At 61.8% G+C, this 225,001-nt stretch carries 219 protein-coding genes, 9 tRNA genes, 2 pseudogenes and 3 riboswitches (2 of these 233 cut by a window edge); of the genes and pseudogenes, 167 read left to right on the top strand and 63 right to left on the bottom strand.

The window, feature by feature from the left end; genetic code table 11:
- The 4 genes from AC8GDA_RS04030 to AC8GDA_RS04045 form a co-directional block, all read right to left on the bottom strand.
- Positions 1-51, bottom strand: partial view of a BrnA antitoxin family protein gene (locus AC8GDA_RS04030; RefSeq protein ID WP_506557022.1) — the 5' portion only. Its footprint begins 249 nt before the window's first position; the window shows 51 of its 300 coding nt (coding positions 1-51); its start codon is at positions 49-51; the stop codon falls past the left edge of the window.
- The gene (locus AC8GDA_RS04035; RefSeq protein WP_506557023.1) at positions 8-283 is read right to left on the bottom strand and encodes a BrnT family toxin; all 276 of its coding nucleotides are present in this window, start codon (positions 281-283) and stop codon (positions 8-10) included. The genes AC8GDA_RS04030 and AC8GDA_RS04035 overlap by 44 nt, the downstream gene beginning before the upstream one ends.
- A gap of 192 nt (positions 284-475) precedes the next feature.
- A complete protein-coding gene (locus AC8GDA_RS04040) occupies positions 476-886 on the bottom strand; it encodes a type II toxin-antitoxin system VapC family toxin (protein ID WP_506557024.1) in 411 nt (136 codons plus the stop codon).
- Positions 883-1,119, bottom strand: a complete 237-nt coding sequence (locus tag AC8GDA_RS04045) for an antitoxin (protein WP_506557025.1) — start codon at positions 1,117-1,119, stop codon at positions 883-885. The genes AC8GDA_RS04040 and AC8GDA_RS04045 overlap by 4 nt, the downstream gene beginning before the upstream one ends.
- Positions 1,120-1,344: 225 nt before the next feature.
- On the opposite strand from AC8GDA_RS04045, the gene AC8GDA_RS04050 reads away from it, so the two are divergent.
- The 7 genes from AC8GDA_RS04050 (at position 1,345) to AC8GDA_RS04080 (ending at position 6,584) form a co-directional block, all read left to right on the top strand.
- Positions 1,345-1,599 (top strand): type II toxin-antitoxin system CcdA family antitoxin, encoded by a 255-nt coding sequence (locus AC8GDA_RS04050; protein WP_506557026.1) that lies wholly within the window; start codon positions 1,345-1,347, stop codon positions 1,597-1,599.
- Positions 1,600-1,634: 35 nt separating this feature from the next.
- Positions 1,635-1,877 carry a CcdB family protein gene (locus AC8GDA_RS04055; protein WP_506557027.1) on the top strand — a complete coding sequence of 81 codons (243 nt, stop codon included), beginning with the start codon at positions 1,635-1,637 and terminating at the stop codon, positions 1,875-1,877.
- A gap of 128 nt (positions 1,878-2,005) precedes the next feature.
- Entirely contained in the window at positions 2,006-2,710 is a 705-nt protein-coding gene (locus tag AC8GDA_RS04060) for a pirin family protein (protein WP_506557028.1), read from the top strand.
- A 117-nt stretch (positions 2,711-2,827) separates the two neighbouring features.
- Entirely contained in the window at positions 2,828-3,295 is a 468-nt protein-coding gene (locus tag AC8GDA_RS04065) for a CopD family protein (RefSeq protein ID WP_506557029.1), read from the top strand.
- A 150-nt stretch (positions 3,296-3,445) separates the two neighbouring features.
- Positions 3,446-4,030, top strand: coding sequence for an MOSC domain-containing protein (locus AC8GDA_RS04070; RefSeq protein ID WP_506557030.1), 585 nt, complete (start codon positions 3,446-3,448; stop codon positions 4,028-4,030).
- On the top strand, positions 4,027-4,935 hold the full coding sequence (locus AC8GDA_RS04075; protein ID WP_506557031.1) for a cation diffusion facilitator family transporter: 909 nt from the start codon (positions 4,027-4,029) through the stop codon (positions 4,933-4,935). The genes AC8GDA_RS04070 and AC8GDA_RS04075 overlap by 4 nt, the downstream gene beginning before the upstream one ends.
- 143 nt (positions 4,936-5,078) lie before the next feature.
- A riboswitch (glycine riboswitch) is annotated at positions 5,079-5,169 on the top strand.
- A riboswitch (glycine riboswitch) is annotated at positions 5,170-5,264 on the top strand. It begins immediately after the preceding riboswitch.
- 57 nt (positions 5,265-5,321) lie between these two features.
- Entirely contained in the window at positions 5,322-6,584 is a 1,263-nt protein-coding gene (locus tag AC8GDA_RS04080) for a D-amino acid dehydrogenase (RefSeq protein ID WP_506557032.1), read from the top strand.
- Between the two features lie 4 nt (positions 6,585-6,588).
- On the opposite strand, the gene katG is transcribed toward AC8GDA_RS04080, so the two are convergent.
- On the bottom strand, positions 6,589-8,757 hold the full coding sequence (katG, locus tag AC8GDA_RS04085) for a catalase/peroxidase HPI (protein ID WP_506557033.1): 2,169 nt from the start codon (positions 8,755-8,757) through the stop codon (positions 6,589-6,591).
- A gap of 138 nt (positions 8,758-8,895) precedes the next feature.
- Here katG and AC8GDA_RS04090 point away from each other — a divergent pair, with 138 nt between their 5' ends.
- The 6 genes from AC8GDA_RS04090 (at position 8,896) to AC8GDA_RS04115 (ending at position 12,044) form a co-directional block, all read left to right on the top strand.
- Positions 8,896-9,486 (top strand): DUF2238 domain-containing protein, encoded by a 591-nt coding sequence (locus AC8GDA_RS04090; RefSeq protein WP_506557034.1) that lies wholly within the window; start codon positions 8,896-8,898, stop codon positions 9,484-9,486.
- 77 nt (positions 9,487-9,563) lie between these two features.
- Positions 9,564-10,064, top strand: a complete 501-nt coding sequence (locus tag AC8GDA_RS04095) for an arsenate reductase ArsC (RefSeq protein ID WP_506557035.1) — start codon at positions 9,564-9,566, stop codon at positions 10,062-10,064.
- 1 nt (position 10,065) lies between these two features.
- On the top strand, positions 10,066-10,398 hold the full coding sequence (locus tag AC8GDA_RS04100) for an ArsR/SmtB family transcription factor (RefSeq protein ID WP_506557036.1): 333 nt from the start codon (positions 10,066-10,068) through the stop codon (positions 10,396-10,398).
- A gap of 3 nt (positions 10,399-10,401) precedes the next feature.
- Entirely contained in the window at positions 10,402-11,406 is a 1,005-nt protein-coding gene (gene arsB / locus AC8GDA_RS04105) for an ACR3 family arsenite efflux transporter (RefSeq protein WP_506557037.1), read from the top strand.
- A gap of 13 nt (positions 11,407-11,419) precedes the next feature.
- Entirely contained in the window at positions 11,420-11,617 is a 198-nt protein-coding gene (locus tag AC8GDA_RS04110; RefSeq protein ID WP_506557038.1) for a DUF1289 domain-containing protein, read from the top strand.
- Positions 11,610-12,044, top strand: a complete 435-nt coding sequence (locus tag AC8GDA_RS04115; RefSeq protein WP_506557190.1) for a YqaA family protein — start codon at positions 11,610-11,612, stop codon at positions 12,042-12,044. The genes AC8GDA_RS04110 and AC8GDA_RS04115 overlap by 8 nt, the downstream gene beginning before the upstream one ends.
- On the opposite strand, the gene AC8GDA_RS04120 is transcribed toward AC8GDA_RS04115, so the two are convergent.
- Complete coding sequence (locus tag AC8GDA_RS04120; protein ID WP_506557039.1) at positions 12,041-12,544, bottom strand: copper chaperone PCu(A)C; 504 nt, start codon at positions 12,542-12,544, stop codon at positions 12,041-12,043. The genes AC8GDA_RS04115 and AC8GDA_RS04120 overlap by 4 nt on opposite strands.
- A gap of 88 nt (positions 12,545-12,632) precedes the next feature.
- Here AC8GDA_RS04120 and AC8GDA_RS04125 point away from each other — a divergent pair, with 88 nt between their 5' ends.
- Positions 12,633-12,845, top strand: coding sequence for a hypothetical protein (locus tag AC8GDA_RS04125; RefSeq protein WP_506557040.1), 213 nt, complete (start codon positions 12,633-12,635; stop codon positions 12,843-12,845).
- Positions 12,835-13,518, top strand: coding sequence for a cytochrome b/b6 domain-containing protein (locus AC8GDA_RS04130; RefSeq protein ID WP_506557041.1), 684 nt, complete (start codon positions 12,835-12,837; stop codon positions 13,516-13,518). The genes AC8GDA_RS04125 and AC8GDA_RS04130 overlap by 11 nt, the downstream gene beginning before the upstream one ends.
- Here the strand turns inward: AC8GDA_RS04130 and AC8GDA_RS04135 are convergent.
- Complete coding sequence (locus tag AC8GDA_RS04135) at positions 13,503-13,952, bottom strand: c-type cytochrome (protein ID WP_506557042.1); 450 nt, start codon at positions 13,950-13,952, stop codon at positions 13,503-13,505. The genes AC8GDA_RS04130 and AC8GDA_RS04135 overlap by 16 nt on opposite strands.
- A 76-nt stretch (positions 13,953-14,028) precedes the next feature.
- Between AC8GDA_RS04135 and modA the strand changes: the two genes are divergently transcribed.
- The 9 genes from modA to AC8GDA_RS04180 all read left to right on the top strand — a co-directional run bounded on the left by modA (position 14,029) and on the right by AC8GDA_RS04180 (position 24,481).
- Positions 14,029-14,844 (top strand): molybdate ABC transporter substrate-binding protein, encoded by an 816-nt coding sequence (modA, locus tag AC8GDA_RS04140; protein WP_506557043.1) that lies wholly within the window; start codon positions 14,029-14,031, stop codon positions 14,842-14,844.
- Positions 14,844-15,533, top strand: a complete 690-nt coding sequence (gene modB, locus AC8GDA_RS04145) for a molybdate ABC transporter permease subunit (protein ID WP_506557044.1) — start codon at positions 14,844-14,846, stop codon at positions 15,531-15,533. Before modA ends, modB begins: the two co-directional genes overlap by 1 nt.
- On the top strand, positions 15,526-16,617 hold the full coding sequence (locus tag AC8GDA_RS04150) for an ABC transporter ATP-binding protein (protein ID WP_506557045.1): 1,092 nt from the start codon (positions 15,526-15,528) through the stop codon (positions 16,615-16,617). Before modB ends, AC8GDA_RS04150 begins: the two co-directional genes overlap by 8 nt.
- Positions 16,614-17,141, top strand: coding sequence for a ribonuclease E activity regulator RraA (rraA, locus tag AC8GDA_RS04155; protein WP_506557046.1), 528 nt, complete (start codon positions 16,614-16,616; stop codon positions 17,139-17,141). The genes AC8GDA_RS04150 and rraA overlap by 4 nt, the downstream gene beginning before the upstream one ends.
- 132 nt (positions 17,142-17,273) lie before the next feature.
- Positions 17,274-19,238, top strand: coding sequence for a DNA topoisomerase IV subunit B (locus tag AC8GDA_RS04160; RefSeq protein ID WP_506557047.1), 1,965 nt, complete (start codon positions 17,274-17,276; stop codon positions 19,236-19,238).
- Between the two features lie 77 nt (positions 19,239-19,315).
- Positions 19,316-21,622, top strand: coding sequence for a DNA topoisomerase IV subunit A (gene parC / locus AC8GDA_RS04165; RefSeq protein WP_506557191.1), 2,307 nt, complete (start codon positions 19,316-19,318; stop codon positions 21,620-21,622).
- A gap of 96 nt (positions 21,623-21,718) precedes the next feature.
- Positions 21,719-23,710: a molecular chaperone HtpG gene (gene htpG, locus AC8GDA_RS04170; RefSeq protein ID WP_506557048.1), complete on the top strand. Its 1,992-nt coding sequence runs from the start codon at positions 21,719-21,721 to the stop codon at positions 23,708-23,710.
- Positions 23,711-23,752: 42 nt separating this feature from the next.
- A complete protein-coding gene (locus AC8GDA_RS04175) occupies positions 23,753-24,124 on the top strand; it encodes a c-type cytochrome (protein WP_506557049.1) in 372 nt (123 codons plus the stop codon).
- Between the two features lie 18 nt (positions 24,125-24,142).
- Positions 24,143-24,481 (top strand): c-type cytochrome, encoded by a 339-nt coding sequence (locus tag AC8GDA_RS04180; protein WP_506557050.1) that lies wholly within the window; start codon positions 24,143-24,145, stop codon positions 24,479-24,481.
- On the opposite strand, the gene moaA is transcribed toward AC8GDA_RS04180, so the two are convergent.
- Positions 24,478-25,596 (bottom strand): GTP 3',8-cyclase MoaA, encoded by a 1,119-nt coding sequence (gene moaA / locus AC8GDA_RS04185; RefSeq protein ID WP_506557051.1) that lies wholly within the window; start codon positions 25,594-25,596, stop codon positions 24,478-24,480. The genes AC8GDA_RS04180 and moaA overlap by 4 nt on opposite strands.
- Positions 25,597-25,605: 9 nt before the next feature.
- Complete coding sequence (locus tag AC8GDA_RS04190) at positions 25,606-28,269, bottom strand: Rne/Rng family ribonuclease (protein ID WP_506557052.1); 2,664 nt, start codon at positions 28,267-28,269, stop codon at positions 25,606-25,608.
- A gap of 313 nt (positions 28,270-28,582) precedes the next feature.
- Here AC8GDA_RS04190 and AC8GDA_RS04195 point away from each other — a divergent pair, with 313 nt between their 5' ends.
- Both AC8GDA_RS04195 and AC8GDA_RS04200 read left to right on the top strand, forming a co-directional pair.
- Entirely contained in the window at positions 28,583-29,617 is a 1,035-nt protein-coding gene (locus tag AC8GDA_RS04195; protein WP_506557053.1) for an RluA family pseudouridine synthase, read from the top strand.
- Positions 29,614-30,594: a S49 family peptidase gene (locus tag AC8GDA_RS04200; protein WP_506557054.1), complete on the top strand. Its 981-nt coding sequence runs from the start codon at positions 29,614-29,616 to the stop codon at positions 30,592-30,594. The genes AC8GDA_RS04195 and AC8GDA_RS04200 overlap by 4 nt, the downstream gene beginning before the upstream one ends.
- Here the strand turns inward: AC8GDA_RS04200 and AC8GDA_RS04205 are convergent.
- A complete protein-coding gene (locus AC8GDA_RS04205) occupies positions 30,554-31,147 on the bottom strand; it encodes a Maf family protein (protein ID WP_506557055.1) in 594 nt (197 codons plus the stop codon). The two genes, AC8GDA_RS04200 and AC8GDA_RS04205, sit on opposite strands and share 41 nt — an antisense overlap.
- Before the next feature lie 21 nt (positions 31,148-31,168).
- Between AC8GDA_RS04205 and AC8GDA_RS04210 the strand changes: the two genes are divergently transcribed.
- The 24 genes and pseudogenes from AC8GDA_RS04210 to AC8GDA_RS04325 all read left to right on the top strand — a co-directional run bounded on the left by AC8GDA_RS04210 (position 31,169) and on the right by AC8GDA_RS04325 (position 51,948).
- Positions 31,169-31,684, top strand: coding sequence for a YceD family protein (locus AC8GDA_RS04210; RefSeq protein WP_506557056.1), 516 nt, complete (start codon positions 31,169-31,171; stop codon positions 31,682-31,684).
- 50 nt (positions 31,685-31,734) lie between these two features.
- Positions 31,735-31,920, top strand: a complete 186-nt coding sequence (rpmF, locus tag AC8GDA_RS04215) for a 50S ribosomal protein L32 (RefSeq protein WP_506557057.1) — start codon at positions 31,735-31,737, stop codon at positions 31,918-31,920.
- 77 nt (positions 31,921-31,997) lie between these two features.
- Positions 31,998-32,981 (top strand): phosphate acyltransferase PlsX, encoded by a 984-nt coding sequence (plsX, locus tag AC8GDA_RS04220; protein ID WP_506557192.1) that lies wholly within the window; start codon positions 31,998-32,000, stop codon positions 32,979-32,981.
- A 7-nt stretch (positions 32,982-32,988) separates the two neighbouring features.
- A complete protein-coding gene (locus tag AC8GDA_RS04225; RefSeq protein WP_506557058.1) occupies positions 32,989-33,999 on the top strand; it encodes a beta-ketoacyl-ACP synthase III in 1,011 nt (336 codons plus the stop codon).
- Between the two features lie 11 nt (positions 34,000-34,010).
- A complete protein-coding gene (gene fabD / locus AC8GDA_RS04230) occupies positions 34,011-34,949 on the top strand; it encodes an ACP S-malonyltransferase (protein WP_506557059.1) in 939 nt (312 codons plus the stop codon).
- Entirely contained in the window at positions 34,946-35,680 is a 735-nt protein-coding gene (fabG, locus tag AC8GDA_RS04235) for a 3-oxoacyl-ACP reductase FabG (protein WP_506557060.1), read from the top strand. The genes fabD and fabG overlap by 4 nt, the downstream gene beginning before the upstream one ends.
- Positions 35,681-35,729: 49 nt before the next feature.
- Entirely contained in the window at positions 35,730-35,969 is a 240-nt protein-coding gene (gene acpP, locus AC8GDA_RS04240) for an acyl carrier protein (protein ID WP_506557061.1), read from the top strand.
- A 15-nt stretch (positions 35,970-35,984) separates the two neighbouring features.
- Positions 35,985-37,232, top strand: coding sequence for a beta-ketoacyl-ACP synthase II (gene fabF, locus AC8GDA_RS04245; RefSeq protein ID WP_506557062.1), 1,248 nt, complete (start codon positions 35,985-35,987; stop codon positions 37,230-37,232).
- A 2-nt stretch (positions 37,233-37,234) separates the two neighbouring features.
- Entirely contained in the window at positions 37,235-37,843 is a 609-nt protein-coding gene (gene rpoE, locus AC8GDA_RS04250) for an RNA polymerase sigma factor RpoE (RefSeq protein WP_506557063.1), read from the top strand.
- Positions 37,844-37,851: 8 nt separating this feature from the next.
- Positions 37,852-38,412, top strand: a complete 561-nt coding sequence (locus tag AC8GDA_RS04255) for a sigma-E factor negative regulatory protein (RefSeq protein WP_506557064.1) — start codon at positions 37,852-37,854, stop codon at positions 38,410-38,412.
- A complete protein-coding gene (locus AC8GDA_RS04260) occupies positions 38,409-39,368 on the top strand; it encodes a MucB/RseB C-terminal domain-containing protein (RefSeq protein WP_506557065.1) in 960 nt (319 codons plus the stop codon). The genes AC8GDA_RS04255 and AC8GDA_RS04260 overlap by 4 nt, the downstream gene beginning before the upstream one ends.
- 30 nt (positions 39,369-39,398) lie before the next feature.
- On the top strand, positions 39,399-40,826 hold the full coding sequence (locus tag AC8GDA_RS04265) for a DegQ family serine endoprotease (protein ID WP_506557066.1): 1,428 nt from the start codon (positions 39,399-39,401) through the stop codon (positions 40,824-40,826).
- Position 40,827: 1 nt separating this feature from the next.
- On the top strand, positions 40,828-42,618 hold the full coding sequence (gene lepA / locus AC8GDA_RS04270; protein ID WP_506557067.1) for a translation elongation factor 4: 1,791 nt from the start codon (positions 40,828-40,830) through the stop codon (positions 42,616-42,618).
- Positions 42,615-43,415: a signal peptidase I gene (gene lepB, locus AC8GDA_RS04275; protein WP_506557068.1), complete on the top strand. Its 801-nt coding sequence runs from the start codon at positions 42,615-42,617 to the stop codon at positions 43,413-43,415. Before lepA ends, lepB begins: the two co-directional genes overlap by 4 nt.
- Positions 43,412-44,134: pseudogene (gene rnc, locus AC8GDA_RS04280) on the top strand (ribonuclease III); the annotation flags it as partial. The gene lepB and the pseudogene rnc, both read left to right, overlap by 4 nt.
- A gap of 68 nt (positions 44,135-44,202) precedes the next feature.
- Positions 44,203-45,084, top strand: coding sequence for a GTPase Era (era, locus tag AC8GDA_RS04285; RefSeq protein ID WP_506557069.1), 882 nt, complete (start codon positions 44,203-44,205; stop codon positions 45,082-45,084).
- On the top strand, positions 45,077-45,772 hold the full coding sequence (recO, locus tag AC8GDA_RS04290; RefSeq protein ID WP_506557070.1) for a DNA repair protein RecO: 696 nt from the start codon (positions 45,077-45,079) through the stop codon (positions 45,770-45,772). The genes era and recO overlap by 8 nt, the downstream gene beginning before the upstream one ends.
- Positions 45,769-46,515, top strand: coding sequence for a pyridoxine 5'-phosphate synthase (locus tag AC8GDA_RS04295; RefSeq protein WP_506557071.1), 747 nt, complete (start codon positions 45,769-45,771; stop codon positions 46,513-46,515). Before recO ends, AC8GDA_RS04295 begins: the two co-directional genes overlap by 4 nt.
- Entirely contained in the window at positions 46,512-46,913 is a 402-nt protein-coding gene (gene acpS, locus AC8GDA_RS04300) for a holo-ACP synthase (RefSeq protein ID WP_506557072.1), read from the top strand. Before AC8GDA_RS04295 ends, acpS begins: the two co-directional genes overlap by 4 nt.
- Entirely contained in the window at positions 46,910-47,884 is a 975-nt protein-coding gene (nagZ, locus tag AC8GDA_RS04305) for a beta-N-acetylhexosaminidase (protein WP_506557073.1), read from the top strand. Before acpS ends, nagZ begins: the two co-directional genes overlap by 4 nt.
- Before the next feature lie 2 nt (positions 47,885-47,886).
- A complete protein-coding gene (locus AC8GDA_RS04310; protein ID WP_506557074.1) occupies positions 47,887-48,510 on the top strand; it encodes a uracil-DNA glycosylase in 624 nt (207 codons plus the stop codon).
- Positions 48,507-50,336, top strand: a complete 1,830-nt coding sequence (gene uvrC / locus AC8GDA_RS04315; protein ID WP_506557075.1) for an excinuclease ABC subunit UvrC — start codon at positions 48,507-48,509, stop codon at positions 50,334-50,336. Before AC8GDA_RS04310 ends, uvrC begins: the two co-directional genes overlap by 4 nt.
- Positions 50,336-51,034: a monofunctional biosynthetic peptidoglycan transglycosylase gene (gene mtgA / locus AC8GDA_RS04320; protein WP_506557076.1), complete on the top strand. Its 699-nt coding sequence runs from the start codon at positions 50,336-50,338 to the stop codon at positions 51,032-51,034. The genes uvrC and mtgA overlap by 1 nt, the downstream gene beginning before the upstream one ends.
- Positions 51,031-51,948 carry a DMT family transporter gene (locus AC8GDA_RS04325; protein ID WP_506557077.1) on the top strand — a complete coding sequence of 306 codons (918 nt, stop codon included), beginning with the start codon at positions 51,031-51,033 and terminating at the stop codon, positions 51,946-51,948. The genes mtgA and AC8GDA_RS04325 overlap by 4 nt, the downstream gene beginning before the upstream one ends.
- 7 nt (positions 51,949-51,955) lie before the next feature.
- Here the strand turns inward: AC8GDA_RS04325 and AC8GDA_RS04330 are convergent, their stop codons facing one another.
- Positions 51,956-52,750 (bottom strand): SDR family NAD(P)-dependent oxidoreductase, encoded by a 795-nt coding sequence (locus tag AC8GDA_RS04330; protein ID WP_506557078.1) that lies wholly within the window; start codon positions 52,748-52,750, stop codon positions 51,956-51,958.
- 87 nt (positions 52,751-52,837) lie between these two features.
- On the opposite strand from AC8GDA_RS04330, the gene AC8GDA_RS04335 reads away from it, so the two are divergent.
- Entirely contained in the window at positions 52,838-53,431 is a 594-nt protein-coding gene (locus AC8GDA_RS04335; protein ID WP_506557079.1) for a formyltransferase family protein, read from the top strand.
- Between the two features lie 105 nt (positions 53,432-53,536).
- Positions 53,537-53,992 carry a hypothetical protein gene (locus tag AC8GDA_RS04340; protein WP_506557080.1) on the top strand — a complete coding sequence of 152 codons (456 nt, stop codon included), beginning with the start codon at positions 53,537-53,539 and terminating at the stop codon, positions 53,990-53,992.
- Between the two features lie 6 nt (positions 53,993-53,998).
- On the opposite strand, the gene AC8GDA_RS04345 is transcribed toward AC8GDA_RS04340, so the two are convergent.
- A complete protein-coding gene (locus AC8GDA_RS04345) occupies positions 53,999-56,077 on the bottom strand; it encodes a spermidine synthase (RefSeq protein WP_506557081.1) in 2,079 nt (692 codons plus the stop codon).
- A 213-nt stretch (positions 56,078-56,290) separates the two neighbouring features.
- Between AC8GDA_RS04345 and AC8GDA_RS04350 the strand changes: the two genes are divergently transcribed.
- The 3 genes from AC8GDA_RS04350 (at position 56,291) to AC8GDA_RS04360 (ending at position 59,097) form a co-directional block, all read left to right on the top strand.
- Positions 56,291-56,689: an HIT family protein gene (locus AC8GDA_RS04350; protein ID WP_506557082.1), complete on the top strand. Its 399-nt coding sequence runs from the start codon at positions 56,291-56,293 to the stop codon at positions 56,687-56,689.
- A gap of 107 nt (positions 56,690-56,796) precedes the next feature.
- Entirely contained in the window at positions 56,797-57,693 is an 897-nt protein-coding gene (locus AC8GDA_RS04355) for a transporter (RefSeq protein WP_506557083.1), read from the top strand.
- A 3-nt stretch (positions 57,694-57,696) separates the two neighbouring features.
- The gene (locus AC8GDA_RS04360) at positions 57,697-59,097 is read left to right on the top strand and encodes an exonuclease domain-containing protein (RefSeq protein WP_506557084.1); all 1,401 of its coding nucleotides are present in this window, start codon (positions 57,697-57,699) and stop codon (positions 59,095-59,097) included.
- Here AC8GDA_RS04360 and AC8GDA_RS04365 read toward each other — a convergent pair.
- From AC8GDA_RS04365 to queE, 10 genes are all read right to left on the bottom strand, one after another.
- Positions 59,067-60,305 (bottom strand): CaiB/BaiF CoA transferase family protein, encoded by a 1,239-nt coding sequence (locus AC8GDA_RS04365; protein WP_506557085.1) that lies wholly within the window; start codon positions 60,303-60,305, stop codon positions 59,067-59,069. The two genes, AC8GDA_RS04360 and AC8GDA_RS04365, sit on opposite strands and share 31 nt — an antisense overlap.
- Positions 60,302-61,081 carry an enoyl-CoA hydratase/isomerase family protein gene (locus AC8GDA_RS04370; RefSeq protein ID WP_506557086.1) on the bottom strand — a complete coding sequence of 260 codons (780 nt, stop codon included), beginning with the start codon at positions 61,079-61,081 and terminating at the stop codon, positions 60,302-60,304. The genes AC8GDA_RS04365 and AC8GDA_RS04370 overlap by 4 nt, the downstream gene beginning before the upstream one ends.
- Positions 61,082-61,096: 15 nt before the next feature.
- Positions 61,097-62,383 (bottom strand): TRAP transporter large permease, encoded by a 1,287-nt coding sequence (locus AC8GDA_RS04375; protein WP_506557087.1) that lies wholly within the window; start codon positions 62,381-62,383, stop codon positions 61,097-61,099.
- Between the two features lie 9 nt (positions 62,384-62,392).
- Positions 62,393-62,896, bottom strand: coding sequence for a TRAP transporter small permease (locus AC8GDA_RS04380; protein WP_506557088.1), 504 nt, complete (start codon positions 62,894-62,896; stop codon positions 62,393-62,395).
- Positions 62,897-62,920: 24 nt separating this feature from the next.
- Complete coding sequence (locus AC8GDA_RS04385; protein WP_506557089.1) at positions 62,921-63,925, bottom strand: TRAP transporter substrate-binding protein; 1,005 nt, start codon at positions 63,923-63,925, stop codon at positions 62,921-62,923.
- A 41-nt stretch (positions 63,926-63,966) separates the two neighbouring features.
- A complete protein-coding gene (locus AC8GDA_RS04390) occupies positions 63,967-65,205 on the bottom strand; it encodes a pyridoxal-phosphate-dependent aminotransferase family protein (RefSeq protein ID WP_506557090.1) in 1,239 nt (412 codons plus the stop codon).
- Between the two features lie 69 nt (positions 65,206-65,274).
- A complete protein-coding gene (locus AC8GDA_RS04395; protein ID WP_506557091.1) occupies positions 65,275-66,762 on the bottom strand; it encodes a CYTH and CHAD domain-containing protein in 1,488 nt (495 codons plus the stop codon).
- A gap of 6 nt (positions 66,763-66,768) precedes the next feature.
- Positions 66,769-66,844: transfer RNA gene (locus AC8GDA_RS04400), tRNA-Asn, on the bottom strand.
- A gap of 12 nt (positions 66,845-66,856) precedes the next feature.
- Positions 66,857-67,195 carry a 6-carboxytetrahydropterin synthase gene (locus tag AC8GDA_RS04405; RefSeq protein ID WP_506557092.1) on the bottom strand — a complete coding sequence of 113 codons (339 nt, stop codon included), beginning with the start codon at positions 67,193-67,195 and terminating at the stop codon, positions 66,857-66,859.
- Positions 67,192-67,857 (bottom strand): 7-carboxy-7-deazaguanine synthase, encoded by a 666-nt coding sequence (gene queE / locus AC8GDA_RS04410; RefSeq protein ID WP_506557093.1) that lies wholly within the window; start codon positions 67,855-67,857, stop codon positions 67,192-67,194. Before queE ends, AC8GDA_RS04405 begins: the two co-directional genes overlap by 4 nt.
- A gap of 16 nt (positions 67,858-67,873) precedes the next feature.
- Here queE and AC8GDA_RS04415 point away from each other — a divergent pair, with 16 nt between their 5' ends.
- The gene (locus AC8GDA_RS04415) at positions 67,874-68,425 is read left to right on the top strand and encodes a carboxymuconolactone decarboxylase family protein (RefSeq protein ID WP_506557094.1); all 552 of its coding nucleotides are present in this window, start codon (positions 67,874-67,876) and stop codon (positions 68,423-68,425) included.
- 25 nt (positions 68,426-68,450) lie between these two features.
- Here the strand turns inward: AC8GDA_RS04415 and AC8GDA_RS04420 are convergent, their stop codons facing one another.
- The gene (locus AC8GDA_RS04420; protein WP_506557095.1) at positions 68,451-69,443 is read right to left on the bottom strand and encodes a Bug family tripartite tricarboxylate transporter substrate binding protein; all 993 of its coding nucleotides are present in this window, start codon (positions 69,441-69,443) and stop codon (positions 68,451-68,453) included.
- Between the two features lie 96 nt (positions 69,444-69,539).
- A complete protein-coding gene (locus AC8GDA_RS04425; RefSeq protein ID WP_506557096.1) occupies positions 69,540-70,760 on the bottom strand; it encodes an amino acid aminotransferase in 1,221 nt (406 codons plus the stop codon).
- 89 nt (positions 70,761-70,849) lie between these two features.
- On the opposite strand from AC8GDA_RS04425, the gene uvrB reads away from it, so the two are divergent.
- The 9 genes from uvrB (at position 70,850) to fdx (ending at position 78,892) form a co-directional block, all read left to right on the top strand.
- On the top strand, positions 70,850-72,949 hold the full coding sequence (uvrB, locus tag AC8GDA_RS04430; RefSeq protein WP_506557097.1) for an excinuclease ABC subunit UvrB: 2,100 nt from the start codon (positions 70,850-70,852) through the stop codon (positions 72,947-72,949).
- 96 nt (positions 72,950-73,045) lie between these two features.
- Positions 73,046-73,537: a low molecular weight protein-tyrosine-phosphatase gene (locus AC8GDA_RS04435; protein WP_506557193.1), complete on the top strand. Its 492-nt coding sequence runs from the start codon at positions 73,046-73,048 to the stop codon at positions 73,535-73,537.
- A 163-nt stretch (positions 73,538-73,700) separates the two neighbouring features.
- Positions 73,701-74,180, top strand: a complete 480-nt coding sequence (gene iscR, locus AC8GDA_RS04440) for a Fe-S cluster assembly transcriptional regulator IscR (RefSeq protein WP_506557098.1) — start codon at positions 73,701-73,703, stop codon at positions 74,178-74,180.
- A gap of 6 nt (positions 74,181-74,186) precedes the next feature.
- On the top strand, positions 74,187-75,404 hold the full coding sequence (locus tag AC8GDA_RS04445) for an IscS subfamily cysteine desulfurase (RefSeq protein WP_506557099.1): 1,218 nt from the start codon (positions 74,187-74,189) through the stop codon (positions 75,402-75,404).
- 27 nt (positions 75,405-75,431) lie between these two features.
- On the top strand, positions 75,432-75,824 hold the full coding sequence (iscU, locus tag AC8GDA_RS04450; RefSeq protein ID WP_506557100.1) for a Fe-S cluster assembly scaffold IscU: 393 nt from the start codon (positions 75,432-75,434) through the stop codon (positions 75,822-75,824).
- The gene (gene iscA, locus AC8GDA_RS04455) at positions 75,805-76,128 is read left to right on the top strand and encodes an iron-sulfur cluster assembly protein IscA (protein WP_506557101.1); all 324 of its coding nucleotides are present in this window, start codon (positions 75,805-75,807) and stop codon (positions 76,126-76,128) included. The genes iscU and iscA overlap by 20 nt, the downstream gene beginning before the upstream one ends.
- The gene (gene hscB, locus AC8GDA_RS04460; RefSeq protein ID WP_506557102.1) at positions 76,094-76,663 is read left to right on the top strand and encodes a Fe-S protein assembly co-chaperone HscB; all 570 of its coding nucleotides are present in this window, start codon (positions 76,094-76,096) and stop codon (positions 76,661-76,663) included. Before iscA ends, hscB begins: the two co-directional genes overlap by 35 nt.
- A 3-nt stretch (positions 76,664-76,666) precedes the next feature.
- The gene (hscA, locus tag AC8GDA_RS04465) at positions 76,667-78,547 is read left to right on the top strand and encodes a Fe-S protein assembly chaperone HscA (protein WP_506557103.1); all 1,881 of its coding nucleotides are present in this window, start codon (positions 76,667-76,669) and stop codon (positions 78,545-78,547) included.
- Between the two features lie 12 nt (positions 78,548-78,559).
- Positions 78,560-78,892, top strand: a complete 333-nt coding sequence (gene fdx / locus AC8GDA_RS04470) for an ISC system 2Fe-2S type ferredoxin (RefSeq protein ID WP_506557104.1) — start codon at positions 78,560-78,562, stop codon at positions 78,890-78,892.
- A gap of 30 nt (positions 78,893-78,922) precedes the next feature.
- On the opposite strand, the gene AC8GDA_RS04475 is transcribed toward fdx, so the two are convergent.
- From AC8GDA_RS04475 to AC8GDA_RS04495, 5 genes are all read right to left on the bottom strand, one after another.
- A complete protein-coding gene (locus tag AC8GDA_RS04475) occupies positions 78,923-80,038 on the bottom strand; it encodes a PQQ-dependent sugar dehydrogenase (RefSeq protein ID WP_506557105.1) in 1,116 nt (371 codons plus the stop codon).
- Positions 80,039-80,101: 63 nt separating this feature from the next.
- The gene (lysS, locus tag AC8GDA_RS04480; RefSeq protein ID WP_506557106.1) at positions 80,102-81,643 is read right to left on the bottom strand and encodes a lysine--tRNA ligase; all 1,542 of its coding nucleotides are present in this window, start codon (positions 81,641-81,643) and stop codon (positions 80,102-80,104) included.
- A gap of 2 nt (positions 81,644-81,645) precedes the next feature.
- Positions 81,646-82,750 (bottom strand): peptide chain release factor 2 gene (prfB, locus tag AC8GDA_RS04485; protein WP_506557107.1). Its coding sequence is split into 2 segments (ribosomal slippage): positions 81,646-82,668 and positions 82,670-82,750, totalling 1,104 coding nucleotides; the frame shifts between segments, so codons are not numbered across the junction.
- Between the two features lie 11 nt (positions 82,751-82,761).
- The gene (recJ, locus tag AC8GDA_RS04490; RefSeq protein ID WP_506557194.1) at positions 82,762-84,465 is read right to left on the bottom strand and encodes a single-stranded-DNA-specific exonuclease RecJ; all 1,704 of its coding nucleotides are present in this window, start codon (positions 84,463-84,465) and stop codon (positions 82,762-82,764) included.
- Positions 84,466-84,476: 11 nt separating this feature from the next.
- Positions 84,477-85,487: a hypothetical protein gene (locus AC8GDA_RS04495; RefSeq protein ID WP_506557108.1), complete on the bottom strand. Its 1,011-nt coding sequence runs from the start codon at positions 85,485-85,487 to the stop codon at positions 84,477-84,479.
- 25 nt (positions 85,488-85,512) lie between these two features.
- Between AC8GDA_RS04495 and AC8GDA_RS04500 the strand changes: the two genes are divergently transcribed.
- From AC8GDA_RS04500 to AC8GDA_RS04515, 4 genes are read left to right on the top strand one after another with little or no spacing between them, the layout of a single operon-like run.
- Positions 85,513-86,751 carry a lipoprotein-releasing ABC transporter permease subunit gene (locus tag AC8GDA_RS04500; RefSeq protein WP_506557109.1) on the top strand — a complete coding sequence of 413 codons (1,239 nt, stop codon included), beginning with the start codon at positions 85,513-85,515 and terminating at the stop codon, positions 86,749-86,751.
- Complete coding sequence (locus AC8GDA_RS04505; RefSeq protein ID WP_506557110.1) at positions 86,744-87,415, top strand: ABC transporter ATP-binding protein; 672 nt, start codon at positions 86,744-86,746, stop codon at positions 87,413-87,415. The genes AC8GDA_RS04500 and AC8GDA_RS04505 overlap by 8 nt, the downstream gene beginning before the upstream one ends.
- Positions 87,408-88,196, top strand: coding sequence for a TatD family hydrolase (locus AC8GDA_RS04510; protein WP_506557111.1), 789 nt, complete (start codon positions 87,408-87,410; stop codon positions 88,194-88,196). Before AC8GDA_RS04505 ends, AC8GDA_RS04510 begins: the two co-directional genes overlap by 8 nt.
- On the top strand, positions 88,193-90,691 hold the full coding sequence (locus AC8GDA_RS04515) for a DNA internalization-related competence protein ComEC/Rec2 (protein ID WP_506557112.1): 2,499 nt from the start codon (positions 88,193-88,195) through the stop codon (positions 90,689-90,691). The genes AC8GDA_RS04510 and AC8GDA_RS04515 overlap by 4 nt, the downstream gene beginning before the upstream one ends.
- On the opposite strand, the gene AC8GDA_RS04520 is transcribed toward AC8GDA_RS04515, so the two are convergent.
- Complete coding sequence (locus tag AC8GDA_RS04520; RefSeq protein WP_506557113.1) at positions 90,614-91,435, bottom strand: 3-hydroxybutyrate dehydrogenase; 822 nt, start codon at positions 91,433-91,435, stop codon at positions 90,614-90,616. The genes AC8GDA_RS04515 and AC8GDA_RS04520 overlap by 78 nt on opposite strands.
- A 25-nt stretch (positions 91,436-91,460) precedes the next feature.
- Between AC8GDA_RS04520 and AC8GDA_RS04525 the strand changes: the two genes are divergently transcribed.
- Both AC8GDA_RS04525 and AC8GDA_RS04530 read left to right on the top strand, forming a co-directional pair.
- A complete protein-coding gene (locus AC8GDA_RS04525; RefSeq protein ID WP_506557114.1) occupies positions 91,461-92,378 on the top strand; it encodes an alpha/beta fold hydrolase in 918 nt (305 codons plus the stop codon).
- A complete protein-coding gene (locus tag AC8GDA_RS04530) occupies positions 92,371-92,730 on the top strand; it encodes a RidA family protein (RefSeq protein ID WP_506557115.1) in 360 nt (119 codons plus the stop codon). The genes AC8GDA_RS04525 and AC8GDA_RS04530 overlap by 8 nt, the downstream gene beginning before the upstream one ends.
- Before the next feature lie 23 nt (positions 92,731-92,753).
- On the opposite strand, the gene AC8GDA_RS04535 is transcribed toward AC8GDA_RS04530, so the two are convergent.
- Positions 92,754-93,806 carry an extracellular solute-binding protein gene (locus AC8GDA_RS04535; protein ID WP_506557116.1) on the bottom strand — a complete coding sequence of 351 codons (1,053 nt, stop codon included), beginning with the start codon at positions 93,804-93,806 and terminating at the stop codon, positions 92,754-92,756.
- Between the two features lie 104 nt (positions 93,807-93,910).
- Here AC8GDA_RS04535 and AC8GDA_RS04540 point away from each other — a divergent pair, with 104 nt between their 5' ends.
- A complete protein-coding gene (locus AC8GDA_RS04540) occupies positions 93,911-94,318 on the top strand; it encodes a GlcG/HbpS family heme-binding protein (RefSeq protein WP_506557117.1) in 408 nt (135 codons plus the stop codon).
- 3 nt (positions 94,319-94,321) lie between these two features.
- On the opposite strand, the gene AC8GDA_RS04545 is transcribed toward AC8GDA_RS04540, so the two are convergent.
- Positions 94,322-95,842, bottom strand: coding sequence for a fumarate hydratase (locus AC8GDA_RS04545; protein WP_506557118.1), 1,521 nt, complete (start codon positions 95,840-95,842; stop codon positions 94,322-94,324).
- A 60-nt stretch (positions 95,843-95,902) separates the two neighbouring features.
- Here AC8GDA_RS04545 and acs point away from each other — a divergent pair, with 60 nt between their 5' ends.
- The 12 genes and pseudogenes from acs (at position 95,903) to AC8GDA_RS04605 (ending at position 109,839) form a co-directional block, all read left to right on the top strand.
- Positions 95,903-97,891, top strand: coding sequence for an acetate--CoA ligase (gene acs / locus AC8GDA_RS04550; protein ID WP_506557119.1), 1,989 nt, complete (start codon positions 95,903-95,905; stop codon positions 97,889-97,891).
- Positions 97,892-97,961: 70 nt separating this feature from the next.
- Positions 97,962-98,052: transfer RNA gene (locus AC8GDA_RS04555), tRNA-Ser, on the top strand.
- Between the two features lie 13 nt (positions 98,053-98,065).
- Positions 98,066-98,602 (top strand): annotated as a pseudogene (scpB, locus tag AC8GDA_RS04560) (SMC-Scp complex subunit ScpB); the annotation flags it as partial.
- Between the two features lie 28 nt (positions 98,603-98,630).
- Positions 98,631-100,043 (top strand): 23S rRNA pseudouridine(2605) synthase RluB, encoded by a 1,413-nt coding sequence (rluB, locus tag AC8GDA_RS04565; protein WP_506557120.1) that lies wholly within the window; start codon positions 98,631-98,633, stop codon positions 100,041-100,043.
- 127 nt (positions 100,044-100,170) lie between these two features.
- Positions 100,171-100,662, top strand: coding sequence for a ribosome maturation factor RimP (gene rimP, locus AC8GDA_RS04570; protein ID WP_506557121.1), 492 nt, complete (start codon positions 100,171-100,173; stop codon positions 100,660-100,662).
- Positions 100,659-102,179: a transcription termination factor NusA gene (gene nusA, locus AC8GDA_RS04575; protein ID WP_506557122.1), complete on the top strand. Its 1,521-nt coding sequence runs from the start codon at positions 100,659-100,661 to the stop codon at positions 102,177-102,179. Before rimP ends, nusA begins: the two co-directional genes overlap by 4 nt.
- Positions 102,169-104,922 carry a translation initiation factor IF-2 gene (infB, locus tag AC8GDA_RS04580; RefSeq protein ID WP_506557123.1) on the top strand — a complete coding sequence of 918 codons (2,754 nt, stop codon included), beginning with the start codon at positions 102,169-102,171 and terminating at the stop codon, positions 104,920-104,922. Before nusA ends, infB begins: the two co-directional genes overlap by 11 nt.
- Entirely contained in the window at positions 104,882-105,274 is a 393-nt protein-coding gene (gene rbfA, locus AC8GDA_RS04585; protein ID WP_506557124.1) for a 30S ribosome-binding factor RbfA, read from the top strand. Before infB ends, rbfA begins: the two co-directional genes overlap by 41 nt.
- Positions 105,271-106,197 carry a tRNA pseudouridine(55) synthase TruB gene (gene truB, locus AC8GDA_RS04590; RefSeq protein WP_506557125.1) on the top strand — a complete coding sequence of 309 codons (927 nt, stop codon included), beginning with the start codon at positions 105,271-105,273 and terminating at the stop codon, positions 106,195-106,197. The genes rbfA and truB overlap by 4 nt, the downstream gene beginning before the upstream one ends.
- Positions 106,198-106,206: 9 nt before the next feature.
- Positions 106,207-108,027, top strand: a complete 1,821-nt coding sequence (gene typA, locus AC8GDA_RS04595; RefSeq protein WP_506557126.1) for a translational GTPase TypA — start codon at positions 106,207-106,209, stop codon at positions 108,025-108,027.
- Between the two features lie 42 nt (positions 108,028-108,069).
- Positions 108,070-108,645 carry a D-sedoheptulose-7-phosphate isomerase gene (locus AC8GDA_RS04600; RefSeq protein ID WP_506557127.1) on the top strand — a complete coding sequence of 192 codons (576 nt, stop codon included), beginning with the start codon at positions 108,070-108,072 and terminating at the stop codon, positions 108,643-108,645.
- 3 nt (positions 108,646-108,648) lie between these two features.
- Complete coding sequence (locus tag AC8GDA_RS04605; RefSeq protein ID WP_506557128.1) at positions 108,649-109,839, top strand: aminotransferase class I/II-fold pyridoxal phosphate-dependent enzyme; 1,191 nt, start codon at positions 108,649-108,651, stop codon at positions 109,837-109,839.
- On the opposite strand, the gene mog is transcribed toward AC8GDA_RS04605, so the two are convergent.
- A complete protein-coding gene (mog, locus tag AC8GDA_RS04610; protein ID WP_506557129.1) occupies positions 109,794-110,375 on the bottom strand; it encodes a molybdopterin adenylyltransferase in 582 nt (193 codons plus the stop codon). The genes AC8GDA_RS04605 and mog overlap by 46 nt on opposite strands.
- A 16-nt stretch (positions 110,376-110,391) precedes the next feature.
- On the opposite strand from mog, the gene pmbA reads away from it, so the two are divergent.
- On the top strand, positions 110,392-111,753 hold the full coding sequence (gene pmbA / locus AC8GDA_RS04615) for a metalloprotease PmbA (RefSeq protein WP_506557130.1): 1,362 nt from the start codon (positions 110,392-110,394) through the stop codon (positions 111,751-111,753).
- Here pmbA and AC8GDA_RS04620 read toward each other — a convergent pair whose 3' ends face one another.
- From AC8GDA_RS04620 to AC8GDA_RS04635, 4 genes are read right to left on the bottom strand one after another with little or no spacing between them, the layout of a single operon-like run.
- Positions 111,754-113,937 (bottom strand): RelA/SpoT family protein, encoded by a 2,184-nt coding sequence (locus tag AC8GDA_RS04620; RefSeq protein WP_506557131.1) that lies wholly within the window; start codon positions 113,935-113,937, stop codon positions 111,754-111,756.
- A gap of 14 nt (positions 113,938-113,951) precedes the next feature.
- A complete protein-coding gene (rpoZ, locus tag AC8GDA_RS04625; protein WP_506557132.1) occupies positions 113,952-114,155 on the bottom strand; it encodes a DNA-directed RNA polymerase subunit omega in 204 nt (67 codons plus the stop codon).
- A gap of 26 nt (positions 114,156-114,181) precedes the next feature.
- The gene (gmk, locus tag AC8GDA_RS04630; RefSeq protein ID WP_506557133.1) at positions 114,182-114,772 is read right to left on the bottom strand and encodes a guanylate kinase; all 591 of its coding nucleotides are present in this window, start codon (positions 114,770-114,772) and stop codon (positions 114,182-114,184) included.
- Positions 114,769-115,671, bottom strand: coding sequence for a YicC/YloC family endoribonuclease (locus tag AC8GDA_RS04635; protein WP_506557134.1), 903 nt, complete (start codon positions 115,669-115,671; stop codon positions 114,769-114,771). The genes gmk and AC8GDA_RS04635 overlap by 4 nt, the downstream gene beginning before the upstream one ends.
- 42 nt (positions 115,672-115,713) lie before the next feature.
- Between AC8GDA_RS04635 and rph the strand changes: the two genes are divergently transcribed.
- The 6 genes from rph to ntrC all read left to right on the top strand — a co-directional run bounded on the left by rph (position 115,714) and on the right by ntrC (position 122,555).
- Positions 115,714-116,478, top strand: coding sequence for a ribonuclease PH (gene rph / locus AC8GDA_RS04640; protein ID WP_506557135.1), 765 nt, complete (start codon positions 115,714-115,716; stop codon positions 116,476-116,478).
- The gene (rdgB, locus tag AC8GDA_RS04645) at positions 116,475-117,140 is read left to right on the top strand and encodes an RdgB/HAM1 family non-canonical purine NTP pyrophosphatase (RefSeq protein WP_506557136.1); all 666 of its coding nucleotides are present in this window, start codon (positions 116,475-116,477) and stop codon (positions 117,138-117,140) included. Before rph ends, rdgB begins: the two co-directional genes overlap by 4 nt.
- Complete coding sequence (hemW, locus tag AC8GDA_RS04650; protein ID WP_506557137.1) at positions 117,137-118,291, top strand: radical SAM family heme chaperone HemW; 1,155 nt, start codon at positions 117,137-117,139, stop codon at positions 118,289-118,291. The genes rdgB and hemW overlap by 4 nt, the downstream gene beginning before the upstream one ends.
- A gap of 192 nt (positions 118,292-118,483) precedes the next feature.
- Positions 118,484-119,896 carry a type I glutamate--ammonia ligase gene (gene glnA, locus AC8GDA_RS04655; protein WP_506557138.1) on the top strand — a complete coding sequence of 471 codons (1,413 nt, stop codon included), beginning with the start codon at positions 118,484-118,486 and terminating at the stop codon, positions 119,894-119,896.
- A gap of 35 nt (positions 119,897-119,931) precedes the next feature.
- Positions 119,932-120,987 (top strand): nitrogen regulation protein NR(II), encoded by a 1,056-nt coding sequence (glnL, locus tag AC8GDA_RS04660; RefSeq protein WP_506557139.1) that lies wholly within the window; start codon positions 119,932-119,934, stop codon positions 120,985-120,987.
- Complete coding sequence (gene ntrC, locus AC8GDA_RS04665; protein ID WP_506557140.1) at positions 120,984-122,555, top strand: nitrogen regulation protein NR(I); 1,572 nt, start codon at positions 120,984-120,986, stop codon at positions 122,553-122,555. Before glnL ends, ntrC begins: the two co-directional genes overlap by 4 nt.
- 36 nt (positions 122,556-122,591) lie before the next feature.
- Here the strand turns inward: ntrC and xth are convergent, their stop codons facing one another.
- From xth to folD, 4 genes are read right to left on the bottom strand one after another with little or no spacing between them, the layout of a single operon-like run.
- Positions 122,592-123,425 carry an exodeoxyribonuclease III gene (gene xth / locus AC8GDA_RS04670; RefSeq protein WP_506557141.1) on the bottom strand — a complete coding sequence of 278 codons (834 nt, stop codon included), beginning with the start codon at positions 123,423-123,425 and terminating at the stop codon, positions 122,592-122,594.
- Entirely contained in the window at positions 123,422-124,102 is a 681-nt protein-coding gene (gene queC / locus AC8GDA_RS04675) for a 7-cyano-7-deazaguanine synthase QueC (RefSeq protein ID WP_506557142.1), read from the bottom strand. Before queC ends, xth begins: the two co-directional genes overlap by 4 nt.
- Positions 124,099-126,168 (bottom strand): M3 family metallopeptidase, encoded by a 2,070-nt coding sequence (locus tag AC8GDA_RS04680; protein ID WP_506557143.1) that lies wholly within the window; start codon positions 126,166-126,168, stop codon positions 124,099-124,101. The genes queC and AC8GDA_RS04680 overlap by 4 nt, the downstream gene beginning before the upstream one ends.
- Complete coding sequence (gene folD / locus AC8GDA_RS04685) at positions 126,165-127,019, bottom strand: bifunctional methylenetetrahydrofolate dehydrogenase/methenyltetrahydrofolate cyclohydrolase FolD (protein WP_506557144.1); 855 nt, start codon at positions 127,017-127,019, stop codon at positions 126,165-126,167. The genes AC8GDA_RS04680 and folD overlap by 4 nt, the downstream gene beginning before the upstream one ends.
- A gap of 90 nt (positions 127,020-127,109) precedes the next feature.
- Between folD and AC8GDA_RS04690 the strand changes: the two genes are divergently transcribed.
- From AC8GDA_RS04690 to AC8GDA_RS04700, 3 genes are all read left to right on the top strand, one after another.
- A tRNA-Ala gene (locus AC8GDA_RS04690) sits at positions 127,110-127,185 on the top strand.
- A gap of 32 nt (positions 127,186-127,217) precedes the next feature.
- Positions 127,218-127,293: transfer RNA gene (locus AC8GDA_RS04695), tRNA-Glu, on the top strand.
- A 51-nt stretch (positions 127,294-127,344) separates the two neighbouring features.
- Entirely contained in the window at positions 127,345-127,941 is a 597-nt protein-coding gene (locus AC8GDA_RS04700) for a hypothetical protein (RefSeq protein ID WP_506557145.1), read from the top strand.
- A gap of 33 nt (positions 127,942-127,974) precedes the next feature.
- On the opposite strand, the gene AC8GDA_RS04705 is transcribed toward AC8GDA_RS04700, so the two are convergent.
- From AC8GDA_RS04705 to AC8GDA_RS04715, 3 genes are read right to left on the bottom strand one after another with little or no spacing between them, the layout of a single operon-like run.
- The gene (locus tag AC8GDA_RS04705; RefSeq protein WP_506557146.1) at positions 127,975-129,618 is read right to left on the bottom strand and encodes a PhoH family protein; all 1,644 of its coding nucleotides are present in this window, start codon (positions 129,616-129,618) and stop codon (positions 127,975-127,977) included.
- Positions 129,619-129,633: 15 nt separating this feature from the next.
- Positions 129,634-130,113, bottom strand: a complete 480-nt coding sequence (locus AC8GDA_RS04710) for a peroxiredoxin (RefSeq protein ID WP_506557147.1) — start codon at positions 130,111-130,113, stop codon at positions 129,634-129,636.
- A 10-nt stretch (positions 130,114-130,123) separates the two neighbouring features.
- Positions 130,124-130,540, bottom strand: a complete 417-nt coding sequence (locus AC8GDA_RS04715; RefSeq protein WP_506557148.1) for an Mth938-like domain-containing protein — start codon at positions 130,538-130,540, stop codon at positions 130,124-130,126.
- A gap of 89 nt (positions 130,541-130,629) precedes the next feature.
- Here AC8GDA_RS04715 and alaC point away from each other — a divergent pair, with 89 nt between their 5' ends.
- From alaC to AC8GDA_RS04920, 41 genes are all read left to right on the top strand, one after another.
- A complete protein-coding gene (gene alaC / locus AC8GDA_RS04720) occupies positions 130,630-131,871 on the top strand; it encodes an alanine transaminase (protein WP_506557149.1) in 1,242 nt (413 codons plus the stop codon).
- Positions 131,868-133,187 carry a homoserine dehydrogenase gene (locus tag AC8GDA_RS04725; RefSeq protein WP_506557150.1) on the top strand — a complete coding sequence of 440 codons (1,320 nt, stop codon included), beginning with the start codon at positions 131,868-131,870 and terminating at the stop codon, positions 133,185-133,187. The genes alaC and AC8GDA_RS04725 overlap by 4 nt, the downstream gene beginning before the upstream one ends.
- A 2-nt stretch (positions 133,188-133,189) precedes the next feature.
- The gene (gene thrC / locus AC8GDA_RS04730; protein WP_506557195.1) at positions 133,190-134,626 is read left to right on the top strand and encodes a threonine synthase; all 1,437 of its coding nucleotides are present in this window, start codon (positions 133,190-133,192) and stop codon (positions 134,624-134,626) included.
- A gap of 1 nt (position 134,627) precedes the next feature.
- Positions 134,628-135,821: a molybdopterin molybdotransferase MoeA gene (locus AC8GDA_RS04735; RefSeq protein WP_506557151.1), complete on the top strand. Its 1,194-nt coding sequence runs from the start codon at positions 134,628-134,630 to the stop codon at positions 135,819-135,821.
- A gap of 9 nt (positions 135,822-135,830) precedes the next feature.
- On the top strand, positions 135,831-136,097 hold the full coding sequence (moaD, locus tag AC8GDA_RS04740) for a molybdopterin converting factor subunit 1 (RefSeq protein ID WP_506557152.1): 267 nt from the start codon (positions 135,831-135,833) through the stop codon (positions 136,095-136,097).
- Positions 136,098-136,101: 4 nt separating this feature from the next.
- Positions 136,102-136,599: a molybdopterin synthase catalytic subunit MoaE gene (moaE, locus tag AC8GDA_RS04745; RefSeq protein WP_506557153.1), complete on the top strand. Its 498-nt coding sequence runs from the start codon at positions 136,102-136,104 to the stop codon at positions 136,597-136,599.
- 84 nt (positions 136,600-136,683) lie between these two features.
- The gene (gene clpB / locus AC8GDA_RS04750) at positions 136,684-139,287 is read left to right on the top strand and encodes an ATP-dependent chaperone ClpB (RefSeq protein ID WP_506557154.1); all 2,604 of its coding nucleotides are present in this window, start codon (positions 136,684-136,686) and stop codon (positions 139,285-139,287) included.
- An 8-nt stretch (positions 139,288-139,295) separates the two neighbouring features.
- Entirely contained in the window at positions 139,296-139,727 is a 432-nt protein-coding gene (locus tag AC8GDA_RS04755) for an RDD family protein (protein WP_506557155.1), read from the top strand.
- A 179-nt stretch (positions 139,728-139,906) separates the two neighbouring features.
- Positions 139,907-141,625: an acetolactate synthase 3 catalytic subunit gene (locus tag AC8GDA_RS04760; RefSeq protein ID WP_506557156.1), complete on the top strand. Its 1,719-nt coding sequence runs from the start codon at positions 139,907-139,909 to the stop codon at positions 141,623-141,625.
- A gap of 11 nt (positions 141,626-141,636) precedes the next feature.
- Positions 141,637-142,128 (top strand): acetolactate synthase small subunit, encoded by a 492-nt coding sequence (ilvN, locus tag AC8GDA_RS04765; RefSeq protein WP_506557157.1) that lies wholly within the window; start codon positions 141,637-141,639, stop codon positions 142,126-142,128.
- An 11-nt stretch (positions 142,129-142,139) separates the two neighbouring features.
- A complete protein-coding gene (gene ilvC, locus AC8GDA_RS04770; protein WP_506557158.1) occupies positions 142,140-143,156 on the top strand; it encodes a ketol-acid reductoisomerase in 1,017 nt (338 codons plus the stop codon).
- Positions 143,156-143,815 carry a phosphatidylserine decarboxylase gene (locus AC8GDA_RS04775; protein ID WP_506555407.1) on the top strand — a complete coding sequence of 220 codons (660 nt, stop codon included), beginning with the start codon at positions 143,156-143,158 and terminating at the stop codon, positions 143,813-143,815. Before ilvC ends, AC8GDA_RS04775 begins: the two co-directional genes overlap by 1 nt.
- Entirely contained in the window at positions 143,812-144,594 is a 783-nt protein-coding gene (pssA, locus tag AC8GDA_RS04780; protein ID WP_506555408.1) for a CDP-diacylglycerol--serine O-phosphatidyltransferase, read from the top strand. The genes AC8GDA_RS04775 and pssA overlap by 4 nt, the downstream gene beginning before the upstream one ends.
- A 169-nt stretch (positions 144,595-144,763) precedes the next feature.
- Positions 144,764-146,296, top strand: coding sequence for a 2-isopropylmalate synthase (locus AC8GDA_RS04785; RefSeq protein ID WP_506557196.1), 1,533 nt, complete (start codon positions 144,764-144,766; stop codon positions 146,294-146,296).
- 111 nt (positions 146,297-146,407) lie between these two features.
- A complete protein-coding gene (gene rpsO / locus AC8GDA_RS04790) occupies positions 146,408-146,677 on the top strand; it encodes a 30S ribosomal protein S15 (RefSeq protein WP_506555409.1) in 270 nt (89 codons plus the stop codon).
- A gap of 116 nt (positions 146,678-146,793) precedes the next feature.
- Complete coding sequence (pnp, locus tag AC8GDA_RS04795) at positions 146,794-148,926, top strand: polyribonucleotide nucleotidyltransferase (RefSeq protein ID WP_506555410.1); 2,133 nt, start codon at positions 146,794-146,796, stop codon at positions 148,924-148,926.
- Positions 148,927-148,947: 21 nt separating this feature from the next.
- A complete protein-coding gene (gene tpiA / locus AC8GDA_RS04800; RefSeq protein WP_506555411.1) occupies positions 148,948-149,754 on the top strand; it encodes a triose-phosphate isomerase in 807 nt (268 codons plus the stop codon).
- A 9-nt stretch (positions 149,755-149,763) separates the two neighbouring features.
- Positions 149,764-150,147: a preprotein translocase subunit SecG gene (gene secG / locus AC8GDA_RS04805; RefSeq protein ID WP_506555412.1), complete on the top strand. Its 384-nt coding sequence runs from the start codon at positions 149,764-149,766 to the stop codon at positions 150,145-150,147.
- 45 nt (positions 150,148-150,192) lie between these two features.
- A tRNA-Leu gene (locus AC8GDA_RS04810) sits at positions 150,193-150,277 on the top strand.
- A 28-nt stretch (positions 150,278-150,305) separates the two neighbouring features.
- Positions 150,306-150,665: an NADH-quinone oxidoreductase subunit A gene (locus AC8GDA_RS04815; RefSeq protein WP_506555413.1), complete on the top strand. Its 360-nt coding sequence runs from the start codon at positions 150,306-150,308 to the stop codon at positions 150,663-150,665.
- Between the two features lie 2 nt (positions 150,666-150,667).
- The gene (locus AC8GDA_RS04820; protein ID WP_506555414.1) at positions 150,668-151,147 is read left to right on the top strand and encodes a NuoB/complex I 20 kDa subunit family protein; all 480 of its coding nucleotides are present in this window, start codon (positions 150,668-150,670) and stop codon (positions 151,145-151,147) included.
- Positions 151,148-151,163: 16 nt separating this feature from the next.
- Entirely contained in the window at positions 151,164-151,796 is a 633-nt protein-coding gene (locus tag AC8GDA_RS04825) for an NADH-quinone oxidoreductase subunit C (RefSeq protein WP_506555415.1), read from the top strand.
- Entirely contained in the window at positions 151,783-153,036 is a 1,254-nt protein-coding gene (locus AC8GDA_RS04830) for an NADH-quinone oxidoreductase subunit D (protein WP_506555416.1), read from the top strand. The genes AC8GDA_RS04825 and AC8GDA_RS04830 overlap by 14 nt, the downstream gene beginning before the upstream one ends.
- Positions 153,033-153,572: an NADH-quinone oxidoreductase subunit NuoE gene (nuoE, locus tag AC8GDA_RS04835; protein ID WP_506555417.1), complete on the top strand. Its 540-nt coding sequence runs from the start codon at positions 153,033-153,035 to the stop codon at positions 153,570-153,572. Before AC8GDA_RS04830 ends, nuoE begins: the two co-directional genes overlap by 4 nt.
- On the top strand, positions 153,572-154,906 hold the full coding sequence (nuoF, locus tag AC8GDA_RS04840; protein ID WP_506555418.1) for an NADH-quinone oxidoreductase subunit NuoF: 1,335 nt from the start codon (positions 153,572-153,574) through the stop codon (positions 154,904-154,906). Before nuoE ends, nuoF begins: the two co-directional genes overlap by 1 nt.
- Before the next feature lie 18 nt (positions 154,907-154,924).
- Positions 154,925-157,288 (top strand): NADH-quinone oxidoreductase subunit NuoG, encoded by a 2,364-nt coding sequence (nuoG, locus tag AC8GDA_RS04845; protein ID WP_506555419.1) that lies wholly within the window; start codon positions 154,925-154,927, stop codon positions 157,286-157,288.
- Positions 157,288-158,361: an NADH-quinone oxidoreductase subunit NuoH gene (nuoH, locus tag AC8GDA_RS04850; RefSeq protein ID WP_506555420.1), complete on the top strand. Its 1,074-nt coding sequence runs from the start codon at positions 157,288-157,290 to the stop codon at positions 158,359-158,361. Before nuoG ends, nuoH begins: the two co-directional genes overlap by 1 nt.
- Before the next feature lie 15 nt (positions 158,362-158,376).
- Entirely contained in the window at positions 158,377-158,865 is a 489-nt protein-coding gene (gene nuoI, locus AC8GDA_RS04855; protein ID WP_506555421.1) for an NADH-quinone oxidoreductase subunit NuoI, read from the top strand.
- A gap of 11 nt (positions 158,866-158,876) precedes the next feature.
- Positions 158,877-159,476 (top strand): NADH-quinone oxidoreductase subunit J, encoded by a 600-nt coding sequence (locus AC8GDA_RS04860; RefSeq protein WP_506555422.1) that lies wholly within the window; start codon positions 158,877-158,879, stop codon positions 159,474-159,476.
- Positions 159,473-159,778 (top strand): NADH-quinone oxidoreductase subunit NuoK, encoded by a 306-nt coding sequence (gene nuoK, locus AC8GDA_RS04865; protein ID WP_506555423.1) that lies wholly within the window; start codon positions 159,473-159,475, stop codon positions 159,776-159,778. The genes AC8GDA_RS04860 and nuoK overlap by 4 nt, the downstream gene beginning before the upstream one ends.
- Positions 159,779-159,781: 3 nt before the next feature.
- Complete coding sequence (gene nuoL / locus AC8GDA_RS04870) at positions 159,782-161,779, top strand: NADH-quinone oxidoreductase subunit L (protein WP_506555424.1); 1,998 nt, start codon at positions 159,782-159,784, stop codon at positions 161,777-161,779.
- The gene (locus AC8GDA_RS04875; protein ID WP_506555425.1) at positions 161,776-163,308 is read left to right on the top strand and encodes an NADH-quinone oxidoreductase subunit M; all 1,533 of its coding nucleotides are present in this window, start codon (positions 161,776-161,778) and stop codon (positions 163,306-163,308) included. The genes nuoL and AC8GDA_RS04875 overlap by 4 nt, the downstream gene beginning before the upstream one ends.
- Positions 163,305-164,783, top strand: a complete 1,479-nt coding sequence (gene nuoN / locus AC8GDA_RS04880; RefSeq protein ID WP_506555426.1) for an NADH-quinone oxidoreductase subunit NuoN — start codon at positions 163,305-163,307, stop codon at positions 164,781-164,783. The genes AC8GDA_RS04875 and nuoN overlap by 4 nt, the downstream gene beginning before the upstream one ends.
- Positions 164,780-165,085, top strand: a complete 306-nt coding sequence (locus AC8GDA_RS04885) for a DUF2818 family protein (protein ID WP_506555427.1) — start codon at positions 164,780-164,782, stop codon at positions 165,083-165,085. Before nuoN ends, AC8GDA_RS04885 begins: the two co-directional genes overlap by 4 nt.
- Positions 165,082-165,696 (top strand): NUDIX domain-containing protein, encoded by a 615-nt coding sequence (locus AC8GDA_RS04890; RefSeq protein ID WP_506555428.1) that lies wholly within the window; start codon positions 165,082-165,084, stop codon positions 165,694-165,696. Before AC8GDA_RS04885 ends, AC8GDA_RS04890 begins: the two co-directional genes overlap by 4 nt.
- Positions 165,697-165,698: 2 nt before the next feature.
- Entirely contained in the window at positions 165,699-166,226 is a 528-nt protein-coding gene (locus AC8GDA_RS04895) for a phage holin family protein (protein WP_506555429.1), read from the top strand.
- Complete coding sequence (locus AC8GDA_RS04900; RefSeq protein ID WP_506555430.1) at positions 166,223-167,344, top strand: DSD1 family PLP-dependent enzyme; 1,122 nt, start codon at positions 166,223-166,225, stop codon at positions 167,342-167,344. Before AC8GDA_RS04895 ends, AC8GDA_RS04900 begins: the two co-directional genes overlap by 4 nt.
- Before the next feature lie 23 nt (positions 167,345-167,367).
- Positions 167,368-167,457: transfer RNA gene (locus tag AC8GDA_RS04905), tRNA-Ser, on the top strand.
- Positions 167,458-167,549: 92 nt separating this feature from the next.
- Positions 167,550-168,824 carry a PQQ-dependent sugar dehydrogenase gene (locus tag AC8GDA_RS04910; protein ID WP_506555431.1) on the top strand — a complete coding sequence of 425 codons (1,275 nt, stop codon included), beginning with the start codon at positions 167,550-167,552 and terminating at the stop codon, positions 168,822-168,824.
- Positions 168,825-168,882: 58 nt separating this feature from the next.
- The gene (locus AC8GDA_RS04915; protein ID WP_506555432.1) at positions 168,883-169,209 is read left to right on the top strand and encodes a c-type cytochrome; all 327 of its coding nucleotides are present in this window, start codon (positions 168,883-168,885) and stop codon (positions 169,207-169,209) included.
- Between the two features lie 178 nt (positions 169,210-169,387).
- A complete protein-coding gene (locus tag AC8GDA_RS04920; protein ID WP_506555433.1) occupies positions 169,388-171,391 on the top strand; it encodes a TonB-dependent receptor family protein in 2,004 nt (667 codons plus the stop codon).
- Between the two features lie 87 nt (positions 171,392-171,478).
- On the opposite strand, the gene AC8GDA_RS04925 is transcribed toward AC8GDA_RS04920, so the two are convergent.
- A complete protein-coding gene (locus tag AC8GDA_RS04925) occupies positions 171,479-172,474 on the bottom strand; it encodes a sodium:calcium antiporter (RefSeq protein WP_506555434.1) in 996 nt (331 codons plus the stop codon).
- 63 nt (positions 172,475-172,537) lie between these two features.
- Positions 172,538-174,169, bottom strand: a complete 1,632-nt coding sequence (locus AC8GDA_RS04930) for an AMP-binding protein (protein WP_506555435.1) — start codon at positions 174,167-174,169, stop codon at positions 172,538-172,540.
- A 40-nt stretch (positions 174,170-174,209) separates the two neighbouring features.
- On the opposite strand from AC8GDA_RS04930, the gene AC8GDA_RS04935 reads away from it, so the two are divergent.
- The 3 genes from AC8GDA_RS04935 to AC8GDA_RS04945 are packed head-to-tail and all read left to right on the top strand — an operon-like array spanning position 174,210 to position 178,480.
- Complete coding sequence (locus tag AC8GDA_RS04935) at positions 174,210-175,625, top strand: MATE family efflux transporter (protein ID WP_506555436.1); 1,416 nt, start codon at positions 174,210-174,212, stop codon at positions 175,623-175,625.
- Positions 175,625-176,569 (top strand): YheT family hydrolase, encoded by a 945-nt coding sequence (locus tag AC8GDA_RS04940; protein WP_506555437.1) that lies wholly within the window; start codon positions 175,625-175,627, stop codon positions 176,567-176,569. The genes AC8GDA_RS04935 and AC8GDA_RS04940 overlap by 1 nt, the downstream gene beginning before the upstream one ends.
- Positions 176,570-176,575: 6 nt before the next feature.
- On the top strand, positions 176,576-178,480 hold the full coding sequence (locus tag AC8GDA_RS04945; RefSeq protein ID WP_506555438.1) for an ATP-binding cassette domain-containing protein: 1,905 nt from the start codon (positions 176,576-176,578) through the stop codon (positions 178,478-178,480).
- Here AC8GDA_RS04945 and AC8GDA_RS04950 read toward each other — a convergent pair.
- The 5 genes from AC8GDA_RS04950 to AC8GDA_RS04970 all read right to left on the bottom strand — a co-directional run bounded on the left by AC8GDA_RS04950 (position 178,469) and on the right by AC8GDA_RS04970 (position 182,436).
- Positions 178,469-179,803: an NAD(P)H-dependent oxidoreductase gene (locus AC8GDA_RS04950; protein WP_506555439.1), complete on the bottom strand. Its 1,335-nt coding sequence runs from the start codon at positions 179,801-179,803 to the stop codon at positions 178,469-178,471. The two genes, AC8GDA_RS04945 and AC8GDA_RS04950, sit on opposite strands and share 12 nt — an antisense overlap.
- A gap of 10 nt (positions 179,804-179,813) precedes the next feature.
- On the bottom strand, positions 179,814-180,458 hold the full coding sequence (locus AC8GDA_RS04955) for an LON peptidase substrate-binding domain-containing protein (RefSeq protein WP_506555440.1): 645 nt from the start codon (positions 180,456-180,458) through the stop codon (positions 179,814-179,816).
- Positions 180,427-181,707 (bottom strand): DEAD/DEAH box helicase, encoded by a 1,281-nt coding sequence (locus AC8GDA_RS04960; RefSeq protein WP_506555441.1) that lies wholly within the window; start codon positions 181,705-181,707, stop codon positions 180,427-180,429. Before AC8GDA_RS04960 ends, AC8GDA_RS04955 begins: the two co-directional genes overlap by 32 nt.
- A gap of 130 nt (positions 181,708-181,837) precedes the next feature.
- Positions 181,838-181,911: transfer RNA gene (locus AC8GDA_RS04965), tRNA-Gly, on the bottom strand.
- Between the two features lie 9 nt (positions 181,912-181,920).
- Entirely contained in the window at positions 181,921-182,436 is a 516-nt protein-coding gene (locus AC8GDA_RS04970) for a hypothetical protein (protein ID WP_506555442.1), read from the bottom strand.
- 30 nt (positions 182,437-182,466) lie between these two features.
- On the opposite strand from AC8GDA_RS04970, the gene AC8GDA_RS04975 reads away from it, so the two are divergent.
- Positions 182,467-182,652, top strand: coding sequence for a hypothetical protein (locus AC8GDA_RS04975; RefSeq protein WP_506555443.1), 186 nt, complete (start codon positions 182,467-182,469; stop codon positions 182,650-182,652).
- Here AC8GDA_RS04975 and AC8GDA_RS04980 read toward each other — a convergent pair.
- From AC8GDA_RS04980 to AC8GDA_RS04995, 4 genes are all read right to left on the bottom strand, one after another.
- The gene (locus AC8GDA_RS04980) at positions 182,642-183,424 is read right to left on the bottom strand and encodes a hypothetical protein (protein ID WP_506555444.1); all 783 of its coding nucleotides are present in this window, start codon (positions 183,422-183,424) and stop codon (positions 182,642-182,644) included. The two genes, AC8GDA_RS04975 and AC8GDA_RS04980, sit on opposite strands and share 11 nt — an antisense overlap.
- An 85-nt stretch (positions 183,425-183,509) precedes the next feature.
- Positions 183,510-184,025, bottom strand: a complete 516-nt coding sequence (locus AC8GDA_RS04985; RefSeq protein ID WP_506555445.1) for a surface-adhesin E family protein — start codon at positions 184,023-184,025, stop codon at positions 183,510-183,512.
- A gap of 19 nt (positions 184,026-184,044) precedes the next feature.
- Complete coding sequence (locus AC8GDA_RS04990; protein WP_506555446.1) at positions 184,045-184,839, bottom strand: ABC transporter permease; 795 nt, start codon at positions 184,837-184,839, stop codon at positions 184,045-184,047.
- Positions 184,836-185,792, bottom strand: coding sequence for an ATP-binding cassette domain-containing protein (locus tag AC8GDA_RS04995; protein WP_506555447.1), 957 nt, complete (start codon positions 185,790-185,792; stop codon positions 184,836-184,838). Before AC8GDA_RS04995 ends, AC8GDA_RS04990 begins: the two co-directional genes overlap by 4 nt.
- A gap of 21 nt (positions 185,793-185,813) precedes the next feature.
- Between AC8GDA_RS04995 and AC8GDA_RS05000 the strand changes: the two genes are divergently transcribed.
- On the top strand, positions 185,814-186,446 hold the full coding sequence (locus AC8GDA_RS05000) for a hypothetical protein (RefSeq protein WP_506555448.1): 633 nt from the start codon (positions 185,814-185,816) through the stop codon (positions 186,444-186,446).
- A 16-nt stretch (positions 186,447-186,462) separates the two neighbouring features.
- Here AC8GDA_RS05000 and AC8GDA_RS05005 read toward each other — a convergent pair whose 3' ends face one another.
- Together AC8GDA_RS05005 and AC8GDA_RS05010 are read right to left on the bottom strand one after the other, a co-directional pair.
- Complete coding sequence (locus AC8GDA_RS05005) at positions 186,463-187,320, bottom strand: alpha/beta fold hydrolase (protein ID WP_506555449.1); 858 nt, start codon at positions 187,318-187,320, stop codon at positions 186,463-186,465.
- Positions 187,307-188,419, bottom strand: coding sequence for an ABC transporter ATP-binding protein (locus tag AC8GDA_RS05010; RefSeq protein ID WP_506555450.1), 1,113 nt, complete (start codon positions 188,417-188,419; stop codon positions 187,307-187,309). The genes AC8GDA_RS05005 and AC8GDA_RS05010 overlap by 14 nt, the downstream gene beginning before the upstream one ends.
- 23 nt (positions 188,420-188,442) lie before the next feature.
- On the opposite strand from AC8GDA_RS05010, the gene AC8GDA_RS05015 reads away from it, so the two are divergent.
- Positions 188,443-190,056 carry an ABC transporter permease gene (locus tag AC8GDA_RS05015; protein WP_506555451.1) on the top strand — a complete coding sequence of 538 codons (1,614 nt, stop codon included), beginning with the start codon at positions 188,443-188,445 and terminating at the stop codon, positions 190,054-190,056.
- On the opposite strand, the gene ppk1 is transcribed toward AC8GDA_RS05015, so the two are convergent.
- Positions 190,053-192,152, bottom strand: coding sequence for a polyphosphate kinase 1 (gene ppk1, locus AC8GDA_RS05020; RefSeq protein WP_506555452.1), 2,100 nt, complete (start codon positions 192,150-192,152; stop codon positions 190,053-190,055). The genes AC8GDA_RS05015 and ppk1 overlap by 4 nt on opposite strands.
- Positions 192,153-192,206: 54 nt before the next feature.
- Between ppk1 and AC8GDA_RS05025 the strand changes: the two genes are divergently transcribed.
- From AC8GDA_RS05025 to AC8GDA_RS05080, 12 genes are all read left to right on the top strand, one after another.
- Positions 192,207-193,706 (top strand): Ppx/GppA phosphatase family protein, encoded by a 1,500-nt coding sequence (locus AC8GDA_RS05025; RefSeq protein WP_506557197.1) that lies wholly within the window; start codon positions 192,207-192,209, stop codon positions 193,704-193,706.
- A 30-nt stretch (positions 193,707-193,736) separates the two neighbouring features.
- A tRNA-Val gene (locus tag AC8GDA_RS05030) sits at positions 193,737-193,813 on the top strand.
- An 11-nt stretch (positions 193,814-193,824) separates the two neighbouring features.
- Positions 193,825-195,732: a threonine--tRNA ligase gene (thrS, locus tag AC8GDA_RS05035; RefSeq protein WP_506555453.1), complete on the top strand. Its 1,908-nt coding sequence runs from the start codon at positions 193,825-193,827 to the stop codon at positions 195,730-195,732.
- A gap of 29 nt (positions 195,733-195,761) precedes the next feature.
- On the top strand, positions 195,762-196,283 hold the full coding sequence (gene infC / locus AC8GDA_RS05040; RefSeq protein WP_506557198.1) for a translation initiation factor IF-3: 522 nt from the start codon (positions 195,762-195,764) through the stop codon (positions 196,281-196,283).
- Positions 196,284-196,394: 111 nt separating this feature from the next.
- On the top strand, positions 196,395-196,592 hold the full coding sequence (gene rpmI, locus AC8GDA_RS05045) for a 50S ribosomal protein L35 (RefSeq protein ID WP_506555454.1): 198 nt from the start codon (positions 196,395-196,397) through the stop codon (positions 196,590-196,592).
- A 12-nt stretch (positions 196,593-196,604) separates the two neighbouring features.
- Positions 196,605-196,964, top strand: coding sequence for a 50S ribosomal protein L20 (gene rplT, locus AC8GDA_RS05050; RefSeq protein ID WP_506555455.1), 360 nt, complete (start codon positions 196,605-196,607; stop codon positions 196,962-196,964).
- 9 nt (positions 196,965-196,973) lie between these two features.
- Positions 196,974-197,990, top strand: coding sequence for a phenylalanine--tRNA ligase subunit alpha (gene pheS / locus AC8GDA_RS05055; RefSeq protein WP_506555456.1), 1,017 nt, complete (start codon positions 196,974-196,976; stop codon positions 197,988-197,990).
- A gap of 6 nt (positions 197,991-197,996) precedes the next feature.
- On the top strand, positions 197,997-200,444 hold the full coding sequence (gene pheT, locus AC8GDA_RS05060) for a phenylalanine--tRNA ligase subunit beta (RefSeq protein ID WP_506555457.1): 2,448 nt from the start codon (positions 197,997-197,999) through the stop codon (positions 200,442-200,444).
- Positions 200,445-200,543: 99 nt separating this feature from the next.
- Positions 200,544-200,831, top strand: coding sequence for an integration host factor subunit alpha (locus tag AC8GDA_RS05065; RefSeq protein ID WP_506557199.1), 288 nt, complete (start codon positions 200,544-200,546; stop codon positions 200,829-200,831).
- On the top strand, positions 200,818-201,309 hold the full coding sequence (locus AC8GDA_RS05070) for a MerR family transcriptional regulator (protein WP_506555458.1): 492 nt from the start codon (positions 200,818-200,820) through the stop codon (positions 201,307-201,309). The genes AC8GDA_RS05065 and AC8GDA_RS05070 overlap by 14 nt, the downstream gene beginning before the upstream one ends.
- A 24-nt stretch (positions 201,310-201,333) precedes the next feature.
- Positions 201,334-201,410, top strand: a tRNA-Pro gene (locus tag AC8GDA_RS05075).
- A gap of 59 nt (positions 201,411-201,469) precedes the next feature.
- A riboswitch (cobalamin riboswitch) is annotated at positions 201,470-201,695 on the top strand.
- 39 nt (positions 201,696-201,734) lie between these two features.
- Positions 201,735-203,654: a TonB-dependent receptor plug domain-containing protein gene (locus tag AC8GDA_RS05080; RefSeq protein ID WP_506555459.1), complete on the top strand. Its 1,920-nt coding sequence runs from the start codon at positions 201,735-201,737 to the stop codon at positions 203,652-203,654.
- A 50-nt stretch (positions 203,655-203,704) separates the two neighbouring features.
- On the opposite strand, the gene AC8GDA_RS05085 is transcribed toward AC8GDA_RS05080, so the two are convergent.
- The 4 genes from AC8GDA_RS05085 to AC8GDA_RS05100 are packed head-to-tail and all read right to left on the bottom strand — an operon-like array spanning position 203,705 to position 209,604.
- Positions 203,705-204,874: a DUF2863 family protein gene (locus tag AC8GDA_RS05085; protein WP_506555460.1), complete on the bottom strand. Its 1,170-nt coding sequence runs from the start codon at positions 204,872-204,874 to the stop codon at positions 203,705-203,707.
- Positions 204,874-207,567, bottom strand: coding sequence for an aconitate hydratase AcnA (acnA, locus tag AC8GDA_RS05090; RefSeq protein ID WP_506555461.1), 2,694 nt, complete (start codon positions 207,565-207,567; stop codon positions 204,874-204,876). Before acnA ends, AC8GDA_RS05085 begins: the two co-directional genes overlap by 1 nt.
- 32 nt (positions 207,568-207,599) lie before the next feature.
- Positions 207,600-208,604: an HpcH/HpaI aldolase/citrate lyase family protein gene (locus AC8GDA_RS05095; RefSeq protein ID WP_506555462.1), complete on the bottom strand. Its 1,005-nt coding sequence runs from the start codon at positions 208,602-208,604 to the stop codon at positions 207,600-207,602.
- 7 nt (positions 208,605-208,611) lie between these two features.
- Positions 208,612-209,604 carry a malate dehydrogenase gene (locus tag AC8GDA_RS05100; RefSeq protein WP_506555463.1) on the bottom strand — a complete coding sequence of 331 codons (993 nt, stop codon included), beginning with the start codon at positions 209,602-209,604 and terminating at the stop codon, positions 208,612-208,614.
- A 144-nt stretch (positions 209,605-209,748) separates the two neighbouring features.
- Between AC8GDA_RS05100 and sdhC the strand changes: the two genes are divergently transcribed.
- From sdhC to yoaA, 13 genes are all read left to right on the top strand, one after another.
- Entirely contained in the window at positions 209,749-210,162 is a 414-nt protein-coding gene (sdhC, locus tag AC8GDA_RS05105) for a succinate dehydrogenase, cytochrome b556 subunit (protein WP_506555464.1), read from the top strand.
- An 8-nt stretch (positions 210,163-210,170) separates the two neighbouring features.
- Positions 210,171-210,536, top strand: a complete 366-nt coding sequence (gene sdhD, locus AC8GDA_RS05110) for a succinate dehydrogenase, hydrophobic membrane anchor protein (protein WP_506555465.1) — start codon at positions 210,171-210,173, stop codon at positions 210,534-210,536.
- Positions 210,536-212,326: a succinate dehydrogenase flavoprotein subunit gene (gene sdhA, locus AC8GDA_RS05115; RefSeq protein ID WP_506555466.1), complete on the top strand. Its 1,791-nt coding sequence runs from the start codon at positions 210,536-210,538 to the stop codon at positions 212,324-212,326. Before sdhD ends, sdhA begins: the two co-directional genes overlap by 1 nt.
- 20 nt (positions 212,327-212,346) lie before the next feature.
- Complete coding sequence (locus AC8GDA_RS05120) at positions 212,347-213,060, top strand: succinate dehydrogenase iron-sulfur subunit (RefSeq protein WP_506555467.1); 714 nt, start codon at positions 212,347-212,349, stop codon at positions 213,058-213,060.
- Between the two features lie 7 nt (positions 213,061-213,067).
- A complete protein-coding gene (locus AC8GDA_RS05125; RefSeq protein ID WP_506555468.1) occupies positions 213,068-213,361 on the top strand; it encodes a succinate dehydrogenase assembly factor 2 in 294 nt (97 codons plus the stop codon).
- A gap of 37 nt (positions 213,362-213,398) precedes the next feature.
- Entirely contained in the window at positions 213,399-214,709 is a 1,311-nt protein-coding gene (gene gltA, locus AC8GDA_RS05130; protein ID WP_506555469.1) for a citrate synthase, read from the top strand.
- Positions 214,710-214,796: 87 nt separating this feature from the next.
- Positions 214,797-217,652, top strand: a complete 2,856-nt coding sequence (locus AC8GDA_RS05135) for a 2-oxoglutarate dehydrogenase E1 component (protein WP_506555470.1) — start codon at positions 214,797-214,799, stop codon at positions 217,650-217,652.
- Positions 217,653-217,685: 33 nt separating this feature from the next.
- Positions 217,686-218,954, top strand: coding sequence for a 2-oxoglutarate dehydrogenase complex dihydrolipoyllysine-residue succinyltransferase (gene odhB / locus AC8GDA_RS05140; protein ID WP_506555471.1), 1,269 nt, complete (start codon positions 217,686-217,688; stop codon positions 218,952-218,954).
- 9 nt (positions 218,955-218,963) lie between these two features.
- A complete protein-coding gene (gene lpdA / locus AC8GDA_RS05145; RefSeq protein WP_506555472.1) occupies positions 218,964-220,379 on the top strand; it encodes a dihydrolipoyl dehydrogenase in 1,416 nt (471 codons plus the stop codon).
- Positions 220,380-220,399: 20 nt separating this feature from the next.
- Positions 220,400-221,512 carry a cell division protein ZapE gene (gene zapE / locus AC8GDA_RS05150; RefSeq protein WP_506555473.1) on the top strand — a complete coding sequence of 371 codons (1,113 nt, stop codon included), beginning with the start codon at positions 220,400-220,402 and terminating at the stop codon, positions 221,510-221,512.
- A 16-nt stretch (positions 221,513-221,528) separates the two neighbouring features.
- Positions 221,529-221,882: a hypothetical protein gene (locus tag AC8GDA_RS05155; protein ID WP_506555474.1), complete on the top strand. Its 354-nt coding sequence runs from the start codon at positions 221,529-221,531 to the stop codon at positions 221,880-221,882.
- A gap of 9 nt (positions 221,883-221,891) precedes the next feature.
- On the top strand, positions 221,892-222,092 hold the full coding sequence (locus AC8GDA_RS05160; protein WP_506555475.1) for a YdcH family protein: 201 nt from the start codon (positions 221,892-221,894) through the stop codon (positions 222,090-222,092).
- Between the two features lie 7 nt (positions 222,093-222,099).
- Positions 222,100-224,076: a DNA repair helicase YoaA gene (gene yoaA, locus AC8GDA_RS05165; protein ID WP_506555476.1), complete on the top strand. Its 1,977-nt coding sequence runs from the start codon at positions 222,100-222,102 to the stop codon at positions 224,074-224,076.
- Here the strand turns inward: yoaA and AC8GDA_RS05170 are convergent.
- On the bottom strand, positions 224,020-224,889 hold the full coding sequence (locus AC8GDA_RS05170) for an outer membrane protein assembly factor BamD (protein ID WP_506555477.1): 870 nt from the start codon (positions 224,887-224,889) through the stop codon (positions 224,020-224,022). The two genes, yoaA and AC8GDA_RS05170, sit on opposite strands and share 57 nt — an antisense overlap.
- A 15-nt stretch (positions 224,890-224,904) precedes the next feature.
- Between AC8GDA_RS05170 and AC8GDA_RS05175 the strand changes: the two genes are divergently transcribed.
- Positions 224,905-225,001 carry the start of an RluA family pseudouridine synthase gene (locus tag AC8GDA_RS05175; protein ID WP_506555478.1) on the top strand. The gene runs 881 nt beyond the window's last position, so only the first 97 of its 978 coding nucleotides appear in the window; its start codon is at positions 224,905-224,907; the stop codon falls past the right edge of the window.

Genomic DNA, 225,001 nt, shown 5'->3' on the forward strand with positions numbered 1-225,001 from the left:
CTTGAGATCAGAGCCCAAGGTACGGCGCAAGGCGAGTTTGCTCACGATCATTTGCCTTTCTCATGCTGAAGATGTGGCGATCCGCGCCACGCGGGGTATATCCAATGACTACAATGCGACCCTTAAGAAGTCCGAAGCAGATGATTCGCACCTCACCGTATTCTTTACGATCGTCCGGGATCTCAACGGTGACGCCTTGGAAAACTATTGCTGCATCTTCAAAGTCCAGTCCACGTTCGGCGAGGGTCTTCTCACGTTTTTCTGGGTCGTAAAGAATTCGCATAGGTTATTGTATATACAAAAACAAGCGTCTGTAAAGAAGCGGAAATCCCAAGTTCGAATCCCCGACCCCACCAGAACTTGATTTATTTTGACCCCAGCAAGTGAGCGAAGCGACCCCTGCTGGGCCGCCAGAATTACAAGCACTCAGTAGCTCGTGGCCAAAATTAGCATGCGCGGAGCCCCGCACGGCTTGTCAGTGGTTGTTGACCCAGTTTTCGACGGCCAGACCACTAAATGGAAGAAAGTCGGCTTCGTTGTTGGTGACCAGTGTTACGCCCAGTGCCATGGCATGCGCGGCGATGAGCTTATCTAACGCGTCTTTGTTGCGCTCACGATTTGCTGCACGCAGTGGCCCATAGGCGCGCGCTGCTCGGGCTTCGAACGGTGCAACAACGATGTCCTCTAGCAGACTGTCCAGGAGGACCTGATTGCGTGCCTGGGACTTACCCGAGCAGACGACGCCGAATTCCAGCTCTGCGAGGGTGACGGCTGAAAGCACCACATCGCCCACAAAGCACTCGGTAAATCGCGAGCGCACCTGGGGTGGCTGATGCTTCATGAGATAGATGCAGATGTTGGTGTCCAGCATGTACTTAGGTTTCATAGGGCCTCGCGCTCGCCTTCGACGTTGAGACCCCGACCTTCGCTCATGAAGTCTGGGGAGAACTGGGCCAGCTTGCCCAGCACATCGCCCATGCGTCGAGGTGCGGGACGGATGCGCAGTTCATCGCCCTGACGCTCGATGATCAGTTCGATGTCCCAGCTGCTGTAGGCCAACTCGGCCGGAATGCGCACGGCCTGGGAATTGCCGTTTTTGAACAGTTTGGTGTTGGTCATGGCCTACCTCACGGAATGAAATGAATGTACATGTACATCTTAGTCGATAATGCGGGTATTGTACATACATGAATGTACGTCATGCATCGTATGCCGCAATGGGCAAGCAGTGCGCCAAGCAGGTGGTGGCTGGAGAAATGCTTGTTATGACGCTGGCCGGACGCCATACATGAAAGTAAGATAAAATTACGGTATATTTTTGCGGTATTTACTGGAGACCGTCAGATGGTCGCAACGACAAAACGTAAAACCTCGCTAACACTCGATGCAGAGACGCTCGACTCTGCAAAGGCCCTCGATCTGAACGTCTCGTCCATCGCCGAGACAGCGCTCAAGGTGGCCGTGTCAAATGCCCGCAGGCTTCAATGGCTGAAAGATAATGAAGCAGCATTCGCTGCCCAATCGGCTTGGCATGAGCGACATGGTCACCCCTTGGCCGACATCATTAGCGCTCCTGGAGGGGCCTCTTGGCGCACCTAACTCGCTTTGATGTAGCCGACTACAACGGAGTGAGGATGGTCGTTGTTGAGAGTGATCTCTTGCCGCCCGATTCCTCGGTGGTTGTCATTCCGCTTCTGGCGAATTATCCGATCGTGAAGGACCTCAATCCGGAGATCCTCCACGAGGGTCAGCGCCTTGTCCTTGCAACCCGACTTATTGCGGCGGTTCGGCGAACTCAGGTGCGTCGCCTGGGTAGTGTTGCAGACCAAGGCGACCGCATCATCCGTGCTGTTGACATCCTCATGGCAGGCGTCTGAGTATTCCAATGTTTCAGCCATCCGAGTTTGCCTGCCAGGACCCGTTAAGGAGTTGGGATCGCAAACTCGATGTCTTCTTCCATCGAGAGGCTGTTAGCATCATGTCGTCTTGATCTCGGAGGGGGAAGATGCATCAGCTTCGAAAGTCGAGTGATCGAGGCCATGCGGACCATGGCTGGCTCAAGAGCTTCCATTCATTCTCGTTTGCGGATTACTACGATCCTGAATTCATGGGCTGGGGGAATCTGAGGGTCATCAACGAGGACCGAGTGGCGCCAGGCATGGGCTTCGGAACCCATAGCCATCGCGACATGGAGATCATCAGTTACGTCCTGTCTGGCGAACTTGCACACAGAGACAGTCTTGGAAATGTTGAGACCATTCCTCCTGGAGACATTCAGCGCATGTCGGCTGGCACCGGCGTCACACACAGTGAGTTCAACCATGCCAAGGAGAAGCAGACTCACTTTCTTCAGATTTGGATTCGCCCCAGCAAGATGGGCGTTCCGCCGGGTTACGAGCAGCGCTCCATCCATGAGCAAGACAAGCGTGGAAGATTCCTAAAGGTTGCCTCGTCGCCTGGAGCGGGAGGACTGGTGAGTATGAATGCTGACGCAACGATCTATGCGGGCCTGTTTGATTCTGGTGAACAGTCTGAAATCCAACTCTCCCCAGGGCGTAAGGCTTACGCCCATCTCGTTCGGGGTGAACTGACCATCAACGGCCACGCCATGTCGGCAGGCGACGCCTTGATGCTTTCGGACGAACCAAGACTCCAGGTTTCACATGGTCGGGATGCGGAGGTCTTGGTGTTTGATCTGGCACCGACGTAATCGCCCCTGGGCGATTTGACGAGCTCCCCCTTTGAGGTTCATGGAACCTATTGGTATACGCTATATCCAAAAGAAGTTCATTCCTCGGAGGTATGCCCATGCAGTGTCCCGTCTGTCATGCTTTATAACGCCCTTCAAACCCTTCACCTTCTGGCCATCGTGGTCTGGGTCGGTGGCATGTTTTTCTCTCATTTCTTTCTAAGGCCAGCTGTGGCCGGACTTGAGCCGCCAATCCGTTTAACCCTCATGCGAGACGTTTTGAGTCGGTTTTTTCGGGTGGTCTTGGTTGCGTCTCTGCTCACGCTCGCCAGTGGCGTATGGATGTTGGGTCGGGTGGCCAAGAGCGCAGTTCAGTCGGGTGCGGGTTTTCAGATGCCCCTGGACTGGACCATCATGACAGCGCTTGGCGTGGCCATGGTCGCAATTTTTATGCACATTCGGTTCGCGCTCTACAAACGCCTAGACCGTTCCGTCACCGCCTCTGATTGGGCAGCGGCCGCAATGGCTTTAGACCAAGTTCGCAAGTGGGTTTTTGTCAACCTCTCGGTGGGCGTGATCATCCTGGTCGTTGTGCTGCTCACGTAAGGGGCCCTCGCATCACATTAGCTCACCCTCGCATGTAGGCTGTACCGCCCAATAAATCCTGCTGTGCTGTAATGGCGGGATCATGAAGCGTTTTCCAGTTAGCTCCCGCTGCGCGTGACGGGCCATCCTCCGACACTCCGTCCGCGGCTCTTGGCGGTTTGCATTGGCCAGGTCGTGCCACTCTTTGTGCGCTCAAGTGAGCAGGCAGCCCCCAAAAGAGTGCTCTCTGGCATTCGGAAGGCAGTTGTTTCGGACTCCGCCAACCCCTCTTTGCATTTCGTAGGCCCCCTGGGTCTTGAGGGGGATGAGCAGTGCGATCTCACCGTCCACGGCGGCATCTCGAAGGCGGTGTACGCCTATCCACATAATCATTACGCGTTCTGGACACAGGCCCTTGAACAGCATGGTGGCCGAGTAGATCGATTCTCAGCGCCAGGTGCGGTGGGGGAGAATCTCTCTGTCGAGGGGCTCTCTGAGGACACCGTTTATTTGGGCGACGAGTGGACAATCGGAGAGGTGGTTCTCCGCGTGACCGAGCCGAGAGAGCCCTGCTTCAAGTTCAACGCAGCGGTTGGTTGGTCTGGTGCAGCAAAGGCCATGGTGCAGCGGGGTTGTTGCGGCTGGTATTTGTCTGTTGTCACCCCAGGGGTTCTGGCTGCAGATTCTCAGATCGACGTGCGGCCAGGGCCTCGGAGACTGTCCGTTCAGCAGGCGTTTCTCAAGAAGAGCGCGTGAGCGGGCCGCACCATCACAGTGCCTATGACGGCACCTTTGGCCATCAGCGTCTTCGGCCCGTCGGCGTCCGCACGTTGGGCATTGCCATATTGTTGACGGGCGGTTATGCAGTTGTGGAGTTGATTGGCGGCATCCTCTCCGGCTCGCTCGCCCTGGTCTCTGACGCGGGGCATATGGCCACGGACGCAACAGCATTGATGATTGCGCTGGTTGCTCAGGTGGTGGCAAGGCGTCCAGCCACGGCAACACACACCTATGGCTATGGGCGTATTGAGGCGTTGGCAGCGTTCGTAAATGGCCTGGTGCTCTTGGGTCTTACTGGGTGGATTGTCCTTGAGGCATTTGCAAGGCTGCGCTCGCCAACCAGCATCGACAGCACCACCTTGTTGGTTGTCGCAGGTATTGGGCTTCTTGTGAACCTATCGGTGGCCTGGGTGCTGTCTCGGGACCGGCACGACTTAAACACACGTGCTGCGCTCTCACATGTCTGGGGCGACCTTCTCGGCTCTCTGGCCGCGCTCATTGCTGGTGTCGCAATCTTGTTTGGGGCGCCCTACTGGGTGGATTCTTTACTTTCTCTGCTCATCTGTATTCTGATTGTCCGCTCGGCCTTGGCGGTCTGTCGAGCCGCACTGGGTGTGCTCATGGAGCGCGTTCCAGAGCACCTAGACCTCATGAAAATCTTTTCTGCAATGGCTGCTGTCAGTGGTGTGCGGGGTGTACACAATCTTCACGTCTGGGAGTTGGCGCCTGGTCAGGTTGCGCTGTCTGCCCATCTTGATTTATCGGACCTTCACCAATGGCCAAGTGTCTTGGAACAGACCGTTGCCGTGCTCACGGACATGGGCGTAGACCACATCACGCTTCAGCCCGAGGTGATCGAGAGCCAAGATGTCTCTGTGTGACACAGCATTGAACGTACAACGTAGATGATGAAGGTACTCAAGGCCAACATGAACCGGGTGTTTGTCGATTTTGAGGCGAACCCCTAACTGGCTCAGTGGAAGCTTCCGGGAGTTGACCACAGTCGAGTAACTCCCTACACTTTGTGCAGGTATCGGGAGAGATCACCGCAACCCCGTGACGCCGAAGGAGCAACCGCCCCGGAAACTCTCAGGCAAAAGGACCGGTACCCACCATCACTCTGAAGAGCCTTTGGCGCGCGTCCGCCAGAGCACCGCAGGAGCAAGCGGGCCAACAGCCCGTGAATCTCTCAGGTCCAAAACAGAGGGGGCGTTCGAATCGCATGTTGCGAATCGACCACGACCCTCGACGTTTTGGAGACCTTCAAATGAGAAAGTCATTTGTCGTTGTTGGCGGTGGCATCACGGGTGTCACCACGGCCTATGCATTGGCCAGGCATGGGCACCATGTCACATTGCTTGAGCGCAATCGCTACGCGGCCATGGAAACGTCCTTTGCAAATGGTGGTCAATTGTCCGCCTCGAATGCCGAGGTCTGGAACAGCTGGGCCACCGTCTGGAAGGGCATGAAGTGGCTCTTCAAGAGAGATGCACCGCTGCTGGTGAATCCCGTACCCAGTTGGCACAAGTTCTCTTGGTTTGCCGAGTTCATGGCCGCCATCCCGAGCTACGAGCGCAACACCATTGCCACAGCCAAGATGGCCATCGCCGCACGTGAGCACTTGTTTGGCTGGGCGCGGGACGAGGCCATTGACTTCGACCTCAAGACAGAGGGCATTCTTCACATTTACCGAGACAAGGCGGGCTTTGAGCATGCGGGACGGGTGTCGGCCCTGCTTGCGAAGGGCGGCCTGCCCCGTCGGGCGGTGACGCCATCGGAGATGAAGGCCATCGAGCCCACCCTCAATGGCAGCTACTACGGCGGCCACTTCACTGAGAGTGACGCCACGGGAGACATTCACAAGTTCACGCACGGCCTGGCTTTGGCAGCGGCGCGGCGCGGTGTCACCGTCTTGTACGACCGAGAAGTTCTGCAGGTTGCATCAGACGGTCAGCGTGCAGTGGTGACCATGCGCCACGGTGAGCAAACTGAAACACAGTCCTTTGACAACATCGTGGTCTGTGCGGGCGTGGGGAGCCGAAGTCTTGCCGCGCAGCTTGGGGACCGCCTCAATGTGTATCCGGTCAAGGGCTACTCGATCACCGTCAACCTAGACGACCCCGCCAGTCAGCAGGCCGCACCCAGCGTGAGCTTGCTGGATGATGAGACCAAGCTTGTCACAAGCCGACTCGGCCTGAGCCGGTTCCGGGTGGCAGGCACTGCGGAGTTCAATGGGCTGAACAAGGATATCCGTGCCGATCGCATCCGTCCCCTGATCGACTGGGTTCATGACTGCTTCCCGGGGGTTAACACCCGGTCGGTGGTGCCATGGGCGGGGTTGCGCCCCATGCTGCCCAACATGATGCCCCGGGTTGGGCCGGGCACGAAGCCCAATGTGTTTTACAACACGGGCCATGGCCATCTGGGATGGACGCTCTCCGCGGGAACCGCCGAGATGCTCGCGGGCGTGATTGAAAAAAAATCGCCCCGAGCAAGCCCGGGGCGATTGTCTTTTACAGCAGATGCTTGATAGATCAGCCGTTCAGGTCGTACCGATCTGCATTCATCACCTTGACCCAGGCTGCAACAAAGTCTTGCACAAATTTTTCTTTGTTGTCGTCCTGGGCATAGAGCTCAGCGTATGAGCGCAGGATGGAGTTCGATCCGAACACCAGGTCTGCGCGCGTGGCCGTGAACTTGGCCTGACCGCTCTTGCGCTCCACGATCTCGTAGCTGTTCTTGCCCGTGGGCTTCCAGCTGTAAGACATGTCGGTGAGCGTGACGAAGAAGTCATTGCTCAACACGCCCACACGGCTCGTGAACACGCCATGCTTGGTGCCGCCGTGGTTGGTGCCCAGCACGCGCATGCCACCGATCAGCACAGTCATCTCGTGGGCGGAGAGGCCCATGAGCTGTGCACGGTCGAGCAGCATTTCCTCGGGCTTGACCACATAGCTCTTCTTTTGCCAGTTGCGGAAGCCGTCGGCCAGGGGCTCGAGCACCGCAAACGACTCGACATCCGTGTGCGCTTGGCTGGCGTCACCACGACCCGGTGCGAAGGGAACGGTGATGTTGAAACCACCAGCCTTTGCGGCCTGCTCAATGCCCACGTTGCCGGCCAGAACAATTACATCGGCCACGCTGGCGCCGGTCTCTCTGGCAATGACTTCAAGCTTGGCCAGTACCTTGGACAGACGGGCGGGCTCGTTGCCTTCCCAGTCCTTCTGGGGGGCCAGGCGAATGCGGGCACCGTTGGCGCCGCCACGGAAGTCGGAGCCACGGAAGGTGCGGGCGCTATCCCAGGCGGTGGCAACCATGTCAGCAATTGACAGGCCGCTGGCGGCAATCTTGGCCTTCACAGCATTGACGTCGTACTTCGTGCTGCCGGCAGGGATTGGGTCTTGCCAGACGAGGTCTTCTTTCGGAACTTCAGGCCCGATGTAACGGGTCTTCGGTCCCATGTCGCGGTGGGTCAGCTTGAACCAGGCGCGCGCAAAGACATCTGAGAAGTAGGCAGGATCTTTGTAGAACTTCTCAGAGATCTTGCGGTACTCAGGGTCGACCTTCATGGCCATGTCGGCGTCGGTCATCATGGGCTTGACCTTGATGGAGGGATCCTCCACATCCACCGGCATGTCTTCCGGCTTAATGTTGATGGGCTCCCACTGGTTGGCGCCGGCCGGGCTCTTGGTGAGCTGCCACTCGTAGTTCAGCAACAGGTGGAAGTAGCCGTTGTCCCACTTGGTGGGGTGGGTCGTCCATGCACCTTCGATGCCGCTGGTCACAGTATTTCGGCCAACGCCACGGCCCTTCTTGTTCAGCCAGCCAAAGCCCTGGGCCTCCAGGTCCTCGCCTTCGGGGTTGGGGCCCAGGTTGGCTGCACTGCCATTGCCGTGGGCTTTTCCAATGGTGTGGCCACCGGCCGTCAGTGCAACAGTCTCTTCGTCGTTCATGGCCATGCGGGCAAAGGTCAGGCGCACGTCGTGTGCAGTGCGCTGTGGGTCGGGCTTGCCCATCACGCCCTCAGGGTTCACGTAGATCAGACCCATTTGAACGGCTGCAAGCGGGTTGTCCAACGACTCACGGACTTCACCAGCACCGTCGTAGCGCTCGGAGGCGAGCCACTCCTTTTCGGAACCCCAGTAGATGTCCTTCTCGGGGTGCCAAATGTCCTCGCGGCCAAAGCTAAAGCCGTAGGTCTTCAGGCCGGTGGACTCGTAGGCCACATTTCCAGCGAGGATGAAGAGGTCGGCCCAGGAGAGCTTGTTGCCGTATTTCTTCTTGATGGGCCACAGCAGACGACGGCCTTTGTCCAGGTTGCCGTTGTCGGGCCAGGAGTTCAGGGGGGCGAAGCGTTGGGCACCAGTGCCTGCGCCGCCACGGCCGTCAGCGATCCGGTAGGTGCCGGCTGCGTGCCAGGCCAGGCGAACCATGAGGCCGCCGTAATGACCCCAGTCGGCAGGCCACCACTCTTGGCTGTCGGTCATGAGTGCGGTGAGGTCTTTCTTCACTGCCGCCACGTCCAGTTTCTTCACTTCCTGGCGGTAGTTGAAGCCCTTGAGCGGGTTGGTCTTGGTGTCTTGCTGGTGCAGGATGTCCAGGTTGAGGGTGGTGGGCCACCACTCCATGTTCGTGACCGTGCCGGAGGTGTTTCCACCGTGCATGACAGGGCACTGGCCCAGATTCGGGTCGCGTGTGTTCATGGTGTTCTCCTATGGGGGTTGTGACTCTATAGAGTATGACTATAAAAAAAGCAAAATCTAATACTAAAAATCAATGGCGCTCATTGAAGAGACCTTAATCCAATCATGGCGTGCAGTTAGACGGGTATGGTGAGTGTCATGTGGCATTTTCGTCTTCTCACGATCGTTTGGGCTGTCGCTGTGGGGCTCTCTGCGGTGCACCCATACAACTGGCAGATCTGGGCCATGGAGCTTGCGCCGGTCTTTCTGGCTTGGCCCTTGCTCTGGGCCACGGCCAAACGGTTTCCGCTCACGCCGATGCTCTACGGGCTCATCCTCGTGCACGGCCTCATCCTCATTGTGGGTGGTCATTACACCTATGCACGGGTGCCCATCGGGTGGGAGTTTTCCGAGTGGATGGGCTGGTCCCGCAATCCATACGACAAGCTGGGGCATTTTTTCCAGGGGCTGGTGCCAGCCTTGCTGGCCCGGGAGGTGCTGCTGCGTCGCCGCGATATCGCACGCGGGGGCATGCTGTCTTTCCTTTGTGTCTGCGTGGCCCTAGGGGTGAGTGCCGTCTATGAGTTGCTCGAATGGTGGGTCGCAGTGGGCTGGGGCGATGGTGCGATTGATTTCCTCGGGGTGCAGGGCGATGTCTGGGATGCGCAGTCCGACATGCTCATGGCCTGGGTGGGCGCAATCATCGGGCTCTTGGTCTTCTCAAGGCTGCAGGACCGTCAGCTTCGTTGACCTCACAGGCCCGTAATAATTCCATAATATTCGAATCATAGAATAAAACCTCCTCAAAAAAACGACGGGAGAGCCTCATGAGCGACCAGCGCATCTTTAATGTGCTGTTTGTTTGCACCAGCAATTCATCGCGTTCCATTCTTGCGGAGGCCATTCTCAATGGCATGCGCAACCATCAGTTCAGGGCTTATTCCGCGGGCAGTCATCCCAAGGGAGAGGTCAGCCCCAACGCCATCAAGATTCTTCGAGAAAATGGCCATCCCACCGAGGGCCTTCGCAGCAAAGACTGGAGCGAGTTTGCTGGCCCCAACGCCCCCTCGCTCGACTTCGTGTTCACCGTGTGCGACAAAGCCGCAGGAGAGGTCTGCCCCGTCTGGCCGGGTCAGCCACTCACGGCCCATTGGGGTGTGGAAGAGCCCACTGTGAAGCTGGGCGAGAACAAGACGGTTGAGCAGAAATACCTCGAGGCTGCGACCGTTCTGCGCCGGCGCATTGAACTGCTGCTGTCGCTGCCCATCGACAAGCTCGATCGCCTGGCCCTGCAAAAGTCACTGGCCGAAATCGGGCAAACTCGCTGAGATGCAAAATCAAGACGCCACCGCAGCCTTCAATGCGCTCGGCCATGAGCTTCGGCTCAATGTGTTTCGGCTGATTGTTCAGCGGGCCGGCCAGGGCGTGACGCCCTCTGAACTGGTGGAGCTCCTTGGCATTCCCGCGGCCACGCTGTCCTTCCATCTCAAGGAACTGAGTCATGCGGGCCTCATCCATGCGAAGCGAGATGGCCGGCACCTCATCTACTCGCCTGCCTTCGAGTTCATGAATGCCCTTATTGGGTTCTTGTCTGAAAATTGTTGCGATGGCTCGCCTTGTGTGCTCTCGACGCCTGTGACTGTCTGCCGCAAGGAGCCCTGAGGCTTGGGCCTCTTTGAGCGATGGCTGAGTGTGTGGGTGGGCCTTGGCATGCTGCTGGGCATGCTGCTGGGCCTTTGGCTGCCCGGCGCTTTTGAATGGGTGGCTGATCAAACCATTGCCCAGGTGAACCTGGTCGTGGCCGTGCTGATCTGGGCCATGATCTACCCCATGATGGTGCAGGTCGACTGGGCGTCTATTCAGGATGCTGGCCGACAGCCGCGCGGCCTGGCCCTCACCCTGGTGGTCAATTGGCTCATCAAGCCTGCGAGCATGGCGGCCATTGGCGTCCTCTTTTTTCAGTACGTCTGGGCCGACCTGGTCGACCCTCAAACAGCAGAGGAAGTCATTGCTGGAATGATTCTGCTGGGCGTGGCGCCCTGCACCGCCATGGTTTTTGTCTGGAGCCAGTTGGTGCGTGGCCATGCGGCCTACACCGTCATCCAGGTCTCCATCAACGATGTCATTCTGATCTTTGCCTTTGCGCCTCTGGCGGCATTCCTGCTGGGTGTGACCGACATCGAGGTGCCTTGGGAGACGCTGGTGTTGGCAACCCTGCTGTATGTGGCCGCGCCACTTCTGGCCGGGGTGCTGACGCGCAGGGCTTTGCGCAAACAGAGTGGCATTGCGGTGGAACTCTTTCTCGCGAAGGTCAAGCCGTTCTCGATCATTGGCCTGATCGCCACCGTGGTCATTCTCTTTGGACTGCAGGCGGGCACCATCGTGGAGCAGCCCATGCTGATGCTGCTCATTGCCATTCCGCTCATCCTGCAGACCTACGGCATCTTCTTTTTGTCATGGGGACTGGCCCGGGCCATGAAGCTTTCTCACTCAATTGCTGGGCCGGCCTGCCTGATCGGCACCTCTAACTTCTTTGAGCTGGCCGTGGCCGTGGCCATCTCGCTCTTTGGCATGCAGTCTGCGGCCGCCCTGGCCACAGTGGTGGGGGTGCTGGTCGAGGTTCCCGTCATGCTCTCGCTGGTTTATCTGGTCAATCGATGGCGCACCTGAAATAATCGGGGCCATGCGTCCCGATTCCCCTTGCATTGCAATTTGTTCCACCGCCCAAGGCGACGACCTCTGCCGAGGCTGTGGCCGCACCTTTGAGGAGGTGAGCAACTGGGTTTTCATGAACCAGGACCAGAAGGACGAGGTCTGGCGTCGCATCGAGGCCGAGGGCACGGCCCTTCGTTTCACCACATACAAAGAGCGCGCTGGCTGATTTGATCGCCTACAGCGGTCTGTTTCTGTCTGCGCTCGTGGCGGCCACCGTGCTGCCCGCTCAGTCTGAGGCGGTTCTGGCTGCGCTGGTGCTGGCCGGTGAGCAGCCCATCTGGGCACTGGTGCTCGTGGCCTCCGTGGGCAATGTCTTGGGGTCTGTCGTCAACTGGCTGCTGGGCCGCGGGCTTGTCACCTTTCGCGACAAACCATGGTTTCCGGCCTCGCCAGCAGCATTGGCACGCGCCGAAGGACACTACAAACGACACGGCCGTTGGTCGCTGCTGCTCAGTTGGGTCCCCATCATTGGGGACCCCATCACGGTTGTGGCTGGTGTGCTCCGGGAGTCGATCTGGGTCTTTCTTGCCCTGGTGACGGTCGCCAAAGTGGGCCGATATCTCGTGCTGGTGGCCCTGATACAGGCGGCTTAATGCCCTGAGTGCTTCTTGCCATGTCCATGGCCGTGATGCTGGTCATGGTCTTTGGCATTCTTGGCGGCGTGAACCTCCACCTTGATGGCCACCTCACCGGCCTGCTTGAAGCGCAAGACCACATCAAAGGTCTCGCCGGTGGACAGGGGCCTATCAAGTCCCATGAGCATCAGGTGATACCCCTTTGGGTTGCCGCGCATGAGGGGCACCTCTGTCTTGGCTGGCAGCGGGATGCCGGGAATCTCGCGCATCGTCATCATGTTGTTGCTCATCGACATCTCGTGAACTTCCATGCGCTTGGCCCGTTTGGTGGTGGCCGAGACCAGCATGTCGTCCTGGCTGCCCTTGTTCTCGATGGCGTGAAAATAAATCGACCCATTGGGCTGTCCGTCTCGGGTGGGGGTTGCATGGGGGTGCTCGATCTCGATACTCCCCACCTTGAATTCATGGGCCAAGGCAGGCTGGCCCATGGCCAGCAGGGGTGAGAAAAACAAAGCCATCAGGGCTGTCAGGGCCGTTCTCTTCTTTACGAAAACCATTTGAAATTTCCTTTGTCTCAGAAGCCGTGGAGATTGTAGACTCAAGCGCATGAAGGAATGGCTACTCATCGTCTGGTTTGGCACCACCACCAACCTCCAGGTGCTCGACCGCTACCCAACGGAGCGCTCCTGCAAGGAGGCCATGGTCGCAGCCCGCGAGAACATCGACTCGAAGTTCAACCTCGAATGTACCTCCGACCTACGCGAGGGCCGCTCAGCGTTGCCGCCGCGTAATATCGGGGGAGGAGGTATTGCCAAATAGCGTGCACGACTCGGGCATGTCTGTTCGCGTCTGGGATCTCCCGCTTCGTGTATTCCATTGGCTGTTGGCATCATCGGTCTTGGGCAGCGTGCTGAGCGTGAAGCTCGGTGAGATGGAGATCCATGGTTGGCTTGGGCTTTTTGCGCTCTCGCTGCTGCTCTTCCGACTTTTCTGGGGGTTCTGGGGCTCTGAGCCCGCGCGGTTTCGCTCCTTCTTGGTGTCGCCCCTCACCACCCTGCGCTACCTGCGCTCGCCATGGCCTTCCCTGGGCCACAACCCCCTGGGGGCTTGGTCGGTGCTGGCCTTGCTGGGGCTTTTCTCACTGCAGGCCTTGACCGGCCTGGGCACCTCCGACGACATCTTCTTCGATGGGCCATTGGTGGCCCATTTGTCAGGCGAGTGGGTGGGTCGCCTGGGTTGGGTCCACACCGCGACCGAGCCGCTCCTCTATGGCCTTGTGGCCCTGCATGTGCTGGCCATTGTTGCGTATCGCGCGCTAAAAAAGGAGTCGCTGTTGCCGCCGATGATCCATGGCGACAAGGAACTGACGGCTGGCGAGTTCTCGCCTGTCAGTGCTGCTCGAGATGATGCAGCCTTTCGCTGGCGAGGGCTCCTCACCTATCTGGTGGCCCTCGCTCTGGTGCTGATCGCGAACGCCTATTTGTCTTTGTAGGCGTCGTGACAGGCCTTGCAGGTCTTTTGAGTTGCAGCAAAAGCCCTCTTCACGTTCTCGAGCTGGCCAGAGGCTGTGGCGGTTTTCAGGTCGGCCGCGGCCTTTTGGAGGTCTTGGGCGCCGGCATTTACCTTCTCCATTTCCTTCCAAATGACTGGCTTGGCCTTCCCGCCCTCGGTGCCCGGGCCAAGGCCTGCCCACGGCAGTGCAGACAGCATCAGCACGACATCCGCATTGGCCTGGGCTGCCTTGGCGTCGAAGGCCTTGTCGCCTTTGACCATGGCGCCAATGTCTGAGAAATGAGCAGCCATGACCGAGAAGGTGCTCTGGCGGTACTTGATGGCGTCCTCAGCCTTTTTGAAGGTCACGGCCTGTGACGCGAGCGGTGCCGCCAGGAGTCCGGCCATGGCGAGCGCAAGGGAGATGTTTTTCATGGCTTGTCCTTTTTGAGGTGGTAAAAACTTGAGTGTAGCGAGTGCGCATGACAGAACTTGTCTATAGTTTGAGGCCATGTCTGCTTACGCATTGGACGGGCGCCGTCGGGTCCTCAAAGCTGGTTGGTCGGCCGGGCTGCTCATGGCGGCGCCTGCGGCCTTGGCCCAGTCCTCAGGAGAGGAAGCGCCGATCATTGCAGCCGCCTCCGACCTCAAGTTTGTTCTCGAGACCCTGGCCGATTCCTTCACCCAACAAACGGGTCAGCCACTGCGCCTCGTCTTTGGCGCATCTGGATTGCTCACCACCCAGCTTCGGCAGGGCGCGCCCTTTGAGCTCTTTATGTCGGCCGACGAGGCTTACATTCGCGGCCTTGCCGCCCAGGCCTTGGTGCGCGATGTTGGCGTGGTCTACGCCGTTGGGCACCTGGCGCTCGCGGTTCCGCGGTCCTCGCGCATTCAACTCGATTCGAATTTAAATGGCCTTCGTGCCGCTGTCTCGGCGGGTCTGATTCGGCGCTTTGCCATCGCCAACCCCGAGCATGCGCCCTATGGCCGTCGTGCGCGCGAGGTGCTGGAGCATCTGCGCCTGTGGGCGCCGCTCAAGGGGCGGCTGGTCTTGGGTGAGAACGTCGCGCAGGCTGCGCAGTTTGCGTTGTCAGGATCGACTGATGGTGGGCTCATTTCAGAGTCGCATGCCCGGGTGCCGGGTTTTGCAGCCCGTGGTCGGGCTGTGGCGGTGTCTGGGGCCTTCCACTCGCCATTGATCCAGCGCATGGCGCTCACACCGCGTGCGAGCCCAGCAGCTGAGCGCTTCTTCCAGTATCTGCAAACTGTGCAGGCGCGAGAGGTTTTCTCGCGTTTTGGATTCGGCTCGCCCGAGGGGCTGGGCTGATGGACATGCAGGCGCTCTGGTTGTCGCTCGAGCTGGCCGCAGCCACGGTCCTGGTGCTCATTCCGCTGGCCATCGGCCTGGGGAGGGTCTTGGCCTATCGAGATTTTGCAGGCAAGGTCTGGCTCGAGGCTGCACTGAACCTTCCATTGGTCCTGCCGCCCACGGTCATTGGTTATTACCTGTTGGTGGGGCTCAGTGGCCAGTCACCGCTGGGCGCCTGGTATGAGAGAACCTTTGAATCCGGGCTGGTGTTTCACTTCAGTGGGCTGCTCATTGCCTCGGTGCTGGTGAACATTCCATTTGCGGTCCAGCCGATCCAACGGGCCTTCGAGGCCATCGATCCAGAGTGTCGAGACGCAGCCGATTGCTGCGGCCTGGGGTTCTTTCAGAAGCTCTGGCTTGTCGAGTTGCCGCTGGCCTGGCCGGGCATGCTCATGGCGGTGGTGCTGGTCTTTGCGCACACGCTCGGGGAGTTCGGGGTCATTCTCATGGTGGGCGGCAGCATCCCTGGAGAAACCAAGACCCTCTCCATCGCCATCTACGATCAGGTTCAGGCATTCGAGTTTGAGGCGGCAGGCCATATGGCCCTGATGCTCTTGCTTGTCTCGTTGGCCGCCCTGGGGCTTTTGGGTCAGTTGGGCCGTTGGAGCCGACTGGGCAGGCTGCTTCCCGGTGGCAACCGTGGCTGACCTCACGCTCGACATTCAGTCCGCCCGACCGGTTCCCATTCGCGCCGCGTTCTCCTGTGTGGCAGGAGGCATCCATGCAGTGGTGGGGCCCTCGGGCTGTGGGAAGTCCACCCTGCTGAGGCTGCTGGCCGGTCTTCTGCGGCCGCAGGCCGGCCAGATGTCTCTGGGTGATCGTGTCTGGTTCGACGCCAGCCGGTCCATTCACCTGCCACCGCAGGTTCGACGCATTGGTTATGTGTCGCAGTTCCACGGCCTCTTTCCGCACCTCACGGCCTTGGGCAACGTCATGGCGGGACTCATGGATGTGCCGGCCGAGCGTCGGGCCCATCAGGCGCTGCAGTGGCTCGAGCGCGTGGGCCTCTCCGGGTTGGATGCCCGGCGGCCGTCAGCGCTCTCTGGGGGCCAGCGACAGCGGGTCGCCCTGGCCCGCGCGCTGGCCCGATCCCCAGGCGCCTTGCTGCTCGATGAGCCCTTTGCATCGGTGGATCGTGTAACTCGCGAATCTCTCTATGCAGAGCTTGTCGAGCTTCGCGAGCGGCTGCAGATTCCAATTGTGCTGGTCACCCACGATCTGCAGGAGGCCACCATGTTGTCCCAGCAGATGAGCCTCATGGCCGACGGTGAGATCCTGCAGACAGGCGAGCCCCAGGCACTCCTGGCGAGGCCATCCGATGAGCGGGCTGCAGCCATGCTGGGCCAGCAGAATATCTTTGATGGGGTCTGGCGAGCGGGCCGACTCTATGTGGGGAGCCATGCCCTGGAGGTCGGCCGGCCGCCATCCCACGGACAGCCTGCAGACGGCCCCGTGCGTTGGATGATTCCGTCCAACGGCGTGCGCCTGCGCGCGATGTTCAAGCAGGCCCTGCCCGATGCGCCAAACCGCATCGGGCTGCGGGTGGTGAGCATGGTCCCGCTGGGCCAAGAGGTGCTACTCACAGGCCTGGTGGAGGGCCTCTCCGCACCCCTACGGTTGAGGCTCACAGCCCGGCTCTGCGAAGAGCTGCGCCTGGAACCCGGGCGTCAAACCGAGGTGCTGCTTCGTTCTGAGGACATCCACATCTTTGAGGGCATACTAAATAAATGAATCGTCCAAACGACCGCCGCCCCAAACCGGCTGCCCAGAAAACCAGCACCGACCTCTGCGACGCCCATGAGGGCCTTCTCGACTCAGGCGCCCTGCGCGTCCTGCCACCTGTCTTTCAAAACTACGGTGGCGCCGAGCAGATGGCCGGCCGCGTGGTCACCCTCAAGTGCTTTGAAGACAACGGCCTGGTTCGGGCCGCCCTGGAAACACCGGGTGAGGGCCGCGTGCTCATGATCGACGGTGGGGGAAGCGACCGCTGCGCCCTCGTGGGGGGCAACCTGGCGCTCACGGCCGAGCGGAATCGTTGGGCGGGCATCGTCGTGAATGGCTGTGTCCGAGACGTTGGCGAACTCATCGACGCGGGTGTTGGGGTTTGGGCGATTGCCACACACCCCCGCAAGAGTCACAAGCAGGACCAGGGGCTGCGAGATGTCGTCATCGACATGGCCGGCGTGCTGGTGCGGCCTGGGGAGTGGTGTTTTGCAGATCCAGATGGCATTTTGATCTGCGACAAACCACTCTGAATTGGCTTGTCAAGTCGCGGGAAGCCGCATGGTCAGTTTTTGATCACACCAGCGCAAGCCCAATGAATTGCAACGAAAGTGTCATTGCACTGACCCTTGTCCACACCCCCTGGGGATAACTTTTTTTTAAACATGGCAACAGGCAAACAGCAGTACGACGAATCATCCATACGGGTTCTCAAAGGGCTCGAGCCCGTGCGGCAGCGGCCCGGCATGTACACCCGAACCGAGAACCCATTGCACATCGTGCAAGAGGTCATCGACAACGCTGCAGATGAGGCCTTGGCCGGACATGCGCGCACCATTTTGGTGACCCAACACCTCGACAGCAGCATCAGCGTGGCCGACGACGGCCGCGGCATCCCGGTGGGGCCCCACCCGGAGGAGAAAATTCCGGTTGTAGAGATTGTCTACACCCGTCTGCATGCGGGCGGAAAGTTCGACAAGGGGGCGGGCGGCGCCTACGCCTTCTCCGGCGGACTGCACGGTGTGGGCGTCTCTGTGACCAATGCGCTCTCCACCCGGCTTCAGGTCTCGGTCTGGCGCGATGATGCCCAGTGGGAGATCGAGTTTCAGGGCGGTGAGCGGGTCTCTCCGCTTCGCAAGGTGGGGCCGGCCAAGGGGGCCACTGGCACGCGCGTTCAGGTCTGGCCCGACCCCAAGTATTTCGACGATCGCAACATTCCGCTCGCAGAACTCGCTCGAAGCCTCAAGGCCCGGGCTGTTCTTCTGCCAGGGGTCACCACGGTGCTGGTTCAAGAGAAGTCTGGACAACGCCAAGAGTGGCGCTACGACGGTGGGCTGGGTGCTTACCTCATGGAGTCACTGGAGGCCCAGGATCTCGTGGTGCCCTTGTGGGCCCAGGAGGGCCATGTGGGCCCGGGCGACGACACCTTCGCCGAGGGTGAGGGTGGCCAGTGGGTCTTGGCCTACACGGCCGAGGGCCCGGTGGTTCGGGAGTCGTTTGTGAACCTGATTCCCACATCGGCGGGCGGCACCCACGAGGCTGGGCTACGAGAGGGCTTGTTTCAGGCGGTCAAGGGCTTTGTCGAGCAGCACGGTCTGCTGCCCAAGGGCGTGAAGTTGCTCCCGGAAGATGTCTTTTCTCGGGCCAGCTTTGTGCTGTCTGCCAAGGTGTTAGACCCCCAGTTTCAGGGCCAGACGAAGGAGAAGCTCACCAGTCGGGACGCACTGCGGCTCATGGCCTCACAGGTGCGCGGCCCCTTGGAGATTTGGCTTCACCGGGATGTGGAGTCGGGCAAGAAGATTGCAGACCTGGCCATCCGAGCGGCCCAATCGCGGCAGCGCTCGGCCCAAAAGGTTGAGAAGCGAAAGAGCTCTGGTGTGGCGGTATTGCCGGGCAAGCTCACCGACTGCGAGTCCACCGATCTGGCCCGCAACGAGATCTTCCTGGTCGAAGGTGATTCGGCGGGCGGCTCGGCCAAAATGGGCCGAGACAAAGAATCGCAGGCCATTTTGCCCCTGCGGGGTAAGGTGCTCAACACATGGGAGGCGGAGCGTGACCGGCTCTTTGCAAATGCCGAGGTGCATGACATTGCGGTGGCGCTGGGCGTGGACCCACACGGGCCCCACGACACCGTCGACTTCACCGGCCTGCGGTACGGCAAGGTCTGCATCCTGTCTGATGCCGATGTCGATGGCTCACACATTCAGGTGCTGCTGCTCACACTCTTCTTCCGGCACTTTCCGCAGCTCATCGACCGGGGACATGTCTTCGTGGCCCGCCCACCGCTTTTTCGTGTGGATGTCGAGGCGCGTGCGAAGAAACCCGCCCGAAAAATTTACGCCCTGGATGAGGGTGAGCTCACCCATGTGCTCGACAAGCTTCGTCAGGAGGGACTCAAAGAAACAGCCTGGGGAATTTCTCGCTTCAAGGGTCTGGGCGAGATGAGTGCAGAGCAACTCTGGGAAACGACGCTGAATCCAGACACGCGTCGCCTCATGCCCGTGGCCCTCGGGCTCCATGGGGTAGACGACACCATGGCCAGGTTCAATCTCTTGATGGGCCGGGGTGAGGCATCTGCGCGCCGGGCTTGGCTTGAAGAAAAGGGGCATGAAGTGGAGGTGGACATCTGATGGGCTCGCGTGAAACAGGAGACCTCTTCGAGGATCTACCCGCCGATGACGGCTCGAACCTTCCACCGCCTGTCGGCATGAGTGCCGCCCTCGGCGGTGACGACGGAGACCTGTCGTTGGCCGACTTCGCAGAGCGGGCCTACCTGGATTACGCCGTCTCGGTGGTCAAGGGCCGCGCATTGCCCGACCTTTGTGATGGCATGAAGCCGGTCCAGCGTCGAATCCTCTTCGCCATGGACCGCATGTCGCTCTCCTCTGCGGCCAAGCCGGTGAAGTCTGCCCGGGTGGTGGGCGATGTGCTGGGCAAGTTTCACCCGCACGGAGACCAGTCTGCCTATGATGCGCTGGTTCGCCTCGCGCAGGGCTTTACGGTGCGATATCCCTTGATCGACGGCCAGGGAAACTTCGGCTCACGCGATGGCGATGGTGCTGCAGCCATGCGCTACACCGAGGCTCGGCTCACCAAGTTCTCCGAGCTCCTGCTCTCCGAGATCGACGAGGGCACCGTGGACTTTGGGCCAAACTACGACGGCGCCTTTCAGGAGCCGCTTCGACTGCCTGCTCGGCTGCCGGTCTGTCTGCTCAATGGTGCCTCGGGCATTGCTGTAGGCATGGCCACCGAGATTCCGTCCCACAACCTGCGTGAGGTGGCGGCGGCCGTTCTCGCGCTCATCGACACTCCGAAGCTCTCGCAGGAGGCGCTCATGGCCAGCCTGCCGGGTCCTGACTTCCCTGGCGGCGGGCAGGTGATCTCCAGCCCTGAGGAGCTCGCGGCCATTTATGCAGCCGGACGTGGCTCCATTCGAATGCGGGCACGCTGGTCTTTTGAAGACCTCGCCCGCGGCCAGTGGCAACTGGTGGTCGAGGAGCTGCCACATGGTGTGTCCTCCCAGCGGGTGCTCGAGGAGATCGAGGAGCTCACCAATCCCAAGGTCAAGGCCGGCAAGAAGTCGCTCTCGCCTGAGCAGCAGCAGACCAAGCAGTTGTTGCTCAGCCAGCTCGAGTCGGTTCGAGATGAGTCTGGCAAGGACGCGGATGTTCGGCTGGTCTTTGAGCCCCGCACCGCCAAGATCGATCGAGACGAGTTTGTCAGGCTGTTGCTTGCGAACACATCGTTGCAGAGTTCTGTCTCGATGAACCTGGTGGCGGTGGATCTCTACGGCCGACCACGGTCCTTGTCTGTCCTCGAGGTGCTCTCGCAATGGGTGGAGTTCCGAACGGAAACCGTTCGCCGCCGAAGCGCGCACCGGCTGCAACAGGCTGAGCACCGCATCCATATTCTTGAGGGCCGCTCGATTGCCCTGCTTAGGATCGATGAGGTTATTGCAGTGATTCGTGAGAGCGATGAGCCCAAGCCCGCCCTCGTCGATCGGTTCGGGCTCACCGAGGTTCAGGCCGAGGACATCCTCGAGATTCGGCTCCGGCAGCTGGCCCGGCTTGAGGCCATCAAGATCGAGCGTGAGCTCTCTGAACTCCGTGAGCAGGCCGGAAAGCTACGAACACTGCTGGAGAATGAGAAGGCGCTTCGAAAGGCGGTGGCCAAGGAGGTGCAGGACGACGCCAAGGCCTTTGGAGACGACCGCAGAACCCTGATCAAGGCAGAGGCCAAGGCCACGGTCGAGACGCCGGTGCTCGATGAGCCCGTGACAGTGGTGGTCTCGGTCAATGGCTGGGTGCGCTCCCGGCAGGGCCATGGGCACGACCCCTCCCTCTTCCAGTTCAAGACGGGCGACGCCCTGTATGCGACGTTTGAGTGTCGAACGGTCGATGCCCTGGTGGCCTTGTCGAACTCAGGCCGCAGCTTCAGTGTGCCGGTGCTCAGCCTGCCGGGTGCCCGAGGCGACGGCGCACCCCTGACCTCGCTCATCGACATGGAGGCCGGTGGCCAATTGGTTCATTTCCTGGCCGCTGCCGCGGGCACCACGGTCCTGGTGGCTACCGTGCAAGGCCAAGGGTTCCTCACCAAGGTCGATGGCCTCATCGGCCGTAACCGCAGTGGCAAGCAGTTCATGACACTGGATGCGGGCGACGCACCTTGTGTGCTGCGTGCACTTCCCTCAGACCAAGGCGCGGTGGCCTGCCTTTCGGCCTCGGGCCGGCTGTTGGTCTTCGGACTCGATGAGATCAAGGTGCTCGCCACCGGCGGCCGAGGAGTGGCGCTCATGGAACTGGAGCCCAAAGGCGACAGGCTGCTGGATGTGGCTGCGGTGGGGGCCACCGGTCTGGTCATCCACGGCGAGGGACGCGCGGGCAAGCCCGGCCAGGAACCCCTTGGGCTCTCGAGCCTCAAGGCGTTCATTGGCAAGCGTGCCCGCAAGGGCAAGGCCCTGGAGCTCAAGTTCAAGCCCCGCCGGCTGCAGACACCCGCCCCGATGGGGTCCTAGACAGCCCCGGTCTGAAGGGGGTTGAAAAGGTGGGGTGGCGTCCCCACCTCTCCCTGAACATAGGCCCAACCCTCTTCTTCACGGAGACCACGATTCATGTCCAAAGAGACGCTCTCATTCCAGACCGAGGTCAAGCAACTGCTGCACCTCATGATTCACTCGCTCTACAGCAACCGCGACATCTTCCTGCGCGAACTGGTCTCGAATGCCTCGGATGCCTGCGACAAGCTACGACTGGAGGCCCTGGCCGACGACAAGCTCTTTGAGGGTGATCCGGACCTTCGCATCCGTGTGGGCTTTGATGCCAAGGCCCGAACCATCACGATCTCAGACAATGGGGTGGGCATGAGCCGAGAGGAGGTGATCGCCAACCTGGGCACCATCGCCCGCTCTGGCACCAAGGAGTTCTTTGGCCGGCTGTCTGGGGACTCCGCCCGTGATTCCGCACTCATTGGTCAATTCGGCGTCGGCTTCTACTCGGCCTTCATCGTGGCAGACCATGTCACGGTCATCAGCCGCCGGGCGGGACTGCCCGCCAGCGATGCGGTTCGTTGGGAGTCTGAGGGCACTGGCGACTTCAGCATCGAGCCCGTTGAACGGGCCGAGCGGGGCACCGAGATCATCCTTCACCTTCGAGAGGCTGAAGGGGAGGGCGAAGACAAGAAAAGCCACGACGACCTACTCTCCCACTGGTCTATCAAGGAGATTCTCAAGCGCTACTCCGATCACATTGGCATCCCAATTCAGATGAAGAAGCGCGAGTGGGATGAAAAGAAGTCTGAGTATGTCGAGCATGAGGACTGGGAGACGGTGAACCAGGCCTCCGCCCTCTGGACCAGGTCCAAGGCTGAGATCACCGATGAACAGTACAAGGAGTTCTACAAGGGCATTGCCCACGGCATGGACGACCCCCTGGCCTATACCCACAATCGTGTGGAAGGCCGAACCGAGTACACACAGCTGCTCTTCATTCCCGGCAAGGCACCCTTCGACCTCTACGACCGTCAGCAGCGGCATGGGCTCAAGCTCTACATCAAGCGGGTCTTCATCATGGAAGACGCCGAGCAGCTCCTGCCAAATTATTTGCGCTTTGTGCGCGGTGTGGTGGACTCCGCCGACCTGCCACTCAATGTCTCGCGAGAGATTCTCCAAGAGAGCCGCGACATCAAGGCCATTCGTGAGGGCTGCGCCAAACGAATTCTTGGCCTGCTGGAGGACATGGCCGAGAACAAGCCCGAGGACTACAAGACCTTCTGGACCGAGTTTGGCCAGTGCCTGAAGGAGGGCTTTGGCGAAGACTTCTCAAACAAGGATCGCCTTGCTGGGCTCATGCGCTTCGTGAGCACAGCCAGTGAGGCCGACGAGCCCGATGTGTCCTTGAAGGACTACATTGGCCGCATGAAAGAGGGGCAGGAGAAGATCTACGTGATCACGGCCGACAACCTCTCGGCTGCACGTTCCAGCCCACACATCGAGATTTTTAAGAAGAAGGGCATCGAGGTCTTGCTGCTGACCGACCGGATCGACGAATGGGTCTTGAACTTTCTCAATGAGTTCGACGGAAAGCACCTGCAGTCTGTGGCCAAGGGTGAACTCGACCTCGGCAAGCTCAAGGACAAGACCGACGACACGCCAAAGGACGAAGAGAAGAAGGCCAAGCCAGTCATCGAAAAGGCCCAAAAGATTCTTGGCGAGAAGGTCAAGGAGGTTCGACTCACGCAACGCCTCACCGACTCCGCCTGCTGCCTGGTCTCGGATGCGCAGGACGTCAGCGGCCACCTTGAACGCATCCTGAAGGCCACGGGCCAGAAGGCTCCAGAGCGCAAGCCCATACTGGAACTCAATCCCAATCACCCATTGGTCCAGGCGCTGGTGGCCGAGTCCGATCAGTCCGGTGGGCAAATCCTGGGGGCCGACGGCAGCCAGGTCTCAGAGGGCATTTCGGACACCCTTCGAGATCTTGTGTGGCTGTTGTTTGACCAGGCATTGCTCGCCGAGGGGGGCCAGCCGGAAGACCCCGCAGGCTTTGTGCGCCGGCTCAATGGCTTTCTCCTCAAAGGGCTTGGACACCCGCCGACAGCCTCCTAACGATGCTAAACTTCAGCGGTTTGTGATTTGGGGGAAATAACAATGTTTCAAGCGTCGTTTGGTCGGTTGTGTGCGGGTGCATCACTCGCAGTGGGGATGGTCGGCCTGCTCATGGCCGCCCAGCCCGTCATGGCGCAGGCGCCAGCAGGAGGCCTCAAGGGCGATCCTGCAACTGGCGCGCGGAAGAATTCCATGTGCATCGGCTGCCATAGCATTCCAGAGTACAAAACGGCCTTCCCAGTCCTGTATCGAGTTCCCAAGATTGCAGGCCAGAATGAGGCCTACCTGGTGTCATCTCTTCAGGCCTACAAGAGTGGCGATCGCAGCCATCCCAGCATGAAGGCCATCAGCGCGTCGTTAACCGATCAAGATATGGCAGACCTGGCGGCCTTTTATGCCCGCCTGTCTCGTTAAGCAAGGCAAGGACACCACATGAAGACATCTGTTTTTTTGAAATCAGCGGCGGCCTTGCTGGCTGCTGGCTGGGTCTCGGCCCAGGCGGGCAACATCGCGCTTGGCAAGGTGAAGGCTGACCAGGCCTGTGCGGCCTGCCATGGCGCCGATGGCGTGAAGTCCATCGATGGAAGCTATCCCATACTCGCAGGCCAGTACGAAGATTTCCTGGCCAAGGCGCTTACCGACTACAAGACCGGCAGTCGCAAGAATGCAATCATGTCGGGCATGGCCGCAGCACTCACCAAAGAAGAAATCGCAGATTTGGCTGCCTATTACAGTTCACTTCCCGGCCCCCTGACCTTCATCAAGCGCTAGCCGCCGATGTAACTCATCTCCACCTTGGGGCCCTCTGGGCCCTTTTTCATTTGTGCGCGCAATTCGGAATAACGGTCTGCGCGACGGGCCCAGATCTGGGCAATCGCCCTGAGCAGGCGTTGGTCGTCTGATTCCTGTCTCACAAGGCCACGGAGATCGGACCCTTGCGAGGCAAAGAGGCAGGTGTAGAGGCCGCCCTCCGCCGAGATGCGTGCCCGAGAGCAGGCCCCGCAGAATGGCTCGGTCACCGAGGAGATCAGGCCGATTTCACCCTTGCCGTCGAGGTAACGCCAGCGGTCCGACACCTCGCTGGGGGTGCCACGGCCAACCCTCTCCAAGGGGAACTGGGCGTGAATGCACGAGATGATGTCTTGCGATGACACGACCTGGTCGAGTTTCCAGCCATTGGAGCTTCCGACATCCATGAATTCGATGAATCGGAGGGTGGCGCCCATGTCGCGGAACTGCTCGGCCATGGGGAGGACCTGCGACTCGTTCACACCCCGCTGCACGACCATGTTGGCCTTGACCCGCAGCCCTGCCTCCTGTGCCCGACGCATGCCCGAGATCACATCCTGGGGACCTGCCTCTGAGATGTCTGCCATCTGTTGGAAGATGTCTGGGTCGAGCGCGTCCAGGCTCACAGTGACCCGATGCAGCCCCGCATCGGCCAAGGCCTTGGCTTTTTGGCCCAGCAGCAGGCCATTGGTGGTGAGCGCGAGTTCCACCGGCTGGCCTTCGAGCGTTCGGAGCTTGGCGAGCATGGCCACCAGGCGCTCGAGGTCTTTTCGGAGCAGCGGCTCCCCACCGGTGATGCGGATCTTTTGGACGCCCAGGGCCACGAACGCCCTGGCCAGGCGCTCAATCTCCTCGAATCCGAGCAGTTCCTGCCGCGAGAGATAGACGTAGTCTTTGTTGAAAATCTCCCGAGGCATGCAGTATCCGCATCGCATGTTGCATTGGTCAATGACCGAGATGCGCAGGTCTTGCAGGCCCCTGCCCCTGGTGTCGAGCATGCGCCCATCGGGCTTAGACCAGCCTTCGTCCAGCAGAACGGGCCGAAGCCTGTGAAGGGCCTCGTCCGCGATCGGGATATAACGCTGGCTCTCTGACATCCTCGAAGATTAGCCTGCTGGCGGCTGCTCCGGTGAGCGGGTTTCCACCATGGTGAGTGGCTCCGCCTCGGATGCCACCACCGCCTTGCGGGGCTTTCGGCCCACCTGTGGGGGCGGCTCTGCGGCTAATTGCGTGGCTGCTGAGGGGTCTGCCACCGTCTGAACCCACTCGAGGCCTGCCTGGTTGAGTTCTGCCCTGAGCTGCTCCGGGTCTGGCAGCTTCACCACAGGCGTGGCGGGAGCAGGCGCAGGTGCGACGGGTGTCGCTGCAATGGTCGCTGCTGGTGCAGCAGGTGCTGGCATCGAGAAGACGGGTGCTGCCTCGGCTGGCCCGAGTGCGGCAGCCTGCCTTGGGAGATCAGGCTCGGCTGTGGGCGCCGGGACGCTGGTCTCGTCTGAGACGGGCGTTGCAGCGAACGCAGCACGCACAGGCGCTGGCGACGCATCGCCTGACGAGGATTCCTCGGCGTCTGCCGTGGTCAGGACCTGGCCGTTCTGGCCCTCGTCGCCCGATGTGCCATCCTCGCGTCGGCCGCTGCGCCGACGTCTGCGACGCGGGCGACCATCCTCCCTCAGGTCTGAGTCTGGACTGCCGGAGCCATCTGGTGCGCCCGACATCTCTGGAAGCGACTGCTGGTCTGAGCCCTCTGGCCGGGGCTCCCGGGGCTTACGACCCTCGCGGTTCCGCGGCTCCCTGGGCTCACGAGGCTCTTTGGCTTCCCGCGGTTCTTTGGGCTCGCGGGCTTCCTTGGCCTCGCGAGGCTCTCGGCCTTCGCGATCTGGCCTGTTGTCGCGGCCGCGGGCGGGGCGGTCGGGCCGCTCACCTTTGGCATCACCGCGCTCTGCATTGCGGTCGCCGTTGCGGCCTTGGCCGCGGCGTCCGTTGCCACGACCGGCATCTTGACCACGGCCTCGAGCATCGCGACCTGATCGGCCCTCGGGCTTGCGTCGGTCTGCGGAGGTGGGGCGGTCATTGTCGGCCGGCCCTGTAAAGAAGGACATGAGCCGACTCCAGATCGATGGGCTCTCTGCCACTGCGGATGCACGAACCGAGACGGGTGCCGGCGAACTGGGTGTGATGCCCTTGACCACGGCCTCCTGCCGAGGCTTGCCTGCAGCCTCTTCCTTGGCGAGTTGGTAGGGGGAGTCGGTGGAGGGCTGATCGGCCATGGCATAGCTGGCCTTGACGTCCTCTAGACGAGGATCGTCATGCCGCAGTCGCTCGATGGAATAGTTCGGCGTCTCCAAGAACTTGTTGGGAATCAGAACAATCGTGACCTTCAGCCGCGCCTCGAGCTTGGCGATGTCTGTACGTTTCTCATTAAGAAGGAAGCTCGCCACCTCCACAGGCACCTGGACATGAACAGAGGCGGTGTTGTCCTTCATGGCCTCCTCCTGAAGGATGCGCAGGATGTGGAGTGCACTGGAGTCGATGTCGCGGATGACGCCTGTGCCGTTGCACCGGGGGCAGGTGATGTGCGAGCCCTCGTTGAGGGCCGGCCGCAGGCGCTGCCGGGAGAGTTCCATCAGGCCGAATCGGGAGATCTTGCCCATCTGCACTCGGGCCCGGTCGTGGTGAAGCGCATCCCGCAGGCGCTGCTCGACATCGCGCTGGGCCCTGCTGGATTCCATGTCGATGAAGTCGATGACGATCAGGCCGCCAAGGTCTCGCAGACGCAGTTGCCGTCCGACCTCGTCGGCAGCCTCCAGGTTGGTGCGAAGGGCTGTCTCCTCGATGTCGGACCCGCGGGTGGACTTGGCGGAGTTGACGTCCACGGCCACCAATGCCTCTGTGTGGTCGATGACCAGTGCGCCGCCGGAGGGGAGTTGCACCGTGCGCGAGTAGGCCGTTTCAATCTGGTGTTCGATCTGAAAGCGCGAGAAGAGGGGCACGTCGTCCCGATAGCGCTTGACCCGCCCGGCCATATCCGGCATGACGTGCAGCATGAACTGGCGTGCCTGCTCGTAAATGTCGTCGGTGTCGATGAGGATCTCACCGATGTCCGGGTGGAAGTAGTCTCGAATGGCTCGAATGACGAGGCTGGATTCTTGGTAGATCAGGTAGGCGCCAGCCTGTAGGCTGCGGGCGTCGTCGACGGCCTTCCAGAGTTGCAGCAGGTAGTTCAAGTCCCACTGCAGTTCATCCACATTGCGGCCAATGCCTGCGGTGCGGGCAATCATGCTCATGCCGTTGGGCAGTTCGAGCTGATCCATGGCCTCTTTGAGTTCTTGGCGATCCTCACCCTCGATGCGGCGTGACACACCACCACCACGAGGGTTGTTGGGCATGAGCACGAGGTAGCGGCCAGCCAGGGACACGAAGGTCGTCAGGGCTGCGCCTTTGTTGCCGCGTTCTTCCTTCTCCACCTGAACCAGGAGTTCTGTGCCATCGGCAATGGCGTCTTGGATTCTGGCCTTCCCGGCATCGACCCCCGGCTTGAAGTACTCCCGGGCGATTTCCTTAAACGGTAGAAAGCCATGGCGGTCTTCGCCGTAGCTCACAAAGCAGGCCTCAAGGCTGGGCTCCACACGGGTCACGACACCCTTGTAGATGTTGCTCTTGCGTTGCTCGCGGCCCGCCACTTCGATGTCGAGGTCGACAAGCCGTTGGCCATCGACGATCGCCACGCGCAGTTCCTCTGCGTGCGTGGCGTTAAACAGCATGCGTTTCATTCAAACTTCTCCTTCGCGCACTAGGCGCAGCTGGAGCGTGTCTGACGATGTGGTGGCTCCGGACGAGCAGGGTCAGGCCCAGCGAATGGGCTGTGGATCAAGAAAGAGGGAAGGGTGAGCGTTTTCGAACGAGACTGGGCAGTGGGCCGGGCCTCGGAGGGATTCGTCACGGGAACATCCACGCGATTCATTGATTCTGCTGTGTTGTCTTTCGGGCCATGTCACACCCCCAGGGCGCTCCGTGGTCACTTACAATCTGGCACTTAGACACGTCGGATTCCGGAAATCTAAGGCTCAGGCTCAATACGAACCCATGGAGTATACCCCTTCTGGGCAGGTGCAACACCTGCCCATCGAGCCCGGCCAGGACGGTCAGAGAATCGATAACTTCTTGATTGGCCATCTGAAAGGTGTTCCAAAGACCCGCATCTATCGGATGCTGCGCGCCGGAGAGGTGCGGATGGATGGTCGTCGGGTCAAGGCCGACACCCGGTTGGTGGCAGGGCAGATGCTTCGCTTGCCACCGGTCCGGATGGCCTCGTTGGCAGCGCCGGATGCGGAGGCGACTTGGCAGTTGTCGGCCAAGGCACAGCGCGCCGTGTCACAAATTCAGGTGTTGTTGGAAACGCCAAGCCTGCTGGCGATCGACAAGCCCGCCGGGCTGGCCGTGCACGGTGGCAGCGGCGTCTCTTTGGGGGTGATCGAGGCGCTTCGAGAGGTACGACCAGCCGAGTCGCTTGAACTCGTTCATCGGCTCGACCGTGACACCTCTGGCCTTCTGCTGCTGGCCAAGTCTCGCCCCGCGCTGCTTGACCTCCATCGGCAGTTACGAGATGGTCATATGCGCAAGCGCTACCTTGCGGTCGTGGCGGGCACCTGGCCGCAAGGCAAGGATGGGCCCACCAGCCTGATCAAGGCCCCGCTGCGCAAGCGTGTCGGTGGCAATGGTGAGCGCATGGTGTCTGTCTCTGCCGATGGGCAGGCGTCCATGACGCGGGTCCGCCGCCTGCTAGACGGCGACCTCCCTGGCTTTGGCCCCGTCACCCTGGTTCAGGCGGAGCCCCTGACCGGAAGAACCCATCAGATTCGTGTCCATCTTCAGCATGCGGGTTTCCCCATCGTGGGCGACCCAAAATATGGCTTGGCCACCGCCAACGCGGCCGCAGCGAAGGCCGGACTCAAGCGGCTCTTTTTGCACGCCTGGCGCCTTGCCTTTCACAGCCCAGGCCTCGGCGCAGAATCGAACCGTCAGGAGATCGTGGCGGAGCCCAACCGCACCCTGGTGTCGCAGCTTCGACAAATGGGCCTCGTGGTGCAACCAACGCAGACAAAGGATTCAGAGACATGAACGATCAAGACCAGGGCCGACAAGACGGTGCGCAGACAGACCGAACGGCCCAGACCGTGATGGAGCGTCTGCTTTTCGAGACCCTGCGCGAGCAGCGGGCGGCTCGCCGCTGGGCCATGGCCCGCCGCGCCACCACCCTGGTGCTCATCCTTGTATTGGCGAGTTTCATCGGGAGTCGCTGGGATGACGGCCCGGGCCCGATCGGACGCCATACGGCCCTGGTCTCGCTCTCTGGAGTGATTGAGGCCGATGGTGAGGTCGATGCGCTCTTGGTCAACGATGCACTTCGGGCGGCCTTTGAGTCACCGGATGCCGCGGGCGTGCTACTGCGCATGAATTCTCCAGGCGGCAGCCCTGTCCAGTCCGGGATCATCTACGACGAGATCCGTCGGCTCAAGGCGCTCTACCCCGACAAGCAGGTGGTGGCGGTGGTCGAGGATGTCTGCGCGTCCGGCGGCTATTACGTTGCGGCAGCGGCCGACTCCATTTATGTCAACCAGGCCAGCCTTGTGGGCTCGATTGGTGTTCGGCTCGATGGCTTTGGGCTGACCGAGGCCATTAGAAAAATGGGCATTGAGCGTCGGCTCTACACGGCGGGCTCCAACAAGGCCATGCTCGACCCATTCCTTCCCCAGGACCCGAAGCACCAGCGGGCCACCCAGCAGATGCTCGATGACGTTCACCAGCAGTTCATTTCCGCTGTGCAGGCCGGCCGAAAAGATCGGCTCAAGGCCGATCCGGACATCTTTAGTGGCATGGTCTACACGGGCACCCGAAGCATTGAACTGGGCCTGGCCGATGGCATTGGATCCGTGGCCTCGGTTGCCCGAGACATCTTTAAGGCCGAAGAGATCGTGGACTACAGTTTTGAGCCCTCCGTGGCCGAGCGGGTGGCCAAGCGATTCGGTGCCGCAGCCGGTGAGACCGTGATGCGCGCTATGCGCGCGGGTGGAGGGGGCTCAAGCCCAATCTGGTGAGGGCGGTTTGGCAGCTAATGAGTGGCAGCCCAATGAGGGCTGTGGGGTCAGCGCTGTCGATTCGTGCGACGAGCGCCAGGCCCAACCCCTCTGACTTCGCGGCGCCAGCGCAGTCGAGCGGCTGTTCGATCTCCACATAGCGGGCCAGCACCGCATCGGTGAGCACCGATGCCTCGCGCCAGCGCACCTGCGTGGTCACGGTGTCCTCCCACAAGACCGCTGGGCCGCGAGCAAAGCAGACCGCAGTAAAAAAGTCGGTGAGCTGGCCACGTTGATGCTGAAGCTGTGCCAGGGCGGCCTCGGCCGTGCCTGGCTTGCCGAGCCGCCGTGTTGCGCAAATGGCCACCTGGTCCGAGCCAATCACCACCGCATCGGGGAATCGCGCTGACACGGCCAGGGCCTTCTCCCGGGCCAGGCGCTTGGCCATGGCGTCCCCGGGCTCGCCGTCGTGCGCGACCTCTTCAACGCCTGGTGCAGCAACCTCGAACTGGACGCCCAAGCGGGCGAGCAGCGCTGCGCGGTATCGACTCGTGGAGGCGAGGATGATGGTCATGGCGGCATTATGATGGCCTTCATGCGACCCACGGCCACCCTCGACCCCAACGAACCGTTTCAACTCCATCTGTTTCGCGCACGCTTTCCTGGGGGGGCTGCCTTTGAGGGATGCTTCGGCGAGGCCGATTTGCCCCGGCTAAATGCGTCTGGCCTGCGGCTGGATGGCGAGATGCGCTGGTCGGTTCGCTTCTCTGATGACACCCTGGTGCTGTCCGTGTCGGCCACGGCCTTGGCCCCCTGTGGCCGTTGCCTTCAGCCGGTTCGTTTCCCGCTTCAGGCCGACAGGCGTTTCCTTTGTTTTGAGACCTCAGCCGAGGCCGATGAGGCGCTTGATGTGGAGGAGGACGCCCTCGAGACCCTCTCCAGCCAGGACGGCGCGAGCCTCGTCTCACTCTGCGAAGACGAGGTGCTCCTGGCCGTGGGCGAGACCCCCTTGCATCCGGACTGCTCCATGCTGCCCACGGGGCAAGATCCTGGCGACAGCGAGCGGCTTCGACCATTCGCCGGCCTTGAAAAACTCCTGCAAAGGAAGTAGGCCATTCGGGTATACTTGAGGGTTTTGAAGGCTCCCCCGGAGAGAGAACCATGGCCGTTCAACAGAATAAGAAGTCGCCCTCGAAGCGGGGTATGCATCGCGCGCACGACTTCCTGACCAACCCACCCGTGGCGGTTGAACCCACCACGGGCGAAGTGCATCGCCGGCATCACATCAGCCCATCGGGCTATTACCGAGGCAAGAAGGTCGTCAAGACATCGGTTGCTGAGGTTTAAACCCAAGGCGTCGGCTTAGGCCCCGTTTAGGCTTGTCCGTTCAGTCTCCCCCGGCCATTCGCGTGGCCATCGATGCCATGGGAGGGGACCATGGCCTGGTGGTCACCATCCCCGCTGCGGTCGAGTTCCTCGAACGCAACCCCGGCGCCAGCGTGCTGCTGGTCGGCCAGGCGCCTCGCATCGAGGCAGCCTTGGGCCAGCAGTCCGCCTTCCCCCGGCTTCAATCTCGTATTCAGATTCGCCACACCGATGAGGTGGTGGCCATGGATGATCCCCCCGCCGTGGCGCTCAAGGGTAAGCGTCGTTCATCGATGCGCCTCGCCCTCGAGGCGGTCTCCGACGGCGAGGCGCAGGCCGCCGTGAGCGCGGGCAACACGGGAGCGCTCATGGCCATCTCGCGCTACGTGCTCAAGACCCTCGAAGGCATCGATCGTCCGGCCATTGCCACCTCCCTGCCCAACCGAACGGGCGGCGCCACCCTCATGCTCGACCTCGGCGCCAATGTCGATTGTTCCCCCGAGCACCTGGTTCAGTTCGCCATGATGGGTGCGGCCCTCGTCACATCCCTGGGCGGCGAGTCACGCCCCTCGATTGGCCTGCTCAATGTGGGCGAGGAAATCATCAAGGGGAACGAGACGGTCAAGCAGGCGGGCGAGTTGCTTCGCGCCACGAGCCTGAATTTCGTGGGCAACGTGGAAGGCAACGATATTTTTAAAGGCACAGTGGATGTCATCGTCTGCGATGGCTTTGTGGGCAACGTGGCCCTCAAGACCTCCGAGGGCCTGGCCCAGATGATGGGAGGATTTCTCAAGAAGGAGTTCACCCAGAGCTGGTTCACGAGGCTGCTGGCGCTGGCCGCACGCCCCGTCCTCAAGCGCTTTGCAAGGCGGGTCGACCACCGACGCTACAACGGAGCGGCCCTCCTGGGCCTGCGAGGCATCGTCTTCAAGAGCCATGGTTCAGCCGACGCCTATGCCTTTCGGCACGCACTCGATCGGGCTGCAGAGGCGGCCAGCCACGGCCTGAATCAGCGCATTGCCCAGGCACTTCTCGCCGGCTGATCACCCAATGACAACCCCCATGCCTTATTCGCAGATCATCGGCTCAGGACAGGCCCTGCCGGGTGAGCCGGTCTCGAATGCTCAACTCGCCGACAGGCTCGCGGCTCGCGGCATTGAGACATCCGACCAGTGGATTCAAGAGCGCACGGGCATTGCCCAGCGTTACATCGCGCCAGATGGCGTTTTCTCGAGCGACCTTGCAGCCCAGGCGGCGCGCCAGGCCATGGTCGACGCAGGTGTTGCGCCCTCCGAGATCGACCTGCTCATCGTGGCAACCTCCACGCCCGACATGATCTTTCCGTCCACCGCCTGCCTGGTTCAGCAAAAGCTCGGCATCTCGCAGGGGATGGCGTTTGATGTGCAGGCGGTCTGCAGTGGGTTTGTCTACGCCCTGGCCACCGCCGACCTCTATATCCGGATGGGCAAGGCCAAGACGGCCTTGGTCATCGGCGCAGAGGTCTTTTCAAGAATTCTCGACTGGAACGACCGAGGCACCTGTGTGCTCTTTGGCGATGGTGCAGGGGCCATGCTTCTACGTGCTGGCGATACACCGGGGATCCTGGCCCACCGCCTACACGCCAAGGGGCAGCATGCCGACATTCTCCAAACGGCCGGCTCCATTCAGCACGGTGCGGCCATGGGCCACCCCTTCCTCACCATGGATGGCCAGGCAGTCTTCAAGCTGGCCGTCGAGGTCCTGGAGTCCTCGGCTCGAGAGGTCTTGGCCGATGCCAACATGACCGCGGATCAGGTCGATTGGCTCATTCCCCATCAGGCCAACATTCGAATTCTTCAGTTCACTGCGCGCCGAATGGGGCTTCCCTTCGAGCGGGTGATTGCCACCGTGGGCCGACACGCCAACACGTCGGCCGCATCTGTGCCCCTGGCCTTCGACACCGCGCGGCGAGATGGCCGCCTTCGCAAGGGCCAGACGGTGCTCATGCAGGGTGTGGGTGGCGGCTTTACGTGGGGGGCTGTGCTCGCCCGACTCACGCACGATTCAATGTCATCAGCGTAAGGAATTTTTGGATGTCCGCCTCAATCGCTTTTCTATTTCCAGGCCAAGGCTCCCAGACCGTGGGCATGCTCGGGGGCTTCTCTGATAATCGCACCGTTGCCTCGGTGATCGATACGGCCTCAGCCGCCCTGGGCGAGGACCTCGCTGCCATGGTGGCCAATGGCCCCGCAGAGTCACTCGGCCTGACCGTGAACACCCAGCCCGTGATGCTGGCCTGCAGCGTGGCCTTTTTTGAGGCCTATCGTGCGGCCGGGGGGCGGATGCCCACGCACGCGGCCGGCCACAGCCTTGGCGAGTACGCTGCGCTCACGGCTGCGGGCGTGTTCTCCTTGGCCGATGCGGTGCGAACGGTTCGATTTCGTGCCGAGCAGATGCAGGCGGCAGTGCCGGTGGGCACTGGCGGCATGGCCGCCATTCTCGGGCTGTCTGCATCCGAGGTCGATCAGCATTGCAGGGCACACAGCCGTGACGGTGCCATCGTGGAGGCGGTGAACTTCAACGCGCCCGATCAGACCGTTATCGCAGGCCACCTGCCTGCGGTCCAGGCCGCCTGCGATGCCTTGAAGGCGGCGGGGGCCAAGCGGGCCATCTTGCTTCCGGTGTCCGCACCCTTTCACGCCAGCCTTCTCGCGCCTGCGGCCCAGGCCCTGGAGCAGCGGCTCGCGGTGCTCTCGCTTGGCAGCCCTGTATTCACGGTGCTCCACAACGTCGATGTCCAGCCTCATGCAGCCGCCCAAGACATTCGGCAGGCCCTTGCGCTACAGGCCATGCGACCGGTTCGTTGGGTGGAGACCATCGAGGCCATGGTGGCCCAGGGTGTCCAGACCATGGTCGAGTGCGGCCCAGGCAAGGTGCTGTCGGGCCTGGTCAAGCGCATCGCCCCAGAGGTGCGCATGCTCAACATCCTGGATCAGGCCAGCCTTGAACAGACTCTGGAGGCCACAGCATGACGCGAGTTGCATTGGTGACCGGCGCGAGCCGGGGAATTGGTCAGGCCATTGCAGAGGGCCTGGCCCAGTCGGGCCACATTGTGGTGGGGACTGCCACCACCGATGATGGTGCGAAGGCCATCTCGGCGCAGGCGCTGGCCAAAGGGCTCACCATCCATGGTGAGCGGCTGCAGGTCAACGAGCCTGGTGCGATTGAGGCCATCGTGGCCAAGGTGTCGGCCGACCATGGCAGCCTCGACATCCTTGTGAACAATGCCGGCATCACGCGCGACAACCTCGCCATGCGCATGAAGGATGAGGAGTGGGACGCGGTCATCGAGACCAACCTCAGCAGTGTCTTTAAGCTTTGCCGAGCGGTGCTTCGGCCCATGATGAAGGCGCGTTGGGGCCGCATCATCAACATCACCTCGGTCGTGGGTGAGATCGGGAACGCTGGTCAGGCCAATTACGCTGCGGCCAAGGCTGGGGTGGCTGGGATGACGAGGGCCTTGGCCCGAGAGGTGGGCAGTCGAGGCATCACCGTCAATGCGGTGGCGCCGGGGTTCATCGACACGGACATGACCCGAGGGTTGTCCCCAGAGCAGGTGGCCGCGCTCACCGCCCAGATCCCGCTCCAACGTCTCGGAAATGTCATCGATATTTCGTCTTCTGTCGTCTTTTTGGCTTCAGAGGGCGCTGGCTACATTACCGGCGAGACACTCAGCGTCAACGGTGGCATGGCCATGTCCTGATACAATCTCGACGCTGTACACCCCTTGGTTCACCACAGGAAAGAAGATCATGGAAGACATCGAGAAGCGCGTCAAAGCAATCGTCTCGGAGCAGTTGGGCGTCAAGCTTGAAGACATCAAGACCGAGTCCAAATTCGTCGACGACCTTGGGGCCGATTCCCTCGACACCGTTGAGCTGGTGATGGCGCTGGAAGATGCGTTCGAGTGTGAGATTCCCGACGAAGAGGCCGAGAAGATCACCACCGTTCAGCAGGCCATCGACTACATCAACAACAACCTCAAGAAGTAGGTTCGTCCCCCCGCCGTGTCGTCTCCTCATTCGCAACGGCGCCGGGTGGTGGTTACCGGCCTCGGTTGCGTCTCTCCTGTTGGCAATTCCGTCGCCGAGGCCTGGCAGTCACTCATGTCGGGGCGGACTGGCATTGCCAACATCACGCGCTTCGATGCCTCGGGCCTCTCGGTCCACTTCGCGGGGGAAGTCAAGGGCTTCAACATCGAGAACTATGTGGCAGCCAAAGAGGCTCGTCACATGGATGTCTTCATCCATTACGGCATTGCGGCGGGCCTTCAGGCCCTCGATGACTCCGGCCTAGAGGTCACAGAGGCAAACGCAGAGCGCCTTGGCGTGATGGTGGGTTCGGGAATCGGTGGCCTTCCGATGATCGAAGACACTCACACGGAATACACCAACCGCGGGGCCCGGCGCATCTCGCCATTTTTTGTGCCCGGCTCGATCATCAACATGATCTCGGGCCACATCAGCATTCTTCGGGGGCTCAAGGGCCCCAATTTGGCGGCCGTGACGGCCTGCACCACGGGGTTGCACAGCCTTGGGCTGGCCGCTCGCCTGATTCAATATGGTGATGCCGATGTCATGGTGGCGGGTGGGGCTGAGTCCACCATCTCGCCGCTGGGTGTCGGCGGGTTTGCTGCGGCCAGGGCACTCTCAACCCGCAATGACGACCCCGCCACGGCGTCTCGCCCTTGGGACAAGGGCCGAGATGGCTTTGTGCTCGGGGAGGGTGCCGGGGTCATGGTGCTTGAGGAATACGAGCATGCCAAGGCTCGAGGTGCCAAGATCTACGCAGAGCTCTCTGGTGTTGGCTTCTCGGGCGATGCCTTTCATATGACTGCACCCAACATGGACGGCCCCCGACGCTGCATGCTGGCGGCCCTTCGAGATGCCGGTGTGAACCCCGATGCCGTGGAATACATCAACGCGCACGGGACCTCGACGCCGCTGGGAGACAAGAACGAGACAGATGCCATCAAGGCCGCCTTTGGCGCCCACGCGGGCCGGCTGGTGGTCAACTCCACCAAATCCATGACGGGCCACCTGTTGGGCGGGGCGGGTGGTGTGGAGGCCGTCTTCACCGTCTTGGCCATTCACCATCAGGCCAGCCCCCCCACCATTAACATTTTTGAACAGGACCCAGAGTGCGATCTCGACTACTGCGCAAACCATGGCCGTGACATGGCCATTGGCGTGGCGGTGAAGAATAATTTTGGGTTTGGCGGCACCAACGGCACACTGGTCTTTGCGCGGGTCTGATCGTGTCTGAGCGCGACACCGACCAGCTGCTGGTCGAGCGGGTTCAGGCCGGTGACAAAAAAGCCTTCGACTTACTCGTATCCAAGTACCATCGGAAGGTCATCCGCCTGATCTCCCGTCTGGTGAGAGACCCCGCAGAGGTTGAGGACATTGCCCAAGAGGCCTTCATCAAGGCCTACCGCTCCATGTCTCAGTTCCGAGGCGACAGCGCCTTCTACACCTGGCTGTATCGGATTGCGGTGAACACGGCAAAAAATGCGCTGGTCGCATCGAACCGGCGCCCAGTTCCGTTGTCTGACCTCACTAGATCTGACGACAACGGTGATGCAGAGCCCTGGATTCCTGAGGCCGGCATCGACAGTCAGACGCCAGAAGCCATGTTGTCCTCCCGGCAAGTTGCACAAACGGTAGACAAGGCGATGCAGGCCTTGGCACCGGACCTCCGGACGGCCATCATGCTTCGTGAAATTGAAGGGCTGAGTTATGAGGAAATCGCAGAGGCCATGAACTGTCCAATCGGTACCGTTCGATCCCGCATTTTTCGTGCGCGGGAGGCCATTGCCCTGGAGCTTCGGCCACTGCTCGACACGCCTGACGACAAACGCTGGTAGGAGAACCCATGCTGCCCATCGACCCCGCCGACCGCGCCAATATCTCTGCCCTCCTGGACGGTGAACTCACCCCACAGGAGGCCAGGCAGGTCATGGCGGCCATCGCCTCCGACCACGGCCGCCAGGCCGACTTCCACGCCTACAGCCTGATTGGAGACGCACTGCGTGGCCAGTTGGCTGGCGCCGCATCGTCCTCATTCGTTTCCCAGGTATCGGCCCATCTCGCAGACGAACCGACCGTTCTGGCGCCCCGCGTCCGCCGCAGCAAGGTGTCTGTTGGCTGGCGAGGCGCGATCGCCGCCTCGGTTGCCGCCGTGGGGTTCGTATCGGCTGTGGTGCTGGTCGGGATAGAGCCTCTCGGCCCCGCCGGCACCGCCTCGTCCACCCAAGCACAAGCGCCCACTCGGGTTCAGTTCTCGGGCCAGGGCATCGGTGCCTTGCCTCTGGTGACGCCGCCCAATGTGGCCGTTCTGAGGGCGTCGCTCGAGGATCCCCACACCCAGTCTCTCCTCGAGTCTCACGGCTCGATGATCACACGGCTGCGGATGACGCAGGAGGCCCGTCCTTGAAGACCCGGCCTTTGGGGGTGGCGCTGCCTTTGGCGGCGCTGGCCCTGGCCTCCCTGGGAAGCCCCCTGGCCGCCAGCCCCGGCGGCCACCCCACCGAGCAGCTCAGCCGTGTGCATCAGGCGGCCTCCTCCTTGAGCTTTGCTGGCACTTATGTTCACAGCCACGGTGAGGGGCTCTTTACGGCGAAGATCTATCAGCAGGTCGATCGTGCGCGTCCCACTGTGAGAATTGTTTCTGTGGATGGAGAGCCTCGTGAGGTCATCCGCTCCTCAGACGCCATCAAGACATTCATTCCAGAGCAGAAGACGGTGCGCGTCTCGCCCATGGTGCCAAGACTGGCCGATTTCCCTGCCTTGCTTCACGGGGCGCCGGAGGATGTTCTGGTCCACTATCGCCTGAAGGTGTCGCCGGGCAAACGTGTGGCCGGGCTGCCGACCGACAAGATCGAACTCGAACCCGTCGACGCTCACCGATATGCCTGGCGCTACTGGGTCGACCGCAAGACAGGCCTGCTGCTGAAGTCCCAGCAGATGCACCCCGATGGCCGCGTGCTCGCCGAGCTCGCCTTCACGGAGCTCAAGGTCGGGAAAAAGGTTGCGGTTCGCTCGCGTTACGAGGGTCAGCCCGGCTGGACGCAGAAGCTGGAGGACCGAGCTCCGATGGCTGAACAGGAGTTGCGGGGTCTGCCCACTTATGGCGGATTCAAACCCGTGTCGGGCCTTCGCTCTCCCGATGGCCAGCGCCGCCAGATCTTCTTCTCGGACGGCCTGGCCCGCATCTCGGTCTTCATGGAGTCCGATGTCTCACAGGCACCCCATGTGCCAGCGGAGTCGCCGGGCGGCACCAGCATCGCCGCGGTGCGTCACAACAACTGGCTCATCACTGCAATTGGGGAGGTTCCCCTGCCCACCGCGGTGGCGTTGGCCCAAAAGGTCTCTCCAGATCCCTTACCCTAAGCGGTATCCCACACCGAAAGAGGATTGACCATGCATCCCTCCATGCTGTTGAGCCGATCCACTGGCTGGGCGTTGTCCATTGCCATGGCCCTCTGTCTGGCTGCGCTGTCACCAGCGCAGGCCCGACTCCCGGATTTCACCGAACTGGTTGAGAAGGCTGGTCCGGCCGTGGTGAACATTCGAACGGTTGAGAAGGCCAAGCCCGCCATGCGCGGGCCCACGCCCCAGCTCGATGAGAGCGATCCCTTCTACGAATTCTTTCGCCGATTCGCGCCCCCGGGCCACCCTGGCTTTGGTGGTCCACCCCCAGAGGATGGCGAGCAGCAGCGTCCTCGCGGGGTGGGGTCGGGCTTCATCGTCTCGACCGATGGCTACCTTCTCTCGAACCACCATGTGGTTGAGGGGGCCGACGAGATCATCGTGACCCTGACAGACAAGCGGGAGTTCAAGGCTAAGCTCATCGGCTCCGACCGCAGAACCGACATTGCGCTGCTGAAAATTGATGCCTCCGGCCTGCCCACGTTGAAGTTCGGCCAGCCCGACAAGCTCAAGGTCGGCGAGTGGGTCCTGGCGATCGGGTCTCCCTTTGGCCTGGAGAACACCGTCACGGCGGGCATTGTGAGCGCCAAGGGCCGGGATACTGGTGACTACCTGCCGTTCATCCAGACCGATGTGGCGGTGAACCCTGGCAATTCAGGGGGGCCACTGCTGAACATGAACGGCGAGGTCATTGGCATCAATTCCCAGATCTACAGCCGCACGGGTGGCTTCATGGGCATTTCCTTTGCCATTCCAATCGATGAGGCCCAGCGGGTGGCCGATCAACTCAGGGCCGGCGGCCGGGTGGTCCGGGGCCGCATCGGCGTGGCCATCGACGAGGTCTCTCGAGATGTGGCCGAGGCCCTGGGCCTGAAGGCTGCCGCGGGCGCCTTGGTCCGGAGCGTGGAAGAGGGCGGACCAGCCGCCAAGGCTGGCGTTGAGCCTGGCGACATCATCACGCGGTTTGGTGGAAAAAAGGTCGAAAAGTTCTCCGACCTTCCCCGACTGGTGGGCAACACCAAGCCCGGTACGCAGTCGAGCCTAGAGGTCTGGCGCCGAGGCCAGGCCACGACGCTGAGCGTCAACGTGGCCGAGTTGGAGCCTGAGCGGACGGTCAGAGGGCCGTCCGCGCCAGAGAAGCCGCCAGTGGAAAAGGCGGTGAATTGGCTCGGGCTTTCCGTGACGGCGGCGGAGAAGGCGGCCGGCAAGAAGGGCGAAGGGGTTTTGGTGTCTGGGGTCAAGGGTCCTGCCGAACGGGCTGGGTTGCGCCAGGGTGACATAATCTTGTCGGTGAACAACACCCAAATTGCTTCGGTGCAACAATTTGCACAGTTGGTAGAGCGCCTCGACCGTAAAAAGGTGGTGGCGTTCTTGGTCCGACGCGGCGAGGGTGTCTTATTCGTCCCCGTCCGGCCCTAGCGTGCAGAAGATCCGAAACTTTTCCATCATCGCCCACATCGACCACGGCAAGAGCACACTGGCAGATCGAATTATCCAGCTCTGCGGTGGGCTGTCCGACCGTGAGATGGAGGCGCAGGTCCTCGACTCCATGGACCTCGAGCGAGAACGCGGCATCACCATCAAGGCCCAGACGGCGGCACTTCAATACACAGCGCTCGATGGTGAGCGCTATTTTTTTAACCTCATCGATACGCCAGGCCATGTCGACTTCTCCTATGAAGTAAGCCGGTCCCTCTCGGCCTGCGAGGGTGCATTGTTGGTGGTGGACGCCTCCCAGGGGGTCGAGGCCCAGACCGTTGCCAACTGCTACACCGCGCTCGACCTCGGGGTTGAGGTGGTGCCAGTGCTCAACAAGATCGACCTTCCCGCGGCCAACCCAGAGCAGGCCATTGAGGAGATTGAAGATGTCATTGGACTGCCGGCCCAGGACGCCATCCGCTGCAGTGCAAAGACGGGCGAGGGGGTTCGTGACATTCTCGAGATGATCGTGGCGAAGATCTCGCCGCCCAAGGGCGACCCAGAGGCACCCTTGCAGGCCCTCATCATCGACTCCTGGTTCGACAACTATGTTGGCGTGGTCATGCTGGTCAGGGTGATCAACGGTCGGCTCTTGGCCCGCGAGAAGATTCTGCTCATGGCCACGGGTTCAACCCATGTGGTCGAGCAGCTTGGGGTTTTTACGCCCAAGTCTGTTCAGCGCGATGCGCTCTCGGCCGGCGAGGTGGGCTTCATCATTACTGGCATCAAGGAGCTCAAGGCGGCGAAGGTTGGCGACACCGTCACCCTTGCACAAAAGCCGGCTCCAGCAGCCCTGCCCGGATTCAAAGAGGTCAAGCCGCAGGTCTTTGCTGGCCTGTATCCGGTGGAGTCGAGCGAGTACGACATCATGCGAGACGCCCTGGAGAAGCTGCAACTCAATGACGCGGCCTTGCAGTTTGAGCCAGAGGTCTCCCAGGCGCTGGGCTTTGGGTTTCGGTGCGGTTTTCTTGGGTTGTTGCACATGGACATCGTCCAGGAGCGGCTCGAGCGCGAGTACAACATCGATCTCATCACCACGGCGCCCACGGTGGTCTATCAGGTGCTCATGAAGGATGGCAGCGTGATCGATGTCGACAATCCTTCGAAGATGCCCGATGCATCCAAGATTGAAGAGATCCGTGAGCCCATTGTGGATGTCATGCTCTTCATGCCCCAAGACTACGTCGGGGTGGTCATGTCGCTCTGCACGTCCAAGCGCGGCATGCAGACCAACATGACCTACCACGGCCGGCAGGTGCACCTGACCTACGAGATTCCAATGAACGAGATCGTGCTCGACTTCTTCGACAAGCTGAAGTCGATCTCGCGCGGCTATGCCTCCATGGACTACGAGTTCAAGGAATACCGAGCCTCCGATGTTGTGAAGATGGATATTCTCATCAATGGCGACAGGGTCGACACCCTCTCGGTCATTGTGCACCGGGCCAATGCCCAGGGCCGTGGCCGCGAGCTCGCTGCCAAGCTGCGAGAGCTCATTCCCAGACAGATGTTCGATGTGGCCGTACAGGCGGCCATTGGCGTGAACATCCTGGCCCGCGAGAACATCAAGGCCTTGCGAAAGAATGTTTTGGCCAAGTGCTACGGGGGAGACATCAGCCGCAAGCGCAAACTCCTTGAGAAGCAGAAGGCGGGCAAGAAGCGCATGAAGCAGGTCGGCACGGTGGAGATCCCACAGGAGGCCTTCTTGGCCATTTTGAAGGTGGATTCATGAATTTCGCACTCATCCTGTTGCTCCTGTGCCTGGCCACCGGTGCCCTCTGGTTTGCAGACCGATTCGTCTGGCGAAAGGGCCGACCAGCAGGCTCGAATCGGCCGGCCTGGCTGGAGTACACGGCCGGCTTCTTTCCGGTGCTCTTCTTGGTCTTTTTCGTTCGCTCGTTTCTTTTTGAGCCCTTCAACATTCCATCGGGCTCCATGATCCCTACCCTCCGGATTGGCGATCTCATCCTGGTTCAGAAGTACAGCTATGGCATTCGCCTGCCGGTGGCCCACACCCTGGTCATACCCACCGGGCAGCCCGCCCGCGGGGATGTGGCTGTCTTCCGATATCCCAAGGATGAATCTGTCGATTACATCAAGCGAATTGTGGGTCTGCCGGGCGATGAGATCGTCTTCGAGGGCAAGCAGTTGGTGCTCAATGGCCAGCCCATTCCGCGCGTGGACAAAGGTGTCTTTGTAGACCCGGGTTCAGTCCGAGCCTCTCGCCGCTACACCGAACAGATCGGAACGCGTCAGTACGACACCCTCAATGACCTGGGGGCACCCGAGTTTTTCTTCTTGGAGTCTTTTCCGAACCGAGAGGCCTGCGAGCGCACGCCGGGTGGCATGCGCTGCAAGGTTCCTGAAGGCCATTACTTCGCCATGGGTGACAACCGAGACAATTCGGCCGACAGTCGCATCTGGGGATTTGTTCCAGCGCGCAATCTGGTGGGCAAGGCCGTGGTCATCTGGTTCAATGCCTCCGAGGTGTTCTCGGGCGACTTCTCCAGATTGGGCGGCATCGAATGACCGAGCCAACTGATCTCGAGACCCGGTTGGGTTACCGGTTTCAGGATCAGGGCCTCTTGCGTCTGGCCTTCACACACCGAAGCCATGGCATTCCGCACAACGAGCGGCTGGAGTTCTTGGGCGACAGCGTTCTAAACCTGGCGGTGTCTGGGCTTCTCTACAAAGAACTTGAGAGCTTTGCCGAGGGGGATCTCAGCCGAGTCCGATCGAGCCTCGTGCGACAGGGGGCCTTGCACGACATTGCCCAGTCCCTCTCACTGCACCAGAATCTTCTCTTGGGCGAGGGGGAACTCAAAAGCGGTGGGCTTCGTCGCCCCTCCATCCTGGCCGATGCCCTGGAGGCACTCATTGGTGCCATCTACCTTGATGGTGGCTACGAGCAGGCCCAACGGGTTGTCGAGTCGCTCTACCTGCCCATTCTTCGGCAGGTCGATGCCACCACCCTGGGCAAGGACGCCAAGACTCTCCTTCAGGAATTCCTTCAGGGCCACGGCCTCCCGCTGCCGGCCTATCAGGTGGTGGCCACACTTGGCGCTGCCCATAACCAGGTCTTCGAGGTGGAATGTGCCGTGGCCAAGCTCTCCATTGCGGCCCTGGGCAGTGGTGCGAGCCGCCGGGCAGCTGAGCAGGCTGCTGCCACAGAGGCCCTCCAGGCCGCCCAGGCAGCCATGGCGGCTGTGCCGACCAAGCGCCGTCGTGCCAAGAAGCCAGCCCCCGAGGCGCCCCAAGCCCGGCTCGAATTCAGCGCCACGCAAAAGAAAGCCTGATCGCCATGCACCGCGCGGGGATGGTTGCCATCGTGGGTCGTCCCAATGTTGGCAAGTCCAGCCTGCTCAATGAGCTAGTGGGCATGCCCCTGAGCATCACCTCTCGAAAGGCGCAGACCACGCGTCATCGAATTCTTGGTGTGCGCACGACACCCGAACATCAAATTCTCTTTGTGGACACGCCGGGGATTCAGCATCTCCATCAGGCAGCCCTCAATCGCCACCTGAACAAGGCGGCGGTCTCATCCATGGCCGATGTCGATGCGGTCTTGTGGGTCATTGAGGCCCGTCGTCTGTTGCCAGAGGATGAGCGCGTGCTGACGATGCTGCCCAAAGACCTGCCAGTCCTGGTGGCCCTGAACAAGTCAGACCTGCTCAAGACCGAGCGCGACAAGGCCCAGGCCTTTGCCATTGCCCAGGCCCTGTCGGAGTCGCGCAGCTTTGCCGCACTGGTGCCGGTGTCTGCTGAGAAAGGCTTTCAACTCGATGTGCTCGCCAAGGCGCTTGCCGAATGCCTGCCCGAGCAGCCACCGCTGGTGGAAGCCGATACGGTCACGGATCGGAGCATTCGATTCATGTGTGCCGAGCTCATTCGGGAGAAACTCTTTCGGCTCATGGGAGATGAACTGCCCTATGAGGCCACTGTGGTCATTGAGCGATTTGCAGAGGCCACGCCAGAGACCTCGCGGGTCGAGATCGACGCCACGATCGTGGTGGCCAGGGCCTCTCAGAAGCCCATGGTCATCGGTGAGGGTGGCGACCGAATTCGCAGAATCGGCACAGAGGCGCGCCGAGACATCATCAAACTGATCGAGCAGCCCGTGCATCTGCAGCTCTGGGTCAAGGTTAAAGAGAACTGGGCCGACGACGACAAGGCGGTGCGTAGCTTCGGATATGAATGAGGCCTATGTCCTGCATAGCCTGGCCTGGCGGGAGACCAGCCTCATCGTTGAGGTGCTCACCCGGGCCGAGGGCCGACTTGGCCTGGTCGCGCGGGGCGCACGGCGGCCTAGATCGGCCTTGCGTGGCCTGCTGCAGCCGTTCCAGCCGATCATGGTTCGATATGCAAGCAAAGGAGACCTGCGAACACTGATGGCCGCAGAGTGGCAGGGCGGCATGCCCGTGCTCTCTGGAGAGGCTCTGCTGGCAGGCTTCTACCTCAATGAACTGATCATGCGCCTACTGCCCCGACAAGACGCCCATCCCGTTTTGTTCGATGCCTACCGGTCGGCACTCTTCGGGCTGGCCTCGTTGTCACGGGGCGAGTTCAGTCTCATCGAACCCATTCTTCGCCAGTTTGAGTGCCGACTGCTTCGAGAGATGGGGGTGCTGCCGAGCTTCGATGCCGTAAGCGACCAGGGGCCAGAGAGTGGCTTGGATGGCCAGCCCATATCAGAGCCCTTGGTGCGGGCCCTGGCCCAGTTCGATGATCCGCTCGATGTTTTCGCCCCGTCCTTGGCCGACCCCGGCGTGGCCTCGCAGGCCAAACGCCTGCTCCGGTCTCTCCTGCGGCATCATTTGGGTGGAGCAGAACTGATGTCCCGGGAAACCATTCGTGATCTTCACCGTTTGAGAGAGGCTGTTCGATGATTGAGTTGGGTGTGAACATTGATCATGTCGCCACGCTTCGGCAGGCGCGGCGCACCTACGACCCAGATCCAATCTGGGCGGCTGTCGAGGCCCACCTGGGCGGTGCCGATGGCATCACTGTTCACCTGCGTGAGGATCGGCGGCACATTCAAGACGCCGATGTCGACCGCCTGCGCACCCACACCCAGATCAAGCTCAATCTGGAGATGGCGGCCACAGCCGAGATGGTGGCCATTGCCGTGGCAGTCTCACCCGAGATGGCCATGCTGGTGCCAGAGGGCCGGCAAGAGATCACCACCGAGGGTGGTCTGGATGTGGCCGGCCAGGCCTCTGCCTTGCGCCCTATGGTGAAGACCCTCCGAGACGCGGGCATCACCGTGAGCGCTTTTGTCGATGCCGAACCTCGGCAGATTCAGGCGGCCCACGACCTTGGGGTGGAGGTTTGCGAGGTACACACCGGCCCCTATGCAGAGATCTTTCATGCCCAGGGCCGTGACCCAGATCGGCCGCCGGTACAGCAAGAGCTTGCTCGACTCGCGCGCGCGGGGGAGGCCATTGTGTCGTTGGGCATGCGTTTTAACGCTGGCCATGCGCTCAACTACTTCAATGTGCAGCCGGTGGCGGCGCTGCCAGGCGTGCGTGAGCTCCACATTGGGCACGCCATCGTGTCACGCGCGGTCTTCGTGGGCATGCGCGAGGCTGTCCGAGAAATGAAACGTCTGATGCGGGAGGCTGCGACATGATTGTGGGCGTGGGAACGGATGTGGTGCTGACCGATCGGATGCGAACCCTTCTGTGCCGTTGGGGTGGACGGCTGTCTGATCGGATTCTCGGCCCGACGGAACGCGAGCGCTTCGCTGCGCAGCAGGGCTCGGGTGCTCAGCCAGCGGAGCGCGCGGTGTCTTATCTGGCCAAGCGTTTTGCTGGCAAGGAGGCTGTTGGAAAGGCGCTTGGCTTTGGCCTCTCAAGGCCGATGGGTCTGCAGCGGCTCGAACTGCTCAACGATGCGCGCGGGGCCCCCATGGTGGTGGCCCACGGTGAGTTGGCTGAACATTTGGAGCGGGAGGGGCTTGTCGTCCATGTGTCCCTGTCAGATGAGCAGAGCATGGCCCAGGCCTTTGCCGTGGTGGAGAAGCGATGAGCCTTGGTCCCCTGATCATCGATGTGGAGGGCTTGGCGCTCACCGCAGAGGAGTGTGAGCGACTGATGCACCCTTGGGTGGGTGGTGTCATTTTGTTTAGCCGCAACTTTGAGTCGGTGGAGCAGCTCAAGGCGCTGACTGCATCCATTCACCGCCTTCGCCCCTTGCTCATTTCTGTCGACCATGAGGGTGGTCGCATACAGCGGTTTCGAGAGGGTTTTACCGCATTGCCTTCTTTTCGCAGCCTGGGCGAGGGCCTCTCTGGCCAGCCCAGTGCAGCGGCCATGGCCCAGGCCATGCAAGGCGCCACGCAGGCCGGCGTGACCCTGGCCCGAGAGTTGCGGGCCGTGGGGGTCGACTACAGCTACACGCCTGTGCTCGACCTCAATCATGGCCAGAGCGCGGTGATCGGCGACCGATCCCTTCACCGAGACCCGGCATTGGTGGCCATGCTGGCCTCAGCCGTGATGCATGGTCTTCGAATGGCCGGCTTTCACAATTGTGGAAAACATTTCCCGGGGCATGGCTGGGCGCAGGCCGACTCCCACCTGGCGCTGCCGGTCGATGACCGCCCCTTGGAGACCATCCTCTCCGATGATGCGAGCCCTTATGCCTGGCTGGGGAGGGGAGATGCACCCCTGTCGGCCGTGATGCCGGCACACATTCGTTACACGGCCGTCGACGAGCAGCCCGCGGGATTCTCAAAGATCTGGCTCACAGACATCCTAAGGGGGCGTCTGGGCTTTGAAGGCGTGGTGATCAGCGATGACCTGGCCATGGCGGGTGCCGCCATCTACGAGGATGTGGCCGATCGTGCACAGGCGGCCTTTGAGGCCGGCTGCGATGCCACCCTGATTTGCAATCGGCCCGACCTCAGCATTCGGGCGCTGGATGAACTGCCACGCCGAATGCCTGCCTTTCTGGCTGCGCCCGCGCGGCGAAGCCTGGCTCGGCTCCTGCCGGATGCGTGAGCATGGAGGCACTCGCGGGCTGTCGTCGTTGTGAGCGGCTTGCGGGCTTTCTAGACGCCATTCGGGCAGACCACCCGAGTTATTTCTGTGCCCCGGTGCCCCCTTTTGGTGACGCCGCAGGGCAGCTGCTGGTGGTGGGCCTGGCCCCAGGCTTGCATGGCGCCAACGCCACTGGCCGGCCCTTCACGGGCGACGCCTGCAGCGACCTTCTCTATGGCAGTCTGCATGCGCACGGCTTCTCAAGTGCGCCGCGTTCCTTGCACCGTGATGATGGGCTCACGCTCCACAACTGTCGGATCACCAACGCGGTGAAGTGTCTTCCACCGGCCAATAAGCCCACCGGTGAAGAGGTTCGCACCTGTGGCAGTTATCTTCAGGCAGAGCTCTTGTCTCAGCGGCCACGTGTGGTGCTTGCCCTTGGAGCGGTTTCTCACCAGGCGGTGATCAAGGCCTTGGGCCTGCGCGCTTCAGCCCATTCCTTTGCCCACGGTGCAGAGCACGATCTCGGCCAGTTGTGTCTCATCGACAGTTATCACCCGAGCCGCTACAACGTGAACACTGGCCGGCTCACCGAGGCCATGTTTCTTGCTGTGGTGGGGCAGGCCAGACAAGCCTTGAGCAGATGACCCCTGAAGAGATCGCCGCCTTCCTGAAGGGCTTGCCGGCTGCGCCTGGGGTCTATCGATTCTGGAGCGCGGCCGATGAGCTGCTCTATGTGGGCAAGGCCCGTCATCTAAAGAAGCGTGTGTCGTCTTACTTTCAGAAGCATGGCCACAGCCCGCGAATTGCCAAGATGGTCTCGCAGATTCATCGGGCTGAGATCACCGTGGTTCGGTCTGAGGCAGAGGCCCTGCTGCTCGAGAGCAACCTGATCAAAACGCAGTCGCCGAGATACAACATTCTCTTCCGAGACGATAAGTCGTATCCGTACCTGCGAATGAGTCGGCATGCCTTTCCCAGAATCAGCTTCTACAGGGGGGCAGTGGATCGACAGGCGGATTACTTTGGCCCTTTTCCCAACGGCTGGGCCGTGAAAGAGAGCATCCAGATTCTGCAGAAGGTCTTCCAGCTCCGCAGCTGTGCAGACTCCGTGTTCTCCAATCGGTCGCGGGCCTGTCTGCTCCACCAGATTCATCGGTGCAGCGCACCTTGCGTCGGTGTCATCTCCTCGGAGGATTACGCCAGAGACACCCAGCGCGCGCTGGCCTTTCTCAAGGGCGGTCATGAGGAGGTCTTGCAGGGCCTAGAGGCAGACATGGTCGAGGCCTCTGAGCGGCTCGCCTTTGAAGAGGCGGCAGTCTTTCGAGATCAAATCTCTGCCCTCTCTCGCGTGCTGCAGCAGCACTCCATGGAGGCCGAGGACGGCCAGGACTGCGACATCCTCGCGGTGGCCACCGACGGCCATCGACTGGTGGTCAATTTGGCCATGGTGCGGGGTGGCCGTCATTTGGGAGACCGTGCCCACTTCTCGATGAATGCATCTGCCCTCGATCAGGACCAGGAGTCCGTGCTCGATGAGGCCCTGGTGGCCTTTGTGGGGCAGCACTACGGCAACACGACCAGCATTCCCACCCTGGTCTTGAATCGGGAGGGTGTGGTGGAGGCGCTTCTCGAGTGGTGGTCGAGCACAGAGCGCGCGCCCAAGCTGCTGCATTCGCCGCAGGGCAAGCGACGGGATTGGCTGCGCATGGCCGAGGACAACGCACGCCTTGCTCTGGCCCGGCGTGCCCAGGAGCAGGGTGGTGCGGAGGCCAAGACGAGGCTGCTGGCCGACACGCTGGGGCTTGCTGCGCAGGACGACCTTGCCCTGTTGCGCATCGAGTGTTTCGACATCAGTCACACCGCCGGCGAGGCCACCCAGGCCTCGTGCGTCGTCTACCACCACCATGCCATGCAGCCGAGCGAGTACCGTCGATTCAACATCGAGGGCATCACACCGGGAGACGACTATGCCGCCATGCGACAGGCGCTGCTGCGCCGCTATGGTGAAGCCGAGAGCCTTCCCGACCTCGTGCTCATCGATGGCGGCAAGGGGCAGCTCAGCATGGCTGCCCAGGTCTTTGAGGAATGCGGTCACGACACGAGTGTCTTGATCGGTGTGGTCAAGGGCGAGGGTCGCAAGGTGGGACTTGAGCGTCTGCTCTATGTGGATGGCCGAGAGCTGGCCTTGGGCCGCGACCATGCGGCCTTGCTGCTCGTGGCACAGATTCGAGATGAGGCCCATCGGTTTGCCATCACGGGCATGCGGGCCAAGCGGGCCAAGGCTCGGCAAGGCTCTGTGTTAGACGACATCGAGGGCATTGGGCCGAAGCGGCGTCAGCGGCTGCTGGCCAGATTCGGCGGTCTGCAGGGGCTGCGGGCGGCCTCTGTGGATGACTTGAAGACGGTGGACGGCATCTCAGAGACACTGGCCCAGCAGATCGTTCGACATCTTCGGGGAGAGTCAGACTGATGCGGCGCATCTGGCGATGGCTGCGCTGGCCGGTTGGCCTGCTCCTGGGCCTTGTGCTGGTGGTGCAGCTCTTCTTCTTTTCGCAGGTGGTCTGGCTTCGATTCGTGGACCCGACCACGACATCCTTCATGCGCGCAGAGCAGGCACGTCTCTCCATGGTTCAGTCTCGACCGGTGGTTCTGCGGCACCGCTGGGTGGATTACAGCCGCATCTCGTCGCAGGTGAAGCGTGCCGTGGTGGCCGCAGAAGACTCCGGCTTCACCCAGCACGATGGCATCGACTGGGAGGCCATTGAGAAGGCGGCCAGAGACAACCTTCGCAAAGGAAAGATCAAGCGGGGTGGTTCGACGATCACCATGCAATTGGCCAAGAATCTGTTTCTTTCCTCCGAGCGCAGCTTTGTTCGCAAGGGTCAGGAGGTGGTGCTCACGGGCATGCTCGAGCTGGTGCATGACAAGCGCCGCATTCTTGAGTTGTACCTCAATGTGGCCGAGTGGGGTGTGGGCGTCTTTGGCATCGAGGCAGCCGCGCAGCACTACTTCGGCATTCCAGCCGCAGCGCTCACGGCCGAGCAGTCGGCCTGGCTTGCTGCCATACTCCCGGCACCCCGGCGGTACGATCGGAATCGTCAGTCCGAGTGGATACAGGAGAAGTCCATCATCATTCTGGAACGCATGCCCAAGGTGGCCATTCCATGACTTGGCAGGTTCGTTTGTCACTCGCACTGTTGTTTGTGACACCGGCCTTTTGGACGGTGAACTACCTCATCGCACGGCTCTATGTGGGTGAGATTGAACCCCATGCCCTGGCCTTGCTTCGCTGGTCCGTGGCCCTCTGCATACTGCTGCCATTTTGCGTGGGTGAGATCCGCCATGCATGGCCACTGACGCCTCAGGAGCGACGGGAGTTTCTGCTCATGGGGGCGTTTGGAATGTGGATCTGTGGTGCCTTTGTCTATATCGCTGGGCAGACCACCTCGTCGGTAAACATTGGCCTGCTCTACGCCTTTTCTCCCGTACTCATCAGCTACGCCTCGGCCAAGCTTCTCAAGGAACCCTTCGGCTGGGTGCAGTCTGTGGGTGTTGGCCTGGCCCTGCTGGGCATGGTCTGGGTGGTGATCAAGGGCGATCTCTCTCAGTTGGCTGCCCTTCAATTCACGCCGGGCGACATTTGGATCCTGGTCTGCGTGGTGTCATGGACTCTCTATTCCCTGAGGCTCAAGGGCGTGCCCACGCGCTTTTCGGCAGTGGCCAGGCTCAGCCTCATCACGGCCGGTGGGATTGTGGTGCTCATCCCCTTCACGATCATCGAAGCAGCGCTCACACCAAATTGGACGATCACGCCGCTTGGCTTCTGGTATGTGCTGCTGGTGGGTGTCTTTCCGGGGGTGGGTGCGTATGTCTGCTACTCCTACATGCAGCAGCACTTGGGGGCTGCACGCACATCGGTGGTGCTCTACTTCGGGCCGATCTATGCCGCCCTGGCGGGCTGGGCGCTCTTGGGTGAGGCGCCCGAAATCTTTCACCTCGTGGGGGGCGTCGCCATTCTGTGCGGGGTCTACCTGGTGAATCGCCCGAGCCCGGGGCCGCAAGGGCAGCCTCGGGCGTCGTAGGAGGGGCTTATTTGGCGATTGCGCCGGCGTAGCAGAGCCCACCTGTGATCTCGAGGGTGGTTGCATTGATGGCCTCGTTCACCGCGCAATGCTCAATGAGTGAGGCAATCTCCTCAGGCTCGATCAGTCGGCCCAGGTGCACATCCTTCAATATGGCGGCCAGGGCATCCTGGTTCATGCCAGTCAGCATGGGGGTGGCCGTGTAGCCCGGGGCAATGCCGACGGCGCGGATGTTACGAATGCCACGCATGTGGAACTCGCCGATCATGATCTTCGGCATGAGGGCGCAGGCGACCTTGCTGGACGAGTAGTTGAGCTGGCCGACCTGTCCCACCTTGTTGACCGAGGAGATGGTGACCAGCAGGCCTGGCCAGCCACCGTTGGCCATGGCTTCGGCAGCGTCTCGCAGGGTCAGGAAGGTTCCGGTGAGGTTCACGTCGATGACCTGCTGCCACTTGTCGAGGCCAAGCTTCTTACCGATCTTGCCGGTGGCCTTGTCGGGGCTGAGCATCAGGCCGTCGCGGATCACGCCCGCACACGCCACGGCCATGTTGAGCTTGCCGAACTTTGTCAGCCCTGCCTCGATGAATCGGGCGGTGTCTGCCTCGGAGGTGACATCCGCACCGATGGCAATGGCCTCGGTGCCCATGGCCGCGACCGCATCGGCAGTTTTCTGGGCGTCGGCCTCGACCCGGTCGACCAGAATGAGTTTTGCGCCCTTGCTGGCCAGGTGTTTGGCCACGGCCTGACCGATACCATTGCCCGCGCCTGTGATGAGGGCCACGCTGCCTTTGACTTCCATGGGATTCCCTTCTTTTGATTGATAAACTTGCACCATTCTAGTGGGATTTATGATGCGCCGCAACATAACGCAAGGGAAGGTCAACGCATGAACGTCGTGCTCGTGGGATCAAAACATTTCGGCTCGGAAGTGCTCTCCAGGCTCATGGGAGCCTCTGGCGTGACCATCACCTGCGTGATCTGCACCGATCCCGAGGACCGTCTGGCGGGTTTGGCCCAGCAGCATGGACTTCCCGTTCGTATTCAGGAGAATCCTCGATCTGTCGGCGGCCACGAGATTCCGGACGGCACCGACCTGATTGTCACGGCCTACAGCCACGCGCTCATCACCAATGAGGCACTCGCCAAGGCCCGTCTCGGCGGCGTGGGCTATCACCCCAGCCTGTTGCCGCGGCATCGCGGGCGGGCCGCGGTGGAGTGGACGGTGAAGTGCGGCGATGCCATTGCAGGCGGCACCATTTATCAGCTCAATGACAAGTGGGATGCGGGCGGCATCGTGGCCCAAGACTGGTGCTTTGTGCTGCCCGGGGAGGACGCGGGCAGCCTCTGGCGCAGGGCGTTGAGCCCCCTGGGCATCGAATTGCTCTCCCAGACGGTGGTCGACATTGCCGCAAAGGGCGAGGTGGCCATCAAGCCCCAGCAAGAAGAGTTCGCCACGAAAGCACCAGCCATCCCGGCTTAACCCCTGTTTCCAGGCTGCGCCTGCGCCCGCCGGGGGGTGCTTCGGTCTCAGTGGGGCTGGTTTGGTTCTTGCTTACTCCTGGGTAACCACCCAAGGAGCGCGCCTGTGGGCCCTTCACCTGTCGATTTCCAGTCATCAGACCGACTGGCGTACATCCCGAGCACCGGACGAGGTGACGATCGGGGCGTTCACCATCGCCTGCCCGATGGCACAGCGGTGACCTATGCAGACATCCGTCGGGCTGTGGAGGAAGGGCGCGGGGATGAAGACGTGTCTCCCTATTTTTCAGGGCAGACCAATGCCCAGGCCCTGGGCACCCATCAGATTGTCAAACTCATTGAAGACCCACCGCCCGTGGTGGGCGCGATCTTTGCGTTGGCCCAGCGGTCCTGGTTCTCCCTGGCCACAGCCGTGGCCTCTGCCTTGGGAGCCACAGACGCGGTGAAGACCGCACTGACTGATGCGCCGACCGATGCGCCGACCGATGCGCTGCAACAGCCTGCTTCACCAGTGGTCATGGCGGCCGAGGCGCTTCGCATTCGCCAAGACATCGAGCGATAGCGGGCTTTACTTCAGAACTTGCAACAGGTTGTTGAAGTCGTCTGTCCAGAGCCGAAGGCCGGTGATGGGCTCGATGATGTACTCCGCATCCTGAATGTCGGGGTCTGCCATGAGTGCCTTGTTTCGCGTCACCAGCACATAGTCGGTTGAGGCCAGCAGACGCCCAGAGGTGTCGTCCGGCTGGTGGGAGAGGAGCATCGCCATGAGCCCTGCGTCGTGGGCGAGTTGCTGCACCACCGGCGGCAGTCGCAGGTAACGGTTGGTCACATGAAAGACGATGGCGCCGTCTGGCTTGAGGTGGCGCAGGTAGACCGCCATGGCCTCTTGTGTGATCAGATGCACGGGAATGGCATCGCTTGAGAAGGCATCAATCACCAGCACATCAAAGGCCTGTGGCGGCTCTCGCTCCAGCTGAAGCCGAGCGTCTCCCAGAGAGAAGCTTTTCTCGGCGGGGCTGTCTGATAAGTACGTAAATTGGTCTTGTGCAAGATCGATCACTGCGTCATTGATCTCATAGAAGCGGTAGTGGTCCTGGGCCCGTCCGTATACGGCCAACGTTCCCACGCCGAGGCCCACCACACCGACCCTGCTGCCATTCGGGCGGTTCTGCGCATACCAGTTGATGGCCAGGCCCGCCCCGGACTCCGGCCCGTAGTAGGTGGTGGCCATTCGCCGCAGGGCAGGGTCTGCACTCTGTAGACCATGAAGAATCACGCCGTGCACCAGTCGTCGAGTGGCATGGTCCTGTCCTTCATATCGGGCCTCGTTCACGCGCAGCGTGCCGTAGAAATTTCTGCTGGCCACCTCATTGTTATGAAAGAGGCTGTCGATGTGATCGTGTGCGTAATACACCGTGGCGGTCATGCTGGCCACCGCGCCAAGGACAAAGAGCACTCGGGTGGGCAACAAGGTTTCGGCCTGCCGCAACACCACCCACAGGGCCATGAGCGCCACTGCAAGAAGGCCGGCCGGAAGTTCCCAATAGAACGGGGCAAGGTGAGGGGCAAGCAACGAGACAGTGAGGCCACCGCAGGCCCCCCCGAGGGCCACCATGAAGTAGAACCGGGTGAGTTTGCGTGCAGGCGGCTTGGACTGGGCCAGTTCACCATGGCAAAAGAAGCAGACCAGAAAGAGGCCACCCAGGTACAAGGGAATCGCTTCCTGGATGCGCATGATTCCATCGTCAGCCACCAGGCCCCAGGCCATGATGGCCGATACGGCCAGCGCTGGAAGCATGAATGTCTCGCGGCGATACCAGCCACGGCCGCCGCGCCCCTCAAAGGCCAGTACAAAGGTCAGCAGGTAAAGAGACAGTGGAAGGATCCAGAGAAACGGGATGGAGGCCACGTTCTGCGTAATGTGGCTCGAAATGGCGAGCAGCAGCAGTGTTGCCAGCCCGGCCATGCAGAACCAAAAAAAGTGGTCTTGAAGACTGATGCGATGCGCAGATTCCTCTGTGCCTGTCCGCGCATCCTCTGAAGGCGCCGATGCCATCGGCCTTTTCATGGCCCTCAGGCCGACCAGAATCACCAACACCGTGAATACCGCGTAGGCGGTGCTCCAGACCCAGGCCTGATGCTGCGTGGACACATAGGGCTCGATGATGAAGGGGTAAGACACCAGGCCCAGAAGGGACCCGGCGTTGGACAGGGCAAAGAGTCGGTAGGCGCGCTGGGCCATTTGCGGGTCTTGCTGCTCGCGAGCCCACCAGGATTGAATGAGCGGTCCGGTGGTCGACAGCATGAAGTAGGGCAGGCCAATGGTGACGGCCAGCAGGCCGAGGATTCGCAGCAGTGGTGCTTCGTCGCCCATGGGCTTCCAACCGTCGGCCGCCAGAATGGGCAGGCTGATGAGGCTCACGACCAAAAGCGCTGCGTGCAGGCTCGTCTGCGCCTTCGGCTGAAGACGCTGAACCAGGTCTGAGTAAGCGTAGCCGGCCAGCAGGACCAGCTGGAAAAAGGTCAGGCAGGCCGACCAGACCGAGGCAGACCCGCCAAACCACGGAACAATCTGTTTGGCGATGATGGGCTGAACCAGAAAGAGAAGGAAGCTTGAGAGCAGAACCGCCAGCGCATAGAGCAGCAAGATGATCTCGGATCGTGAGGTGGAAGGGGATGTTCGAGCCTGCGTATTCTAAGGGGAGTCTGGCTCGCCCCGGTTTGCTCTGGGTTGGTGCATGCGATGCACCAGAATGCCCCATTTCGCCGAGTCACTGCCCCATAAGAATGCGGCAGGGCACGCGGGAGGGGCGTTCCATGCATACACATGGTTGGCACTGCGCTTGCATGGGCAGCAGGCATGAACCTCAGCACCCTCAAATGTCCATTCTGCGAGATCGAAGAAGGCCAGATCATCGCCCAAAACACCCACGCCATTGCCATTCGTGATGCCTACCCCGTCACGCCGCTGCACACCCTGATTCTGCCCAGGCGCCACGTGCACGACGTCTTCGGCATGGGGCAGCTGGAGGTGATGGCCTGTATGCGCCTGCTCGACGACGTTCGTCGGGGTCTGCTGCTCGAAGACCCCCGCATTGCCGGCTTCAATGTGGGAACCAATGCGGGTGAGGTCGCAGGCCAGAGTGTCTTCCATTGCCACTGGCACCTGATTCCCCGGCGCCGAGGGGATGTTGCCGTGCCAAAGGGCGGTATTCGCAACCTCATTCGTGGAGGCGCGAGCCCCAACACCCTGGTTTAGTCGGCTCTCCTGGGTGCCGCTTCAGGCTTGGGAGCGGTCCTCGTCAAGAGGCCTTTCTTCACGCCCGGCAGTCGGCAGGTTTGGTCCGGCTCTGAGACAATCCGGCCATGTTCAAAACGTGCGCGATCGGGCTGTTGATGTTCTTGGCCGCGGGGTCGCTCTGGGCCATTGACCTGGGGCCGGACGATCTGATCGTCCCCAAGCCGGGTATGCGCTACGTGCAGATGGGCTTGACGCACGCCGTGCGCGAAGACTTCAAAGTCAAAGGAGCGGTCACTCGGCCCGGGATTGGCATGCGCAGTGCTGTTGGCCACCTCCGGTACGGACAAACATTTGAGTGGGCCGGCCAGCCAGCCGTCGGCTATGCCCAGGTGGCCCATGGTGAGATTCGGCCCACTGGATGGCCAGCCTCGGTCACGCCTGAGCGATCCACGGGCGATCTCTCCCTGTTTCTCGGGCGTTGGCTTCTCGCCGATCGACTCGCAGGCCGCTATGCAGCGGTGGGGGGCTACCTCGTGCTGCCCACGGGCTCGTATGAGCTTGAGAAGACCATCGGCTTTAACCGAAACCTCGGCGAGAACCGCGTGCGGGCGGCCTTGCAGGTGGGCTACCACCAGCCCCTCTCATCCACCTGGGGCTGGATGACGGCCGCCGATGTGTTGTGGTCTGCTCGAAATGATTCCATCTACAACGCCTTGGGCGTAAGGGGTACCCTGGACCAAGCGCCCATCTACTCCCTCCAGACGGCCTTCGGACGGCCGATCACCGAGCATCTGCGGCTGGGGCTTTCCTACTTCTACACCCAGGGCGGTGAGACGCGATTCAATGGCGCAGGCCAGGGCAACGCGCTGCGGGTGCATCGCGGCATGCTGACCCTCACCACACACGGCCTGAGTGGCCGTTGGATGCTGCATGTGGGCCGAGACATTAGGACCGATACGGGTTTTATCGAAAAGGAACGCATCATCCTGCGCTACACCACGCGGCTTCCAGACGCGCCCTGACCGATGGCAGCCCAAGCCCTGGCCTTTGTGGACATCGAGACGTCGGGGTCCACTCCCAATCGAGATGGCATCACAGAGATCGCTGTCATTCGATTGGAGGAGGGGCGGGTTCGGCGTTGGGAGCGGCTGATCAACCCAGAGACCGTCATCCCGAGCTTCATTGAGTCACTCACGGGCATTCGCAACGAGATGGTTGCAGATGCCCCAACCTTCCGAGAGGTGGCTGCCGAGCTGCATGATGAGTTGGCCGGGTGCATTTTTGTAGCCCACAACGCCCGCTTCGACTACAGTTTCATCAAACAAGGCTTTGCCAGCATCGGCCTGGCGTTTCGAGCGCCCACGCTCTGCACGGTAAAACTGTCTCGGAGGCTTTTTCCGCTGGAGAGCCGGCACAATCTCGACACCCTCATTGAACGGCATGGGCTTGTTCCGATGGGGCGGCACCGGGCCATGGCCGATGCCGATCTGCTCTTGCAGTTCTGGCATGTGCTCGAGGCGTCCATCGGCCCGTCGGCCCTCTGGGATGCGGTGGGCACGCTCACGGCGCGCCCTAGCCTGCCCTCTCACATCGACCCCTCCGTCATAGACGCATTGCCCAATTCACCCGGGGTTTACCTGTTCTACGGTGATAACGAGCTTCCGCTCTACATTGGGAAGTCCAAGGACATTCGCGCTCGGGTGATGTCTCACTTTTCAGGCGACACTCGGTCGTCGCGGGAACTCCAGATGTCCCAGCAGGTTCGACGCATTGAGCATCGAGAAACGGGCGGCGAGGTTGGCGCGCTCCTGCTCGAGGCCGCACTGGTGAAGTCCATGAAGCCCATCTTCAACCGACAGCTTCGCCTCACCCGGTCGGTCAGTACCTTGGTGCTGGGTGAGCCGGGGGATCTTCCGCAGGTTCAACCGATGGCGGTGGCCGAGGCCATTCGAAATCACCCAGGTCGTTGTCATGGCCTCTATGAGACCGTCACAGAGGCCCAGCGCGCATTGCGCGCGATGGCCGAGGCCAACACTCTGTGCAAGGCTTTCCTGGGACTGGAGAAGCGCGCTCTAGGCCGTTCTTGTTTTGGCTTACAACTTGGTCGCTGCAAGGGTGTCTGCGATGGCCGTGAAGACCCGCGAGAGCACCATTTAAGGCTTTCACTGGTGCTGACATCGGTTCGTGTGAAGGACTGGCCCTTCGAGGGCGCGGCCTACCTTCGAGAGGGAGATCGCGTGCTCGTCTTTCGTGACTGGGCATTCCTTGGGGAGGCCCGGGACGAGGATGGACTGCAGGCCTGCTTGTCGGGCGGGCAGTTGGTGCAGTTCGATCGAGACACCTACCGCATCCTGAGCCGGGTGGCGGGCCGGATGCTGCCCATTGCGGCGGAACTTCAGGCTTTTTCGTCGCCTGGTGGTGCCTGATGCACCACCCCTTGATCGATGAGTGAATCGATCTCTTGACGGGTAAATCCAAAGGACTCAAGCACCCCAACGGTGTGCTCACCCAGTTCCGGCGCAGGCGTGGGGATTGGCCTTGAGGATGCGCCAAACTTGATGGGATGGCCAATGCCTTTCACGCGGCCGGCCTTGGGATGAAGGGTCTCCACCACCATCTCGCGCGCAAGCGCTTGGGGGTGGGTCAGGGCCTCTTCAATCGAATGTACTGGCCCCACCGGCACACCGGCGGAATCAAAGGCATCGATCCACTCCGCGGTTCCCTTGAATGCGAGCACAGCCTCAATCAGCTGGGTCAGTTCCTGCTGGTGCTGCATACGATCGGAGTTGCTTGCAAAGCGTGGATCGGTTTTCCATTCGGGATGCCCAAGGGTGTCGGCAATGCGTTCCCAGTTGGCCTGATTGGCGCCCCCGATATTGAGATGGCCGTCGGCCGTCTTGAATGCCTGATAGGGCGCCGTGAGGGGATGAGCTGATCCAAGTGGCTTGGCCGAGCGCCCGTTAGCGAAAAACATCGCCGCCTGCCAGTAGGTCTGCTGCAGACCGGCCTCCATGAGGGAGGTCTCGACGAACTGACCCTTTCCGGTCACGCTCCGCTCCACCAAGGCGGCGAGAATTCCAACGCAGGCCAGTATTCCAGCATTGATGTCTGCAACCGAGTTTCCAGTCTTGGCAGGTGGTTGCCCCTCAAAGCCGGTGATGCTCATGAGGCCGGAGAAGCCCTGGGCAATGAGATCGAAGCCGGGCTTATCCGACATCGGGCCGGTTCGTCCGTAGCCTGACACAGCAGCGTAGATGAGTCGGGGATTGACCGCGTTTAGGGCCTCGTAACCGACGCCAAGTTTCTCCATGGTGCCGGCTCGGTAATTCTCAGTGAGGACGTCAGCCTTCTCAACCATGCGCTTGAGCACCGCCACACCAGCGGGTTTCTTCAGGTCGATGGCCAGACCCTGCTTGTTTCGATTGAGGATCAGGAATGGAGCGGAGACCCCATTGATCCTTGGCTCGCGATACCCCCTTGAGTCGTCACCCGCGGGGAGTTTCTCCACCTTGATGACATTAGCGCCCATGTCGGCAAGCATCATGCCGCAGGTGGGGCCCGCCATGATCTGAGCAAGCTCCAAGACCTTGATGCCCTGAAGTGGCCCGTTGCGGTCAGAGGCCTTCAATGTCATCGACCAACAAACTCTGGGGGCAACTTTGCAAGAAAGGCCTTGTAACCAATTCGAAAGTCCTCTGTGTCGAAACAGTCAAAGCACTCGTCACGCTCGGATGATGAAATTGGGGAAGCATCGGCCAGGCGCCTTGCGAACTTCTTGTGCCAACGCGCCACCAATGGCGCACCGGCAGCCACCCGTTGTGCTGTCTCTTGCGCCTCCCGCTCGACCTCACTGTCTTTAACAACCCTTGAGACAAGTCCAATTCGAAGCGCCTCGTCGGCATCAAAAATTCGGCCCTCCAATAGAATCTCCAGGGCTTTGGATGGGCCAAGGAGTTTGGTGAGTGGCCCCATTTCACTGTAGGCCATCACAAGCCCCAGGCGATTGATCGGTGCCCCAAAACGACTCGACTCCCCGCAGATTCGAATGTCGGCCAAGGACGCGATCTCCATGCCACCGCCGACACAAATTCCATGCACCTGGGCAACAATCGGATGCGGGCAATTGGAGATGGCCGCAATTGTTCGGTGCATGACTTCACCATAGGCAATGGCCTGACGCTTGTTTGACCGCTCGGTCTCGAACTCGCTGATGTCGTTGCCAGGTGAGAAAGACTTTTCGCCAGCGCCACGGATGAGGATGCAGCGAACACTGTCATCTGCAGAGAGCCGCTCAAAGGCTGAGCCAAGTGCCTGCCAGAGCGGCTTGGTCATGGCATTGAGCTTCTCGGGGCGGTTGATGGTGAGTGATGCAATGTGTCCTTGCCTCGACTCGAGCAGAATGTTGGTCATCGTGGCAGGCCTCAACTAACGATAGAAGTACTCAACGAGCCCCATGCCGGTGACTGGTACATAGGTGACGAGCATGAGCACGGCAAACAAGACGCCAATGAAGTAGACATTGACTCGAGTGGTCTCCCAGACGCTGCACTTCGCGATGGCGCTAGAGACCATCAAGACACTGGCCACCGGCGGGGTCTGCTGTCCGATACCAAGGTTGATGGTCACGATGAGGCCAAAGTGAACGGGGTCGATGCCAACGGCCAGCACCAGCGGCATCACGACGGGCACCACCAGAATGATGGCTGCTGCAGAGTGTAGAAAGACGCCCAAAAATAGGAACACAATGTTCAGGAGGGCAAGGACCGCGTATTTGTCCGATGTAAATGCAGAAACCTCGGCTGCCAGTTGTTGCGGGGCGGAGATCTCGGTGAGGTAATTGCCCAGCAGTCCACTGGTGGCCACGAGCAGCATGACCACCGCGGTCTGCGTGCCCCCTTCCATGATGGCGGAGCGAAGATGCGCCCAGTCGAGATCTCGGTAGATGACAAGGCCGATAAAGAGTGACGCCAAGACCGCCAGGGCAGCCCCCTCGGTCGCCGTGACGACACCGCCGAAAATGCCCCCGAGAATAATGACAGGCAGTAGCAATGCCCAGCTCGCTTCTTTGGTGGCGATCCAAAGTTTGCGGCCCGAGAATCGCTCCTCGACCGGCAGGTTGTAGCGACGCGCAAAGTAGTAGGCCATCCCCATCAGACCAAAACCACCAATCAGTCCGGGAACAATCCCCGCCACAAAGAGCTGCACCACCGAGGTCTCGGCCATGACTGCATAGAGGATCATGGGAATCGACGGCGGAATGATGATGGCGAGCGTTGCAGACGAAGAGGTGACTGCAGCCGCAAACGGCGCCGAGTAACCCTTCTTCTTCATCTCGGGAATCAATACGGATCCCAGTGCCGCGACATCTGCAACGGCTGATCCCGAGATCTCGGCAAAGAACAGAGACACGCCAATGTTGACATGCGCCAAACCTCCGCGGATCCAACCGAAGAGTGCGGTGGCCAATCCGACCAGGCGCCTCGAGATGCCCGATGAATTCATGATGGCGCCCGCCAGAATGAACAAGGGGATGGCAAGCAGTGGGAAGTTGGTGGCGCTTTGGTAGAGCACGATGGGCAGGTTCGGCAGAACGTCGAGTCCTTGGGTGAGCACCATGGCGGCCGTGGCGACCACTCCGAGGGCCACAGCGATGGGCACGTTTAGCAACACCAGGACAAGAACAGTCCCGAACAGAATGACCATGGTCTGCATGGGTTGTCCTTAAGCCTGTGGCCGCTGCCGCAGCAGGTCGAATAGTGTCAGGAACTCTGAGATCAGAATCAGGACGGCCGAGATCGGAATGACCGATTGAAGGATGTCCATGGTGACCGTTGGGAGGCTGCTCATGGAGTCGGTCGCGAGAATGGGCATGATCTTCAAGCCCATCCAGCCCACGAGCGCGAAGAAGCCAATGACTACAAGCTGCCCCAGCACCGAGAACCAGCGTCGAGGACCGGGCGGAAGGAGGTCAACAATCTCGGGGCAGCCGATGTGCGCGCGTTTGAAGGACGCCAGGGCAGAACCGTAAAAGGTCAGCCATGCGAGCAGCATGGATGCCACCTCGTCGTACCAGACCAAGGGATTCCCAAGCGTTCGAAAGATCACGCCAGCGGTGACCTCAAGAAAGAGCACCACCATGAGGAGCCCCACAAGCCACTCTAAGCATCGACCATAGAGCGCGCGAAGGCCCACCGCTGCCGTCTCGGGAACACCGACATGTGACATCGCAGGGGCCTTCGTTTGCTGCAGTTATCGCAGGCTGTTGGCTTTGTCGATCAGAGCCTGCGCACCTTTCACCTCGGTGCCGAAGTCCTTGTAGATGTCTTTGCTTGCAGCCACGAAAGCCTTCTTGTCGACCTCATTGGACTTGGTGCCTGCTGCAGTGATCTTGTCAAGCAGCTCCCGGTCTTCCTTGGCCGCTAACTCGTAGACGTAGGCCTGTGTCTCTTTGGCGGTGTCCTCGAGAACCTTGCGGACATCGGCTGGCAGAGAAGCCCACTTCTTTGAGCCGGCGGTAAGGTAGGCCGGTGTGTAGACGTGTCCAGTCAGGCTGATGAACTTTTGCACCTCCTGGAACTTTGCTGAATAGATCTGCGTAAAAGGGTTCTCTTGGCCGTCCATCACACCAGTCTGCAGGGCCGTGAAGACCTCCTTGAAACTCATGGGTGATGGGTTGGCGCCATACTCTTGGAACATGCGAACACGCCACTTGCCCTCGGGCACCCGAAGCTTGATGCCCTTGAGATCGGCCGGCACCACGATCGGGCGCTTGTTGTTGGTGATGTGTCGGTAGCCGTTCTCCCAGACGCCGAGAATCTTGAGCCCTTTCTTTTCGGCCTCAGGCGCGAGCACGGGCCAGACAATGTCTTTCTCAATGCGCTGCATGTGCTTCCGATCCTGGACCAGATACGGCAGTTCGAAGATACCGAAGAGGTCAGACTCCGATGTCATGACCGAGGAGGGAAGGGCGAGGTCGATGGTGCCCAGCTTTAGCTTCTGCACCATTTCCTTGTCACCACCCAACTGGCTTGATCCGAATACGGTCACTTTAGCCTTGCCGGCGAGTTTTGCATTGGCCCGCTTTGCGAACTCTTCCGAAGAGAGTGCGAAGAGGGACCCGGGAGATCCAACATGGCCGAGCTTGATTTCAAGTTCTTGGGCCATGAGAGATGACTGAGCACCGAGTCCCAGACCAACCATGACGGCCATGGACACCAGTGAGCGACGCGTATTTTGAAAACGGGTTGTTGCCATTGTGGTTCTCCTTATTTTTGTTGGATGCATAACGACTTGGGTTAGGACTGGCTTAAAAAATCGATGGCAGCCTGCATGCCGCCTTTTCGATGGGGCACAGCGCAGTGGGCCAAGCCCATCTCGACCCCGCCGAGAGTGCCCAGCAGCGTGAGGTCGTTAAAGTCGCCCAGGTGCCCGATTCGAAAGACCCAGCCTTGTAGCTTTGCCAGGCCGGTGCCCAGTGACATGTTGAAATGCTCCAGCACGGCTCTTCGGAAGGCATCTGCGTCGTGGTAGGTGCCATCGGACTTCCTGGGCATCACCACAGCAGTCAGCACGGGGCTGTATTCCTCTGGGTTCTCGCAGAGGATCTCGAGGCCCCAGGCCTTCACAGCCCGCCGGGTTGCTTCGGCGTGCCGCTTGTGTCTTGCGAAAACATTCTCGAGACCCTCTTCGTAGAGCATGTCGAGGGCCTCTGCCAGACCGTACAGCAGATTTGTCGCAGGCGTGGAGGGCCAGAAGCCGTTTCGGTTGGCTGCGATGATCTCTTCCCAGCCCCAGTAGGCTTTGGGCAGTGTTGAGGTACGGCTTGCTTCGAGTGCCTTCGGGCTTACGGCATTAAAAGAGAGGCCCGGTGGAAGCATGAGCCCTTTCTGAGAGCCCGCAATGGTGACGTCAACACCCCACGCATCGTGCTCAAAGGCGACGCTGGCCATTGACGAGATCGTGTCGACCATGAGCAATGCTGGGTGACGCGCTGCATCCACGGCCCGTCGCACATCGGCAATGTTGGATGTGACCCCAGTGGAGGTTTCGTTGTGAACGACGCAAACGGCCTTGATCTGATGGGTGCTGTCGTCCCGCAGTCGTTTCTCAAGCAGGTTGGCATCGACCCCTCTTCTCCAAGAGCCCGGGATGAAGTCGGGGCGAAGCCCCAGTTTGTCTGCTAGCTTTTTCCAGAGGGTCGCGAAGTGTCCAGTCTCGACCATCAGGATTTGATCTCCTGGGGACAAGGTATTGACCAGGGCGGCTTCCCAGGCCCCTGTTCCAGACCCGGGGTAAATGACCACAGGCTGCTGTGTGCCGAACACGGGTTTGATCTGTTCCAGGATTTGCAGCCCGAGCCTTTGAAATTCCGGTCCTCGGTGGTCGATGGTCGGGAAGTCGATGGCCCTGAGAACTCGGTCTGGGACGTTTGAGGGACCAGGGATCTGCAGAAAGTGCTTGCCCTGACCAATGCGGTTCAGAGAGGAGCGTGGGTTGATGGGGGAGAATCCGGGAGCGGGGTGATCGCGTTGCATCGGGATCATTGTCAACGGGCAACACATGCCGTCAAGAGCATAAAAACCCTAACCTGCCATGGCGCGAATCTAACCGCGACCAATGAGAAAGCCCTTGGCCAGGGTAAGAAATCGCTCATGCTGGCAGTTCTCCTCCGTTACGGTGAGATGGCGCATGAGGGTGTGCAGCATGACAGCACGGTCTTGGTCATCGCCAAGCTTGTCCTGGGCACGGGCAGCCTTCTTTGCCTCAAGAGCCAGAGATGGGTCGGCGCCAAGTTGGAGCAGAACGGGGGCGGCATAGCGCAGTGCCTTGTAGGCGAGCCGAAGTCTGTGACGGCCTTCGACATGCGTGGCCTGACGTTTGCGACGCGATACGCGCCGGAGGAGTTGTTGGGCCTGCGCCTTGGCAAAGACGGCCGCGGTGGGCAGGCCGTGTTGGGTTGCCAAGGCATCTGATCGGGCGATGAGCGACACCAACAGGCTTCGAACGTGCTGCTGGCGAAGCGCCTCTCTGATGGCGTCTCGGATCTGTCTCCTGGCCAGGTTGGCCAGGTGCAGTGCCTCGGACACCTCGCGGTCTGTCTCCAGCGCTGCGTGCAGTGGCTCGACGACCTTCTCCAAGGCCACGTCCAGGTCGCGAAGCTCCCCAAGTGAGTCGGCCAGGGCCGAGCAGGCTGTTAGCAATGGGTCTTCAATGACCTCTGGCGCCGCTGATTGCATGAGTTTTAGGATGGTTCGAATCTGCCGCAACGCCACACGTGCCTGATGTGGCCCCTCCGGATCGGTGGTGTCCAGAATGCGCCAGACCTCGGTGGCCAGCGCCTGGGTGGCACGCAACAGGTGTGCCGAGAGCACCACACCGGTCTCGCCTGTGGCCCTTGCCTTGGGCAGGTCAGAGAAACTCGATTCCGGGTAGACGAGCATGAGGCCTCGTTGCGCCTTCGAGCGTGGCTCAAGGCAGGCCGGCAGCCCGATGCCATCGAGAAAGACCGACAGAGATTGGCAGGCGGCAAAAAGATCCGCTCGCTGTCCGGAGAGCAGTTCGATCTCGATCTCCACAACCGGCCGCTGGTCGGACTCGGTTTCGATGCTTCCGAGATCGTAGGCCACCTCCAGCAGGCTCGAGCCCAGGGCCACTTGCCAGACGGTGCGACGAACGCGAACAGTGAACAAGGGGCCCAGTGCAGCCGGATTGCTGAGCTGGGAAGCCTCTGACTTCTTGAATCCAAGGCTGGCAAGCTGTGCCCGATTTGGCAGGCCAAGGGGGTCGATGGCTGGAAAGGGTTGGGCAGTCTTTTGGGTGAGTGTGTGGTGAATCTCAAGCCGCTCGAGTCCATCACCCTCGGCCTTAAAGGTCTGTTGCCACTTGCCAGATTCACGCCGAATGCGCAGGCCCACTCGATGGCAGGCCAAAAGGGCGTTGGGTGTGTCGAAGTAGGTTGCGGTGAGCGTTTGAAGGTGCTGCCTGGCACCTCCAAGCAAGGGCCAGCGCCCAAGGTCGCGCGCTGTTGGTGCCTTGGTTCCGAGCAGCGCGAAGCAGACTTCAATCTCAGACGCCATGTGGGTGTCAGACACGGGCAGTGGCTCCCCGACCTGGGCTCGAACCAGGGACCTACGGATTAACAGTCCGGCGCTCTACCGACTGAGCTATCGGGGAAGGAAGCCGAAATTATATATCAGGCCGCCATTCGGCTCCGCAGCCAAGGCTCTCCCGCCAGACCCGCACTCGGGCCAGCGGGGGTCCATCCCACTGTGCCCGAATGAATTCAATGATTCTCTCCATGGTCGGCTCGTGCTCAATGACGTCGTTCAGGTGGCGATGGTCGAGCGAGGCCTTGATCCGAAGGGCCGCCTCCTCCAGTCCCGGCAGAGGGGTGACTCCCTCTGGCGGCGAGGCGACCCAAACCCGCGCCCAGTAAGAGTGACCGTGAATCTGTGGCAGGCCGATGGCTGGGGTCAGGCTGTGGGAGGCCTCAAAGGAGAAGGTGGTGTAGAGCAGGGTGGTCATCGGATGCCAAGGCGCTTGTGGTTCTGGAGTGACAAACGCCAGCGAGGATAACGCTTCACCCAGGCCAAGCAAAACGCCAGGCTGGCCTCTGCGCCCGGTCCATCGAGTGGCTGGACAAAGAAGTGCTCGAAGTCCATGGCCTCGAGCGCCAGTCGGTCAAAGCCGTCCTGTGGCTGCACCAGTTTCAGCTCTTGGCCCAGGGTCACGAGCAGGGGCTGAGGCTGTCCACCGAGCAGCCGCTTGGGGCTCACACAGACCCAGTCGATCCCCTCCGGAATCGCCAGACTGCCGTTGGTCTCAATGGCCACCGCCGCGCCGATGCCATGAAGTGCGTCGACGAGGGGTTGGTCCACCTGCAGCGCAGGCTCCCCACCCGTCAGCACCACATGGGGCGCTTCCGACCGTGGCCCACCCTCTGAGGCCCAGAGTTGCTTCACGCGGCCGATGAGTTCGTCGAGTTCAAATCGGCCGCCGCCATCGCCGTCGGTTCCCAAAAAGTCTGTGTCGCACCATAGGGCACAGTCGGCTGGTCCACTGGCGCGGTCTTCTGCGCGGCCACTCCAGTTATTGCATCCCGTGAACCGCAGAAACACCGATAGACGGCCTGCCTGGCCTCCTTCACCCTGTAAGGTGAGAAAGCTTTCTTTGAGCTTGTAAGTCATTGTGAGGAGTGTACGCATGAACGAGCCGCGCCCGATCCCGCTGCTGCCGCCAGACATTGAGCAGCCCACCGACCTCGTGGCGGCCATTCGGGCCAGGCGGGGTGGCGAGCTTCTCAAGCTCGATCGAATGCTCCTACACAGCCCGGCCTTGGCGCATGGATGGAATGTTTACCTTGGAAAGGTGCGCGGGGAGTTGAGCGTGCCTGCAAGGCTCAAGGAGTTGGCGATGTGCGCGGTGGCCGTTCTCAACGGCGCGCATTACGAGTACGAGCATCATGCCCCGCTCTATATTCAGGAAGGGGCCACCGCCGAACAGGCTCAGGCCATCTTAGAGATGGAACAGGCTAACTTTCCCTTGGGGCTTTTCCCCGAGGAGGATCAAGATGCGTTGGCCTTGGCCCGCGCCATGACCCGAGACATTCTTGTGCCGGGCTCCTTAAAGCGCAGGATGGTGAAGCGGCATGGGCCGCAGCAGGTGGTGGAATTGGTGGCGGTGATCGCCACCTACAACATGGTCTCGCGCTTCCTCGTCGCACTCGACATTCACACCGAGTACGACGAGGAGTAAGCGCTAAGCGGCTCAGGGCCGAGGACTAACTGCCGGCCTTGATGCCGTTGTCGCGAACGACCTTGCCCCAGCGCTCAATCTGCGCCCGGTTGAACTTGTCGAGTTCGGCCGGACCGCCACCAAGCACCTCCATGCCCTGCGCTGCCAGGTTCTTGGCCACTTCTGGGTTCTTCAGCACCTTGGCAATTTCGGCGTGGATCTTGTCGATCGTGGCCTTGGGCACGCCAGCAGGCGCGAACACCCCCCACCAACTGTAGGCCTCAAACTTGGGCACGCCTTGCTCTGCGACGGTCTTTACACCGGGCATTTGGGGGTCCTGCTTGATGGACGTCACCGCAAGGGCTCGCAACTGGCCGGCCTGAACGTTGGGGTTGAGCAGAAAGACCGATCCAATGGCCACGGGCACGTGGCCCGCCAGCGCATCCGCCTTCAGCGGACCGCCGCCCTTGTAAGGTATGTGGGTCCATTTCACGCCGGCATCGTTGGCCACTTGGACCATGGCCAGATGGCCCAGGGAGCCCGTGCCGATCGAACCGTAACTGATGCTGTCGGGCTTGGCCTTGGCGGCTGCCAAGAGTTCTTTGAAGTCTTTGAAAGGGGTGCTCGGGTGAACGGCAATCGCCATGCCGCCGGTGCCCACCAAGGTCACGGGTGCCAGGTCCTTCAGGGTGTCGAATGACAGGTTGGGGATCAGGGAGGGGTTGACCGCATGGGTGTCAAAGACCACGGCGATGGTGTTGCCGTCTGGGGCTGCCTTGGCCAGTGCCGCAGTTCCGATCGAGCCGGAGGCGCCACCCTTGTTTTCTACAATGAATTGTCCGCCCGTGGTTTTCGCGAGTTCTGCGGCAAACAGCCGGGACACCTGGTCGACGGAGCCCCCTGGCGGGAAGACCGAGATGATGGTCACGGGCTTGCTTTTGTCCGGCCAGGCATGGGCGGAGAGGGGTGCGATGGACGCAGCCAGTGCGACTGCGGTGGCCAGCGCCACGAAGGGCCGGCGGGTCAGGCTTGAACGCATGGGGGAACCTCCTGTTGAAAGAGCACTTATCTAACCCCAGTTTTCAGTCCTTTGGGATTAGGGCAAGCCTTAATCCCTTATCCGAGCTCAGCTCCCTTATCCGAGCTCAGCTGGGCTGGTCACCGCGGCGATCGCATCGCAGACCCGCTCCAGGTTGTTGCTGTTGAGCGCTGCAATGCAGATGCGGCCGGTGCCGATGGCGTAGACCCCGAACTCCTCCTGCAGCCGGTCGACCTGCTCACTGCTGAGCCCGGTGTAACTGAACATGCCGCGTTGGCTGGTGATAAAGCCCACGTCGCCCTTGAATCCTCTGGTCTTCAGGCCATCGGCCAATCCCTTGCGCATGGCCTTGATGCGGTCTCGCATCCCGGCGAGTTCTGCCTCCCAGGTGGCCCGCAGGGCAGGGGTGGACAGCACCATGGCCACCACGGCGCCGCCATGGGTGGGCGGGTTGGAGTAGTTCGTGCGGATGGTTCTTTTGACCTGGCTCAGGACTCGGCTGGCTTCGTCGGCCGACTGGGTCACGATGGACAGTGCGCCCACCCGCTCGCCGTAGAGGGAAAAAGACTTCGAGAACGAGCTCGACACCAGAAAGGAGAGGCCGGAGGCCAGGAAGGCATTCAGAACGGCGGCATCCTGGGCAATCCCCTCGCCAAAGCCCTGGTAGGCCATGTCGAGAAAAGGAATGTGGCCCGCGGACTGGATGACAGCGATCACCGACGACCACTGCTCCGCAGAGAGGTCGACCCCCGTGGGGTTGTGGCAGCAGGCATGCAGCACCAAGATGGTGCCTTTTGGGAGCGATTGAAGGCTCTCCAGCATGCCTTTGGCATCCACGCCTCGGGTTTTGGGGTCGTAATAGCGGTAGGTGAGCACCTCGAAGCCGGCCATCTCAAATAGGGCCCGGTGGTTCTCCCAGCTGGGGTCGCTGATGGCCACCTTGGCCTGTGGCAGCAGGCGGCGAAGGTAATCGGCCCCCACTTTCAGCGCGCCGGTGCCCCCGAGGGCCTCGATGGTGACCACCCGTTGGGCTTTGAGCACTGGGCTGTCTGCCCCAAAAAGCAGGCTTTGGACGGCCTGGTTGTAGGCCACCGCCCCCTCAATGGGCTGGTAGCCCCTGGCCGGCGCAGCCGACACCCTCTGCCCTTCTGCTTCCTTTATGCATTTAAGTAACGGTAACTTGCCCTGATCGTCGTAATAAACGCCCACCCCAAGGTTGACCTTGTTCGGGCGGTTGTCAGCCTGAAAGGCCTCGGTCAGACCGAGGATGGGGTCGCGCGGCGCGCGCTCAACGTTGGCGAAGAGGGAGGCGGTCATGGGGGGTTTGTCAAGAGGGATGCTGCAAAAAAAGGATTGGAAATTTGGCGGGCACGCGAGGAAAATAGCCGATTGTTCGAAAGATTACCATGGCATTACAAGCCGTTACCTACCCAGACAGCCCCTTTGAATTGGTGGCCCCCTTCTCCCCAGCCGGCGATCAGCCAGAGGCCATCGCGCGCCTGTGCGATGGGCTGGGTGAGGGCCTGGCCTACCAAACGCTGCTGGGGGTCACGGGGTCTGGCAAGACCTTTAGCATGGCCCATGTCATCGCCAAAACGGGCCGTCCGGCCCTGGTGTTGGCCCCCAATAAGACCCTTGCAGCCCAGCTTTACGCGGAAATGCGGGAGTTTTTCCCCCGCAATGCGGTGGAGTACTTCGTGTCTTATTACGACTACTACCAGCCAGAGGCCTATGTGCCCCAGCGGGATCTTTTCATTGAGAAAGACTCGGCCATCAATGAGCACATTGAGCAAATGCGTCTTTCAGCCACGAAATCGCTGCTGGAGCGCCGTGACACCATCATCGTGGCCACGGTCTCTTGCATCTATGGCATTGGCAACCCAGCGGACTACCACGCCATGGTCTTGTCGATGCGCGTCGGGGACAAGCTCTCTCAGCGAGACCTCATCGCCCAATTGGTTCGCATGCAATACCAGCGCAACGATGCCGAGTTTGTGCGAGGTCATTTTCGGGTGCGCGGCGACACCATCGACATCTTCCCGGCCGAGCATTTTGAGAGTGGTCTTCGGGTGGAACTCTTCGATGATGAGGTGGAGTCGCTCCAGCTCTTCGACCCCCTCACGGGCCGCCTTCAGCAGCGGCTCAATCGGTTCGTGGTCTACCCATCCTCCCACTATGTCACGCCCCGTGAAGTGGTCTTGCGGGCGGTGGAGACCATCAAGACCGAATTGGTGGAGCGATCGAAATGGTTCGTGTCGCAGGGCAAGCTCGTCGAGGCCCAGCGCATTGAGCAGCGCACGCGCTTCGACCTCGAAATGCTCGGGGAGCTTGGCTTTTGCAAGGGCATCGAGAACTACAGCAGGCACCTGTCTGGTGCGGAACCGGGCGCGCCGCCCCCCACCCTGATCGACTACCTGCCTGCCGATGCCCTCATTTTCATGGATGAATCCCATGTCATGGTGGGCCAACTGGGCGGCATGTACCGTGGAGACCGCTCTCGCAAGGAGACGCTGGTCGACTTCGGCTTCCGGCTGCCATCGGCCCTCGACAACCGGCCCCTGCGGTTCGATGAACTCGAGCCCAAGCTGCGGCAGGTGGTCTTCGTGTCGGCCACGCCGGGCCACTACGAGCTCGATCGCTCCGGCGGTGACGTCGTCGAGCAGGTCGTCCGGCCCACCGGGCTCGTAGATCCGGCGATTGAGGTCCGTCCTGCCAAGACCCAGGTCGATGATCTTCTCTCAGAGATCCAGATTCGGGCGGCCAAGAACGAGCGGGTTCTCGTCACAACGCTCACCAAGCGCATGTCCGAAGACCTCACCGACTACCTCTCCGACAACGGCATTCGGGTTCGCTACCTGCACTCAGACATCGACACCGTCGAGCGGGTCGAGATTCTCCGAGACTTGCGCCTGGGCAGTTTCGATGTGCTGGTGGGCATCAATCTGCTGCGTGAAGGCCTGGACATCCCAGAGGTCTCCCTGGTGGCCATTCTCGATGCCGACAAAGAAGGCTTCCTGAGAAGCGACCGAAGCCTGATCCAGACCATCGGCCGTGCGGCCCGGAACATCGAAGGGCGTGCCATTCTGTATGCCGATCGCGTTACCGCCTCCATGCAGAGGGCCATGGGCGAGACGGAGCGGCGCCGCAACAAGCAGTTGGCCTTCAATGCGGAGCACGGCATCACGCCCACGGGCGTGGTCAAGGAAATTCGGGACCTCATCGACGGTGTCATGTCGAACAAGTCAAAGCAGCGCGAGGCCGACGCCATGGCCAGCCGCGCCACAGACCTTGTCGACCTCTCCGAGAAGGAGCTCTCGCGCGAAATTGCGCGGCTCGAGAAGCAGATGCTCGAGCACGCAAGAAACCTCGAGTTCGAGAAGGCCGCGCAGGCCCGAGATCAGCTCGCACGCCTCAAGGCGCGCGTGTTTGGTGCCGGCCGCCTGCACGACCAGGTCGAGCCAGAGCCCTCCCAAACCAGTGCTGCCCGGGCAAGCCGCGCTGCCTAACCCATGCCCACCACCCACTCTATAAAAAAAGGAAGCCAAAACATGAGCCGTCCTGCACCCAAGAAGCCTGAATCGTCTGCGCCCAAGGTTGTTGGCATGCCGACAAGGGTTCTATTTGTCTGCATGGGCAACATTTGTCGCTCACCCACGGCCAAGGCCGTCTTCGACCACATGGTTCGGACGGCAGGCCTGAGCGAACTGGTTCAAGCGGATTCAGCCGGCACCCACGCCTTTCATGCGGGTGAGCCTGCAGACCCCCGTGCCACCGCCACGGCCCAGAAGCGTGGTTACGACCTCAGTGGCCACCTGGCCCGCAAGGTCGAAATGAAAGACTTCAGCGAGTACGACTACATCCTGGCCATGGATTGGGACAACCTCGCATTGCTTCAGCGAACCGCCCCACGCGGTCTGCAGCACAAACTGCAACTGCTCATGCGTTTTGCCACAGAGTACGAGGCTGCGATTGTGAGCGACCCGTATCACGGCGGCAGCCAAGGCTTTGAGCAGGCCCTCGACCACATCGAGGACGCCTGCAACGGCCTGATGGAGGTGGTTCGCCGTCGGGCGAGCATGGTGGCGGCTGCCTAGACAGCCTGGAGGGTGTCCTGCCTCGGGGGGTTACCCCGAGACGGCAGGTCGCCCTTGGTGCGAGAAAGGGCCGCTCATGCGGCCCTTCTCGTTAAAGGTTGAGTAATTCACTCGGATACTCTAAACTCTTGAGTAAATCGCTCAGGAAATAGGAGGTTTTTGAATGCGCCTCACCACCAAAGGACGTTTTGCTGTGACCGCCATGATTGACCTTGGCCTGCGTCAAGACAAAGGGCCGGTCACCTTGTCTGCCATCAGCCAGCGCCAGCGCATTTCGCTGTCTTACCTTGAACAGCTCTTTGGCCGCCTTCGGCGCCATGAGTTGGTGGAGTCGATGCGCGGGCCCGGGGGAGGGTACCGCCTGGCCCGCTCCGCCAAAGAACTGACGGTGGCCGACATCATCTACGCGGTCGACGAGCCACTCGACGCCACGCAATGCGGTGGCAAGCAGAACTGTCAAGACGACCAGGTCTGCATGACCCACGAACTCTGGGCCAGCCTCAACCGGCACATGGTTGATTTCCTCGACTCCATCACGCTGCAAGACCTCGTCGATGAGCAGCGAGAGAAACAGTCCATGTCCCACCAGCCCGTGACTCGAAATGTCGTCTTTCACGATGACCGTGAATCTGCTGCCCACTGAGCCCACATGAACGCACCCATCTCGCCCATCTACCTCGATTACTCCGCCACCACACCGGTCGACCCCCGGGTGGTCGACGCCTTGTTGCCCTTCCTTCGCGAAGATTTTGGCAACCCTGCATCCCGGAGCCATGCCTATGGCTGGAAGGCGGAAGAAGCCGTGGAGACCGCCAGGCAACAGGTTGCAGACCTGGTGGGCTGTGACCCAAAGGAGCTGGTCTGGACATCCGGCGCCACCGAATCGATCAATCTGGCCATCAAGGGCGCCGCGCACTTCTACAAGGACAAAGGCCGCCATGTCATCACGGTGAAAACCGAGCACAAGGCCACCCTCGACACCTGCCGTGAGCTGGAGCGAGAGGGCTTTGAGGTGACTTACCTCGACGTCCAGGCCGACGGCCTGATTGATTTTGCTGCCTTCGAGGCTGCAGTTCGGCCAGACACCATCCTGGTCTCGGTCATGTTCGTGAACAACGAGATTGGTGTCATTCAAGACATCCCCAAAATCGGCGAATTCTGCCGGGCCCGCGGAATCATCCTGCATGTGGACAGCGCCCAGGCCACTGGCAAGGTACAGATCGATCTCCAGAGCCTGAAGGTCGATCTCATGAGCTTCTCGGCCCACAAGACTTACGGTCCGAAGGGCATCGGTGCGCTATTTGTTCGCAGAAAGCCGCGCATTCGTCTTGAACCGCTCATTCATGGCGGAGGCCACGAGCGCGGCATGCGCTCGGGCACGCTCCCAACCCACCAGATTGTCGGCATGGGCGCTGCATTCGCGCTGGCCAAGGCGGAGATGGCCACCGAAAACGAGCGGATTCGCATGCTCCGAGACCGTCTTTGGAAGGGCCTCTCAGAGATCGAGGCCGTCTATCTCAATGGCGACCTCGAGGCTCGGGTGCCCCACAACCTCAATGTCAGCTTCAACTATGTCGAGGGCGAGTCGCTCCTCATGGCCATCAAAGACATTGCCGTCTCTTCGGGCTCGGCCTGCACGAGTGCGAGCCTTGAGCCGTCCTATGTGCTTCGTGCACTGGGCCGTAGCGACGAGCTGGCCCACTCCTCCATTCGCTTCTCGATTGGCCGCTACACCACCGAAGCCGATGTCGACTTCACCATCTCCTTGCTCAAGGACAAGGTGGCCAAATTGCGCGAGATGTCCCCCCTCTGGGAGCTGGTCAAAGAGGGCGTCGATCTCAGCACCATTCAGTGGGCAGCCCACTAACTTCATCATCCATTCAGGAGAACCGTCATGGCATACAGCGAGAAAGTCATCGATCATTACGAGAATCCCAGGAACGTGGGCTCCCTCGACAAGGACGATCCCAGTGTCGGCACTGGCATGGTGGGTGCCCCCGCCTGCGGCGACGTCATGAAGCTGCAGATCAAGGTGAGCGAGTCGGGTGTGATTGAAGACGCGCGGTTCAAGACCTACGGCTGTGGTTCCGCGATTGCGTCTTCGTCGCTGGTCACGGAGTGGGTCAAGGGCAAGACCCTCGACGAGGCCATGGCCCTCAAGAACACAGAAATTGCTAATGAGCTCGCGCTTCCGCCGGTGAAGATCCACTGTTCGATCCTTGCAGAAGATGCCATCAAGGCCGCGATCGAAGATTACAAGAAAAAGCATGGCCATCACGCTGACTGAACGCGCTGCCCAGCACGTGTCTCGTTACATCGAGAAGCGTGGAAAGGGCGTGGGCATTCGCCTGGGTGTTCGCACCACGGGCTGCTCCGGCCTGGCCTACAAGCTTGAGTTCGTCGATGATGCGGCCACCGAGGACATGTCCTTCGAGAGCCATGGCGTCACGGTGTTTGTAGACCCCAAGAGCCTGCCTTACATCGATGGCACGCAGCTCGACTTTGCGCGTGAAGGCCTCAACGAAGGCTTCAGGTTCGAAAACCCCAATGTGAAGAGTGAGTGCGGCTGCGGTGAATCTTTCCAGGTCTGAGGCTGCGCCCGCTTCCGGCCTTCTGGCACAAGATTATTTCAGCCTCTTGGGTCTGCAGGAGGTCTTTGGAATAGACCAGCAGCAATTGGACTCGGCCTGGAGGCGGCTGCAGGCGGTGGTGCATCCAGATCGCTTTTCTGCTGGCACAGACGCGCAGCGTCGGCTGGCCCTGCAGTGGTCTACACACCTCAACGAGGCCTACAAGACACTCAAATCTCCAATCGCGCGTGCAACCTACCTGCTCGAGCGAAAAGGCCATGCGGTGGAGGCAGAGCGCAACACCGCGATGCCGGTGGCTTTTTTAGAGGCACAGATGACGCTTCGGGAATCGCTTGAGGATGCCAAGGCGGCGCCCTCGAATGAAGCTCGAGCGCAGGCCTGCATGAAGATCAGAGACGAGGCGCTGGCCGAGAGAGACGCCAGCATCGCCCGACTGGCATCGCTGATTGATGTTCAAGCCGATCACGCCGAGGCCGTGCTGCAGGTTCGTGCACTGCATTTCCTCGAGAAGTTTCTTCAAGACCTGGATCGTTAGCCGATGGCCCTGTTGCAGATTGCCGAGCCTGACCAATCCACTGTTCCTCATCAGCGAAGGCTGGCGGTGGGCATCGACCTCGGCACCACACATTCACTGGTGGCAGCAGTTCGTTCTGGCTCTGCTGAGATTCTGCCCAATCTGCAGGGTGAGCGGCTTATTCCATCGGCGGTTCGATATGGCAATGAGGGTGTGGTGTCGGTCGGAACCAACGCACTCTCGGCCGTGGCCGATGACCCGCTCAATACACTCGTCTCGCTCAAGCGCCTGATGGGCCGGGGCGAGGCCGATGCAAAGGCGCTCGAACTGCCCTACGACTTCTCGCCCGACTCCGGCGGCGTGCTCAAGGTCCAGACAGCATATGGCCCGGTCTCGCCGGTGGCCTTTTCAGCCGACATTCTGAAGGTGCTCAAGGCCCAGGCGGAACAGACCCTCGGAGATGAACTGGTCGGGGCGGTGATCACGGTGCCGGCCTATTTCGATGACGCACAGCGTCAGGCCACGAAGGATGCGGCAAGCCTTGCAGGCTTGAATGTCTTGCGCCTGCTCAATGAACCCACCGCGGCGGCCTTGGCCTATGGCCTAGAGTCCGGTGCGGAGGGCCTCTACGCCGTGTACGACCTGGGTGGCGGCACCTTCGACATTTCCATTTTGCGCCTCACCAAGGGCGTGTTCGAGGTGGTGGCCACTGGTGGTGACCCCGCACTGGGCGGTGATGATTTCGATGCGCTGCTTGCGCATCACTGGCTCGAGGGCTGGGGCCAGCGGTCGAGCGATCTCAATGCCTCGGAATGGCGCAGCCTGCTTCGCATGGCCAGACGGCTCAAGGAGTTGCTCTCGGGTGCCTCCTCACCCTCGGAGCGGGTCTCGTCGGAGTGGAACCGTGGCGACGGCACAAGGCCGCTGGCGATCATCACCCAGGCCGAGTTTCAGGTCCTGACCAAGCCGCTGGTCGACCGCAGCATCGATGCCTGCGCTCGGGCCATGTCAGATGCCGGCCTATCCCCCGCCCAGATTCAAGGCGTGGTGCTCGTCGGTGGGTCGACCCGGCTGGTCAACGTTCGGGCGGCTGCTGAAGCCTTCTTCCAACAGCGCCCCAAGGCAGACATTCATCCCGATGAGGTCGTGGCCATTGGGGCCGCCCTTCAGGCCAATTTGCTGGCTGGGAACCGCCCAGATGGCGATGACTGGCTGTTGCTGGATGTCCTTCCGCTCAGTCTTGGCCTCGAGACCATGGGCGATCTCGTGGAGAAGGTCATTCCGCGGAACACACCCATCCCCGTGGCCCGTGCGCAGGAGTTCACGACCTACAAGGATGGCCAGACGGCCATGGCCCTGCATGTGGTCCAGGGTGAGCGCGAGCTGGTCTCGGACTGCCGCTCACTTGCCCGATTTGAGCTGCGTGGATTCCCGCCGATGGCGGCTGGTGCAGCGCGCATCCGGGTCCATTTCCAGGTCGATGCCGATGGTCTGCTGTCCGTGTCTGCCCAAGAGCTTGGCTCTGGGGTTCAGGCCAGCATTGAAGTTCGCCCCTCCTACGGGCTCACCGATGCCGAAATCGCGAACATGCTCGAACAGAGTTTCACGCATGCCAAGGTGGACATGCAGGCCCGTGCGCTGCGTGAGCAGCAGGTCGAGAGCCAGCAGCTCCTCGAGGTGCTCTCGGCTGCACTGGAGGCCGATGGCGACCTTCTCAGTCCGGCAGAGCGCTCCGAGATCGATGCGGCAATGACCGACTGTCGTTCTGTGTGCGGGGGCCAGGATGTCGAACGTCTTCGGTCCGCCACCGAGCGGCTGTCTGCACTGACCGATCCCTTCGCTGCCCGGCGGATGGACCGCGCCGTATCACAGGCACTGTCTGGGCAGTCGATTCACAATTTATAAGCGAGTGGTGTGATGCCTCAAATTCGTGTGCTTCCGCATGTGGAAATCTGCCCTGAGGGGGCTGTGTTTGATGTGGCCGAGGGTGAGAACCTGTGCCGCAGCCTATTGGCCCATGGCATCGACATCGAACATGCCTGTGAGATGAGCAAGGCCTGTACGACATGCCATGTCATTGTTCGCAAGGGCTTTGACAGTCTCACACCCTCGGAGGAAGACGAGGATGATCTTCTCGATCGAGCCTGGGGTCTGAGCGCGCAGTCGAGGCTGTCTTGCCAGGTCGCCGTGGCTGACGAGGCCCTCGAGGTGGAAATTCCCCGCTACACCATCAACCACGCGCGCGAGTAAACGACGCGAGTAGACGGACTTGTTCGGGCGTTAGCGCGGCTCCAGCCGAATGAGCTGGCCGTCGGATTCATCTGTGAGGAGGTAGACGAGGCCATCCGGCCCTACTCGGACATCGCGAATCCGTCCGACCTCTCCGACCAAGAGCCGTTCCTCCGAAACCACCCGGTCTCCATTGAGGCCAAGGCGCACCAGGCTCTGTCCTCGAAGGGCGCCCACGAGGATGCTGTTCTGCCATGCCGGGAACGGTGTGCCCACATAGAAGGCCATACCCGACGGTGCGATGGATGGGACCCATACATGAACGGGCTGCTCGAGGCCTGGCTTTTGCGGACCCTCCCCAATCTTCGTTCCCGTGACGTAATTCACGCCGTAGGTGATGGTGGGCCAACCGTAGTTTCGGCCAGCACGAACAATGTTGACCTCGTCGCCACCCTGAGGGCCATGCTCGTGGGCCCAGAGTTCGCCAGTGGCTGGATGCATGGCAAAGCCCTGGATATTGCGATGTCCTCGGCTGAAGACCTCTGGCGCACCGGTGCCGCTGTTGGGCACACGAATGACGCTGCCCGCATGGTCGCCTGCCTTCTGGGCGCGGTCTTCTTCCCCTCGGTCGCCAAGTCCCAGGTAGAGATGTCCCTGCCGGTCGATCACCAGCCGGCCGCCGAAGTGTCGGCCACCTCGGGACTTCGGCTGCATTCGAAACAGAACCTCCACGTCCTTGAGGGTGTGTCCATCGAGACGGGCCCGGGCCACGGCGGTGCCGGAGGAGGCCATTCGGCCAGGCAGGTCGCCCTCCGCATAAGAGAGGAACAGAATGCGATTCTGTCGATGGTTGGGGTGGGGAAGGACATCAAAGAGCCCACCCTGGCCGCTGGCCACGATGTTCGTGGGGAGTCCCTCAATGGGCTTGGGATCGAGCCGGAAGTCTTTCGAGATCCGCCGAAGCCGACCGCTGCGCTCGGTGACCAGCAGGTCGCCATCTGGCAGCCATGCCAACGACCAAGGGTTCTCCAGCCCGCTGACCAACACGCGGGTCTTGAATGCCTGGCTGCTCGCAGCGGGCCGCGTGATGTCCTTGGAGAAGCTGGGTGCGGCTGCGGCGGCTGGAAGTCCAGCGGATCCTCCAAAGGCCACCAGGGCGCAGGCCATGAAAGATGTGAGGGCTCGAGGTGTCATCCGGTGTTGGCAAGGCCGCATGAATTCAAACCCAGATTATTCCTCCCGGCGCAGCGCGGGGAAGAGAATGACATCACGAATGCTGGGGCTGTCGGTGAGCAGCATCACGAGCCGATCGATACCGATGCCGCAGCCGCCCGCGGGGGGCATGCCGACCTCGAGTGCACGAATGTAATCGGCATCGAAGAACATCGCCTCCTCATCCCCAGCCTCCTTGGCCTCCACCTGAGCACTGAACCGAGCCGCCTGATCCTCCGGGTCGTTGAGTTCTGAGAAGCCATTGGCAATCTCTCGGCCCGTGATGAAAAGCTCAAAGCGCTCTGTCACGCCGGGTCGAGCATCCGAGGCGCGGGCCAGTGGGGAGACCTCGACGGGATAGTCGATGATGAAGGTTGGATTCCAGAGCTTCGCCTCTGCAACTTCCTCGAAGAGCGCCAGTTGCAGCGCGCCCAGGCCTGCATTGAGCAATGGTGGCTTGGAGAGGTCGGCTCCCTTCTTGCGCAATAGGGCCGACAGCGCACCGATGTCCTCGAGCGAGTCAGCAGGGATGTCGGGCGCATGACGCAGGATGGCTTGAACAATGGTGAGTCGCTCGAAAGGCTGGCTGAGATCGACCGTCTGGCCAGCGTAGCTCAGCATGGCGCTTCCCGTGGTCACCTCGGCGAGATGACGCAAGACCGATTCGGTGAAGTCCATGACCCAACGGTAGTCCGTGTAGGCCGCATAGAACTCCATCATGGTGAATTCAGGGTTGTGCCGTGGGCTGAGCCCCTCGTTACGAAAGTTCCGATTCACCTCATAGACCCGCTCAAAGCCGCCCACCAGCAGGCGCTTGAGGTAGAGCTCGGGTGCGATCCGAAGGAACATCTCCTGGGCAAGCGCATTGTGGTGCGTGACGAATGGCTTGGCAGCAGCCCCTCCGGGGATGGGGTGCAGCATGGGCGTCTCGACCTCCAGAAAACTGTGGTCGGTCATGAAGCTGCGCAGGGCGGACAAGGCCTTGGAGCGCGTAACAAAGACATGCCGGGCGCCTGGGTTCACGATCAGGTCGACATAGCGCTGGCGATAGCGGGTCTCGGTGTCATGCAGACCGTGAAACTTGTCGGGCAGTGGCCTGAGGCCTTTGGCCACCATGCGCAGGCGATGGCACCGAACCGAGAGCTCGCCCTTCATGGTCTTGAAGAGCACACCTTCGCACGCAATCTGGTCTCCGAGGTCCCAGTGCTTGATCTCGTCGTGGGCCTCCGCGCCAACCCCTTCGTCATTGAGGTAGAGCTGGATGCGGCCAGTGGCGTCCTGCAGCGTGAGAAAGCTCGCCTTGCCTTGTACCCGCTTGAGCATGATTCGGCCGGCCAGCGCCACGGCCACATGCTCAGACTCCAGCGTCTCCCTGGAATGACTGGCGTAACGCTCGTGAAGGGGCTCGGCCCGATGGCTGGGCCGAACGTCGTTGGGGTAGGCAGGCTGACCCGATGCACGCAAGGCGCGCAACTTCTGGCGCCGCTCCGACAGGATCTGGCTCTCGTCGGTGGCTGGAGGGATGTCGTTCGGTGTGGCCGATGGGTCTTGGTTGGGCATGGTTAGACGGCTGCCTTCAGGCTGGCCTCAATGAAAGGGTCGAGGTCACCATCGAGCACCTTTTGGGTGTTGGATATTTCGACGTTGGTTCGGAGGTCTTTGATGCGTGACTGATCCAGCACATAGCTTCGAATCTGATGGCCCCAGCCAACATCGGTCTTGCTGTCCTCGAGCTTCTGCTGCTCGGCCATGCGCTTGCGCATCTCGTGTTCAAAGAGACGTGACTTCAGCATCTGCCATGCCTCATCTCGGTTGCGGTGCTGGGAACGATCGTTCTGACACTGCACCACGATGCCTGTGGGCAGGTGGGTGAGTCGAACAGCGGAGTCGGTCTTGTTGATGTGCTGGCCGCCGGCACCAGAGGCCCGGTAGGTATCGGTTCGAACATCGGCCGGGTTGATGTCGATCTCAATCGAATCATCGACCTCGGGATAGACGAAGACCGATGCAAATGAGGTGTGGCGACCACCGCTGGAGTCGAACGGCGACTTGCGCACCAGTCGGTGCACCCCGGTCTCGGTTCGCAGAAATCCAAAGGCGTAGTCGCCTGAGACCTTGATGGAGGCGGACTTGATACCAGCCACATCACCATCGGAGGCTTCGAGCACATCCACCTTGAAGCCCTTGCGTTCGCAATAGCGAAGGTACTGCCGCAGCAGCATGGAGGCCCAGTCGCAGGCTTCGGTGCCGCCGGCGCCGGCCTGAATATCGAGAAAACAATTGGAGGGGTCGGAGGGGTTGGAGAACATGCGCCGAAACTCTAGGCCTGCAACCTGTTCGCCAATTTTTGCAGTGTCGGTCTCCACGGCGAGCAGGGTGTCCTCATCGCTCTCCTCTCGGGCCATGGCGTAGAGGTCGAGGCCATCGGCAATGGCCTGGTCGATGTCGCGAAGGCTGAGCACCACCGATTCAAGCGCCTTGCGCTCTCGGCCGACATCCTGGGCTTTTTTGGGGTCGTCCCAGAGGGTTGGGTCCTCGGAGAGACGCTCGACTTCTGCTAGGCGTCTGGCCTTCGCATCGAAGTCAAAGATACCTCCGAAGGTCGATGGTCCGGGCTTTGAGGTCCTCGAGCGAGTCCCCAATCTGATTCAGGCGTTCTGGTTCCATAGACCCTTAGTTTACTGCGTTGGGCCCATGCCCGAGACCAGGAGCTGAACCGATCTGCTGCCCTGCCAGTCATTGACAGAGAGTGCATAGGCCAGGCTGGCCTCGGCGGGCAGGCTTGATGGCCCATTGAACCAGATGGCCTCGAATCGATGGGCCGGCGAGGCCACAGGCGAGAGGGTCATTTTTAGATGAGCATCCTTCAGGACTCGCTGCTGTCGGAGGATGAAACGACCACGAAAGAGCGGCGGTGGGAAGCCTTGCCCCCAGATCACCTCGGAGAGGGAATCCGCCAGTGCCACCGTGTGCGCCTCCACGGGCAATTCCCCGTCGGTCAGTAGGCTGCGGGAAAAGAGCTCTGGGCTCGAGAAGTCGCCCACCGCAGCCTCGAATGCAGCCTCGAAGGCTGGCAGGGCGGTTCGCTCAATGGAGAGGCCCGCGGCCATGGCATGCCCGCCAAATGCCTTGATCAGGCCGGGCTGCTGGCTGTCCACCCGCTCCAGCACATCGCGCAGGTGAACCCCGGGGATGGAACGGCCGGAGCCTTTGAGGCCTTGTCCGTCCTGGTCGGGCGCAAACACAATGGTGGGCCGGTGGGCCTTGTCCTTGAGTCGGCTTGCGATCAGTCCCACCACACCCTGGTGCCAGCCTGCATCGAAGAGCACCAGCCCTTTGCGATGCTCGACCTCGGGCATGGCCGCCAGCTGGGCCAGGGCCTGGTCCCGATTGTCTGCCTCGAGTGACCGCCGATCTCGATTCAAGGCATCCAGGGATTGGGCGAGCTCGAAGGCCTCCTGCGCGTTGTCCGTGACGAGGCATCGGATGCCAATCGACATGTCAGCGAGCCGGCCAGCTGCGTTGAGCCGCGGGCCGATCGAAAAGCCGAGGTCTGCTGCGCTGGCATGGCCCTCAGGACGCCCAGCGGTCTGGAAAAGGGCGGCAAGCCCTGGCGGCAACACCCCTTTGCGAATGCGCTGAAGGCCTTGGGCGACCAGCCGACGGTTGTTTGCATCGAGGCTGACCAGGTCTGCCACAGTGCCCAGCGCCACCAACGGCAAGAGGTCATCGATGCGCGGAGCATCCCCGCGGAAGTGATCTTGTTTGGTGAGCCAGGCCCGCACGGCCATGATGAGGTAGAAGGCCACGCCCACGCCGGCCAGGTGTTTGCTAGGAAATTGGCAGCCCGGCAGCTGTGGATTGAGGATGCGGGTGGCGGGCAGGCTGGGGCCGGGCAGGTGATGGTCCGTGACCAGCACTTCGAGGCCAAGGGCCTGGGCTGCGGCAACCCCCGCATGGCTCGAGACCCCGTTGTCCACCGTGATGAGCCAGTCCGGCAGTGGAGAGAAGCGCTGCCGGGCGTGTTCCACCAGGGCTGGCGTGAGCCCGTAGCCAAAGGCAAATCGGTCCGGCACGAGAAAGTCCACCTGTGCTCCGAACTTTCGCAGCCCCCGGACCATCACGGTGGTGGCTGTGGCGCCGTCGGCATCGTAGTCACCCACGATGAGAATGGAGGCGCCTCGTTGGATGGCCTCTCCGAGGCTGGCCGCCGCCTCTGGCGCGCCGGTCAGGGCGTGTGGCGGGTGCAGGTGAATGAGTGCGGTGTCGAGTTCATCAGTGTTCTCGATACCTCGGCGGGCCAAGAGGTCTGCAAGGATGGGCGACACGCCCTGCGCCTCCAGTTTGGCCTTGAGATCCGGCCGCTCCGCCCGGTCCTCCATTGGAATGGATGTCATGCGACGGCCGCTCCCCCGCGGCCGGTCGCGTCGGGAATGGCCAGGTGGTGGGGAAGATCCGACAGGCTTGGCCGGCCTTGGGAAAGCCTGTGCCAGGCCTGCCGATGCCAAGGGATTGGTTCGAACGTAAATGCCGACCATTGATGCACGGCCACCAAGGAAGCCTCGGGTCTGTTGCCAAGCGCGGCCAGCCACGTGCGCCAGGTCTCGAACCAGTCCCGGGCCGGCTCGGCGCTGTTGGAGAGGTCCATGCACTCGGGAGACGGCGGAAGGCGAGGCCGATTCGGGTCGTCTGCCGACCTTGCAGTGCCCGCGCCCCAGGCCCACAAGGTGTCTACGGTCAGAGGACCATCCAACTGCTCAGACAGCGCATGCCATGCCATTTGAACCCGGTGGGTCGCGTGGCGCCAGGCTCGAGCGCCGCGGCCCCGTGGCTCGAAGTCTGGCAGGTGCTGGCCGGCCAAGACACTGGGATGGGCTGTGATCAACTCAAAGTCGCCTGCATCCGTGTCCGGGGCCATGCGCAGGTAGAGCTGGCCGCCTGCACCGGAGATCACCTGGCCGAGGTGCGCGAGCTCGGTGGTGAGTGCATCCACGGCAGGCGGCGGGAGCATCAATGGCCGAAGGGGGAATCGCAGGCCGACCTGCTGTGGGGTCATGGCCAGTGCTCCCGGCGTCAACACAAGCCAGACCTCATCGGGGGTTGGGCAAAGGCCATCCTGCTCGGCCAGCAATGCGGCCCAGGGAAAGGCCGTCGCCTTGGCCCCAAACTGGCTGGCCCATCGGTTTGCCCACCAGGCCATGTGGCCGGGCAGCGGCAGGGCGGGCAGGGTGTGCGGGTCTTGGTAGACCACTGCCCGGCGGGACATGAGCAGAGAGAGTCCACGAGACACGGGGTCGTCCACCCTCAGTGCGACAGCGTCTGCATGGTCTTGGGCCCAACGCTGCAGGCTTGTCGCCTCGGCCTGGGTCACGAGGCCGGCATCAACCATCAGTGGATTGTTCATGGGGGGAGTATGGCAAACTCGTTTCATGCGCTTTGAACTGCACGTCGGGCTTCGCTACACCCGCGCCGGCCGCTCGACACGGTTCGTCAATTTTATTTCCTTCATGGCCACCGCTGGCATTGGCCTCGGTGTGGCCGCGCTCATCATCGTGCTCTCGGTCATGAATGGCTTCCAGAAGGAGGTCCGCGACCGCATGCTCGGCGTGCTCTCGCACGTCGAAGTGCTCGCCCTGGCAGCCGATGCCGATGAACTCGATGCAGCCAAGTTGCTTCTGGCAGGCCAGCCAGGTGTTCTCGCCACAGCCCCCTTCGTGGTCGGGCAGGCCATGACGGTGAGGGGTGATCAGATGAAAGGCCTGATGATCCGCGGGATCGACCCCTCACAAGAGGTTGGTGTCACTCCGGCCCTTCAGTCCCTCGATGCCGGCTCATTGACGGCCTTGTCCGAGCGGCGGTTTGGTGTGGTGATTGGCCGTGAGCTCGCCATCACCATGAGCCTCTCCGTGGGAGATGGTCTGAGCCTTGTCACGGCAGATACGGCAGCCGGGCCCGCTGGGATTCTCCCCCGCATGAAAACCTTCGAGGTCGTTGGCATCTTTGCATCCGGTCACCACGACTACGACAGCGCGCTGGTGTTCATCCACCAACAGGATGCCTTGGCCTTCTTCCGGGGCCAGGCCCTGGTGGGGCTTCGTGCGCGATTGGCGGACATGCAGTCTGCGCCAGCTGTGAGCAGTGCGGTGGGCGTTCAACTGCCCTCGGGCCTGGTGGCCAGAGACTGGACCCAAGAGAACCGAAACTGGTTTGCAGCCGTGCAGCTCGAGAAGCGAATGATGTTCATCATCCTGACGCTGATCATCGCAGTGGCGGCCTTCAACCTGGTCTCCATGCTGGTCATGACTGTGATGGACAAGCGCGGTGACATTGCCATCCTGCGCACGCTGGGGGCGCAGCGCGCCTCGATTCTGCTGATATTCATGGTGCAGGGTGCGAGCCTCGGCGTGCTCGGTGTCCTGCTCGGTCTGGCCATGGGCGTGACGGGCGCCTTGAACATTGGCGCCTGGGTTGCATCGCTGGAGACGTGGTTCGGGTTTCAGGTGCTTCCCAAGGGCATCTACCTGATCAATCAGTTGCCCAGTGACCTGCGCCTGCAGGATGTTGTCCAGGTTGGGCTTGTGTCTTTGATTCTGTCGCTGTTGGCCACGGTCTACCCGAGCTGGCGAGCGGCCAACACCGATCCGGCCGAGGCGCTCCGACATGATTGACTCGCCCGTGCTGGAAGCCATTGGGCTCACCAAGCAGTTCTCCGATGGGCCCCGGGCCGTCTGCCCCTTTCGGAATCTGAACCTGTCTGTGTTCACTGGAGAGACACTGGCCATCGTCGGGCCCTCTGGCGTTGGCAAGAGCACGCTCCTTCAGTTGCTCGGGGGGCTTGATCGGCCCAGCGCCGGTGAGGTGCGCTTCCGGGGCGCAGCCTTCTCGAGCATGGCCGATGCCGAGCGCACCAAGATACGCAACGAGGCCATCGGATTTGTGTACCAGTTTCATCACCTGCTGGGCGAGTTCTCGGCACTCGACAATGTGGCCATGCCCCTGTGGATTCGTCGGATGCCGCGTGAGGCCGCGCAAGGAGCAGCCCGGGTTTTGCTCGAGCGTGTCGGCCTGGCGGATCGGCTCGACCATCGCCCTGCACAGCTCTCTGGCGGCGAACGCCAGCGGGTCGCGATTGCACGGGCCTTGGTCACGGCGCCGGCGGTGGTGCTTGCCGATGAGCCCACCGGCAACCTGGACCGACAGGCGTCCGGTCGCGTCTTCGACCTTCTGGTCGAAGGGGTGCGCAGTCAATCCTCGGCCCTCATTGTCGTGACCCACGACCCAGCGCTGGCGGCTCGTTGCGATCGCCGATTTGAGATGGCGCGACTTGATTGACACGCATTGCCACCTTGATTTTCTAGACGACCCAAAGGCTGCTGTGTTGGCAGCCGAGGCCAAGGGCGTGCTGGCCGTGGTCTGTCCGGCCGTCTCTGCAGAGAACCTTCCAGTGGTGCGCAACCTGGCCGCCCAGATGCCAGGGGTCTATTACTGCCTGGGCCTGCATCCTTGCTCCACCAATCAGACGACAGATGCAGACCTGGCCGCCCTTGAGAATGCGCTGATGGAGGCCCGAGACGATCCCAAGCTTTTGGGCGTTGGGGAGATCGGCCTTGATCACTTTGTGCCTTCTCTGGATCGGACCCGTATGGAATTCCTCTTTCACGCTCAGCTCCGGCTGGCCCGAGACCACGACCTGCCGGTGGTCCTGCATGTGCGGCGCGCCCAAGACCTGGTGCTCAAGGGCCTGCGGCGTTTTGGCATTCGGCACGGCATTGCCCATGCCTTCAACGGCAGCCTGGTTCAAGCGCAGGCCTATCTGAATCAGGGCATGAAGCTTGGCTTTGGTGGCACGCTCACGTACTCGCGTTCAACCCGCATTCGAGCCCTGGCCGAGGCACTGCCGTTGTCGGGCATGGTGCTTGAGACCGACAGCCCCGACATTGCACCGTCTTGGCTGCCCAAGGGCCAGGCCAATGCGCCAGAGCACACGGCGGGTGTGGCCAATACCTTGGCCGAATTGCGCAAGACCACCCTGGAGGTCATCGACAACGCAACCACAGCGGCCGCTGTGGAGGCGCTGCCCCGACTTCTCCCGCTCGCCCACCCCCGGGCATGAACATTCCGCTCCTCTATAGGCTGGCATTGGCCAGCCTGTTGGGTCTGGCCGTCCTGCTGCGCCAGCCCGATCTTCCAGACTGGCGCGACTTGGCAGCCTTGGGTGCAATGCTCGCGGTGGCGGGCGGGTGGCTGTCCCGAAGATCGCCATCAGCCATCGGCCATCGTTTGAAAGGTGGGCTGGCAACGCTCATCACGGTGCTTGCCATCGCTTGTCTGTCCGCCAGTTGGGGGGCCTGGCGCTCCGATCAGATCCTGCAATTGGCGTTGGGTCCGCAGGAGGAGGAAACAGTGGTGGCCCTGCACCTGGAGATTGAGGACCTCCCCCAGCGCCACGACGGCGAGCGGCCTGCCTGGCGCTTCCAGGCCCGAGACCTTGTGCATGGCCGCAGCCTCATGGTGAACTGGCCTGTCTCAGTCGAGGCTCCGGAGCGACGGCTTGCCCCCGGTCAGCAGTGGAGGCTGTATGCGAAGGTGCGCCATCCGGCAGGCACGCGAAACTTTTATGGCTTCGATCTGGAGACGTGGCTTTTTCAGAAGCGGGTTCAGGTGACAGCCCAGGTGCGCGAGACGACCAGTCTTCCCGCAGTGCTCTCCGGAGAATCCCGCAGCCTCTCAGCCCAGATCGATCGCGCCCGAGATGCCATTCGGCAGGCCATTGCTGCCGCGGTCCCAGATGCGCGCCATGCGGGTGTGCTCTCGGGTCTGGTGGTGGGAGAGCAGCAGGCCATTTCGGCATCGGACTGGGCCATTTTTGCCACCACCGGCGTATCCCACCTCATGAGCATCTCCGGCATGCACGTCACCATGTTCGCCGTGCTGGCGCGTGGCCTGGTGGGGCTCCTCTGGGGCTGGCTCAGTCGACCCCCGCTCAAGCTAGCCCTCCATGTACCCACACCCGTGGCTGCTGCGGTCGCCGCCAGCCTGGCCGCCTTCGCTTACGCACTGTTGGCTGGCTTTAACCTCCCCGCACAACGAACGGCGTGGATGGTCACCGTTGCGGCGCTGGCCACGGTCAGTGGGCTTCAGGCGCAGCCCTGGGCAATCCTGAGCCTCACCCTGCTGGCCATTCTCGTGCTCGATCCCCTGGCCTTGCTTGCACCTGGATTCTGGCTCTCCTTTTTTGCGGTGTCGGTGCTCTTCGGCATGCCCAGTGCCCAGCAGGGATGGAGGGGCAGCGCCGCTGCAGCGGTGCGCGCCCAACTGGCGATCACGGTGGGCATCGCCCCGCTGACCATCGTCTTCTTTCAACAACTCTCCGTGGTCGGTCCTTTGGCCAATGCCTTGGCCATTCCCATCGTGACCTTTGTCGTGACGCCTCTGGCCATGCTGGGGGCGGTGTTGGCCTTCTACGGGGTCTCCATGCCGCTGGCACTCGGCGAACTCGTCTTTGGCTGGCTTTTTGATCAGCTCGTCTGGATGTCGGCCTGGGAAGGGGCAAGCCTGCGTTGGCATGCGCCTGCTGTCTGGGCCTCGGTGGTCGCCGTCCTCGGCGCTGGTATCGCCTTGCAGTCGGGCCTGCCGCGATGGCGGCATGTCGGCTGGCTTGGTGTGCTCGCCTTGCTGTGGCCGACGGCGCCAACGCTGTCAGAAGGCAGCATGCGAGCGCATTTCTTCGATGTGGGGCAGGGCAGCGCAGTGCTGGTGCAGACCCAGCACCATGCGCTGTTGGTGGACACCGGCCCGCCCATGGGTGCCTCGACGGCGGCCGAGCGCGTGGTGGTTCCGCAGCTCGCAGCCCTGGGTGTGCGCGGGCTCGATGGCCTGGTGATCACCCATGCAGACATCGATCACAGCTCGGGCCTGGAGACGGTCTGGTCCACGATGCGGCCAGGCTTTCTCCTGACGACCATGACGGGCCGCACCGAGCAGCCTCAGGCCCGATGCGAGGCGGGTCAGTCCTGGGTCTGGGACGGGGTTTGGTTCCGGGTTGTTTTTCCGTTTGCTGACGATCCGCCATCACCGCAGCAGCGCGGACGAAATGAGGATTCCTGCGTAATAGAGGTGATTGATGTGCAAGGCAATCGACTGCTGCTGACGGGGGACATCCCGGCCGAGCAAGAGCGCGCCATGCTGGAGCGGGTGCCCTGGGTCGGTCAGGGGCCGACGGTCTTGCTCATGCCGCACCATGGCAGCAAGACCTCCTCATCGGATGCCTTGCTTGGCCGCTTAAGACCGGTGCTGTCGATTGCCCAGTCGGCCTACAAGGGGCGTTTCGCCCACCCCGCCCCCGAGGTGATCGAGCGGCATGCACGGCATGGCATTGCTGTGGCGCGAACCGATCTCATGGGTGGCCTTCAGGTCGACTGGCCGACGCAGGCCGGCGCGGGCACGTTCAGGCTGCGACAAGCGGCCTCGGAAACACGCCGTTTTTGGCACCGTTCACGAGGGGCCGAGCCTGGCCTCAGGCCGAGACCCTTACTGGGCCAGCCAGCCCCCGTCGACATTCCAGGCCACACCGCGAACCTGGTTGGCCGCGGGGCTGCACAGAAATAACGCCAAGCCAGCAAGCTGCTCGGGGGTGACGAATTCCCCGGAAGGCTGCTTCTCCAGCAAGAGCCTCGACTTGGCCACTTCAACAGACACCTGCTCCTGTGCGGCCCGTGCCTCGACCTGTTTCTGAACCAGTGGGGTCAGGACCCAGCCGGGGCAGATTGCATTGCAGGTGATGTCGGTCTGTGCGGTTTCCAGCGCCACCACCTTGGTCAGGCCGACAAGGCCGTGTTTGGCTGCGACATAGGCCGATTTGTTCGCAGAGGCGACCAGCCCATGGGCTGAGGCCAGGTTGATGATTCGGCCATGGCCTCGGGTTCGCATGCCTGGCAGGGCTGCCCGAATCGTGTGAAAGGCCGCCGTGAGGTTGATCGCAATGACGGCATCCCACCGCTCGGTGGGAAACTCCTCGACTGGGGCCACATGCTGAATGCCGGCATTGTTAATGAGGATGTCCAGCCGTCCCAAGGTGTGTTCCGCGTGGCCGACCAACTCCGCAAGCTCTGCAGGGCGAGACATGTCCGCCCCGTGGTAGTGCACAGGGGCCTGGCTGATGGATGAGAGCCTCGAGACGGTGGCCTCGACCTCTGCTGGGCTGGCAAATCCGTTGATCACCAGAGAGGCGCCCTCGGCTGCAAAGGCCTCGGCCAGGCCAAGCCCGATGCCACTGGTGGAGCCTGTGATGAGAGCCACCCTGCCGCGCAGTTGGCCGTGGGTTGCAATGCCGCGGGTTGTCGTCTTGGTCATGCAGGGATGATAGTCTCGCAGCGCAATGAATCTCAAACCAAGCCCCGTGCGTCGCCATACGATCGAGTGCAGCAGCCCGAGTGGGCCGCACCGCATGGTGGTGCACGAGTGGGGCAGCTCAGAAAATGCCCAGGTGGTGGTCTGCGTGCACGGCCTCACGCGGGTCGGGCACGACTTTCAACGACTCGCAGAGCGGCTCTCAGAGACCCACCGGGTGCTGGCCCCCGATGTGGTGGGCCGAGGCGCGTCCGACTGGCTCTCCGATCCACAGCACTACCTCGTGACGCAGTACGCAGATGACATGCAGTCCATGGCCGAGCAGTTGGCCTTGCCACCCATGCATTGGGTGGGCACCTCCATGGGCGGACTGATCGCCATGATTCTGGCGGGTGCGCCAGATCGGGCCGATCGATATCCGGCCGTTCGGCTGCGCTCGCTGGTCCTCAACGATGTGGGTGCCGTGGTCAGTGGGGAGGCACTCGGGCGGATCGGCCGATACCTGGGGGCCGACCCCTATTTCGAGACCTTTGAGGAGGCTGAGGCGCTGGTTCGAAAGATCTTTGCCGGCTTTGGTCCTCACACGGATGCAGAGTGGCAGCACTTGGCCGAGACCGTGCTGCACCCAGATGGTGATGGGTATCGGTTCCACTACGACCCATCATTGTCCGAACCGTTTCGTCAGGCCTTTGCGATGGCAGAGGGCGATCCGCCCCCAGACATGGATGTCTGGCCGCTCTACGATGCCATCGAGGTGCCCACACTGCTGGTGCGTGGCGGGGATAGTGATCTGCTCACGCCCGAGGTGGCGCAGGCCATGACGCATCGCGGCCCCAAGGCGCGTCTCCTCACCCTGCAAGGGGTTGGCCATGCCCCATCGCTCATTCGAGCCGAGGAGGTTGAGGCAATTGTTCAATGGATTTTTGAAAGGAGCAGTGATGTCTGAAATCAAGCGCATGCATGTGGGTGCACGAATGTCCGAAGTGGCTGTTCATCAGGGCACGGTCTATTTGGCGGGCCAGGTTGCGGCAGACCCAAGCGCCGATGTGGTCGGCCAGACCAAGCAGGTGCTCGATGCGATCGACCGGCTGCTGGCCGAGGCGGGGTCAGACAAATCAAGACTGCTCTCGGTCCAGATCTTTTTGGCCGACATGGCAGATTTCAAGTCGATGAACAGCGTCTGGGATGCCTGGGTTGTGCCGGGTCATACCCCGCCCAGGGCCACCGTGGAGGCCAAAATGGCCACCCCGGCCTATCGTGTGGAGATCAAGGTGATCGCAGCGGTGGGCCCAGCCTAGAGACCGGGCCCAGTAGAGCGGCGTTATCGCCAGCCGGTCTTGTCCACCAACTGCTGAGCCAGTCGGCTCTGAGTGGCGAATTTCTCCACCGGCATGGGGTCTGCCTTGAAGGTTCCCAGCGTTTTCAGGGCGGGGTTGTCGTAAGGCACCTTGGCCAGAACAGGCCGCTCGTTGTTGGCCATGGCGAACTGCCCTTGAATCTCCGGGCTGGCGAGGAACTCGAGGAATGTACGTGCGTTGGCGGCATTCTGTGCGTGCTTGGCAATGCCCCCGCCGGAGATGTTCAGGTGGGTGCCATCGCCTTTCTGGTCGGGCCAAACCAGTCTGGTTTTGGCCACAGCCGCCTTGTCCTCCGCCTTGTCGCTGCGCATGAGCCGGGCGTAGTAGTAGCTGTTCGAGATGGCCACCCCGCACTCGCCCGATGCCACGGCACGGATCTGGTCCGTATCGCCGCCTTTGGATGGTCGCGCCAGGTTTGCAATCACGCCACGCATCCAGGCCTCCGTCTTTTCCGGCCCGTGCTTGGCCAACTGCGAACCGATGAGCGAGAGCATGTAGGGGTGGGATGCAGTTCTGGAGCAGACAAGACCCTTGAGGGAGGGGTCCGCAAGGCTCGCATAGGTCGAGACCTGCTCGGGCTTCACCTTGGTGGGGTCGACGATCAGGACACGTTCGCGGGTGGTGAGGCCCACCCATGCATCACCGCCACGGCGGTCTGCTGGAATGGCCTTGTCGAGGACGGCCGATTTGAGCGGCTGAAAGAGACCTTCTTGCTGCGCCCGCCACAGGCGGGTGGCATCGACCAGGAGGATCACATCGGCAGGACTGGCCGCTCCTTCGCTGCGGATGCGCTCCAGCAGGGGTTCGTCGGCAGCACTCACGACATTGACCTTGATGCCGGTCTTTGCGGTGAACTGGGCATACAGGGCATCATCGCTGCTGTAATGCCGCGCGGTGTAGAGGTTGAGACTGTTGGATTGGGCCATGGCGGGTGTGCGCATGCCCGCGATCAGCGTGGGCAGTGTGGCCGCAGCCACCACCACGAGGGTGCTGTAAAGAAAGAGACGTTTCGTCATGGTTGTACGCTTCATAAATTGGTTGATCAAACATTGGATTGAAGTGTGCACGCCGTAAGCTTAATGAGAACTATTTTTAATTGCAACCCCTGTCAGGAGTCGACATGATTCAAAAGCCAGCATTGACCCAGTCAGACATTGAAAAAATTGGTGCCGCGGCAGAGGCCGAGGCCCAAAAAAACGGATTCAAGGTGAGCATCGCCATCTGCGATGAGGGCGGGCACCTGCTGTGGTTCAAGCGGCTCGACGGCGCCCCTCCCATTTCGGCCCACATTGCCCCCCAGAAGGCCCGCACAGCAGCCCTCGGGCGCCGCGAGTCCAAGCTCTACGAGGACATCATCAACGGGGGGCGGACCTCCTTTCTGTCTGCGCCGCAACTAGAGGCCATGCTTGAGGGGGGCGTGCCCATCATGGCCGAAGGCCATTGCATCGGTGCCGTGGGTGTCTCGAATGTGAAGTCCCACGAGGATGCCCAGGTGGCCAAGGCCGGCATCGCGGCCCTGGGACTTTGATCGTCAGGCCGACTTTTTCAGGCCCTCGATTCGTACCTTCCATTCCCGAGGACCGGTCTCGTGGACCGAGGTGCCATTGGCATCGACGGCCACGGTGACCGGCATGTCGGCCACCTCGAACTCGTAGATGGCCTCCATTCCGAGGTCCTCGAAGCCAACGACCTTGGCCGAGCGAATGGCCTTGCTCACCAGATAGGCTGCCCCACCCACGGCCATAAGGTAGGCCGAGCGATGGGCCTTGATGGCTGCGATGGCCTCAGGTCCGCGTTCGGCCTTTCCGATCATGGCGATGAGGCCTGTCTTCTCCAGCATCATGTCGGTGAATTTGTCCATGCGGGTGGCCGTGGTGGGACCTGCGGGGCCGACAGCCTCCTCTCGAACCGGATCGACGGGACCCACGTAATAGATCACGCGATTCGTGAAGTCGACAGGCAGTGGCTCTCCTCGGGCCAGCATGTCGGCGATGCGTTTGTGTGCGGCGTCTCGGCCAGTCAGGAGTCGTCCTGACAACAGAAGGGTCTGGCCAGGCGTCCAGGCAGCCACCTGATCGGGCGTCAGGCTGTTGAGGTCCACCCGTTGAGAGGTCTTGGTGTCCGGGGCCCAGCTGACCTTGGGCCAGTCTGAGAGGCTCGGTGGCACGAGGGCCACGGGGCCACTGCCATCGAGATGGAAGTGCACATGCCGAGTCGCTGCGCAGTTTGGAATGAGGGCCACGGGCAGATTGGCCGCATGGGTGGGGTAGTCCATGACCTTGACATCCACCACCGTCGTGAGGCCGCCCAGCCCCTGGGCACCAATGCCAAGGGCATTGACCTTCTCATAGAGCTCTGCACGAAGCTTTTCAATGGGAGTTTCCGGGCCTCGGGCCAGCAATTCGGCCATGTCCACCGGGGCCATGAGCGACTCCTTGGCCAGCAGCATGGCCTTCTCCGGCGTGCCGCCGATGCCGATCCCTAAAATGCCCGGTGGGCACCAGCCCGCACCCATGGTGGGCACGGTCTTGAGCACCCAGTCGACGATGGAGTCGCTCGGATTGAGCATGCCGAGCTTGGCCTTGGCCTCGCTGCCGCCGCCCTTCGCCGCGCAGATGACCTCAACGCCTGCGCCACCAACGACTTCTGTGTGGATCACGGCCGGGGTGTTGTCTTTGGTATTGCGCCGGGCGCCTGCGGGCTCGGCGAGCACCGAGGCCCGAAGCGGGTTGTCGGGGTCCCCGTAGGCGCGACGAACGCCTTCGTTGACCATGTCTGAGACGGTCATGGTGGCGTCATCCCACCGCGCATGCATGCCAATTTTCAAAAAGACCGTTGCAATGCCAGTGTCTTGGCAGATGGGCCGATGGCCCTCCGCGCTCATTCGACTGTTCGTGAGGATCTGAGCAATCGCGTCCTTCGCGGCGGGGCTCTGCTCTCGATCATGGGCAGCCCCGAGCGCCCGAACGTAGTCAAGTGGGTGGTAGTAACTGATGAACTGGAATGCATCGGCGATGCTCTGAATGAAATCTTCTTGACGAATTGGGCGCATGACGTCTCTTTTTGGCGTAAATTTATTTGAAAAGAATTATCACACCTAAGAGGAGGCAACATGTCGTCAGGGAAGATCGAATCGGTCATGCAGGAGAATCGGGTCTTCGACCCGCCGGCGGAGTTCGCAAAGAAGGCGCGGATCGGCAGCATGGCGGCCTACAACGCACTCTGCCAGGCGGCCGAGCGTGATGATGCAGGCTATTGGGCCAGGCTGGCCCGCGAGGAAGTGGTTTGGAAGAAGCCCTTCACTCGGGCCCTGGATGAGTCCAACGCACCCTTCTACAAGTGGTTCGACGACGGCCTGCTGAATGCGTCCTACAACTGCCTCGACAAGAACATCGAGGCAGGCCACGGCGACAAGGTCGCCATCATTTTTGAATCCGATGCCGGCGATGTCACCCGCGTGACATACAAAGACCTTCATGCGAAGGTCTGCGCGCTGGCCAACGGCCTGAAGTCGCTGGGCTACAAGAAGGGCGATCGAGCACTCATTTACATGCCCATGTCGGTCGAGGGTGTGGCGGCCATGCAGGCCTGTGCGCGCCTGGGTGTCATTCACTCGGTGGTCTTTGGAGGCTTCTCTGCAAAGAGCCTGCAAGAGCGTGTGGTCGATGCAGGGGCCAGCCTGATCATCGCGGCCGACGAACAGTGCCGCGGCGGCAAGAACATCCCTCTCAAGCCAGCGGTCGATGAGGCCTTCGGCATGGGTGGCTGTGAGGCAGTGCGCCATGTGGTGGTCTATCGCAGAACCGGTGGTCCTGTGGCCATGACGGCTGGCCGTGACATCTACATGGACGACCTCGTCAAAGGCCAGGCCAGCAGCTGCGAGCCCGAGTGGGTCGAGGCTGAGCATCCGCTGTTCATCCTTTACACCTCTGGCTCCACTGGAAAGCCCAAGGGCGTTCAGCACGCCACGGGGGGCTACCTGCTGCACGCCATCCTGACCATGAAGTACACCTTCGACCTCCGCGATGAAGACACCTTCTGGTGCACCGCCGACATTGGCTGGGTCACAGGCCACACCTACATTGCCTACGGTCCACTGGCCTGCGGGGGCACTCAGATTGTCTTCGAGGGGGTTCCCACTTATCCGAATGCAGGCCGTTTCTGGCAGATGATCCAAGACCACAAGGTCAGCATTTTCTACACGGCGCCCACGGCGATTCGCTCGCTCATCAAGGCAGGGGAGACGACCCCCGACTGCCATCCCGAGCGCTACGACCTGGGGTCGCTCCGCCTCCTGGGTTCGGTGGGTGAGCCCATCAATCCGGAGGCTTGGATGTGGTACCACACCCATGTGGGCGGTGGCCGCTGCCCCATCGTGGACACCTTCTGGCAGACCGAGACCGGCGGCCACATGATCACCCCCATGCCGGGGGCCACGCCGCTGGTGCCGGGCTCCTGCACGCTGCCGTTTCCCGGCGTTCACGCGGCCATTGTGGATGAGTCGGGTGGTGACGTTCCCAATGGGCAGGGCGGCATTCTGGTCGTCAAGCGGCCCTGGCCTTCCATGATCCGAACCATCTGGGGTGATCCCGACCGTTTCAAGAAGGCCTATTACCCCGAGGAGCTCGGCGGCCGGCTCTACCTTGCGGGAGATGGGGCCATCCGCGACAAGGACACGGGCTACTTCACCATCATGGGCCGCATCGACGACGTGCTCAATGTCTCGGGTCATCGCATGGGCACCATGGAGATTGAGTCTGCCCTGGTGGCCAACGGCCTGGTGGCAGAGGCCGCGGTGGTGGGCCGTCCGGATGACCTCACCGGTGAGGCCATTGTGGCCTTCGTGGTGCTCAAGCAGGCCCGGCCAACGGGTGATGAGGCCAAGAAGATTGCAACCGACCTGCGCAACTGGGTCGGCAAAGAGATCGGCCCAATCGCCAAGCCCAAGGAGATTCGCTTCGGCGACAACCTGCCCAAGACCCGGTCCGGGAAAATCATGCGACGGCTGCTTCGCACCCTGGCCAAGGGCGAGGAGATCACCCAGGACACCTCCACCCTTGAGAACCCGGCCATTCTGGAGCAGCTCAAGCAGGCCACTTAAACTGCTACACTGGCGCGCTTGAACCGGCGAGTTTCGCAGCGATGCGAGGCTCGCCTTGCATCCCCTCTGCGGAGAGATGGATGAGTGGTTTAAGTCGCACGCCTGGAAAGCGTGTATAGGTTCATAGCCTATCGGGGGTTCGAATCCCCCTCTCTCCGCCACCCTAAAGATCGAATGAATACGGCTGAAGCAAAGAAGGTGCTCGAAGCCGCCCTGCTGACCAGTTCGGAGCCTTTGGCGCTCCCGGTCCTTCGGCGGCTTTTCAATGATGAACTCGATGAAGAAACCGTGCGGCTGCTGCTGGACGATCTTCGTCGGGATTGGTCTGACCGCGGTGTCGAGCTCGCGCCGCTCGCCTCTGGCTGGCGTTTCCAGTCTCGGGCAGACATGCGGGTGTACCTCGATCGGCTCAAGCCCGAAAAGCCGTCTCGGTACTCCAGGGCCACCATGGAAACCCTGGCCATCATTGCTTATCGTCAGCCCGTCACCCGTGGTGACATTGAAGAGATTCGGGGCGTGGTGGTGGCCACGCCGGTGCTGCGTGCCCTCGAGGAGCGGGGCTGGGTCGAGACCATTGGCCATCGTGATGCACCGGGGCGGCCTGCGCTCTACGGCACCACGCGGCAATTTTTAGACGATTTGGGCCTGCGCTCTTTGGAAGAGCTGCCCCCCTTGGAAGAAGGCTGGTCGGAAGCGGCCAGCCAGATTCTTCTTCACGCCCAATCAGGGAGTTAGCCAGATGCACGAGCAAGACCCCAACATCGATCCCGACATTGATCCCAACGTGCCCGAGGCACTGGATCAAGACGAGACCCAGCCGAACACGCCTGTTCTGCAGCCAGACGACGCGGGGCAGGGCGCTTTGGATGCCGAGGACGAGGCGCTGCCCTTCTTGGCGGCGCCGGGTTCGGCCGATCGACTCGCACCGGCCACGCCAGCTGGCGCCAGCTACGACCCCCCGAAGCTTCACAAGGTGCTCGCCGATGCTGGCGTGGGCTCCCGCCGCGAGATGGAGGAACTCATCCTCGCGGGGCGGGTGTCTGTGAACGGCACGCCCGCCCACATTGGCCAACGGATCGTGCACAGCGATCAGGTCAAGGTCAATGGCAAGCCCATTCGCATTCAGGTCGAGCCCCCGCCGGTTCGGGTCCTGGCCTATCACAAGCCTGCTGGTGAGATCGTGACCAAGTCCGATCCGCAGCAGCGGGTGACCGTCTTTCGTCAGCTGCCTCCTGTGAAGTTTGGCCGATGGATCACCGTGGGTCGGCTCGATGTCAGCACCGAGGGCCTGTTGCTCTTCACCACCTCGGGCGAACTGGCCAATCGGCTCATGCATCCGCGCTCCGAGATTGAACGAGAGTACGCCGTGCGCGTTTTCGGAGAACTCAGCCCGGAGGCGCTCCAGCAGATGCGCGATGGTGTGGTGCTCGATGACGGCCCTGCCCATTTCGACAACATCATGGAGGCTGGCGGTGAGGGTGCGAACCGCTGGTGGCGGGTTACCCTCAAGGAAGGCCGTAATAGAGAAGTGCGGCGCATTTTCGATGCCGTGGGCGTCACGGTCAGCCGCCTGATTCGCATTCGCTACGGCATGGTGGCACTTCCCCCAGGGCTCAAGCGCGGCCAGTCGGCCGATCTGTCGGCAGAGTCGGTGACCGAGCTCATGGCATCGGTGGGCCTCAAGCAGCGTCAGGCCGGCCGGCCAGGCAGCCGTGGCAAACAGGGTGGGCGGGCTGGGGCCCGCACCAAGCCTGAGGCCCGACCGCCTCGCGGCAACCGGGCACCCAAGGCCTTCGAGGGCCCCATGTCCAGCGAGTCTCGGGCGGCCATCGACCCCCATGATCGTGCGCTCGATGCCGAGGAGTATGACCAGCAGGGCCATGACGATGAATGGCAGCCCAGCGGGCCAGATGCGCATTTGTCGCACCTGGCGGGTAAGCCCAAGAAGAACCAAGGGGCCCGCAAGCCGAACCCCTTGCAGACCACCTGGGGCACGTCCAAGCAGCCCAATGGGGTGCTCTCAGCGCCGCAGCGGGCAGGTGGCGGCGGTGGCCGGCCAAGTGGCAGTGGGCCCCGCCCTGCGGATCCCGGTGGCAGACCGGGTGGACGTCGCGGCGCAGGCCGCAAGAAGCCCGGCAGCCCAGGGGTTTAGCCGAGCACCAGGCTGGGGCATCCGGTTGATTGGAATCAGCCAGATGGCTTACAATCACGCCTGATTCTAATTTCTAAGAAATGGGCTCATCCGGGCCCATTTTTTTTTCACGGGAGACTTTGGCGGGATGCTGTCGGAGCGGGTGTGGCAGACGATCGAAGCGAGTGCGCAGGGCTTTGGCTATGACCTGGTCGATCTCGACCAGACGCCAGCCGGCATCCTGCGGGTTTTTATCGATGTGGCCGATGGGAGTCGACTGATCACCGTAGACGACTGCGAGGCCCTCTCCAATCAGTTGGTGCACGAACTGCCGGTCGAGGGCATTGAGTTTGCTCGGCTCGAGGTGTCCTCGCCGGGATTCGACCGTCGGCTCCGAAGGGCCCAAGACTTCACCCGATTTGCAGGCCAACGGATCAGGCTTCGGCTGCGTCGCCCGATGGGAAACCGGCGAAATTTCGAGGGCCCGCTGGCGGTGCTGGCCAACCCGCGTGATGGTGCCAGGTTTCAAGTGTTGTTCGAGGGCGCTGGTGGTGAAACCCTCGCCCTCGATTTTGATTGTTCCGATGTTGATGAGGCACGACTGGTGCCCGATTTTCCAAAGAAGGAGAAAAGGCGATGAGCCGCGAGATTCTGTTATTGGCCGATGCGTTGGCCCGCGAGAAGAGTGTCGAGAGAGACATCGTGTTCCAGGCGCTCGAGAACGCGCTGGCCCAGGCCACCAAGAAGCAGTTCACCGATGAGGTGGATGTTCGCGTGAGCATCGACCGCGAAACCGGTGAGTACGAGGCGTTTCGCCGCTGGCAGATTGTCCCGGACGGCGAGCTCGAGGACCACGACCTCCAGGTCATCCTGACCGAGGCCCGTAAGCAGATCGACGACATCGAGGTGGGCGACTTCATTGAGGAAGAACTCGAGGCGGTGCCCTTCGGACGCATCGGCGCGCAGGCGGCCAAGCAGGTCATCCTGCAGCGCATCCGAGAGGCCGAGCGTGAGCAGATCCTGAAAGACTTCCTTGAGCGTGGCGAGCTGATCGTCAACGGCACCGTCAAGCGCCTTGAGCGCGGGGACGTCATTGTCGAGGCGGGAAAGATCGAGGCCCGTCTGCCTCGCGATCAAATGATTCCCAAGGAAAACCTTCGCCCCGGCGACCGCGTTCGGGCGTTCCTGCTCCGCGTGGATCGCAACCTGCGGGGGCCGCAGATCATTCTGTCTCGCACAGCGCCCGAGTTCATCATGAAGCTCTTCGAGCTCGAGGTGCCGGAAATTGAGCAAGGCCTCATGGCCATCAAGTCGGCGGCCCGTGATGCAGGCATCCGCGCCAAGATTGCGGTTCACACCACCGATCGTCGAATCGACCCCATCGGCACCTGTGTGGGTGTTCGCGGCAGCCGCGTGCAGGCCGTCACCCATGAACTGGCCGGCGAGCGCGTCGACATCGTGCTCTGGTCGGACGATCCCGCCCAGTTTGTCATTGGTGCGCTGGCGCCAGCCAATGTCTCCTCCATTGTTGTGGACGAGGAGCGTCATGCGATGGATGTTGTTGTCGAGGAGACCGAGCTCGCCGTGGCGATCGGCCGCGGCGGACAGAACGTTCGGCTGGCCAGCGAACTCACCGGCTGGCAGATCAACATCATGACCAGTGAAGATGCCGAGACCCGCTCGCAGACGGAGCGCCAGAAGGTCCTTGAGACCTTCATGGCCAAGCTCGATGTAGACCAAGAAGTCGCAGAGGTGCTGGTCGATGAGGGCTTTTCTAGCCTGGAGGAAGTGGCCTACGTGCCGGTCAACGAGATGCTCGAGATTGAGGCCTTTGACGAGGACACGGTCAATGAGCTTCGCACCCGTGCCCGCAATGCCTTGCTCACCGAGGCCATCGTCACGGAGGAGAAGCTTGGCACCACCGAGCAAGACCTCCTCGATTTGGAGGGCATGAATCACGAGCTCGCCGCCCGGTTGGCCGATGCGAAGATTTTCACGCGCGATGAGCTGGCCGAGCTGGCCGTTGATGAGCTCGTTGAGATCACCGAGATGGATGAACAAGCTGCCAGCGATCTGATCATGCGCGCACGTGCGCATTGGTTCGAGGAAGAGGCAGATGCATCGCAGGAAGGAGGGGCAACCCAGGATGGCCGCTAACAACGTAGAAGGTTTTGCTGCCGAACTGAAGGTCTCGGTAGAGACCTTGCTCGAGCAGCTGCAGGCCGCCGGCGTCCAGAAGAAGGCCGCCGACGATGCCATTTCAGAGGCAGATAAGGAGCGCCTTCTCGACGCGCTGCGCAAGTCTCATGGCGGCGCCGATACAGCGCCCCGCAAGAAGATCACCATCACCAAGAAGCAGACCTCTGAGATCCGTCAGGCCGATGGCTCTGGAAAGTCGCGCACGATTCAGGTGGAAGTTCGCAAGAAGCGGGTCTTCGTCAAGCGCGATGAGCCCGATGCCGCCGCAGTCCCCACCGCGCCCCCGCCGCCGGCCATTTCCCCCGAGGAACTCGCCCGGCGAGAGGCCGAGGCCAAGCGACAGCAGGAGTTGCTGGCCCGCCAGGAGGACGCACGCCAGGCGAAGCTGCGCGATCTCGAGGCCCAGGCCGCCGCCGCGGAGAAGGCTGCTGAGGATGCCCAGCGCGCCCAGGAGGCCTCCCCGGACGCCACAGCTGCTGCCGAGGCTTCACCTGCGGAGACCCCTGAAGAGGGTGTGAAGAAGTCGAAGGTGCGCAAGGTCACCGCCGCAGAAGACGCTGCCGTGAAGGCGGCCGAGGCACGGCGCGCAGTCGAGGACGAGGTTGCAGCCATCAACAAGCTCATGACGGCTGCGCGAAGCGGCAAGCTCGCGGCCACGGCCAAGGCGCCGGAGCCCGCCAAGCCCGAGTCCACCATCACGCTCACCAAGCCGGCCAAGAAGCCAGGCGAAGAGTCCGCGGACAAGCCCAAGGATAAGAAGTCCGAGAAGTCTGTGAAGTCGTCCCAGTTGTCCTCCACCTGGCAGGACGATGCGCAGAAACGCCGTGCCCTTAAGACCCGTGGCGATGTCATGGGTGGTGTGGGCGGATGGCGGGGCGGCCCGAGGGCACGCAACAAGTCTGCCTCCCAGGAGTCGAGCAACTTCGTGGCGCCCACGGAACCCGTGATTCGTGACATCCATGTGCCAGAGACCATCTCGGTGGCCGACCTTGCCCACAAGATGTCGGTCAAGGGTGCTGAAGTGGTCAAGACCCTCATGAAAATGGGGCAGATGGTCACCATCAATCAGGTGCTCGACCAGGACACCGCCATGATCGTGGTCGAGGAGATGGGCCACAGGGCCACCGCGGCCAAGCTCGATGACCCGGAGGCCTTTCTTGCAGAGGGCGTTGCCACGGAGTCCTCTGCCGAGGCCGTCAGCAGGCCGCCTGTTGTCACCATCATGGGCCACGTCGACCACGGCAAGACCTCATTGCTCGACTACATTCGGCGTGCAAAGGTGGCTGCTGGTGAGGCTGGTGGCATCACGCAGCACATCGGCGCTTACCACGTAGAGACGCCGCGAGGTGTCATCACCTTCCTTGACACCCCAGGCCACGAGGCCTTTACGGCCATGCGGGCGCGCGGCGCCAACGCGACAGACATTGTCGTCCTGGTCGTGGCGGCCGACGACGGCGTCATGCCTCAGACCAAGGAGGCCATTGCCCACGCCAAGGCGGCCGGTGTTCCTCTGGTGGTGGCCATCAATAAGATGGACAAGCCCGAGGCCAACCCCGACCGTGTTCGAGGCGAGCTCGTGGCCGAGCAGGTCGTGCCAGAGGAGTTCGGCGGCGACTCACCCTTTGTGGCTGTCTCGGCCAAGACGGGTCAGGGCATCGACGACCTGCTCGAGCAGGTTCTCCTGCAGGCCGAGGTCCTTGAACTCACAGCCCCGGTCGGCAGCATGGCCAAGGGCTTGGTCATTGAAGCCCGAATCGACAAGGGTCGTGGCCCCGTGGCCACCGTGCTCGTGCAGTCAGGCACCCTGCGCAAGGGAGACATCCTCCTGGCCGGCAGCTCGTTTGGTCGTGTGCGCGCGATGCTCGATGAGTCCGGACGTCCCATTGAGGAGGCTGGTCCGTCCATCCCTGCAGAGATACTCGGCCTCACCGAGGTGCCCCATGCGGGCGACGAGATTCTCGTGCTCGGTGATGAGCGCAAGGCCCGTGAGATTGCACTCTTTCGTCAGGGCAAGTTTCGAGATGTCCGTCTGGCCAAGCAGCAGGCGGCCAAGCTCGAGAGCATGTTCGAGAATATGGGTGAAGGGGTTCAGACGCTTCCGCTCATCATCAAGGCAGACGTTCAGGGCTCGCAAGAGGCCCTGTCGGCCTCCATGGTCAAGCTCTCCACCGACGAAGTGCGGGTGAGCGTGGTGCATGCGGCGGTGGGCGCCATCACCGAATCCGATGTCAACCTCGCGATCGCATCCAAGGCGGTGGTCATTGGCTTTAACGTTCGGGCCGATCAGCTGTCCCGGAAGCTCGCCGAGGCCAATGGAATCGACCTTCGCTACTACACCATCATCTACGACGCTGTGGATGATGTGAAGAACGCCATGCAGGGCATGCTGGCGCCCGAGCGGCGCGAGAACGTCATCGGACTGGTCGAGATTCGCCAGATCTTCAAGGTGTCGCGCATTGGAAACATTGCCGGCTGTATGGTGCTCGAGGGAACGGTGCGTCGAAATGCACAGGTTCGCCTGCTGCGTGACAACGTGGTGCTCTGGACTGGTGAGCTCGACACCCTCAAGCGCTTCAAGGATGACGCCAAGGAGGTCAAGGAGGGCTTTGAGTGCGGCCTGACGCTGAAGGGGTACGACGCGATTCAGGAGGGCGATCAGCTTGAAGTCTTCGAAATCCAAGAAATCGCACGGACCCTCTAAGGCCGTTGTCGAGCGGGGCTTTCGGGTCGCCGATCAGATCCAGCGAGACCTCGCCGAGCTTCTTCGGGCCGAGGCCAAGGACCCTCGCATCGGCTTTGTCACCATCACCGACGTCGAGGTGACGCCCGACTACGCCCATGCAAAGGTGTATTACTCGGTCTTTCCCGACACACCGGAGCAAAAGGCGAGGACGGCCGAGGGGCTCGCAGCCTCCAAGGGCTTTCTGCGTGGTCGGCTGGGTCGACTGCTGACCATTCATCAGACGCCAGACCTCCACTTCGTGCTCGACGAGTCCGTCGCGCGGGGTGCAGCCATCAGTGCACTGATCGATCAGGCCAACGCGTCCTCATGACTGCCTCGCGTCGCAGCCGTCGCCCGGTGCACGGCCTCTTGGTTGCGGACAAGCCATTTGGGCCGTCGTCCACCCAGGTCTTGGGTCGCATCAAGTTTCTCTTTGGCGCCGAGAAGGCGGGCCATGCTGGCACCCTCGATCCAATGGCCAGCGGCCTGCTGCCTGTTCTATTTGGAGAGGCCACCAAGTTTGCCCAAGAGGGCCTCGAGGCGGACAAGGCCTATCTGGCAGATGTCTGTCTGGGCATCACCACCGAGACGGGTGACCGTGAGGGTGCCGTGCTGCAGGAGCAGCCGGTGGCGGTCACGCGAGCCCAGGTCGAGGCCGTGCTCCAAGGCCTGCTCGGGGAGCAGCAGCAGGTGCCTCCCATGTATTCCGCGCTCAAGCACAACGGCCGCCCGCTTTATGAGATGGCGCGAAGTGGCCAGACTGTTGAGCGGGAGGCTCGCACCATTGCCCTGCACGAGCTCTCGCTGTTGTCGTATGCACCGCCTTTGCTTCAACTCCAGGTGCGTTGTTCCAAGGGCACTTATATTCGAAGCCTTGCAGAGGAGATCGGTCGCCGGCTGGGCTGTGGCGCCCATCTCAGCGGCCTGCGACGAAATGGGGTGGGCCCGCTCGACCTCTCACACAGTGTCGATCTCGACGCCTTGGAGCGGGCTGCTGAGGCTGGCACCGACGCCCTCGATGCCTTTCTGCTGCCCGTGGATCACCTCTTGCTCGCCTGGCCGTCTATCTCACTCACGGACCGCGAGGCAGCGCTCTTCTCGCATGGTCAGATTCTGACCAGCGCTTCCTTTCCCATGGGCTCGCCACAGCGGGCCCGGGTTCTGACGCAATCCAAGAGGTTTCTGGGCACTGCACTCTTGGGCCAGGGGCGCTTGAAGCCTGTTCGTCTCGTCGCCCAGCCGACACATCACTAGGAGAACCCCATGCGCAAGCTGCGCAACATCGCCATCATTGCCCACGTTGACCACGGAAAGACCACCCTGGTCGACAAGCTGCTCCAGCAGTCGGGTACCTTTCGCTCACACCAGGCGGTCAATGAGCGGGTCATGGATTCCAACGACCTCGAGAAGGAGCGTGGCATCACGATTCTGGCCAAGAACTGTGCGGTGGAATACGAGGGCACCCACATCAACATCGTGGACACCCCGGGCCATGCCGACTTCGGCGGAGAGGTGGAGCGGGTGCTCTCCATGGTCGACAGCGTGCTGCTGCTGGTGGATGCCGTCGAGGGCCCGATGCCCCAGACCCGCTTCGTGACCCGAAAGGCCCTTGGCCTTGGCCTCAAGCCCATTGTGGTGGTGAACAAGATCGACCGGCCGGGCGCCCGACCAGACTGGGTGGTCAGTCAGACCTTCGATCTCTTCGACAAACTCGGCGCCACCGAGGAGCAGCTCGACTTCCCGGTGGTCTATGCGTCTGCCCTGCAGGGCTTCGCCACCCTCGATCACACCAAGCCTGGCAGCGACATGCGGCCGCTGTTCGATGCGGTTCTGCAGTTCGTGCCGGTCCGAGATGACGAATCCGAGGCACCCCTGCAATTCCAGATTTGCTCACTAGACTACAACAGCTACGTGGGCAAGATTGGGGTCGGTCGCATCGCCCGCGGCCGTGTTCGGCCGCTTCAGGATGTCATCATTCAGGATGGGCCGGAAGGCCAGCCGCGCAAGGCGCGCATCAACCAGGTGCTGAAGTTTCGGGGGCTCGAGCGCGAGCAGGTCGACGTGGCTGAGGCCGGCGACATCGTGCTCATCAATGGCATTGAGGAGCTGAACATCGGCACCACGGTCTGCGACCCTGCCACCGTGGAGCCGTTGCCCATGCTGAAGGTGGACGAGCCCACCCTGTCCATGAACTTCATCGTGAACAATTCTCCCTTGGCCGGGCGGGAAGGCAAGTTCATCACCAGTCGCCAGATTCGCGAGCGGCTTGAGCGTGAGCTCAAGGCCAACGTGGCCCTTCGGGTCGAATTCGGCAGCGACACCGATACCTTCAAGGTCTCGGGCCGGGGAGAACTGCACCTCACCATCCTGCTTGAGAACATGCGCCGTGAGGGCTACGAGCTCGCCGTCTCTCGGCCGCGTGTGGTCTTCAAGGAGAGCGCCAGCGGTGAGCGTGAGGAGCCCTATGAGATGCTGACCGTGGATGTGGAGCAGGAGCACCAGGGCCCCGTCATGGAGAACCTTGGCATTCGCAAGGGAGACCTCCTCGACATGGTCCCAGATGACAAGGGTCGGGTTCGCCTGGAGTACCGCATCCCAGCCCGCAGTCTTATTGGCTTTCAGGGCGAGTTCCTCACCATGACCCGTGGCACGGGACTGATGAGCCATATCTTCGATGCCTACGGCCCCTACAAGGGAGACCTCTCCGAGCGTCGCAATGGTGTGCTGATCTCCCAGGATGACGGCGAGGCTGTGGCCTACGCGCTTTGGAAGCTTCAGGAGCGCGGCCGTATGTTTGTCTCACCGGGCGACAAGCTCTACGAGGGCATGATCATTGGCATTCACTCGCGGGACAACGACCTGGTGGTCAACCCCGTGAAGGAGAAGAAACTCACCAACGTGCGTGCCTCTGGAAAGGACGAGCACATCGACCTCACACCACCCATTCAACTCACCCTGGAGAAGGCCGTGGAGTTCATCGCAGACGACGAACTTGTGGAGATCACGCCGCAGTCGATTCGGCTGAGAAAACGCCACCTCGTGGAGCATGAGCGGCGCAAGGCGGCCCGGGAAGAGGCGGCCTGATTCAGAATTCATTCATCTCATGACACAACCCTGGGAACGACCATGAAGGCGACCATTCAAACTTCGTTGCAGGCGAGCCAGCGCCTCGTGCAAGACCTCCTGGCCGACGATGGCCTGCAGCAGCGGCTGCAGGCGGCCGTCGAGGCCTGTGTCCTCTGTCTGCGGGGCGGTGGCAAGCTGCTCTTTGCGGGCAATGGCGGCAGTGCTGCAGAAGCCCAGCATTTTTCAGCCGAGTTCGTGGGCCGGTTTCTCAAGGAGCGTGAGGCCCTGGCCTCCATCGCCCTGCACACTGACACCTCTGCACTCACGGCCATTGGCAACGACTATGGTTATGAGCACGTCTTCTCTCGGCAGGTGCAGGCCTTGGGCCAGCGGGGGGACATCCTCATCGGCCTTTCGACCTCGGGCCGTTCAAAGAACATTCTGATGGCCATGCAGGCAGCCAAGAGCAAGGGCCTGCTCAACATTGCACTGACAGGCCAAGACCCGAGAGACATGGGCGTCCTGGCCGACATTGTTCTGAACATGCCGTCTGGCCACACGCCCCAGATTCAAGAGGGTCACCTGATTGTGGGCCACCTATTGTGTGGCCTGGTTGAAGAGGCCATGCTGGCCTAAACCATGGCCTCGTTGTCGCGTCGGGCGCAGGCCACCCTGCCGTTCTATGTCATGGAGATCATGGCCCGGGCCGAACGGCGCGACCCGGCGCGGGGCAGTCTGGTGAGCATGGTGGTTGGAGAACCCGATTTTCCAACGCCTGCCCCCGTGGTGGAGGCCGCGGCCAAGGCGCTCCGAGACAACAAGATTCATTACACCCATGCTCTGGGCCTGGCCTCGCTTCGAGAGGCCATTGCAGCCGATTATTGGCGGCGAGACCAGATTCGCGTGTCGGCGGAGCAGGTCGCTGTCACCGCCGGTGCCTCGGCGGCCCTGTTGCTGGCCATGCTGGCCATCCTGGATGCAGGCGACGAGGTGCTGGTGACAGACCCTGGCTACCCCTGCAACAAGGCCTTTGTGAAGGCCGCTGGCGGGCAGCCTGTCTCGTTGGCGGTCGGGCCCGAGACGCACTTCCAGCCCACCCTGGCCCATGTTCAGGCCCACTGGGGCCCCAAGACCCGCGCACTGCTGGTGGCGAGCCCTGCCAATCCCACCGGCTGCCTCATGCCCTGGGCGGAGGCCGAGCGCATTGCTGCCTTCGTGGCCGAGAAAGGCGGATGGCTCTTGGCGGATGAGATCTACCTTCGACTCTGCTTTGAGCCAGGGCCACGCTCCATGCTCGACCTTGGTTCGCACGTGATCTCGATCAACAGCTTCTCGAAGACCTTTTCCATGACAGGCTGGCGCCTGGGCTGGCTGGTGGGCCCTCAGGACATCATGGCGGCCATGGAGCGGCTGTCTCAGAACCTGTTCATTTCGCCATCTGGCCTGGCGCAGCAGGCGGCAGTGGCGGCCTTCACACCAGACGCCTTGTCTATCGCGGAGGAATATCGGCTGCGCACCCGAGCCCAGGCCGAGTATGTGCTGCCAGCCCTCGAGGCTGTTGGCTTTCGGCTGCCAGTTCGCCCAGATGGTGCCTTTTACGGCTATTTCGATGTGTCCTCGCTTGCGGCCGACAGCCACACACTCTGTGGGGCGCTCTGCGATGACATTGGTGTGCTGATGGCGCCTGGTCGAGACTTCACCGAGCAGTCGCCCGAGCGAATGCTACGGGTGTCTTTTCCAAAGCCACTGCCCACGCTCCGGGAGGGCGTGTCGCGGCTTGAGCGTTACTTCTTGGGACGAAAGGCCTTGCAGACCGCCTCATCCACGTGAAGGCTGGGGCCGCCAATCAGCTCCAGGCCATAGGGCACGGCCGCAAAGATGCCTGGCACCCGCACGCTCCCGTCGTCGTTGCGCAAGCCCTCCAGGGTCTCCTGAATGGATCGTGGGCGCCCCGGTAGGTTGATGATCATGGCAGTGCCTCGCACCACGGCCACCTGTCGAGACAAGATGGCGGTGGGCACGAACTGCAGAGAGATTTGACGCATCTGTTCGCCAAAGCCGGGCAGTTCCTTGTCGCCCACGGTCAGGGTGGCCTCGGGTGTGACATCGCGCAACGCAGGCCCAGTGCCACCAGTGGTGAGCACGAGGTCGCAGGCCTCTTTGTCCACGAGGTCGACAAGGGTTTGTGAAATGAGGAAGCGGTCGTCAGGGATCAGGCGTTCAATGGCAAGCCATGGGCTTTTCAGGGCGCGCCCGAGCCAGGCCTTGAGGCTTGGAAGGCCCTCGTCGGGGTAGACCCCCTGGCTTGCGCGGTCGCTGATCGAGACAAGGCCAATGCGTGCGGTGCGAAGATTGTCGTGGTTCATGGCACTATTCTGACGCATGAGCACACCGTCTTTCGACCCCTTTTTTTACACCCCCTCCCAACTCCATGACATGAGCCACCGGCTCATCGACATGGCCCACGACCTGGGTGCATCCGATGCCGCGGCAGAAGTCTCTGAGCAGTCTGGGCTCACCGTGACCGTTCGGATGGGGCAGCTCGAGACCATCGAGCGCACTCGGGACAAGTCGGCGGGCATCACGGTCTATCAAGGCCATCGGCGGGGCCACGCCACCACCTCAGACCTCTCCGAGGCAGCCTTGCGAGACACGGTTCGCCGCGCCTTCGAAATTGCTCGACACACCGCAGAAGATCCGTTCTCTGGCCTGCCGGATGCAGATGAGATTGCCCGCGACCATGCATCCCTGGACCTCTTTTATCCGTGGTCGATTGATGCACAGGCCGCCACCGCGCTGGCCTTGAAGGCGGAGTCGGCGGCTCGAGGGGCCAGCCCGCTCATTGCCAATAGCGAGGGGGCGTCGGTCTCCGCCTCCCATGGTCAGTTTCATGCAGCCAACAGCCGAGGGTTTTCGGGGGGCTACCCCTACAGCCGTCATTGGCTCTCGGTCGCCCCGATTGCCCAACGTGGGGAACAGATGCAACGGGATGACTGGTACACGACCAGTCGGAATGCTGTCCACCTGGCAGACCCCGAGGCCGTGGGCCTTTACGCGGCCCGCCGCGCGCTTTCGCGCCTGGGGGCCCGGCAGCTGCCCACCGGGGAACATCCCGTGATCTTCGAGGCCCCCTTGGCCGTGGGCCTGATGGGCTCTTTGGTCAACGCCCTGTCGGGAAGCTCGCTCTATCGCAAGGCAAGTTTTCTCGTCGACAGCCTCGGCCAGCCACTCTTTCCGTCTCACATCAGCATGACGGAAGACCCGTTTGTGCCTGGCGGGGATGGCAGCACCCCCTTTGATGATGAGGGCGTTCGCGTCCAGCCGCGAACCGTCATCGAGCAGGGCAGGGTTGCGGGCTACTTTCTGTCCACTTACTCCGCCCGAAAACTTGGCATGAAGACCACAGGCAATGCAGGTGGTGCCCACAACCTGGTGCTCCAGAGCAGCGAGACTCGCCCGAGCCGAGGCCTTGGCGAGATGATTCAAGACATGGGCCGCGGGCTTCTGGTCACGGAGGTCATGGGCCAGGGCGTCAACGGGCTGACCGGAGACTATTCACGCGGAGCCTTCGGCTACTGGATCGAGAACGGTGAGATTCAGCATCCCGTGGAGGAGGTCACCATCGCTGGAAACCTCAAGACCATGTATGCCGGCATCCGGGGAATTGGCTCCGACACCATCACCCGGGGTACTCGCACGACGGGCTCGATCTGGATCGACCGGATGATGATCGCCGGCGGCTGATCAGTGGCTGTCGCGGGTGCGGCGTGTGGCCTTGGTCACCGCTGCACTCCGGCGCACAGACCTCAGCACGTCTGCGAGATGAATGCGATTTTTCACCTCAATGGCCACGTGCAGTGTGGCGAGGCCGCCGGCCCTGGGCTCAATGGAGAGGTCGATGATGTTGGCCTGTCGGGCGGAAATGGCCGAGGCCACTTTGGCCAGGGCGCCCGGGCTGTTGTTGACATCGACATCGAGACGGGTCTCGAACTCTCGAAAGAGGGGGTCTCCCCAGATGACATCGGCCCAGCGGGCGCGGTCTTTGTTTCGTTGGCGCCTGGCGGTGGGGCAGCTGGCCCGATGCACCAGTAGGCCAGCCCCACCGCGCATATGTCCCCAGGCATTGTCGCCGGCGATGGGATAACAGCAGCTCGCGTATTGAACGGCAGTTCCTTCCGACCCGTTGAGGCTGATGCCAAGCTCGGGCTGGGTGAGGTGCTCAATGGACAGTGCAAGGGCACGCTCGGCAAAGGGCGTGAGCTGGCGACGCGTGGGAGTGAGCTCTGCGGGCACCAGTCGGCGCGCGGCAACGTTTGCCAACAGGTGGCCGAGCCCAATCGATTCCAGAATTCCTTCCTCATCCTTTGCAGCAGCCTCGTTGATGAGCTGTGCCCATTGCAATGATGGCTCGTCGATGCGCTGCACACCCAGGGCCGAGAGGGCGTCCTCGAGCATGCGGCGGCCAAATGCAATGGAGCGCTCGCGCGTGGTGTTCTTGAGGTTGTGTCGAATCTCTGCCCGGGCCTTGGCGGTCTTCACAAAGCTGAGCCAGCCAGGATGCGGAGCGGCCTCCTCGCCCGTGTCGATGCGCACGACATCTCCATTTCGAAGTTCCGTGTCCAGCGGCTTGCTGAGATTGTTCACCCAGGCGCCGATGCAGCGATTGCCAATGTCTGTGTGAACCATGTAGGCGTAGTCCACGGGCGTGGAGCCGCGAGGGAGTTCGCGGATGTCCCCGTTGGGCGTGAAGACGTAAATGACATCGGGGAAGAGGTCAATCTTGACGTGGTCGATCAGGTTTCCGGCATCACCCGAGCGACTCTGCAGCAGCGATTGCATCCACTCGTGGGCCTTCTGCTGCAGTGGTGTGACATTTGAGGCGTGTTCCTTGTAGAGCCAGTGGGCCGCCACACCGGCCTCGGCCACGCGATGCATCTCATGGGTGCGGATCTGAAATTCAATGGGTGTTCCATAAGGCCCAATGGCCACGGTGTGAAGAGATTGATAGCCGTTCGACTTTGGCAGTGCGATGTAGTCCTTGAAGCGGCCGGGCGATGGTCGGTACAGGGCATGGAGCGCGCCGAGGGCCAGGTAGCAGTCTGAAGGCGTGTTCACCAAAATTCGGAACCCGTAGATGTCGAGCACTTCGGCAAAGCTGAGCCGCTTCTCGCGCATCTTGAGGTAGATCGAGTAGAGGCTCTTCTCACGGCCGGTCACATCGGCTTCGACGCCGAACCTTGGAAGGTGCTCTCGCACAGTGTTCTCCAGCCGGGTCACGACCTCCTTGCGATTTCCACGCGCCGCCAGTAGGGCACGCTGGAGCACCTGGTGGCGACTTGGATGGAGGCCCGCAAAGCACAGGTCCTCGAACTCCCGAAAGACCTCGTTGAGACCGAGGCGGTGGGCGATGGGTGCGAAGAGCTCTAAGGTTTCTCGGGAGACACGTGCCCGCTTGGGGGAAGAGACTGCGTCCATGGTGCGCATGTTGTGGAGGCGGTCGGCGAGCTTGATGAGAATGACGCGAACATCGTCGGCCATGGCCATGAACATCTTGCGAAAGTTCTCGGCCTGGGCCTCCTCTCGATTCTGAAACTGAATGCGGTCGAGCTTGGTGAGACCGGCCACCAGGGCGGAGACCACGGGGCCAAACCGCTCTGCAACCTCCTGGAGGCTGACGCCGCAGTCCTCTACGGTGTCGTGCAGAAGCGCTGCCATGAGGGCTTCGGCATCAAGCCTCCAGCTGCAGCAGACCTCTGCAACGGCAAGGGGGTGTGTGATATAGGGCTCGCCAGACTGACGACTCTGCCCAAGGTGGGCCTCGTCTGCGAACCGAAAGGCCTCCGTCAGTCGCGCGGCATCCGCCGGCTCCAGGTAACAGGCTGACTCCAGCAACTGACCGACGGAGACGACGGCTGGTGCGGAGCTCACAACATGGCCTTTGCTTAGATGGGCACCTTGCGAAGCATTTCGCGGCCCACGGCACCAGCAGCCACCTCGCGCAGCGCGGTCACGGTGGGCTTGTCGCGGGAGTCGACCTTGGGCGTGGAGCCTTGCGCCAGTTGGCGCGCGCGATAGGCCGCAGCCAGGGCGAGTTCAAAACGGTTGGGGATTTTATCCAGACAATCTTCAACGGTGATACGGGCCATAGAATCGCTTTCTGGTGAGGTGTGGCTTAGCAGGCCGTGGCCGAAATGATTTTGCGCAGGGCGGCCAGAGTCTCGCTAAAGTGTTGATTCATAATAACATGATCGAACTCTTCCGCATGGGAGCACTCCTCCTCGGCCGCCGCTAGGCGTGCCGCGATGACCTCAGGGAGGTCTTGGCCTCGCGCCTCCAGTCGGCGGCGCAGTTCATCGATGGATGGGGGGAGGATGAAAATGCTCGTCCGCTGCCTGGCCGGGAAGAGCCCTCTCACCTGCTGGGCACCCTGCCAGTCGATCTCTAAAATCACACGACGACCTTGCGCCATGGCATCGGCGACCGTTCTGGCCGAGGTGCCATAGTGGTTGCCATGCACCTGGGCCCATTCAAGGAATTCGCCCGCCTGCTGGCGTTTCAAGAAGTCCTCGGGGCTGGTGAAGTGATACTCGCGTCCGTTGCGCTCACCCGGTCGGGGCGCGCGGGTGGTGGTGGAGACCGACAGGCGCAGGTTGAGGTCTGGCTCGTCGAGCAGGGCCTTCACCAGGCTGGTCTTGCCCGCGCCAGAGGGCGCCGAGACAATCAAGAGGTGGCCGCGAGTCTTGCTGGGCAAGGCCGTGTTCATTGAATGTTCTGAACCTGCTCTCGAATCTGCTCGACCGCGAGCTTGATCTCCATGGCCAGCTGAGTGAGCGCCAGGCTGGGTGATTTTGAGCCCAGCGTGTTGGCCTCGCGGTGGAGTTCTTGGGTGAGAAAGTCGAGTCGTTTGCCCACGGGCTGGGCCGCTGGGTTTTGCAGAATGCGGGACATTTCCTGAAGGTGCGCCTGCAGGCGATCGAGTTCCTCGGCGATGTCTGATCGGATGGCGGCGGCGTGGGACTCCTGCCGAACGCGCTCGGACACCTGGACCTCGAGCTCAGCCGGCGCGACCCCAGAAAAGGCCTCCAGGAGGCGAGCCCGAATTTTCTCACTGACCTGCGCAAGCGCCTCTGGCAGCAATGGCCTGGCCTGGGCCACCAGTTGTTCGATGTCTTGCAGTCGGTGTGTGATGACGTTGGCGAGCTTGCTGCCCTCGCTGGCGCGCGCGGCCTCGAGCGCGTCAATGGCCTGCTGGGTGAGCGCATGAATGCGGGCCTCCAGTGCCTCTGGGGGTTCCGTCTGTTCGGTGAGGATGCCGGGCCAGCGGAGCAGGTCGTGCATCGACCAGGGCGACACGGCATCACCAGCCACCTGGCGCACGGCATGGCTGGTCTCCAGCAGGGCCTTGAGCCTGTCTTGCTGCACATGGGCGGGGGCTGCGCCCGAGTCGGTGCGGCTGAGCTGAAGTCGAAGCTCAAGTTTGCCGCGTGGCAGCCGGCTCGCCACCGCCTCACGAAGGGACTGCTCCATGGCCTTGCACTCCTCGGGCAGGCGTGCAGAAAATTCGAAGAAACGGTTGTTCACCGAGCGAAGCTCGACGCTGGCCAGGCCGGAAGGAGTGGGCGCACAGGCCACACCGAAGCCCGTCATGCTGTAGATGGTCATAGCTTCGGTATTGTAAGGGCTCTATTTCAAGAGGAAATCGTCATGAGACCGAGTGCCAGACCCTTCGATGCCCTAAGACCTGTGCGACTGGAGCGCGGCTACACCAAGCATGCAGAGGGCTCTGTCCTCGTCTGCTTCGGAGACACCCATGTGCTCTGCACAGCCTCTGTGGAACAGAAGGTGCCTGGCTTTATGAAGGGGCAGGGCCGCGGATGGGTGACCGCGGAATACGGCATGCTGCCGAGGGCCACACACACCCGGAGTGATCGAGAGGCGGCCAGGGGAAAGCAGGGTGGGCGCACCCTGGAGATCCAGCGGCTCATTGGAAGGGCCCTCCGATCTGTCTGTAATTTGGAAGCCCTGGGTGAACGCACGATCACCCTGGACTGCGATGTGCTGCAGGCCGATGGTGGCACTCGCACGGCAAGCATCACGGGCGCCTGGCTGGCAGCCTTCGATGCCATCGAGGTGCTGGCTGGTCAGGCAGGCTCCGAGGATGAGGCCAGTCGACTGCGTGCGGCCCTGCATGCACAGGTCGCCGCTGTCTCGGTGGGTGTCTATCAGGGCACGCCCGTTCTAGACCTCGACTACGCAGAGGACTCCAACTGTGACACCGACATGAACGTGGCCATGACCAGTGAGGGCGGCTTTGTGGAGGTGCAGGGCACGGCAGAGGGTGCACCCTTTGACCGCAATCAGCTTGATGCCTTGCTGGGCCTTGCCAGTGCTGGCATTTCGCGCCTGCATGGCCTTCAGCGTGAGATGGCGCAGCACCCGCAGCAACGCGAGGGGCGTCTCGGCCAGTGAGTTCATGCACGTGGGTGTTGGCCTCGGGCAACCTGGGCAAGGCCAAGGAGTTTGAGCAGGCCTTGTCGGGCCGCGGCATCGAGTTGGTGTCGCAGGCCAGCCTCGGGGTCTGCGCCATCGATGAGCCGCACGGCACCTTCGTGGAGAACGCGCTGCGCAAGGCGCGCCACGCGGCCGCGCAGACGGCTCGCCCCAGCCTGGCGGATGACTCCGGCCTGGTGGTGCCTGCGCTTGGGGGTGCGCCTGGGGTTCACTCATCACGTTTTTTTGCCTCCGATGGCGTTCGCACCGATGCACGAGCCGCCGCAGAGGCGCTTTCTGGGGTGCCCACCGACGAGGCCAACTGGCGCTGGCTGCTCCACCGAATGCAGGGCCTTGAGGGAGTTGCCCGAGAGGCGCGATTCGTTTGCGTGCTGGTCGCAATGCGTTCGGCCGATGACCCTTGGCCATTGGTGGCCACGGGGCAATGGCCCGGACTGATCCTGCAGTCTGCCTCCGGAACGCAGGGCTTTGGCTATGACCCGATTTTCTATGACCCCCAGCTGGGTCGTTCAGCCGCCTCGCTCTCGTTGGAGGAGAAGATGCAGGTGAGCCATCGTGGGCGAGCCCTGGATCAGCTCATTCGCATGCTCGACGATGCCACGGGGCCCAGCACAGCATGACCTTCGGGCCCATTCCGCTGTCCATCTATGTGCACCTGCCCTGGTGCCTCAAGAAGTGCCCCTACTGCGATTTCAACTCCCACGAGAGGGCCGATGGCCTGCCGGAGGCGGCCTACCTTGCGGCACTCACGAGCGACCTCGAGCAGGCACTCCCCTCCATCTGGGGGCGATCCGTGGTCAGCGTGTTCATTGGGGGCGGCACTCCGAATCTGTTCTCGCCAGACGCCATTGCAAGCCTGCTCGAGACCATCCGTGCCCGGGTTCGCCTGCTGCCGGGGGCGGAGATCACCATGGAGGCCAACCCGGGTGCAGCCCAGAGAGGCCAGTTCGAGGCGCTTCGGCAGGCCGGTGTGACCAGGCTGTCGCTGGGGGTGCAATCCTTCCACGACGAGAGCCTCAAGGCCATCGGCCGTGTCCACGACGGCGCCAGTGCTCGGCAGGCTGCTGAGGCGGCCGTTGCCGTGTTTGAGCGCTGTAACCTCGACCTGATGTATGGCCTGCCGGGCCAAGACCTCGCCATGGCCGAGGCCGATCTCCGAGCCGCACTCGCCCTCGATCCCGGTCACCTGTCTCGGTATCAACTCACCTTGGAGCCCAACACGCTCTTTGCTTTACGGCCCCCGGCCTTGCCGCCGGAAGACCTCATCTGGGAGATGCAGACCGAGGGCGAGTCGCTGTTGGCAGAGGCGGGCTATGCGCGCTACGAGGTCTCTGCCCATGCCCGCCCGGGCCACGAGGCCCAGCACAACCTGAACTACTGGGAGTTTGGTGATTACTTGGGCATTGGGGCCGGCGCGCACAGCAAACTCACGCAGGCCGCAGAGGGCGTTGTTCGGCAGACCGTGGTGCGACGCCCCGAGGATTTCATGGCCAAGGTGGTGGGTGGCACGCATCGGCGCACGGAGGCGGTGCCTGCGGAGTCACTGCCGTTTGAGTTCATGCTCAATGCCCTGCGACTGGTCGAGGGCGTGCCGGTGATGCACTATCCTTCCAGGACAGGGCAACCCGTCGAAGGGTTGCTCGCACAGGTGGGGCAGGCGCAGACGGACGGGCTGATGTCCCGCCAACCGGGTCGATTTGCACCCACCCCCCTCGGGCTCGACTTCCTCAATGACCTCCAAGCCAGGTTTCTGCCCGACGCACCAAAATAATGCAATAAGCACAATATTGGTGCAATACTTGCATTACAATGGTGCAATTCCGGACCGACCTGTGCCGTGGACCCTCGAGCCAGGCCCGGCAGGCCTTGTCTAGTCAGGCCTTTTAGAGTTCGTAGTGCTTGGCACGGAATCTGCAAAAAGGCAGTTGTTTTTTCATTCACCCCCACCCTGGAGAGCGCATTCATGGCCAGTCCCGCAGATGTCTTGAAGATGATCAAAGACAACGATGTCAAATTCGTTGATTTCCGTTTCACGGATACCCGTGGCAAGGAGCAGCACGTGTCGGTTCCCGCCCACACGGTTGGCGACGACAAGTTTGAGTCCGGCCACGCCTTTGACGGATCATCGATTGCGGGATGGAAGGGCATTGAGGCATCTGACATGCTCCTCATGCCCGATGCCAGCACGGCCGTGCTCGACCCATTCCGTGAAGAATCCACCCTGAACATCACATGCGATGTGGTGGAGCCCTCCGATGGCAAAGGCTACGACCTCGACCCCCGATCCATCGCCAAACGCGCAGAGGCCTTCCTGAAGGCCTCTGGTGTGGGCGACACCGCCTACTTTGGCCCCGAGCCAGAGTTCTTCATTTTCGATGGTGTCACCTGGAACGTGGACATGTCCGGCTGCGGCGTGAAGATCAAATCCGAGGAGGCCAGCTGGTCCACCGGCATCGATTACGAAGGCGGCAACCTGGCCCACCGGCCGGCCGTCAAGGGCGGCTACTTCCCCGTGCCGCCCGTTGACTCCTACCAGGACATTCGCTCCGAGATGTGCCTCATTCTTGAGCAGATGGGTGTTCCCGTGGAGGTGCATCACCACGAGGTGGCGGGCGCCGGCCAGTGCGAGATTGGCACCCGGTTCTCCACGCTCACGCAGCGCGCCGACTGGACTCAAATCCTCAAGTACGTGGTCATGAATGTGGCAGCCAGCTATGGCAAGACAGCCACCTTCATGCCCAAGCCCGTGGTGGGCGACAACGGGTCCGGCATGCACGTGCACCAGTCCATCTGGAAGGGTGGAGAGAACCTGTTTGCGGGCAATGGCTACGCGGGACTGTCTGAGTTCGCACTCTTTTACATCGGCGGCATCATCAAGCACGCCCGTGCGCTCAATGCCATCACCAACCCGGGCACCAACAGCTACAAGCGCCTTGTGCCAGGCTTTGAGGCCCCGGTGAAGCTGGCCTACTCGGCGCGCAACCGGTCTGCATCCATTCGTATTCCGTATGTGGCCAGCCCCAAGGGCCGTCGCATCGAGGTTCGCTTCCCAGATCCCACGGCAAACCCCTACCTGGCCTTCTCGGCCATGATGATGGCCGGTCTCGATGGCGTGATGAACAAGATTCATCCGGGCGAGGCCGCAGACAAGAACCTGTACGATCTGCCGCCCGAGGAAGACAAGAAGATTCCGACGGTCTGCTCATCGCTCGACATGGCCTTGGATCATCTGGACAAGGACCGCGAGTTCCTCACCAAGGGTGGTGTGTTCAGCGACGCAATGATCGATGCGTACATTGGCCTGAAGATGGAAGAGGTGACACGGTTCCGGATGACCACCCATCCGGTCGAGTTCGACATGTACTACTCGCTCTGACACAGACGCATCCACTCGACCTGCTCAGCACAGCCGTGTTGTTGATCGACAACTGCGGCTGTGTCTGCCACGCCAACCTGGTGGCAGAGGGTCTGCTGGGGCAGTCCGCCCAGCAGCTCCAGGGGCAGAACCTCTCGGACCTCCTGGCCTCGCCAGACGACCTCTCAGCCCTCTGGTCGGAGGCTTCGGAGGGCAGTGTGGTGGTGCGGCGGCTCCAGGCCCGCTGGTATGTGAGTGGTGCCACCGAGGGCCGCAGCGAGCGACTGCTCGACACGGCCGTGATGGTGCTCGAAGACCCAGGCCTTTCGGTGTCGGTCGAGCTGCGTGAACCGGATGCCTTTCAACGGATTGGTCGGGAGGAACGGCAGGCTGCCCTGATGCAAATGAACCAGTCTCTCTTGCGAAACCTCGGCCATGAGGTGAAGAACCCCCTGGGCGGCATTCGGGGTGCAGCACAGCTCCTCGATGCGGAGCTGCCCACGCGCGAGCTCAAGGAATACACCCAGATCATCATCAAGGAGTCTGACCGCCTGCAGTCGCTGGTCGACCGCATGCTTGCGCCCGTGCGGCGCAGCCTCACGCGTCGTGATGTGAATGTCCATGAGGTCTTGGAGCGGGTGCGCACCTTGGTCCTCTCGGAATTCTCGGCGGGGCTGGAGATTCGGCGCGACTACGACATCAGCCTTCCCGATGTCTCTGCCGACCTTGAGCAGTTGATTCAGACCGTGCTCAACATCGTGCGAAATGCGGCGCAGGCCATTCAAGGTCAGCCCCCTGCTGGTGCATCTGCACCAGGTTGCATCACGCTCAAGACCCGTGCGGCCCGTCAGGTCACGCTGCATCGTCAGCGTTATCGGCTCGCGGTCCTGCTGAGCATCACTGACAACGGCCCTGGCATCCCCGAGGCCATTCGAGATGAGATTTTTTATCCATTGGTGTCTGGAAATCCGCAAGGCCATGGTCTTGGTCTGACTCTTGCTCAGACCATTGTGCATCAGCATGGCGGCACCATTGAATGTCAGACCGGGTCAGCCGGAACAACCTTCGAGATCTGCCTGCCCGTTGGTGAGCCACAGGGGAGAGGGGCATGAAGCCAGTCTGGATCGTAGACGACGACGCATCGATTCGATGGGTCTTGGAGAAGGCGCTTCGCAAGGCCGAGATTCCCTGCCGGCTGTTTGAGAATGCGGGCGATGTCATGCGTGCCTTGCCCACCGAGACACCTCAGGTGCTGGTCTCCGACATCCGAATGCCGGGTGATTCAGGCCTGGCCTTGCTCGAGCGTGTGAAGGAGCGCCATCCTGAACTCCCCGTGATCATCATGACCGGGTTCTCCGACCTCGACAGCGCTGTGTCCGCCTTTCAAGGGGGGGCCTTCGAGTACCTTACCAAGCCCTTCGACATCGACGATGCCACTGCACTCATACGGCGTGCCATCCGGGAGTCTCGCCCCAATGGGGCCAGTGCGGCAGGCGGCGTTGAGCCACAGTTGGAGATGCTGGGCCAGGCGCCCGCCATGCAGGAGGTCTTTCGCGCCATCGGTCGGCTCTCTCAGTCATCGGCCACCGTGCTCATCACAGGTGAGTCTGGCACGGGCAAGGAGTTGGTGGCCAACGCCCTGCATCGGCACAGCCCCCGGGCGGACATGCCGTTCGTCGCCCTCAACACGGCAGCCATCCCGCACGACCTCTTGGAGTCGGAGCTCTTCGGCCATGAGCGAGGCTCCTTCACCGGTGCTCAGGCACAGCGGCGCGGCCGCTTCGAGCAGGCCGAGGGCGGGACGCTGTTCTTGGATGAAATTGGTGACATGCCGCTCGACCTTCAGACGCGGCTGCTCCGCGTGCTGTCGGATGGCCACTTCTACCGCGTGGGTGGCCATCAGCCGCTCAAGGCAAATGTTCGAGTCATTGCAGCCACGCATCAGAACCTGGAGCAACGGGTGGCCGAGGGACGCTTCCGGGAAGACCTCTTCCATCGGCTCCATGTCATTCGTCTTCGGCTGCCGCCCTTGCGGGAACGGCGGGAGGACATACCGGAGCTGGTGAAGTTCTTCTTGTCCCGTTCATCAAAGACCTTGGGTGTGGAGGTGAAACAACTGTCCCCCGAGGCCATGGCCGTCATTGCAGCGCAGCCCTTCCCGGGCAATGTGCGCCAGCTCGAAAACCTGTGTCATTGGCTCTCGGTCATGGCGCCGAGCCAGTGGGTGGAGTCCCAAGACCTGCCCCCCGACATGCAGTCCCGCCTGCCATCGGCCCACGATGCCTCTGCGGATCCATCGGGCGCAGCATCCGTCAATTCACTGCCGAGCATCGGTCCATCCGAGGGTTCGGCCCTCGCCGCTGCGGCTCAGGCAGATGCCAGTGGGGCGGGCGGGCCGTCGCATTCCGACTGGGCGGTCCGTTTGGCAGAGCTCGTCTCAGCATCGTTGGTGGCCACGCCTCAGACAGATTCGTCTTCAGATGGGCGAATGGCCGACTGGTCCCGCACCTTTGAGCGGGTGGTTTTTGGAACGGCCTTGGCGCACACCAGAGGCCGTCGGATGGAGGCTGCCCAGCTTCTGGGCGTGGGGCGAAACACCATCACCCGCAAGATTCAAGAACTCGGCCTTGAAGAGGCGGCCGAGTCCGATCACGTGCTCGGTGGCCGCGCGAGCAAGTAGGTCACCGCGCCGGCCAGCCCCGTGCCCGACAGCGTCTCAGGCGATGTCGGCCCAGACCGGTGCGTGGTCGGAGGGCTGCTCAAGACCGCGGGGGAGCTTGTCGACCCCCGATGCGTGGCATGGGCCGAATGCCTGCTCGCTCAGGAGGATGTGATCGATGCGCAGGCCCAGGTTGCGCCGAAAGCCGGCCTGTCGGTAATCCCACCAACTGAAGAGAGACGCCTCATGGGGAGCGAGGGCGCGGAGTGTGTCGGTCAGTCCGAGCTTGATCAGCCGACCAAAGGCGTCCCGCTCTGGCGTCGAGCAGAGGATCTTCTCGCGCCAGGCCGCTGGGTCGTGCACGTCAAGGTCGCCTGGGGCGATGTTGAAGTCGCCGACCAAGGCCAGGCGGGGGTGTGCAGCCAACTCCTCTTGAAGCCGGGCCTCCAGCGCGTCCAGCCAGGCGAGCTTGTAGCGGTATTTATCTGAACCGACCTCAGACCCATTGGGCACATAGACACAGATGAATCGCATGTCCAGGCCGGTGCTGGCGTCTTTCGCGGTGAGGGCCGTCAGTCGTCGCTGATCATCAGGAAGCCGTGTGTCGTGGTGTGCCACGTCGACGATGTCACTGAATCGCGCTTGTCTGGCCAGAATGGCCACGCCGTTGTAGGTGGGCTGCCCGGTGTAATGAACCGCATAGCCAGCCGCCTCGATCTCAGCCCGGGGAAATTTTTCATCGATGAGCTTGGTCTCCTGAAGGCCAAGGAGGTCCGGCTGTGCGGCGGCCAGCCAGTCGAGCACGTGTGGCAGTCGAACCCGCAGGGAGTTGACGTTCCAACTCGCCACGCGAAGGGCGCCATTGCTTGGGGGGCTGGGGCTGGCGCTCAATGGGCGCTCGTCAGGGCTGCATCGGCCTCGGCAATGCCCTTGGCGCGAAGCAGGCAGGCATCACAGTCACCGCAGGCCTGACCCGTTGCTGTGGGGTCGTAACAGCTGAAGGTCTCTTCGATGGGAACCCCCAGGGCCCGGGCCTTCTGAACAATCTGCGCCTTGGTGTCGTGCTGCAGTGGAGCATGAATCCGCAGGGGCTCATGGCCCTCAACACCCGCCCGGGTGGCCAGGTTGGCCATGGCCTCAAAGGCCTCGATGAAGGCGGGTCGGCAGTCGGGGTAGCCGCTGTAATCGAGGGCATTCACGCCGATGAAAATGTCCGTTGCACCCAGCACCTCTGCTAGCGCAAGGGCGTTGCTGAGAAAGATGGTGTTTCGGGCAGGCACGTAGGTGATGGGAATGCCCTGGCCCATGTCGGCCAGGCTGCGGTGCTTGGGCACAGCCATGTCGGCCGTGAGCGCAGAGCCGCCAAATGCCCGCAGGTCGAGTGTCAGGACCCGATGGCTCTGGGCCCCAAGCCTGGCCGCGATGCTCCTGGCGGCATCGAGTTCAGGGCGCTGGCGTTGGCCGTAATCGAATGACAAGGCATGGCAGGCATAGCCCTCGGCCCGCGCGATGGCCAGGCAGGTGGAGGAGTCGAGTCCCCCACTGAGCAAGACCACCGCGGGCTTCATGCGGCTTCGGCCAGTCCGTTGTGCCTGAGCAGTGGGTCGATGGAGGGCGCACGGCCCCGAAAGGACTCAAAGGAGACCAGCGCCGGGCGGGAGCCACCGCGGGAGAGCACCTCATCCAAGAAGCGTTGGCCGACATCGGAGTAGGCCGATGGCCCGGCCTCTTCAAAGGCGGCATAGGCATCGGCCGACAGCACCTCTGCCCACTTGTAGCTGTAGTAGCCCGCCGCGTAGCCACCCGCAAAGATGTGGCCAAAGCTCTGAGCAAACCGATTGAAGGCCGGTGGCCGAATCACAGCCACCTGATCGCGAACCTCGTGGAGAACCGCCTGGATGTCCTGACCCACCGCATTGGCATCCTGGTCGGCAGCGGTGACCAGTTCGTGGTGGATGCGAATGTCGAAGAGAGAAAACTCGATCTGACGAATCGTGAAGAGGCCACTCTGAAAGTTCTTGGCCGCCTTCATTTTTTCATAGAGCGTTCGCGGCAGTGGTGCCTGTGTCTCGATGTGGCGGGTCATGCCCTGCAAGGTCTCCCACTCCCAGCAGAAGTTCTCCATGAACTGGCTGGGCAGTTCAACGGCATCCCATTCAACGCCATTGATGCCGGAGACCTCCAGTTCATCGACCTGGGTGAGCAGGTGGTGGAGCCCGTGGCCGAACTCATGAAAGAGTGTGATCACGTCATCGTGAGTGAGCGTGCTCGGCCGGTCGCCCACCGGGGATGCAAAGTTGCAGGTCAGCAGGGCCACAGGCGTTTGAACGTCTTGCCCAAGGCGGCGGCGGCCTCTCGCATCGTCCATCCAGGCACCGCCGCGCTTTGTGCTTCGGGCATAGAGGTCGAGGTAGAGGTGGCCAATCGTGCTGCCTGCGCGACGCACCGCGAAGGCTTGAACGTCTGGATGCCAGGCCGCTGAGGGCTGCTCCTTGGGCATGGCCTCGATCGAGACGCCAAAGAGTTTGCGGACCACGCCGAAGAGACCATCGAGAACGGCCGGCAGCGGGAAGTACTGCCGCACCTCGTCCTCACTGAAGAGGTATCGTGCCTGCCGCAGCTGCTCGCTGGCATAGGCAATGTCCCAGCCCTCCAGGGCATGGAGCCCAAGGGTCTCTTTCGCAAAGGCTTTTAGGTCCGCAAGGTCGCGCTCCGCGCTGGGCCTTGCCTTCTGCGCGAGTGCCTGAAGAAAGGCAGTGACCTCACCCGGAGAGGAGGCCATCTTGGAGGCCAATGACGTCTCTGCAGCCGATCCGAACCCGAGCAGCTGGGCCTGTCGCTGACGCAGCGACAGAATCTCGCCCATGATCGGCGTGTTGTCATGCGTGGGGCCCTCTTCGGCGATCTCGGATGCGCGGGTTGCATGCTTTCGGTAGATCGCCTCGCGAAGGCCGCGATGCCTGGCAAACTGCAGCACGGGCAGCAGGCTTGGCTGCTGCAGTGTAAAGACATGGCCCTCCAGCCGGCGTTGCTTGGCCTCCTCGCGTGCTGCGGCCAGGGCATGTTCCGGGATGCCATCTAGCTCGGCTGGATCGGTGACATGAACAAAGCTGGCGTTCGTGCTGTCGAGCAGTTGCTCGGAGAAGGTCTGCGAGAGCTGAGCGAGCCGGGCGGTCTGTTCGGCGAAGGTTCGCTGCTGTTCGTTCGCGAGCTCTGCGCCACCAAGACGGAAGTCCCTGAGGCTATTGGAGAGGGCCTGCTGACGGGCTGGGTCGGCGAGCACGTCGGCCGCGCTGGCCAGTGCCTTCATCTTCTCAAAGAGACGCCTGTCTTGGGCCAGGCTCGACCAGAACGCCGTGACGACCTCGAGTTTGCTGTTGGTGAGGTCTCGCCACTCAGGGCTGTCCATCACCCCGCCCATGTGGTGAACCGCAGACCATGTTCGGCCGAGGGCCTCGGTGGCCGTGGTGAGCGGTGCCATCACGGCATCCCAGGTGGCGGGCGTGTCGGGGGCCACCACGGCCTCGAGCACCGAATGGGCCGCAGCAATGAGCTCATCAATCTCTGGGCCAAGGGTCTTGGGATCAAGGCCGTCGTAACGGGGAAGGCCGCTTCGGGCAAGGAGTGCGTTCATGTCAGTTTTCTTTCTGCAGATTCCATGGTGTTGACGAGAAGCATGGCAATGGTCATGGGTCCTACGCCACCCGGCACGGGCGTGATGGCCGAGGCCACCGAGGAGACCGCCTCGGTGTCGACATCGCCTGCGAGCCGGCCGTCGTCGAGCCGATTGATGCCGACATCGATGACCACGGCCCCGGGCTTGACCATGTCAGCGGTGACTAGATGGGGGCGTCCCACGGCGGCCACAAGGATGTCCGCCCGACGCGTATGGTCTGCGAGGCTGCGGGTCTTGCTGTTACACAGGGTGACCGTGGCGCCGGCCTGCAGCAGCAGCATGGCCATGGGCTTTCCCACAATGTTGCTCGCCCCAAGAATCACGGCCTCCGCACCCCGGATGCTGACCTTGGCCTCCTCGAGGAGTTTCATCACACCGTAGGGCGTGCAGGGCCGAAAGAGTGGCTCACCGATCATCAGTGCGCCGGCGTTGGCCACATGGAATCCATCGACGTCCTTCTCGGCCGCGATGGCCTCGATCACCCGGTGGGCGTTGATCTGTGGAGGCAACGGAAGTTGAACCAGAATGCCGTCGACCCGGTCGTCTTGGTTGAGGCGGGCGATGGTCTCCAGCAGCGTGGCCTCCGAGCAGTCCTGGGCCAGCGCAATCTTTTCCGAGCGAAAGCCGGCCTCGTCGCAGGCCTTCACCTTGTTGCGGACATAGACGGCCGAGGCCGGGTTGTCGCCGACCACGACCACGGTGAGACCGGGTGGCCGACCCAGACGGGCCTCGAATGTTTTGGCGCGCTGGGCCACGGCGGCCCTGGTTTTGGCGGCAAGCGCGATGCCGTCGATTCGAAGTGCAGTCATGGTGAATCGATGCTAGCACGCGTGTTTGCCTCATTGCCGCGGCTGGACAAAGACCCCGACTTCGACTAGCATGCGCGTTTTGCCAGACACGGGGCTATAGCTCAGCTGGGAGAGCGCTTGCATGGCATGCAAGAGGTCAGCGGTTCGATCCCGCTTAGCTCCACCAATCTCTGGTAACTTGTTTCTGTGCAGCGCCGGGTCCCCTTCGTCTAGAGGCCTAGGACATCACCCTTTCACGGTGAGTACAGGGGTTCGAATCCCCTAGGGGACGCCATCCATCGCCACCGATGGATCCACCGTCACCGGCGCTTGTCATACTTACACCATGACCACATCCTCACATGACGCATGCAGCGCCCGCCTCTTTCTGCGCCGATCTGCGCTGGGCGGTTGGCGCATCGCGCTGCCTGGCCTCGTCTGCCTGTGGATGCTGACGGGGTGTGCCACGGTCAGCCCACGGGACGCCCTGGCCACCCTCGACAGCCGTTCACCGCTCTACAACACCGAGGAATGCCAGCGCGCTCGGCGCATGGCCGAGCGCTTCGAGGACCGTGATCTCGCCAGGGGAGGCGCTGGTGTGGCCGCGGGTGTGGTGGTGGGTGTGGTGGCTGCGCCGATCATGGGGGTCATCGAGGCCGATGCCGTGAGCAAGAAGGAGGCCATGGTCGCCAAACTTCGGCAGGCCTGTGAGACGCCGGTCATCATCGATGCCACCGACCCAGACCGTCGACGCATTCTCCCGGCCCGCCAGGCGCAGGCGCTGGAGGATGCAAAGGTTCGTGAGGCAGAGGCGGATCTGCAGGCCAGCCGCAGCCTGCCCGTCGACCAACGGCTTGCACGTCTCGATGCGCTGCTGCGCAAGGGCCTCATCAGCCCGGCAGAGCATCAGGCACGACGGCAGCAGATTCTCAGTGGGCTCTGAGCCGCTGCTTCGCCACCCTGCGGGCGATCCGCGCTAGAGGCTGTCGCTTGCGAAGTCGGCGAGCCGGGACCGCTCGCCCCGTTGCAGGGTGACATGACCGCCGTGGCCCCAGCCCTTGAAGCGGTCGACTGTGTAGGTGAGGCCCGATGATCCCTCGGTCAGGTAGGGGGAGTCGATCTGGGCGATGTTGCCCATGCAGACCACCTTGGTGCCCGGGCCTGCCCGTGTGATGAGGGCCTTCATTTGTTTGGGCGTGAGGTTCTGCGCCTCATCGATGATCACAAACTTGCTAATGAAGGTTCGGCCTCGCATGAAGCTCATGGATTTGATCTTGATCTTGCTGCGAATGAGGTCGGATGCTGCCGACCGACCCCAGTCGCCGCCAGACTCCATGCCCCGGTTCAAGACCTCGAGGTTGTCCTCGAAGGCGCCCATCCAGGGCTGCATCTTTTCCTCTTCCGTGCCGGGCAGAAAGCCAATGTCGTCGCCAATCGGCACCGTGGCCCGCGTGACGATGATCTCGTTGTAGAGCTTGGATTCCAGGGTCTGTGCCAGCCCGGCCGCCAGGGCCAGCAGCGTCTTGCCGGTGCCTGCCTGCCCGAGCAGGCTCACAAAGTCGATGTCTGGGTTCATGAGCAGGCTGAGTGCGAAGTGCTGCTCACGGTTGCGGGCCGTGATGCCCCAGACCGCATTCTTGGCGTGGCCGTAATCCTTCAAAACCTTGAGGACGGCGGTGCGCCCGCGCAGCTCCTGGACAATGGCGTAGAGGGGCCGTGCGCCCTCATCGTAGACAAATTGATTCAAGTGAAAGGCTGCGCACAATGGCCCGGTGACCCGATAGAAGCTGGTGCCCCCCTGCTGCCAGGATTCCATGTTCTTGCCATGGGTCTCCCAGAAGTCTTCGGGCAAGGCCATGCTGCCGGTGTAGAGCAGGTCTGCATCATCAATGACCTGGTCATTGAAGTAGTCCTCCGCGGGCAGGCCCAGCGCATGGGCCTTGATCCGAATGTTGATGTCCTTGGAGACCAGCACGACCTCTCGGTCGGGGTGCCGCTCACTGAGTGCCCTCACCACAGAGAGAATCTGGTTGTCGGCCTTCCCCTCGAGCAGCCCCGTGACGGGCGCGGTCTGCAGAAGCTCGGTCTGGAAGAAGAGCCGTCCGGTCGCATCGCTGTGGCCCAGGGCATCCAGCGGAAGGCCTTCGCCCAGACGATTGCGCCGCTCGGTGGGAAGGGCCTCGATCAGTGCATCAAGGCTTCGGGACACCTGCCGTACATGCCGCGCAACCTCGGAGAGGCCCTTCTTGTGGCCGTCGAGCTCCTCCAGGGTGGTCATGGGCAGGTAGACGTCGTGCTCCTCGAATCGGAACAGGCTCGACGGGTCGTGCATGAGCACATTCGTGTCGAGTACGAATAACTTGGCCGGCCCCGTGCCGTGGCGGCGCGCCCGTGCTGGCTTCGCGCTTGGGGTGGGCTGCGCCTTTTCCGTGGCGTGGTAGCGCGTTGGCGACTCCCGAGCCACGGTCGGCTGGGCAGCGGCCATGGGCATTGGCACCGTGGCATCGTCTTCGGGTGCCCCCTTCTTCAGGCTTCGGGCAGGCAGAACTGCCTTGGCCAGGACGGCATCGTCGGACTTGAGCTGGGTGGCGGGCTTGGCTGGGGCCTTGGGCAATGGCATGGGCGGGTGCTCTTCTTAGTGGGATGTGAGGGCTTTGACAGCCTGCAGGACGGCCTCTGCATGACCGGGGACAGACACGCCGCGCCATGCCTGGTGAAGCACACCCTGGTCGTTGAATAAAAAGGTGCTGCGCTCGATGCCCAGCACCGTCTTGCCATACATGTTCTTCTCCTTGATCACGCCAAGGGCCTCGCAGAGTGCGTTGCTGGTGTCAGCAATCAAGGTGATGCTGAGGTCGTGCTTGGCGATGAAGCGCTCGTGCGACGACACGCTGTCGCGGCTCACGCCCACGACCTGGCAGCCCAGCCCAAGAAACTCAGCATGCAGGCGGCTGAAGTCTTGTCCCTCAACCGTGCAGCCGGGCGTGTCGTCCTTGGGGTAGAAGTAGAGCACCAAGGCCTGGCCACGCCAGTCGTGGAGCTGGGCCTTCCCGAGGTCGGTCTCAACCGCCAGGTTGGGCAGGGTGTCGCCGGGGTTGATGCAAAGCGCGGCCATGCAGGCTCCTTCAAGTGAGGTCGGTGGGGGCGGGTTCAACGATCAAGGCCGCCAAGACCCGTCGTCCTTCGGCGGCCAACAAGTTAAAGGTTCGACAGGCTGCAGCCGTGTCCATGGTCTCGAGGCCAATGGGTGGCTCCCCCTGGGGCCCACGTTGCATCAGGCTTGCCATGAGCTGCGGGCTGGGCATGACCTGGCGGCGGCCAGTGCCCAGCAGAATGAGTTCGGGCGCACAAGCCCTCCAGGCTTGAATGTCTGCGGCGCAAAGGCGGCGGATATCGGGGCAGGACCAGGGCTGAGGGGGGGCGTCGGAGGTGACGAGTACAGAGTCGGTGAAGCGCGACCCGTTGATCGTGAGGTAGCCAGGCCCGAGGGCGGTGATGCTGAACTGGCTGGGCGGCAGGTCCGGCTGCAGTTTGGTTGGCATTGGCTTTGAGACTATCAGAGTTTGACGACTTTTTTGCGACCGCTCCTCTAGGCTAAAGTTAGGACTTTTCCCAAGGTCTGGTCCCTTCCATGAAGCCCTTCCCACGCATCCAGCGGCTGCCTCCGTACGTTTTCAACATCACGGGCGAGCTGAAGATGGCCGAGCGACGCCGCGGTGTCGACATCATTGACATGAGCATGGGCAATCCAGATGCGGCCACTCCCGCGCACATTGTTGAAAAGTTGGTGGAGACCGCCCAGAAGGAGCACACCCATGGCTATTCGGTCTCCAAAGGCATCCCCAGGCTGAGAAAAGCGATTGTCGGCTGGTACCAGCGGCGCTACGGCGTGAGCCTCGACCCAGACACTGAAGCCATTGCCACGATTGGATCCAAAGAAGGTTTGGCCCACCTGATGCTCGCCACGCTCGACCGGGGTGACACCGTGCTGGTGCCCAATCCGTCCTACCCCATTCACATCTATGGAGCCATCATTGCTGGGGCAGACATTCGGTCCATCCGCATGACCAACGATGTTGACTTCTTCGAGGAGCTCGAGCGCGCCATTCGGGAATCGATTCCCAAGCCCAAGATGATGATCCTGGGCTTTCCGAGCAACCCCACCGCACAGTGTGTGGACCTGCCATTTTTCGAGCGGGTGGTGGCCCTGGCCAAGGAGCACGGCATTCTCGTGGTGCACGACCTGGCCTATGCCGACATCGTGTTCGACGGCTACCGAGCCCCATCGATCATGCAGGTGCCCGGCGCGCGCGATGTCGCTGTGGAGTTCTTCACGCTGAGCAAGTCATACAGCATGGCGGGCTGGCGCGTGGGCTTCATGGTGGGCAATGCCGAGATGGTCTCGGCCTTGGCGAGGATCAAGAGCTACCACGACTACGGCACCTTCACGCCCATCCAGGTGGCCTCGGTCATTGCCCTGGAAGGCCCCCAGGACTGCGTCGAGGAGGTGCGACGTCAGTATCAGTCCAGACGCGACGTGCTCGCGCGCGGCCTTCTGGATGCAGGCTGGACGGTGGAGGTCCCCAAGGCCTCGATGTACATCTGGGCGCGCATTCCAGAGGCCTACCAGGCCATGGGGTCCTTGGAGTTCGCAAAGAAGCTTCTTTTAGAGGCCCGGGTTGCGGTCTCTCCTGGCATCGGATTCGGAGACTACGGCGATACCCATGTTCGGTTTGCGCTCATTGAAAATGAGCAGCGCATTCGTCAGGCCGTCCGCGGCATCAAAGACATGTTTCGCAAGGATGGCCTGATCAAGCTGCCGGTGGAGCCTGGTCCGGACGGGCAGGGCAGCCTGGCAGGAGCCGAGACATGAGCACGCCTGTGCCGCTTCGGGTCGCCCTGGCGGGGCTTGGCACCGTGGGCGGCGGCGTGGCCGAGTTGCTGCGTCGAAACGCGGAGCTCATTTCCCAGCGGGCAGGCCGCCCGGTGCAGTTGGTGGCCGTGGCCGATCTCGACCAGGCCAAGGCCAGGGGGCTCACCGGCCCGGATTGTCGGGTCTTCTCCGATGCACTTGAGATGCTGGCCGCGGTCAAGCCCGATGTCCTGGTCGAACTCATCGGCGGCCATGGATACGCAAAGACCTTGGTGCTTGGCGCCATCGAGGCCGGTGTGCACGTGGTCACCGCCAACAAGGCCTTGCTGGCGGTGCACGGCAATGACATTTTTCCCCTGGCGGAGGCACGCGGTGTGCAGGTGGGCTTTGAGGCCTCGGTGGCCGGCGGCATTCCCATCATCAAGGCGTTGCGAGAGGGGCTTGCGGCCAATGAGATTGAGTCGGTCGCCGGCATCATCAATGGAACCACCAACTTCATCCTCTCCGAGATGCGCGACAAGGGCCTCGGATTTGACGAGGTGCTGGCCCAGGCCCAGAAACTCGGCTATGCGGAGGCCGACCCCACCTTCGATGTCGAGGGCGTGGATGCGGCCCACAAAATTACACTGCTCGCGGCCATTGCGTTTGGTATGCCGTTGGCGTTTGATCGTGCGCATGTCGAAGGCATTCGCGGACTCGCCTCCATTGACATTCGCCATGCCGAGGAACTGGGTCACCGAATCAAGCTCTTGGGCATCACGCGCCGTCGCCCCGAAGGGGTGGAGCTTCGGGTCCATCCCACGCTGGTGCCCGCCAAGCGCCTTCTGGCCAATGTCGAGGGGGCCATGAATGCAGTGCTGGTCAACGGCGATGCCGTGGGACACACCCTTTACTACGGCAAGGGGGCCGGTTCAGCGCCAACGGCAAGCGCCGTGGTGGCCGACCTCATCGACCTTGCCCGGCGCCATGGCTGCGAGGGCGGCACGCCGGTGCCCCATTTGGGCGTGTCTCCCCAGTGGCGTCGGCCGTTGCCTGTGCTGCCCATCGAGCAGGTCACCTCGGGCTACTACCTGCGCCTGCGCGTCTCTGATCGGCCCGGGGTATTGGCCGACATCACGCGGGTTCTGGCCGCCGAGGGCATCTCCATCGACGCATTTGTTCAGCATGAGCCGCAGGACGGCTCCGGCCAGACCGACGTGGTGCTGATCACCCACCGCTGCCTGGAGGCTGCGGTCATGCGTGCCACGGAGCAGCTCGAGGCGCTCGATGCCGTCCTCATGCCGCCAGTGCGACTTCGGGTGGAATCCTTCTCATGAGCCTGGGCTATCGGTCGACGCGCTCGGAGCAGCGACTCGGAGCCTTCACCGACATCCTGCTCGAGGGCCTGTCCCCCGACGGTGGGCTGGCCATCCCCGAGCAGGTGCCGGGCCTGCCGGCCTCGCTGCAGCAGCTCTCCAAAATGGACTACCCCAGCCTGGCCGCCGCCGTGGTGGGCGCCTATGCCGATGACATTCCCGCCCAAGATCTGGCTGAGCTCACGCGCAGGGCTTACACGGCGGAACGATTCGGCAGTTCTGCCATTGCGCCACTGACCGCACTGAGGCCATCCGGTGGCACGCCCATGGCCTTGCTCGAGCTCTCCAATGGGCCCACGCTCGCCTTCAAAGACATGGCCATGCAGCTGCTGGGTCAGCTCTTTGAGTACGTGCTCGAAAAGCGTGGGCAGAGCCTCAATATCCTGGGCGCAACCTCTGGCGACACCGGCAGCGCCGCCGAACATGCCATGAGAGGTCGGCGCGGCGTTGCAGTCTTCATGCTGTCGCCCGAGGGCCGCATGAGCGCCTTCCAGCGGGCCCAGATGTACAGCCTGCAAGACCCAAACATTCACAACCTGGCCGTCCCCGGCAGCTTCGACGACTGTCAGGACATGGTCAAGGCGGTCTCGGCAGACCTTGATTTCAAGGCGCGCTACGCCATTGGCTCGGTGAATTCCATCAACTGGGCCCGGGTGTCCGCGCAGATCGTTTACTACTTTGCGGGCTACTTCCAGGCGGTCGCCCAGAATGGCCTCTCGCTCGGTGCACCCGTCTCTTTTTGCGTGCCCTCTGGAAATTTTGGGAATGTCCTGTCGGGCCACATGGCCCGTAAGATGGGCCTTCCCATCGCGCATTTGGTGGTGGCCACCAATGAGAACGATGTGCTGCACGAATTCTTCGAGTCAGGCGTCTATCGCCCCCGAGGCACGGCCGAAACGCACCGAACGTCCAGCCCGTCCATGGACATCTCCAAGGCCTCGAACTTTGAGCGGTATGTCTTCGACCTTGTCGGATCCGATGCCCAACGGCTCTCGGCCCTCTGGCATCAGTTGGCCTCCGAGGGCTCCTTCTCGCTCAACGATGAGGTGAGCCGGCGGGCGGTGGTCGCCTCTGGAATGCAGTCTGGCCGAAGCCACCATGCAGCCCGAATCGAGACCATTCAGTCGGTCTACCGTGATGAAGGCCGGATCATCGACCCACACACAGCCGATGGCATTTTTGTGGCCCGTCAGTTTCTCGAGCCCGGGGTGCCCATGGTCTGCCTGGAGACGGCGCTGCCGGCGAAGTTCGGTGAGACCATCGAGGAGGCGCTCGGCCGCCCAGCCCCCAGGCCGCCTGGCTTTGAGAACATCGAGTCATTGCCACAGCGGGTCACGGCCATGACCCGGGATGTCACCCTGCTGAAGGCCCACATTGCCCAGTGGGCAGGGCACGCCTGAGGTGAAGACGCTGACTGAGGCCATGGACTGGCTTCTGGCGCAGTCCGGGCCGCCCCCGCAGGCCCAGCAGATTCCTACCGCGTCTGGGCTGGGCCGCATTCTGGCCAAGACCATCACGTCGCCGCTTGCGGTGCCGGCTTTCGACAACGCCCAGATGGACGGCTTTGCCGTGCGGTCCAGCGAGGTCCAGGCAGGCACTGTCCTGACGGTGTCCCAGCGCATCCCGGCCGGTGCAGTGGCAGCACCGCTTCTTCCCCAGACCGCAGCGCGCGTCTTCACAGGTGCCCCCATCCCTGCGGGGGCCGATGCGGTCGTCATGCAGGAGGACACCGAAACCCTCGGTGACGGCCAGGTTCGCTTTCACCGGCCCGCGGCCTCTGGGCAGTTCGTGCGACCGGCCGGCGGTGATCTGCAGGTCGGTCAGGTGGTGCTGCCTGCGGGCCGTCGACTCTCGGCGGCCGACGTCGGGCTGTTGGCCTCGATTGGACTGGCCGAGCTGGACGTCTGCACAAGGCTTCGGGTGGGCGTCTTCTCCAGCGGCAATGAGCTGCGTCAGCCAGGTCAACCGTTGGGAGAAGGCCAGATTTACGACAGCAATCGGCCCATGGTCATGTCCCTCGTTCAGGGCATGGGCCTGTCGGTGGAAGACCTAGGCTCCCTGCCGGACTGCCTCGAGACCACCCGGCGTCGACTCTCCGAAGGTGGTCAAAAGTGCGATGTCCTGCTGACCTGCGGCGGAGTCTCGGTGGGCGAAGAGGATCACATCAAGTCGGCGGTCACCGCGGAGGGCACACTCGACCTCTGGAAGATCGCCATCAAGCCCGGTAAGCCCTTTGCATTCGGCCGGGTGGGGCGTGCAGCCTTTCTGGGCATGCCTGGCAATCCAGTCTCGGCCTGGGTGACGTTTGTCTTGTTGGTGCGCCCATTCCTGCTCAAGGCCTCCGGCCAGGCGGATGTGTTGCCACGGGCGGTCTGGGTGCCAGCCGGCTTTGACAAGCCCACCACCGACGCGCGCCAGGAGTTCCTCCGCGCCAGCATCGATCCGTCCGGGCATGCAGTCCTCCATGCTCGGCAGAGTTCACAGATCTTGTCGTCCATTTCTGAGTCCGAGGGGCTTCTGGAAGTGCCCATGAATGCCGCAGTTGCGCGGGGGGATCGGCTTCGGTTCTTTCCGTTTCCCATGTTTCTGGCCTAGCATCATCGAATGAGCGCATCGATCGACGTCACCCTTCGGCTCTTTGCGGGCCTGCGAGAGTCCACGGGCGTGGAGCAGGAGCGCCTCGCCGTGCCCCCTGGCACTCAGGTGGCACAGGTTCGCAGCCAGCTCGCTGATCGGGGGGAGGCCTGGAGCAGGGGCCTTCGAGACGCACAGCGCACCCGCGCCGCGGTGAATCATCAGCTCGTGGATGAACTCCACGAGTTGCGTGCAGGCGATGAACTGGCGTTCTTCCCGCCGGTGACCGGGGGCTAGCCACATGCCTGGTTCGTCGGCGTCCTCCCATCGGCCCCGGGTTCGGGTTCAGGCCGAAGACTTCAACATCCAGGCCGAGCTCGAGGCCCTGCGCCGACTGCCCAATGGGGATTGGAACGGCAAGGTCGGGGCTGTGGCGAGTTTCATTGGCACGGTTCGAGACCTCAACGAGGGCACCGATGTGGCCCGCATGGTCCTGGAGCACTACCCGGGCATGACCGAGAAGAGCATTGAGGCCATCATCGATCAGGCAGAGGCGCGCTGGCCGCTGCTGGGTGTTCGGGTGGTCCACCGGATTGGCGCCTTGCTGCCCGCCGATCAGATCGTGCTGGTGGCCGTGGCCAGTGCGCATCGTGAGGCTGCTCTGGAGGCCTGCGCCTTCATCATGGATTACCTCAAGTCGAAGGCGCCCTTCTGGAAGAAGGAGTCCACGCCCGATGGCGAACGATGGGTGGATGCCCGCGTGAGCGATGCAACCGCCCTGCAGCGCTGGTCCTCCTGATGACCCCTTGAAAAACCGGGGGTTCGCCCCCACCTCACTCTCCAATCGCGGTTGTGTCCGCCACCACATGAAGGGAGTGTTCCCATGCGTCTCGACAAACTCACCACAGCATTCCAGCAGGCCATTGCCGACGCCCAGAGCCTGGCGATTGGTCAGGACAATCCATCGATCGAGCCCCTCCACCTTCTGATTGCCCTGCTCGAGCAGTCGGAGGGCGGCAGTCGATCCCTGCTCTCACGGGCAGGGGGCAACGTCCAGAAGTTGGTCGCAGATGCGCGCCAGGGGCTTGAGCGTCTGCCGAATGTGTCTCAGGCCACCGGGCAGGTCACGATTGGGTCTGAGCTCACTCGTTTGTTGAACCTGACAGACCGTGAGGCACAACGCCGAGGCGATCAGTTCTTGGCGAGCGAACTCTTTCTGCTGGTCTTGGCCGACGACAAGGGCGAGGCCGCCCGGCTTCTGCGGGATGCGGGCGTGAGCCGCAAGAGCCTGGAGATGGCGGTCGATGCCGTTCGGGGTGGCGCGGCTGTGAGCAATGCAGAGGCCGAGGGCCAGCGTGAGTCGCTCAAGAAATACACCGTCGATCTTACGGAGCGGGCCTTGGCGGGCAAGCTCGACCCGGTCATTGGCCGGGACGATGAGATCCGTCGTTGCATTCAGATCCTGCAGCGGCGAACCAAGAACAACCCTGTCCTCATCGGTGAACCGGGTGTCGGCAAGACAGCGATTGTGGAAGGCCTTGCCCAGCGCATCGTCAATGGAGAGGTGCCCGAAGGCCTCAAGGGTAAACGTGTCCTCACCCTCGACATGGCGGCGCTGCTCGCAGGTGCCAAGTTCAGAGGCGAGTTTGAGGAGCGGCTCAAGGCCGTGCTCAAGGATGTGGCGGCCATGTCCGAGAGCGACCAAGGGCATCCGATTGTCTTCATCGATGAGATCCACACCATGGTGGGGGCCGGCAAGGCCGAGGGCGCGATGGATGCCGGCAACATGTTCAAGCCCGCGCTCTCTCGCGGCGAACTGCACTGTATTGGCGCCACCACGCTCGATGAGTACCGAAAGTACATCGAGAAGGATGCAGCCCTCGAGCGCCGGTTCCAGAAGGTCTTGGTGGGTGAGCCCACGGTGGAGGCAACCATCGCCATTCTGCGTGGCCTCCAGGAGCGGTATGAGCTGCACCACGGCGTTGACATCACTGACCCGGCCATCGTGGCGGCGGCCGAGCTCTCAAATCGTTACATCACAGACCGCTTCCTGCCCGACAAGGCGATCGACCTCATCGATGAGGCGGCCAGCCGCATCAAGATGGAGATCGACTCCAAGCCCGAGGTCATGGACAAGCTCGACCGCCGGCTGATCCAGCTCAAGATCGAGCGCGAGGCTGTTCGGAAGGAGAAGGACGATGCCTCGAAGAAACGCTTTGAACTCATTGAGCAAGAGATCGCCCGGCTCGAGCGTGAGGTCTCAGACCTCGAAGAGATCTGGCGGGCTGAGAAGTCTGCGGTGCAGGGGTCTCAGCACATCAAAGAGGAAATCGAGCGTCTGCGCCTGGAGATTGAGCAGCACACCCGCAAGGGTGACTGGCAGAAGGTGTCTGAGCTTCAGTACGGCCGGCTGCCGGAGTTGGAGTCACGCCTCAAGGCGGCGGATGCTGCGGGCCAGCCTGGGGAAGGCCAGCGGGCCCGACTGCTGCGCACGCAAGTCGGTGCAGAGGAAATCGCCGAGGTTGTCTCCAGAGCCACAGGCATCCCCGTCTCCAAGATGATGCAGGGTGAGCGCGACAAGCTGCTGCAGATGGAAGACTTCCTTCACCACCGGGTGGTGGGCCAGGACGAGGCGGTCACCCTCGTGGCCGACGCCATTCGACGCTCTCGCGCGGGGTTGTCCGACCCGAACCGGCCTTATGGGTCCTTCCTGTTCCTGGGCCCGACTGGGGTGGGCAAGACGGAGCTCTGCAAGGCGCTGGCCCAGTTCTTGTTCGACTCCGAAGAGCACCTGGTGCGCATCGACATGAGTGAGTTCATGGAGAAGCACTCGGTGTCGCGGTTGATCGGTGCGCCCCCGGGCTATGTGGGCTACGAGGAAGGCGGAACCCTCACCGAGGCGGTGCGCCGCAAGCCCTATAGCGTTATTTTGCTCGATGAGGTGGAGAAGGCCCATCCCGATGTCTTTCACGTGCTGCTGCAGGTGCTCGACGATGGCCGGCTCACCGATGGGCAGGGCCGCACGGTCGACTTCCGCAACACGGTGGTGGTCATGACCTCGAACCTGGGCTCTCAGGAGATTCAGCGGCTTGTCGATGCGCCCCGCGCAGCCGTGAAGGCGGCCGTGATGGAGGAGGTCAGGCAGCACTTTCGGCCCGAGTTCATCAATCGCATCGACGAGATCGTGGTCTTCCATGGGCTCGACCGGACCCACGTGCGCAAGATTGCGGGCATTCAACTCGAGCGGCTGGGGGCTCGACTGGCCCAGCGCGACCTTCGCCTGGAGATCTCGGATGAGGCCCTTGATGAGATTGCCAAGGTGGGCTTTGATCCGCTCTTCGGGGCCCGTCCGCTCAAGCGTGCCATCCAGTCCCAGATCGAGAACCCGATCGCCAGGCTCATTCTGGAGGGACGGTTTGGCCCGAATGATGTCGTGCCTGTCGATCTCCACGACGGCCAGTTCTCATTTGAGCGGGTGGTCCATTGAGCGAGGCCATGCCGAGGGATGCCTCTGTCTGGCGCCGATTTGTCGGCATGGGCTACGAGTTTTTCTTGCTGGTTGGCCCCGTGATGTTGGTGGCCTTTGTCTACAGCTTTCTGGTGGGCCAGACAGACCATGCCGATCAGGGCAAGCGGGTAGGGCTTCAGATGGTGCTCTACCTCACGCTGCTCGGCTACTTCGCCTGGGGCTGGAGCCTGGGCCGGGTGACACTGCCCATGCAGACACTCCAGCTCCAGGTGGTGGATTCCGCCACCGGGGGGCCGATCACGCGGCTCCGGGCGTTCTCCCGGGCCTTCGTTGGCAGCCTGTCCTTGGTGAGTGGTCTCTGGCTGATCGTTGCGCTGGTCCGCCGAGACCGTCAGACAGCCCACGACCTCCTCACCCGTACCCGCCTCGTCCACGTGCCACGTCCGCGGCCAAGTTGACCCTTTTTTAAGGCCCGACTATCATCCTGGGCTTGCCGATTGAAGCGTCGAGCCTCGGCCCACAAGGCTTTTTGGCTCGCCGATCCATCAGCTTCAAGCCCCTGCTCGATGTCTGTGTCGTCGATTGCTCGATGGCACCGACGGGTGGGGATCACTAGAACTGTTTAGGACCGAACAACATGGACATCACAGGCGCGGAAATCCTGGTGCGTTGCCTCCAGGAAGAGAAAGTAGAGCATTTATTCGGATACCCCGGCGGGGCCGTCCTCTACATCTACGACGAAATTTTCAAGCAGGACAAGGTCAAGCACATCCTCGTGCGGCATGAGCAGGCAGCCGTGCATGCGGCCGATGCCTATTCGCGGTCGAGCCAGAAGACAGGCGTCTGCATCGTGACCAGTGGCCCCGGCCTGACCAATGCGGTCACGGGCATTGCCACGGCCTACATGGATTCCATCCCGATGGTCATCATCTCGGGCCAGGTGCCAACCCATGCCATCGGCCTGGATGCCTTTCAAGAGTGCGACACCGTGGGCATCACACGGCCTTGTGTGAAGCACAATTTCTTGGTCAAGGATGTCAAAGAGCTGGCCAGCACCATCAAGAAGGCCTTTCACATCGCTCAGAGCGGCCGACCAGGGCCGGTGCTGGTGGATGTTCCCAAGGACATCACGCGCGATCGATGCAAGTTCGAGTACCCCAAAGAGGTCTCGATGCGGTCCTACAGCCCGGTGGTCAAGGGCCATCTTGGTCAGATTAAAAAGGCCGTGCAGATGATCCTCTCTGCCGAGCGGCCCATGGTTTACTCCGGTGGCGGCGTGATTCTCTCGAATGCGTCGGACGAACTCACCGAGCTTGTTGACCTTCTCGGCGCGCCCTGCACCAACACACTCATGGGCCTGGGCGCCTACAAGGCCAGCGACCCGAAGTTCCTGGGCATGCCCGGCATGCACGGCACCTACGAATGCAACATGGCCATGCAGCACTGCGATGTGCTCATTGCTGTGGGCGCGCGGTTCGATGACCGGGTGATTGGCAACCCGAAGCACTTTGCCCAAAACCCCCGCAAGATTGTTCACATCGACATCGATCCGTCGGTCATTGCCAAGCGTGTGAAGGTCGACCTCCCCATCGTTGGGGATGTCCGCGAGGTCTTGAAGGACCTCATTGGCATTCTCAAGGAGGGCATGGCGCCTGGCAGCAAGCCCGCTGCAAAGCCATACGAGGCCTGGTGGAAGCAGATCACCGAGTGGCGCGGGCTCAACTGTCTTGCCTACAAGGCCAGCGACGAGGTGATCAAGCCCCAGTCGGTGGTGGAGGCGGTCTGGCGGCTTACGAATGGCGATGCCTTCGTGACCTCGGATGTCGGGCAGCACCAGATGTGGGCGGCCCAGTACTACCGTTTCGATAAGCCTCGGCGTTGGATCAACTCTGGGGGCTTGGGCACCATGGGCGTGGGCCTGCCCTATGCCATGGGTGTGAAGTTCGCGAATCCCGATGCCGAGGTGGTCTGCATCACGGGCGAGGCCTCGATCCAAATGAACATTCAAGAGCTCTCCACCTGCCAGCAGTACCGCATCCCGGTGAAGGTGCTGAACCTGAACAACCGCTACCTGGGCATGGTTCGGCAGTGGCAGGAGATTGAATACGGCTCGCGCTACTCCGAGAGTTACATGGATTCCCTGCCTGACTTCGTCAAGCTTGCCGAATCCTATGGCCATGTGGGCATGCGAATCGACAAGCCGGCCGACGTGGAGCCCGCCATTAAAGAGGCGCTGGCGCTCAAGGATCGGCTGGTCTTCATGGACTTCATTACCGATCAGACCGAGAACGTCTGGCCCATGGTTCAGACAGGCAAGGGCCTCACCGAGATGCTCCTCGGTGCAGAAGACCTCTGATGGAGCGCGACATGAGACACATCATTTCCATACTTCTCGAGAACGAGCCCGGTGCGCTCTCACGCGTGGTGGGCCTCTTCTCCGCGCGTGGCTACAACATTGAGTCCCTTACGGTGGCACCCACCGAAGACCAGTCGCTCTCCCGAATGACCATCGTGACCCGCGGCTCCGAAGATGTCATCGAGCAGATCACCAAGCATCTGAATCGCCTCATTGAGGTCGTGAAGGTCATCGATCTCAACGAGTTTCCTCACATGGAGCGCGAGCTCATGCTCATCAAGGTCCGGGCAGTGGGCAAGGAGCGCGAGGAGATCAAGCGCATGGCAGATATTTTTCGTGGCCGAATCATTGATGTCACCGACAAGGCCTACACCATTGAGCTGACCGGAGACGGCAGCAAACTCGATGCCTTCATCGAGGCCCTAGAGGAGGGCACCATCCTCGAAACGGTTCGAACGGGCAGTTCCGGAATTGCCCGTGGTGAACGTGTGCTCCGCGTCTGAAAGGAAATGAAATGAACGTGTTTTACGACAAAGACTGTGACCTGTCGCTGCTCAAGGGCAAGAAGGTTGCCATCATCGGCTATGGCTCTCAGGGCCATGCCCATGCCCAGAACCTCAACGACAGCGGTGTCAATGTCGTGGTCGGTGTTCGAAAAGGTGGGCCATCCTGGGCCAAGGTCGAGAAGGCTGGGCTGAAGGTTGCCGAGGTTCGTGCTGCGGTCGAAGGCGCAGACCTGGTCATGCTGCTTATGCCCGACGAAACCATTGCCTCGGTCTATTCGGCAGACATCGCACCGGTCATCAAGCAGGGTGCCGCCTTGGCCTTTGCCCACGGCTTTAACGTGCACTACGGCCAGGTCGCCCCTCGGGCCGACCTCGACGTCATCATGATTGCCCCGAAGGCCCCCGGCCACACCGTTCGCCAGACCTACACCCAGGGCGGCGGTGTTCCCTGCCTCATCGCCATCCACCAGGACCAGTCGGGCCATGCCCGCGACATTGCTCTGGCCTATGCCAGTGCCATCGGTGGTGGAAAGGCCGGCATTATTCAGACCAACTTCCGGGAAGAGACCGAAACCGACCTCTTCGGTGAGCAGGCCGTGCTGTGCGGTGGCACTGTGGAGCTCATCAAGGCTGGCTTTGAGACCCTGGTCGAGGCGGGCTATGCCCCCGAGATGGCCTACTTCGAATGTCTCCACGAGCTCAAGCTCATCGTCGACCTCATCTATGAAGGTGGCATTGCGAACATGAACTACTCCATCTCCAACAATGCGGAGTTTGGCGAGTACGTGACAGGCCCCAAAGTGGTGGGTCCCGAGGCCAAGGCGGCCATGAAGCTGGCCTTGGAGCGCATTCAGACCGGGGAATATGCCAAGGAATTCATTCTGGAGAACCGGGCCGGTGCGCCAACATTGCAGTCGCGTCGTCGGCTCATGGCGGAGCACCAGATTGAGCAGGTCGGCGAGAAGCTTCGGGCGATGATGCCCTGGATTCGCGCCAACCGGATGGTGGATCAGACCCGCAACTGATGGACGTCGATCGCTATCCCCATCCGCTGCTGGCCAGAGAGGGGTGGTTCTACTCCTTCCTGGCCGTGGCGGCCGCCATCATCGCCACGGCCCTTGATGCGGGGCTCTGGTCGGTTCCGTTCTGGGTCGTGGCCATTTTCGTGATTCAGTTCTTCCGAGACCCTCCAAGGGTCGGCCCGTCTGATCCGAATGCGATCGCCAGTCCTGCCGATGGCCGCATCGTCTTCGTCGGCCCGGAGGCAGACCCCCTTTCTGGCGAACCCGCACTGAAGATCAGCGTCTTCATGAATGTGTTCAACGTGCATTCGAATCGCGCCCCCATTGCCGGCCGCGTCTGCCAGGTTCAGTACTTTCCCGGTCAGTTCGTCAATGCAGCGCTCGACAAGGCGTCGGCCGAGAACGAGCGCAATGCCATCGTGATGGAAGACGACCAAGGCCGTCGCCTCACAGCCGTTCAGATCGCTGGCCTGGTGGCACGGCGTATCCTTTGTTATGTGGAAGAGGGAGACAGCCTTCGCCGAGGAGCCCGTTATGGCTTTATTCGATTCGGCTCGCGGGTTGATGTCTACCTTCCGTTGGGGAGCGAACCGTTGGTGATGCTGGATCAAAAAGTGTCGGCCCACAGCACGGCCTTGGCCCGTTGGCCGGCCCCCGCATGACCCGCCCCATGCTCCCGAGGCGTCGGCAGTCCATTTACCTGCTGCCAAACCTCTTCACCACCGCCTGCCTGTTCAGCGGCTTCTTCGCCATTGTCATGGCGATGAACAACCAGTTCGCACAGGCCGCGGTGGCCATCTTTGTGGCCATGGTTCTCGACAGCCTGGACGGCCGTGTGGCCCGCCTGACCAACACCACCTCCGACTTCGGCGCCAACTACGACAGCCTGGCCGACATGGTGTCATTCGGTGTGGCACCCGCCCTGGTGGCCTATGTCTACGCCCTGCAAGGCATGGGCAAGCTTGGCTGGCTGGCGGCCTTCATTTATGTGGCGGGTGCGGCCCTGCGGCTGGCCCGCTTCAACACCAACATCGGTGTGGTAGACAAGCGCTTCTTTCAGGGCTTGCCCAGCCCTGCCGCTGCGGCCTTGGTCGCGGGCCTGATTTGGCTGGTGACCGATCTCCACGAGGCGCGTTTCATCACCTATAGCGCAGCCGATCTTCGCTGGCTGGTCTGGGGCGTGACCCTCTATGCAGGCGTGACCATGGTCAGCATGGTGCCCTTCTACAGCTTCAAGGACATCAACCTGCGGCGTAGTGTGCCGTTCGTGTTCGTGGCCTTGGGGGCCTTGGTGCTGGTGCTGGTCTCCCAAGACCCCCCGAGCATGCTTTTTCTGGCGGTGGCGGCCTATGCACTCTCCGGTTATGTGTTGTTTTTCTGGCGCAGAGCCAAAGGGCGTGGCGGTGATTTATTTGTTGAATCGGATTCAAAAGATTTATAGTATGAGCATCATGAACTCGATGTCGTCTTGCCCTCGTGGCCTGCTTGAGCATCTATCCCTGGGTCGACTGCGCCCCGGGCGCTAACCATCGACCCCCTCCGGCTGTCCGCGCCGGTTCAACACAGCGGACCAACCCCTATCTCGAATTTGTTGCTCAAGGAGCCTCATGATGGCTGATCAATTGGTGATTTTCGACACAACGTTGCGTGACGGTGAGCAGAGCCCCGGCGCATCCATGACCAAGGACGAAAAAGTCCGCATTGCCCGGCAGCTCGAGCGGCTGAAGGTCGATGTCATCGAGGCCGGCTTTGCAGCCGCAAGCCCCGGCGATTTCGAGGCGGTGCGGGCCGTGGCAGAGACCATCAAAGACAGCACGGTCTGCTCATTGGCACGTGCCACCTCTCAAGACATCGAGCGGGCCGGCACGGCCGTTGCACCGGCGCCCCGCAAGCGCATTCACACCTTCATTGCCACCAGCCCGATCCACATGGAGAAGAAGCTGCGCATGAACCCCGATCAGGTGGTCGAGGCGGCCATTGCGGCAGTCCGGCAGGCGCTCACCTACACATCCGATGTCGAGTTTTCTGCCGAGGATGCCGTTCGGTCAGACATCGATTTCCTCGTTCGTATTTTTGGCGAAGTGATCAAGGCCGGGGCCAGCACCATCAATGTTCCCGACACGGTCGGCTACAGCGTGCCAGGACAGTGGGGCGATCGAATGTCGCAGCTCATCGCCAAGACCCCTGGCGCAGACAAGGTGGTCTGGTCCACCCATTGTCACAACGACCTTGGCATGGCCGTGGCCAACTCCTTGTCAGCAGTGCTTGCTGGCGCCCGGCAGGTGGAGTGCACGATCAACGGCCTGGGCGAGCGGGCCGGCAACGCGAGCCTTGAAGAGATTGTTATGGCCGTGAAGACCCGCCGAGATGTCTTCGGCTGCGACTCTGGCATCGACACCAGTCAGATCGTTCCGGCCTCTCGGCTGGTCTCCCAGATCACCGGGTATCCGGTGCAGCCCAACAAGGCCATCGTGGGCGCCAATGCCTTTGCCCACGAGTCCGGCATTCACCAAGACGGTGTGCTCAAGCACCGCGAGACCTACGAGATCATGCGTGCGGAGGATGTCGGCTGGACGGCCAATCGCATCGTGTTGGGGAAGTTGTCTGGCCGAAACGCCTTCCGACAGCGCCTTCATGCCATTGGCATAGAGTTGGATGGGGAGCAGGCGCTCAACGATGCCTTTGCCCGCTTCAAAGCCCTTGCAGACCGAAAGACGGAGATCTTCGATGAGGATCTCCATGCCATTGTCTCGGGGGAGCAAGAGCCCAGCGCGGAGCGCTATCGGCTCGTGTCCCTGTCCCAGCACTCCGAGATGGGGGAGCAGCCCATGTCGAAGGTGGTCTTCTCGGTCTCGGGCCAGGAGGTCCGCTCGGAGTCCAACGGCAATGGCCCCGTTGACGCCACCGTCAAGGCCATTGAGCAGGAGGTCAAGAGCGGTGCAGAGCTCTTGCTCTTCTCGGTCAATGCCATCACGACGGGCACGGAATCCCAGGGAGAGGTCACCATGCGGCTCTCCAAGGGGGGGCGAATTGTCAATGGGATGGCCTCAGACCCCGACATTGTGGTGGCCTCGGCCAAGGCCTATCTCAATGCCCTCAACCGGCTGGCAGCAGAGCCAAGGGTGAATCCGCAGCAGCCCTAGGCCAGGCTTGTCTGGATGCAGGAAATCCAGTAAAATCAAGCGGTTTCACTCGCACGGCGCGCCCGGCAGGCGTGTCCGCAAGTTCAATCCTTTTTTCCAGGGGTTTTTGCCATGACCGTTGCACATTTGCCCAAGTCTGAGATCGTTTCGCAGTTCCAACGGGCCCCGGCCGACACCGGCTCGCCCGAAGTTCAAGTGGCCCTGCTCACTGCCCGCATCAATGAACTCACGGCCCACTTCAAGATCCACGCCAAAGACCACCACTCCCGTCGGGGTCTTCTCAAGATGGTGAGTCGTCGGCGAAAGCTGCTCGATTACCTTAAAAACACAGACCTACCGGCCTACCGCACGCTGATTGAGCGACTGGGCCTGCGCAAGTGATGCATGCCACGCCAGATCCGGGCCTCGGCCCAACGTGATCTGGCGTTTTTGTTTGGGCCCTTTGTTGGCCACCCAAGCCCTCTGCAGCAACCGTGCACTCATTTAAAGGAACAAACGTGTTCAACATTGCCAAAGAAACCTTCCAGTACGGCTCCCAGACGGTCACCATTGAAACGGGTGAGATTGCCCGTCAGGCCAGCGGCGCCGTGCTCGTCAACGTCGAAGACACCGTTGTACTCGCCACGGTTGTGGCCGCCAAAACAGCCAAGTCCGGCCAAGATTTTTTCCCGCTCACCGTCGATTACCAAGAAAAGACCTATGCCGCTGGCAAGATCCCAGGCGGATTTTTCAAGCGGGAAGGGCGCCCGAGTGAGAAGGAGACCCTCACGTCCCGACTGATCGACCGACCCATTCGGCCGCTCTTTCCAGAAGGCTTCTACAACGAGGTGCAGGTGGTCTGCACCGTGATGTCCCTCAATCCAGAGGTCGACCCCGACATCGTGGCCATGATTGGCACGTCTGCTGCACTGGCCATTTCTGGCGTCCCGTTCGATGGCCCCATTGGTGCAGCACGCGTTGGCTACGTGAACAACCAGTACGTGCTCAACCCCACGGCCACTCAGCTGAAGTCCTCCCGTCTCGACCTGGTCGTGGCGGGCACCGAGGCGGCCGTGCTCATGGTGGAGTCCGAGGCCGACCAGCTCCCCGAAGACGTCATGCTGGGGGCGGTGGTGTTTGGGCATGAGCAAATGCGCCACGCCATCGGTGCCATCAATCGGCTCGTGGAAAAGGCTGGCAAGCCCGAGTGGGATTGGAAGCCTGCGGCCCAGAACGAGGCCCTCATTGGCCGCATCAAGGCGCTCGCCGAAGAGTCCTTCAAGCAGGCCTATCTGCTTCGCAACAAGCAGGAGCGCTCGCAGCGTCTCAAGGAGATCTACAGCCACGTGGAAACCACGCTGGCCCAGGAGGCCGAGGCCTCAGGTCAGCCGCTGCCCTCCGGCAACACCATCAACGACACGCTTTTTGGTCTCGAGGCGGCTGTGGTCCGTGGGCAGATCCTCAGTGGCCAAGCGCGCATCGATGGCCGCGACACTCGCACAGTCCGGCCGATCGAGATTCGTACAGGTGTCCTCCCCCGTGCCCATGGCTCCGCATTGTTTACGCGTGGTGAGACCCAGGCTGTGGTGGTGGCCACACTTGGAACCAACCGCGATGAGCAGATCATCGACGCCCTGGGCGGCGAGTACCGTGATCGCTTCATGCTCCACTACAACATGCCCCCGTATGCCACCGGTGAAACAGGCCGAGTCGGCACCCCCAAGCGGCGTGAGATCGGTCATGGCCGTTTGGCCAAGCGCGCATTGGTGGCCGTGCTCCCAGCGCCCGAGGATTTTGCATACGCCATGCGGGTGGTCAGTGAGATCACAGAGTCCAACGGCTCATCCTCGATGGCCTCGGTCTGCGGTGGCTGCCTGGCTCTCATGGATGCGGGCGTTCCGCTCAAGGCCCACGTGGCCGGCATCGCCATGGGCCTCATCAAAGACGGGGGTCGCTTTGCGGTGCTCACAGACATCCTCGGCGATGAAGACCACCTCGGCGACATGGACTTCAAGGTGGCTGGCTCCGAGATTGGCATCACAGCCCTGCAGATGGACATCAAGATCCAGGGCATCACCAAAGAGATCATGCAGGTTGCACTGGCCCAGGCCCTCGAGGCACGCCTGCACATCCTTGGCAAGATGAAGTCCGCCATGGGCGGCGCCCGAACAGAGCTCTCCGAGTTCGCCCCACGTCTCTACACCATGAAGATCAATCCGGAGCGCATCCGCGACGTCATCGGCAAGGGCGGTGCAACGATTCGCGCCATCACCGAGGAGACCGGCACCACCATCGACATCAAGGAAGATGGCTCGATCACCATCGCAGCGACCACGGGCGACGCGGCCCGAGCCGCCATGAAGCGAATCGGGGAGCTTACCGCCGAGGTCGAGGTGGGCAAGGTCTACGAGGGCAATGTGCTGCGCCTGCTGGAGTTTGGTGCCATTGTTTCTGTTCTGCCCGGCAAGGATGGCCTGCTCCACATCTCTCAGATTGCCAACGAGCGCGTCAATCAGGTCTCCGATTACCTCAAGGAAGGCCAGATGGTTCGCGTCAAGGTGATCGAGGCCGACGAGAAGGGCCGCCTGCGCCTGTCGATGAAGGCGGCGATGGAAGCCTCCCCCGAGGCCGCGGCCCCAGCAGGCGAGTAAGCCAGCCCAGACACTGTTGTCATGAACCGTCGTCCACTGGTGCTTGGAAACTGGAAAATGAACGGCGACATGGTCCGCAATGAGGCCTTGCTGGCGGCTGTTCTCGAGCATTCCGCGGCCGTGCTGGCATCCGACCATGTCGATGCGGGCATTGCTGCGCCTGCGCCCTATCTCTTTCAGGTCGCGGTTCGATGCAAGGGCAGGGGGCTGCAGTGGGGTGCTCAGGACGTCTCCGATGAGCATCAGGGGGCCTTTACAGGTGAGATCTCCGTCGACATGCTCCGAGACTTCGATGTCCACTTCTCTCTGGTGGGCCATTCCGAGCGGCGTGCCCGGCACGGCGAGGCCGATGCCCAGGTGGCCAAGAAGGTGGCCTGTCTGCTGGAAGGTGGCCTCACGCCGGTGGTCTGCGTGGGAGAGAGCCTCTCTCAGCGCGATGCCGGTGAGGCCGTTGCCCACGTCTGTGCGCAGGTTCTCGCGGCCTTGGTGAATTGCCCTGACGATGCGCTGCCCAAGGTGGTGCTTGCATACGAGCCTATCTGGGCCATTGGCACCGGCCGGCAGGCGTCGCCCGCCGATGCACAGGCCATGCATGCGGCCATTCGGGGGGCGCTGGCTGCGCGTTCCTCAGATGCAGCCGGGCAGGTTCGAATTCTCTACGGTGGCAGCCTGGGTGCAGCCACCGCAGATGCCATGTTTTCCGAGGAAGACATCGATGGTGGCCTGGTCGGTGGAGCTTCCCTCGATGCAACGGCCTTCTCCACCATTCTGGCTGCCGCAGAGGCCCGTGCCCTGCGGCAATCCCCCTTATCCATTCAATTGAAATAGGCGTTCAACATGGCTTGGCTCGACACTCTGCTCAACGTGCTTCAGGTGCTTTCCGCCCTGGCCATCATCGTCCTGGTGCTCCTGCAGCAAGGCAAGGGCGCAGACATGGGCGCGGCCTTCGGCTCCGGCAGTGCTGGGTCGGTTTTTGGCGCCACTGGGTCTGCGAACTTCCTGTCCCGCCTCACGGCAGCCATGGCTGTTCTTTTCTTCTCCAGCACGCTTGCGCTGTCCTTCCTGGCCAGCCAGGACATCACCCGTTCGGGTTCAAGTGGCGGTATCATGGAGTCCATTCCGGGGGCGGTCCAGCAGCCCGGTGGCGATCCAACGATCCCCGCCCAGCCCAGCACGGTGCCGGTCCCAAGCGGGCCATCGGGAGCGATACCCAAGCAGTGAGTGGGGTGCTTTCAGTAAGTTGATGCAGGTCAATGTTGTCGTCATGCCGACGTGGTGAAATTGGTAGACACGCTATCTTGAGGGGGTAGTGGCGAAAGCTGTGCGAGTTCGAGTCTCGCCGTCGGCACCAACGAAGGGCTTCGTTTCAAGGGGGACGTATGAGTTTGGAGCAGTACCTGCCTGTGCTGCTATTCATTCTGGTGGGCGCTGCTGTCGGCGTGGGTCCCATGCTCATCGGAAAGCTCCTCGGTCCCAACCAGCCCGACTCCGAGAAACTCTCCCCATACGAGTGCGGCTTCGAGGCCTTCGAAGACGCCCGCATGCAGTTCGATGTGCGCTACTACCTGGTGGCCATTCTGTTCATCCTCTTCGACCTCGAGATCGCATTTCTCTTTCCCTGGGCGGTGAGCCTCCAAGAGATTGGTCTCTTTGGCTTCTTGTCGATGATGGTCTTCCTCTCCATACTGGTGCTCGGCTTCATCTATGAATGGATGAAGGGCGCCCTCGACTGGGAATAGACATGGCGATCGACGGCGTACTCAAGCAGGGCTTCATCACGACCACGGCCGACGAGGTCATCAACTGGACGCGCACTGGCTCGCTCTGGCCCATGACCTTCGGTCTTGCCTGCTGTGCGGTGGAGATGATGCATGCAGGCGCCTCTCGATACGACCTCGACCGCTTTGGCGTGGTCTTTCGCCCGAGCCCCCGGCAGTCCGATCTCATGATTGTTGCGGGAACCCTCTGCAACAAGATGGCGCCCGCCCTTCGCAAGGTCTATGACCAAATGCCCGAGCCGCGTTGGGTACTCTCCATGGGCAGTTGTGCCAACGGAGGCGGCTACTACCACTATTCCTATTCGGTCGTGAGAGGCTGCGACCGCATCGTGCCCGTCGACATTTATGTTCCTGGCTGCCCGCCCACGGCCGAGGCGCTGCTCTACGGAATCATTCAACTGCAGCAGAAGATCAAGCGCACCAGCACGATCGCCAGAGACTAAGCACAGAGCCCAACAGATGTCCGCCACTCCGGAATCCAAAGACACGCCCGCTGCAGCCGCCGCCCAGGACGCCCTGGCCAGCGCAGTTGTTGGTGCGCTGGGTGGGCTGGCCGAGAAGGTTTCGGTGTCTCTTGGTGAGGTGACCCTGGAGGTGCGACCCACCAACCTGTTGGCCGCGGCCGAATCGCTTCGAGACCACCCAGACCTGGCCTTCGACACCCTGGTCGATCTCTGTGGCATGGACTACCAATCCTTTCGAAATGCGCCATGGTCTGGCCGCCGGTTTGCCGTGGTCTCGCATCTTTTGTCTGTGGCCAAGAACCAGCGCCTCCGACTTCGCGTCTTCTGCGAGAACGACGACTTCCCCACGGTGGAGTCCCTCACGGGCGTGTGGCCGGCGGCGAACTGGTACGAGCGCGAGGCGTTCGACCTCTTCGGAATCTTGTTTGAGGGCCATTCAGACCTGCGCCGAATCCTCACCGACTACGGCTTCATTGGCCATCCATTCCGCAAGGATTTTCCAGTCTCGGGCCATGTGGAGATGCGTTACGACCCTGCACAGCAACGGGTGATCTACCAGCCCGTCACCATCGACCCTCGTGAGATCACACCGCGCGTGGTTCGAGAGGACACCTATGGCCGAGCTTAAGAACTACACCCTCAATTTCGGCCCCCAGCATCCGGCCGCCCACGGTGTGCTCCGACTGGTGCTCGAACTCGATGGCGAGGTCGTCCAGCGGGCCGACCCGCACATTGGCCTTCTGCACCGCGGAACCGAAAAGCTGGCAGAGTCCAAGACCTTCCTTCAGTCCGTTCCATACATGGATCGCCTGGACTACGTCTCGATGATGTGCAACGAGCATGCCTATGTCATGGCCATCGAGAAGCTCACCGGGGTCACTCCGCCCGTTCGAGCCCAGTACATCCGTGTCATGTTCGATGAGATCACCCGAATCCTGAATCACCTGCTCTGGATCGGCGCCCATGGCCTCGACGTTGGCGCCATGGCGGTCTTCCTCTATGCCTTCCGCGAGCGGGAAGACCTCATGGACTGCTATGAGGCGGTGTCTGGTGCCCGTCTGCATGCCGCCTACTATCGGCCCGGTGGCGTCTATCGCGATCTTCCCGATGCCATGCCCCAGTACGAAGAAAATCGGCTGCGCAGCAAATCTCAGATTCGCCGGCTGAACGCCAACCGCGACGGCAGCCTGCTCGACTTCATCGAAGACTTCACGAATCGTTTCCCTGCCTGCGTAGACGAGTACGAGGCGCTGCTCACTGACAACCGCATTTGGAAGCAGCGTTTGGTTGGCATTGGGGTGGTCTCGCCGGAGCGCGCCAAGGCCCTTGGCTTTACCGGTCCCATGCTTCGGGGCTCCGGCGTTGCCTGGGATCTGCGCAAGACCCAGCCCTACGAGGTCTACGACCAGATGTCCTTCGACATTCCCGTTGGCAAGGAGGGCGACAGCTACGACCGCTACCTGGTTCGAGTGGCGGAGATGCGAGAGAGCAACAAGATCATTCGGCAGTGCGTGGACTGGCTGCGGGCGAATCCCGGCCCGGTCATGACCGACAACCACAAGGTGGCCCCGCCCGACCGGGTGAGCATGAAGTCCAACATGGAAGAGCTGATCCACCACTTCAAGCTCTTCACTGAAGGGTTTCATGTCCCCGAGGGTGAGTGCTACAGCGCCGTCGAGCACCCCAAGGGAGAGTTCGGCATCTACCTGGTGTCCGACGGTGCCAACATGCCGTACCGGCTCAAGATCCGCGCCCCGGGCTTTGCACACCTTCAGGCGCTCGATGAGATGTCCCGTGGCCACATGATTGCCGACGTCGTCACCATCATTGGCACGCAGGACATCGTCTTCGGAGAAATCGACCGATGAGCGTGCAGATGCCCCTGACCGAGCAGCCTCGGCGTCTCCTCTCCGATGCGTCTTACGCCAAGATCGATCGTGAGCTCACGAAGTACCCGTCCGACCAGAAGCGGTCGGCCGTGATGTCTGCCCTGCGAATTGCCCAGGTGGAGCACGGCCAGATCACACCAGACCTCGAGGCCGAGATCGCCGCCTACCTCGAGATGCCGCCCATGGCGGTGCACGAGGTGGCCACCTTTTACAACATGTACAACCTCAAGCCGGTGGGCTGCTACAAGCTCACCCTGTGCACGAACCTGCCTTGTGCCCTGCGCTCGGGCAATCATGCGGCAGCCTACCTCCAGCACAAGCTCGGCGTGGGCTTTGGTGGTACCACGCCCGATGGTCTCTTCACCCTGCAAGAAGGGGAGTGCCTTGGGGCCTGTGGCGATTCCCCCGTGATGCTCGTGAACAATCACAAGATGTGCAGCTGGATGTCCAACGACAAGATCGACGCCCTGATCGAGGAGCTTCGCGCCGGGGCGGCCACAAAAGGAGAACGCTGATGGGTGCACCCGAGATCCCCTTCATCGACACCTGTTTCCACGGTCGTCACATCTCACCCCAAATCCTCGCAGACCTCACACCAGAGGCCTGGCACCTCAAGGACTACGAGGCCAGGGGCGGCTACCTTGCGCTCAAGAAGATTCTGGGAGCCGACGGTGGCCCGGGCATGACTCAAGAGGAAGTCATCGCAGAACTCAAGACCTCCGCCCTTCGGGGCCGCGGCGGTGCGGGCTTCCCCACAGGCCTGAAGTGGAGCTTCATGCCGGCCAAGCTCCCCGTGCAGAAGTACCTGGTGTGCAATTCCGACGAGGGCGAGCCCGGCACCTTCAAAGACCGCGACATCATTCGCTACAACCCGCACATCCTGATCGAAGGCATGGCCATTGCGGCCTATGCCATGGGCATCACGGTGGGCTACAACTACATTCACGGTGAGATCTGGGCCGAGTACGAGCGTTTCGAGTTGGCCCTGGATGAGGCCCGGGCGGCGGGTTACCTTGGCGAGAACATCCTCGGCCGTGGCTTTTCCTTTCAGCTGCATGCCCACCATGGCTATGGCGCCTACATCTGCGGTGAAGAAACGGCCCTGCTGGAATCTCTCGAGGGCAAGAAGGGGCAGCCTCGGTTCAAGCCACCCTTTCCCGCGAGCTATGGTCTCTACGGCAAGCCCACCACCATCAACAACACCGAGACCTTCTCGGCCGTGCCTTGGATCATTCGCAATGGCGGTCAGGCCTACCTCGAGGTGGGCCGCCCGAACAATGGCGGCACCAAGATCTTCTCCATCTCCGGCGATGTGGAGCGTCCGGGCAACTACGAGATCCCGCTGGGCACACCCTTTGCAAAGCTGCTCGAGCTGGCCGGGGGCATGCGAGACGGCCGCAAGCTCAAGGCCGTCATTCCCGGGGGCTCCTCCATGCCCGTGCTGCCGGCCGAGATCATGATGGCCACCGACATGGACTACGACTCCATTGCAAAGGCTGGCTCCATGCTCGGCTCGGGCGCGGTCATTGTGATGGACGAGACCCGATGCATGGTGCGTTCACTGCTCAGGCTGTCGTACTTCTATCACGAGGAATCCTGTGGCCAATGCACACCCTGCCGCGAGGGCACGGGCTGGCTCTGGCGCATGGTCAAGCGTGTGGAGGAGGGCAAGGGCACCCTCGAGGATCTCGACCAGCTCAACCGCGTGGCCGACAACATCCAGGGCCGAACCATCTGTGCGCTTGGCGATGCTGCCGCCATGCCGGTGCGGGCCTTCCTCAAGCACTTTCGGCATGAGTTTGAACACCACATCACGCATGGGCGCTGCATGGTGCCCGACTACCTCTAGCGCTGAAGGCCAGACCCCATGATTGAACTCGAGATTGATGGCAAGAGGGTGGAGGTTGCGGCGGGCAGCATGGTCATGGATGCCGCCACGAAGCTCGGTCTCTATGTTCCACATTTCTGTTATCACAAGAAGCTGTCGATCGCCGCCAATTGCCGCATGTGTCTGGTCGAGGTCGAGAAGGCGCCCAAGCCGCTCCCGGCCTGTGCCACTCCCGTGGCCGCGGGCATGAAGGTCTTCACGGCCAGTGAAAAGGCCAAGCAGGCGCAAAAGGGTGTCATGGAGTTCCTGCTCATCAACCACCCCCTCGACTGTCCCATCTGCGACCAAGGCGGTGAGTGTCAGTTGCAAGACCTCGCCGTGGGCTATGGCCCAAGCGCATCTCGTTACACCGAGGGCAAGCGAGTGGTCTTCCACAAGCCCATGGGCCCGCTCATCTCGGCCCAGGAGATGTCTCGCTGCATTCACTGCACGCGCTGTGTCCGCTTTGGCCAAGAGATTGCCGGCGTCATGGAACTTGGCATGGCGGGTCGCGGCGAGCACTCCGAGATCATGAGCTTTGTGGGCAGTGCCGTCGAGAGCGAGCTCTCCGGCAACATGATCGATGTCTGCCCCGTGGGCGCGCTCACGAGCAAGCCTTTCCGCTACCAGGCCCGCACCTGGGAGCTCGCCAGACGCCGCTCGGTCAGCCCCCACGACAGCATTGGTAGCAATGTCATCCTTCAAACCAAGGGTTCGAAGGTACTTCGCGTCGTTCCTTATGAACAGGAGGCCGTCAATGAGTGCTGGATCTCCGACCGCGATCGCTTCTCATACGAGGGCCTCACGTCTGAAGATCGTCTGACGGTTCCCATGCGCCGCACGGCAGACGGCCGGTGGCATGAGATCGACTGGTCGGAGGCACTCTCCGAGGCAGCCAAGATTCTTCGGCAGGCGTCTGGCCGGGGGGTGAACCGGGTTCGAGGATTCGCCTCGCCCATGTCGACACTCGAAGAGCTGGGTCTGCTTGCACGGCTGATTCGAGGCCTGCAGAGCGATGCAGTCGACTTCCGGCCGCAGTTGGTGGAGCCGGGCTTCGACTCTCGAGTCTCCGGCGTGCCCACCTTGGGAATGCGCCTCGAGGAGGTCAACGGCCTTGAGCGGGTTCTGGTGGTGGGCGCACAGCTCCGCGCGGAGCTGCCGCTCCTGGCCCAACGCCTGCGCCAGGCGGCCCGTCGGGGTGCGCATGTGCACACGCTGCATGCCTACGCCGAGCCATTGCTGATGCCCGTGGCGAGTCAGACGGTTGCCGCTCCATCGGCCTGGGTCTCGGAGATCGATCAGCTTTTGCATGCGGCGAGTAGCAATGCGAACGTCGATGCATCTGCTGCTGCTCGGCTGGTGGCCTCGCTGCGGTCTGCACCCAATGGTGGTGAGCGTGCAGCCATTTTTCTTGGTGCGGCGGCGCTCGCCCATCCGCAGGCCTCCTTGCTCATCGACAAGTGTCAGACGCTTGCGCAGGCGCTGGGCTGCAGGTTTGGGGTGCTGCCGGTGGGCGCCAACGGCGTTGGTGGCTACATCGCCGGCGCCCTGCCCACGTCCGGGGGTCCGGGGGGTGCAGAGCTATTCAATGAGACACACGCGGCCTATCTGCTCGTGCACCTGGAGCCCTCGCTCGATCTTGCCATGGCACCCGCGGCTGTTCAGACGCTTCAGGCCGCCCGAGACATCTCTGGCGTGGTGGCGCTCACCGCCTACCGCTCTGCGGCGGAGTCGGTTGCAAGCCTGATGCTCCCGATCGCCCCCTACACCGAGACCTCCGGCAGCTTCGTGAATCTTGAAGGACGCCTTCAGTCGTTCCAAGCGGCGGTGCCCCCGCAGGGCGCCACGCGGCCAGGCTGGAAAGTCCTTCGCGTGCTGGGCAACCTGCTCGACGTGCCGGGCTTTGACCAGGCCTCCTCCGAGGAAGTCCTCCAAAGCCTTCTCAAAGTGGCAAGCCCCGGCGACATCCTGCCTGACCTCCCGGCCCTCTCCGTCACGGGTCTGCCTCGCGAGGCGGCTGCGGGCGGGCAGGGCGGCTTTGAGCGGATTGGAGAGATGTCCATCTACATGTCCGACCCCATCGCGCGTCGGTCCCCGCCATTGCTCGAGACGCGTTCATCTGCAGCTCCTCGGGTTGCCATGCACCCGGAAGACATGGTGGCCATTGGCGCCAGCGCCGACATGCTGCTCAACCTCGAAACAGGTGGCCATCGCGTACAGTTGCTGCCCGTGGCCGACCCGGGCCTTGCCCGCGGTGTGGTTCGTGTGCCCCTCGGGCATCCGGGCCTTGCAGCCATCAACATGACCGGCGGACACTTAAATGTCTCGATCGCCAAGCAGCGTGTGGCGGTGGGAGTGGCCTGATGCTGGAGTCCACCATCCTGTCTTTTTCTCAGTTCGGCAGCAGCCTGCTAGGGCCGGCGTGGCCTGTCGTCTATAGCCTCATCAAGATCGCCCTGATTGTGCTGCCCATTCTTGGCATGGTGGCCTACCTCACGCTCTGGGAGCGCAAGCTCATTGGTTGGATGCATGTGCGGCTCGGTCCCAATCGGGTGGGTCCATTGGGTCTGCTCCAGCCCATTGCCGATGCACTCAAGCTGCTCACCAAAGAGATCATCCTGCCGGCACAGGCCAACAAAGGTCTCTACCTGCTCGCCCCCGTCATGACCATCATGCCGGCCCTGGCTGCCTGGGCTGTCATTCCGTTTGGCCCCGAAACCATACTCGCCAACGTGAATGCTGGCCTGCTGCTCTTGCTGGCCATCACCTCCATGGAGGTCTACGGCGTCATTCTGGCCGGCTGGGCCTCGAATTCGAAGTACGCATTCCTTGCGGCCATGCGGGCATCGGCCCAGATGGTGTCCTATGAACTGGCCATCGGATTTGCAGTGGTCGTGGTGCTCATGGTCTCAGGAAGCCTCAACCTCATCGACATCGTGCAGGGCCAGCAGCAGGGCACCTTCCATGAGGCAGGCCTGAATTTCCTCTCCTGGAACTGGCTGCCTTTGTTGCCCATTTTCGTGGTGTATTTCATCTCGGGTGTGGCCGAGACGAACCGCCATCCCTTCGATGTGGTGGAGGGAGAGTCGGAGATCGTGGCGGGCCATATGGTCGAGTACTCGGGCATGGCCTTTGCCATCTTCTTCTTGGCCGAGTATGCCAACATGATCCTCATCTCCGCGCTGGCGGCCCTCATGTTCCTGGGCGGCTGGGATGCACCGGTGGCCGCCTTGGCCTTCATTCCAGGATGGATCTGGCTGGGCTTAAAGACATTCCTGGTCGTGAGCGTGTTCATTTGGATGCGCGCCTCGTTCCCCCGCTACCGCTACGACCAGATCATGCGTCTGGGCTGGAAGATCTTCATCCCCGTCACGCTGGTCTGGCTGGTGGTGGTGGGTGTGTGGATTCAGACCCCTTTCAACATTTGGGCTCGTTAGTCCGAAGGCACCGACATGTCCTCCATCACCCACTTCCTGAAGTCCTTTCTGCTCCTAGAGATGCTGGCCGGCATGGGCGTGACGCTCAAGAACCTCTTCGCGCGCAAGATCACCGTCCAGTATCCAGAAGAGAAGACGCCCATGTCTCCCCGGTTCCGAGGCCTGCATGCCTTGCGTCGGTATCCCAACGGCGAGGAGCGTTGCATTGCCTGCAAGCTGTGCGAGGCCGTCTGCCCTGCGAAGGCCATCACCATCGAGTCAGAGGTCAGGGACGATGGCAGCCGTCGAACCACCCGCTACGATATCGACCTCACCAAGTGCATCTTCTGTGGGTTCTGCGAGGAGAGCTGCCCGGTCGACTCCATCGTCGAGACCAACATCCACGAATACCACGGTGAGAAACGAGGCGACCTCTACTTCACAAAAGACATGCTGCTGGCCGTGGGCGACCGTTATGAACCAGAGATTGCAAAGGCGCGTGAGGCCGATGCCCGTTTTCGATAAGGCCCCTCATCATGCATGAGTCGACCGCTGGTTACTTCTATGCCTTTGCAGCCATCCTGGTCTTTGCTGCGGCAAAGGTCATCACTGCGAGAAACCCCGTGCATGCCGCCCTGTACCTGGTGCTCTCGTTCTGCTCTGCGGCAGCCCTTTGGCTACTGCTGCGTGCGGAGTTCTTGGCCATCACGCTGGTGCTGGTCTATGTCGGCGCTGTGATGGTGCTCTTTTTGTTCGTGGTGATGATGGTCGATCTCGACCTCGACAAGATTCGCAAGGGCTTCTGGGCGAACCTTCGAGTGGCCCTGCCCGTTGGGCTTCTCATCGTCTTTGAGATGGGCGCAATTCTTTTCCGAAGTTTTCAGGTGCCAGAGGCCGCAGCCCCCGTGGTCACGGAGGTCAGCAACACCAAGGCCCTCGGGAAGATTCTCTACACCGATTATTTCTTTGCCTTCCAGATTGCCGCGGTGGTGCTGCTCGTCGCAATCGTGGCGGCCATTGCCCTGACACTGCGCCGACGCAAGGACAGTCGGCATCAAGACCCGGGCGAGCAGGTCAAGGTGCGCGCCCAAGACCGCCTGCGGATGGTTCAGTTCAAAGACGGGAGGCCACAGTGATCACGCTGGCCCACTACCTCATTCTTGGCGCCATTCTGTTTGCCCTGAGCGTGATTGGCATCTTTATGAATCGTAAGAATTTGATTGTCCTGCTCATGGCCATCGAGCTTATGCTGTTGGCGGTCAACCTCAATTTCATTGCCTTCTCACACTACCTTGGCGATCTTGCGGGCCAGGTCTTCGTGTTCTTCATTCTCACGGTGGCGGCGGCCGAGTCTGCCATTGGCCTGGCCATTCTGGTGGTGCTCTTTAGAAACTTGAAGACGGTCGAGGTGGAGCAGCTCGATGGGCTGAGGGGTTAGACCATGATGTCCGTCTACCTCATTGCTGCGCTGTCCCCGCTCGTGGGCGCCATTCTGGCGGGCTTCTTCGGCAAGGCCCTGGGCCGTGTGAACAGCCATCGAATCACCATTCTGGGCGTGGCCATTTCTCTGGTTGCGTCTTTGGTTGTATTGCAGGATGTCCTCGAGGGCAACACATTCAATGGCGCGGTCTACACCTGGGCCACGGTGGGCAGCCTCAAGATGGAAATTGGCTTCCTCATCGACAGCCTCACCGCCACGATGATGGTGGTCGTCACGTCGGTCTCGCTCATGGTCCACATCTACACCATTGGCTACATGGAAGATGACGACGGCTATCAGCGGTTCTTTAGCTACATCTCCTTATTCACGTTCAGCATGCTCATGCTGGTCATGAGCAACAATTTCCTCCAGCTCTTTTTTGGCTGGGAAGCGGTGGGTCTGGTGTCCTATCTGCTCATCGGTTTTTGGTACAAGAAGCCCACGGCCATCTTCGCCAATATGAAGGCCTTCCTGGTCAATCGTGTGGGTGACTTCGGGTTCATCCTCGGCATCGGGCTTGTGGTGGCCTACACGGGCAGCCTCGGCTACACCGAGGCATTTGCTGCGGCCAGTGCCATGGCAGGCGACACCATTGAGCTCATCCCTGGCGAGGTCTGGCCGCTCTTGGCGGTGGCCTGCATCTGTCTCTTCATCGGCGCCATGGGCAAGTCGGCCCAGTTCCCCTTGCATGTCTGGCTTCCAGACTCCATGGAGGGCCCCACGCCCATTTCTGCGCTCATCCACGCGGCCACCATGGTCACCGCGGGCATCTTCATGGTGGCCCGCATGTCTCCGCTCTTTGAGCTCTCCGACATCGCACTCTCGTTTGTGATGATCATCGGCGGCATCACGGCGCTCTTCATGGGCTTTCTGGGCATTGTTCAAAACGACATCAAACGGGTCGTGGCCTACTCCACGCTCTCTCAGTTGGGATACATGACCGTGGCGCTGGGTGCCTCGGCTTACTCCGTTGCGGTCTTTCACCTGCTCACCCATGCATTCTTCAAGGCCTTGCTGTTTCTGGCGGCCGGCTCGGTCATTATCGGCATGCACCATGAGCAGGACATGCGTCGCATGGGGGGGCTGTGGAGGAAGATGCCCATCACCTATGTGGTGTCATTGCTGGGCTCCCTTGCGCTCATCGGTGCGCCGTTCTTTGCGGGCTTCTATTCGAAGGACATGATCATCGAGGCGGTGAGGGCATCGAACCTCATTGCGGCACCGGTGATCTACGTCATGCTGCTGATGGGCGTCTTTGTCACGGCCTTCTACAGCTTCCGCATGTTCTTCTTGGTGTTTCACGGGCGGCCCCGCTGGGCCGATGCAGGCCACGGGCATGATCACCACGGCCATGGTGGTGAGCCACATGAATCGCCGTGGGTGGTGACCTTGCCACTCATTGCGCTTGCAGTGCCCTCCGTGTTGGCGGGGCACCTGCTCATCGAGACCTTCCTGGTGAGCGACTTCTTTAATGGCGTGATCGTGGTCGACCCATCGCATCCCGCCATGGCAACCCTTGGCGCCTACTTCAAGTCGGCCACTGCACTGGCCTTACATTCTGTGGAGACCTGGCCGTTCTGGCTTGCGGTGTCGGGAGTGGCCTTGGCCGCCGTGTTCTATCTCTGGCTACCTGCCGTGCCAGCCAGCATTGCACGGCAGTTTGGCTGGCTGCATCGCCTGCTCGAGGAGAAGTACTTCATGGATGCCTTTAACCAGCGTGTCTTTGCTGGCGGTGCCCACGGACTCGGCACTGGCCTGTGGCGTCGTGCGGATCAGGCCATCATCGATGGATTCTTTGTCAACGGTTCGGCGCGGCTCGTGGCGGTCTTTGCTTCCATTCTGCGGCTCGGCCAGACAGGCTTTCTCTATCACTACGCCATCGCGATGATCCTCGGCGTTGCCTTGCTGCTCTGGTGGTTCGCACCCTTGTCGGTGGGGCCCGTGACCATGCCCAAATGAACACCATGCAAACCATGACCTCCGCCGGCCTGCCCTGGCTCTCCATCTCGATCTGGTTTCCCATTCTTGCGGGGATGGCGATTCTCTATTTGGGCAAGAAAGAGGTCAGTCAGGCGGGGCAACTTCTCGTGCGCCGGGTGGCCTTGGCGGCCTCTGTGATTGGCTTTCTGGTGACGCTACCCCTGATTGCTGGCTTCGACCTCTCACAGAAGGGCTTTCAGTTTGTGGAGCAGACGGGCTGGATCGCTCGATTCAACATTCAGTATTTCCTGGGCATCGACGGCATCTCGCTCTGGTTCATCCCACTCACAGCGCTGATCACCATTTTTGTGGTGGTGGCCGCCTGGGAGGTCATCGAGGACCGCATCGCCCAGTACATGGGCGCATTCCTCATGCTCTCGGGGCTGATGATCGGCGTGTTTGCGGCCCTCGATGGCATCCTTTTCTACATCTTTTTTGAGGCCACGCTCATTCCGATGTACCTCATCATCGGCATGTGGGGCGGGCCGCGTCGGGTCTATGCGGCCTTCAAGTTTTTTCTCTACACCCTGCTGGGGTCTCTGCTCACGCTGGTGGCCATCATCTACCTCTACAGTCAAAGCGGAAGCTTCGAGATTCCCGCCTGGCATCAGCTGCCACTCGACCTGCCCACCCAGATCGCCATCTTCTCGGCATTTCTCATTGCCTTTGCGGTGAAGGTTCCCATGTGGCCGGTTCACACATGGTTGCCGGACGCCCACGTCGAGGCGCCCACTGGGGGCTCTGTGGTGCTGGCGGCCATCATGCTCAAGCTTGGGGCCTACGGCTTCTTGAGGTTCTCGCTTCCCATTGCACCGGATGCCTCCCACGAGCTCGCAGGCCTCATGATTGCCCTCTCGCTGGTGGCGGTGGTGTACATCGGGCTGGTGGCCTTGGTTCAGGAGGACATGAAGAAGCTGGTGGCCTATTCATCCATTGCCCACATGGGCTTTGTCACCCTCGGATTCTTCATCTTTTCCTCGCTCGGTGTGGTGGGTGGCATTGTTCAGATGGTGTCGCACGGGTTTGTCTCGGGAGCCATGTTTTTGTGCATTGGGGTGCTCTACGACCGGATGCACACTCGGCGGATTGCTGACTACGGCGGTGTCATCAACCGAATGCCGAAGTTCGCTGCACTCTTTGTCTTCTTCGGCATGGCCAATGCCGGCCTGCCGGCCACGAGTGGCTTCATCGGCGAGTTCATGGTGATTCTCGCGGCGGTTCAGTTCGACTTCTGGGTTGGGCTGCTGGCTGCAACAGCCCTCATTCTTGGTGCCGCCTATACGCTCTGGATGATCAAGCGGGTGATCTTCGGTGAGGTGGCCAACGACCACGTCGATGCCCTGAAGGATGTCAATGGGCGAGAGTTTGGAATGCTCATGGCCGTGGCCTTCTTGGTGCTGCTCATGGGTGTCTGGCCCGCGCCGTTTACCGACCGCATGACCACCTCGGTGGAGGCACTCCTGGCCCATGTGGCTGTTTCCAAGCTTCCTGTGGGGGTCACGCCATGACTGCGGCCACGCTGAACTTCTCCACCATTGCTGTCGAGATTGCACTGCTGCTGCTGCTCTCGTTGGTCATGCTGCTCGACCTCTTCTCCAAGCTCCGTGAGCAGGCGGTGCACATCACCAGTGTGCTGGGCCTCTTGCTGCTGGCTGCATGGCAGGCCGTCGAGATCGGCAGTCTCACACCGACGGTGGGCATGAACGGCCTTGTGGTGGTCGACCCGATGGGCGCATTCCTGAAGGCCGGTGCAGCCCTTGCCACGGCAGTCACCCTCATTTATGCGCGACGAACCCTGGCCGATCAGGCCATGGGCAGTGGTGAGTTCCACCTCTTCGCGCTCTTTGCCCTTCTTGGCGGCTTTGTCATGATCTCAGCCAATCACCTCCTCACGATTTACATGGGGGTGGAGTTGCTGTCCCTGTCGCTCTATGCGGCGGTGGCGCTGCGCCGCGACAATGCCTTGTCGACCGAGGCGGCCATGAAGTACTTCGTGCTCGGCGCCCTGGCCTCGGGCTTCCTGCTCTACGGCATGTCCATGATCTACGGTGCGACGGGCAGCCTCGAGATCACCACCATCCAAGACAAGCTTGCGGCTGGGTCAGCCGACCGGCTCGTGATGGTCTTTGGCACCGTGTTTCTGGTGGCCGGCCTCGCCTTCAAGCTGGGGGTGGTGCCCTTCCACATGTGGGTGCCCGATGTCTACCAGGGCGCCCCGACGGCCACGGCGCTGCTCATTGGTGCAGCGCCGAAGTTTGCAGCCTTTGCCATCACCATTCGCCTGCTGGTCTCTGGCCTGATCGGTGTGGCGGTGGATTGGCAGCAGATGCTGCTGGTGCTTTGCGTGCTCTCGCTGCTGGTGGGCAACCTGGTGGCGCTCGTGCAGACCAATCTCAAGCGCATTCTGGCCTACTCCACGATCGCGCACATGGGCTTTATGCTCCTGGCGATTGCCTCGGGCGTGCTGGGCGAGCGCACCGATGGCGCGGTGAATGCCTATGGCGCCTCGATGTTCTATGTGGTCACCTACGCACTCACCACCTTGGGAAGTTTTGGTGTGATCCTTCTGGCGTCCTCTAAGGGATTTGAGTTCGACACCTTGGATGACTTCAAGGGGCTCGCCAAGACGCGCCCAGACCTCGCCTGGATCATGCTCATTGTCGTGTTCTCCCTGGCGGGCATTCCGCCCACGGTGGGCTTTTACGCAAAGCTTGCGGTGCTTGAATCCGCCGTGATGGCAGGCTATGTCGGGCTGGCCATCTACGCCGTGATGACCTCCCTCATCGGCGCCTTCTTTTACCTGCGGATTGTCAAGGTGATGTTCTTTGATGAGCCGGTGCGAGAGCATCCGGTGCCCAGCATTTGCCAGGTCCAGCGTTCGCTTCTTTCGGCCAATGGCATTGCTGTGCTGCTACTGGGTGTGCTGCCAGGCCCGCTCATGGCCTGGTGTGTTCAGGCCATACGGGTGTCTCTCGGTACATGAACGTTAACTCTGCAGCCATGCTTTGGCTATTGATTGGCCTTGCCTTGGCCAGCCTGCCATTCCTCACGGAGCGACGCTTTGGTGTCCTGGTGCGTGGGCCCAAGCCATTCTTCTTTCGGCTACTGGAGCTGCTCGTGGGCTATGGGCTCATGCTGCTCATTGGCTTTGCGCTGGAGGGCGCGGTCGGTCGGGTGCACACACAGACCTGGAACTTCTACGCCATCACCTTTCTGCTCTTCCTGGTGCTGGCGTATCCCTCGTTTGTCTGGCGGCACCTTCGGCGTCGGCCCAGCGGCTCATGAGCCTGCCGGATCCCCGGCCTCTTCCAATGCCCGGGGAGCCCAGCCCCGGCCTCTCTGAGGCACGGCAGTCTGGAGACCTCGTCTATGAGGGGGTGCTGCTGAAAATTCATCGCGATGTGGCCACGGCAGCCGACGGCCATGCATGCATTCGGGAGTACACGATCCACCAGGGCGCGGCGGCCATCGTTCCCCTCATCGGACCTGGCCGTGTCCTCATGGAGCGCCAATGGCGTTATCCCCTGAACCGCAGTTTTTTGGAGTTTCCCGCAGGCAAGCTCGATGCTGGCGAGCCCCCGTTACAGGCGGCTCAGCGCGAGCTTCAGGAGGAGACGGGATACCGTGCTGGGCGTTGGGCACCCCTGGGGCCCATGCACCCCGTCATCTCATACTCCACCGAGGTGATTCATCTCTTTATGGCCACCGATCTGGTGGCTGGTGCCAGCGCGCGTGAGGCAGGCGAGTGCCTGGAGGTGGTCGAGGTTGGCATTGACGATCTCTTTGCACGCATCCAGGCGGGTGAGGTCACCGACGCCAAAACGCTCTCCGCAGCATTCTGGCTCTCGCAGATGAGATCGGGTGCATTTGTTCCGCATTGGCAGGACGCGGCCTAGCCATGTTCTCGCAGCTCACGGTCGTGCGGCTGGGCTGGATGTGGATCAGCGCAGCCGTGGCGCTCTGGATCACCGATGCCATCTTCGACAGCATCTGGTTTGATGGCTTCGCTAGCGTTGCAGTCAGCGCGCTCGTGCTCACCCTGGTGAACCTCACCTTGAAGCCCTTGCTCATGCTCCTAAGCCTGCCCTTCATTGTGATGAGCCTGGGCCTGGCCATCCCCCTGCTCAATGGCCTGGTGCTTCTGGTGGTGGCCGAGCTTGTCACGGGCTTTCATATCTCTGGCTATTGGATGGGCGTGGCAGCCGGCCTGGCCGTGTCTTTTGTAACTTTTTTGTTGGCCGTGGCCACGGGGCAGCGCCTCATGCGTGTTCAGGTGGGGGGCGGCCGAGGCGTGCAGGGCCGACGTGAGCAGCAACGGCCTCCGCCGTCGGGTGGTGCCTCGTCATCGGGCAGGCCCTCGGCCCCGCCCGATGATGATGTCATCGATGTGGAGGTGCGTGAGAAGAAGGAGTCGGATCGACCATGACCAGCCCAGTACCGGCCTCGGTGGGCCATGCCCTGCGTGAGCTCGACACGCCTTGCCTCACCCTCGACCTCGATGCCTTTGAGCGCAATGTCGACCGTTTATTTGAATCGCTTCGGGACTTCCCAGGCGCGGTTCGTCCGCACGCAAAGAGCCACAAATGCCCCGAGCTGGCCCGCCGATTGGTGGCCAAGGGGGCTGTAGGCATCTGTTGTCAGAAGGTGAGCGAGGCAGAGGTCTTCGCAGACCACGGCATTGAGGACATTCTGGTGGCCAACGAGTTCGTGGGTGAGGCCAAGCTGCGGCGTTACCTGGGCTTGGCCCGGCGAGTCCCGCGTCTTGCCTGCTGTGTGGACGACCCGCGCCAGGCGGCGGCCTTATCGACGGCTGCTGTGCAGGCCGGGCTGGTGCTTCAGGTGCTGGTGGAGGTGGATGTTGGTCAGGGCCGCTGCGGTGTGGCCGATGCGGAGGCTGCGGCTGCCCTGGCCATGACGGTGTCGAGTCTGCCAGGACTGTCCTTCTCGGGCCTGCAGGGCTACCACGGCGCCGCACAGCACTTTCGTTCGGCTGACGAGCGGGCTGCGGCCATCTCCGCAGCATCGGCCAAGATGGCCCGCATTCGAGATGCCCTGGCCCAGCAGGGGGTGGTCTGCAAGACGATCACTGGCGCGGGCACGGGCAGTTACTTGTTGGAAGCGGCCTCCGGGGTCTACAACGAACTGCAGCCAGGCTCGTTTGTATTCATGGACGTCGACTACCGACGCAATCGGCTCGAGGGCAGCTCCATGCCGGCCTTTGAGCAGTCGTTGTTTGTGGCGGCAACCGTCATGAGCCAGCCCACTGCCCAGCGGGCCGTGGTCGATGCCGGCCTGAAAGCCTTTAGTGTCGACTCCGGCCTGCCCGAGTTGGTTGGTGTGTCGGGGGCGCGGTACGTGAAGGCATCCGATGAGCATGGTGTCCTGGAGGTGGATGCGGGTGCAGCAGTGGCGCTCGGGGATGTCGTCCGCATTTCCCCCGGTCATTGCGACCCCACCGTGAACCTCTACGACCACCTTGTGGTGCTCCAGGAGGGTTTGGTGAAGGACGTCTGGCCCATCGCGGCCCGAGGATGCCTCGCCTAGCCTCTTGCTACACTAAGAGCCGTGGAAGCGTGGCAGAGCGGTTGAATGCACCGGTCTTGAAAACCGGCGAAGGGGCGACCCTTCCGTGAGTTCGAATCTCACCGCTTCCGCCATTTACGGGTATTCACCAGTTCAATTGCAAAGAGATGTCTCATAGCGTGTTGATACGGTTAACTCCGTAAAAACAACGATCCAAGGGGACATCATGAGGAAATCAGGCGTTTCAATTGCTGGGTATATGCTGGCGGCGGCATCCCTGCTAGGTACCGGCACCGCATATGCCTTGTCGGTCAAGGCAGAAAACTTTCTGCAGACAGAGTCGCCATGGGACATGGCGTTCTTAAAAGACAACACAATGTTCTTCACCGAGAAGTGCAAGGGTTTGTCTGTTCGCCTTCCGGCCGGTGGTGTCAATCGCCTTTTGGGTGTGGGCGGAAGCAAGGGCTACTCGCAAACGAAGAATGATCTCTTCTGCGATGGCCAGGCAGGGGTCCAGGGGGTTGCGGTCGACCCAGAATTCGACAAGAACCGTTTTGTTTATCTGTATTCGAGTTCCAAGGGCGCTAACCGCACCTACGGTGGTTACAACAACATCGTGATGCGGATGAAGGTCAGTGCCGATCTCAAGTCGGTCTCGGACATCGTTGAGATCATCAATGACATCGGCTACAAGCCCAAGGCATCAAACCATCCCTTTGGCGGCCCTGGTGCCCACAACGGGGGTCGTCTTCGCTTTAATCCGGGCGATGGCTTTCTCTATGTCACAACCGGTGACAACCACAGTGGTCCAGGCCCACAGAGCCCCACCGAGATTCGGGGTAAGGTCCTTCGGGTGGATCGGGATGGCAAGCCGGCAGCTGGGAATAATCCACCTGCTGGCTTCGACAAACGCATCTTTGCTTATGGGTTCCGCAACCCACAGGGCATTGCCTTCCGTCCGGGCACGAATGAGCCTTACATCTCTGAGAATGGCCCGTGGCACAGCGATGAAGTCACCAAGCTCGCCAACGGTGGCAACGGTGGCTGGGATCCACGTGGCAACGTGAATGGCCGCCCCGAGTGCCCAGACAACTACTGCGGCTACTCGCCCAACCAAATGGGCGCGATGGAGCCAAAGAAGCGGGCCGAGTTCATGTCCATGACGGACACCAAGGCCTATCCGAAGGCCATGACACCCGCTTGGAACAACAACGGGCTCTCCCAGGGTATGTGCGGCAGCGTCTTCCTTGTCGGCAAGCAGTGGAAGGAGTGGGAAGGTCGTCTAGCGGTTGGCTATGCTGGTATCGGCATTCACGGCACCCCGACAGGAAACCGGATCGACATTCTGGACATCTCCAAGGACGGCAAAACGGCCAAGCGTGAGGAAGTTCAGTGGCCGACCTTTGCAGGTCGTTTCCGTCATGTCTCGCTCGGGCCTGACGGTGCGCTCTATGTCGCTGACGAGGGCGGTGGCATGATCTACCGTGTAACACCCAACTGATTGGGTCTGAAGAAGAACGCGCTGCAGCGATGCAGCGCGTTTTTTATGGAGAATAGAAATGCGTAATGTTGCTCTGGCTCTTGCTGTTGGTATGGTTGCGGCAATTCCATCTCATGCCGTTTATGCAGACACCGAGGAATTGAAGGTGCTGCTCCAGCGAAACAACTGCCTGGCCTGTCATGCCATTGACAAGCGCAAGTACGGCCCGATCCTTCAGGAGATCGCCGCCAAGTACGCTGGAAAGCCTTCGGCCGTTCAAGAGTTGGCAGTCAAAATCAAGGCTGGAGGCTCTGGCGTGTGGGGCGCCGACATGATGCCCCCGCAGCCCCATGTATCGAATGCAGACGCAGAGCGCATGGCCAAGTTGATCATGGCCCTGAAGTAGTTGTCCCGGGGCAGTACCCCCTTGTAAGGGCCATCCAGAGTTCATTTGCCTTACAACCGTTCACTTGGGTTCTGAGACCATGAGAAGAGATGTTTTCCCCCTCACCATTGTTGCAGCTGCAGTGCTTTCTGCTCTCTCGTCACCCGCCCGAGCAGACACTCTGCTAGACGAGACGGTGGTGACCGCGAGCCGCTCTGAGCAGACAATCTTTGATGCGCCTGGGTCCATCGACTCCGTGAATCGGGAGCGGATCGAGGCGTCTGGCCCTCAGATCAACATCAGTGAGTCGCTCGGCTTGGTGCCTGGGATCAATGTCGCCAATCGAAATAACTACGCCCAGGATCTTCAGATCTCGATTCGGGGTTTTGGGTCGCGTGCGCCGTTTGGCGTGCGCGGTGTGCGGCTGATGGTGGATGGCCTTCCCCAGAGCCTGCCCGATGGCCAGGGCCAGACGTCTCAGTTTGCTGCTTCGTCAACCTCGCGCATCGAGGTGCTTCGTGGCCCACTGGCAGCGCTTTACGGCAACGCCAGCGGCGGTGTTATTCAGGCGTTCACGCGAGATCCATCCGAGAAACCCGAACTCACGGTGACGGGCTATGCCGGTTCAGATGAACTTTACCGATCGTCTATTCAGTATTCAGAGACCCGTGGTGACTATGGGCTGGTTTTTGACTACGGGGCGTTGTCCTCAGAGGGATTCAGACAATACAGCGCAGCCGAGCGGCACCACATCAACACCAAGCTCGTGAAGAAGGGCGAGGGCTCCAAGACCACCTTCATTCTGAATGCATTGGACCAGAAGAAGTCGGAAGATCCGGGAAGTCGTGATCAGAGCAGCTTTCGAAGTGCACCTTACGCGGCTTATTCAGCCAACGTCAGCAATAGAGCGGGCAAGAACTTCGTTCAGACAATCGCTGGTTTTGTCCACGAGGTGGGAACTCAAGGAAGTGGGTTGACTTCGGTTCGAGCCTATCTTGCAACTCGAGATCTTGACAACCCTGGAAGCGGTACCACGTATCTCTTAATCAATAGGATTCAAGGAGGGCTTGGCGCAGATCACCAGCAACCAGTGGCTGCTCTCGGGTTAGATGGTCGGTTGACTTTTGGTGCTGAGCTTGACCAGGTGACCGACGATCGAAAGCAGAGAACGAATACTGTTGGTGTGGCTACGGGGGACCTAAGTCGCAATGAAGATAACTTGGCAACTAATTTCGGGATTTTCGCGAGAGGCGACTGGTTCTTGAGCGACGCAAATACAGTCACTACGGGCGTAAGACTCACGCAGGTCAAGCTGCAGGTAAAGGATTATTTCCCTACCGGCGTTATCGGATCAGGAAGCCGAACCTACACCGGAGTCAGTCCAGTCATCGGACTTGTGCGACACCTGAGCCCTGTGCAGAACCTCTATATAAATTTCGGCCAGTCCTTCGAGACGCCGACACTGAACGAGGTACTCTACACACCAATCACTTGCAATCCCCCTACCCCTACCACATGCACTGAGAATAAGTTCTATGGCCTGGATCCTGCGAGCTCACGACAACTTGAGGCGGGTTGGAAGTTTCGGCGCTCTCAGAGCGGTTTTCTGACAGCCAGCGTTTTTCTTACTCGTACAAAGAATGACATCGTCCCTGAGTTCCTCAGCTCATTTGCGGCTTCGTGGCAGAACGTCAATACGGAGCGCAAGGGCTTAGAGCTCGGGGGGCAGTGGCGCTGGAGCAGGAACTTCTCCTCGGCTGTGGGCTTCACCTTGATTGACGCCACGTATAGACAGAATGACGAAATCCGGACTTCGTCCGATCCAACCGTCATACGCAAGGGTAATAAGCTCCCCAACACTCCAAGCGATCGCACCCGGATTGAGCTTCGCTATCGGAGCACGGAGATGGCCAAGAAGAATGTTCCTGTATTTCAGTCGACCCTGGAGTTGATCTCGGTCGGCGAGGTCTATGTCCGCTCGGACAATACCGAGAAGACCTCCCGATACAACCTGGCTAACTTGAGTCTGAGTGCGAACAAGCCGCTGGGCCATGGATTCGTGACAGGCTACCTTCGAGTCGACAATCTGACCGACAAACTCTATGCCGCTTCCACTATTGGAGACCAGGAGGCTGGACGGTACTACGAGCCCGGCGCACCCCGCAATTGGCTGTTGGGTGTGAAATACTCCGTGGCGCTCTAGAACCACTGTTCGTTCACTGCGGCTTGCCCATAAAAGAAGGGCGCCTGCACTGCAGGCGCCCTTCTTGTTTCTACTGCCGATGACTGATCAGCCCATGGTGTAGATGACATACATCAGTGCCACATAGATCACTGGCACAGCGGGTGTCAGCATCTTTGCCGTGGTCATCGACGGCGTCTCCGCGCTCTTCATGGCCATGAAACCGATGGTCATCAGGCCGAGTGCACCCACACCCGCCACAAAGTGCGAGGGCTCCATGGCCCCGAGGATGGTTGTGCCGGCTGGCATGAAGAAGTCGGAGATGGACAGAATAAACACGTTGAAAAAGCAGCTGCCGTAGACGTTGCCCATGGCCATGCCGTATGACTTGCGCATGGCAGCGGCAAGGGTTACCGAACCCTCCGGGAGGGTGGTGACCATGGAGACCAGCAGCACGCCCACGAACCCTGCACCGAGGCCGGTGATGGTGGCAATCGCATTGGCACTCTCGGCCAGGAACTTGCCCGCAATGATCACTGCAGTAGAGGCCACGATAAAGCCCACCCAGGCCTTGGCGGGGCTACCGCGCTCTGCGCTGCCATCAGCCTCTTCTGCTGCGGCGCTGGCCTTGCTGGCGGTGTAGACCTTCTTCATGCCGAAGTAGTACACGAGGACAATCACAATGGCGCCCACACTGGTGGGGCCAAGCTTCATATCACCCCAGGCGGCCAGCAGCAGGGCTGTTGCGACAATCACGATGCCGGCTTTCACGAGAATGTCGGTTTCTTTGCCGTGGCCACCGAACAGGTTGCGGATGCCAAACAGCAGCGCCACGATGGCGATGACGAACACGTTCATCATGTTCGCCCCGAAGACGTTGCCCAGGGCAATGCCGGGCGCATTCTCGATCCACACGGACGAGACGTTGATTGTGAGTTCTGGAAGCGACGTTGAGACGGCCACCAGCACGGTTCCTACCCAGAGTTTTCCCCAGCCGGTTTTCTCGGCCAGTTCATCTCCGTACTTCGCCAAATTCACGCCCGCGATGATCACGCCGATCGCGCAGGCGACAAAGACGGTGACGGCACCACTTAGAGTATCCAAGATATTCCCCCCCCAATGTATGAATGAGTGCGGCGAGGTTACCGCTTTATGGGGCTTGTTGCTCTATGAATTGTTGAGAATGGACCCGGATTCAGGGCGAAGGGCCCGTTTGAGGATCTTCCCGACGGCTGATTTGGGCAGGCTCTCCGGAAAGACAAAGGTCTTGGGTACCTTGTAGGCGGCGAGCCGTTCACGGCAATGGGCCTCGAGGGCTGCTGCCGTGAGGGGTGCACTCAGGACCACATGGGCCACCACGCGCTCGCCGGTGGCCGGATCCGGCTCGGCTACCACGGCCGACTCCAGCACGCTGGGGTGCAGGTTGATCTGTCGCTCCACCTCGGCAGAGTAGACATTAAAGCCACTGACCAGAATCATGTCCTTCTTGCGATCCACGATCTGGAGGCTGCCATCGGGCAGCAGGCAGCCGAGGTCTCCGGTTTTGAAGAAACCGTCGTCCGTGAAAGCCGCCTTGGTCTCCCGCGGCCGCCCCCAGTAGCCGCGCATCACTTGGGGGCCACGCACGGCAATTTCTCCGACCGACCCTTGGGGCAGGGCCACCTCATCATCAGAGAGGATCTGCACCTCGGTGCCCGCCAGGGGTGGGCCGACATGCCCTTGGAACGCTTTGGAGTCTACCGGGGTGGCGGCCACGACGGGGCTGGTTTCGGAGAGGCCATAGCCCTCGAGCAGGGTGCAGCCGGTGTCGGCCTGCCACGCGTTGGCCACGGCGGCACTGACGGCCATGCCGCCACCGAGGCTTACCCGCAGGTGCGGCATTCGAAGTGCCTTCCAGCCAGGGTGGTTCATCAGTGCAAGAAAGAGGGTGTTGACGCCGGGAAATAGGTGCACGGGTTCACGGCCCAGGGTCTTGATGAGGGCGGGAAGGTCCTTGGGGTTGGGAATGAGCAGGTTCTGAAGGCCCAGGCGGCAGCCCATGAGAAAGCAGATGGTGAGGGCAAAGATGTGGAAGAGGGGCAGGGCGCAGAGCATGACAATCGGCTGCCCGCCGTCTGGCCGCTTCGCCAAGGCTGGGGCCAGAAAATTGCTCGCCTGCTCAATGTTGGCCACCAGGTTGGCGTGCGAGAGCATGGCGCCCTTGGTAAAGCCCGTGGTGCCGCCGGTGTACTGCAGCACAGCCAGGTCCTCTGGCTGCTTGCTGGGGCGGCTCAGCGTGAGCGCTCGGGCCACACGCATCACGGAACGCCAGTGGACCACCCGCATGTCACCCAGGTCTGCCTTGGGAACCTGTCGCTTCACATGGCGAACCACGGCCGTGATCACCCGGCCCTTGGCGCCCATGGCATCGCCCACTGCGGTTCGAATCACGATCTTGACATCGGTCTCAGGAAGGGCAGGCGCAAGCCGCTCAAGGAAGTTCTCGAGCACGATCAAGGCGGTTGCACCGGAATCCTTGAGCTGATGGCTCAACTCCCGCGGGGTGAGCAGCGGGTTGACCTCCACAAGGATCAGCCCGGCCCGAATCACGGCTGCAATGGTCACGGCGTGCTGCGGCAGGTTGGGCAGCATGATCGCCACGCGCGCACCCGGCGCGAGGCCCAGCCCCTGCAGATAGGCCGCCAAGGTGCCGGAATCTCGGTCGAGATCGCGGTAGCGCATGGTGCTGCCCATGCAACGAAGCGCGGGCTGGTCACGGTGCTGCTCAAAGGCCTGCTCGAGGAGATCGATGAGGGTCATGGTGGCGGGGCTCATTGTGTGCGGCTGTTAGAGTATCGCGATGTTATCGAGGCTGCCGGCACTTGCGTTGGATGCCCGCGGCGAGCCGAGGGTGAGCCTGCGGGCCATCCTCACACTGGCCTTTCCCATGTTCGTTCATGCGGGCATGCAGGCCGTGCTCAATCTCACCGACACCTGGTTTGTTGGGCGCATTTCGGTGGATGCGGTGGCTGGTGTGGGCAGCGTCTATTGGCTCATTCTGGGGCTGCTGCTGCTCATGACAGGCATGGGCATGGGCGTGCAGACCATGGCGGCGCAGGCCGTGGGTGCCCGTCGGCCCCGTCAGGCAGCTCGGGCCGTCTGGACGGGCCTCTGGCTCTCCGTCTTCACCGTGCTGCCCTTTGGGCTTTTGGTGCTGGCGGGTGCCGCCTGGATTCCCCACTTTGGGTTGCCCGCAGGCGTGGAAGCCGCGGCAGTCGATTATTGGGCGCCGCGGTTTGCGGGTGGCCCGCTCTCGGTGGCCCTCACGGCCGTGCTGTCCTTCTTCATGGGCATTGGTCAGCCCCGGATGGCCTTGGCTGTCAATGGTCTGGTGGTCGTGCTCAATGCCATCTTCAATGCCTGGTTCATTTGGGGCTTGGACATGGGGGTTGCCGGCGTGTCCTGGGCCACCACCGCCTCGGTGGCCTGCGGCCTCTGTCTGGCCTTGGTGTTGTTCACGGGCAAGCGTTATGCGCGGCGATATTGGTCCCGGCATGTTTGGCGCCCAAACGTGGCCCGGGTGCTTCGCCTTGCCGCCTTTGGCTTTCCCATTGGTCTTTCGATTGCCTTTGATGTGCTGGGCCTGGCCGCCTTTCAGGCCATGGTCGCTCGTCTGGGCGGCATCGAGGGTGCTGCCACGCAGATCGTGATGATGCTCACCTCGGTGGCCTACATGCCGGCGGTTGGCCTGGGCAAGGCGGGCACCACCCTGGTGGGCCAGTCGATCGGCGCGGGCGAGCCGCAATGGGCGCGTCGGGTTGGCAATCGCGTCATTGGCCTGACCACGCTTTATATGCTGGGGGTGGGCATGGTGCTGGCCCTGGCCGGTGGCCCATTGGCCTCTCTCTTCATTCCAGCATCGGACCCGCAGGCTGCACAGGTCATTCGCCTGGCCGCATGGCTGGCCATCATTGCCGCCTGCTACCAGGTCTTCGATGGCCTCTACATCGGGTCGGTCTTCTGCCTGCGCGGCGCGGGCGACACCCGGGTGCCAGCAATCCTGCTGCTGTTGCTGTCTTGGGGTGTGTTCGTGCCCTTGACCCATTTTCTGGCCTTTTTGCCCGGCCAAGGCTGGGTGGCCGACGCGCCAGGTCTGGGTCTCGGTGCTGCCGGTGGATGGCTGGCCGCGGTGGTCTACATCTTCCTATTGGCGTTGGTGCTGGGCTGGCGCTGGTTCTCCGGTCGCGGGCTCGTGCGGGCCCGGGTGCGCATCTGATGCGGGCGCATCTTGAAACCATTCTGCCGGCCGTCTGGCCCAACCTGCGGCATGTGGTGTGGGCACGCGAGCGTTGGGACACGCCGGATGGCGACTTCATCGACCTGGACTGGTCGCTGGGCGCTGAAGGATCGTCAACAGGAGATGCGCCGCCTGCGCCGCTGCTGGTCATCTTTCATGGCCTCGAGGGCTCCTCTCGAAGTGCCTACTCGGTGGCCCTGGCCGCAGCGGCCCGAGACCTCGGCTGGCCGGCGGTGGTGGCCCATTTCAGGGGCTGCTCCGGAGCGCTCAACCGGCAGCCCCGGGCCTATCACGCGGGTGACATTCAAGAGATTGACTGGATTCTCGGTCGGCTCGTGTCAGTGCATGCAGGCCCCCTCTTGGCGGTGGGTGTCTCGCTCGGTGGTAACGCCCTTATGCGCTGGCTGGGCAGTGGCCTGCTTGTGCCCGAGCGGCTCATGGCCGCGGCTGCGTTGTCAGCACCGCTGGACCTGGCGGCTGCGGGCGCAGCCATCGACACAGGCCTGAACCGATGGATTTATGGGCGGCTCTTTTTGCAGACCATGCGCCGAAAGGCCTTGGCCAAGCATGCACAATTCCCGGGGCTCTTTAATCTGCCCCGCGTGATGCGGGCCAGTACCCTGCGCGAGTTTGATAACGCCTTCACAGCCCCACTGCATGGGTTTGAGGACGTGGACCACTACTGGCAGGTGGCCTCGGCTGCGCCAGTGCTTCCGCAAGTTGCCCGACCCGCTTTGTTGATCAATCCCCTCAACGACCCCCTGGTGCCAGCGGCCAGCCTGCCGAATCCAGACTGGCTGAATCAACAGACGGGCGGTCGTGTTCGTTCCTGGCAGCCTCGGCGCGGTGGCCATGTGGGATTTGCGCGTGCCATGGCACCGCTCGTCCTGCGCTGGCTTGGCCAGCACATCGATCGTCGATAATCCAGCATGTCTCTTCTCACACTGTCGGACGCCCAGCTCGCCTTTGGCCATTGGCCACTTCTGAACCGCGCGAACCTCTCCATCGAGGCGGGCGACCGTCTCGGTCTCATTGGACGAAACGGCACCGGGAAGTCGAGTCTCATGCGTGTCATGGCAGGGCTTGAAACCCTCGACGATGGCCTCATCCAGCGGCAGCAGGGCCTGCGTGTGGTCTACGTGCCTCAAGAGACCATCTTTGGCGAGCAGGAGTCGGTCTTTGAGGCCGTGTCGCAGGGGCTCGCCGATGTGAAGGCCATGCGCGAGGAGTACGAGCAAGTGAGCATGTCCTCGGAGGGTGAGGCGAGTCACACACGACTGGCCTGGTTACAAGACCAGCTCGAGACCCATCAGGGATGGGCTTGGGAGCAACGGGTGGCAGAGACTTTAGAACGCATGGGCCTTGCAGCCGACCCGATGGTGAACATGCTGTCTGGGGGTCAGCAGAAGCGGGTGGCCCTGGCCCGTGGGCTGGTGGCTCGGCCAGATTTGCTGCTGCTCGATGAGCCCACCAATCACTTGGACCTTGATGCCATTGAGTGGCTCGAGACACTCTTGATCGACCTGGGCCTGACCATGCTTTTCGTGACCCACGATCGATCCTTCCTCGACCGCGTTTGCACGGGCATTGTTGAACTCGACCGGGGCCTGCTCCGAACCTATCCGGGCAACCATGCCGCCTATGAAGCCCAGAAAGAGCAGGAGTTGGCCTCGGAAGCGCTTGCGAGTGCTCGGGCCGACAAGCTGCTGGCCCAGGAGGAGGCCTGGTCCCGCAAGGGCGTGGAGGCACGTCGCACCAAAAGTGTGGCAAGGCTTGAGCGGCTCTCGGTGCTGCGAGAGCAGCGCAGGGTGCGCCGCGAACAGGTGGGGCAGGTGGCCATGGCGGTCTCCCGTGGGGAGCAGAGCGGCAAACTGGTGGCCGACCTTCAGGATGTCTCCATCTCGTTTGGCGGTCAACGCATCGTGAGTGGTCTGACCACCACCGTTTTGCGTGGCGACAAGATTGCCTTCATGGGCCCCAATGGCGCGGGCAAGACAACCTTGCTCAAGCTATTGCTGGGTCAGCTCAAGCCCGATGCTGGACGTGTGCAGCTGGGCACGCGGCTCTCCGTGGCCTACTTCGACCAAATGCGCGAAGGGCTCTCGCTGGAGAGCAGCCTGGCCGACACCATCAGCCCGGGCAGCGAGTGGGTGGAGATCGACGGGGTGCGCAAGCATGTGAAGGGCTACCTGGGCGACTTCTTGTTTTCTCCCGAGCGGGCAGGGTCGCCGGTGAGCAGCCTCTCGGGCGGCGAGCGCAACCGACTCTTGCTGGCCCGTCTGTTCGCGCGCCCCGCCAACCTCTTGGTGCTTGATGAGCCCACCAATGACCTCGACATCGACACCCTTGAACTGCTCGAAGGCCTGCTGCTCCAGTACAACGGCACTGTCTTTCTGGTCAGCCATGACCGGCGATTTGTGGACAATGTGGCCACGAGCATTCTGGCGGCCGAGGGCGATGGGCTGTGGCGCGAGTACCAGGGCGGGGTGGAGGACTACCTGTTGCAACGCAGCCGCTCAAGACCAGCAGTGGCAGCACCCAGGCCGGGTAAGAAGAAGGCTGAGCCTGCGCCTCAAGCATCAGTGTCACAGCCTGCGGTGGCCGCGACCAAATCGGGCCTGAGTTTCAAGGAGCGCAAGGAACTGGAGCAGTTGCCCGGCCAGATCGAGACCCTGGAGGCAGAGATGAGTCGGCTACAGGCGTTGCTTGCAGATCCCGCGCTCTACCGTGGAGACCCCCAGGAGGTCGCTCGTCTCACCAACGAGGTCCGGGCCAAAGAAGCTTCACACCAGGCCTCCATGCAGCGTTGGGAGTCCCTGCTCTCAAGAGAATAGCTGCACCATCTCTTGGCGAAGCCGCTGGGCCGGGGAGTCCACGGCCTCGACATCGTCCCAAGACAGCGATGCGCCCTTGGCCACAGGCCTTGTGACCTTGATGCCATGGGCAAGACCCAAGGGGAGCCCTTTCATCCGCTTTGAGGTGGCGGCTGGCAGCAGCTTGCCCCAGACGGTAAAGCCACCCTCACCATCCAGTAGGTCTCCGGGGCGAAGGTCTCGCTTGGCAGTGGCCACGACATCGGCCCGCCAGGCGGAGGCTGTTCCTGTGGCTTCACCCCGAAGGGCCACGCTCGCCACTGACTGACCCACCTCAAGGCCGATGAGGTGCCAGCGTTTGTAGAGCGTGAAGTAACGGCCCGAGGGGTCGGTGTGCGCCTTGTATTCCTCGAAGCAATTTTTGATGTAGTCGGTCTCGGCCTCGACCGTGACCCACACCCCCATGCGGATCTCGTAGGGAATCTCGCGTCCGTCGGTCTCGAGCGACGAGATCACCTCGACCATGCCCTTCTTCTCGAGCACACCGCCTTCGCTGCGGGGCCGCGTGACGAAGGGAATGTCGGCAATGCTGGCTGGTGGATACAAAAGGCCATTGCTTGGAACATCGAGTCCGCAGGCATTGGCCACCGCAGTCGATTCGATGGCTGGCTTGGAGCCATCCAAGAAGCTGTTGAACATCTTGGGGTTCAGCCCCCCACGGGCTGCCTGCTCAGGGGTCAGGCCCCAGTTGTCCCAGACGGTCTCGGGTGTGGATTCACAAAAGTGTGGCAGCCACTTGTGGCCTCGGCCGGCCGCCACCACCGGAAAGCCACAGGTGCGGGCCCAGTCCACCAAATCACAGATGAGTGCGGGCTGGTCGCCAAAGGCCAGGGAATAGATTCGGCCTGCCTCTGCCGCACGCTTGGCGAGAATGGGGCCACAGAATGCGTCGGCCTCCACCGTGACATTGACCACATGCTTGCCCTCTCTGAGGGCGGCCAGGATGTGGTCGACTGCGGCGATGGGGTTCCCGGTGCTCTCGACCACGACATCGATCTGGGGGTGCCTGACGAGCTGTTCCCAGTTGTCGGTGAGGTGGGTGTGTCCGCTGGCAATGGCCTCATCAATGGAGCGGGCCTGCGTCTGCTCGTCGGACCAGCCGACCCTGGCGAGATTGCGTCGGGCTGCATCGGGAGAGAGGTCTGCAATGCAGGCCAGGTGCACGCCAGGGGTTCGCGGAACCTGTGAGAGGTACATTGATCCAAACTTGCCCGCACCGATGAGGCCGACGCGGATGGGCTGATTGGCGGCCGCACGGGCCAACAGTTTCTGATGAAGGCTCACTGGGCTTCTTTCATGTGGGGCTTCGCAGGCCGCCCATCCATCGGCAGACGGTCTGCAGCCGTGCAACGGGGTCGTCTTCCAACAATAATGCCTGCTTTTGACTGGATCCAAAGGGCAGAATCTCGGTCCATCGATTTGCGACCCACCCAGCCTCATCGAGCCGGTAGGGCGCCAAGATGGGCATTTGTTCGGGCGCAACACCCTGGCGCTGCAGGTCTGCAATGAGCTGCCCGAGGGAATCGACGGCATGGGTGCAGTCGGTTGGGATGGGCGCTGGCGTGTCGTCTGGCAGTTGGGTCACATCCCCCGACCAGAGCCCGTATCGGCCCTTTTCGAAGCCCTGCACTTGAACACGGTGCGTGCCAGCGGCCCGAACGGTGAGCAGCGCGGGCGTGATGGCGTCGACCTCGAGGCACTCGGCCAGGCACCCAACGGTCTCAAATGAGACTGCCTCTGCAGGCGCATCGACCTCACGGCCTTCGAGCAGTCGCACAACGACAAACGGCGTCTTCTCACGAAGGCACCGTTTGATCATGTCGAGGTAGCGGATCTCAAAGATCCGCAATGCCAAGAGCCCGTCGGGAAAGAGCCCCGACGAGAGCGGAAAAAGCGGCAGCCGCTGGCTAGGCTGCCCGCTTTCCACCGCTGAACCCACGATTGCTTGCTGGCCGGCGCGCGGCTGGCTTGGCGCCGCCTGGAATCACGCGGTCGTTGGCAGCACGTTTGGCACCAAAGGACTTCCCTGCAGGCCGGCGTGAGGCCGGGCGGGTGTTGCGCACGCTGTCGGGCAGGAGGCGTGCGCCGGTGAGTCGCTCGATCTGGAGGGCCAGGCCGATTTCGCTCCTGTCGCACAAAGAAATGGCGTGGCCACTGCGGCCAGCCCGCGCCGTGCGACCGATTCGGTGCACATAGGCCTCGGGCACATTGGGGAGGTCGTAGTTAAAGACATGGCTCACGCCGTCCACGTCGATGCCGCGCGCAGCGATGTCGGTGGCCACGAGCACCTTGATCTTTCCCTCTCTGAACATGGCCAAGGCCCGGTCGCGCTGACCCTGGGTCTTGTCGCCGTGGATGGCCACGCTGTAATGGCCTGCATGCTTGACGACCTGCTGCACGCGGTCGGCGCCGTGCTTGGTGCGAACGAATACGATGGCCTGATCGATGGCGTCATCGGCGAGCAGCTCCACGAGTGTGTCGGGCTTCTTGCCTGGGTCAACAATCAGCAAGGACTGCTCGATGCGCTCGATGGGCTTGGCCGTGGGCGCCACGGAGATCTCTTGCGGCTGGTTGAGGAACTGGTCGGCCAGTCCACGGATTTCGCGGGGCATGGTGGCCGAGAGCAGCAAGGTCTGACGCTGGCGAGGCAGCCGGGCGAGCAGGTCGCGAATTTGAGGCATGAAGCCGAGGTCCATCATCTGGTCGGCCTCGTCCAGGACCACGGCCTGCGTCTGGTCCAGGCGAACGTGCTTGGATTGAAGGTGGTCGGTGAGGCGTCCGGGTGTGGCCACCAGGATGTCCACGCCGGGCATCAGGGCCCGAATTTGTGGACCGGCCTTCGCCCCGCCCACGACCAGCGCGGTCGAGAGGCGCAGAAACTTGCCATAGGTGCGAATGCTCTCGACGATCTGGCCTGCGAGCTCACGGGTGGGGGCCAGCACCAGGGCCTGGCAGGACTTGGGCATCAGGGTGGCACCCGACTGCTTGAGGGCCACCAATCGATGAAGCAAGGGCAGCACAAAGGCCGCGGTTTTTCCCGTGCCTGTCTGCGCGATGCCAAGGACATCCTTGCCAGACATCATCGGCGGGATGACGGCAGTTTGAATGGGGGTGGGGTGGGTATAGCCTTCGGCCGCAACGGCACGAAGAATGGGCTCGGCAAGGCCGAGATCAGCGAATGATTTCAAGGGTGGCTTTCTGTAAAGGGCCGCCCTAAAACAAGGAAATCAATCAGCGCATGGGGCAGCGAAAAGGAAACAACTCCATGAGTATATTCGGGTTTCCGAGATGTCACAAGGGTTTTTTGCGTCGCGGAAGTGGAGCGGGCGATGGGAATCGAACCCACGTCTTGAGCATGGGAAGCTCAGGTCCTGCCATTGAACGACGCCCGCGCAACGACTCTAGGATTGTATCCGGCCCTCAGGGGTTTTGGCGTCGGGGGTTTTGGCACCCTCGGGGTTGGGCGGCGCGGCGCTCTCTGATGCATCGACTGCGGCATCGACTGCGGCATCGACTGCGGCATCGACTGCGGCATCGACTGCGGCACTGCCCTGCGAGTCCGTCCCAGGCGCCTCTGCGAGGGACTCGTCGGGTGGGCTGGCCGGCGGATCGACCGGGGGGTGCGCAGCCAGCCGGGCCTCCTCTTCGAGCTTGGCCAAAATGGCGGCACGGGCCTCTTCGACCCGGGCCTTGGCCGCATCTCGCGTGGCCACCAGCGGGTTCATGGGCGGGTCCGCCTCGGCCTTGCGCTTGGCAATGGCCTTCATCTCTCGGCGGTGCATCCAGTAGAGCAGCAGGACCACGCCGAAGCCAAGAAAGCCCTCAATGATGATGATGGGTGTAAAGCCGTCCATGTCGAGCATTTTGACAGGGAATCCGCTTGGCCGATTCGCGGGCATGGACATCCAGACCAGCATCAGGGCTCTTTCGAATCAGGAGCCTCAAACATGTTTCAGTCCAAACGCAACACCCGATCCCGCCTGCTCGCCACCCTGTCTGTGTCGGGTTGGTCCTTGCTGCTGCTCGTCTGGCTCACCCCCGATGGAGACCTTCAGCTTGCGCTCAAGGGGCTGGGCCAACTCCTCTCAGACTGGCCCGCCCACTCCGCCCATCGGTTTGTGTCTAGCGAATGAAGTTCTGGATCGCCTTGGAGACACGGGCCGAATCCTCGCTGACCAGGAACCGCAGCAGCGCCACCTTGTCGTCGTAGGAATTCGCCGTGTTGAGCAACTCCATCGAAATCTTGGGCTTCTTGGGCTTGAGGCGAGCCTTGATCTCCTCGAGGGACTCGCCTTCCTCGATTTCAATGAGATCGTCGGGGTTGACCACATCCGGCGGTGGCAGGGCAGCGGCAGCAGCGGCCGCGGCGACCTCTGCAGCCTGGGCGGCCTGCGCATCGGCGGCGGCCTTGGCCAGGACTTGTTTCACATGGGCCTTGGGGTTGTTCACCCGTTTGGTGAGCGATGTCGCACGCGAGCGAATCTCCTTGGGCACGGGCGGCACCATCGAGCGCCACAGAAAGCCCGCAATGGCTGTGATCATCATGGCCATGACGAGAAAGCCCACAACCTCCACACTGAAGAGAAGCTCTGGCGACTTCACGCCAACGTAGGAGATCACCACGAGGGCGGCGCCGAGGATGGCTGCCGAGACCACCTGCGAGCGGGGGTCGGCCACCTTGACCTTGGCCTTGAAGCTGGGCCGTGGCTTGATCTCCTCGCCGTCGGTCTTCACGATCACATAGGTCATGAAGGCCATGAGGCCGACCATCACCACGTAGGCCATGATGTCAAAGGCCAGGAAGACCTTTGGGTGCACCATGGCGAGCACCATGTAAATCAGAGCAATTGGGGCCACGGCCAGAAAGGCGATGAGCTTCTTTTGAATGAGGCGGGTCTGAACCATGGTGCTCTCCATCCCTGAAAAGTGTCGATCAGTGGTTAGATCGGCAGACCAGCCGGTTTCTTGAGATCAGGCTGTGCAATCGGCCTTACTTCTTGGCGTCTTTCGCAGCATCCTTCGCGGCCTTCTCTGCGGCAGCCTTCTCCGCCTCCTCTGAGCCCGGTGGCGGGGGCGGCGGCTCGACATAGCCCGAGGATGTCGTGCTGCTCTCGACGGAGCAGACCAACTCGTGCAAGGTTGGGATCACACCCGTGCTTCCGATGTCCTTCCAGTCGGGGTCTTCCGAGCGCATCGAGGCGATGATTTGACCGCCAGCGGCCGTTCCTTGGTAGTGGATGGCAAAGATGGTCCGGACGCGGCGACCCTTGCATTCGATCTCCGTGCGAGACCTCAGCGAGAGGGCCCCAACCTTGTTTCGCTCAACGAGGTTGGTGAGCCGCCAGAAACTGCGGACATCCCCGCGAACATCAATGCGGTCGATGTCCAGAAAGTGTTTGACGCGAACAGGCTCTTCACCGACAAATCGATAGGTGACCTGGGCGTGAAGGCTCGTGGCCTGGCAGAGAAGAAGCGCTGCAATGCTGACAAGAACGTTCGGTCTCATGGCCACATCCTAACCGAGCTCAACGAATTCCGAAACGTCGCTCGGTGAGCCGCAGGGCCAAGAAAAAGCTCCCAAGCCCATAGAGCGCCAGCAGCCCGAGGTTGGCCAGCACCGCGGTCGGCCACTCGCCCATGAAGAGCGGTCGCACCAAAGAGACCGCCGCCGTGAGGGGCAGCCATTCCGACAAGGCCCACAGAAAGGGCGGCAACTGCTCTCTCGGGAAGTAGACCCCAGACAAAAATGTCATCGGCGTGAGGAAGAGGGTGATGTAGTAGGTGAAAAAGTCGTAGCCGCGGGCCAGGGCATTGAAGACCAGCGCCATGGCGGCAAAGACCAGGCCAATGAAGAGCATGAGCGGCCAGACCAGCAGCAAGGTTGGGGCGGTTGAAATGCCGAGCACCACCATGACCACGAGGATGGCCGTGGCCGTAAAGAGCGACTTAAAGCCCGCCCAGATGGCCTCGGCCAGCACAATGTCTCGCAGGCCAATGGGGGCATTGAGAATGCCCTCCCAAGTCCGCTGCGGCCCCATCCGAGAGTAAGCCGAATAGAGGCCTTCAAAGCTCGCTGCGGTCATGGTGCTTGCACAGATCGAGCCGCTGGCCAGGAACAACAGGTAGGGAATGGTCTGCCCGTTGTAATCCACGGCACCAATAAGGGCCCCGACACCAAAGCCAAATGCCACCAGCACAAAGAGTGGTTCGGCGATGTTGCCAATGAGGCTTGGGACAAAGAGCTTTCGCCAGACCAGCAGGTTGCGCTGAAAGACAGGCACCCAGGCCCATCGGGCGGCCAAGATAGACATTGGGCTCATGCGGCCTCCCGAATCTCTCGGCCCGTGAACTTCAGAAAGACATCCTCGAGGTCGGCGGGCCGATGCAGGACTCGGAGCCCTGGCCTGGTTTCGAGAGCCTGCAGCAGTGCATGCGGAGCCCGCGAGTAAAAGAAGGTGCTCTCCCCACTGACCTCCACGCGGTCCGCGTGAATGGCGATGTCTGCACGTTCTGAATCCGTTTGAAGGCCCTGCACCTCGACCACGTGCGGCTCAACCTCCGCCGCAATCAAGGCCTTGGGCGAGCCCTCGGCAATCTTTTGCCCATGGTCCATCACCATGACCCGGTCGCAGAGTCGCTCGGCCTCTTCCATGAAGTGGGTGGTGAGAATGATGGCCTTGCCACGCTTTCGAAGGGCGCCGAGTCGCTCCCACATGACATGACGTGCCTGTGGGTCTAGGCCCGTGGTGGGCTCATCGAGGATGAGCACATCGGGGTCGTTGACAAGTGAGCGGGCCAGGCTCAGTCGTCGCTTCATGCCGCCGGAGAGCTCATCAATGCGCGCATATGCCTTATGCGTCAGTTCGGCAAAGGCGAGCAGGTCGGGAATCTGTTTTTCAATCTCGGCATCGGAGAGGCCAAAGTAGCGGCCATAGGTCAGGATGTTCTCGCGGCAATTAAAGTCTGGGTCGAGGGTGTCGAATTGACCCACAACGCCAAGGCGCTTGCGAACGCGCTGTGCATGGGTGGGCTGCTCAAGGCCGAATGCGGTCACCTGGCCGGCGTCTGCAGTGAGCAGTCCGAGCAGAATGCGGGTGGTGGTGGTCTTGCCCGCGCCGTTGGGGCCGATGATGCCAAGGCATTCGCCTGGGAAGAGCGCCAGGTCGAGACCGGAGAGGGCTGTGTGTCGGCCGAGCCGCTTGGTCACGCCCTGCATCAGGATGAGCGGTGCGCGGTTGGCAGCATCAGTTCGTGCTAAGTTGGTGTCGTTCATGAAACGGATCGAGACGCGGGTATGAAGAAGTTCATCATCATCATTGTCGTGCTTTTCCTGGCTGCTGCCGGCGCCGGCGGTTTTGCCTTCCTGCAGTGGCAGACGGCCACTGAACTCAACGCAGAGGTCGAGCAGCTTCGGGCGGAAACCGCCTCTCAGCGCCAGCAGCTCGAGGGTCTGTCTCGAATGGAGAGCCTGCTCTCCAAAGAAAAGCAGTTCGATGCGGCCCGTGAGGCCCTGGCAGGCGGCCAGGTCTTGTCAGACATGGAGGCCATCGTGCGCGGCTCCAAGGAGCCCAGCACCGAGCGCCTCTTGGGCCTTGGTGCCCTGCGGCTGATGGTCAAAGGCCCGCAAGATCCCTCCGTGGCGGAAGCCTTCGACCGGGCCCTGAAGATGACCGACCTCCCAAGCCGCTTGGCAGCAACCTGTGCAGCACAGGCCGGCATTCGTGCCGCCGGTGGGCAGGTCGAGATGCTCAGTGAGTGCGCCAAGCTTCGGCCGGCACCGGAGCCCGCCGCTCCGCCAGCAGCCGAGGCTGCGCCCTCAACAGGTGCGCCGGCTGCGGCAGGCAACGGGGCGGCGCCCGCGGCGGGGTCTGCACCCTCGCCCGCATCTGCACCAGCGCCTGCACCGGCTGCGGACAAGAAAGGCTAACGAACCTCGGGATTGGTCAGACCGTGATGGCGCCCACGAAGCGCCGGATGGCCTGACAGACCTGCGCATCATAAGGCGCAGGGTGGCGGGCCTCGGGCACCACCAAGGTCTCACCCAGTGGGTTGCAGCGGCGCGTGGCCTCGATGGCCTGGTCATTCACCACATCACTTTGACCCGCCTTGATGAGCAGCACCGGCTGCGTCACTTGTGAAAACGTTTCTCTGAAGTCCACGCCGTGCATGGTGGTCTGGTGCACGATGTCGAGGTGCTTGGGCTGTTGAACGGCACGCAGCAGGCGGGGGTCGATTTGAAGGTCCTCGGCCACCTCCCGGTGGTTGCCAAAGAGGGCTGCGCCCTTTGTCGCAGCGCCAAGCCCGGTCATCAGGCCAAAGATGCCGGCCCAGGGCAGCAGACAGGCCACATCGTTGAGCACCACGCTGGCCAGGCCTGCTGGCTGCTGGGCCGCGATGGACATCGCCAAAATGCCGCCCATGCTGGTGCCCACCAAATGCAGCCGAGGGGAGGGCCGAGATTCGCGAAAAAGGCTCGATGGTCTGGCTGAGGACGCCATTCGGCCCTGGACATAGGCCAGCGCCACGCCAATGTCGCTCAGGTAGCGGCTCATTCGGTAATGGGAGGCCTCCTTCATGGGGTCGCTGTCGCCTCGTCCGGCATGGTCGAGGATGAAGAGTCGGTGGTCTTGGCCCAATTCCCTCTGTAGACCGCTGAAGCTCTCATGGGTTTCGAGCAGGCCTGGCAGGCAGAGGAGCACCTCTGAGGCTGATTCGGGCCCCACTTCTTGAATGGCGATGCGTCTGGTGGGCTCCTCGCCTGCGATCAGCAGGCGAACGACAACAGCCTCAGTGTCCTTCACTGCGCTCGAAGGCCTCTGCGACATTGGCGTGGGCAGGGAAGGTCACCACGTGGTCGGCCTCGAGCCGAATACCAATGGGTTCATGCAAGGGATGGTCGTGGTGACTCGGAACAAGCGAGAGAATCTGCTCGCCGTTGGGCAGTTCAAGCGTGTAGAGGAAGTCGGCGCCGCGAAAGCTCTTGCGAATGACCTTGGCCTGAAGCGGACTCTCATCGTCATGCACGACGTCATCGGGCCGCAGCAGGACACGCACTTCCTCCGACTGAATTTTTTCGTTGCAGCAACAGGGCGCCAAGGCCAGGGTGCCCAGCGGGGTTCTCACCTCATGGTGCGTCTGAAGGCCACTGACCATGGCGCCTTCGCCAATGAAGCGGGCCACCTTGGGTGAGCAGGGCTCGTGATAGACGTTGTAGGGGCTGCTCCACTGGGCAAGTTGACCATCAAACATCACGCCGAGCTGGTCAGCCATGGTGAAGGCCTCTGCCTGGTCGTGTGTGACCAGCACGGCGGTCTGGCCCGCGGTCTTGAGAATGTCGCGAACTTCTCGGGCGAGTCGGGCGCGAAGGTTGAGGTCGAGGTTGGAGAAGGGCTCATCGAGCAGCAGCAAGCCGGGGGCCGGTGCCAGTGCGCGGGCCAGCGCCACCCGCTGGGCCTGGCCGCCGGAGATCTCGTGCGGGTAGCGGTCGGCGAAGGCACGCAGGCCCACCAGGTCGATCATGTCGCGCGCGCGCTGCCGTGCTTGCTCGTCGGCCGCCTTGGGGCGGCCTGCCGTCAGGCCAAAGAGAACGTTCTCTTCCAGCCGCAGGTGCGGGAAGAGGGCGTAGTCCTGAAAGACCATGCCAATACCGCGGGTCTCTGGGGCCAGGTTCACGCCGGGTCCAAACAGCATTCGGCTCCCAAGCAGGATGCGTCCCGTGACGGGCTGCACAAAGCCCGCAATGGCCCGAAGCAGGCTGCTCTTGCCGCAGCCCGATGGCCCCACCAGGCAGGCAATCTCTCCTTCGGCGAGGTCTAGGCTCAGCCCCCGCACCGCATCGGCCCCATGCGGTGTGTCCGGGTAACGGATGGTGATTGCGTCGATTTGGAGGGACTCAGACATGCGCCCCAGTATAGTGTCTGCGTATGCAAAATCGGGTATTGCGCGCCACCGTCTCCCTTGTTTTTATCCTTGCAATCGCGGCTCCGCTGATCGCGGTGGCCTGGCTTGGAATGGCTGCTTTTGCGGATCCGTCTGCCTTGGGCTGGATGACCCAGACGGTGTTGCCCATTTACCTCCTCAACAGCGTCTCGCTCTGCCTGGGCAGCCTTGCGGTGGCCTGGGCTCTGGGGCTGCCAGCAGCCTGGTTTCTAAGCCAATACGAGTTTCGGGGTCGGGTCGCATTGGAGTGGGCCATGATTCTTCCAATGGCACTGCCCGCCTATGTCGTGGCCTATGCCTACACCGATGCGCTGGATTTCTCCGGCTGGTTGGCCCAGTGGTTCCAGATGTTTGCCCTGTGGGTGGGTCTTTCCGCACAGGAGTTCCAGGCGATCTGGCCCGAGATTCGCTCCTTGCCGGGTGCCATTTTTGTGCTCGGTGTGGCCCTGAGCCCATATGTGGGCTTGCTGGCCAAGACCGCCTTTGAAGACCGGCAGGTGAACCTCTCGGAGGCGGCCCGCTCATTGGGACTCTCGCCCGCGGGTGCCTTCTACCGCGTGGTGCTGCCCTTGGCCAGGCCCGCGCTGGTGGCGGGCAGCGCCCTGGTCATCATGGAGTGCCTGGCCGATTACGGCACCGTGGCCTTCTTCTCGGTGCAGACGCTCTCCACGGGGCTCTTCAAGACATGGTTTGGCTATGGCGATCGCTCGGCGGCTGCGTTGATGGGCCTGGGCATGCTGGGGCTGGCCGTGCTCATTCTGGCCTGGGAGCGCGTGGTTCGCGGGCGTGCGGGCTTCATTGGGCGGCCGGGTCAGGCGCGGCCGCGACTGCCGCTGCAGGGCAGGGCCCGGTATTGGGTGCCGCTGGCCTGCGGCCTCGGCGGCATGTTTGGGTTTGTGCTGCCTGTTGCGCTCCTGCTGGTCGCGGGGCTCTCCTCGGCCGAGCCCATCGCGGTGAACAACCTCATGCGGCAGACCCTTCAGACGGCCTTCTATGGCGTGTATGCCCTGGCCGTGATTCTTCCAATGGCCATCGTGCTCGCCTATGGCCAGCGCAGCATGCAAGGGGGCTGGCTCTCCAAGGGCCTACAACTGGCCTCATCGGGCTATGCCGTGCCGGGCCTGGTGGTAGCCCTGGGCCTGCTCGGTTGGAGTGCGTTCTTTACTCAGACCGCCATGAGCCTCTTCGACTGGCGGGTCACGCTCACCGCCACCAGCGTGCTGCTGATCGGGGGGTACCTCACCCGATTCTTCACGGTTGGCTATTCCAGCGTGGAGGTTGGCCTGGGGCGGCTGACCAACAGCCTGGACTGGTCGGCCCGCAGCCTCGGGCTGTCTGCCCAGCAGGTCGTGTTCCGCGTGCACTGGCCCGTGCTTCGTGGCAGCGCCGCGGTGGCGGGCCTCCTGGTGTTCGTCGATGTGGTCAAGGAACTGCCCCTGACACTGGTGCTGCGGCCCATGAATATCGAGACCCTTGCCACCGCAGCCCATCAGTTTGCTGCGGATGAACGCTTGGCCCAGGCGGCCTGGCCCTCGCTGACCATCGCCCTGGTGGGGCTTCTTCCACTGCTGGTGTTGGGCCCGAGGCTTCGGGCCTAGAGCACGGTCTGTAGGAGGGTGTCTTGCACGGCCTTGCGATTCGCACCGGTGCGTCGACGCACCGTGTAGACACCATCGGCCCGCATCTGCCAACTCGTGGCGTTGTCGGTCAGGTGAAGGCGCAGGCCCTCTCGAATCACACGGCGTTTAAGGGCTTTGTCGAGAATTGGGCAGGCCAACTCCACGCGCCGGAAAAAGTTGCGGTCCATCCAGTCGGCACTGGAAATGTAGACGTCTTCGGCCCCCTCGTTGCGAAAGTAGAAGAGACGGCTGTGTTCCAGAAAGCGGCCAATGGTGCTGCGAACACGAATGTTCTCTGAGAGTCCTGGCACGCCGGGGCGAAGCACGCAGATGCCCCGCACGATGAGGTCCACCTGCACCCCAGCCTGACTTGCTGCATAGAGTGCCTCGACCACAGCAAGCTCGACCAGGGAGTTCATCTTGGCCATGATCTGTGCCTTGCCACCTTGCTTGGCAATGAGCGTCTCCTTGCGGATGGCCTTGAGCACATTGGAGTGCAGCGTGAAGGGCGACTGCCAGATCTTTCGCAGGGCGCGTGCCTTGCCAAGCCCAGTGAGCTGGTGGAAGACCTCGTGGGCGTCTTGGCAGAGGTCTGGGTTGGCGGTGAAGAGGCCAAAGTCTTCATAAAGACTGGCGGTGCGCGGGTGGTAATTGCCCGTGCCGATGTGCACATAGCGGCGCAGGCCTGCTTTTTCTTTTCGCACCACCAGGCACATCTTGGCGTGGGTCTTGTTGCCCACCACGCCAAACACCACATGGGCACCCACCTCCTCGAGCCGGGAGGCCCAGTTGATATTGGTCTCCTCGTCGAATCGGGCCATGAGCTCCACCACCACGGTGACTTCCTTGCCGGAGCGGGCGGCCAGAATGAGTGACTCCATGAGCGAGGAGGTCTGACCGGTTCGGTAGACCGTCATGCTGATGGCCACCACCGAAGGGTCCTCCGAAGCGGTGCGCAGGAAGTCGACCACGGCACTGAAGCTCTCGTAGGGGTGATGCACAAGCACATCTTGATTGGAGATGACCTCGAAGTGGTTCTTTCCAACGAAGGCATCTGGGTGGCGCGCTGAGAAGGCGGGGAACTTGAGATCGGGCCGGTCGACCTGATCCGGCATGCTCATGAGGCGCACCAGGTTCACGGGCCCCGGCACTCGGTAGCAATCCTCCTGGCCAAGCTTGTATTCGCGCAGAAGCAGGTCGAGCAGGGAGTCCGGAATGGCATCGGCGACCTCGAGCCGCACCGAGTCCCCAAACTGCCGCTGGGAGAGTTCGCCCTTGAGGGCCTCTCGCAGGTCGGTGACTTCTTCGTCATCCACAAACAAATCGCTGTTGCGGGTGACGCGAAACTGGTACACCCCTTTGACATCCATGCCCGGAAAGAGGGCTGGCACATTGTCTTGAAGGATGGAACTCAGCAGCATAAAGCCGTGGGGGTGGCCAGAGACCTGCTTGGGCACGCGAATGAGCCTGGGCAACACCCTTGGGGCTTGCACCACCGCCGCCCGTGACTCACGGCCAAACGAGTCGCGGCCTTCCATCTCGAGAATGAAATTCAGGCTCTTGTTCAGGGTGCGCGGAAAGGGGTGTGAGGGATCGAGCCCGATTGGTGTGAGCACGGGCATGACCTCCTTCACAAAATACTGGTGGGCCCATTTTCGTTGGGCCGGTGTGAAGTTGGTGGTGAGGTGGATCTTGACGCCGGTCTGCTCGAGCGCGGGCAGGATGCCTTGGTTGAGGATTCGGTACTGGCGCTCCACCACGCGGTGGGCCCGCAGTTGAACGTCTTGGAAGCTCTGGGCGGCCGTGTAGCCATCGAGGTCGGGCAGGTCGCCCGCGCCCTGGCGAATCTTGGCCTTGAGCCCCGAGACCCGGATTTCGAAGATCTCATCGAGGTTGCTCGAGACAATACAGATGTATCGCAGCCGCTCAAGCAGGGGGGTCTCGAGGCATTCGGCCATGGCCAGCACGCGCTCATTGAAGGCAAGCAGGCTGAGTTCTCTGTTGAGGTAGCGGCTCTGGCCAGGCTGGCCCTCGGTGTGGAAGACCGGTGTGGGAGCGGGCTTTTTTGATTTCATCTTCTCTCCAGTGTAGCCACCTATAATCCGGCCATGGCGACTGTGTTGGCCCAAATACAAAACGATCCAGAGCTGGTTGCGGCGGTGGATCTTGGGTCGAATTCGTTCCACCTGCTCATTGGACGCGTGCAGAGCACGCCAGCGGGGCCCCAGATTTCTCCGCTCGACAGCCTCAAGGACGTGGTGCGGCTGGCCTCGGGTTTGTCTGCCGACAAGCGGCTCGACGCCGCCTCCCAGGCCCGTGCCATTTCGGCGCTCCAGCGCTTCGGAGAGCGCCTTCGCGCCTTTGACACCCAGCATGTCAGGGCTGTGGCCACCAATACCTTTCGTGTGGCCAAGAACGGGGCCGAGTTTCTGAAGACCTGCGAGGCCGCCCTGGGGTTCCCCATCGAGGTGATCGCCGGCAAGGAAGAGGCTCGCCTCATTTACAACGGGGTGGCGCATTCCTTGGCAGCCGATGGCGCCCGCCGTCTGGTCATCGACATCGGCGGGGGCTCCACCGAATTCATCATCGGCACCAACTACGAGGCCGAGCTGCTCGAGAGCGTGTTCGTGGGCTGTATCCGGTTCAGCCGCGATTTCTTCCCCGGCGGAGACATCACCCGATCGGGCTTTAAGGACGCCATCTTTGAGGCCCGGCGCAGCATTCAGGTGATCAGTGCTGCCTATCGTCGCCATGGTTGGGAGCGGACGGTGGCCTCGAGCGGGTCGGCCCGGGCCATTCAAGATGTCTTGGTGGCCCTTGGGGACACCAGCCACCGCATCACCCTGGAGGGCATGGAGCACGTTCGCAGCCTGCTGATCAAGGCCGGTCGCGTCGAAGATGCAGCCCTTCCAGGCCTCAAGGTGGAACGCATGCCGGTCTTTGTGGGGGGGCTGGTGATCATGATGGCCGCCTTCGAGGAGCTCAAGATCGAGGAGATGCACTACGCCGATGGGGCCCTTCGATTGGGGGTGCTCTACGACGTACTGGGCCGCGCTCGGCATGACGACATGCGAATCCACACGGTGGAGCAGTTCATGAAGCGCTACCAGGTCGACCGGGCCCAGGCCGCGAGGGTGGGGGCTCTGGCGCAGTCGCTCTGGATGCAGCTCTCCGGTGGCACACGTGAGGAGAGGGCCGAGATGTCGGCCCTCATTGGCTGGTCGGCCAGTCTCTTGGAGATTGGGCATTCGATCTCCCACAACAGCTTTCACAAGCACACCGCCTACATCCTGGCGCAGGCAGACATGCCGGGCTTCTCGCGGCGCGACCAGCGCATCATGTCCACGCTCGCCATGGGCCATGTGGGCAAGCTGGGCAAGGTCATGCCGCTGGTGGGCGAGGCCGTACCCTGGGCTGCAGTTCTGTGTCTGCGGCTGGCGGCCGTGTTCTTTCGGAATCGCTCCGATGCGAAGCTGCCCTCGATTGCGCTGGTGGGGGATGGCCGGCAGTTTGAGTTGAGCCTGCCCAAGGCCTGGCTCTCCAGGCATCCATTGACCCAGCACAGCCTCGACCAAGACCGCCTGGAATGGCGAAAAGTGGGAGTGGAGCTCGGCATTCGGGCGGGATAGGTCTGCTACACTGCGGCTTCTGTTTTCGGCAGGCGCGTAGCTCAGCTGGTTAGAGCACCACCTTGACATGGTGGGGGTCGTTGGTTCGAGTCCAATCGCGCCTACCAATCAAGCCCATATGGTCAACATCACCCTTCCAGATCAGTCAGTTCGCTCATTTGAATCCCCCGTGACCGTGGCCGCGGTGGCGGCCAGCATCGGGGCGGGGCTTGCCAAGGCTGCACTGGCCGGCCGCGTGAATGGGCAGTTGGTCGACACCCACCACCTCATCGATCAAGACGCGGCGCTGGCGATTGTCACCGAGAAAGACCCAGAGGGCCTGGACATCATTCGGCACTCCACGGCGCACCTGCTGGCCTACGCGGCCAAGAGCCTGTTTTCAGACCTTCAGGTCACCATCGGGCCAGTGATCGACAACGGCTTCTATTACGATTTCTCCTACAAACGCCCGCTGACGCCGGAAGACCTCGCCGCCATCGAGTCGAAGATGCGCGAACTGGCCAGCAAGGACGAGCCCGTGACCCGAGAGGTCATGGACCGCGATGCCGCCGTGGGCCTCTTCAAGTCGATGGGTGAGCATTACAAGGCCGAGATCATCGCCAGCATTCCGGCAGGCGAGCAGATCTCGCTCTACCGCGAGGGCGACTTCGTCGACCTCTGTCGAGGCCCACACGTGCCCTCCACGGGCAAGCTCAAGGTCTTCAAGCTCATGAAGGTGGCCGGCGCCTACTGGCGAGGCGACCATCGCAACGAAATGCTTCAGCGGGTCTACGGCACGGCCTGGGCCAAGAAGGAAGACCTCGAGCAGTACCTGCACCAGCTCGAAGAGGCCGAGCGGCGAGACCATCGCAAGCTTGGCAAATCCCTCGACCTCTTCCACCTTCAGGACAACGCCCCGGGCTTGGTCTTCTGGCACCCCAAGGGCTGGACGATCTGGCAGCAGGTGGAGCAGTACCTGCGGCATGTCTACCTGGCCGCGGGTTATCAGGAGATACGTTGCCCCCAGATCCTCGACCGCAGCCTTTGGGAGCAGTCGGGCCATTGGGAGCACTATAAAGACAACATGTTCACCACGGCCTCGGAAAACCGAGACTACGCCGTCAAGCCCATGAACTGCCCGGGCCATGTCCAGGTGTTCAATTCCAACCTTCGCAGCTACCGAGACCTGCCCCTGCGCTATGGCGAGTTCGGCTCCTGCCATCGCAATGAGTCGTCGGGGAGCCTGCACGGCCTGCTCCGGGTGCGCGGCTTCACCCAAGATGACGGCCATATTTTTTGCACCGAAGACCAGATCCAAGCAGAGGTCTACGCCTTCACCCAAAAGCTGCTCGAGGTCTACAAAGACTTCGGCTTTGATGACGTCATTTACCGCCTCTCGACCCGTCCGCCCAATCGGGTGGGCTCCGACGAGAGTTGGGACAAGGCCGAGAAGGCGCTCTCAGAGGCGCTTGATCGGGTTGGGGTGGACTGGCAGTTGCTGCCGGGTGAGGGCGCTTTTTACGGCCCGAAGATCGAATACAGCCTGAAAGACTCGCTCGGGCGCATTTGGCAGTGCGGCACGATTCAGGTCGATTTCAACATGCCGGTGCGCCTTGGGGCCGAGTATGTGGCCGAGGACAACACCCGTCGCCACCCCGTCATGCTGCATCGGGCCATTGTGGGCTCGCTCGAGCGTTTCATCGGCATTCTCATTGAGAACCACGCCGGGGCCATGCCCTGCTGGCTTGCCCCCCTGCAGGTGGCCGTGGCCAGCATCACCGAAAACCAGGCTGACTACGCCCAGTCTGTTGCGAAAAGATTACAAGCCCGAGGCTTTCGTGCCGATGCTGATTTGCGAAACGACAAAATTTCCTACAAAATCAGAGAATTAAGCCTGCAAAAGATTCCTTTTGTGCTGGTTGTTGGCCAGAAAGAGAAAGATTCCGAGCAGGTGGCGGTCCGAGCCCGTGGGGGTGAAGACCTGGGAAGCATGTCGATGAACGCCTTTTTCGAGCTCCTGTCCGAAACAGTCGAGCGGCGGAAATAGGGCGTTTTTATTTTTAGAAAGGCAACGCAATCGCTACAGAACGAAGCCACCGAATCAACGGTGAAATCACAGCCTCGCAGGTGCGGCTGGTTGGATTAGAAAACGAAGCCATCGGAATTGTGACCCTCAATGAGGCGATCCGAATGGCCGAAGAAGCAGAGGTAGACCTTGTCGAGATTGCCCCTCAGGCGGTTCCTGTGGTGTGCAAGCTCATGGATTTCGGGAAGTTTAAGTACCAGGAGCAGAAGCGGGCCCAAGAGGCCAAGGCCAAGCAGAAGATCATCCAGGTGAAAGAGGTGAAATTTCGCCCTGGCACCGATGACAACGATTATCAAGTCAAACTGCGCAACCTGACTCGGTTCCTTGAAGAGGGTGACAAGGCCAAGATCACCATTCGGTTTCGTGGGCGCGAAATGGCCCACCAGGAATTCGGAATGCGAATGCTGGAACGCGTGAAGTCCGACCTCGGCGAACTCGTCCAGGTGGAACAAATGCCCAAGTTAGAGGGTCGCCAGATGGTCATGGTGGTGGCTCCAAAAAAGAAAAAGTAAGAGAAGAAGTAAGGCAGTCGAGTTGTAAGCAGTTGGAAGAAGGTCGCTGAGGGTTCAACAAGTGAGGGCAAGGTGCCCGCCACCCGCCGAGACCAAATCAGAGGAGCAGTCATGCCCAAGATGAAAACGAAAAAGGCCGCCTCCAAGCGGTTCATCGCCCGCGGCAGTGGGTCGATCAAGCGCGCACACGCCACCAAGCGTCACATCCTGACCAAGCGCACCACCAAGAACAAGCGTCAGCTTCGCGGCACGCTCACTGTGCATCCTTCGGATGTGCAGCGCGTTCGCGACATGATGCCCTACGCGTAAAGGAGAACTCACATGCCTCGCGTCAAACGTGGTGTCACGGCTCGTGCCCGTCACAAGAAAATTCTGGCCCTCGCAAAAGGTTTCCGAGGCCGCCGCAACAATGTCTTTCGTGTGGCCAAGCAGGCGGTCATGCGTGCAGGTCAGTACGCCTATCGCGACCGTCGCAATCGCAAGCGTGTGTTCCGTGCACTCTGGATCACCCGCATCAATGCGGCCTGCCGTGCGAACGACCTCAGCTACAGCCGTTTCATTGCTGGCCTCAAGAAGGCCAATATCGAAATGGATCGTAAGGTGCTGGCCGATCTCGCAGTGATGGACAAGCCCGCATTTGCAGCCATCGTGGCCAAAGTGAAGATCGCCCTCGGGGCTTAACCCCCGAGCATGTCGGATCTCAATCAGCTCGTCTCGGAGGCGCAACGCGCCTTCGAGGCTGCTCCCGATGCGCCTGCGCTCGAGGATGCCAAGGCACGTTTCCTTGGCAAGACGGGCCTGCTCACCGAACAGCTCAAGCAGCTTGGCAAGATGGACCCAGAGGCCCGCAAGGCTGCGGGTGCCGCGCTCAATGAGGTCAAGACTCAGATCGAAGCCTTGCTGCAGGCGCGCCGAGATCAGCTCGGCCAGGCCCAGCTCCATGCGCGGCTGGCCCAAGAGGCCATCGATGTCTCTCTGCCCGGTCGCGGCCCCTTCGTGGGTGGCCTGCACCCCGTGGTTCGAACCTGGCGCCGTGTTCAGGAGATCTTCCAGTCGATTGGCTTTGATGTGGCCGATGGCCCCGAGATTGAAACCGATTGGTTCAACTTCACGGCGCTCAACAATCCCGAGAATCATCCTGCGCGCTCCATGCAGGACACCTTCTACCTCGAGGACCGCGACGAGTCGGGCCTGCCGCTGCTGCTGCGCACCCACACCAGCCCCATGCAGGTGCGCTATGCCCAGACCCATCAGTTGCCCATCAAGCTGATTGCGCCGGGCCGCACCTATCGGGTGGACAGCGATGCCACCCACTCACCCATGTTCCATCAGGTCGAAGGCCTCTGGCTCTCCGATCGTGTGAGCTTTGCTGATCTCAAAGGCGTCTACCACGACTTCCTGGGCCGCTTCTTTGAAGACGACCAACTCGACCTTCGATTTCGTCCCTCTTTCTTCCCGTTCACCGAGCCCTCGGTGGAGGTGGACATGCGCTTTTCCAGTGGCCCGCTCAAGGGTCGCTGGCTGGAGATCTCGGGGGCAGGCCAGGTGCATCCCAACGTGATTCGCCACTTTGGGTTTGATCCCGAGGAGGTGGTTGGCTTTGCATTCGGCAGTGGCCTGGAGCGGCTCACCATGCTTCGCTACGGCATTGGCGACCTTCGCCTCTTCTTCGAAAACGACCTGCGCTTTCTGCGCCAATTTTCCTAGACCATCATGAGAATTCCTGAGGCCTGGCTTCGTGAGATGGTTCACACCGATCTCTCCATCGAGCGCATCGCCGATGTGCTGACCATGGCCGGCCTTGAGGTGGAAGAGGTCGAGACGGCTGCACCGCCCTTCACCGGCGTGCGGCTGGGCAAGATTCTTTCGGCCCAGAAGCACCCAGATGCCGATCGTCTGCAGGTCTGCGAGGTGAGCATCGGGTCGGGCAGTACGCCCCTTCAAATTGTTTGCGGAGCACCGAACGCCAGGGCAGGGCTGATGGTGGCCTGCGCCACCGATGGCGCACTTCTGCCTGGTGGGTTCAAGATCAAGCAGGCCAAGATGCGGGGCGTTGTGAGCCAAGGCATGCTCTGTTCGGCCAAGGAACTCGGCATCTCGGAGGCCTCCGAGGGCATTCTGGAAGTCGATGCGAGTGAGACGAGCCTGGGCGAGGACATCCGCCAGACCCTCAACCTAGATGCCGCCACCTTGGTCTTGAAGCTCACCCCCAACCGCGGCGACTGCCTCTCCATGCTGGGCGTGGCCCGTGAACTCTCGGCACTGCTGGGGGTTCGACTCTCCACGCCGAGTTGGTCTGCGGTGTCGCCCACCATTGAAGACACGCCAAGCATCGCCTGCGCCCCAGATGCCAAGAGCCTGTGCGGCCGATTCTCGAGTCGGGTCATTCGTGGCGTGAATGCCCAGGCCCCCACACCGGGCTGGATGAAACAGCGCCTGGAGCAGTCTGGTCAGCGGCCCATTTCTGCCCTGGTGGACATCTCCAATTACGTGATGCTCGAGCTCGGTCGTCCATCGCATGTCTTCGATCTCGATGCCCTCGTGCCCATCGATGCACCCGCAAGCCTGGCCGTGCGCTGGGCGCAACAAGGCGAAGCCTGCGAGCTGCTCAATGGCCAGACCGTCTCGCTCGACTCCAGCGTGGGGGTGATTGCCGATGCAAAGGGGCCTGTGGCCCTGGCCGGCATCATGGGTGGGGCCCGATCCGCAGTCTCCGATCAAACCAAGAACATCCTTTTAGAGGCCGCCTTCTGGTGGCCCGATGCCATTCGCGGTCGTGCCCAGCGCTTCAAGTTCAGCACCGATGCGGGCCATCGATTCGAGCGCGGGGTGGACCCATCCACCACGGCCGAGCACCTCGAGCGGATCACCGCCCTCATTCTGGACGTCTGCGGTGGTCAGGCGGGCCCTGTGGCCGATGCCCAATGGAACCTTCCAACGGCCACTCCTGTGCGAATGCGCCGCAGCCGCTGTGAGCGCCTGATTGGTCGCCCCTATTCCCGGGCGGAGGTGGAATCCGTCTTCAATGGCTTGGGCTTTTCGTTTACACACGCCGTGGTTGGTGAGGACGATGTCTTCACGGTGGAGCCGCCGCCGCACCGGTTCGACTTGTCCATCGAGGAAGACCTCGTGGAGGAGGTGGCCCGTGTGATTGGCTTTGAGCAGATCCCATCGCGCCCGCCGGTGGGGCCGCAACGCATGTCTGCCCAGCCAGAGACCCAGCGAACGGCCATGGCCATGCGCGACCGCATGGTCAGCCTCGATTTCCAAGAGGTCGTCACCTATTCCTTCATGGACTCCGTACTGGCCGCGCAGTTTGCACCGCCGGCCGAGCACTTGGTGCTCCAGAATCCCATCGCCTCGCAGCTCTCCACGATGCGCCCCTCGATTGTTCCCAATCTGCTCAAGGTTCTGGCAGATAACATTGCCCATCGAGAGACACGGGTTCGCATCTTCGAACTCGGCCGGGTGTTTCGGCGGGATGCATCGGTTTCTGCCGGGCCATGGTCGGTTCAGGGGGTGTCTCAGCCGATGACGCTCTGCGCCCTGGCCTGGGGTGGCGTGCCCTTTGCGCCCTGGGAGGGCAAGGCGGACGCCGTCGACTTCTTTGATCTCAAGCAAGACCTGGTGCGTTTGGCCGCGCCTTGCAGCCTCACCACCAGTGCCCCGGCAGCGCCCATTGCGGGGCTGCACCCCGGTCGTGCTGCAGTCGTGAGACTTGGTGATGCGGTGATTGGAGTGATGGGTGAGCTTCACCCCACCCTGGTGGCCCAGTTTGAACTGCCGTCTGCCCCGGTGGTGTTCGAGGTGGTGCTGGACCCACTCCTGGCGTTGGAGATGCCATCGCCGCAGCCGCCTGCACGCCACCCGAGCGTCTCCCGAGATCTGGCCTTTGTGCTGCCCCGAAGCATTGCGGCTGGTGATGTGCATGCCGCATTGATGCGCCTTTGCCAGGCCCCAGAGGCCAAGGGACGCCTGCAGTCTGTGGTGCTTTTCGACCAGTATCGGGGTCCTGGCCTGGCTGAGGATGAAAAAAGTCTTGCCTTTAGGTTTGTGCTGCAAGATACTGAAAAAACACTAGAAGATTCAGAAGTCGATGCCTGCATGGATTGGGTGGCCCAAACGGTTGTGTCTGCCTTTTCTGCGAAGATTCGCAAGTAAGCGTCTGTTTCATCTAGACCTTTACACACCAAACCCGTAGGAGCAGACCGAATCGTGCCTGCCGCGTCAGACACCCTCACCAAGGCCGAGCTTGCCGACATGCTCTACGAGCGTGTGGGCCTGAACAAGCGCGAGGCCAAGGAGGTCGTGGAGGCCTTTTTCGATGAGATCCGCACCCAGCTCGAGCAGGGCGAGAGCGTGAAGCTCTCCGGATTTGGAAACTTCCAGCTTCGGGACAAGCCCGAGCGCCCCGGGCGCAACCCCAAAACTGGGGAGCCCATCCCCATTTCAGCCCGCCGCGTGGTCACCTTCCACGCCAGCCAGAAGCTCAAGGCGCACGTTCAGAACCCAGACCTGCCGCTGAGTGATCTCGATGACGACCAGTGAGCCACGTGCGGCCGGTGCCACAGAGGCGCTGCCCGTCATTCCGGTCAAGCGCTACTTCACCATTGGTGAGGTGAGCGAGCTCTGCCAGGTCAAGCCCCATGTGTTGCGCTACTGGGAGCAGGAGTTTGCCCAGCTGCGGCCGGTCAAGCGTCGGGGCAACCGCCGCTACTACCAGCACCACGAGGTGCTGCTGATTCGCAAGATTCGGTCGCTCCTCTACGACGAGGGGTTCACCATCTCGGGCGCCCGCTCGCGGCTCACCGGAGTGCGCGGCAGGGCTGTGCCCGATGCCTCGCCTGACATCGAGGTGGATGCGCCTCCGCTTCCAGCTGCAGCCCGCAGCCCTAAGGCCAGCGCGGCGGCTGCTACCGCACCTGCGTCTGCGCCCGTGGCCATGTCGCCCGCAGTTCGGTCGGAGCTCGAGGGCATTCTTGCCTTGCTTCGGTCCGCCCCCAAGAAGCGAAAACCAGCGGCCTGATCCGGTATACTTCACCGCTTCGGTCGGGGCGTAGCGCAGCCTGGTAGCGCACTTGCATGGGGTGCAAGGGGTCGGATGTTCGAATCATCTCGCCCCGACCAACTTCTTCCTCTCTAGTTTGAAATCTCCACTCAGGCGTTCTACACTCGGCGTGTCTAACTATTTAGACACCGTCTGATGGTGCCCGCTTAACACGGGTTAAACGGGAAGCTGGTGTGAATCCAGCGCTTCCCCCGAAACAGTCAGCGTGCGTGTCTTGTTCCAGCAGGCCGGCCTCCACCGGCCTGACCCACTGAGGCAGTTGCCTTGGGAAGGGGGAGCAGGAAGCGGGTGCCTCGGCACCCCAGCACGTGAGCCTGGATACCGGCCGCAGACGTGGACATTGTCTGTCGCTTCGGGGTTGGGGCGGCCGGGAAGGGTTTTCTGTGAAGACAACACGCACGGCGTTGGCTATTGCCATGGCAACAGCCTTTGGTTGCGCGCACGCGCAGAGCATTCAGACGTTGGATCCAGTGGTGGTGACGGCCAGCAAGATTGAGGAACCGCAGGGCCAAGCGACTGTACTGGTTGATGTCATAGAGCGGCAAGAAATTGACGAAAGCGGTGCGGCCAACATCATCGAGCTGCTAGACCGTCTGCCTGGTCTAAACGTGGCTCGTCAGTATGGCCGTATGGGGCTCGATGCGGCCGTTGATGTGGGCTATCTCGGCGGGAGCTCTCACCACAGAACGCTCATCATGGTTGATGGTGTTCGATTGAATGACATCGACGATGGTACGGTCATCTTTGGATCAGTGCCGCTCAGTTCGATCGAGCGCCTTGAGGTTCGACGGGCTGGGGGTGGCGTGCTATTTGGTGATCGAGCACTGGGTGGCGTGGTAAACATCATTACAAAACCAAAAGCGGACAACGCCGCGGTGGCGGAGGCCAAGATTGGCAGCTTCGGATTAAAGAGCTTTAACGGCTCCATCTCTCGAGAGATGGGCGAGGGTTCCACCCAAATAGACATCAGCCGTTCAATCCAGGATGGCTTTCGAAGAGATTCCTCACAGGCACAAACCGGAATCTCCGCGCGCTTCAGCGCCCCAACCCAACTCGGTGTGTTGGGGGTCTCGATGAGAGGCTCTGATGAAAATGCTCGGCTTCCTCAATCGATCTCCGCATCAACGTTTCAAACGGATTCACGAAATCCTGGAAGTTACCGAACAAGCTCCTCGCGACAGACCAGAACTGGTGTTCTCAGTCTTGAGACTGCCTATGGTGAGAGTTGGTCTTCCAGTCTCAGGTTTGCATCGGAGGATATCGATCGAAGATCAATCGACATTTACTCCTCGAACGTCTACGAGACGAAGAGAAACACGTTGTTTGCGGATTTTGCCCGCCAGGTTAAAGGCAACACATCACTCTTGGGCGCAGAGGTGTTTGAAGCCCAGTCACAATCAAATAGGCTGAACCGTAACAGGGTCGATCAGAAATCCACGGCAGTCTATGTCAGCACTGAGCAGGCATTTGCGAATACAAAGGTAATGGCTGGCATCAGGTCGCAAGAGATGGTCAATGAGTTCTCACCCTCTGCTGGGGCAGGTACCCAGGCCTCAAGAGAACGGCTGAGCAGTTGGTCTCTTTCATTCCGCCAGCCATTTATTGGCGGTGTACTTCGAGGTGGGCTACAGACCTCTTTCGCGTTTCCGAATGCAGATCAGCTTTATACGTTTTCAAGCGCGTCACCTTACGCGCCACAGAATATTTACCCTGGTGTGGAGCCGATGACCTCGCGCGAGGCACAGTTGGGATGGGTCCGCCGGACGGAGACATCGATGTCTGAGATTTCCGCGAGACGCATCGTTGTGAGTGATGAGATTGGTTTCAAGCTCGACTGCGATGGCTTAGACGATTGCAATGATAATCTTTACGACACGCTTCGGACTGTTCTAACGCTGCGCCACCAGCGCTCTCCATGGACTGGTGGATACCTAGATGCCTCGGCTGACTTCATCAACGCGGCCATTGAGACTGGTTCCAATGCTGGCCGTCAGTTACCGATGACTCCCTCGCGAGTGTTCAAGGTGGGTCTGATGCAAAAAGGAAACTTTGGCCGGGTCTCGTTTCAGGCTCATTTTCGGGCTCCGATGTACCAGAGCACCGACGACTCACACGCATATCCGAAAATTCCAGGCCGAACTGTCTACGATCTTGGCTGGTTCGATGACATGTACTCGGGGATCCGAGTGAGCGTGTGGGTACGAAACCTCACGGATAAAAAGTATTACGAATTTGCGCAGTATGGCAGCGTTGCCCCCGCTGACGGTCGATCTCTCGAAGCGTCCCTGCAGTATCGCTTCTAGCGGAGTAAACGTGCCTGTAAGGTCGCCGCTCAGTGCTGTAAGGTCGCCGCTCAGTGCAAATGCTGGGCGGCGGGCTCGTCGGTCTCTGGCAGCTCGGCATGCACCAGTTCGCCATCGGCGTTGGGGTACATGGGGGCGCCGCAGTCTTCGCAGTACTCCATGGGCATGCGCTGTCGCAGCACTTCAATCTTCTGAATGCCTGACTCGCGCAAGGTGGCCTCAATCTCCTCCACCACATCGCTCATCTCGTCCTCAGCGCCCAACAGCGGCCAAACAATCCCGTGGATCACGGCCTCATCGTCGGTGACTTGAAATCCGATGCGGTACTCCTCGAGGGTGCGGTTGTAGCAGCCTGCAATCACGGCCTCAAGGTGGGTGGGGGGCACATTGAGCGTGGTCGACAAAAACGCCACGGACGCCGTGATGGAGAACGGACGCGCCGATCGGTCGGCATCTCGGCAGGCCACGTAATAAGCACGCGGCAGCATCGGCTCAAAGCCGCACGCCGGCAGCAGGGTGGTGAAGGCCTCTTGCGAGGCCGTTCGCCAGGCGGCCAGCACCTCATCGCGTGTAAGCATGCCTTCCTGCCAACGAAAGAGGGCCTCACCCTGGGGTGCGGAGACCACACCGATCAAGTAGCGCTGGTCGGCCAGGAACTGGGCGGTCTCGTTCAATGAGCCGGTGTCCACCGGCAGGCGGCCATCGGTCAGGTGGGTGGTGAGTGCCTGTCGCATCTCGGCGGTCTCGCCAAAGCTCTCGGGGAGTTGGTCGGGCGAGAAGAAGTAGTCGGCCAGTGCCACATCGGCCTGCTCGGAGAAGACATGCTCCTGCAGGTGCTTGCGCAGGAGCTGCAGGGTGGTGGTGCCCAGGGCCCGGGTGGGCAGGGGCATGCGAGACCAGGCCAGCACAGGCGCGGCAAAGAGCAGAACATCTCGCGTGCCATCGGAGGCCTTGACCAGGGTGTGCTCCACCCGGCCTTCAATGGCATCGGCCAGTTCCTCGTAAGCCCGAGACTCCCGGTCTGCAAGGCGATCGAGCGCCGTGTTGAGCGAAGCCTCATCGGCCCCGCTGAGCAGCGCGTCGATCTCGGTGTCGAGCCGTGATTCCCAGAAATGATCCTCCGCCCGGCTGCCTGAGTGCGCAAGGCCTTCGGCCAGTTCAACCAGGCGATCGGCCTCGCGAGAGGCGCGACCGCGACGAGAGGAGGGGGAGGTTTTCATCAGGCCGCCATCAATTCACGAAGAACATACGGAAGGATACCGCCATGCTGGTAGTAATCGACCTCGATGGGGGTGTCGATCCGGCACAGGGTGGTGATGGTCTGCTTGCTGCCGTCCTTGCGGGTGACGACCACCTGAAGGTCTTGCTGAGGCGCAAGGCTCGTGGGCACCTCAATGTCAAAGACCTCGGTGCCATCCAAGCCCAGTGTCTGGGCCGACTCGCCCGCCTTGAACTGCAGGGGGAGCACGCCCATGCCCACCAGGTTGGAGCGGTGGATCCGCTCGTAGGAGCGCGCAATCACGGCCCGCACACCCAGCAGCTGGGTGCCTTTGGCAGCCCAGTCGCGGGAAGAGCCCGTGCCGTATTCCTCGCCACCGATCACCACCGTGGGCGTGCCACTCTTTTGGTAGGCCATGGCTGCGTAATAAATGAAGGCGCGCTCGCCGGAGGGCTGCCTGATGGTGAGGCCACCTTCCTCGCGGCTGCCGTCGGCCTTTGGGGGCAGCATGAGGTTCTTGATGCGCACGTTGGCAAAGGTGCCACGCATCATCACCTCGTGGTTGCCGCGGCGAGAGCCATAGCTGTTGAAGTCGGCCTTGCTCACCTTGTTCTCGACCAAGTACTGCCCGCCCGGTGAGGCCTCCTTAATAGAGCCCGCTGGCGAGATGTGGTCGGTGGTGACGGAATCCCCAAGAATGGCCAGTGCGCGAGCGCCCTTGATGCTCGTGGTGGCCGAGGGCGTCATCGAGAAGCCATCGAAGAAGGGCGGCTTGGCAATGTAGGTAGACGTGGGCCAGTCGTAGACCTGGCCCGTGGTGCCCTTGATGTTGTTCCAAAGGTGGTGGTCTTTGGTGAGATCGCCATAGAGGGTCTGGAAGGTCTTCGGGTCGCGGGCATAGCCCATGACGGCAGCAACCTCTTGGCTCGTGGGCCAGATGTCTTTCAGATACACCGGCCCGTTCTTGCCCTGGCCCAGTGGCTCGGTCTGGAGATCCTTCTGCACCGTGCCGGCAATGGCATAGGCCACCACCAGCGGCGGCGAGGCCAGGAAGTTGGCCCGCAGGTTCGGGTGGATGCGAGCCTCGAAGTTTCGGTTGCCGGAGAGCACGGCCGCGCAGACCAGGTCGTTGGAGACAATCGATTCATTGAAGGCCTGGGGGAGGTCCCCGGCGTTGCCAATGCAGGTGGTGCAGCCGTAGGCCGCCACATGGAAGCCCAACTTCTCCAGGTAGGGCAGAAGGCCTGCCTTGGTGAGGTAGTCGGTCACCACACGGCTGCCGGGCGCAAGCGAAGTCTTCACCCGCGGGTTGGTCGTCAGCCCGGCCTCCACCGCCTTCTTGGCCACAAGGCCCGCCGCGAGCAGCACGCCGGGGTTGGAGGTGTTCGTGCAGGAGGTGATGGCGGCAATCAAGACATCGCCATGGCCCAGGTCGGTCTCACCGGCGGGAACGCGCTTGGAGAGCTCGGCTGCGGGCTTGGCAAAACCATTCTCGGCCACGGGCTTGGAGAAGAGGTCTGAAAAGGTCTTCTTCATGCTGGCCAGTTCGATGCGGTCTTGGGGACGCTTGGGGCCCGCCAACGAGGGCTTGATGCTGCCGAGATCCAGGCTGACCACCTTGGTGTAGTCGATCTCGCCTTGGCGCGGAATGCCGAAGAGGCCCTGGGCCTTGAAGTAGGCCTCGAAGGCTTCGACCTCTTCTTGGGTGCGGCCGGTGGCCTTCATGAAGTCCACGGTCACCGCATCGACCGGGAAGAGGCCCATGGTGGCGCCATACTCCGGGGCCATGTTGGCAATCGTGGCGCGGTCGGGCAGGGCCAGGGTCTCGGTGCCCTCGCCAAAGAACTCGACAAACTTCCCAACCACCTTCTCCTTGCGCAGCATCTCGGTGATGGTGAGCACAAGGTCGGTGGCCGTGGTGCCCTCGGGCAGCTTGCCCGTGAGGTTCACACCAACGACATCGGGGGTGAGGAAGTACAAGGGCTGGCCGAGCATGGCCGCCTCGGCCTCAATGCCGCCCACGCCCCAGCCCACCACACCAATGCCATTGATCATGGTGGTGTGGCTGTCCGTTCCCACCAGGGTGTCGGGGTAGCTGATGCCGTTCTTGGTGTGCACACCGCGGGCGAGGTACTCGAGGTTGACCTGGTGCACGATGCCAATGCCAGGGGGCACCACCTTGAAGGTGTCGAAGGCCTGCATGCCCCACTTCATGAACTGGTAGCGCTCCTCGTTGCGCTGGAACTCGAGCTTCATGTTGAGGTCAAGGGCATCGCTGCTGCCAAAGTGGTCGATCATCACGGAGTGGTCGACGACCAGGTCGACCGGCACCAGGGGCTCGATGCGCTTGGGGTTCTTGCCGAGCTTGTCGGCCACATTGCGCATGGCGGCGAGGTCTGCCAGCAGGGGCACGCCGGTGAAGTCTTGGAGGACCACGCGGGCCAGCACGAATGGAATCTCGTCGGTGCGGTTGTCATTGGGCTTCCAGCCCGCAAGCTCCCGAATGTGGGCCTCGGTCACCTTCTTGCCATCGCAGTTGCGCAGCACCGACTCGAGCACGATGCGAATGGACACCGGCAGGCGAGACACCTTGGCCAGGCCAGCCTGTTCGAGCGCCGGCAGGGCATAGAACTGCCGCGTCACGCCACTGGCGGTCTTGTATGACTGAAGGCTGTTGAAGAGGTTGTGAGACATGGTGTTGCTCCTTGGATTGCGATTGAATTCGGTTAGAAAAACGTGTGCTGGGCCTGTGTGGGAATGGGGCAGTCGGCTGCCCGTGCAGCCTTGAGGACATCCCAAAAATATCGGTAACTGGCGCGGTCGTGGAGCTTGCCCTCATGGGCAATGGGGCCCCAGTCTGCGGCATGGGCCTTTAACAGGATGGCTGAGGCCTCCTCCACATCGGGCGCGGCCGGGGCAAAGCCCTCGAGCACGGGCCCGATCTGAGCCGGATGAATGCTCATCATGCGCGCAAAGCCGAACCATTTGGCCATGCGGGCATCGGCCAGGGTCTGGGCGGCATCGTTGTAGTGGAGGGTGGGGTTGTGAACGGGCGTCTTGCCGGCCGCATGGCATGCGGCCACCATCTCGAGCTTGGCCCTGCGCAGCAAAGGGTGTTCGAATTGTCCAGGGCTCGCCATGGCCTCTGCGGGAATGGCACCTCGGTGGGCACTCGTGAAATCCATCTGTCCAAAGGTGAGGTGGCAGACCTCTGGCAGGGCCGCAATGTCGAACACATCTCGCAGGGCCTCGTGGGTCTCGACGAAGAACTGCACCTTCGGTGGCCTGCGTTTTTCGGCGGAAAAGGTCTGCGCCAGCTGTGCAATGGCCGCCTTGGCGCTGGCCAGATCACCGACCTTTGGAATGGTGAGGTAGGCGAGATCCAGCGCAAGCGCTTGCGCAAGCAGGCGCAGGTCGTCTTGAAAGCTGGGGTGATCCGGTGGGTGAACGCGAAAGCCCACGCCTGGGTGCTGCGAAGAGGCGGCAGGCCATTCCTTCAGGCTGGCTGCAAGGCATGCAACCAGGGCCTGTGCCGCCTCGGCCTCCTGGCCCACGGGCGCGCCGTCTTCGAAGTCGATGGTGATGTCGTAGGAAAACGGGCCCGAAAACCGGTGGGCCAGCGTCTTTTCCAACTTCTTTGTATCGCCCGCGTAATGCTCGCAGGCGCAGGGCAGGTGGCCTTCACCTGCCCCGGTTGACAACAAGACCTCCTCGGGATGACGGGAGGACACGGTGAACTCAGCCCAGGAGGTGCTTGACGCCGTCTTGCTCCTCGAGCAGCTCGTTGAGCGTGTGATTCATGCGCTCACGCGAGAATGCATCGATCTCGAGGCCCTGAACAATCGTGTACTCGCCGTTCTGGCAGGTCACGGGGTAGCCGTAGATCACATCCTTCGGAATGTCGTAGCTGCCATCGGACGGAATGCCCATGGTGACCCAGCGCCCGTTGGTGCCAAGCACCCAGTCGCGCATGTGGTCGATGGCTGCGTTGGCGGCCGAGGCGGCCGAAGACAAGCCCCGGGCCTCGATGATGGCCGCACCACGCTTGCCCACGGTGGGCAAGAAGGTGTCGCGGTTCCAGGCGTCGTCATTGATGAGCGCCTTCACCGGCCGGCCGTCGATGCTGGCAAAGCGGTAGTCCGGGTACATGGTGGGGGAGTGGTTCCCCCAGACACAGAGCTTCTCGAGCGAGGCCACGCTCTTGCCCGTTTTCGTGGCCAGTTGTGAGGCCGCACGGTTGTGGTCGAGCCGCAGCATGGCCGTGAAATTCTTCTGGGGCAGGTCTGGCGCCGACTTCATGGCGATGTAGGCATTGGTGTTGGCGGGGTTGCCCACCACCAGGACGCGCACCGACCGGCTGGCCACAGCATTGAGCGCCTTGCCCTGGGCTGTGAAGATTTGAGCATTGGCCGAGAGCAGATCCTTGCGCTCCATGCCCGGGCCACGGGGGCGGGCACCGACGAGCAGGGCCGCGTCGGCATCCTTGAATGCGGTGTTGGGATCTTGGTGGGCGGTCATGCCGGCCAAGAGTGGGAATGCACAGTCGTCCAGCTCCATCATGACGCCGGAGAGGGCTTTTTGCGCCTTTTCATCTGGAATTTCGAGGAGCTGGAGGATGACAGGCTGGTCTGGGCCCAGCATGGCACCGCTGGCGATTCGGAAGAGCAGGCTGTAGCCAATTTGACCGGCTGCGCCGGTGACTGCAACTCGAACAGGGGGCTTTTTTGACATAGACAAACACTCCTAATTTGTGCAACGCAAACGCGTCAAGGTGTGATTCCAGATTTGAATGTCATTGCAGTTTAGGGTTGCCCCTAGCCCATGTCAAAACCAGCACCTTATAATCACCGGACTCAAATTCTATCGAGGTTTCGCATGACCGAGATCGCTCGAAGGCGTCGTCCGCAGTACCGCAACATTCACGTGGGCCAGATTCTTCAGTACCGTCTGCCCATCGCAGGAATCATGTCTATATTGCACCGCATCAGCGGTGCCGGCATGTTCCTAACCCTGCCGCTCATCGTCTGGCTGTTCGACATGAGCATCACCTCGGAGTTGAGCTACGCCCAGCTGATCGAGGTGACCGAGTCTGTGCCGGCCAAGTTGGTTCTGTGTGGTCTGGCCTGGGCCTTTATTCACCACTTCATGGGTGGCATCCGTCACCTCGTCAACGACATGCACATCGGCATCACCAAAGAGGCCAGTCCCCTCATGGCCAAAAGCTTCCTGGCTGCAAGCCTGCTGGTCTCGCTGGTGGCCTGGCTGGCGATCTTCGGAGCGCTCTCATGAACGGTGACATGAACGCGGAAAACATCGGCCGCAAGCGGATTGTGGTGGGCGCCCATTACGGCCTGCGCGATTGGCTCTCGCAGCGGGTCACCGCCATCATTCTGGCGAGCTACAGCCTTGTGCTGCTCGTGGCTGCACTCTTGGCATCAGAGCCCGGCTACTACGGCTGGTCCGGCCTCTTTGCCCAGACCTGGATGAAAGTCTTCACCCTGCTGGGCTTTCTGGCCTTTGTTTATCACGCCTGGGTTGGTGTGCGTGACATCTGGATGGATTACGTCAAGCCGGTTGGAATCCGCCTGGCCTTGCAGGTTTTCACCATTGTCTGGCTCCTGGGGTGCAGCATCTGGGCCATTGACGTTCTCTGGAGGGTCTGATGGCATCGTTTCTTTCCAACCAAGCCGGTTCCGTTGCGCGGCGCCGTTTTGATGCAGTGATTGTCGGAGCCGGTGGCTCTGGGATGCGGTGCTCTCTGCAGCTGGCCGAGGCGGGCCTGAATGTGGCCGTGCTCTCGAAAGTCTTCCCAACCCGCTCGCACACCGTGGCAGCCCAAGGGGGCATTGGTGCATCTCTGGGCAACATGAGCGAGGACAACTGGTACTGGCACATGTTCGACACCATCAAGGGCTCCGACTACCTCGGAGACCAAGATGCCATCGAGTTCATGTGCAAGGAAGCGTCCAATGTAGTCTACGAGCTCGAGCATTTCGGCATGCCCTTTGATCGCAACGCCGATGGCACGATCTACCAGCGGCCATTTGGTGGTCACACGGCCAACCTCGGCGAAAAGCCCGTGCAGCGCGCCTGCGCGGCCGCAGACCGCACGGGCCACGCCCTGCTGCACACCTTGTATCAGCGCAATGTGCGCGCCCGTACCCAGTTTTTTGTGGAGTGGATGGCGCTCGACATCCTGATGGATGACGAGGGTGCCTGCGTGGGGGTGTTGGCCCTCGAGATGGAAACCGGCGAGCTGCTCATTCTGGAGGCCAAGACGACCATCTTCGCCACCGGTGGGGCGGGCCGCATCTGGGCTGCCTCCACCAATGCCTTCATCAACACGGGCGATGGCATGGGCATGGCTGCCCGCGCCGGCATTCCGCTCGAAGACATGGAGTTCTGGCAGTTCCACCCCACGGGCGTGGCTGGTGCCGGCGTGCTCATCACCGAAGGCGTGCGCGGGGAGGGCGGCATCCTGCTCAACTCCGAGGGCGAACGCTTCATGGAACGCTATGCGCCCACCCTCAAAGACTTGGCCCCGCGCGATTTCATCTCTCGCTCCATGGACCAAGAAATCAAAGAGGGCCGGGGCTGCGGGCCCAACAAGGACCACGTGCTCTTGAAGCTCGATCACCTCGGGGCCGACAAGATCTTGAAGAAGCTTCCCTCGATTCGAGAGATCGCCCTGAAGTTTGCCAACGTCGATCCCATTAAAGAGCCCATTCCTGTGGTGCCAACCATCCACTACCAAATGGGTGGCATTCCCACGAACGTCTATGGGCAGGTGGTCACGCCCAAGCATGGCAATCCGAACACAGTCGTTCCAGGGCTCTACGCCATTGGTGAATGCGCCTGCGTCTCGGTGCACGGGGCGAACCGGCTTGGCACGAACTCACTGCTCGACTTGGTCGTGTTCGGTCGGGCCGCGGGCAATCACATCGTGGGCCAGAACCTGCAGCAGCAGGAGCACCGGGCCTTCTCCTCCAAGTGGGCCGACCCCACGCTCGCCCGCCTCGCCAAGCTCGAGGGCTCCACGGGCGGTGAGCGGGTGCAGAACGTGGCCCAAGACCTGCGCAACACCATGCAGAACTACTGCGGGGTGTTCCGAACCGCCGACCTGCTGAACCAGGGCGTGCAAAAGGTCATGGACATTGCCGCGCGGGCGCAGGCGGTTCAGATCGACGACAAGTCCAAGGTCTTCAACACGGCCCGCATCGAGGCCCTGGAATTGGCCAATCTCATCGAGACCGCCAAGGCCACCATTGTCTCGGCCGAGGCACGCCAGGAAAGCAGGGGGGCCCACGCCCACCGCGACTTCCCCGAGCGCAACGATGCCGACTGGATGCGTCACACACTCTGGTTCTCCGAGGGCAACCGGCTCGATTACAAGCCGGTCAATCTCAAGCCGCTCACGGTCGAGACCTTCCAGCCCAAGAAACGCACCTATTGAACGCCTTCAAGGACACGAACATGACGAGCCGAACCATGCGGTTTTCCATTTACCGATACGACCCGGACAAGGACGCCAAGCCCTACATGCAAGACCTCACGGTGACCCTGGAGGCCACCGACAAGATGCTGCTCGATGCCCTCATGCGCATCAAATGCGACAACGACGATTCGTTGTCGTTTCGGCGCTCTTGTCGGGAGGGAGTCTGCGGCTCCGACGCCATGAACATCAATGGCAAGAATGGCCTGGCCTGCATCACGAACCTGCGGGAACTCAAGGAGCCCGTGGTGCTCAGGCCCCTGCCTGGCCTGCCCGTGGTGCGCGACCTCATCGTCGACATGACCCAGTTCTTCAAGCAGTACCACTCCATCAAGCCTTTCCTCATCAACGAGAATCCGCCACCCGAGCGGGAGCGGCTACAGTCGCCGGAGGAGCGTGAGGAGCTCGACGGCCTCTACGAATGCATTCTGTGTGCATGCTGCTCCACAAGCTGCCCGTCCTTCTGGTGGAATCCCGACAAGTTTGTGGGCCCCGCGGGTCTGCTGCAGGCCTACCGGTTCATTGCCGACAGCCGCGACCAGGCCACCAGCGAGCGCCTGGACAACCTGGAAGATCCGTATCGCCTGTTCCGTTGTCACACCATCATGAACTGTGTCGATGTCTGTCCGAAGGGGCTCAACCCCACCAAGGCCATCGGGAAGATCAAGGAGCTCATGGTCCGACGGGCCGTGTAGGCAATCCATGCTCGCAGATCCATTCAGCCAGTCGCACAACAGTGCGCTGGCCCCCGAGGATCAAGTGCGTCGTCTGCGGTGGCGGGCCCGCAGGGGGTTGCTTGAGAACGACATCATCATCGACCGCTTTTTTGCCAAGTGGTCGACCCAACTCACAGAGGCGGACCACGATGGCCTGGCCCTCTTGCTCGACCTCACCGACAACGACCTCATGGATCTCCTGCTCGCCCGCCGCGAGCCCGAAGACCACCTTAATACGCCTGAGGTGACGGGCGTCCTCATGAAGCTTCGCGAGGTCTAGTTCACACCGTATTCAAAACCAAGAAGGGAGCAGTCGAATGACCACAGAACACAAAGCCACACTCTCATTTAGCGACGGAACGCCCTCCGTCGACTTCCCTGTGATGAAGGGAAGCATTGGCCCAGACGTCATCGACATTCGCAAGCTCTACGCCAGCACGGGCAAGTTCACCTACGACACGGGATTTCTCTCGACGGCCTCGTGTAACTCCACCATCACCTACATCGACGGCGACGCCGGGCAGCTGCTCTACCGTGGCTACCCCATTGAGCAGCTTGCAGTCCATTGCGACTTCCTAGAGGTCTGCTACCTGCTGTACTACGGCGAGCTGCCCACACCCTCCCAGCACGAAGAATTCAAGAGCCTGGTGGCCCATCACACCATGGTGCACGAGCAAATGCAGTTCGCCATTCGCGGCTTTCGTCGCGACTCACACCCCATGGCCATCCTCACGGGGCTTGTGGGCGGCATGGCGGCCTTCTACCCCGACAGCCTCGACATCAACTCGCCCGAGCAGCAAGACATCTCGTTTGTGCGACTGATCGCAAAGATGCCCACCATGGTGGCCATGGCCTACAAGTACTCGATCGGCCAGCCCTACATCTACCCTGTGAACAAGCTCGGCTATGCCGCCAACTTCATGCACATGATGTTTGCCACGCCCTGCGAGGACTACGAGCCCAATCCGGTGCTCGTGCGAGCCATGGACCGCATCTTCACGCTGCATGCAGACCATGAGCAGAATGCGTCCACCTCGACGGTTCGGCTCTGCGGGTCCTCGGGCACCAGCCCCTTCTCGGCCATTGCAGCCGGTGTGGCCTGCCTCTGGGGCCCTGCGCATGGCGGTGCCAACCAGGCCTGCCTGGAAATGCTCGAGCAGATTCAGGCCGAAGGGGGCCTCGCCAAGGTTGGTGAGTTCATGGAGCGCGTCAAGGACAAGAACTCCTCGGCCCGCCTCATGGGCTTTGGCCACCGCGTATACAAGAACTTCGACCCTCGGGCCAAGCTCATGCAAGAAACCTGCAAAGAGGTGCTCACGGAACTGGGCCTGGAGAACGACCCCATCTTCAAGCTCGCCATGGCGCTCGAAAAGATCGCTCTGGAGGACAAGTATTTCGTGGAGCGCAAGCTCTACCCGAACGTGGACTTCTACTCCGGCATCGTTCAACGGGCCCTTGGAATCCCGACATCCATGTTCACCTGCATTTTTGCCCTGGCGCGCACCATTGGCTGGGTGGCCCAGTGGAAGGAGATGATCACCGACCCCGAGTACAAGATTGGTCGGCCGCGTCAGCTCTACACCGGCGAGGTGGCTCGTACTGTTCAGCCCAGAAAGAGTCGGGCATAATCGCGCCATCCAAGGCGCGGTGTAGCCGCAAGTTGGAAGGGAAACCCTGCATCGTTTCAGGCCGTCGGCCAAGAAAGGTGAGTCAGCATGATGAAGAGCCAGCAGCTCAATTCCTACCTCTTTGGTGGGAACGCGCCCTACGTTGAGGAACTCTACGAGGCCTACCTCGACAACCCGGGCTCCGTCGCCGACAACTGGCGTCGTTACTTCGACCAACTCCAGAACGTGCCGGCTGCCGATGGCTCCCTCGAGGGCCGAGACCACGCCCACGCACCTGTGGTCTCCTCCTTTGCCCAGCGGGCGAAGGCCAACCAATTCTTGCCGAGGGTTGCCGAGCGTGATCTCTCCGTGGCCCGAAAGCAGGTGCATGTCCAGTCCCTGATTGCTGCCTATCGCAACCTTGGCAACCAATGGGCAGACCTCGACCCCCTCAAGCTGCGCGAGCGGCCCAGCATCCCGGAGCTCGAGCCCGCCTTCTACGACTTCACCGACGCCGACCTCGACACGGTCTTCCGTGCCGACAATCTCTACTTTGGTCAGGAACAGATGACGCTTCGGGAGATTCTCGAGGCGCTCAAAGAGACTTACTGCGGCAAGGTGGGCGCCGAGTTCATGTATGTGATGGACCCAGCCGAGAAGCGTTGGATTCAAGAGCGCTTGGAGTCCACCCGAACCAACCCCCAGTTCAACGCCGAGAGCAAAAAGGCCATCCTCTGGCAGGTGACGGCAGCCGAGGGTCTGGAGCGTTTCCTACACACCAAGTATGTGGGCCAGAAGCGCTTCTCACTCGAGGGCGGTGAGAGCTTCATTGCTTGCATGGATGAGCTCATTCAACTGGCCGGTGTGGCTGGTGTCGAAGAGGTGGTCCTTGGCATGGCCCACCGTGGCCGCCTGAACGTGCTGGTCAACACCCTTGGCAAGATGCCCACCGACCTCTTTGCCGAGTTCGAGGGCAAGCACGCAGACGACCTTCCGGCTGGCGATGTGAAATACCACCAGGGCTTTTCGAGCGATGTCTCGACACCGGGCGGACCCGTGCACCTGTCGCTGTCGTTCAACCCGTCGCACCTCGAGATCGTCAATCCCGTGGTGGAGGGCTCGGTGCGCGCCCGGCAAGACCGCCGTGGAGACATCGAGGGCAAGAAGATTCTTCCCGTGCTGGTGCATGGTGATGCTGCCTTTGCCGGTCAGGGCGTGGTCATGGAGACCTTGAACCTGGCCCAGACCCGTGGCTACAGCACGGGTGGCACGGTGCACATCGTGATCAACAACCAGATTGGCTTTACCACCTCCGACCCGCGCGACACCCGTTCCACCCTGTACTGCTCGGATGTCGTCAAGATGATCGAGGCACCCGTGCTTCACGTGAACGGCGACGACCCGGAGGCCGTGCTCTTTGCAACCAAGGTGGCCATGGACTATCGCTCCACCTTCGGCAAGGACGTGGTCATTGACATTGTCTGCTTCCGAAAGCTCGGCCACAACGAGCAGGACACACCGGCCATGACACAGCCCATGATGTACCGGCGCATTGGTCAGCATCCAGGTACTCGTCAGCTTTACGCAGACCGGCTTCTCGCCCAAGGTGTGCTTTCAGAGGGCGAGGCCGATCAAATGGTGGCTTCTTTCCGATCAGCCATGGAAGAGGGCCGCCAGACCCGCGAGCCTGTTCTCACCAACTACAAGAGCCGCTTTGCTGTCGACTGGGCGGCCTACCTCGACAAGAAATGGACAGACGAGGCCGACACCGCCTTGCCAGAGGCAGAGCTCGCCCGTCTGGCCGAACGCATCACGACGGTGCCCGATGGCTTCACCCTGCATCCGCTGGTGGAGAAGGTGGTCAACGACCGCCGTGCCATGGGCAAGGGCGAGATGAACCTCGACTGGGGCATGGGTGAGCACCTGGCCTTTGCCAGCCTCGTGGCCAGTGGCTTTCCGATTCGGCTGAGTGGCCAAGACTGCGGCCGCGGCACCTTCACCCATCGGCACTCGGTGCTGCACGACCAGAACCGTGAGCGCTCCGACACCGGCATCTATGTGCCGCTGGAGAACATCGCACCGGGCCAGGCCAACTTCACGGTCATCGATTCGGTGCTCTCGGAGGAGGCCGTGCTGGGCTTTGAGTACGGCTACTCCACTGCATCACCCGACACCCTGGTCATCTGGGAAGGGCAGTTCGGCGACTTTGTGAACGGCGCCCAGGTGGTCATCGACCAGTTCATTTCATCGGGTGAGGTGAAGTGGGGCCGTCAGAGCGGCTTGGTCCTCTTTCTGCCTCATGGACACGAGGGGCAGGGCCCGGAGCATTCCTCGGCCCGCCCGGAGCGCTTCCTGCAGCTCTGCGCCGACACCAACATGCAGCTGGTCCAGCCCACCACGGCGGCCCAAATATTCCACCTGCTGCGCCGGCAGATGATCCGCCCGTTCCGCAAGCCCCTCATCGTCTTCACGCCGAAGTCTCTGCTGCGCAACAAGGATGCAGCATCTCCGCTGGAGCAATTCACCAAGGGTGGCTTTCAGACGGTCATCGGCGAATCTGCGCCGGGAATTGACCCGAAGAAGGTCAAGCGCATTCTCATTTGCAGTGGCAAGGTCTATTACGACCTGGTCTCGCAGCGCCGAGAGCGCAGCCGAGACGATATCGCCGTGCTGCGTCTGGAGCAGGTCTACCCCTTCCCGCACAAGGCCTTCGGTGCCGAGGTCAAGAAGTACCCGAATGCCACCGAGGTGGTCTGGGTGCAGGACGAGCCCCAGAACCAAGGCTTCTGGTTCCAGATTCAGCAGAACTTCCGCGAACACCTGGCCGAGGGCATGAAGCTTGGCTACGCCGGTCGGCCCGCGTCGGCCTCACCGGCCTCCGGCTACCTGGAGCGGCATCACATGCGCCAGAAGGAACTGCTCGAGGCGGCCTTTGCGCGGCTCAAGAACCCCCAGGTCATCTGATCCCAATTCATTCCTCATTCAAACGAGTCGAACATGTCCATCCAAGAAGTGAAGGTCCCGCAGCTGTCTGAATCCGTTGCCGAGGCAACGTTGTTGCAGTGGAAGAAAAAGCCCGGTGAGGCGGTGAAGGCCGATGAGATTCTCATCGAGATCGAGACCGACAAGGTGGTGCTGGAGGTGCCAGCCCCGGCGGCCGGTGTGCTCACCGAGGTGCTCAAGGGCGACGGCGGCACCGTGGTCTCTGGAGAGGTGATCGCGCGGGTCGATACCGACGCAAAGACAGCCACACAGGTCACCAGCGCGCCGGCCGCAGCCCCCGCTGCTGCAGCGGCACCGGCTGCAGCGCCGGCGGCATCCACCAAGTCGACGGGCGTGGCCATGCCAGCGGCCGCCAAGCTCATGGCCGAAACCGGCGTGAGCCTCTCGAGTGGCTCTGGCAAGGACGGCCGAATCACCAAGGGTGACGTGCTCGCAGCTGCTGCAGCCCCTTCGGCTGCACCTGCCCGGGCCGCAAGCCCAGCGCCGGCCCCTGCGGCCAATACAAGCGTGAGTGCTCTGCCGGCAGTCATTCCGCAGTTTGGTCCGGAGGCCATGCTCAATGAGCGGCCTGAGCAGCGCGTGCCCATGAGCCGCCTGCGTGCTCGGGTGGCCGAACGACTGGTGCAGTCGCAGTCCACCAATGCCATTCTCACCACCTTCAACGAGGTGAACATGGCGCCCGTCATGGCGCTGCGCAAACAATATGTGGAGCGCTTCGAGAAGGAACACGGCGTGAAGCTGGGCTTCATGTCCTTTTTTGTGAAGGCGGCCGTGGCGGCGCTCAAGAAGTACCCCATCCTCAATGCCTCGGTGGATGGCAACGACATCGTCTATCACGGCTACTTCGACATCGGCATCGCTGTTGGCTCGCCGCGTGGCCTGGTGGTTCCCATCATTCGAAACGCAGACCAGCTCACCTTTGCCGAGATTGAGAAGACCATTGCAGACTTCGGCGCCAAGGCCAAGGACGGCAAGCTCACCATCGAAGAACTGACGGGAGGCACCTTCTCGATTTCCAATGGCGGCGTCTTCGGCTCCATGCTCTCCACGCCCATCATCAATCCGCCACAGTCGGCCATTCTGGGCATTCATGCCACCAAGGATCGTGCCGTGGTGGAGAACGGCCAGGTCGTGGTTCGGCCCATCAATTACCTGGCGATGTCTTACGACCACCGCATCATCGATGGCCGAGAGGCGGTGCTGGGCCTGGTCACCATGAAGGAGGCGCTCGAAGACCCCTCACGGCTGTTGCTGGAAATTTAAGGAGACGCCATGTCACAGGTCTACGACGTTCTGGTCATTGGGGCCGGGCCAGCCGGATACATTGCGGCCATTCGGGCAGCACAACTTGGCCTGAAGACGGCCTGCGCCGAGAAGTGGATTGGCCCCAACGGTCCCGTGCTCGGCGGCACCTGCCTCAATGTGGGCTGCATCCCCTCAAAGGCGCTGCTCGCCTCGAGCGAGGCCTTTGAACAGGTGGCCCACCATGTGGATGTGCACGGCATTGAGGTGGCCGCGCCCAAGATCAATGTGCCCAAGATGCTCGCCCGCAAGGACGAGATCGTCAGCAAGATGACCAAGGGCATCGAGTTCCTTTTCCGCAAGAACAAAATCACGTGGCTCAAGGGCCACGCCACCATTGTGGACAAGACGGCCGATGGCATTCAGGTGGTCGTCGAGGGCGACACCGTGCTGGCCAAGAACCTCATCATCGCCACGGGCTCCAAGGCCCGGCACCTGCCAGGTGCGACCGTCGACAACGTCACCGTCTGCGACAACGAGGGCGCACTGCAGTTTTCTGAGACGCCGAAGCGACTCGGTGTGATTGGTGCGGGTGTGATTGGCCTAGAGCTGGGCTCCGTCTGGCGCCGCCTGGGCGCAGAGGTCACGGTCTTGGAGGCGGCACCCCAGTTTCTGGCCGCCTGCGATGAAGCTGTCAGCAAGGAGGCCTTCAAGCTCTTCACCAAGCAGGGCCTCACCATTCATATGGGCGTTTCCATCGGCGAGATCAACGCAACCAAGAAGGGCGTGAAGGTGCCTTACACCGACGCCCAGGGCAAGGCACAGACCTTGGAGTGCGATCGACTGATTGTGTCCGTGGGACGCCAGCCCAACACCGAGGGCCTCGGCCTGGAGAAACTGGGGCTGGCTGTCGATGCCCGAGGCTTCATTCCCGTGGACGACCACTGCCAGACGAGCGTGCCCGGGGTCTGGGCGGTGGGCGATGTCGTGCGCGGCCCGATGCTCGCGCACAAGGGCGAGGACGAGGGCGTGATGGTGGCCGAGCGCATTGCAGGCCAGAAGACCCACATCGATTACAACTGCATTCCTTGGGTGATCTACACCGCGCCCGAGATCGCCTGGGTGGGCCAGACCGAGCAGGCCTTGAAAGCCGCAGGCCGAGCCTACAAGGCAGGGAGCTTTCCCTTCGCGGCCAACGGCCGTGCCCTGGGCATGGATGCAGCCGATGGCTTCGTGAAGGTCTTGGCCGATGCCCAGACCGATGAGATCCTCGGGGTGCACATCATTTCCGCTGCGGCCTCAGACCTCATCGCCGAGGCGACCGTGGCCATGGAGTTCAAGGCCTCGGCCGAGGACATCGCCAGGGTCTGTCATCCCCATCCATCGCTGTCCGAGGTTGTGCGCGAGGCTGCCCTTGCAACGGACAAGCGCGCCCTGAACATGTGAGTTTGCATGGGGCTCCTCCGGTGAGGGTCTCCGACTTCTACCTGGCTGAAGTGGCGCGCAGGGGCTACGAGCCCCTGGCCCAGCAGGCGCCAGGCCTTCGGGCGCTGGACCGTTGCTGTGATGAATGGGTGCACTACAAGCAGCGGCGGGGCGGCCGGCTCTCCAAGATGCTCATCCATCCGCCATTGCCCCGGGGTGTATACCTCTGGGGGGGTGTGGGCGTGGGAAAGAGCTTCCTCATGGACTGCTTCTTTCGAATGGTGCCACTGGAGCGCAAACTTCGAATTCATTTGCATGAGTTCATGCGGGCCACCCATCGGGAGATGGCCGACCTGAAGATGGTCGAAGACCCGCTCGGGGAGGTCGCCGAGCGCATCGCTCGTCGATACCGGCTCATTTGCTTCGATGAGTTTCACATCTCAGACATCGCCGACGCCATGATTCTAGAGCGGCTGTTTGGCGCCCTGGTTCGGGCGCGGGTGGCCTTTGTCATGACCTCGAACTATCACCCCGACACCCTGTATCCCGATGGCCTACAGCGGGAGCAATTGCTGCCAGCCATCGAACTCATCAAGGCACAGCTCGAGGTGGTGAGCCTCGACGCCGGCCAAGACCTTCGCCGCCTGCAAGAGGCGCCAGCCGACCTCGATGAAAGCCTCTATCGAACGCCCCTGGGCGCAGCCGCCGAGCGCGGCCTGGCGGGGGTGTTCCGGCGTTGGTGCGACGGTCCCATTCAGGAGCGTGAAACGCTCACCATTGAAAGCCGGCCAATTCCCACCATTCGCACGGCCGGTGGGGTGGCCTGGTTTAGCTTTGAGACCCTCTGTGCGGGGCCGCGTTCACAGAACGACTACCTGGCACTGGCCGATCGATTTCACAGCATCCTGCTCTCAGACGTGCCCAAGATGCCAGTCTCCATGGCCTCAGAGGCCAGGCGCTTCACATGGCTGGTTGATGTGCTCTACGACCATGGGGTTCGCCTGGCGCTGAGCGCTGAGGTGCCCCCCGACAGCCTCTACACCCAGGGCACCCTAGCCCAGGAGTTCAAACGCACCGCCAGCCGGCTGATCGACATGCAGTCGGCCAACTATTTCAAGTCAGAGCGTCGTCAGAGCGTCGCGCGCCTGGCCTAGGTGCGATAATCCGGCCATGCGACGTCTTTCCTGCGCCATTCCCTTTTTTCTGGCCTTTTTGGCAGGGCCACTCGTGGCCGCCGAGCTCGAGCCCCACGAGAAGGCCGCCATCGAGAGGGCGCGCCAAGCGATCGCCGTTCTTGAGCAGGACCATCAGACCCTCATGTCCGATGCACACCTCAAGGAAAAGGCCTGCCTGGCCCGGTTTGTCTCGGCATCCTGCCTGGAAGACCTTCGCCAGGCGGTGACCAAGGCCAGCCGCGACATCGATCTGGCCGCCGAGACCTTGCGAGAGTCGATTCGACAGGTGCAGGCCGATGCCCGCCAGCGTGCTCGCAATGCGCGGGTGGCTACTCAGCCGAAGTCATAGTTCATGCCGTTGTCCGACATTCGTACGCTCCAGATGCAGATGCTCGAACTCGAGGGCGAGCATCGAGAACTCGACCACCTCATCGAAACCCTCGAGCAAGGCCCTGTGCTCGATGAGCTGGCCATTCGCCGGCTCAAGAAGCGAAAGCTCGCCCTCAAAGACCGTCTGAACCAGCTCGCAGAGCAGTTGCGGCCCAACGAGCCCGCCTAGACCGGGGGTGTCTGCACGCGAACTCCTCGGGCCAGAGGGGCCCCTGGCGAGCGGGCTGCCGGGCTACCGCGCCCGAGATGGCCAGATTGAGCTGGCCCAGGCCATTGAGGCCGCACTCTCAGGCGAATCCCCCTTGCTCGCCGAGGCGGGCACCGGCATTGGGAAGACTTTCGCCTACCTCGTTCCCCTGATGTCCTCCGGCCGCCGAGCCATGGTGTCCACAGCCACGCGCTCGCTACAAGACCAGCTCTTCAACCGCGACATTCCTCGACTGCGCGAGTTGCTGCGGACCGATCTTCAGGTGGCAAGGCTCAAAGGCCGCTCGAACTATTTGTGCACGCACCGGCTGGCTTTGGCCCAATCCGATGCGCGCCTGGCCACGCCTCGGGATGCGCAGGCGCTGCGCACCGTGGAGCAGTTCGCACAGGTCTCCACCGACGGCGACATTGCGGGCTGTGAAGGGGTTCCAGAGTCTTCGAGCATTTGGCCCTTGGTGACCTCGAACACCGAGAATTGCCTGGGCCAGAACTGCCCCAGCATTGGGTCCTGCCACGTCATCAAGGCCCGAGAAAAGGCGGCGGCTGCAGACCTCATTGTGGTGAACCATCACCTGCTCTGCGCCGACATGGCGCTTCGGCAGCAGGGCAGCGGCGACCTGCTGCCCGCGGTGGAGGCCGTGGTGATCGACGAGGCCCATGCCCTGCCGGACATTGCCACCCAGTTCTTTGGAGCGGTGGTCTCCTCCCATGGCCTGAGCACGCTGTGCCGAGAGAGCCTGACTGCGGGGCTCATGCACGCCCGAGATGGTGCCGACTGGGCAGGGCTGTGCGGCGCTGTGGAGCTGGCCACCTTGAAACTGCGCGCCGCATTGGAGCTGCCCCAGCCGCAGGCCAGGCGCCGCTGGACAGACCTCACCGGCGCGCAGCGGCTTGCCCTCGATGCCGCATGGGCGGGCCTGACCGACGCCCTGGAGGCCCTTCGCGCAGCACAGTCTGAGAACGCACCGCGCCACGCCGAGCTGGAGCGCCTCAATGATCGCAGTGCTCTGGTTCTCGAGCGAATGTCGCAGGTGCTCCCAGACGAGACCGCGCCTGCGGGCTCGCCCGAGGGAGTTCACTGGATCGAGGTCTCCAAACAAGGCATCAGCCTTCATTGGGCACCGATCGACATTGCCAGCATCCTGGCGCCGCTCTTGGCCGAGCCACTGGCGCGTCACTGGGTTTTTGTGTCGGCCACGTTGGCCCTGAAGGATTTCTCTTATTTCTCGAGTCGACTGGGCCTGGTGCCGGAGCAGTCGCTGCAGCTGCCAAGCCCCTTTCAGTTCGACGAGCAGGCCCTGCTCCTGGTGCCAGAGGGCCTGCCAGACCCCAAGGCGCCCGACCTCATGGACCAACTGCTGGCCCACCCTGGGCTTGAGGGCCTGATGGCCGCCTCGCCTGGTGGCATCTTCGTGCTGTGCACGAGCCTGCGCGCGGTGGAGCAGGCCCGGGTACGACTGGAGGCCTGGCGCAAGGCCGGTCGGCTGCAGCGAACGGTCTATGTGCAAGGGGAGGCCGCCCGTGACAAGTTGCTTGCAGCATTTCGTGCCGATGGCCAGGGCATTCTGGTGGGCAGCGCGAGTTTTTGGGAGGGCGTGGATGTGCCTGGCACAGCCCTGTCTCTGGTGATCATCGACAAGCTGCCATTTGCCTCACCCGATGACCCCATTCTAGAGGCACGCATGGCGGCCTGCCGGGCCCGAGGCGGCGACCCCTTTCGAGAGATTCAACTGCCTGAGGCCACGCTGGCCCTCAAGCAGGGCGCGGGCCGCCTGATCCGGACGGAAACCGACCGTGGCGTGCTGGTGGTGGGTGATCGACGGCTGGCGGAGACGGCCTATGGCCGGCAGATGCTCAAAAGCCTGCCCGCCTTTCGGCGCACAAGAAAACTAGAAGAGGCTCGGGAGTTTTTCCCAGACCTTCAGCTTGGACCAGATCCCACCTGATTCAGACGCGCCATCGATGCCACCCCGTTTGCGGGGGTCGTAGGCCTGCGTCAGGTAACCGCTCTTGGGGTAATTGGCCTCCAGCACGCGGCGCGCGTCTTTGCTGAGCTGCTCCAAGCCCAGGGCTTCATAGCCATGCACCATCTGCGCAAGCGCCTCCTCCACGGCTGGGGCATCTTGGAACTGCTTGACCACGGTCTGGGCCCGATTCACCGCCGCCAAGTGCGCCCCACGGCGCAGGTAGTAGCGCGCCACGTGCACGTCGTTCTGGGCCAGCACATTGATGAGAAACCGTGAACGTGCGGCAGCATCTTCAGCGTACTTGCTGTTGGGAAAGCGGGCCACCAGCTCTTTGAAGGTGTCGAAGGCCTCGCGTGCGGCCTTGGGATCGCGCTCGGCCATGTCCTCGCCACTGACCGACGTGAACAGGGTGGCGCGGTCGTTGAAGTTGATCAGGCCCTTGAGATAGAGGACGTAATCCACCGACTCATGGTTCGGGTAGAGCCGCAGGAAGCGATCGACCGCGGCAAGGGCCAGGCCAAGTTCGTTGTCCTTCCAGTGGGCGTAGGCCGTGTCGATCTGTGCCTGCTGGGCGTAACGCCCAAAGGGGTAGCGAGACTCTAGCTTTTGAAGCAATGTGATGGCCTGGGCCCAGTTGCCTGCAGACATTTCGTCCTTGGCCTCGGCGTAGAGGCGATCGGCTGTCCAGTTAATGGTTTCATCCCGCGCCGCCATGTCTGCAGCGCAGCCCGTCATGAGCACGGCGAGGAAGACGAGTGATAGATTTCGAATCTTGAGCAGCATGCGATTCATTGGAGAGCGGTCCCGGTGGAGTTAGAAGATGATATCAGCCCGCTTCGTGTGCAGGTCGATGCGTCGGCCGCCGGCGAGCGGCTCGATCGGCACCTGTCGGCCTGGCTCAGCA

Source organism: Hahnella aquatica (SeqCode), assembly GCF_965194505.1.
Classification (GTDB): Bacteria; Pseudomonadota; Gammaproteobacteria; order Burkholderiales; family Burkholderiaceae_A; genus Hahnella; species Hahnella aquatica.

Bases quoted from the DNA above. Each gene is read 5' to 3' on its own strand.
- AC8GDA_RS04035 (WP_506557023.1), bottom strand. From the start codon at position 283: ATGCGAATTCTTTACGACCCAGAAAAACGTGAGAAGACCCTCGCCGAA.
- AC8GDA_RS04040 (WP_506557024.1), bottom strand. From the start codon at position 886: ATGAAACCTAAGTACATGCTGGACACCAACATCTGCATCTATCTCATG.
- AC8GDA_RS04045 (WP_506557025.1), bottom strand. From the start codon at position 1,119: ATGACCAACACCAAACTGTTCAAAAACGGCAATTCCCAGGCCGTGCGC.
- AC8GDA_RS04050 (WP_506557026.1), top strand. From the start codon at position 1,345: ATGGTCGCAACGACAAAACGTAAAACCTCGCTAACACTCGATGCAGAG.
- AC8GDA_RS04055 (WP_506557027.1), top strand. From the start codon at position 1,635: ATGGTCGTTGTTGAGAGTGATCTCTTGCCGCCCGATTCCTCGGTGGTT.
- AC8GDA_RS04060 (WP_506557028.1), top strand. From the start codon at position 2,006: ATGCATCAGCTTCGAAAGTCGAGTGATCGAGGCCATGCGGACCATGGC.
- AC8GDA_RS04065 (WP_506557029.1), top strand. From the start codon at position 2,828: ATGCTTTATAACGCCCTTCAAACCCTTCACCTTCTGGCCATCGTGGTC.
- AC8GDA_RS04080 (WP_506557032.1), top strand. From the start codon at position 5,322: ATGAGAAAGTCATTTGTCGTTGTTGGCGGTGGCATCACGGGTGTCACC.
- katG (WP_506557033.1), bottom strand. From the start codon at position 8,757: ATGAACACACGCGACCCGAATCTGGGCCAGTGCCCTGTCATGCACGGT.
- AC8GDA_RS04090 (WP_506557034.1), top strand. From the start codon at position 8,896: ATGTGGCATTTTCGTCTTCTCACGATCGTTTGGGCTGTCGCTGTGGGG.
- AC8GDA_RS04095 (WP_506557035.1), top strand. From the start codon at position 9,564: ATGAGCGACCAGCGCATCTTTAATGTGCTGTTTGTTTGCACCAGCAAT.
- AC8GDA_RS04100 (WP_506557036.1), top strand. From the start codon at position 10,066: ATGCAAAATCAAGACGCCACCGCAGCCTTCAATGCGCTCGGCCATGAG.
- AC8GDA_RS04110 (WP_506557038.1), top strand. From the start codon at position 11,420: ATGCGTCCCGATTCCCCTTGCATTGCAATTTGTTCCACCGCCCAAGGC.
- AC8GDA_RS04120 (WP_506557039.1), bottom strand. From the start codon at position 12,544: ATGGCTTTGTTTTTCTCACCCCTGCTGGCCATGGGCCAGCCTGCCTTG.
- AC8GDA_RS04125 (WP_506557040.1), top strand. From the start codon at position 12,633: ATGAAGGAATGGCTACTCATCGTCTGGTTTGGCACCACCACCAACCTC.
- AC8GDA_RS04135 (WP_506557042.1), bottom strand. From the start codon at position 13,952: ATGAAAAACATCTCCCTTGCGCTCGCCATGGCCGGACTCCTGGCGGCA.
- modA (WP_506557043.1), top strand. From the start codon at position 14,029: ATGTCTGCTTACGCATTGGACGGGCGCCGTCGGGTCCTCAAAGCTGGT.
- modB (WP_506557044.1), top strand. From the start codon at position 14,844: ATGGACATGCAGGCGCTCTGGTTGTCGCTCGAGCTGGCCGCAGCCACG.
- rraA (WP_506557046.1), top strand. From the start codon at position 16,614: ATGAATCGTCCAAACGACCGCCGCCCCAAACCGGCTGCCCAGAAAACC.
- AC8GDA_RS04160 (WP_506557047.1), top strand. From the start codon at position 17,274: ATGGCAACAGGCAAACAGCAGTACGACGAATCATCCATACGGGTTCTC.
- parC (WP_506557191.1), top strand. From the start codon at position 19,316: ATGAGTGCCGCCCTCGGCGGTGACGACGGAGACCTGTCGTTGGCCGAC.
- htpG (WP_506557048.1), top strand. From the start codon at position 21,719: ATGTCCAAAGAGACGCTCTCATTCCAGACCGAGGTCAAGCAACTGCTG.
- AC8GDA_RS04175 (WP_506557049.1), top strand. From the start codon at position 23,753: ATGTTTCAAGCGTCGTTTGGTCGGTTGTGTGCGGGTGCATCACTCGCA.
- AC8GDA_RS04180 (WP_506557050.1), top strand. From the start codon at position 24,143: ATGAAGACATCTGTTTTTTTGAAATCAGCGGCGGCCTTGCTGGCTGCT.
- moaA (WP_506557051.1), bottom strand. From the start codon at position 25,596: ATGTCAGAGAGCCAGCGTTATATCCCGATCGCGGACGAGGCCCTTCAC.
- AC8GDA_RS04190 (WP_506557052.1), bottom strand. From the start codon at position 28,269: ATGAAACGCATGCTGTTTAACGCCACGCACGCAGAGGAACTGCGCGTG.
- AC8GDA_RS04195 (WP_506557053.1), top strand. From the start codon at position 28,583: ATGGAGTATACCCCTTCTGGGCAGGTGCAACACCTGCCCATCGAGCCC.
- AC8GDA_RS04200 (WP_506557054.1), top strand. From the start codon at position 29,614: ATGAACGATCAAGACCAGGGCCGACAAGACGGTGCGCAGACAGACCGA.
- AC8GDA_RS04205 (WP_506557055.1), bottom strand. From the start codon at position 31,147: ATGACCATCATCCTCGCCTCCACGAGTCGATACCGCGCAGCGCTGCTC.
- AC8GDA_RS04210 (WP_506557056.1), top strand. From the start codon at position 31,169: ATGCGACCCACGGCCACCCTCGACCCCAACGAACCGTTTCAACTCCAT.
- rpmF (WP_506557057.1), top strand. From the start codon at position 31,735: ATGGCCGTTCAACAGAATAAGAAGTCGCCCTCGAAGCGGGGTATGCAT.
- plsX (WP_506557192.1), top strand. From the start codon at position 31,998: ATGGGAGGGGACCATGGCCTGGTGGTCACCATCCCCGCTGCGGTCGAG.
- AC8GDA_RS04225 (WP_506557058.1), top strand. From the start codon at position 32,989: ATGACAACCCCCATGCCTTATTCGCAGATCATCGGCTCAGGACAGGCC.
- fabD (WP_506557059.1), top strand. From the start codon at position 34,011: ATGTCCGCCTCAATCGCTTTTCTATTTCCAGGCCAAGGCTCCCAGACC.
- fabG (WP_506557060.1), top strand. From the start codon at position 34,946: ATGACGCGAGTTGCATTGGTGACCGGCGCGAGCCGGGGAATTGGTCAG.
- acpP (WP_506557061.1), top strand. From the start codon at position 35,730: ATGGAAGACATCGAGAAGCGCGTCAAAGCAATCGTCTCGGAGCAGTTG.
- AC8GDA_RS04255 (WP_506557064.1), top strand. From the start codon at position 37,852: ATGCTGCCCATCGACCCCGCCGACCGCGCCAATATCTCTGCCCTCCTG.
- AC8GDA_RS04265 (WP_506557066.1), top strand. From the start codon at position 39,399: ATGCATCCCTCCATGCTGTTGAGCCGATCCACTGGCTGGGCGTTGTCC.
- lepB (WP_506557068.1), top strand. From the start codon at position 42,615: ATGAATTTCGCACTCATCCTGTTGCTCCTGTGCCTGGCCACCGGTGCC.
- era (WP_506557069.1), top strand. From the start codon at position 44,203: ATGGTTGCCATCGTGGGTCGTCCCAATGTTGGCAAGTCCAGCCTGCTC.
- recO (WP_506557070.1), top strand. From the start codon at position 45,077: ATGAATGAGGCCTATGTCCTGCATAGCCTGGCCTGGCGGGAGACCAGC.
- AC8GDA_RS04295 (WP_506557071.1), top strand. From the start codon at position 45,769: ATGATTGAGTTGGGTGTGAACATTGATCATGTCGCCACGCTTCGGCAG.
- acpS (WP_506557072.1), top strand. From the start codon at position 46,512: ATGATTGTGGGCGTGGGAACGGATGTGGTGCTGACCGATCGGATGCGA.
- nagZ (WP_506557073.1), top strand. From the start codon at position 46,910: ATGAGCCTTGGTCCCCTGATCATCGATGTGGAGGGCTTGGCGCTCACC.
- AC8GDA_RS04310 (WP_506557074.1), top strand. From the start codon at position 47,887: ATGGAGGCACTCGCGGGCTGTCGTCGTTGTGAGCGGCTTGCGGGCTTT.
- uvrC (WP_506557075.1), top strand. From the start codon at position 48,507: ATGACCCCTGAAGAGATCGCCGCCTTCCTGAAGGGCTTGCCGGCTGCG.
- mtgA (WP_506557076.1), top strand. From the start codon at position 50,336: ATGCGGCGCATCTGGCGATGGCTGCGCTGGCCGGTTGGCCTGCTCCTG.
- AC8GDA_RS04325 (WP_506557077.1), top strand. From the start codon at position 51,031: ATGACTTGGCAGGTTCGTTTGTCACTCGCACTGTTGTTTGTGACACCG.
- AC8GDA_RS04330 (WP_506557078.1), bottom strand. From the start codon at position 52,750: ATGGAAGTCAAAGGCAGCGTGGCCCTCATCACAGGCGCGGGCAATGGT.
- AC8GDA_RS04335 (WP_506557079.1), top strand. From the start codon at position 52,838: ATGAACGTCGTGCTCGTGGGATCAAAACATTTCGGCTCGGAAGTGCTC.
- AC8GDA_RS04350 (WP_506557082.1), top strand. From the start codon at position 56,291: ATGAACCTCAGCACCCTCAAATGTCCATTCTGCGAGATCGAAGAAGGC.
- AC8GDA_RS04355 (WP_506557083.1), top strand. From the start codon at position 56,797: ATGTTCAAAACGTGCGCGATCGGGCTGTTGATGTTCTTGGCCGCGGGG.
- AC8GDA_RS04360 (WP_506557084.1), top strand. From the start codon at position 57,697: ATGGCAGCCCAAGCCCTGGCCTTTGTGGACATCGAGACGTCGGGGTCC.
- AC8GDA_RS04365 (WP_506557085.1), bottom strand. From the start codon at position 60,305: ATGACATTGAAGGCCTCTGACCGCAACGGGCCACTTCAGGGCATCAAG.
- AC8GDA_RS04370 (WP_506557086.1), bottom strand. From the start codon at position 61,081: ATGACCAACATTCTGCTCGAGTCGAGGCAAGGACACATTGCATCACTC.
- AC8GDA_RS04375 (WP_506557087.1), bottom strand. From the start codon at position 62,383: ATGCAGACCATGGTCATTCTGTTCGGGACTGTTCTTGTCCTGGTGTTG.
- AC8GDA_RS04380 (WP_506557088.1), bottom strand. From the start codon at position 62,896: ATGTCACATGTCGGTGTTCCCGAGACGGCAGCGGTGGGCCTTCGCGCG.
- AC8GDA_RS04385 (WP_506557089.1), bottom strand. From the start codon at position 63,925: ATGGCAACAACCCGTTTTCAAAATACGCGTCGCTCACTGGTGTCCATG.
- AC8GDA_RS04390 (WP_506557090.1), bottom strand. From the start codon at position 65,205: ATGCAACGCGATCACCCCGCTCCCGGATTCTCCCCCATCAACCCACGC.
- AC8GDA_RS04405 (WP_506557092.1), bottom strand. From the start codon at position 67,195: ATGACCACCCTGCTCTACACCACCTTCTCCTTTGAGGCCTCCCACAGC.
- queE (WP_506557093.1), bottom strand. From the start codon at position 67,857: ATGACTTACAAGCTCAAAGAAAGCTTTCTCACCTTACAGGGTGAAGGA.
- AC8GDA_RS04415 (WP_506557094.1), top strand. From the start codon at position 67,874: ATGAACGAGCCGCGCCCGATCCCGCTGCTGCCGCCAGACATTGAGCAG.
- AC8GDA_RS04420 (WP_506557095.1), bottom strand. From the start codon at position 69,443: ATGCGTTCAAGCCTGACCCGCCGGCCCTTCGTGGCGCTGGCCACCGCA.
- AC8GDA_RS04425 (WP_506557096.1), bottom strand. From the start codon at position 70,760: ATGACCGCCTCCCTCTTCGCCAACGTTGAGCGCGCGCCGCGCGACCCC.
- uvrB (WP_506557097.1), top strand. From the start codon at position 70,850: ATGGCATTACAAGCCGTTACCTACCCAGACAGCCCCTTTGAATTGGTG.
- AC8GDA_RS04435 (WP_506557193.1), top strand. From the start codon at position 73,046: ATGCCGACAAGGGTTCTATTTGTCTGCATGGGCAACATTTGTCGCTCA.
- iscR (WP_506557098.1), top strand. From the start codon at position 73,701: ATGCGCCTCACCACCAAAGGACGTTTTGCTGTGACCGCCATGATTGAC.
- AC8GDA_RS04445 (WP_506557099.1), top strand. From the start codon at position 74,187: ATGAACGCACCCATCTCGCCCATCTACCTCGATTACTCCGCCACCACA.
- iscU (WP_506557100.1), top strand. From the start codon at position 75,432: ATGGCATACAGCGAGAAAGTCATCGATCATTACGAGAATCCCAGGAAC.
- iscA (WP_506557101.1), top strand. From the start codon at position 75,805: ATGGCCATCACGCTGACTGAACGCGCTGCCCAGCACGTGTCTCGTTAC.
- hscA (WP_506557103.1), top strand. From the start codon at position 76,667: ATGGCCCTGTTGCAGATTGCCGAGCCTGACCAATCCACTGTTCCTCAT.
- fdx (WP_506557104.1), top strand. From the start codon at position 78,560: ATGCCTCAAATTCGTGTGCTTCCGCATGTGGAAATCTGCCCTGAGGGG.
- AC8GDA_RS04475 (WP_506557105.1), bottom strand. From the start codon at position 80,038: ATGGCCTGCGCCCTGGTGGCCTTTGGAGGATCCGCTGGACTTCCAGCC.
- lysS (WP_506557106.1), bottom strand. From the start codon at position 81,643: ATGCCCAACCAAGACCCATCGGCCACACCGAACGACATCCCTCCAGCC.
- recJ (WP_506557194.1), bottom strand. From the start codon at position 84,465: ATGGAGGACCGGGCGGAGCGGCCGGATCTCAAGGCCAAACTGGAGGCG.
- AC8GDA_RS04495 (WP_506557108.1), bottom strand. From the start codon at position 85,487: ATGAACAATCCACTGATGGTTGATGCCGGCCTCGTGACCCAGGCCGAG.
- AC8GDA_RS04500 (WP_506557109.1), top strand. From the start codon at position 85,513: ATGCGCTTTGAACTGCACGTCGGGCTTCGCTACACCCGCGCCGGCCGC.
- AC8GDA_RS04505 (WP_506557110.1), top strand. From the start codon at position 86,744: ATGATTGACTCGCCCGTGCTGGAAGCCATTGGGCTCACCAAGCAGTTC.
- AC8GDA_RS04515 (WP_506557112.1), top strand. From the start codon at position 88,193: ATGAACATTCCGCTCCTCTATAGGCTGGCATTGGCCAGCCTGTTGGGT.
- AC8GDA_RS04520 (WP_506557113.1), bottom strand. From the start codon at position 91,435: ATGACCAAGACGACAACCCGCGGCATTGCAACCCACGGCCAACTGCGC.
- AC8GDA_RS04525 (WP_506557114.1), top strand. From the start codon at position 91,461: ATGAATCTCAAACCAAGCCCCGTGCGTCGCCATACGATCGAGTGCAGC.
- AC8GDA_RS04530 (WP_506557115.1), top strand. From the start codon at position 92,371: ATGTCTGAAATCAAGCGCATGCATGTGGGTGCACGAATGTCCGAAGTG.
- AC8GDA_RS04535 (WP_506557116.1), bottom strand. From the start codon at position 93,806: ATGACGAAACGTCTCTTTCTTTACAGCACCCTCGTGGTGGTGGCTGCG.
- AC8GDA_RS04540 (WP_506557117.1), top strand. From the start codon at position 93,911: ATGATTCAAAAGCCAGCATTGACCCAGTCAGACATTGAAAAAATTGGT.
- AC8GDA_RS04545 (WP_506557118.1), bottom strand. From the start codon at position 95,842: ATGCGCCCAATTCGTCAAGAAGATTTCATTCAGAGCATCGCCGATGCA.
- acs (WP_506557119.1), top strand. From the start codon at position 95,903: ATGTCGTCAGGGAAGATCGAATCGGTCATGCAGGAGAATCGGGTCTTC.
- rluB (WP_506557120.1), top strand. From the start codon at position 98,631: ATGCACGAGCAAGACCCCAACATCGATCCCGACATTGATCCCAACGTG.
- rimP (WP_506557121.1), top strand. From the start codon at position 100,171: ATGCTGTCGGAGCGGGTGTGGCAGACGATCGAAGCGAGTGCGCAGGGC.
- nusA (WP_506557122.1), top strand. From the start codon at position 100,659: ATGAGCCGCGAGATTCTGTTATTGGCCGATGCGTTGGCCCGCGAGAAG.
- infB (WP_506557123.1), top strand. From the start codon at position 102,169: ATGGCCGCTAACAACGTAGAAGGTTTTGCTGCCGAACTGAAGGTCTCG.
- truB (WP_506557125.1), top strand. From the start codon at position 105,271: ATGACTGCCTCGCGTCGCAGCCGTCGCCCGGTGCACGGCCTCTTGGTT.
- typA (WP_506557126.1), top strand. From the start codon at position 106,207: ATGCGCAAGCTGCGCAACATCGCCATCATTGCCCACGTTGACCACGGA.
- AC8GDA_RS04600 (WP_506557127.1), top strand. From the start codon at position 108,070: ATGAAGGCGACCATTCAAACTTCGTTGCAGGCGAGCCAGCGCCTCGTG.
- AC8GDA_RS04605 (WP_506557128.1), top strand. From the start codon at position 108,649: ATGGCCTCGTTGTCGCGTCGGGCGCAGGCCACCCTGCCGTTCTATGTC.
- mog (WP_506557129.1), bottom strand. From the start codon at position 110,375: ATGAACCACGACAATCTTCGCACCGCACGCATTGGCCTTGTCTCGATC.
- pmbA (WP_506557130.1), top strand. From the start codon at position 110,392: ATGAGCACACCGTCTTTCGACCCCTTTTTTTACACCCCCTCCCAACTC.
- rpoZ (WP_506557132.1), bottom strand. From the start codon at position 114,155: ATGGCCCGTATCACCGTTGAAGATTGTCTGGATAAAATCCCCAACCGT.
- gmk (WP_506557133.1), bottom strand. From the start codon at position 114,772: ATGAACACGGCCTTGCCCAGCAAGACTCGCGGCCACCTCTTGATTGTC.
- AC8GDA_RS04635 (WP_506557134.1), bottom strand. From the start codon at position 115,671: ATGACCATCTACAGCATGACGGGCTTCGGTGTGGCCTGTGCGCCCACT.
- rph (WP_506557135.1), top strand. From the start codon at position 115,714: ATGAGACCGAGTGCCAGACCCTTCGATGCCCTAAGACCTGTGCGACTG.
- hemW (WP_506557137.1), top strand. From the start codon at position 117,137: ATGACCTTCGGGCCCATTCCGCTGTCCATCTATGTGCACCTGCCCTGG.
- glnA (WP_506557138.1), top strand. From the start codon at position 118,484: ATGGCCAGTCCCGCAGATGTCTTGAAGATGATCAAAGACAACGATGTC.
- ntrC (WP_506557140.1), top strand. From the start codon at position 120,984: ATGAAGCCAGTCTGGATCGTAGACGACGACGCATCGATTCGATGGGTC.
- queC (WP_506557142.1), bottom strand. From the start codon at position 124,102: ATGAAGCCCGCGGTGGTCTTGCTCAGTGGGGGACTCGACTCCTCCACC.
- AC8GDA_RS04680 (WP_506557143.1), bottom strand. From the start codon at position 126,168: ATGAACGCACTCCTTGCCCGAAGCGGCCTTCCCCGTTACGACGGCCTT.
- folD (WP_506557144.1), bottom strand. From the start codon at position 127,019: ATGACTGCACTTCGAATCGACGGCATCGCGCTTGCCGCCAAAACCAGG.
- AC8GDA_RS04700 (WP_506557145.1), top strand. From the start codon at position 127,345: ATGACCACATCCTCACATGACGCATGCAGCGCCCGCCTCTTTCTGCGC.
- AC8GDA_RS04705 (WP_506557146.1), bottom strand. From the start codon at position 129,618: ATGCCATTGCCCAAGGCCCCAGCCAAGCCCGCCACCCAGCTCAAGTCC.
- AC8GDA_RS04710 (WP_506557147.1), bottom strand. From the start codon at position 130,113: ATGGCCGCGCTTTGCATCAACCCCGGCGACACCCTGCCCAACCTGGCG.
- AC8GDA_RS04715 (WP_506557148.1), bottom strand. From the start codon at position 130,540: ATGCCAACCAAACTGCAGCCGGACCTGCCGCCCAGCCAGTTCAGCATC.
- alaC (WP_506557149.1), top strand. From the start codon at position 130,630: ATGAAGCCCTTCCCACGCATCCAGCGGCTGCCTCCGTACGTTTTCAAC.
- AC8GDA_RS04725 (WP_506557150.1), top strand. From the start codon at position 131,868: ATGAGCACGCCTGTGCCGCTTCGGGTCGCCCTGGCGGGGCTTGGCACC.
- moaD (WP_506557152.1), top strand. From the start codon at position 135,831: ATGAGCGCATCGATCGACGTCACCCTTCGGCTCTTTGCGGGCCTGCGA.
- moaE (WP_506557153.1), top strand. From the start codon at position 136,102: ATGCCTGGTTCGTCGGCGTCCTCCCATCGGCCCCGGGTTCGGGTTCAG.
- clpB (WP_506557154.1), top strand. From the start codon at position 136,684: ATGCGTCTCGACAAACTCACCACAGCATTCCAGCAGGCCATTGCCGAC.
- AC8GDA_RS04755 (WP_506557155.1), top strand. From the start codon at position 139,296: ATGCCGAGGGATGCCTCTGTCTGGCGCCGATTTGTCGGCATGGGCTAC.
- AC8GDA_RS04760 (WP_506557156.1), top strand. From the start codon at position 139,907: ATGGACATCACAGGCGCGGAAATCCTGGTGCGTTGCCTCCAGGAAGAG.
- ilvN (WP_506557157.1), top strand. From the start codon at position 141,637: ATGAGACACATCATTTCCATACTTCTCGAGAACGAGCCCGGTGCGCTC.
- ilvC (WP_506557158.1), top strand. From the start codon at position 142,140: ATGAACGTGTTTTACGACAAAGACTGTGACCTGTCGCTGCTCAAGGGC.
- AC8GDA_RS04775 (WP_506555407.1), top strand. From the start codon at position 143,156: ATGGACGTCGATCGCTATCCCCATCCGCTGCTGGCCAGAGAGGGGTGG.
- pssA (WP_506555408.1), top strand. From the start codon at position 143,812: ATGACCCGCCCCATGCTCCCGAGGCGTCGGCAGTCCATTTACCTGCTG.
- AC8GDA_RS04785 (WP_506557196.1), top strand. From the start codon at position 144,764: ATGGCTGATCAATTGGTGATTTTCGACACAACGTTGCGTGACGGTGAG.
- rpsO (WP_506555409.1), top strand. From the start codon at position 146,408: ATGACCGTTGCACATTTGCCCAAGTCTGAGATCGTTTCGCAGTTCCAA.
- tpiA (WP_506555411.1), top strand. From the start codon at position 148,948: ATGAACCGTCGTCCACTGGTGCTTGGAAACTGGAAAATGAACGGCGAC.
- secG (WP_506555412.1), top strand. From the start codon at position 149,764: ATGGCTTGGCTCGACACTCTGCTCAACGTGCTTCAGGTGCTTTCCGCC.
- AC8GDA_RS04815 (WP_506555413.1), top strand. From the start codon at position 150,306: ATGAGTTTGGAGCAGTACCTGCCTGTGCTGCTATTCATTCTGGTGGGC.
- AC8GDA_RS04820 (WP_506555414.1), top strand. From the start codon at position 150,668: ATGGCGATCGACGGCGTACTCAAGCAGGGCTTCATCACGACCACGGCC.
- AC8GDA_RS04825 (WP_506555415.1), top strand. From the start codon at position 151,164: ATGTCCGCCACTCCGGAATCCAAAGACACGCCCGCTGCAGCCGCCGCC.
- AC8GDA_RS04830 (WP_506555416.1), top strand. From the start codon at position 151,783: ATGGCCGAGCTTAAGAACTACACCCTCAATTTCGGCCCCCAGCATCCG.
- nuoE (WP_506555417.1), top strand. From the start codon at position 153,033: ATGAGCGTGCAGATGCCCCTGACCGAGCAGCCTCGGCGTCTCCTCTCC.
- nuoF (WP_506555418.1), top strand. From the start codon at position 153,572: ATGGGTGCACCCGAGATCCCCTTCATCGACACCTGTTTCCACGGTCGT.
- nuoG (WP_506555419.1), top strand. From the start codon at position 154,925: ATGATTGAACTCGAGATTGATGGCAAGAGGGTGGAGGTTGCGGCGGGC.
- nuoH (WP_506555420.1), top strand. From the start codon at position 157,288: ATGCTGGAGTCCACCATCCTGTCTTTTTCTCAGTTCGGCAGCAGCCTG.
- nuoI (WP_506555421.1), top strand. From the start codon at position 158,377: ATGTCCTCCATCACCCACTTCCTGAAGTCCTTTCTGCTCCTAGAGATG.
- AC8GDA_RS04860 (WP_506555422.1), top strand. From the start codon at position 158,877: ATGCATGAGTCGACCGCTGGTTACTTCTATGCCTTTGCAGCCATCCTG.
- nuoL (WP_506555424.1), top strand. From the start codon at position 159,782: ATGATGTCCGTCTACCTCATTGCTGCGCTGTCCCCGCTCGTGGGCGCC.
- AC8GDA_RS04875 (WP_506555425.1), top strand. From the start codon at position 161,776: ATGAACACCATGCAAACCATGACCTCCGCCGGCCTGCCCTGGCTCTCC.
- nuoN (WP_506555426.1), top strand. From the start codon at position 163,305: ATGACTGCGGCCACGCTGAACTTCTCCACCATTGCTGTCGAGATTGCA.
- AC8GDA_RS04885 (WP_506555427.1), top strand. From the start codon at position 164,780: ATGAACGTTAACTCTGCAGCCATGCTTTGGCTATTGATTGGCCTTGCC.
- AC8GDA_RS04890 (WP_506555428.1), top strand. From the start codon at position 165,082: ATGAGCCTGCCGGATCCCCGGCCTCTTCCAATGCCCGGGGAGCCCAGC.
- AC8GDA_RS04895 (WP_506555429.1), top strand. From the start codon at position 165,699: ATGTTCTCGCAGCTCACGGTCGTGCGGCTGGGCTGGATGTGGATCAGC.
- AC8GDA_RS04900 (WP_506555430.1), top strand. From the start codon at position 166,223: ATGACCAGCCCAGTACCGGCCTCGGTGGGCCATGCCCTGCGTGAGCTC.
- AC8GDA_RS04910 (WP_506555431.1), top strand. From the start codon at position 167,550: ATGAGGAAATCAGGCGTTTCAATTGCTGGGTATATGCTGGCGGCGGCA.
- AC8GDA_RS04915 (WP_506555432.1), top strand. From the start codon at position 168,883: ATGCGTAATGTTGCTCTGGCTCTTGCTGTTGGTATGGTTGCGGCAATT.
- AC8GDA_RS04930 (WP_506555435.1), bottom strand. From the start codon at position 174,169: ATGACCCTCATCGATCTCCTCGAGCAGGCCTTTGAGCAGCACCGTGAC.
- AC8GDA_RS04935 (WP_506555436.1), top strand. From the start codon at position 174,210: ATGTTATCGAGGCTGCCGGCACTTGCGTTGGATGCCCGCGGCGAGCCG.
- AC8GDA_RS04940 (WP_506555437.1), top strand. From the start codon at position 175,625: ATGCGGGCGCATCTTGAAACCATTCTGCCGGCCGTCTGGCCCAACCTG.
- AC8GDA_RS04945 (WP_506555438.1), top strand. From the start codon at position 176,576: ATGTCTCTTCTCACACTGTCGGACGCCCAGCTCGCCTTTGGCCATTGG.
- AC8GDA_RS04970 (WP_506555442.1), bottom strand. From the start codon at position 182,436: ATGCTGGTCTGGATGTCCATGCCCGCGAATCGGCCAAGCGGATTCCCT.
- AC8GDA_RS04975 (WP_506555443.1), top strand. From the start codon at position 182,467: ATGTTTCAGTCCAAACGCAACACCCGATCCCGCCTGCTCGCCACCCTG.
- AC8GDA_RS04980 (WP_506555444.1), bottom strand. From the start codon at position 183,424: ATGGTTCAGACCCGCCTCATTCAAAAGAAGCTCATCGCCTTTCTGGCC.
- AC8GDA_RS04985 (WP_506555445.1), bottom strand. From the start codon at position 184,025: ATGAGACCGAACGTTCTTGTCAGCATTGCAGCGCTTCTTCTCTGCCAG.
- AC8GDA_RS04990 (WP_506555446.1), bottom strand. From the start codon at position 184,839: ATGAGCCCAATGTCTATCTTGGCCGCCCGATGGGCCTGGGTGCCTGTC.
- AC8GDA_RS04995 (WP_506555447.1), bottom strand. From the start codon at position 185,792: ATGAACGACACCAACTTAGCACGAACTGATGCTGCCAACCGCGCACCG.
- AC8GDA_RS05000 (WP_506555448.1), top strand. From the start codon at position 185,814: ATGAAGAAGTTCATCATCATCATTGTCGTGCTTTTCCTGGCTGCTGCC.
- AC8GDA_RS05010 (WP_506555450.1), bottom strand. From the start codon at position 188,419: ATGTCTGAGTCCCTCCAAATCGACGCAATCACCATCCGTTACCCGGAC.
- AC8GDA_RS05015 (WP_506555451.1), top strand. From the start codon at position 188,443: ATGCAAAATCGGGTATTGCGCGCCACCGTCTCCCTTGTTTTTATCCTT.
- ppk1 (WP_506555452.1), bottom strand. From the start codon at position 192,152: ATGAAATCAAAAAAGCCCGCTCCCACACCGGTCTTCCACACCGAGGGC.
- thrS (WP_506555453.1), top strand. From the start codon at position 193,825: ATGGTCAACATCACCCTTCCAGATCAGTCAGTTCGCTCATTTGAATCC.
- rpmI (WP_506555454.1), top strand. From the start codon at position 196,395: ATGCCCAAGATGAAAACGAAAAAGGCCGCCTCCAAGCGGTTCATCGCC.
- rplT (WP_506555455.1), top strand. From the start codon at position 196,605: ATGCCTCGCGTCAAACGTGGTGTCACGGCTCGTGCCCGTCACAAGAAA.
- pheS (WP_506555456.1), top strand. From the start codon at position 196,974: ATGTCGGATCTCAATCAGCTCGTCTCGGAGGCGCAACGCGCCTTCGAG.
- pheT (WP_506555457.1), top strand. From the start codon at position 197,997: ATGAGAATTCCTGAGGCCTGGCTTCGTGAGATGGTTCACACCGATCTC.
- AC8GDA_RS05065 (WP_506557199.1), top strand. From the start codon at position 200,544: ATGCTCTACGAGCGTGTGGGCCTGAACAAGCGCGAGGCCAAGGAGGTC.
- AC8GDA_RS05070 (WP_506555458.1), top strand. From the start codon at position 200,818: ATGACGACCAGTGAGCCACGTGCGGCCGGTGCCACAGAGGCGCTGCCC.
- AC8GDA_RS05085 (WP_506555460.1), bottom strand. From the start codon at position 204,874: ATGAAAACCTCCCCCTCCTCTCGTCGCGGTCGCGCCTCTCGCGAGGCC.
- acnA (WP_506555461.1), bottom strand. From the start codon at position 207,567: ATGTCTCACAACCTCTTCAACAGCCTTCAGTCATACAAGACCGCCAGT.
- AC8GDA_RS05100 (WP_506555463.1), bottom strand. From the start codon at position 209,604: ATGTCAAAAAAGCCCCCTGTTCGAGTTGCAGTCACCGGCGCAGCCGGT.
- sdhC (WP_506555464.1), top strand. From the start codon at position 209,749: ATGACCGAGATCGCTCGAAGGCGTCGTCCGCAGTACCGCAACATTCAC.
- sdhD (WP_506555465.1), top strand. From the start codon at position 210,171: ATGAACGCGGAAAACATCGGCCGCAAGCGGATTGTGGTGGGCGCCCAT.
- sdhA (WP_506555466.1), top strand. From the start codon at position 210,536: ATGGCATCGTTTCTTTCCAACCAAGCCGGTTCCGTTGCGCGGCGCCGT.
- AC8GDA_RS05120 (WP_506555467.1), top strand. From the start codon at position 212,347: ATGACGAGCCGAACCATGCGGTTTTCCATTTACCGATACGACCCGGAC.
- AC8GDA_RS05125 (WP_506555468.1), top strand. From the start codon at position 213,068: ATGCTCGCAGATCCATTCAGCCAGTCGCACAACAGTGCGCTGGCCCCC.
- gltA (WP_506555469.1), top strand. From the start codon at position 213,399: ATGACCACAGAACACAAAGCCACACTCTCATTTAGCGACGGAACGCCC.
- AC8GDA_RS05135 (WP_506555470.1), top strand. From the start codon at position 214,797: ATGATGAAGAGCCAGCAGCTCAATTCCTACCTCTTTGGTGGGAACGCG.
- odhB (WP_506555471.1), top strand. From the start codon at position 217,686: ATGTCCATCCAAGAAGTGAAGGTCCCGCAGCTGTCTGAATCCGTTGCC.
- lpdA (WP_506555472.1), top strand. From the start codon at position 218,964: ATGTCACAGGTCTACGACGTTCTGGTCATTGGGGCCGGGCCAGCCGGA.
- AC8GDA_RS05155 (WP_506555474.1), top strand. From the start codon at position 221,529: ATGCGACGTCTTTCCTGCGCCATTCCCTTTTTTCTGGCCTTTTTGGCA.
- AC8GDA_RS05170 (WP_506555477.1), bottom strand. From the start codon at position 224,889: ATGAATCGCATGCTGCTCAAGATTCGAAATCTATCACTCGTCTTCCTC.